The sequence below is a fragment of the Pirellulaceae bacterium genome (genome assembly GCA_019636385.1).
Lineage (GTDB): Bacteria > Planctomycetota > Planctomycetia > Pirellulales > Pirellulaceae > Aureliella.
Window position 1 is genome coordinate 749728 of sequence record JAHBXT010000001.1, and the last position, 230686, is coordinate 980413.

Annotated in this window: 168 protein-coding genes and 3 tRNA genes (1 of these 171 cut by a window edge); 66 read left to right on the plus strand and 105 right to left on the minus strand. The window is 55.7% G+C overall.

The features are described from left to right. Positions 1–617, plus strand: the 3' end of a protein-coding gene (gene glgB / locus KF752_02930; GenBank protein ID MBX3420490.1) for a 1,4-alpha-glucan branching protein GlgB. 1591 nt of this gene lie to the left of the window's left edge; the window shows 617 of its 2208 coding nt (coding positions 1592–2208); its start codon lies off the left edge, out of view; its stop codon occupies positions 615–617. Positions 618–636: 19 nt separating this feature from the next. Here glgB and KF752_02935 read toward each other — a convergent pair whose 3' ends face one another. Both KF752_02935 and KF752_02940 read right to left on the minus strand, forming a co-directional pair. Continuing rightward, entirely contained in the window at positions 637–3969 is a 3333-nt protein-coding gene (locus tag KF752_02935) for a general secretion pathway protein GspD (protein MBX3420491.1), read from the minus strand. A 278-nt stretch (positions 3970–4247) separates the two neighbouring features. Beyond that, positions 4248–5267, minus strand: a complete 1020-nt coding sequence (locus KF752_02940; GenBank protein MBX3420492.1) for a type II secretion system F family protein — start codon at positions 5265–5267, stop codon at positions 4248–4250. Between the two features lie 109 nt (positions 5268–5376). On the opposite strand from KF752_02940, the gene genX reads away from it, so the two are divergent. After that, positions 5377–6378: an EF-P lysine aminoacylase GenX gene (genX, locus tag KF752_02945; GenBank protein MBX3420493.1), complete on the plus strand. Its 1002-nt coding sequence runs from the start codon at positions 5377–5379 to the stop codon at positions 6376–6378. Here genX and KF752_02950 read toward each other — a convergent pair. Next, positions 6353–9619 (minus strand): hypothetical protein, encoded by a 3267-nt coding sequence (locus KF752_02950; GenBank protein MBX3420494.1) that lies wholly within the window; start codon positions 9617–9619, stop codon positions 6353–6355. The two genes, genX and KF752_02950, sit on opposite strands and share 26 nt — an antisense overlap. Positions 9620–10161: 542 nt before the next feature. Here KF752_02950 and mfd point away from each other — a divergent pair. The 4 genes from mfd (at position 10162) to KF752_02970 (ending at position 19591) form a co-directional block, all read left to right on the plus strand. After that, entirely contained in the window at positions 10162–13470 is a 3309-nt protein-coding gene (mfd, locus tag KF752_02955) for a transcription-repair coupling factor (GenBank protein MBX3420495.1), read from the plus strand. Positions 13471–13681: 211 nt separating this feature from the next. Next, entirely contained in the window at positions 13682–16216 is a 2535-nt protein-coding gene (locus KF752_02960; protein ID MBX3420496.1) for a PSD1 domain-containing protein, read from the plus strand. Between the two features lie 5 nt (positions 16217–16221). After that, entirely contained in the window at positions 16222–17715 is a 1494-nt protein-coding gene (locus KF752_02965; protein ID MBX3420497.1) for a DUF1501 domain-containing protein, read from the plus strand. A 124-nt stretch (positions 17716–17839) separates the two neighbouring features. Continuing rightward, complete coding sequence (locus tag KF752_02970) at positions 17840–19591, plus strand: polysaccharide deacetylase family protein (protein ID MBX3420498.1); 1752 nt, start codon at positions 17840–17842, stop codon at positions 19589–19591. Between the two features lie 102 nt (positions 19592–19693). On the opposite strand, the gene KF752_02975 is transcribed toward KF752_02970, so the two are convergent. After that, the gene (locus tag KF752_02975; GenBank protein MBX3420499.1) at positions 19694–20137 is read right to left on the minus strand and encodes a hypothetical protein; all 444 of its coding nucleotides are present in this window, start codon (positions 20135–20137) and stop codon (positions 19694–19696) included. 722 nt (positions 20138–20859) lie between these two features. Here KF752_02975 and KF752_02980 point away from each other — a divergent pair. The 3 genes from KF752_02980 to KF752_02990 all read left to right on the plus strand — a co-directional run bounded on the left by KF752_02980 (position 20860) and on the right by KF752_02990 (position 25810). Further along, positions 20860–23196 (plus strand): penicillin acylase family protein, encoded by a 2337-nt coding sequence (locus KF752_02980; GenBank protein MBX3420500.1) that lies wholly within the window; start codon positions 20860–20862, stop codon positions 23194–23196. 40 nt (positions 23197–23236) lie between these two features. After that, positions 23237–24874: a hypothetical protein gene (locus tag KF752_02985; protein MBX3420501.1), complete on the plus strand. Its 1638-nt coding sequence runs from the start codon at positions 23237–23239 to the stop codon at positions 24872–24874. A 717-nt stretch (positions 24875–25591) separates the two neighbouring features. Continuing rightward, on the plus strand, positions 25592–25810 hold the full coding sequence (locus tag KF752_02990; GenBank protein MBX3420502.1) for a BON domain-containing protein: 219 nt from the start codon (positions 25592–25594) through the stop codon (positions 25808–25810). An 82-nt stretch (positions 25811–25892) separates the two neighbouring features. Here KF752_02990 and KF752_02995 read toward each other — a convergent pair whose 3' ends face one another. Beyond that, positions 25893–26375 carry a CBS domain-containing protein gene (locus KF752_02995; GenBank protein MBX3420503.1) on the minus strand — a complete coding sequence of 161 codons (483 nt, stop codon included), beginning with the start codon at positions 26373–26375 and terminating at the stop codon, positions 25893–25895. A 158-nt stretch (positions 26376–26533) separates the two neighbouring features. Between KF752_02995 and KF752_03000 the strand changes: the two genes are divergently transcribed. Both KF752_03000 and KF752_03005 read left to right on the plus strand, forming a co-directional pair. Then, positions 26534–27391, plus strand: a complete 858-nt coding sequence (locus KF752_03000; protein ID MBX3420504.1) for a UTP--glucose-1-phosphate uridylyltransferase — start codon at positions 26534–26536, stop codon at positions 27389–27391. After that, on the plus strand, positions 27388–30726 hold the full coding sequence (locus KF752_03005) for a UTP--glucose-1-phosphate uridylyltransferase (GenBank protein ID MBX3420505.1): 3339 nt from the start codon (positions 27388–27390) through the stop codon (positions 30724–30726). The genes KF752_03000 and KF752_03005 overlap by 4 nt, the downstream gene beginning before the upstream one ends. 32 nt (positions 30727–30758) lie before the next feature. On the opposite strand, the gene KF752_03010 is transcribed toward KF752_03005, so the two are convergent. Further along, a complete protein-coding gene (locus tag KF752_03010; protein ID MBX3420506.1) occupies positions 30759–31526 on the minus strand; it encodes a hypothetical protein in 768 nt (255 codons plus the stop codon). Between the two features lie 441 nt (positions 31527–31967). On the opposite strand from KF752_03010, the gene aroF reads away from it, so the two are divergent. Further along, positions 31968–32981, plus strand: coding sequence for a 3-deoxy-7-phosphoheptulonate synthase (gene aroF, locus KF752_03015; protein ID MBX3420507.1), 1014 nt, complete (start codon positions 31968–31970; stop codon positions 32979–32981). A 161-nt stretch (positions 32982–33142) separates the two neighbouring features. Here the strand turns inward: aroF and KF752_03020 are convergent, their stop codons facing one another. Beyond that, positions 33143–34246 (minus strand): RluA family pseudouridine synthase, encoded by a 1104-nt coding sequence (locus KF752_03020; protein ID MBX3420508.1) that lies wholly within the window; start codon positions 34244–34246, stop codon positions 33143–33145. A gap of 49 nt (positions 34247–34295) precedes the next feature. Here KF752_03020 and KF752_03025 point away from each other — a divergent pair, with 49 nt between their 5' ends. After that, positions 34296–34622 (plus strand): hypothetical protein, encoded by a 327-nt coding sequence (locus tag KF752_03025; GenBank protein MBX3420509.1) that lies wholly within the window; start codon positions 34296–34298, stop codon positions 34620–34622. 5 nt (positions 34623–34627) lie between these two features. On the opposite strand, the gene KF752_03030 is transcribed toward KF752_03025, so the two are convergent. The 6 genes from KF752_03030 to KF752_03055 form a co-directional block, all read right to left on the minus strand. Further along, positions 34628–36430 (minus strand): hypothetical protein, encoded by a 1803-nt coding sequence (locus KF752_03030; protein MBX3420510.1) that lies wholly within the window; start codon positions 36428–36430, stop codon positions 34628–34630. A 55-nt stretch (positions 36431–36485) separates the two neighbouring features. Then, on the minus strand, positions 36486–37565 hold the full coding sequence (locus tag KF752_03035; protein ID MBX3420511.1) for a ferrochelatase: 1080 nt from the start codon (positions 37563–37565) through the stop codon (positions 36486–36488). A gap of 6 nt (positions 37566–37571) precedes the next feature. Then, entirely contained in the window at positions 37572–38402 is an 831-nt protein-coding gene (locus KF752_03040) for a hypothetical protein (GenBank protein MBX3420512.1), read from the minus strand. Positions 38403–38435: 33 nt separating this feature from the next. After that, positions 38436–40553: an elongation factor G gene (locus KF752_03045; protein ID MBX3420513.1), complete on the minus strand. Its 2118-nt coding sequence runs from the start codon at positions 40551–40553 to the stop codon at positions 38436–38438. A gap of 275 nt (positions 40554–40828) precedes the next feature. Then, the gene (locus KF752_03050) at positions 40829–41851 is read right to left on the minus strand and encodes an agmatine deiminase family protein (protein MBX3420514.1); all 1023 of its coding nucleotides are present in this window, start codon (positions 41849–41851) and stop codon (positions 40829–40831) included. Positions 41852–41881: 30 nt separating this feature from the next. Then, positions 41882–42715 carry a hypothetical protein gene (locus KF752_03055; protein MBX3420515.1) on the minus strand — a complete coding sequence of 278 codons (834 nt, stop codon included), beginning with the start codon at positions 42713–42715 and terminating at the stop codon, positions 41882–41884. A gap of 299 nt (positions 42716–43014) precedes the next feature. Here KF752_03055 and KF752_03060 point away from each other — a divergent pair, with 299 nt between their 5' ends. Continuing rightward, positions 43015–44001, plus strand: a complete 987-nt coding sequence (locus tag KF752_03060) for a hypothetical protein (GenBank protein MBX3420516.1) — start codon at positions 43015–43017, stop codon at positions 43999–44001. 51 nt (positions 44002–44052) lie between these two features. Continuing rightward, entirely contained in the window at positions 44053–45015 is a 963-nt protein-coding gene (locus KF752_03065) for an SMP-30/gluconolactonase/LRE family protein (protein ID MBX3420517.1), read from the plus strand. Positions 45016–45033: 18 nt separating this feature from the next. On the opposite strand, the gene ilvD is transcribed toward KF752_03065, so the two are convergent. The 7 genes from ilvD to KF752_03100 all read right to left on the minus strand — a co-directional run bounded on the left by ilvD (position 45034) and on the right by KF752_03100 (position 51559). Continuing rightward, positions 45034–46710: a dihydroxy-acid dehydratase gene (gene ilvD / locus KF752_03070; GenBank protein ID MBX3420518.1), complete on the minus strand. Its 1677-nt coding sequence runs from the start codon at positions 46708–46710 to the stop codon at positions 45034–45036. Positions 46711–46834: 124 nt separating this feature from the next. After that, positions 46835–47980 carry an aminopeptidase P family protein gene (locus tag KF752_03075; protein MBX3420519.1) on the minus strand — a complete coding sequence of 382 codons (1146 nt, stop codon included), beginning with the start codon at positions 47978–47980 and terminating at the stop codon, positions 46835–46837. A gap of 12 nt (positions 47981–47992) precedes the next feature. Beyond that, entirely contained in the window at positions 47993–49534 is a 1542-nt protein-coding gene (guaA, locus tag KF752_03080) for a glutamine-hydrolyzing GMP synthase (protein ID MBX3420520.1), read from the minus strand. Positions 49535–49850: 316 nt separating this feature from the next. Continuing rightward, a complete protein-coding gene (locus KF752_03085; protein ID MBX3420521.1) occupies positions 49851–50276 on the minus strand; it encodes a transposase family protein in 426 nt (141 codons plus the stop codon). A gap of 159 nt (positions 50277–50435) precedes the next feature. Continuing rightward, a complete protein-coding gene (locus tag KF752_03090) occupies positions 50436–50636 on the minus strand; it encodes a hypothetical protein (GenBank protein ID MBX3420522.1) in 201 nt (66 codons plus the stop codon). Further along, positions 50629–50820, minus strand: coding sequence for a hypothetical protein (locus KF752_03095; GenBank protein ID MBX3420523.1), 192 nt, complete (start codon positions 50818–50820; stop codon positions 50629–50631). The genes KF752_03090 and KF752_03095 overlap by 8 nt, the downstream gene beginning before the upstream one ends. A 184-nt stretch (positions 50821–51004) precedes the next feature. After that, positions 51005–51559, minus strand: coding sequence for a DUF3365 domain-containing protein (locus KF752_03100; GenBank protein ID MBX3420524.1), 555 nt, complete (start codon positions 51557–51559; stop codon positions 51005–51007). A 435-nt stretch (positions 51560–51994) separates the two neighbouring features. Between KF752_03100 and KF752_03105 the strand changes: the two genes are divergently transcribed. Beyond that, the gene (locus tag KF752_03105; GenBank protein MBX3420525.1) at positions 51995–52969 is read left to right on the plus strand and encodes a DUF1559 domain-containing protein; all 975 of its coding nucleotides are present in this window, start codon (positions 51995–51997) and stop codon (positions 52967–52969) included. Positions 52970–53051: 82 nt separating this feature from the next. Here KF752_03105 and KF752_03110 read toward each other — a convergent pair whose 3' ends face one another. The 3 genes from KF752_03110 to KF752_03120 form a co-directional block, all read right to left on the minus strand. Continuing rightward, positions 53052–53489: a hypothetical protein gene (locus tag KF752_03110; GenBank protein MBX3420526.1), complete on the minus strand. Its 438-nt coding sequence runs from the start codon at positions 53487–53489 to the stop codon at positions 53052–53054. Between the two features lie 10 nt (positions 53490–53499). Continuing rightward, entirely contained in the window at positions 53500–54756 is a 1257-nt protein-coding gene (locus tag KF752_03115) for a dipeptidase (protein MBX3420527.1), read from the minus strand. 39 nt (positions 54757–54795) lie between these two features. After that, a tRNA-Ser gene (locus KF752_03120) sits at positions 54796–54880 on the minus strand. 208 nt (positions 54881–55088) lie between these two features. Here KF752_03120 and KF752_03125 point away from each other — a divergent pair. From KF752_03125 to KF752_03180, 12 genes are all read left to right on the plus strand, one after another. Further along, positions 55089–56291: a tyrosine-type recombinase/integrase gene (locus tag KF752_03125; GenBank protein ID MBX3420528.1), complete on the plus strand. Its 1203-nt coding sequence runs from the start codon at positions 55089–55091 to the stop codon at positions 56289–56291. After that, positions 56288–56929 carry a hypothetical protein gene (locus tag KF752_03130; GenBank protein ID MBX3420529.1) on the plus strand — a complete coding sequence of 214 codons (642 nt, stop codon included), beginning with the start codon at positions 56288–56290 and terminating at the stop codon, positions 56927–56929. The genes KF752_03125 and KF752_03130 overlap by 4 nt, the downstream gene beginning before the upstream one ends. A gap of 115 nt (positions 56930–57044) precedes the next feature. After that, on the plus strand, positions 57045–57296 hold the full coding sequence (locus KF752_03135; protein ID MBX3420530.1) for a hypothetical protein: 252 nt from the start codon (positions 57045–57047) through the stop codon (positions 57294–57296). A 154-nt stretch (positions 57297–57450) separates the two neighbouring features. Continuing rightward, positions 57451–58266: a DUF2399 domain-containing protein gene (locus KF752_03140; protein ID MBX3420531.1), complete on the plus strand. Its 816-nt coding sequence runs from the start codon at positions 57451–57453 to the stop codon at positions 58264–58266. Further along, entirely contained in the window at positions 58259–58411 is a 153-nt protein-coding gene (locus KF752_03145) for a hypothetical protein (GenBank protein ID MBX3420532.1), read from the plus strand. Before KF752_03140 ends, KF752_03145 begins: the two co-directional genes overlap by 8 nt. Next, on the plus strand, positions 58408–59115 hold the full coding sequence (locus KF752_03150; protein MBX3420533.1) for a hypothetical protein: 708 nt from the start codon (positions 58408–58410) through the stop codon (positions 59113–59115). Before KF752_03145 ends, KF752_03150 begins: the two co-directional genes overlap by 4 nt. Beyond that, positions 59103–60410: an AAA family ATPase gene (locus KF752_03155; protein MBX3420534.1), complete on the plus strand. Its 1308-nt coding sequence runs from the start codon at positions 59103–59105 to the stop codon at positions 60408–60410. Before KF752_03150 ends, KF752_03155 begins: the two co-directional genes overlap by 13 nt. 527 nt (positions 60411–60937) lie before the next feature. Continuing rightward, a complete protein-coding gene (locus tag KF752_03160; GenBank protein ID MBX3420535.1) occupies positions 60938–61375 on the plus strand; it encodes a hypothetical protein in 438 nt (145 codons plus the stop codon). Beyond that, positions 61362–61919, plus strand: a complete 558-nt coding sequence (locus tag KF752_03165) for a hypothetical protein (protein ID MBX3420536.1) — start codon at positions 61362–61364, stop codon at positions 61917–61919. Before KF752_03160 ends, KF752_03165 begins: the two co-directional genes overlap by 14 nt. Further along, positions 61897–62586, plus strand: coding sequence for a hypothetical protein (locus KF752_03170; protein MBX3420537.1), 690 nt, complete (start codon positions 61897–61899; stop codon positions 62584–62586). Before KF752_03165 ends, KF752_03170 begins: the two co-directional genes overlap by 23 nt. A 195-nt stretch (positions 62587–62781) precedes the next feature. Next, positions 62782–63576: a hypothetical protein gene (locus KF752_03175; protein ID MBX3420538.1), complete on the plus strand. Its 795-nt coding sequence runs from the start codon at positions 62782–62784 to the stop codon at positions 63574–63576. After that, entirely contained in the window at positions 63563–63922 is a 360-nt protein-coding gene (locus tag KF752_03180; protein ID MBX3420539.1) for a hypothetical protein, read from the plus strand. The genes KF752_03175 and KF752_03180 overlap by 14 nt, the downstream gene beginning before the upstream one ends. 203 nt (positions 63923–64125) lie before the next feature. Here KF752_03180 and KF752_03185 read toward each other — a convergent pair whose 3' ends face one another. The 11 genes from KF752_03185 to KF752_03235 all read right to left on the minus strand — a co-directional run bounded on the left by KF752_03185 (position 64126) and on the right by KF752_03235 (position 77737). Then, entirely contained in the window at positions 64126–64656 is a 531-nt protein-coding gene (locus KF752_03185; protein MBX3420540.1) for a hypothetical protein, read from the minus strand. Between the two features lie 557 nt (positions 64657–65213). Then, a complete protein-coding gene (locus tag KF752_03190) occupies positions 65214–66341 on the minus strand; it encodes a PLP-dependent transferase (GenBank protein ID MBX3420541.1) in 1128 nt (375 codons plus the stop codon). 23 nt (positions 66342–66364) lie between these two features. After that, positions 66365–67042 carry a hypothetical protein gene (locus KF752_03195; protein MBX3420542.1) on the minus strand — a complete coding sequence of 226 codons (678 nt, stop codon included), beginning with the start codon at positions 67040–67042 and terminating at the stop codon, positions 66365–66367. Between the two features lie 56 nt (positions 67043–67098). Beyond that, on the minus strand, positions 67099–68841 hold the full coding sequence (locus KF752_03200; protein ID MBX3420543.1) for an amidohydrolase family protein: 1743 nt from the start codon (positions 68839–68841) through the stop codon (positions 67099–67101). A gap of 41 nt (positions 68842–68882) precedes the next feature. Further along, positions 68883–69479 carry a hypothetical protein gene (locus KF752_03205; GenBank protein ID MBX3420544.1) on the minus strand — a complete coding sequence of 199 codons (597 nt, stop codon included), beginning with the start codon at positions 69477–69479 and terminating at the stop codon, positions 68883–68885. Positions 69480–69490: 11 nt separating this feature from the next. Continuing rightward, positions 69491–70921: an aspartate aminotransferase family protein gene (locus tag KF752_03210; GenBank protein ID MBX3420545.1), complete on the minus strand. Its 1431-nt coding sequence runs from the start codon at positions 70919–70921 to the stop codon at positions 69491–69493. Between the two features lie 271 nt (positions 70922–71192). After that, positions 71193–72512: an MFS transporter gene (locus KF752_03215; GenBank protein ID MBX3420546.1), complete on the minus strand. Its 1320-nt coding sequence runs from the start codon at positions 72510–72512 to the stop codon at positions 71193–71195. 6 nt (positions 72513–72518) lie between these two features. Further along, positions 72519–73982: an aminotransferase class III-fold pyridoxal phosphate-dependent enzyme gene (locus KF752_03220; GenBank protein MBX3420547.1), complete on the minus strand. Its 1464-nt coding sequence runs from the start codon at positions 73980–73982 to the stop codon at positions 72519–72521. A 20-nt stretch (positions 73983–74002) separates the two neighbouring features. Continuing rightward, positions 74003–74725 (minus strand): hemolysin III family protein, encoded by a 723-nt coding sequence (locus tag KF752_03225; protein MBX3420548.1) that lies wholly within the window; start codon positions 74723–74725, stop codon positions 74003–74005. Positions 74726–74834: 109 nt separating this feature from the next. After that, positions 74835–76772 carry a hypothetical protein gene (locus KF752_03230; GenBank protein ID MBX3420549.1) on the minus strand — a complete coding sequence of 646 codons (1938 nt, stop codon included), beginning with the start codon at positions 76770–76772 and terminating at the stop codon, positions 74835–74837. 263 nt (positions 76773–77035) lie between these two features. Further along, the gene (locus tag KF752_03235) at positions 77036–77737 is read right to left on the minus strand and encodes a HEAT repeat domain-containing protein (protein ID MBX3420550.1); all 702 of its coding nucleotides are present in this window, start codon (positions 77735–77737) and stop codon (positions 77036–77038) included. 659 nt (positions 77738–78396) lie between these two features. On the opposite strand from KF752_03235, the gene KF752_03240 reads away from it, so the two are divergent. The 4 genes from KF752_03240 (at position 78397) to KF752_03255 (ending at position 85164) form a co-directional block, all read left to right on the plus strand. Beyond that, the gene (locus tag KF752_03240; protein ID MBX3420551.1) at positions 78397–79056 is read left to right on the plus strand and encodes an intradiol ring-cleavage dioxygenase; all 660 of its coding nucleotides are present in this window, start codon (positions 78397–78399) and stop codon (positions 79054–79056) included. A 288-nt stretch (positions 79057–79344) separates the two neighbouring features. Beyond that, a complete protein-coding gene (locus KF752_03245) occupies positions 79345–82497 on the plus strand; it encodes a PSD1 domain-containing protein (protein MBX3420552.1) in 3153 nt (1050 codons plus the stop codon). A 108-nt stretch (positions 82498–82605) separates the two neighbouring features. Continuing rightward, a complete protein-coding gene (locus KF752_03250) occupies positions 82606–84084 on the plus strand; it encodes a DUF1501 domain-containing protein (protein MBX3420553.1) in 1479 nt (492 codons plus the stop codon). Positions 84085–84144: 60 nt separating this feature from the next. Then, positions 84145–85164 (plus strand): NAD-dependent epimerase/dehydratase family protein, encoded by a 1020-nt coding sequence (locus KF752_03255; GenBank protein ID MBX3420554.1) that lies wholly within the window; start codon positions 84145–84147, stop codon positions 85162–85164. Positions 85165–85295: 131 nt separating this feature from the next. Here the strand turns inward: KF752_03255 and KF752_03260 are convergent, their stop codons facing one another. Next, on the minus strand, positions 85296–86300 hold the full coding sequence (locus tag KF752_03260) for a fatty acid desaturase (GenBank protein MBX3420555.1): 1005 nt from the start codon (positions 86298–86300) through the stop codon (positions 85296–85298). A gap of 215 nt (positions 86301–86515) precedes the next feature. After that, entirely contained in the window at positions 86516–88966 is a 2451-nt protein-coding gene (locus tag KF752_03265; protein MBX3420556.1) for a hypothetical protein, read from the minus strand. A gap of 178 nt (positions 88967–89144) precedes the next feature. On the opposite strand from KF752_03265, the gene KF752_03270 reads away from it, so the two are divergent. Continuing rightward, positions 89145–90344, plus strand: a complete 1200-nt coding sequence (locus KF752_03270; protein ID MBX3420557.1) for a DUF2088 domain-containing protein — start codon at positions 89145–89147, stop codon at positions 90342–90344. A gap of 22 nt (positions 90345–90366) precedes the next feature. Here the strand turns inward: KF752_03270 and lhgO are convergent, their stop codons facing one another. Next, positions 90367–91578, minus strand: a complete 1212-nt coding sequence (lhgO, locus tag KF752_03275) for an L-2-hydroxyglutarate oxidase (GenBank protein ID MBX3420558.1) — start codon at positions 91576–91578, stop codon at positions 90367–90369. Between the two features lie 44 nt (positions 91579–91622). Continuing rightward, on the minus strand, positions 91623–93206 hold the full coding sequence (locus KF752_03280; GenBank protein ID MBX3420559.1) for a SpoIIE family protein phosphatase: 1584 nt from the start codon (positions 93204–93206) through the stop codon (positions 91623–91625). 347 nt (positions 93207–93553) lie between these two features. Between KF752_03280 and KF752_03285 the strand changes: the two genes are divergently transcribed. The 5 genes from KF752_03285 (at position 93554) to glpQ (ending at position 100041) form a co-directional block, all read left to right on the plus strand. Continuing rightward, on the plus strand, positions 93554–94015 hold the full coding sequence (locus KF752_03285; GenBank protein MBX3420560.1) for a hypothetical protein: 462 nt from the start codon (positions 93554–93556) through the stop codon (positions 94013–94015). A 79-nt stretch (positions 94016–94094) separates the two neighbouring features. Continuing rightward, the gene (locus KF752_03290; protein ID MBX3420561.1) at positions 94095–95069 is read left to right on the plus strand and encodes an endonuclease/exonuclease/phosphatase family protein; all 975 of its coding nucleotides are present in this window, start codon (positions 94095–94097) and stop codon (positions 95067–95069) included. Between the two features lie 230 nt (positions 95070–95299). After that, a complete protein-coding gene (locus KF752_03295; GenBank protein MBX3420562.1) occupies positions 95300–96745 on the plus strand; it encodes a hypothetical protein in 1446 nt (481 codons plus the stop codon). 15 nt (positions 96746–96760) lie between these two features. Beyond that, on the plus strand, positions 96761–98767 hold the full coding sequence (locus tag KF752_03300; GenBank protein ID MBX3420563.1) for a hypothetical protein: 2007 nt from the start codon (positions 96761–96763) through the stop codon (positions 98765–98767). Between the two features lie 26 nt (positions 98768–98793). Further along, positions 98794–100041, plus strand: a complete 1248-nt coding sequence (gene glpQ / locus KF752_03305; protein MBX3420564.1) for a glycerophosphodiester phosphodiesterase — start codon at positions 98794–98796, stop codon at positions 100039–100041. A 584-nt stretch (positions 100042–100625) separates the two neighbouring features. On the opposite strand, the gene KF752_03310 is transcribed toward glpQ, so the two are convergent. Next, entirely contained in the window at positions 100626–101078 is a 453-nt protein-coding gene (locus KF752_03310) for a PaaI family thioesterase (protein MBX3420565.1), read from the minus strand. 82 nt (positions 101079–101160) lie between these two features. Further along, positions 101161–102009 carry a sugar phosphate isomerase/epimerase gene (locus tag KF752_03315; GenBank protein MBX3420566.1) on the minus strand — a complete coding sequence of 283 codons (849 nt, stop codon included), beginning with the start codon at positions 102007–102009 and terminating at the stop codon, positions 101161–101163. Between the two features lie 295 nt (positions 102010–102304). Between KF752_03315 and KF752_03320 the strand changes: the two genes are divergently transcribed. Next, positions 102305–102637, plus strand: coding sequence for a nucleotide pyrophosphohydrolase (locus tag KF752_03320; GenBank protein MBX3420567.1), 333 nt, complete (start codon positions 102305–102307; stop codon positions 102635–102637). A 186-nt stretch (positions 102638–102823) separates the two neighbouring features. Next, complete coding sequence (locus KF752_03325) at positions 102824–103885, plus strand: terpene cyclase/mutase family protein (protein ID MBX3420568.1); 1062 nt, start codon at positions 102824–102826, stop codon at positions 103883–103885. Between the two features lie 70 nt (positions 103886–103955). On the opposite strand, the gene KF752_03330 is transcribed toward KF752_03325, so the two are convergent. The 14 genes from KF752_03330 to KF752_03395 all read right to left on the minus strand — a co-directional run bounded on the left by KF752_03330 (position 103956) and on the right by KF752_03395 (position 123523). After that, positions 103956–105368 carry a hypothetical protein gene (locus KF752_03330; protein MBX3420569.1) on the minus strand — a complete coding sequence of 471 codons (1413 nt, stop codon included), beginning with the start codon at positions 105366–105368 and terminating at the stop codon, positions 103956–103958. A gap of 315 nt (positions 105369–105683) precedes the next feature. Further along, entirely contained in the window at positions 105684–106865 is a 1182-nt protein-coding gene (locus KF752_03335; GenBank protein ID MBX3420570.1) for a DUF1573 domain-containing protein, read from the minus strand. A gap of 141 nt (positions 106866–107006) precedes the next feature. After that, a complete protein-coding gene (locus KF752_03340) occupies positions 107007–107555 on the minus strand; it encodes a DUF4416 family protein (protein MBX3420571.1) in 549 nt (182 codons plus the stop codon). Between the two features lie 24 nt (positions 107556–107579). Then, positions 107580–109094 carry a proline--tRNA ligase gene (gene proS / locus KF752_03345; protein MBX3420572.1) on the minus strand — a complete coding sequence of 505 codons (1515 nt, stop codon included), beginning with the start codon at positions 109092–109094 and terminating at the stop codon, positions 107580–107582. Between the two features lie 164 nt (positions 109095–109258). Continuing rightward, on the minus strand, positions 109259–110473 hold the full coding sequence (locus KF752_03350; GenBank protein MBX3420573.1) for a hypothetical protein: 1215 nt from the start codon (positions 110471–110473) through the stop codon (positions 109259–109261). Between the two features lies 1 nt (position 110474). Continuing rightward, on the minus strand, positions 110475–112166 hold the full coding sequence (locus KF752_03355) for a hypothetical protein (protein MBX3420574.1): 1692 nt from the start codon (positions 112164–112166) through the stop codon (positions 110475–110477). A 121-nt stretch (positions 112167–112287) separates the two neighbouring features. Beyond that, on the minus strand, positions 112288–114222 hold the full coding sequence (locus KF752_03360) for a general secretion pathway protein GspK (GenBank protein ID MBX3420575.1): 1935 nt from the start codon (positions 114220–114222) through the stop codon (positions 112288–112290). Next, positions 114219–115268, minus strand: coding sequence for a hypothetical protein (locus KF752_03365; protein MBX3420576.1), 1050 nt, complete (start codon positions 115266–115268; stop codon positions 114219–114221). Before KF752_03365 ends, KF752_03360 begins: the two co-directional genes overlap by 4 nt. Positions 115269–115330: 62 nt before the next feature. Then, positions 115331–115855 carry a hypothetical protein gene (locus tag KF752_03370; protein MBX3420577.1) on the minus strand — a complete coding sequence of 175 codons (525 nt, stop codon included), beginning with the start codon at positions 115853–115855 and terminating at the stop codon, positions 115331–115333. Positions 115856–115861: 6 nt separating this feature from the next. Continuing rightward, complete coding sequence (locus KF752_03375; GenBank protein MBX3420578.1) at positions 115862–116539, minus strand: prepilin-type N-terminal cleavage/methylation domain-containing protein; 678 nt, start codon at positions 116537–116539, stop codon at positions 115862–115864. A gap of 15 nt (positions 116540–116554) precedes the next feature. Then, a complete protein-coding gene (locus KF752_03380) occupies positions 116555–116962 on the minus strand; it encodes a type II secretion system protein GspG (GenBank protein MBX3420579.1) in 408 nt (135 codons plus the stop codon). 111 nt (positions 116963–117073) lie between these two features. Next, positions 117074–118273 (minus strand): type II secretion system F family protein, encoded by a 1200-nt coding sequence (locus tag KF752_03385; GenBank protein ID MBX3420580.1) that lies wholly within the window; start codon positions 118271–118273, stop codon positions 117074–117076. Further along, entirely contained in the window at positions 118266–119966 is a 1701-nt protein-coding gene (gene tadA, locus KF752_03390) for a Flp pilus assembly complex ATPase component TadA (protein MBX3420581.1), read from the minus strand. Before tadA ends, KF752_03385 begins: the two co-directional genes overlap by 8 nt. A 44-nt stretch (positions 119967–120010) precedes the next feature. Then, positions 120011–123523 carry a hypothetical protein gene (locus KF752_03395; GenBank protein MBX3420582.1) on the minus strand — a complete coding sequence of 1171 codons (3513 nt, stop codon included), beginning with the start codon at positions 123521–123523 and terminating at the stop codon, positions 120011–120013. Positions 123524–123720: 197 nt separating this feature from the next. Here KF752_03395 and KF752_03400 point away from each other — a divergent pair, with 197 nt between their 5' ends. Further along, positions 123721–125118, plus strand: coding sequence for a hypothetical protein (locus KF752_03400; protein ID MBX3420583.1), 1398 nt, complete (start codon positions 123721–123723; stop codon positions 125116–125118). Positions 125119–125143: 25 nt separating this feature from the next. Here KF752_03400 and KF752_03405 read toward each other — a convergent pair whose 3' ends face one another. The 5 genes from KF752_03405 to KF752_03425 form a co-directional block, all read right to left on the minus strand. Next, positions 125144–125644, minus strand: coding sequence for an NYN domain-containing protein (locus KF752_03405; protein MBX3420584.1), 501 nt, complete (start codon positions 125642–125644; stop codon positions 125144–125146). A 172-nt stretch (positions 125645–125816) separates the two neighbouring features. Then, a complete protein-coding gene (locus KF752_03410) occupies positions 125817–127298 on the minus strand; it encodes an alpha-1,2-fucosyltransferase (GenBank protein ID MBX3420585.1) in 1482 nt (493 codons plus the stop codon). A 103-nt stretch (positions 127299–127401) separates the two neighbouring features. Continuing rightward, on the minus strand, positions 127402–129174 hold the full coding sequence (locus KF752_03415) for a hypothetical protein (protein MBX3420586.1): 1773 nt from the start codon (positions 129172–129174) through the stop codon (positions 127402–127404). Between the two features lie 87 nt (positions 129175–129261). Next, positions 129262–131451, minus strand: a complete 2190-nt coding sequence (locus KF752_03420) for a hypothetical protein (GenBank protein MBX3420587.1) — start codon at positions 131449–131451, stop codon at positions 129262–129264. Between the two features lie 165 nt (positions 131452–131616). Next, a complete protein-coding gene (locus tag KF752_03425; GenBank protein ID MBX3420588.1) occupies positions 131617–131712 on the minus strand; it encodes a hypothetical protein in 96 nt (31 codons plus the stop codon). A gap of 765 nt (positions 131713–132477) precedes the next feature. Between KF752_03425 and KF752_03430 the strand changes: the two genes are divergently transcribed. Beyond that, positions 132478–134445, plus strand: a complete 1968-nt coding sequence (locus tag KF752_03430) for an acyl-CoA synthetase (GenBank protein ID MBX3420589.1) — start codon at positions 132478–132480, stop codon at positions 134443–134445. A gap of 14 nt (positions 134446–134459) precedes the next feature. Here KF752_03430 and KF752_03435 read toward each other — a convergent pair whose 3' ends face one another. Both KF752_03435 and KF752_03440 read right to left on the minus strand, forming a co-directional pair. Continuing rightward, positions 134460–136943, minus strand: a complete 2484-nt coding sequence (locus KF752_03435) for a protein kinase (protein MBX3420590.1) — start codon at positions 136941–136943, stop codon at positions 134460–134462. A 99-nt stretch (positions 136944–137042) separates the two neighbouring features. After that, the gene (locus KF752_03440; protein ID MBX3420591.1) at positions 137043–138671 is read right to left on the minus strand and encodes a TolC family protein; all 1629 of its coding nucleotides are present in this window, start codon (positions 138669–138671) and stop codon (positions 137043–137045) included. A gap of 267 nt (positions 138672–138938) precedes the next feature. Between KF752_03440 and KF752_03445 the strand changes: the two genes are divergently transcribed. Both KF752_03445 and KF752_03450 read left to right on the plus strand, forming a co-directional pair. Beyond that, positions 138939–142169, plus strand: coding sequence for an efflux RND transporter permease subunit (locus KF752_03445; GenBank protein ID MBX3420592.1), 3231 nt, complete (start codon positions 138939–138941; stop codon positions 142167–142169). Positions 142170–142197: 28 nt separating this feature from the next. After that, positions 142198–143547 carry an efflux RND transporter periplasmic adaptor subunit gene (locus tag KF752_03450; protein ID MBX3420593.1) on the plus strand — a complete coding sequence of 450 codons (1350 nt, stop codon included), beginning with the start codon at positions 142198–142200 and terminating at the stop codon, positions 143545–143547. A 487-nt stretch (positions 143548–144034) separates the two neighbouring features. On the opposite strand, the gene KF752_03455 is transcribed toward KF752_03450, so the two are convergent. Next, on the minus strand, positions 144035–145024 hold the full coding sequence (locus KF752_03455; protein MBX3420594.1) for a VOC family protein: 990 nt from the start codon (positions 145022–145024) through the stop codon (positions 144035–144037). 344 nt (positions 145025–145368) lie between these two features. On the opposite strand from KF752_03455, the gene KF752_03460 reads away from it, so the two are divergent. Then, positions 145369–146241 (plus strand): serine/threonine-protein phosphatase, encoded by an 873-nt coding sequence (locus KF752_03460; GenBank protein MBX3420595.1) that lies wholly within the window; start codon positions 145369–145371, stop codon positions 146239–146241. A gap of 103 nt (positions 146242–146344) precedes the next feature. Here KF752_03460 and KF752_03465 read toward each other — a convergent pair whose 3' ends face one another. The 8 genes from KF752_03465 to KF752_03500 all read right to left on the minus strand — a co-directional run bounded on the left by KF752_03465 (position 146345) and on the right by KF752_03500 (position 155309). Beyond that, the gene (locus tag KF752_03465; protein MBX3420596.1) at positions 146345–148282 is read right to left on the minus strand and encodes a DUF2867 domain-containing protein; all 1938 of its coding nucleotides are present in this window, start codon (positions 148280–148282) and stop codon (positions 146345–146347) included. Positions 148283–148609: 327 nt separating this feature from the next. Beyond that, a complete protein-coding gene (locus KF752_03470) occupies positions 148610–148897 on the minus strand; it encodes a DUF1330 domain-containing protein (protein ID MBX3420597.1) in 288 nt (95 codons plus the stop codon). A 32-nt stretch (positions 148898–148929) separates the two neighbouring features. Continuing rightward, entirely contained in the window at positions 148930–149688 is a 759-nt protein-coding gene (locus KF752_03475) for a glucose 1-dehydrogenase (GenBank protein ID MBX3420598.1), read from the minus strand. Positions 149689–149751: 63 nt separating this feature from the next. Beyond that, the gene (locus KF752_03480; GenBank protein MBX3420599.1) at positions 149752–150633 is read right to left on the minus strand and encodes an RNA polymerase sigma factor; all 882 of its coding nucleotides are present in this window, start codon (positions 150631–150633) and stop codon (positions 149752–149754) included. 393 nt (positions 150634–151026) lie between these two features. Further along, positions 151027–151380, minus strand: a complete 354-nt coding sequence (locus KF752_03485) for an ASCH domain-containing protein (GenBank protein MBX3420600.1) — start codon at positions 151378–151380, stop codon at positions 151027–151029. After that, on the minus strand, positions 151377–152780 hold the full coding sequence (locus KF752_03490; protein MBX3420601.1) for a hypothetical protein: 1404 nt from the start codon (positions 152778–152780) through the stop codon (positions 151377–151379). The genes KF752_03485 and KF752_03490 overlap by 4 nt, the downstream gene beginning before the upstream one ends. 2 nt (positions 152781–152782) lie before the next feature. Further along, positions 152783–153595: a hypothetical protein gene (locus tag KF752_03495; protein MBX3420602.1), complete on the minus strand. Its 813-nt coding sequence runs from the start codon at positions 153593–153595 to the stop codon at positions 152783–152785. Between the two features lie 13 nt (positions 153596–153608). After that, positions 153609–155309, minus strand: coding sequence for a hypothetical protein (locus KF752_03500; protein ID MBX3420603.1), 1701 nt, complete (start codon positions 155307–155309; stop codon positions 153609–153611). Between the two features lie 297 nt (positions 155310–155606). Between KF752_03500 and KF752_03505 the strand changes: the two genes are divergently transcribed. Then, a complete protein-coding gene (locus KF752_03505) occupies positions 155607–156845 on the plus strand; it encodes an ImmA/IrrE family metallo-endopeptidase (GenBank protein ID MBX3420604.1) in 1239 nt (412 codons plus the stop codon). Positions 156846–156873: 28 nt separating this feature from the next. Beyond that, positions 156874–157392 carry a hypothetical protein gene (locus KF752_03510; GenBank protein ID MBX3420605.1) on the plus strand — a complete coding sequence of 173 codons (519 nt, stop codon included), beginning with the start codon at positions 156874–156876 and terminating at the stop codon, positions 157390–157392. 367 nt (positions 157393–157759) lie between these two features. Here the strand turns inward: KF752_03510 and KF752_03515 are convergent, their stop codons facing one another. The 10 genes from KF752_03515 to pyrE all read right to left on the minus strand — a co-directional run bounded on the left by KF752_03515 (position 157760) and on the right by pyrE (position 173515). After that, positions 157760–159208 (minus strand): DUF1254 domain-containing protein, encoded by a 1449-nt coding sequence (locus tag KF752_03515; GenBank protein ID MBX3420606.1) that lies wholly within the window; start codon positions 159206–159208, stop codon positions 157760–157762. A gap of 426 nt (positions 159209–159634) precedes the next feature. After that, a complete protein-coding gene (locus KF752_03520) occupies positions 159635–159997 on the minus strand; it encodes a four helix bundle protein (protein MBX3420607.1) in 363 nt (120 codons plus the stop codon). A gap of 172 nt (positions 159998–160169) precedes the next feature. Further along, positions 160170–160243, minus strand: a tRNA-Pro gene (locus tag KF752_03525). Positions 160244–160320: 77 nt separating this feature from the next. Then, positions 160321–161280 (minus strand): endonuclease/exonuclease/phosphatase family protein, encoded by a 960-nt coding sequence (locus KF752_03530; GenBank protein MBX3420608.1) that lies wholly within the window; start codon positions 161278–161280, stop codon positions 160321–160323. A gap of 110 nt (positions 161281–161390) precedes the next feature. After that, positions 161391–162740 (minus strand): magnesium transporter, encoded by a 1350-nt coding sequence (gene mgtE, locus KF752_03535; protein MBX3420609.1) that lies wholly within the window; start codon positions 162738–162740, stop codon positions 161391–161393. A 17-nt stretch (positions 162741–162757) separates the two neighbouring features. Beyond that, the gene (locus KF752_03540; protein MBX3420610.1) at positions 162758–164245 is read right to left on the minus strand and encodes a DUF1501 domain-containing protein; all 1488 of its coding nucleotides are present in this window, start codon (positions 164243–164245) and stop codon (positions 162758–162760) included. 16 nt (positions 164246–164261) lie between these two features. Beyond that, positions 164262–167714: a PSD1 domain-containing protein gene (locus tag KF752_03545; GenBank protein ID MBX3420611.1), complete on the minus strand. Its 3453-nt coding sequence runs from the start codon at positions 167712–167714 to the stop codon at positions 164262–164264. Between the two features lie 475 nt (positions 167715–168189). Then, a complete protein-coding gene (locus KF752_03550) occupies positions 168190–171705 on the minus strand; it encodes a DUF4332 domain-containing protein (GenBank protein MBX3420612.1) in 3516 nt (1171 codons plus the stop codon). Between the two features lie 415 nt (positions 171706–172120). After that, positions 172121–172828, minus strand: coding sequence for a hypothetical protein (locus tag KF752_03555; protein ID MBX3420613.1), 708 nt, complete (start codon positions 172826–172828; stop codon positions 172121–172123). Between the two features lie 132 nt (positions 172829–172960). Beyond that, positions 172961–173515 (minus strand): orotate phosphoribosyltransferase, encoded by a 555-nt coding sequence (gene pyrE, locus KF752_03560; GenBank protein MBX3420614.1) that lies wholly within the window; start codon positions 173513–173515, stop codon positions 172961–172963. 230 nt (positions 173516–173745) lie between these two features. On the opposite strand from pyrE, the gene KF752_03565 reads away from it, so the two are divergent. Next, positions 173746–175830 carry a hypothetical protein gene (locus tag KF752_03565; protein MBX3420615.1) on the plus strand — a complete coding sequence of 695 codons (2085 nt, stop codon included), beginning with the start codon at positions 173746–173748 and terminating at the stop codon, positions 175828–175830. A gap of 37 nt (positions 175831–175867) precedes the next feature. On the opposite strand, the gene KF752_03570 is transcribed toward KF752_03565, so the two are convergent. The 4 genes from KF752_03570 to KF752_03585 all read right to left on the minus strand — a co-directional run bounded on the left by KF752_03570 (position 175868) and on the right by KF752_03585 (position 181011). After that, positions 175868–177145: a NupC/NupG family nucleoside CNT transporter gene (locus tag KF752_03570; protein ID MBX3420616.1), complete on the minus strand. Its 1278-nt coding sequence runs from the start codon at positions 177143–177145 to the stop codon at positions 175868–175870. A gap of 165 nt (positions 177146–177310) precedes the next feature. Then, positions 177311–178111: an alpha/beta hydrolase gene (locus tag KF752_03575; GenBank protein ID MBX3420617.1), complete on the minus strand. Its 801-nt coding sequence runs from the start codon at positions 178109–178111 to the stop codon at positions 177311–177313. A gap of 2 nt (positions 178112–178113) precedes the next feature. Beyond that, positions 178114–178689: a DUF2752 domain-containing protein gene (locus KF752_03580; GenBank protein ID MBX3420618.1), complete on the minus strand. Its 576-nt coding sequence runs from the start codon at positions 178687–178689 to the stop codon at positions 178114–178116. Positions 178690–178773: 84 nt separating this feature from the next. Continuing rightward, positions 178774–181011 carry a protein kinase gene (locus tag KF752_03585; protein MBX3420619.1) on the minus strand — a complete coding sequence of 746 codons (2238 nt, stop codon included), beginning with the start codon at positions 181009–181011 and terminating at the stop codon, positions 178774–178776. 450 nt (positions 181012–181461) lie between these two features. Here KF752_03585 and KF752_03590 point away from each other — a divergent pair, with 450 nt between their 5' ends. The 5 genes from KF752_03590 to KF752_03610 all read left to right on the plus strand — a co-directional run bounded on the left by KF752_03590 (position 181462) and on the right by KF752_03610 (position 187829). Next, positions 181462–182967 (plus strand): hypothetical protein, encoded by a 1506-nt coding sequence (locus KF752_03590; GenBank protein MBX3420620.1) that lies wholly within the window; start codon positions 181462–181464, stop codon positions 182965–182967. Between the two features lie 87 nt (positions 182968–183054). Beyond that, on the plus strand, positions 183055–184641 hold the full coding sequence (locus KF752_03595; GenBank protein ID MBX3420621.1) for a hypothetical protein: 1587 nt from the start codon (positions 183055–183057) through the stop codon (positions 184639–184641). Then, complete coding sequence (locus tag KF752_03600; protein ID MBX3420622.1) at positions 184628–185323, plus strand: ABC transporter ATP-binding protein; 696 nt, start codon at positions 184628–184630, stop codon at positions 185321–185323. Before KF752_03595 ends, KF752_03600 begins: the two co-directional genes overlap by 14 nt. Then, positions 185324–186538, plus strand: a complete 1215-nt coding sequence (locus KF752_03605) for a hypothetical protein (protein ID MBX3420623.1) — start codon at positions 185324–185326, stop codon at positions 186536–186538. Between the two features lie 76 nt (positions 186539–186614). Next, on the plus strand, positions 186615–187829 hold the full coding sequence (locus KF752_03610) for a M28 family peptidase (GenBank protein MBX3420624.1): 1215 nt from the start codon (positions 186615–186617) through the stop codon (positions 187827–187829). Positions 187830–187843: 14 nt separating this feature from the next. On the opposite strand, the gene KF752_03615 is transcribed toward KF752_03610, so the two are convergent. Further along, positions 187844–188248 (minus strand): hypothetical protein, encoded by a 405-nt coding sequence (locus KF752_03615; GenBank protein MBX3420625.1) that lies wholly within the window; start codon positions 188246–188248, stop codon positions 187844–187846. Between the two features lie 394 nt (positions 188249–188642). On the opposite strand from KF752_03615, the gene KF752_03620 reads away from it, so the two are divergent. The 4 genes from KF752_03620 (at position 188643) to KF752_03635 (ending at position 191833) form a co-directional block, all read left to right on the plus strand. Beyond that, positions 188643–188726, plus strand: a tRNA-Leu gene (locus KF752_03620). An 836-nt stretch (positions 188727–189562) separates the two neighbouring features. Beyond that, positions 189563–190960 carry a putative DNA binding domain-containing protein gene (locus KF752_03625; GenBank protein ID MBX3420626.1) on the plus strand — a complete coding sequence of 466 codons (1398 nt, stop codon included), beginning with the start codon at positions 189563–189565 and terminating at the stop codon, positions 190958–190960. 112 nt (positions 190961–191072) lie between these two features. Continuing rightward, complete coding sequence (locus tag KF752_03630; GenBank protein MBX3420627.1) at positions 191073–191327, plus strand: hypothetical protein; 255 nt, start codon at positions 191073–191075, stop codon at positions 191325–191327. 179 nt (positions 191328–191506) lie between these two features. Continuing rightward, entirely contained in the window at positions 191507–191833 is a 327-nt protein-coding gene (locus tag KF752_03635) for a DUF2200 domain-containing protein (GenBank protein ID MBX3420628.1), read from the plus strand. Between the two features lie 73 nt (positions 191834–191906). Here KF752_03635 and KF752_03640 read toward each other — a convergent pair whose 3' ends face one another. Continuing rightward, complete coding sequence (locus tag KF752_03640; GenBank protein ID MBX3420629.1) at positions 191907–193637, minus strand: hypothetical protein; 1731 nt, start codon at positions 193635–193637, stop codon at positions 191907–191909. A 348-nt stretch (positions 193638–193985) separates the two neighbouring features. Here KF752_03640 and KF752_03645 point away from each other — a divergent pair, with 348 nt between their 5' ends. The 4 genes from KF752_03645 (at position 193986) to KF752_03660 (ending at position 201748) form a co-directional block, all read left to right on the plus strand. After that, a complete protein-coding gene (locus tag KF752_03645) occupies positions 193986–194255 on the plus strand; it encodes a hypothetical protein (protein MBX3420630.1) in 270 nt (89 codons plus the stop codon). 202 nt (positions 194256–194457) lie between these two features. Beyond that, positions 194458–195450: a LysR family transcriptional regulator gene (locus KF752_03650; GenBank protein ID MBX3420631.1), complete on the plus strand. Its 993-nt coding sequence runs from the start codon at positions 194458–194460 to the stop codon at positions 195448–195450. Between the two features lie 115 nt (positions 195451–195565). Beyond that, positions 195566–200137, plus strand: a complete 4572-nt coding sequence (gltB, locus tag KF752_03655; protein MBX3420632.1) for a glutamate synthase large subunit — start codon at positions 195566–195568, stop codon at positions 200135–200137. 102 nt (positions 200138–200239) lie between these two features. Continuing rightward, positions 200240–201748, plus strand: coding sequence for a glutamate synthase subunit beta (locus tag KF752_03660; protein MBX3420633.1), 1509 nt, complete (start codon positions 200240–200242; stop codon positions 201746–201748). A gap of 217 nt (positions 201749–201965) precedes the next feature. On the opposite strand, the gene lpdA is transcribed toward KF752_03660, so the two are convergent. The 4 genes from lpdA to leuC all read right to left on the minus strand — a co-directional run bounded on the left by lpdA (position 201966) and on the right by leuC (position 205904). Next, on the minus strand, positions 201966–203366 hold the full coding sequence (gene lpdA / locus KF752_03665; protein MBX3420634.1) for a dihydrolipoyl dehydrogenase: 1401 nt from the start codon (positions 203364–203366) through the stop codon (positions 201966–201968). Continuing rightward, positions 203366–203770 (minus strand): hypothetical protein, encoded by a 405-nt coding sequence (locus KF752_03670; GenBank protein MBX3420635.1) that lies wholly within the window; start codon positions 203768–203770, stop codon positions 203366–203368. Before KF752_03670 ends, lpdA begins: the two co-directional genes overlap by 1 nt. A 102-nt stretch (positions 203771–203872) precedes the next feature. Next, positions 203873–204469: a 3-isopropylmalate dehydratase small subunit gene (gene leuD / locus KF752_03675; protein ID MBX3420636.1), complete on the minus strand. Its 597-nt coding sequence runs from the start codon at positions 204467–204469 to the stop codon at positions 203873–203875. Between the two features lie 13 nt (positions 204470–204482). After that, on the minus strand, positions 204483–205904 hold the full coding sequence (gene leuC / locus KF752_03680; GenBank protein MBX3420637.1) for a 3-isopropylmalate dehydratase large subunit: 1422 nt from the start codon (positions 205902–205904) through the stop codon (positions 204483–204485). Between the two features lie 546 nt (positions 205905–206450). On the opposite strand from leuC, the gene KF752_03685 reads away from it, so the two are divergent. Further along, positions 206451–207437 (plus strand): hypothetical protein, encoded by a 987-nt coding sequence (locus KF752_03685; protein ID MBX3420638.1) that lies wholly within the window; start codon positions 206451–206453, stop codon positions 207435–207437. Positions 207438–207498: 61 nt separating this feature from the next. Here KF752_03685 and KF752_03690 read toward each other — a convergent pair whose 3' ends face one another. The 7 genes from KF752_03690 to KF752_03720 all read right to left on the minus strand — a co-directional run bounded on the left by KF752_03690 (position 207499) and on the right by KF752_03720 (position 213148). Next, positions 207499–208431: a sugar phosphate isomerase/epimerase gene (locus tag KF752_03690; GenBank protein MBX3420639.1), complete on the minus strand. Its 933-nt coding sequence runs from the start codon at positions 208429–208431 to the stop codon at positions 207499–207501. Positions 208432–208464: 33 nt separating this feature from the next. Beyond that, the gene (locus tag KF752_03695; GenBank protein ID MBX3420640.1) at positions 208465–208722 is read right to left on the minus strand and encodes an acyl carrier protein; all 258 of its coding nucleotides are present in this window, start codon (positions 208720–208722) and stop codon (positions 208465–208467) included. Positions 208723–208962: 240 nt separating this feature from the next. Beyond that, positions 208963–209361, minus strand: a complete 399-nt coding sequence (locus KF752_03700; protein MBX3420641.1) for a GNAT family N-acetyltransferase — start codon at positions 209359–209361, stop codon at positions 208963–208965. A gap of 307 nt (positions 209362–209668) precedes the next feature. Continuing rightward, positions 209669–210682, minus strand: coding sequence for a UbiA family prenyltransferase (locus KF752_03705; GenBank protein MBX3420642.1), 1014 nt, complete (start codon positions 210680–210682; stop codon positions 209669–209671). 161 nt (positions 210683–210843) lie between these two features. Continuing rightward, positions 210844–212046 (minus strand): SUMF1/EgtB/PvdO family nonheme iron enzyme, encoded by a 1203-nt coding sequence (locus tag KF752_03710; GenBank protein ID MBX3420643.1) that lies wholly within the window; start codon positions 212044–212046, stop codon positions 210844–210846. Between the two features lie 17 nt (positions 212047–212063). After that, positions 212064–212681: a hypothetical protein gene (locus KF752_03715; GenBank protein ID MBX3420644.1), complete on the minus strand. Its 618-nt coding sequence runs from the start codon at positions 212679–212681 to the stop codon at positions 212064–212066. Continuing rightward, positions 212678–213148: a hypothetical protein gene (locus KF752_03720; protein MBX3420645.1), complete on the minus strand. Its 471-nt coding sequence runs from the start codon at positions 213146–213148 to the stop codon at positions 212678–212680. Before KF752_03720 ends, KF752_03715 begins: the two co-directional genes overlap by 4 nt. Positions 213149–213522: 374 nt before the next feature. Between KF752_03720 and KF752_03725 the strand changes: the two genes are divergently transcribed. From KF752_03725 to KF752_03735, 3 genes are all read left to right on the plus strand, one after another. Continuing rightward, complete coding sequence (locus KF752_03725) at positions 213523–214596, plus strand: DUF1611 domain-containing protein (GenBank protein MBX3420646.1); 1074 nt, start codon at positions 213523–213525, stop codon at positions 214594–214596. A gap of 55 nt (positions 214597–214651) precedes the next feature. After that, positions 214652–216100 (plus strand): hypothetical protein, encoded by a 1449-nt coding sequence (locus KF752_03730; GenBank protein MBX3420647.1) that lies wholly within the window; start codon positions 214652–214654, stop codon positions 216098–216100. Between the two features lie 232 nt (positions 216101–216332). Further along, positions 216333–216695, plus strand: coding sequence for a hypothetical protein (locus tag KF752_03735; GenBank protein MBX3420648.1), 363 nt, complete (start codon positions 216333–216335; stop codon positions 216693–216695). Between the two features lie 5 nt (positions 216696–216700). On the opposite strand, the gene KF752_03740 is transcribed toward KF752_03735, so the two are convergent. From KF752_03740 to KF752_03760, 5 genes are all read right to left on the minus strand, one after another. After that, positions 216701–217255, minus strand: coding sequence for a type 1 glutamine amidotransferase (locus KF752_03740; GenBank protein MBX3420649.1), 555 nt, complete (start codon positions 217253–217255; stop codon positions 216701–216703). A 34-nt stretch (positions 217256–217289) separates the two neighbouring features. Further along, on the minus strand, positions 217290–218258 hold the full coding sequence (locus KF752_03745) for a type II secretion system F family protein (protein MBX3420650.1): 969 nt from the start codon (positions 218256–218258) through the stop codon (positions 217290–217292). A gap of 2 nt (positions 218259–218260) precedes the next feature. Next, entirely contained in the window at positions 218261–219223 is a 963-nt protein-coding gene (locus KF752_03750) for a type II secretion system F family protein (GenBank protein MBX3420651.1), read from the minus strand. Between the two features lie 35 nt (positions 219224–219258). After that, positions 219259–220578: a CpaF family protein gene (locus KF752_03755; GenBank protein MBX3420652.1), complete on the minus strand. Its 1320-nt coding sequence runs from the start codon at positions 220576–220578 to the stop codon at positions 219259–219261. Between the two features lie 201 nt (positions 220579–220779). After that, positions 220780–221601, minus strand: coding sequence for a hypothetical protein (locus KF752_03760; GenBank protein ID MBX3420653.1), 822 nt, complete (start codon positions 221599–221601; stop codon positions 220780–220782). A 106-nt stretch (positions 221602–221707) separates the two neighbouring features. Between KF752_03760 and KF752_03765 the strand changes: the two genes are divergently transcribed. After that, positions 221708–223063 (plus strand): dihydroorotase, encoded by a 1356-nt coding sequence (locus tag KF752_03765; protein MBX3420654.1) that lies wholly within the window; start codon positions 221708–221710, stop codon positions 223061–223063. Between the two features lie 4 nt (positions 223064–223067). Here KF752_03765 and cysK read toward each other — a convergent pair whose 3' ends face one another. From cysK to KF752_03780, 3 genes are all read right to left on the minus strand, one after another. Further along, on the minus strand, positions 223068–224009 hold the full coding sequence (gene cysK / locus KF752_03770) for a cysteine synthase A (protein MBX3420655.1): 942 nt from the start codon (positions 224007–224009) through the stop codon (positions 223068–223070). A gap of 350 nt (positions 224010–224359) precedes the next feature. Next, the gene (locus KF752_03775; protein ID MBX3420656.1) at positions 224360–225595 is read right to left on the minus strand and encodes an 8-amino-7-oxononanoate synthase; all 1236 of its coding nucleotides are present in this window, start codon (positions 225593–225595) and stop codon (positions 224360–224362) included. Then, positions 225582–229181, minus strand: a complete 3600-nt coding sequence (locus KF752_03780) for a discoidin domain-containing protein (GenBank protein MBX3420657.1) — start codon at positions 229179–229181, stop codon at positions 225582–225584. Before KF752_03780 ends, KF752_03775 begins: the two co-directional genes overlap by 14 nt. Positions 229182–230686: the final 1505 nt, after the last annotated feature.

The window sequence follows — 230686 nt, forward strand, 5'->3', positions numbered from 1 at the left end:
TGCCGCTGTCTCACGATGAAGTCGTGCACGGCAAAGGGTCACTCATCAGCCAAATGTCGGGCGACCTGTGGCAGAAGTTTGCAAATTTGCGACTGCTGTATTCCTACATGTGGACGCACCCAGGTAAAAAATTGTTGTTCATGGGTAGCGAAATCGCGCAGTGGCACGAGTGGGACTATGACAGTCAAGTGCAGTGGGACTTGCTGGGGTGGGAGACGCATGCCGGCATCCAGCGTCTGGTGGCTGACCTGAATCGTCTGGTCATCCAGCAGCCTGCGTTACATCAAGTTGATTTTAGTTCCGAAGGATTCGAATGGATCGACTGCCTGAGTGCCGAAGACAGCGTGATCGCTTACATGCGGAAGGCTCATAACCCTAATGACTTTGTGGTCGTAGCCAGCAACTTTACGCCGGTCGTGCGGGAGGGCTATCGACTGGGAGTTCCTCAAGTCGGTTATTACGCTGAACTGTTCAACAGCGACTCGCAGTTCTATGCCGGTAGCAACGTTGGCAACTATCCGGGTGTGATGGCCAGCGACCAACCGCACCATGGTCGGCCGGCTTCGTTGCAATTGACGCTACCGCCGCTGGCCACCGTAGTATTGAAGCTTCAGTAGCCCGTTGGACAGGGACTTGCTAGTTATCAAAAACGCCGTACTTCTGCTCTTCTTCTTCCAGGATGATGATGCGTGGGGTTACCGTGAGCATCAACGTACTGGTCTCCCGGCCAATGGCGGTGTTTTTGAACAGTCGGTTGAGATAGGGAATCTTGCTGAGAATCGGCACACCACGTTCGATGCGGCTTTCTCGCATACGCTTGATTCCGCCTAATAGGATCGTACCCCCGTCAGGCACACTGACCGTAGTCGACACATTTGTGGATGAGAAGCTCGGTTGCTGTACCGTGGTACCTGAGATAATGGTTTCTTCTTCTTCATCTTCTTCGTCCACCGAACCATCGTCAGGGTTCAAGATATTGTCACCGGACCGCCTGGATGTGGATCGTGTACGACGTGAGCCCTCAAAGGTAAACGTATCGACCTTGTCAATCTGTGAAAACGTTGGATTGAGCGTCAAACGCACGCTGCGCTTGTCATGCGAAATAGTGGACTGGACGTTCAGAATCGTGCCTTCGTTGAGCACGACAATCACTGGTTGTTGGGCTACCGCGAAGTCGCCGACCACGGGGATCAAGCTGGTCACGAAGGGGCGCGACACCGTGTCGTTAATCGAAGCAAACTGCCCATCGAACATGGTCACGCGGGGTGCCTGCAAGACGTTGGTCCGTTGGTCACCTTGAGCAGCATTCATGAAGAAGAACATTTCCAATTCGCTCAGGATCGCGAATCCCATGTTGATACCAGCGTTGGCAACCCCTGGAAAACCACCGAAGGCAGGCACCGCCGAATCAAAGTTGTTCTGATCGAAGGCCACATCTAAATCGGCTGTAAACGGGAAGGGGTTGGTAGCCGTCGAGCCGGTTCTCAAGCCCACTACCGTTCGACCCTTCTTCTGTTCAGCCGACGGAATGCGACGATTGCCGTCTTCCACTCGCAAATCGAAGTCAACTCCCATCCGCTCAAAGAAGTTATCAGTCAGCGTAATGAATTTCACTTCGATGGTGACTTGTAAATCCTGCAAGCGACGCAGCGACTCCAACAAGTCGGCAATTTTCTCGTGGGTCGTCTGCGGGGCGCTGACAACTAGCGAGAGATTGGCCGGGTATTGCAACATCGTGCTGGTACCACCGTTGGCCGCCCAATTGTCGGGTTCAATCGTTTGCTGAATCAAGTTCATCAAGCTGGCGAAATCCGCGGCAGCACCTCCACCGCCGATTGGCGAGGGCGATCCCATCGCCATAATTGGTGGCCCGCCCATGACAGGACCTGAACCGCCAAAGCCTGTACCGGGAAGCATGTTCATGCCACCGCCCAATCCAGGCATACCAGGCATGCCGCCCATACCTGGAGGCATATTGGCTCCGCCAAATTGCCCTAAGACTTGAGAATCGGGATTGAGCGATGTGCTGACCAATTGTGATTGAGCACCGAACTGGGCATTCTCGCCAGATCCATACCGCGGCTGCGTGCGAGCAACCAGACCGTTGTTGATCGTTTCATAAGCCTGTCGCAAGGCTCCTGCCATACCGCTGTTGTAATCGGTGACAAAATTGGGAATTGGAATCACCAAGTCCTTAACATTGTAGACGATGGAGCGATTGGCCTGAGCCGTATTGCGCACGGAGGTGATTTTCAACACTTCGTTCACCACCTGGAAATCCAGATTTCGCGAATTCAACATCAAGGCCAAAGCACTGCGCAACTGAATTGGGGAAGGCAGATCCAAAGTGATCAACTCATCTGGCTGAATAGATTCTTGCGCCATTCCCGGTGTATCCAACACAATCATAACGCCTGTCATATCAGACAAAGTCTTCACGACTTCTCGCAGAGGACGCTGGTCGAAGTTGACCATGACTAGCTGCTTGAGCTTTTCCCAGATGGCCACTTCAGCTGGGGACATGCCGCGCTGCGATTCGCGATCTTGACTGGCAAGCCGTTTACGAGAGATATCTTCCCAACCTTTGGGAAACTGGAAGCTGTTTTCGTCTGACACGGGTCGCGCCGACCGATCGACATCCAGCATCGCGTCAATAAACCCATCTTCTTTATTGGTTCGAACCGCTTCATACTCCCCAATGCGGCGGGCGTTTCTGGCACTGGCGATCAGCAGGCTAGCAATCGTAGAATCTGGGTCTAGAGCTCCAACTTGTTTGGCCACCGTCTCGGCCTGCATGTATTCGTGTTTGTCCATTAGGTCGTTGTATGTTTCCACCAACGATGCGATTTGCTGATCAATCTTGTAGCGTTGTTCATGCTCCAAATTAATTTGTTCTTTGATCTGCTTATTGCGAGTGTTCTGGTCGATCGTAGCCCGATTCTGATCCATGTACACCTGATGTTCGGTGATCGCGCGATCGATGTGCGTCAACATCCGCTGACGGAAGTCTCCACCGACATTGGCCTGTGAGATTCGCGTTCGCAGAATCTGCAGACGCTCGGCAACCAGCAAGGGCTCGGATTCGCGAAAGCGCTTGGCATCGGCAATTTCACCAGTCACTTCGCTCATCCACCGCTGCCGTTCTTCCAGTTGCGCGCGCTCTTGGGGCGACAACGCGTTGGCGGCGACGGACTCGGGACTGCCGCTGGCCTGCAAGCTGGCCAGTTTGTCCTTGAGAGCGCTGCGAATGGCGGGATCTAATTCACCCTGATGATTCCAGGCTTGGCGGAAGATTTCCAGGGCTTGCTCGCGTTCGCCACGACCGAGCAGTTCAATGCCGCGTTGGTAGAGTTGATCTCCGCTGGCCTCAGGCAACACATCGGTTGCGGCTGCCACCGATTGAGCTCTGGCCATTTCTACCGAAGTGGCATCACGCTGCGGCTGAAATACTCCTGGTACAACTCCAGTTCCGTCAACTTGTGTTTGACCGGACGAGGCCGATGCGACTGGGCCTTGAGCTGAAGCTGTTTGCACGGCTGGCGCTGGACGCGATGCACCCAACTGCGCGGCCGCAGCCGTGATTTGTGCTGGTGTGATATTCCGGCTGGCCAGCAATCGGGCAACTTCCTGGGCGCGCCGTTCAACAGTTGGTTCAGGTGTCGCCAGACTCTTTCGAGCTCTGAGGGCTTCAGCAAACGAGGCTGTTGCCGCTTCGGTCTTACCAGATTCGATCATGTGCTGCGCATGAGCCAACCAGCCCATGACGAAGTTCGCATCGACAAGGATCGTGCTGTCCGTCAAATTGCGAGTGGCTGGAGTGGCTTGTGCAAAAGCGCAGGCACCGAACAGCCCCACCGCAATGACGGGACTTAGCGCGGCAGTCACCAACAGGCGCCGCCATATTCGTGCGCCGGAGTCCACCGTGCGGCCAATACCGTATCCAATTGGATTCGTGTTAACTTGACTCAACGCGACACTCCTTCTTCGCGATGGTGAGCTTCCGGTTGCCTCAATCTCGATCAGCCTGCTTTTCCTGGCACGCCTCAATTTTCTCACCCGTCGCCTGTCACTCGTCGAGCGGAGATTGCCGTCAATTGGGAATACTTAATACAAAATTCGAGGTCAATGTTTGTTTTCGGCAGCCACCGTTAAAATATTCGGATTATTCCGACAAGTTAAACTTTTTCGGTTAGAAAGACTGTGCCGGGCTTCGGTGGCTAGCAAACAACAGGCCTGGTGGCGCTGGTTTACATGGTTACAGCGTTGTTTAGCAGATTCACGTACTGCAGGGCCATGCGAAAAATCATCCACACAATCAATCCGGCAATGGCGATCCAGACCGCTACGCTAGCTAGGTTGGCAACGGTCACCAGCGCCGCTGTCGCTTGCTGCTGATATTGGCTAGCTAAACGATCCAAAGATTCTGTTTCCGTTCCGCTGATTTCACCGATTCGCACTGCGTCGACGAAGTCGTCAGGTAGCACCGCTGATTTCTCGAAGGCGTCAGCAAAGCTCGCTCCACGGGAAAGCTCCACCAAGGCGCGATTGGTGCCGCTCATGAGATAATGGTTGCCTGTCGCCTGAAACGCTTGTTTGACGGATCGTTTGGCATCCACGCCTGCATTGAGCAGCATCGACAGGGTAACGCTCAGCCGCGCCAGTCCCAGTGTTTGCAGAGCTGTGCCGACTTGCGGTACCCGATACAGCACGGGAACAACCCAGCGATGACACTGGAAAAAATTTTTCCACAGCCCATAGAACACCAAGCTAGCAATGCCGCCTGCGACGCCAAGCACCGCTAAAAAAATGGCCAACCCTGAAAAACCTCTTAGCCCAAGTCCCGATGCATCGTAGCCAGAGTTAGGCGACAACACGCCTTGCAGCACGATGACCAATCCCACCACGCCGATTGCAAGCACCAATTGAATCAGCGGCCCGGATACTCGCTGGCGAAATGTGGAATGCGCGGCCTGAAGCTGATCGTAATAGTCGGCCAGATAGGCCAGGATGCTCTCAGTGCGTCCACCGAGTTCGCTGGCATCAACCAGTTGAGTCAACAGCCACGGAAAATATCCCGGCTGAGCACGCAGCGCCTCGGCCAACGAATTGCCGCCGCGAATTTGAGCGATCACTTGGCCAATAGCATGCCGATGTTGGGCCGTCGCCGATTTCTGCTCATTCTCTAACACCCGCAGCAAATCGACGCCGGCGCTGAGACCGATACTCAGCCGTCGGCAGAAGAGAGCACGCTGTTTGAGTGTCATCACGCTTCGGGCGAATCCTTGATCTGCATCCTGGATGGGTCTAAACGAACGCCTGCCTGTTCATTTTCTCAGGCCCCTGGTAACATTCTGCACTCAAAGGCTGCAAAATACAATGATTGTCCCAGTTCCCAACCTTTCCGCCGATGATTGGCAGCCAACGGCCAGCCATTGCAATTTCCAGCTGCGATCGGAAGTGCTGTGGCGCGTCAGGCAATTCTTCCATCAGGCTCGGTTCTTGGAGGTCCAGCCACCGCTGCTGAGCCGCGACACAGTCGTCGATCGCCACATCGATCCGGTCTGTATCCCAGGTTCCGCCTTGGGCCTGCCGCTACTGAGCCAGTCCGACTGGTACTTACAGACATCGCCGGAATTCGCCATGAAACGCATGTTGGCGGCCGGAGCCCAGCGCATCTATGCGATATGTCCAGTGTTTCGCAGCGGCGAGCGCGGGGTGATGCACAATCCGGAGTTCACCATGCTGGAGTGGTACCGCGTTGGCGATGATCTGGCGGCAGCCATCGGACTACTAGCGGATCTGGTCCGCTCCGTTTTACCGAACTCACAGCCCCGTCAACTGCGCTATCAAGACGCATTTACAGATGCTGTCGGTATTTGTCCACTTAGCAGTTCGATTGGCGAACTGGCTGACGTTGCTGCCGCGCATCGACTGGGCGTCGACACTCGGTGGAGTACCGACCGCGACGACTGGCTAGACCTGCTGTTCGCCGAGTTGGTTCAGCCTCGATTTAGCAGCCATCAACCGACGATTCTAACGCACTTTCCCGCATCACAAGCCGCGCTGGCTCGCGTTTGCGCAGACGACCCGCGTGTTGCCGAACGGTTCGAGCTATTCATCGGTGGAGTCGAACTGGCCAACGGCTACCATGAACTATTGGATGCCGGTGAATTGGCTGAACGAAATCGACGAACCAGTCAACAGCGTCGGCGAGATGGCAAGCCAGAACTGAAATCATACGGTCGAATGCTGGCGGCTATGCAAGCTGGGTTGCCGCCCTGTAGCGGCTGTGCACTGGGCCTGGATCGACTGTTAATGGTGCTGAGCAGCAGTCAGCATATTGACCAGGTTATTAGTTTTCCGATCGAGCGGGCGTGAGCTCGCTGTCCAGTTGCAACAAGCCGTGCATGGCCGTGCTAGGCCAGCGGGTCGTACGCATTCCGGGACATAGCCGACTAGCAGCCACTGCCCAGTACGCCTCACAGGGTAGTCTCGCAGGCTCTGTGTTCGCCGCGCCTAGGCTGGACAAGGCAATTGCGACCTCTGCTTGCCAATACTGGCCGGCATCGCGTGTACAAACGTACCATTTGGGATTGAAAGCTTTGCAATCCAAACACCGGTCACCCGTTAATCCATTTTCAGCAATCGACAATTCGATGGCGCTGGAGTAATCGCGATCAACATCCAGCAATAGCTGCACTCGATCTAGCCCGCTCAAATCTGCGTCGTAGGGGCGACCGCTGGCTAGTGGCACCACAGGGCGTACTTTGGCACGCTGACAACGAATGCCGATGAACAAGAATTCCTGATCGTGAGCCCAGCGAATCTCGGTGTTCGGCGCGGCGACAGTGCCGGGGGGGTCGAGCAATTGAATTGAACCTGCAGTCGTGATTTCCGAGTACCAGAAGTCCTCTGAAAATTCTCCATCCAAATGTGGCGGATGTTCAATTCGGGCGGCGCGCGCCAAGCATTCTAAGTGGTCTGTGCGACCGCTTGCAATCGTCAGCTCTTGAGTGGCCGCTGAGTACCACGGCCCACACACCGGTTGTTCGGCCAGCTCCGCCAACGTACCCCGCCAAGCCTGAATGTCCCCTTGCCGTCGATGCCATTTCGCCATCTGCATGATGACCGACGGATGAAATCGCAACTCAGGATACATTTTAAGCGACCTCTCGACCTGATACTTCCAGGCGGCCAGTCTGGTTTCATACGACCGATTTCTCTCGGGCCCGAACTGCTTCCCCGAAACCGTCGCTAAAGCCATTTGCTCAGCGGAAGCAGGGACTACTTGACTAGACGGTGAAGAAGTTACGGTGGACGCGTTATTCCCTGGCCAGTCGGATTGCGCAAAAGGTGACGAAGATCGGTCCTGACTATAGACTGCAGTTACAACCGGCAGGTGGTTGGCAGCGATGTTCTTCCCCGTCGTTTGATTGAGCGATGCAGGAGGCCGGACGTGTTGGCCGGTGCTTCCAATCTGCTGGTCGCCATCTGCCCCTTGTGACAGGTAGCTACGCTCGCCAGAGCGTGCCAGGTTATCGCTCCAGTCGACCCATTCATCGCTGGCCGCACGTTGTAAGAGACAACGGTGTGCCCATAGGGAAATGTCCTGACCAGGAAAATTATAGGCCAGGTATTGCAGCACACTTTGACCGTGTGCAAGTTGCTGATTGTCCCCCATATTCTCCAGCATGTCAGCCAGCGCTACATCGGCCTCGCGAGCCGGTTGCGCCTGGGCAAAGAACCGAAAGTCCGCTAACCAGCGCTGGTCAGGCAGCGGGTAGTGCTGCGTACTAGCCAGCTGTTTTGCCATGCGCTGTCGATGTGTGCGCCCCATCAGCAGTTGATAATTGCCTTGAGTTCCTGACAACGCCGACAAGCGTGTGTCGGGCGAATCCAGGACACCGCCCAGAAGCTGAGTTCGGCTGGCGTGGGCTTGGCTGCCAGACCAAACGGTATGCATGTTGGTCGCCGGAACCCGCTTGAGCTCCGCGACCGGAAGCGCAAGCAACACATCCCAAACGGCCATGCCGCGATCAGGCAACACCTGTTGCAACGGCTGGCTGTATTCGGCGCGACTCGCTTCGGTCTCCGCAACGATCTTACTGACTTTCCAGGCTTTCAGATTCAGCGACTTGACGGTTCCTGCAAATTGTTCGCTGCCTGCCAGCTCTGCAGCCGCCAACCCTTGAGCCACTGGTGCAGCGCCTCGCGTAGAATGACCATTGGCAACGGGCTTTGATATTAACAATACATCGGGACGCCAACTCAGAATTTGAATCGCCAATCGCCGTTGGAGTTCTTGTGGCGGAACGTGAGTGCTATCGCAGGACAACACGTCCGACACACCGATTTGCCGTGCGGCCTGGATGGTCGCATCATCTGCAAAAGCGTCAAGCTGTACCGTATCTGTATTGGCCGATGACTGCAGGGCGATTGCCGCCGTACATCGTTGCTGATCCCACATAGTGGCTGTAACCGCCGACCAAGCAATGGCGGGGACGGTTGGAGCGCACGCTAGCAGCGCTGACCGACTGGGTTGCGAACGCAGCACGTACCAGGACTGTCCACCATCGCGCGTTGCCAGAACCAAGCCCTGGGCGCCCACCGCCCAACCGCGATTGTCGTCGGCCATGCACAATCCATAGATCGGAAGAGACTGACCCGTTGGGGACGCGGTCCACTGGTTGCCTCCGTCGCTGCTGCACAGCACGATGGAGCCGGGCGCCCCGGCCAACCACGCGCGGTTGCCTCGCGTGATCAGGCAATTCCAACAGCACAGCAATTCAGATTGTCCTTCAAGACCCAGATCGACCGGCGACCATGCCCCGCCATGTTCTGCCCGCCACACCTGCCCCCATTTTCCGGCGGCGATCCAGGAATTATCGAGCGCTTGCATCGAGTTGAACTGTGCGTTTCTGGGCAAGCTGCCGCTGAACGGTGGCTGTCCTTCGACAAACATCTGGCCGCGATTGTCGATGGCCGCCAGACGGCCATGGGCCTCAGTCCCAGCGGTAGTGACCAGACCAAGTTGGTTGGACACTCCGTGCCACGATTGACCTCCATCGAAGCTTTCAAACAGGCAACTGCGAAGTTGCAGCGAGTAATCTCCCCAGCACACGATACGGCCCGGAAATATGCGGACGCCTGCCAGCCGAGGCAGCCGCTGGGCCGATACTGCCTGCCAGCTAAGACCACCATCGGTCGACTTAAGCATCACGGCAAAGCTTGTACCCGAGTGGCGACCAATCCAGCCTCCCACCGCCAAACCGAATTGCCCGTGAAACTGAACGTCGGCCAGATTGACTGTGGTTGCTACCTGTACAATGTTCCAAGTGCGGCCAGCATCCGAACTCCTCAAGACGGTTCCGCGATCACCAACGGCGACAAGTTGGTCCTCGGTGACGCATGCCACCGAGCGCAATGAGGCCTCCTGCTGCCAAACTCGCGCTACGGGATCATCGGGAATCACTGGGTCCACTGCCGCAGCAGTAGCCGCCGTACTTAGCTGACCAACTGCATCGCCGACCAGCGCCGGCGACTGAGCCATCAACCGCATCCCGCCCAGGACAACCGTAGCGACGGCCAGCCAGCTTCCCAGAACCCAACTCGCTAACATGGAACTGTGGCTTCGTCGAATATCCATATCCGCCCACATTCTCAAAATGCAGCGTTCAAATTTGGTCTATACACTCAATTGAGCTTCATTTGCTCGAACCTGCAGCAGTTATAGCGAGCACTCGCTAGTCACTACCAGAGCACTGAGCATTGCTAGCATTGACCCGCCAGCCCAGCTCGGGGCGAGATATTGGTAGCGATTGACTGTGCTATCACGCCAAAACGCTCTTTGCCGCAACAGACTGCTCTGTTCCTGTTGAACAATCGCGGAAGAAGAATCGCGGCATCGACGGCTACACGACGTGCTCTAGAGATTGTCCCGTTGCTCGCTGGTCCGAGTCCAGAGCGTAGCCGGGAGCCCAACAAGCCGTCGGACAAGCCGGAGCCGGATTTGTGTTTGGAGGCCGGAGAATGTCGAAAATCTAGGACAACTTGACCAATCAATCTGCCAATCCATGGCGTTGTGTTACAATTCTGGGCTTGTCGGTCGGAGCGCTGGGGTCGCCAGTAGCGAACTGCTCTGACAGCTATAGGATTTGGCCAATGCCACCTGCTCCGCGCAGGCCGGCGGTATTGTCGGTCACACGGGAAAAACGAGCTGAAGCGCTAACGCTGGCGGAAGTCATCCGTCTTGTGTCGGATCTACCTGCGCTTGCAGCCGCCCAGGAACAGCTGGGGCGCGACGGCCAACTAACACTTGAGGGCGTGTGGCTGGGCGCGCTGCCGCCACTGATTGCAGCTTGGACTAGACGCGCGCCGCAAACGGTACTGCTGGTGTTGTCGCACCTGGCGGAAGCTGAAGCAGTGGCCAGTGAGCTTAGCGAGCTGACCCATTTCCCGGTGGTTGTCTTTCCGCCTGGCAGCGAAGACAGCCAGCTCCAGTCATTAACGCATCAGGAAACCGGGCAGCGTCTGCAGGTGCTGAGTCAGCTCTACAAATCCCGCTCGGCGGCCAACCGTGCAACCCCACATCCACACGAACAGGCCGCCAACCAGCCGCTGATCGTTGTCACCACGCTGCCCAGTATGCAGCAGTCGGTCCCGGCACCACAGTCGTTGGAAGGGGACCAGAGATTGATTCGCTGCGGTGTGCCATTGGATGCACAAGACTTGCGGCAGTGGTTGATCCAGGCTGGCTATCACGCCACCGGATCGGTGCAGATGCCGGGCGAATTTGCCATGCGCGGCGGCATCCTGGACATCTATCCGCCGGATGAACCGCAGCCGGTTCGCATCGAACTGTTTGGCGACGATGTGGAATCGCTACGGCGATTCGATGTGGCCACGCAGCGCAGCATCCAGCCTCTGAATGAACTGCAACTGTTGGCAGCCACCGGCTCGATTCAGCAGGACGGCTGTCTGGCCGACTACTTGCCGACAGACTGCTTGATCATCGTACACGAGCCGGGTGCGGTGCAGGCAGCCGCCGAGGCGTTCATGCATCGAGTCGCGTTTCCGGAACGCTTTCATTCGCCGCGCGCTGTATGGCAGACGCTGGCCGGGCGACCGCTGCTCCACACATCGCAATTGGCCATTGATGGCTACAGCGGCCAGCTAACTCGCTTGCCCATCGGCAACGTCGAGCGAATCGGCGGCGACTTAGATCGACTGGCCGAAGATATCGACCGCCACGCCAACGCGCGTGCGGTTATCGTAGTAGCGCTCAACGACGGCGAACGGCAGCGACTGAGCGATCTGTTGGCTGATTCGGCGGCCAGTACCCAGCAGCGACTGTGGATCGAAGTCAGCCAGTTGCAGCACGGCTTTGAATTGCTCGGTGGCGGGCCGTTGGTGCTGACTGCCAATCAACTGTTGCGGCGCTCGCACGTTCGCCGCGTTACCAAGCGGTTGCACAGCCGCCCGATCGATAATTTTCTGGACTTGCGCCCCGGCGATTTGGTTGTCCATCTCTCTCACGGCATCGGCGCCTATCGTGGCACCGAACTGTTAGACAAAAACGGTCAGCGCTTCGAACACTTGGTAATTGAATTCGATGGCGGAACGAAATTGTACGTTCCCAGTTCGAAGATCGAACTGGTGCAGCGCTACGTCGGTGGCACCAAAAGCCGTCCGAAGCTGGCCAAGATTGGTGGAGCTAGTTGGGCTAAGCAGAAGCAAGCTGCCGCGCGAGCCGTCGCCGACATGGCGGTCGAGCTCTTAGAACTTCAAGCCCGGCGCAGAACGCAACCTGGCATCGCCTTTGCGCAAGACAGCGTATGGCAGAGTCAATTCGACGCTTCGTTTTCGTATGTTGAAACGCCTGACCAACTGCGAGCCATTGCTGACGTCAAGCAGGACATGACCAGGTCGCGGCCCATGGATCGTTTGATCTGCGGCGATGTAGGCTTCGGCAAAACTGAAGTTGCCATGCGTGCGGCCTTCAAAGCGGTCGACAGCGGCTATCAAGTCGCTGTGCTGGTTCCCACCACGGTATTGGCCGAACAGCACTACAAGACGTTTCGTCAGCGGATGGCGGAGTTTCCGTTCGACATCGAGAAGCTCAGCCGTTTCGTGGGACACGCCGAACAGGCGCGAACATTGGAGGGCCTGCGAACGGGCCGGGTTGATATCGTCGTCGGCACGCATCGACTGGCTTCCCAAGACGTCCAGTTCTACAACTTGGGCATGCTGATTATCGACGAAGAGCAACGATTTGGCGTCGAGATGAAAGAACGACTCAAGCATCTCAAATCCAACGTGGATGTATTGACGCTGTCAGCGACTCCCATTCCACGAACATTGCACATGTCGCTCGTGGGTGTGCGCGACATTTCAAATTTAGAGACACCGCCGGAAGATCGATTGAGCATCGAGACGCGTACGATTCGCTTTGACGAACAAATCATTCGCAACGCCATCCTGCGAGAACTCAACCGCGACGGCCAGGTCTATTTCGTGCATAACCGCGTGCAAGATATTATGGAAGTCGCCGGCCGCTTGCAACACATCGTTCCCGACGCGCGCATCGTGATTGGCCACGGTCAGATGCCCGAAGGACAGTTGGAACAAGTAATGATTGACTTCATCGAACATCGCTACGACATCTTGTTGTCGACCACGATTATTGAAAGTGGATTGGACATTCCCAACGCCAATACGATCTTCATCGATGAGGCGTATCGGTACGGTTTGGCGGAGCTGCACCAACTACGTGGGCGAGTGGGCCGCTACAAACATCAAGCTTACTGTTATTTGGTCGTCGAGCGACACAAGCATCTGTCGCCGGATGCCACGCGCCGGTTGCATGCCATCGAGGAATATTCGCAGATCGGCGCGGGCTTCGGCATCGCCATGCGCGATCTGGAAATTCGTGGCGCGGGCAATCTACTGGGAACTCAGCAGAGCGGGCACATCGCTGCGGTGGGATACGAATTCTACTGCCAACTCTTGGCCAGCGCCGTTCGGCAATTAACGCATCAGCCACCCAAATTGACGGTGGATGTGGATATTGACTTGCCGGTGGAAGCCTACCTGCCCACCGATTACGTGCCAGAACTGCGACAGCGAATCGACTTTTATCGTCGACTTAGTCGCATTGCCGATGTGCGCGAGTTGGACGACCTTCGCGAAGAACTCAAGGATCGCTTCGGCGAGCTGCCCGAATGCGCCGGGCGACTCTTGGAGCTAGCCGAACTGCGTATCGACGCTTCGTTATGGTTGATTAAGTCGCTGCAAACCGAGGACCATTACCTGGTTATGACCTATACCAATCGAGGGCGAATCGAACATTTGGCGAAACTGCATGATCGACGTCTGAGAATTGTCGATCAACACAAAGCGTACTGGATTACCCAGGGCAATCCTAATATTGACTGGCTGCGCGAGGCTCGCACCGCCTTTCGAACTGCTTGATGCTAATCTCGTTCACGGTCTTGTAGGGTGGAACATGTAAGCAGATGAAGGCTGATGTTAAAATCCCGAAGATACAAGGCGCCGCCACAATCGTTCAAATGCAACACGTCTAGCCCCCGGCCAGCCCACTATCCGTGTCCAGAGCAGTTATCATGGTTGCTGTGAGTTGAGTATCGACTGAATTGAGGTGCATGTGGTCTCGCGTTGTGGAATGATGTTTGCGACGTTTGTTGTCGCTTGCTGGGCTGCGGGCCGGAGCCGAGCTGATCCGCAGCTCGACTTCTTTGAACGTCACATTCGCCCGTTGTTGCTGGACCACTGTATCGGCTGTCATGGCAGCGGCGATCCACAAGGACAGTTGGCATTGGATTCACGTCAGGGATGGCAAGCCGCAGGCGTGATTGTGCCGGGCGACCCGGAGCAGAGTAGACTGATCGCAGCCGTGCGCTATCTAGATTCGGATTTGCAGATGCCACCCCCGGATCATGGCGGACCCTTGCCGGCTGCCGCAGTGAACGACTTAGAACAATGGATTCGCCTGGGAGCGCCTGATCCTCGAACTGATCCAGACAGGAATGTATCTAGCGAGCCGCAGCGCCGCCCTGCCGAGTTTTCGATTACTCAACAGGATTTGACATACTGGGCCTTTGCTCCCTTACCAAGTCACCTGCCACAATGGAACGTCGATGATCCTCAAACAGCAAGCTCCTCGCAAACTGCACCATACTCATTGGTGCATCCCGTCGATCAACTGATCGATACCGAGCTACGCCGAGTAGGCTTACATCGAAACAAACCGGCCAGTCCAAGAGAATTGGTGCGCCGACTCTATTTTGGTTTGTGGGGCTTGCCACCGGAACCGGAAGTAGTGGCGCAATTTGAACGCGACAGTAGCCTCGAAGCGTGGCGACGATTGATTGACCAATTACTGGATTCTCCATACTACGGCCAGCGATGGGGCCGATATTGGCTGGACTGGGTGCGCTACGCCGAAACCAACGGCTACGAGCGAGACGGTTCCAAGCCCGATGTATGGCGTTATCGCGACTATGTGATTGATTCGTTGAATCGCGACAAACCATTCGATCGTTTCCTGCACGAGCAATTAGCGGGCGATCTATTGATCGAATCTGAACGGCTGAACCCAGAAACGCATACACAGCCCTGGCAGGATGCAGTAGTCGCCACCGGCTTTTATCGACTCCATGTGTGGGATGATGAGCCGGATGACACCCAGGCGGCCGAGTTGGACGACCTGGATGATGTATTGATTACGATCGGCTCTAGCATGTTGGGCCTGACAATTGGGTGTGCTCGTTGCCACGACCACAAATTCGATCCTTTATCACAAGCCGATTACTATGGGCTGCTCGACCTGCTGCGCGATATCGACCCCTACGGACTTCCAAAGAAAGGGGGCGGGGGACGAGGCACCGGGCGTATTCAGCGTTATTTGGTCAGCGACGATCGGCTAGTTGCCTGGCAACAGGCCAGGGCGGCCAAAGTTGAACTCCTGCAACAACAACTCGCCGCACCGAATGTCCAGAATTCAGATGAATTGAAACAACAACTCGAACAGCTCGCTGCCACCCAGCCACCGTTTGCTCAAGCGCTCACGATCTTGCCACCACCTGGGGATCGCAAGCCCACACATATCTTGACTCGTGGCGACTATCGCACGCCAGGCCGGTTAGTCCAGGCTGACGTTCCTCAGGTGTTGCGATTGGCAACAGCCTCTGCCGTTCATTCCCTGTCGAACGAACTTGGCTCAAAGCAACCGGCAGAAGCACTTGACGCTACGGCTCCCGTTAAAGACAGTCCGATTCGTAGTCGCTTGGACTTAGCGCGTTGGATGACCGGACCAGCTGACAGAATCACCGCGCGTGTACTGGCCAATCGCGTCTGGCAGAATCACTTCGGACGAGGCATCGTTGCCACCAGCGACGATTTTGGCAACGCCGGCCAGCCACCTTCAAACTCTGCACTGTTGGACTGGTTGGCCAGCCAATTGATCCAAAGTGGCTGGTCCTTGAAAGCGTTGCATCGCACGATTCTAACGTCCGCAGCGTATCGCATGTCATCGCGAACGCAGGAACAATTGGATACTGACAATAGGGCCGGCAGGGATACGAATGCTCAAACAACCGGCCAAGCGGCTAAAGACTCCGACCCGGACAACCGCTTGTTCTGGCGGCAAAACCTGCGCCGCCTGGATGCTGAGGCGATTCGCGATTCGATGCTGTACTATGCCGGCAGCCTAGGTGACAAGCAGAGCGGTCCCAGCGTCTACACAACGCTGTCTCCGGAAGTCCAAGCCACTGCCAATCCGGTTTCAGTGTCCCATTGGATTGCAAGTCCTGAAGGCGAGCAGAATTGTCGTAGCGTATTCCTGGCGGTCAAGCGATCGCTCAAAGACCCGCTGCTGGAATCGTTTGATTTTGCCAACAGCCACGCCCCAGTGGCTCAGCGCCCGGTCACGACTGTTGCGCCACAAGCTCTGATGCTACTGAACGAACAGTTTGTCCATCGTATGGCCCAGCAGTTGGCCGATCGGGTCCGACCAGTGGGCAGCACACGTCAACAAAAGCTACAACAGTTGTGGCAAATTGTTTATCAGCGTATGCCCAGCACTGCAGAACATCAAGCTGCAGACAACTATTTGGATTCCCACGCGCAGGCAGCAGAAGCTTGGCCAAGCTTGTGTCGCGTGCTGCTCAATAGCAATGAATGCATCTACGTAGACTGAGAATAATGAGACCAGAAGAGCACCTGCCACCAACCAACTTGATCAATCGCCGCCATTTCGTAAGCGAATTGGGGGCCGGCTTTGGCGGATTGGCACTGGGAGCGCTGTTGGCTCAAGATGGCTTGTGCAGTGACGGCGCCGCAAGCCAACTGGCACCGCTGGCAGCCAAGCGTCCGACGCTGCCGACAAAGGCCAAGGCGTGCATTTTCTTATTCATGTTTGGTGGACCTTCGCAGGTTGATCTGTTTGACTATAAGCCCGAGCTACAGCGCAGCGACGGCAAAACTATCGACAACGAATTTCGTCGGGGCGCCAAGACCCAGGCCACGTTGCAAGCTAGTCGACGGACCTTCAAGCAGTACGGCCAGTCGGGCCATTGGTGCTCCGATGCGCTACCGCATGTTTCGCAGCACATGGACAAACTGGCGCTAATTAAATCATTACACAGCGATTCGTTTGCCCACGGCAGTGCACTGCTGCAGATCAACTGTGGACGCGTATTGCAAGGCCATCCTTCGCTTGGCTCCTGGATCACTTATGGATTGGGAACCATCAATCAGAGCTTGCCGGGCTATGTGGTGATGCTCGATCCGCGCGGCGGGCCGACTAGCGGCGCACCGAACTGGAGTAGCGGCTACATGCCTGCCGCCTATCAGGGTACTGTATTTCGCTCCACCGACCCGCCGATCCTCAATTTGCGACCACCGGCCGGTGTCTCGTCCGCACAACAGCGATCGGAAATCGATCTGATTAACCAGTTCAATCAAATGCATCTCGCTCAACGACCGGATTACAGCGAGTTGTCGGCGCGCATTGCCAGTTACGAACTGGCCTATCAGCTGCAAGCGGCGGCGCCTGAGGCGCTGGACGTGGCCGACGAAACCGCAGAAACGCTTCAACTGTACGGAATTGATCAGCCCAAACCGGACTGGCACTCATTGGCGCTTGGCCCTAGCACGTTTGGCAAGCAGTGCTTGATCGCTAGGCGGCTGGTCGAACGCGGTGTGCGATTCATTCAGATTTATTCCGGCGGCGGCAATGCTGGAGGTCAGAATACTTGGGACGGACATCACGGCATCGAAGAGAATCTGCGACTGCATTGCCCAGAAGTCGACCAACCGATTGCCGCTCTGCTGACGGACCTCCAGCGTCGTGGCCTGTTAGATTCGACGCTGGTGGTGTGGGGTGGTGAGTTTGGTCGAATGCCGGTTTCGGAGACTTACAATACCGGTGGCAAACCGGGTGGTCGCGATCACAATCCAAAAGGATTTACTTATTGGATGGCCGGGGGCGGCGTGCGCGCTGGTGCTTCGTACGGCGAGACCGACGAGATCGGCGAGACGGCAGTTGTTGATCCCCGACACCTGCGCGACCTGCACGCAACCATCCTGCACTTGATGGGACTGGATCATCATCGTCTAACCTATTTTCACGGGGGACTAGATGAAAAACTGACCGGAGTTCAACCTGCGCGCCCCATTCGTGAAATCATGGCTTAGCTTGGCAACTACGCAGTGACTACGCTCGCAACATGTAGCTACGTTCGCCAAGAGCCTGGCAGCACAACCACTGGACCACCGCACTCTACGCATGTACCCCAGCACAATTCCTGAGCACTTCGCTATGCACAACATCAACATCAACCTCATCAACCCTCTGCGCATCGCCACGATTACTGGACTGCTGCTGTGGTCGGCCAGTTTCGCAGAATGGTTGTATGCCCGCGAACCCATCCCCGAAAAGCTGGTAGTGCTGACTTTCGACGACTCGGCTAAATCACACTTCACGGTCGTACGCCCAATCTTGATGCAGTACGGTCTGGGCGCCACATTCTTTGTGACCGAAGGCTACGATTTTAGAGACAACAAGCAAGACTATATGACCTGGGAGCAGATCGCTCAGTTGCACCGCGATGGCTTCGAGATCGGCAATCATACTCGCGACCATCTGAGCATCAACGATGACAATGCAATGCACATTGTCGAGCAAGTTGAAGGCATTCAACGGCGATGTGCCGAATATGGCATTCCCGCTCCCATCAGCTTTGCCTGGCCGGGCAATGCCATGTCGCTGCGGGCATTGGACAAGCTGAGTGAGCTGGGCATTCGCTTCGCGCGGCGCGGTGGAGCACCGGAATGGCCCTATCAGGCCGGTCGCGGCTTTGCGTATGAGCCCTATTTGGATCACCCTCTGCTGATTCCCTCTGCCGGCGATTCGCGGCCTGATTGGGAGCAGGCCGACTTTATACGGGCCGTCCAGCAGGCTACGCGCGGTCGCATCGCCGTATTGCAATTCCACGGAGTGCCTGACTCGGCGCACTCGTGGGTCAACACGCCGCAGCACAAGTTCCAGCAATACATGCACTATCTGGCTGTCAACGACTATCAGGTCATCGCCATGCGCGATCTGGAGCGATTCATCGATCCAACGGTCACTCCCAAGGACCCTCTGGGTGTAATCGAGGATCGTCAAGCCGTTTTGGCCAGCGGCAATAGTTACGACGACTTCCGAAAACCAGCTGGCGATTTGCAGATCAAATTCTGGCTCGCCAACATGCTGGTTGATCATCGGTATACGCTGTCAGAAGCCGCTGCGATCACGGGCATGAGCGCCGACGAGATTCACTCACATGCTCAGCGGCTCTCAATTGACACACCCGTGCCGTTACCGGAGGGACGACTGCGTGTGTTGCCCTATCCCGGCGGGCGACATCCTCGCACCGGCTTTCGCGATGGAGCCATTCGGCCACAACGAGAGTCTAAGCTCAGTGTCTTTCTACCCTGGGAACCACGATCGTATGTGGTAGTGGACGTCCCCGAGGCGATTTGGTGGATGCAGGAGGAACGTCGTGAATTGCTGTTTTTAGCGCACACACACATCAAGACCACCTGGGATCAGCGCGGCGTCCGGTTGCCCGCAGTGGAATGGCAGCAGACCGAATCGGGTTGGCAAGTTGAGCGGCAACTACCTGACGGAATCGCATTTGGCGCTCTAGCTCAGCCTCATGAGAATGAACTGCTAATGAAACTTTGGCTGCGCAACGGATCGGACAAGCTACTATCGGGTCTAGCCGTGCAGAACTGCGTGATGTTAGCTGGAGCACCTGGATTTGATGGTCTGACCAACGACAACAAGGTCTTACAGAAACCGTTTGCAGCCTGCTGCGATGCATCTGGCCAGCGCTGGATCGTAACCGGATGGCAAGCATGCGGACGTGCCTGGGCCAATCCACCCTGTCCTTGTATGCACTCCGATCCTCAGTTCCCCGACTGCCCACCAGGCGAGACACGCGAGTTGCTAGGGGTCATCTCGTTCTATGTTGGCAGCGATGTAAACGTCGAGTTTGAGCGACTGCGCTCGCAGTTTAGAATGTAATGTGCTGCGCAAGCAAAAGAATCCTTGGCTGTGTAGTAACATTTACCTTCGCGGTCATGATGTAGAACTTTCGGATCCGGCCTGTACGGCTGCTGGCGGGCGCTAGCGCCATTGATCGCGGGCCGGCTGTCGCAGCAGGCTGACACGATATTTTTCATCCATCAGCTTTTTGTTGGCCCGTTCGGGATCGGAATTGCTCCATGTCTCCCGATACAGCGGCGACCAAATCTCACGACTGCGACCGGTATCACGGTCGTGCCATCGCACCACGTACTGATTCTTGGCTCGATCCAGCGAAGGCAAACGTGACAAGTTGTTATCGACCAGACACCAGGCAACGACATGATAACGCCGATAGTCGGGCGACCATTCGTAGAAGACAATTTGATCGTAGCAATGACGTCCCAAGTCGTCGTAGCAATGATTCCATTCAACCAAATCCACACGATGCACCTGCGTCTGCACCCTGCCTCCGGCGCCCGCTGTCAACACGACAAGCAACGGGGCGACGAGCACCGGCAAAATCCGCGAACCGAACTGGATCATCCGAAGCCTCCTTAAATGAGCTTGGGATGGGAGCAGGGTGGATCGCGCTGACTAACCTGAATCGACTGAGAAACGTTCTGTCAGTGAACGTCGGGATCGGCGTGCACTGCACGAAAACTGTGTTACCCTCAGGCTCCAAGGAGTCGGGCGCGTAATGGACACGATCTTCAGCTCTCCCTAGCTCGATCTATTTCCAGACAAAGCGCGATGTCAAGCCGTTAATGCAGTGACTCTCACCTGTCCGTGCGTGGCAACTCCTGTTGGTTAGAAAGGAGAGCTGTGTCCAATTAATTGGATTCGGCTACCGATGCGGCTAACGATCAGTCCAATTCATGCGTGCCGCAAAAAAAAATCAGAAACATACAGTACCCGATGCGAGACATAGTACCCAGCCTACGCCGGGGGACTGGGACTGCGAACTCCGACCAACCAGACACCCGATTGGTAGCCGATTGACCTGAATTTCTTTGGCTCAAAACGGAATCTCAGGCGGCGTTGCTGATTGACAATGCGAGCTGAGAAAACACAATCATTGAGTCGCTAGCGAAGCCGCTCGTTCAGTCCAGTGACTGGGCGAGCAGCACAGACGTAGCCGCTGTCGCCAAAGGTTGGACTGGCTGGTAATCCACCCTCTGGCGACGGTAGCTCCATTCAACCTGCAATTGCCATGCGCCTACCCATCCATTTTGTGGCCAACCGATGCTAAATAAAGGAGCCAAACCTTGAGCTGCCAAACATCTATCAATCGCCTGTTCAACGTTGCCGGATCGGCTCTGTTGATTTTGTACTTCTGTTTGGCAGCTCCCAGACCGGCAGGCGCGCAGTTGCAATCGCCTCAGGTACGCGTGCAGGACTCAGCATCAGTGGCACGCGCGGCTCAGATGGCCAAGACCGTCACGATTTATCGCGACAAGTACGGTGTACCGCACGTCTACGGTCCAACCGATGCCGCGTGCATGTTCGGCTTTACCTATGCTCAGTGCGAAGACTACTTTTGGCAAGTCGAAGACGGATATCTGCGAGCGCTGGGCTTGGCCGCTCAAGTCCACGGCGAGTCGGAATTACCCAACGATATCATCAATCGCGGATTGGATATCTGTGGGCTGGCGCAACAGGAGTTTGCTAACGCGACCGCACAGACGCGCGAGTTCAACCAGGCTGTCACCGACGCACTGAATTATTTTTTGGCCACCCACCCGGAAGTTCAGCCCCGGGCGATGCACAAGTTTGAACCATGGCATCCCCTGGCGCTGGGACGTTTTCTACTGTACCAATCCTTCATCTATCAAAAATCTGGTTTGCAAGCCAGGGAAGTGCTGACCGCCGTTCAAGAAATCGACGGTGCAGAGAAAAAGGCTGTCAGCCTACTTCCGGCAACTCGCCAAAGATTGGATGAACTGGCGGAGATGGAAGCCGATTATCGCTCGCTGACCCAACATGTAGGTTCAAATATGTGGGCGGTGCGTCCAGAAAAATCGACCAGCGGGAAGGCGCTGTTATTTATCAATCCGCACCAGCCGTTTTTTGGCCCTGGCCAATGGTACGAAGGGCATGTCGTCAGCGGTGAAGGCTGGAATCTGTCAGGTGCCTGCTTATTCGGCTCTCCCTTTCCGACGATCGGCTACAACGAGCATTTAGGATGGAGCCATACCGTCAATCAGCCCAATATCGCCAACACGTATACCATCCACTTCGACCATGCCGATGATCCGCTGAAGTATCGCTACGGCAACGAGCATCGTCAGGCGACTCAGGAAAAGGTGGCCATCAACGTCAAGACCGACGATGGCCAAGTGACGCGCCAGTTCTTGATTACCAAGACACATCATGGTCCCATTGTCGCCAAGCGTGGCGAAAAGCTGTTAGCCGTTAAATTTGCCAAGCTGGATTCGGGCGGCGCGCTGGAACAATGGTATCACATGGGCAAAGCCAAAACGGTGGCCGAATTCAAAAAGGCCATGGAACCCTGCAATATCCCGATGTTTAACGCGGTGGCCGCCGATTTTCAAGGCAATATTTTCTATGTCTACGGTGGAGCCATCCCCAGACGATCCTTGAAGTTTGATTGGTCCGCTCCCGTTGATGGCAGTGATCCAGAATCTGAATGGCAAGGCTTTCACGCTTTTGAAGAATTGCCGCAGGTGGAAAACCCGGCCTGTGGATTCGTGCAAAACTGCAATCAGTCGCCCTGGACAACGACCAATCTGGGCAAGGAATTGTCGGTCGGGCAAGTCGACGAGAATCCCAAGAGCAATGAATTTCCTAAATACATGGTGACCGAGAAGGAGCGTGATAACGGACGTGCCCGCATTAGTCGCCGTATCTTGGCCAGCAACGCACAGTTCAGCTACGAAGATTGGTCCAAGTACGCATTTGATACCACGATTATCGAAGCTGAGACTCGTATACCTGAGTTGGTTGACGAATGGCAGAAGTTGTTGGCCAAAGAGCCGGAGCGCGGCGAAAAGCTACGAGAAGTGGTGGAAGCCTTGCGCGACTGGAACGGCATCAGCACGATCGAGTCGGTACCGATGACGCTCACCATGCTGACTTTTGAGCGCTTAATGCAGATGCTGCCCAAAGGCGACATCTTGAATTCTCCGCGCGTCCGTGCCTTGGAAGCTACGCTGGCCGACTTGGAAAAGAACTTTGGAACCTGGAAGGTCGCCTGGGGCGAGATCAATCGACTGCAACGCATTCACGGATCGCAGATCGATATGACCGGCCAAGGACAATTCAGCGATTCGGAACATAGTCTGCCGGTTGCCGGTGCGCCTGGACCACTGGGAGTTGTCTTCAACTTCTATGCTCTGCCTCAAAAAGATCAAAAGCGACGATATGGTGTGGCTGGCCACAGTTTCGTAGGCGTAGTTGAATTCGCCGAAGCGGTGCGCGCCAAGACGGTGTTGCAGTTTGGGCAATCTGGTGATCCCAAATCGCCACACTGGTTTGATCAGGCAGAATTGTACGCTTCCGGTCAGTTCAAGCCGTCCTGGTACGTCAAAAACGATGTGGAAGCCAACAGCCAACCCGGCTACCATCCGGGTCAACGGCGCTGATGTCGCCTTGGTGAGTTCTCCCCGTCGATAGGCAACTCGAATGTTTGCTCTCGCCCGAGGCTGCTTAGAGTTCGTGTTCGTGTGGCTGTTGGCCGGTGCAGGTCTGCTCTACTGTCTCGAACCTCGCTTTGACGCGCCGGGACCACTGTGGGGCAGTCTGGCGGGCGGCTTTCTAGTTGCCGCTGCCTGGGGCCTGGTTCGCAACGCCTGGCTTGCACGGCGACAAGCCGCTCTAATTCGCGACTCTTTGGCAGGGGCTATCCCCCTTGCTGGGCGGACCTACGCAGCCATCGGCCGCGCCGTCGCAACAGTCGAACCTCTGCAGACTCCCTTTCGGCACAAGCCGTGTGTCCTGTACGCGTATGAATTGTCCGAAAAGAAGTCGGTTCGCGTTCGCACCCAGAGTGGTTCGCGTACGGACACCCACAAGGTCGTGTATAGCAGCGGCTTGGCGATGACTCAGTGGGCCGTGGAGACGCAAGGCGGTCCTGTTCCAGTACGCGGGTTCCCGGTTCCCGACCAGTTTGAAGAACAACCAGTCGATACAAATCAACACTACCCGCGAATTCGAGAATTTGTTGAGCAGACCGAGTTTACTCGTGTTGGTAAGTGGGAAATTGGCAAGATGCTCAGCTTTGCCAGTCTGGTCCTGCGTGAATCATCCGAGCCGGTGCGTGAAGACTTGTGGTTTGACGGCGCCGAAGAAATGTTCGCTGATCGTACGGCACTGCAACATTGTCGGCTGGTCGAACAAGCAATCGCTGTCAATCAACCGATCTGCGTCATCGGCAAGTACGATCAACTGTTGGGTGGTCTGGTCAATGACCTCGGCCATGGTGGCTTACAAGTCTTGGCTGGCGAGCCAGAGCAGGGGATCAAACACCTGAACCAAACGGCTGCGGTCTATCTATTTTTTGCGCTGATTGCCGGCTTGGCCGGAACGCTGGGCAGCTTTGGAATGCTTTCTCTGCGACAACGCAGTCTGAACTCCCAGCGGCCAGTGGTTGATCTAACGCAACAGTTACTCGCCGCTTTTCAAGCCAAAGAATGGCAACAGTTCACAGAACTACTGGCTCAGGGTGCTTCGCCGGACAGTCGGGATTCAGCAGGACGACCATTGTTACTGGCGGCAATCGATAGTCGCCAACCGTCGGCCATCGACGCGCTGTTGGCGGCCGGGGCCGACGTCAACGCAGCCCAAACGGGTTGGAATCGTCGGCCCATCGAAGCCGCTTTTGACCGCAATCAATGGGACTTAGTGGATCGCCTGCAAGCCGCTGGCGCCACAGGCGATTTCGTCAATGGCAATACGAGTGCGCAGCTGACAGTTGAAATTCCGGAGTTGGAGTTGCTGCTACATCGGTATACGCAAGCCCTCGATCAATCCGACATAGCGCTGATGCAGGCTATCACCGACGACTGGCCGACAGACTATTTGGAAAGCGTCGGCCGAGGTCTTTATAAAGACACACGCCCCGTTTCCTGGCAATACATCGAAGGCTATCGTCGTGACGACTTGGCGACCTACATCGCCGAAGGACGCACCAGGAGCGGTGCTCGAGAACGCTACGTAGTTACCGCTCGGCTTCAGCAAGGCCAGTGGAAACTTCGCCGCGATTACTGGGACGAGGCATTCTCCTTCGCGTTCATCCCGGATCGAGACCCTCTAGGCGAATAGCAAACCTGTGGAGTCGGAACTCCAAGTCGCTCAGAAAACTGCCGGTAGTTTTGCAGTCTCCGTCGATAGCCGGCAGGGTTGAAATAGCTGGTAATGACCCACAGCATTCGTTCATCCACCTTAGGGAAATCAATCTGTCTCGATTGTTCGATTTGCGACAAGATTGTTCGATTTGCGACAAATGTGGATTACCACCTAGCTCCAGTGGAGAATCAACACCCCAAATGGCTTAGCAACTTGGCGCATGTGGAAAATCGCCGCGTTTACGTGCAATCATGCTCATTCAAATAAACCGATTACATCGGTTGTACGGCTTGCATTGCTGGTCACAGCAAACTACCCAGCATGGAAAATGCTAATTCTGATCAATGCTGCATTGCCCCCGCTAATGGATGCAAGTGTCTTTGGAAGAAGTGGCAATGTAGGCAGAATTGAATCAATTCTTGCGAGGCGTTTTGACAACACGAAAGCCGGATTGGCTGAGGATGTCACGAATTTTTTTCGTGGGGGTTGCCGATGAATTGCCGAACAGGATCTGGTAGTAGGAACAGGATGAAAGTTTTCTCAGCCTGCTGCCGATTTGCGAGCTAGGATTCAATTGCGGCTGGAAATGGCCTGAATCGGCTTGAACAACGGTTTGCTGGTCGAGCCTTCAATTCCAGTCCAGTTCAAAACGAACTTCTGTCTGATCTGTGAGTCTGATTTCAAGGGTGCGCAATGCAGAGTTCTCTTTACACTCCATTTAAACTGGGTGCCATGATCAACCAATTGTTTCGCAGCGCCAGCATGTACGACGTCTATTGCCAGTGCACCGGTTCGCTGGTCGTATTGCGCGGCAAAGTTGGAAGCTCAACTGCCAAGCAGCGCGCAGCCTCGATTGCTCGCAAGTGCTGCGGCATGGGTGAAATATCCAACGAAATCCACATAGTTGGCTAAGGCGCAACCGGCGCTGTCCCTGTCCCCGTCCAGCGGCTGTTTCACGCTCGTCGAGGCATCGCAGGCCAGGAGATGCTGCTGACTACGAGATCCTCATCAGGATTCCCGACGAATCTTCGTTTAAGGCCGACAGGTACAGCACTTCGCCATGGACCGGTTTTTCGACTTTTGAGAGTTGCGAAACCACCCGCATAACATCGCGGCGGCTAATCTGCCCCAACAGTCGGCGACCTTCAAGCACGGGAAGTCGCCGCGTAGCTTGGTTCAGGAACGTCTGGCAGATTGTCAGCAGATCGGTATCGGGGGTAATTGTCGGAGGATCGCTATCCACAAAGGGCATCAGCGTCGCGTCTGGCAACCCATCGTAAAGTGCGTTGACCACAACTTCCATGCACGATCTTTCTGAAAAGATCCCCAAGAATTCGCCGTCTGCACTAACAACGGGAGCCCCACTGATGCGGTGTTTGAGCAGGACATCAATCGCCGAAAAGACATCGCAGCCAGGCGAAAGTGTGACCAAATTGGTTGTCATCAAATCGCGGGCGACTGTGGCTGGCTTGACCATAACAATACTCCCTAAAGAAAAGATTTGGTTCGGGAGTCATCAGACTAACGCAATCCAGTCGAGATTTCAAAGTTTTTCGGGACCTTAATTACAATACATTGTGCAAAGTCGGCTTTGCAGCTTCTTCAAGCCCCATCCTGCCCATATCAGTTCCCTTCATGCACATTACCAAAGCGATCATCACAGCCGCCGGATTGGCTCAAGCACATCTGCCCCTGCAGTCGGTGGTCACGCGCTCCGGAGATGTCTATACGGCTCTGGGCACCCTTTTGCAGGACATTTCTCAGGCTGGAATTAACGATGTGGCGGTCGTCATTCGCCCCGGAGCAGCCGATCAATATCGTCAAGCGGCAGGCGGAATGGCAGATCGACTATCGTTTTACGAGCAAACCAATCCGTTGGGTTACGGTGACGCACTCTTGCGAGCCCGTGAATTTGTTGGTGCCGAGCCATTTCTACATTTAGTCAGCGACCATCTGTACGTCAGCCAGACGAATCGCTCGTGTGCTGCACAGCTCATCGAGATCGCTAATCGCGAGAAATGCGCGATTTCAGCTGTCCAGCCAACGCGTGAGAATTACTTGTCGTACTTCGGTGCGATCGGTGGCACGCCGGTACCGATGAAGCCTGGCCTGTATCAAGTTTCCGAGGTGCTGGAGAAGCCGACGCCCACCATCGCCGAACAGCGTCTGATCGTTGCTGGCCAACGCGCAGGCTATTACCTGTGTCTTTTTGGAATGCATGTGCTGACCCCCAGGATATTTGAATTACTTGAGCAGCAGGTCAACCAGTTTCCCTCCGCCCACGGAGTCAACCTTTCCGGTGCGCTCAATCAATTGGCTCGCAACGAGCGTTACTTGGCCAGTGAGTTGAATGGCAATCGCTATAACATTGGCGAAAAATACGGGTTGTTGATCGCTCAACTGGCCATTGCTTTATCGGGTGAGGACCGAGATCGCGTGTTGACAGAATTGCTTCAATTGGTTGCAGAAAACCAGATGCGTGAACGATCATGACCATAACTACCAGCGCTCAGTTGCGCGCTGATCCCCTGCAGGTCATCACGGCGCCCGATGCTGCGGTGCGTGATTTGTCGTTGGATGCTTGGTGCCAGGGCCAGAACCTGTCACAGCTACTAAACGCTTGTCAGAGATTGGACGAATTTCGGCGTCAAAGCGACAATCTGTATCATCGCGTGCGGGCGCTGTTTTTCCTGTACGCTTTACATCGCTTCTACTTGCCGTGCCATCTAGCGGAACGCGAATGTGGTCGAATCCCCGCGATCAGTTACGAACATTTGCTGCAGCGTCGCTTTTACGAATCGGTCAGCGTCATGCTGGCTGAGTTGACCGACAATGGCCCGAGTATTGCGCTCAGCAGTGGCTTGGCAACCGCCTACCATCGTCTGGCCTTTCAAACGCTGGCCGATCAAGTTCGCCAGAGCGTTCGAACCGTGAAAGGCAATCAGTGGATGTTCCGCACGGGTCACCCGGCTGATACGCCACTGCGAATCCGGACTGAATTGCTCAACCGCGATCCGCGCGGCGCCTTCCCAGTGTTGCGCGAAAGCACGAGTGTGCGAATGGATTTTTCGCATAGTGGGTGGAGCGACATTTTCTTTTTGGGTATGGATTACCCTGAAGGTGCGCGAGTCATCAACGCGTCTATTGACTTGGCGGTGCGCGGCAAGCACGCGCGCCCTCAGCCTCCCATTGAATGCAGTCTGCGCGTCTTGGACCAGCCAGTACTCAGGCTTGTCAGCATCGACTTGCAGGCGGCGACGGATATCACGTCCCTGGGGGAAGTCTTTGACTTTGCCCGCGACTATTTGGGACTGCTAAAGTCTGCCGTGATCGCCTCGGGCCTGGTGCCTCCAGGCATGGAAGGCTGCGAATCGGGCATCGAAGCGGTATTGTCACGATTGGTCGGTCCAGGTTTGGGACTGGAGATCGTCAGTCGCGTGAATGACATCCCTAAAGGATCACGACTGGCTGTTTCCACGAATCTGTTAGGTTCGCTGATTTCAGCGTGCATGAGAGCCACCGGGCAGGTCACTCAACTAACCGGACCATTGTTAGAGCAGGATCGGCGCATCGTGGCCGCGCGAGCTATTCTGGGTGAATGGCTGGGCGGATCGGGCGGGGGTTGGCAGGATTCCGGTGGCATCTGGCCAGGCATCAAGTTGATCGAAGGATGTTTGGCAACCGAGCATGACCCCGAGTATGGCATCAGTCGCGGTCGATTGCTGCCACGCCATCATGTCTTTAGTCCCTACGAAATCACCGCCAGCACCCGGCAAGGTTTGCAAGATTCTTTGGTCCTGGTTCACGGTGGCATGGCGCAAAACGTTGGACCGATTTTGGAGATGGTCACTGAGAAATACTTGCTGCGCAGTCCCGGACCATGGCAAGCCAGGACGCAAGCCACTCAGATTCTTACCGACATCCAAATAGCGCTGCAGGCGGGTGACTTGCGCCGCCTAGGTCAATTGACCGATCAGAATTTTGCGGGCCCGCTACAGCAGATAGTGCCATGGTGCTCCAACCATTTCACCGAACGCATGATCGAATTATCGCGTGCCAGATTCGGTAGTCGTTTTTGGGGTTTCTGGATGCTGGGAGGCATGGCCGGTGGCGGTATGGGATTCTTGTTTGATCCAACCTGCAAGACGCAAGCTAGTGGGTGGTTAGAACAAACTTTGTTGGACACGAAGCGCCAGTTAGAGCACTGCTTGCCCTTCGCTATGGATCCCGTAGTGTACGACTTTGCCATCAACGACCACGGCACCAGTGCACAGCTTACAGCGGCCAATCACCTGCCACGAGGCTACTATGAACTGATTGTGCCGGCGCTATTACGCCAAGACATCCAGTCACTCAGCCCTCTGCGTCGCGCCGAACTGGAAGAGGTTGGCCGATTGAGCCGCCAGCCGACGGGATTTGACAATGTCGATAGCGATTTCACCAAGCGACTGCTGGAGCGGATTTTACCAACCACAATTCACTGCGACATCGCGAGCGATTCGCTTGACCGCATGTTGGATGAAAACGGCTTCGATCCAATTCAGCACCAACAATTGCGTGAAGATTTGCTAAACGGGCGGCTTGGACTAGCCCAAAATCGGATGCCGGCAAGTACTACGATCGAGGACGTCTTGCCCGACGATGTCATCGATGTGCGACGGTTTAACGATTTATCATGGCGCGAGAAGGCGCGGCAAGCCATCGCCGAGGGTCAAGTGGCGGTGTTCACATTAGCGGCTGGAGTCGGCAGCCGCTGGACTCAAGGTGCTGGAGTAGTCAAAGCCCTGCATCCGTTTTGCAAATTCGGTGGACGCCATAGAACATTTTTGGACCTACATCTGGCTAAGAGTCGTCAAGTGGGACAACAATCGGGATGTTATCCAGCCCATATCGTCGCTACTGGCTATCTGACCGATGCACCCATTCGGCAGCACCTGGAGCAGTTGTCGTATTCTGGCGCCAAGATTGTGTCTCGCGGGCAGAGCGTGGGTCTGAGAATGATTCCGACCCTGCGTGACTTGCGCTATGCTTGGGAAGAGCTGCCTCAACAGCTGCTAGACGAACAGCAGGAGAAGGTCCGTCAAAGCGTGCGCGTCGCTCTACGGAGTTGGGCTGACACGGCGGGCCAGGCAGCCGACTACCGTGACAATCTGCCCAAACAGTGTCTACACCCGGTCGGGCATTGGTACGAAGTGCCCAATCTACTGCGCAACGGAGTACTCAGTCAACTTCTTAAGCAACAGCCACAGATTCGCACAATCTTGTTGCACAACGTCGATACACTGGGGGCCACAATTGACCCAGATGTCTTGGCGATCCACCTGCACGCCGGAGCCTGCTTGTCATTCGAGGTCATCGCGCGGCGCTTGGAGGATCGCGGTGGTGGGCTGGCTCGCGTTGACGGTCGTCCACGATTGGTTGAAGGATTGGCCATGCCCAACGAAGACTTAGAATTCGAATTATCGTACTATAATTCGATGACCACCTGGATCGACATCGATCGACTCTTAGAGCTGTTCGGCTTGTCGCGCGGAATGCTGGATCAAGCCGCGCTGGTTGACGAAGCCATTCGACAATTTGCTCGGCGCATGCCGACCTACATTACACTCAAAGACGTCAAGAAACGCTGGGGCAACGGTCAAGAAGATGTTTTTCCAGTAACGCAGTTCGAACGGCTGTGGGGCGATATGACTGCGTTGCCCGAGGTAAGTAGCCAGTTCATCGTGGTGCCACGAATCCGTGGTCAGCAACTCAAAGAGCCAGCTCAACTGGACGGCTGGCTCAGAGATGGTTCCGCAGCAGCTATCGAACAGTTATGCTGTTGGTAAGTCGGCGTGGAAACGCCCACAGACCGATGGAGTCAGACAGTAGGCTGCTCATCGAGCCAAGTTAGAAATACATTGACACCTTGGTAATAGGCGATGATGCCTGCCAGCACGGTCATCCAGATCAACAAGCTCCTGATGGAGAAGTGAAATGGTTCGACGGGCGCGGCCCGATCCCATAATTCATGGACCATGCGACAGCGGGCCAGCTCGACAGACACCACCATTGTCATGAGACACAACGAGGCGACAACATATCCGTACATCAATTGCCGGATAAACAGAAACGTCATCAACTGTAGAAACAACCAAGCCATGATCGTCCAGCAGTGCTGGAACCTCGCCCATGTATCCACCCAGCGCCGGTGCCAGGCTGCCTCACCGATCCATGCTGCGGACAGAATCAGCGGTAAGCCCCATGCCAGAATCGGCGGGATTGCGTCGCGCGGATGCTGAAACTCTGACGCAGTCCAAACTGTCATCAGCACCACTAGCAGTAGGCTAACGAGCGCTTGCAGGGCGAAGCCAGCAATCCAAAGTGCTCGACTGTGGGTTACGGCAACCAACAAGATCCCGCCGGCGACGAACCAGATGTTCGAGAACGATATCAGACTGGCAGCCGTAAGTCCCTGCTCTGCAAATAGTTCACTGGACACATGAAAGATTCCGATCGGCCGTCGGATTGAATCATTGCTGCCCACCGAAAGCGGCAACCACAGGCAAACCATCCAAAACCAAGCCGATATCTGAGTAGCCCAGACCGAGGTTAACCTCCATATCGAAACTGGCGTTTTAGTCTGCATGGCAGCGCCCGTTGAATATTGAAACCGGAGCAGGGCCGCTTGCGTGAACAAGCAATCTCGTCTGGATGCAGGGCAGGGAGTCGGCTAAGTATTTTCTACGTAGCTCGCTAAGCTATGTTCGCAGCTTTATCCTTTAATTCAAGCCAAAGCCGGTACGAACAGCCCATAATGACCCAGTTTCGGTCAGCACCTTAATAATATTGTCAGGGGTTGTCATTGGTGCTGACGACCCACATAATACCTGAACTATGGTCGCAGACTTACGTACCTTAGAACCCAGCTTTTATTTTTACCTGGAACGCATTCCGGGGCCGTGAAAGGTACATGGGCAACGCTAGCCGACATGAATCACAACCAACGCAGCCCCGGGGATCAATAGACTCCGGGGCTTTTTTGTTTCAAATCCAGTCAGTAGAACTTCAGAAATTAGGGAATAATCCGATGATCGTTGTCATGGAGCCGGGCGTTACAGAGCAACAAATTCAACACATGGCGGATCGTATTCAGCAACTGGGGCTCAAGGCCCACGTCATTCGCGGCACGGAGCGGACCGTGATCGCCGCCGTAGGCGATGAGCGAATTACCAATCCCGAGGCGCTGGAGACCGGTCCAGGCGTGGCGCAAGTGCTGCCCATTCTAGCGCCGTACAAAATGGCCAGCCGCGAATTGAAACCGCAACCGACCCAGGTTCAAGTCGGCAGCTTTCGGGCCGGCGCTGGCGTGATAGGCGTTATGGCTGGTCCATGCAGCGTGGAGAGTGAAGAGCAGTTGATGGCTTGCGCGCGGGCCGCCAAGTCGGCTGGGGCCACCGCGCTACGCGGCGGGGCGTTCAAGCCGCGTACCAGCCCGTACAGTTTCCAGGGCATGAAGGAAGACGGCCTCAAACTGCTGGCCACCGCCCGCCAAGAGACCGGTCTGGCGGTAGTCACCGAGGTGATGAGCACCGAATCGGTCGACCTAGTTGCGCGCTACGCCGACATTCTGCAGATAGGTGCCCGCAACATGCAGAACTATCGCTTGTTGGAAGCCGTTGGAAATACGGATCGCGCCATCCTGCTCAAACGTGGCCCCAGCGCTACCATGGAAGAGTTCTTGCTGGCTGCCGAATATATTTTGAACGAAGGCAACCAACAGGTCATGTTGTGCGAACGTGGTATCCGTACCTTCGAAACCCACACCCGTTTCACGTTGCCACTGGCTAGCGTGGCCTATCTGCATCGCAAGACGCACCTGCCGGTGATCATTGACCCTAGTCATGGGACAGGCCATTCTTATATGGTGGCCGATATGGCGGTGGCCGCCGTAGCTGCGGGAGCTGATGGACTGATGATCGAAATGCACCCTTGCCCCGAGAAAGCTCTATCGGACGGCTACCAATCGCTGGATTTTCAGCAGTTCACTGAGCTGATGCAACGCTGCCGGCGTGTCGCCGCAGCCGTAGACAAGACCATGTAGGACGTCTCGGCCTGCTTGTGAAGTAACTGAATGTACAGCAAGAACGACTGGAACCACCGGTTTTCCGGAGGCAGGCTACTTCATTGAATTCGAACAAGCCATGCTGTTCAAAAGACGACTGATGTTCGACTAACATTCATCCGAATGGGCAACAGTTTTTGTTACAGGCCTCGTAGCCAATCGGCTAGATCTCGCGGCCAAGGCATTTCGAACTTGAGCTGCTGTCCGGTAAACGGATGCATCAAGGCCAGTCGATCCGAGTGCAAGGCCTGTCGTGGAGCGCCGCTGTCATCGGTCAACTGCTGCCCGTTGATGTCGCGGATGTACAGCGGTTCGCCGCACAGTCGATGGCCGATCTCGGCTAGGTGGATTCGAATCTGATGCGTCCGTCCGGTCTCTAGTCGACAGCGAAACAGAGAGTACTTCCCGCCTGCTAGCGGCTTACATCCCAATACGTGCGTCACTGCAAGCTGCGCTGCCTCGCGCTGCTGATCGTCGGCCGACTCAGGCAAGCTGCCGCGCAGGCCGTCACCGCGATCGCGAATCAACAGCGAGCGAATGGTTTGAGCCGCTAAGCTCCCATGGCACACGCCAACGTAGTCTCGCTGGATCAGATGTTCTCGAAACATCGCAACCAGTTTTTGTTCGGCTGGTCGCGTGCGTGCAAACAGCATCAAGCCACTGGTGTGTCGGTCCAGTCGATGGACGGGAATCACTTGTAGCTCGGCGGGCAAACGATACGCCGGCTGGACAGGCGTTGCTCCGCTGCGCACCAGACGCTGCTTAGAGTGTCGCGTACCCCGATTTTGTCCTTTGGGCGGCAACGGTGGCCAGCGCATTCGCAGCGTGCGTGCGATTACCGGTGGCAATAGTTCTTCTAAGGTGGGTTGAAGCTGTCGACGACGTGTACCCAGCCCCCGCTCTTCAAAATGTCGGACGCTGGTAATGCCGGCAGGCTTCTGGACGACCAGCAAGTGCTGGTCTAAATGTACCAATCGAATGTCGTTGGTATCGACGGGCTTAGGCAGCGGACGGCTCCACAGTTTCACGACGTCACCAGGGCCGACACGCCGCGCCTGGTCCAGACACAAATTACCGTTGATTTCTACGCGGCGAGCCAATATCCAGCGGCGCACCTGTCCCCAACTGACCGCTCCAAGCGAATCTTTTAGGGCCGCCGCCAACGTCAGGCCACTTACACTGGGACCAAGATGATACACTGTAAAAGGCTGTCCATCTCCAGCGGATGCGGCTTGATTGTTCATAGTGAGCCCTATTATAGCTGGCGTCTACTCAATAATGAGGAAGTATCCGATGAATCACGCAACGATTTCGCGCGCGACTTGTACTCTACTGGTCGTCTGCCTGTGTGGTTGTGCAATTCTAGCGATGAGCGGTTGTCGTCAGGATAACCCTGGCTCATGGCCAGTTGAGCGTGTTACAGCCAAAGTTGCCGAAAGCCTCGGGTTATCCGACTTGAACCTGCAAAACACCGAGCGCGGATTGGAGGGAACCGGCAAGCGAGCCGATGGTGAATTGCTCAAGCTGACCGTGACTCAACATCCCGACGAACACGCAATACGCTGGGAAGCTACAGGCGACCGCGGCTTTGTTGAAGAAGGTTCCTACCAACTTAAATAAGCCAGTCACTTTGCTGATCTTTGTCGCTTGAGCAGCGTTAGCGCAGCACAAGCTACTAGCACCGCACAGGCCCATGACAGCGGATAGCCGACTGACTGAACCAATCCCCAGCGACCATCGCGGCGTGGCTCGGCCAAGATGGTGCTGGCAGTCAGCCGCTCGGAACATTGCAATAGTCGACCGCTGCCATCGATCTCGGCTGAGAGCCCCGTGTTGGCAGCCACCAATATGGGCCGACGATTCTCAACGGCACACAGAATGGAACCCGCTAGATGGTGATCGAGCATCGAAGAGCCCTTGAACCAACTATCGTTGGTCAAGTTGACCAGCACATCGGGACTGGCATTCTGCCCCGCAAGCTGACGCAGTTGACGCCCAATCACGTGAGGCATCATGCTTTCAAAGCAGATGTTGGGTGCCACTTGCGCGTCGCCAATCGAGAATGACTTGGGCTGGTCGCCAGCTTGTAGGCTGGCAAAACTGAACATGCCTTCCAACCAGCCCAACAGTGGTCGTAGCGGGATGTACTCTCCAAACATGACCAGATGCATCTTACTGTAGACATCGGCCACTGCTCCATCGGCACCTAGCCACACAGCGGCGTTGAAACGGCGGACGTCGTCCGGCGAATAACGAATGTAATCGCAGCCTACCAACAGGTCCGGTGCAGGCAGGTTCTTTTCGGTTGAAGCTGTAGACGGATCTGCGGGCAGAGCATTGGGGTCCACCCCTCGGCTGGCCAGTAAGGCTTTTTGAACTTGTACGTCAAATCCCCGCCTCATCTGGGAAACATGGTCTTCTAAGTCCTGGCGATCAAGTCCCTGGGCTTGCAAATCTGACCTGAGCGCTGGTGGCATATCATCACCATCCAGTTCCCAACGAACAAGCGGTGACAGGGCGGTGAACGTCGATTCAGGCCACACCACCAAGTCCAACGCAAATGGTCCGCCAGCAGACCTCTCCGCCACCGCCTGTTGGCACAACAAGGCGTACTTGTCCCACGACCGACGGGCGCGGGCAACATACTCGTCGAAATCAGGACTCATTTCAAAAATGCTGGGCGTATTCTCTTGCAGCAGCAAGCAACGCAACACTGGAGGTTGAAGGGCCAGCGAGTCGGCTTGATGCAAACGCCATCGACCATAACCGGCAATAGCCATCAGCAACGATCCGGCGATCATGGCAGGGACAAGACTGTGACACCAACGCCTGGCCAACAGTCGCTGCGCGAATTCCAAGAGCCCGGCAGCGAACATCACCATACAAAAACTCAATCCACCGGTTCCAACCTGATCGACCATCTGGATGATCAACGGCTGCATGGCCTGCGAATGGGCCAGCGAGTTTGCTGCGTAGCCCGAGAATAGATGGGAGCGCCAGGTCTCACAACCTGTCCACACAACAGGTGCGGCCAACACCAGCGGCACACGCCAACGGTGAACGAGCAGGCGAGTTATACCGACCATCAGCGGAATATAAATCGCCAGGTACGCGGACATGGCCAACCAGCCGAAGTAGAGTGCCCAAAAGGCCAAGCGTACGCTATGTACCGCAACCAGCCAAAACAAACAGCCGCTGAGCCACAACGCCCAATAGCCTGCATACCCAACCGCTTGAGGACGCCTGCAAACTAGCAACCAGCCAATGGGTGCAATCCAGGCTAATGGATATAGGCCCGATGGCGGAAAGGCTAGCTGGAGCAGCACTGCGCTACACAGAGATGGAAGCAAGACGCCCTGAGTCCAACTGCTTTCACACTGGGCAGCATCAGCTGCACAGTCAACTTTTTTCGGCGTTGGCCGCTTCATGGAGTCCATTCCGAATGATTCATCCACTTTTGAAATTCGGGAATACCAACTGCGCTTAACTGGTGCCACCACTCGGACGCGACAGACTCTCAATTGGGCCACCACGTGGGTACAAACAGCAGTTTGCGGCACACTCGTCGGTCACAGGAGATAGGTTGCCAACGCAGGCGCGTGGTGTCGAGGGTTGCAAACGCTCGATGATCAGGTCCACAATCATTCGCACGAACTCAGGATGAGTTCCTACCGCCGGCGCTCGACTGTAAGCAACTCCCAATTTCTGGCACGCCTGCTGAGCTTCAAGGTCCAGGTCGTACAGCACCTCCAGGTGGTCGGTGACAAATCCCAACGGTACGACAATCACTGCTTTCACACCCTGCTGAGCCAAGTCACCCAGGCGGTCACCAATGTCGGGTTCCAGCCACGGCTGTTGCGGCGGTCCACTACGACTTTGATAGACCAATTCCCACTGAGCGCCCTGCCTGTCAGGATGGACCACTTGTCGAGCGATCAGCTCGGCTGATTCCGACAACTGCCGCACGTATTGGCAATGATCCGACATGGATATCGGTATGCTGTGAGCGGTATATAGCAGCTTGGCATCGGCACGCAGGTGCTGAGGCAGCTTTTCGATGGCCGATTGAACCAACTGGGCTTGGGCAGCAATGAATCGGGGATGATTGAAGCCAAAGCGCAAACGTGGCGCGGTGCGCGGTGCGTCAGGACCTAACTGGCTTTGCGCAGCGGCAATGTTCTCGCGATATTGTCGGCAGCCCGAGTACGAACTGAACATGTTCGTAAAGATCGGCAATGGTAGTCGATGACCGGCATGCTGAATCTCGCGCAGCGCATCGACTAGATAGGGTGACCAATTGCGATTACCCCAATAGATGGGCAGATCGATGCCAGCGGCCTGCAACTCTTGCTGTAATCGCGCGATTAAGTCGCGATTTTGAGCGTTGATCGGACTAACTCCACCGAAATGCAGATAATGTTCGGCCACTTCCAACAGTCGCTCGCGTGGCACCGGCTTGCCGCGCAGCACGTTTTCCAAGAACGGAATTACATCATCCGGACCTTCGGGCCCACCGAATGACACCCACAAGATACAGTCGATAGTGGATTGCTGGCTGTTCATCGCTGTTTATTGCAGCAGGTTAGGTATCGTCGGAGGCGGAGGCTCACTGGCAGGTGCCGCTTCAGCGGCACCATCATCTTTCGGCTCAATCACGTCAACAGCCGGTTGCCTGACGCGCGGTCGAGTATCGGTCGCAGACGACTTGCCGGGCATGACTTCGCCTAAGGGCGTACCGGACAAGCCCGCCAGCGCCAACGTGACGATCAAATACAGCGCGTAAAGCAGTAGGCCTTGGCCCAGTTCAATTTCTAAAGTCAACACCGCCGCTGCTGTTCCTAGCCCGATCATGACGGCGAACATCAACAACATTTCCAAAAGTGAAGTCTCGGCGGCGCTCTCATACCCGTTTAGGTAGGCGGGAATAAAGCGGTAGAGCGCCCATCCTAGTGCAAATACAACCGCGCAGATGAGACAGCGAACCCACAATTCGTGACCCTGAAAACCCTGCAGTTCATCGTCGCGCAAAAACCAGTAGCCTACAGCCACCAACGGAAGCGCCAGCAGCAGCCCCGCCGCGCCGACGATCCAGGCAGATGGCGGCTGGTTACTGAGCCTCAACCCGAAAGCCACGGCGAAGACTGTCAGTGTGCCGAGAGCCGCAGTCAATATGACTGGTAGGCTGAGCTTGACGTCTTGGCGGCCAATTGGCTTGAGTACCGACTTGCCCTTGCTGTCGGTGGGGCCCTTATCGGCAGGGGCATGAACCACTACCTGCTGAGCTAATTCCGGAATCTTGATCGTGGCCTTGCACTTGGGACAAGGCCCGCTTTTACCAGCGAATTTATCGCTGACGGAAAAGCGGGTAAAGCAAGTCGGGCAAGTTACTGGAATTGGCATGGTAACCGGTCGCGAATAGCAAACGTAACCAACCTATGCTTTGGCGGCCAATTCGCGCTTCTTGCGAGCGGCAATTACTTCCTCTTGAACATTGCTGGGGCACTTACGATAAGACAACAGCTCCATCGTAAACGTACCTTGCCCCTTAGTCATACTGCGCAAGTCGGTGGCGTATCCGAATGTTTCGGCCAGTGGCACCTCTGCAATGATATACGAAATGGAATCGCGAATGTCGGTTGACGAAATGAGGCCGCGACGCCGCACGACATCGCCGACCACGTCCCCTTGATAGGACTCGGGGCATTCCAGTTCGACCTTCATGATCGGTTCCAGCAGTACTGGCTTGGATTTCTGCATCGACTCGCGGAAGCAACCCTGAGCGCAAATGTAGAACGCTCGTTCGGAGGAATCCACGTCGTGGTAGCTGCCATCGCGCAGGTCGATCCGCACACCGACCACCGGATAGTCGGCCAGCGGCCCTTTGCCCACCGAGTCGCGCATACCCTTTTCGACTGGAGGAATGAACTGCTTGGGAATACGACCACCCACGATGTGCTCTTCAAATTCAAACTGTGTCTCGCCTTCGGGATCGATGGGACTGAGTTCGCCTTTGATGTGGGCGTATTGTCCGGAACCGCCAGTTTGCTTTTTGTGCTTATAGTCGAACTCAACCTTTTGAGTGGGCGTTTCGCGGTAGCTGACTTTGGGTGCTCCGGCCTGAACTTCGACTTTGTATTCACGGCGCATACGCTCGATGTAGATATCCAAGTGCAACTCGCCCATGCCGCAAATGATGGTTTCGCTGGTCTCTTCGTCGTTGTACACCTGGAACGTTGGGTCTTCCTTGCGGAAGCGCTGCAAGGCTTTGCTCATCTTGTCCGCATCGGCGCGGCTGGCGGGATTGACTGACATTTTGATCACTGGCTCAGGCACGAACATGCTTTCCAGCGAACAGTAGCCGCGTTCATCCGAATAGGTATCACCGCTAGCGCAGTCGATACCCATGATGGCCACGATATCGCCCGCCGAGGCGCTGTCGATTTCTTCGCGCTGGTCAGCATGCATCCGCACGATACGGCTAAAACGATCCCGCCGTCCGGTGCGCTGGTTGGTATACATTTCACCTTTAGAAATGGAGCCTTGATACAAGCGCATGAAAGTCAATTGACCGTAGGGGTCTTCCACGATCTTGAACGCCATGCCCACAAATGGTTCTTTGGGGTCGGCTTTGAGCGGAAACTTTTCGCTCTCGTTCTCGAACTTGCGCGCCTTGATCTCTCGTTCCAGCGGATTGGGCAAGTAGCGGCAAACCGCATCCAGCAACGGCTGGACACCTTTATCTTTGAAGGCCGAGCCGACATAGACCGGAGTAAGTCCTTGATTCTGAACCGCATCTTTGACGACTTTGTGAATCAGATCGGCAGCGATCTCTTCTTCGCTGAGCAACAACTCCATCATCTCGTCGTTGTACATCGACAAGCTTTCCAGCATGGAATGGCGATACTCCTTGGCTTCGTTCACCATGTCGGCTGGGATGTCGTACTCTTCGACCTTTTCACCCCGATCACCAGCGAAACGCAAAGCCTTCATGGTGATCAGGTCGATACAGCCAGCAAACGTTTCGCCGGCACCGATGGGCAATTGCATTAATACGGCGTCGGTGTTCAGCTTATCGCGCATCATCTGCACGACTTTTTTGGCATCGGCACCGGTGCGATCCATCTTGTTGATAAATGCCAAGCGAGGCACATTGTAGCGCCGCATCTGACGGTCGACCGTCAGTGATTGACTTTGCACACCACCAACTGCGCACAGCACCAAAACGGCTCCGTCCAACACGCGAAGCGATCGCTCGACTTCGATGGTAAAGTCCACGTGACCGGGAGTGTCGATGAGATTGATATGGTGAGGCTCAGTAATGACGGCCCCTGGACTGCCTCCCCAGGAAACGCTGGTGGCCGCGCTGGTAATCGTAATCCCGCGCTCTTGCTCAAGTTCCATGTGGTCCATCGTCGCGCCATCACCGCCGCCCTTGACCTCTTCGATCTTATGTATGCGGCCCGTGTAAAACAAAATGCGCTCGCTGAGCGTTGTCTTGCCGGAGTCGATGTGAGCACTGATACCGATATTGCGAACTTTTGTAAGGTCCATAGATTCACCCAGAGCATTCGATGGCGATCCAGCACCACAGAGCCGTTAATCCCAGTCCTGGTAGACCAGCGCCCAGAGCCGTTGTGACTCCGGTGGCATTGTGACACTGTGTAGGCCCAGACTACCTCCCCATACCATCTCCGCCGGATGGGGGGGCATTCAGTACGTTTTAGCCCACGCTGCAAGTTTTGTAGGTGGGATATCTTACTGTTTCCCGTCCCTGGGAAAAGACCAAAAGTGCTAGGTAAATAACCGCTACCGACATGAACCAGGTTTTAAAGCGGCTGTTGCTGTGACGCGCAGTGGAAGGCGCCCAGCCCGTAAATCAGATCGTAGGCATCCGTTGGGATAATCTGCCGATTCGGCACCAAACCCTCAAAAAGCTTGAGCGCTTGGCGGTCGGTGGACGAACTGCGAAAGGTGGGGAGGATGAGGGCACCGTTGACCAGCAGGAAGTTGCAATAGCTCTCTGGAACACGCTGCGTCCCGACCATCCGAGGCGGGGGGGTGGGCAACGGGTGGACAACTAGGGATTGCCCCTGAGCCGTCCGGGAGCGGCGAAGAATTTCCAGGTTTTGCTCCAAGCCCTCTCGATTAGGATCATCGGGGGCTGAACTGGTAGCGGCCACTACCACTCCCGGAGCCACGAATCGAGCTAGTTGGTCAATATGGCCGTCGGTATCATCGCCTTGTAGTCCGCCGCCATCGACCCAAATGATTTCCTGGACGCCCAATTGCCGCTTCAGCTCGGCCTCAACCATCAAGCGTGACCAACCCGGATTGCGACTCATGGCCAACAAACAACTACTGGTAGTCAGCAGAGTCCCTTGACCATCGGTCTCCAAGCCTCCACCCTCGCAATACAAAGCCGAACGACTGCGACCGCAGGCCAGATGACTGCAAATACGCGCGGCGACAGCAGCATCATCGTCAAACGGCAGATATTTTCCACCCCAAGCGTTGTAATGCCAGTCGACGCCTACCAGCCCGCCGTCGCTCTTGCGTTTTACAAAAGTTGGACCGTAATCGCGAATCCAAACGTCGTTGGTCTTCCAGGGATAAATCGTCACCTGGTCAATGCCAGCCAAGGCCGCCTGGACTTCGGGCATTCTTGACTCGCTACCGGCCAGAACTTTCACTGGCTGCAGCGCCGACAACTGACGAATCCACTGAACGTACAATGGGGGAATGAAATCAAAGTGCCCCAACCAAGTGTTTGCGTTGTGAGGCCACGACAGCCATATGGCGGATTGCTGTTCCCATTCGGCTGGCCAGTAGTGTGGGCTGGATGTCTGCATGAATTGACTATGTGTTGTGATTCGATCGCGTCAGCATTTTACTGGCGGGATAGCAGAGCGGTCCAGATCGCGATATTGCCGGGCAAGCCCCAACGCGAGCAGTACAGTAAATACTTGCGCCGCAATGACGCTCAGTGGACCAGTCAGAATCCAGCTCGCCAGATTGCCCGCCGAGTTTGCCGGCGAAAGTGCCAGCAGGCCAAGAATTGCTACGGACGTCAGCAGGATCGACAGCCACATTGCTGGACCGATAGGTCGTCGGTCATTCAATGCCCAGCCACAGGCTGCACTACTGTAGCAACAGCCAATGAATAACGTGACCGCGACGCCAATCAACAGTAGCGAGGGAACATCCAGCCGCACGATACTGTGTACGGCCAACGCGGCCCAGGTGATCGCCAGCAAGTAATCCAGCAAGCGAACTTGGCCGCCGCGCAGACTGTGTGTCACCCAACCTGCTGACGTCAAGGCGGGATTCAATCGTACGGACAACCACCCAGCAACCTGCAGGCCAACGGATACCAATAAACACTCGGCAGTAGTCAAGTCTGTGACATGTTGCAGGACACGAGTCCACAGCCAACTGCTAGCAGCCACGATCAGCATCGAGCCAAACGCAATGCCGCTTGAGCGCGCCAACCAGAACCCGATCAGAAACTGACATCCCCATAACCAGCCCACCAGAGTTGGCTGAAGCCACTCTGGTATTTCGCTACCGACGGCCAGCACCCCGACCGCAATTCCATTGACCGCGAGCAGCAAAGGCAGCCAGAACCAAGCCAAGTAATCGGGTACAGAAGCTTCGTAATCGCTGGACTCAGCGAAAAAACTTGGGTGACTCTTTGCGGCCAGTGGTTCGGACAATTTCAGTTCCCACCCATTGATGACTGTCGGTCAACTGTGGTCGCTACTCTCGCCTGAGAGTAGAACACAGTTCTATTGCACGGTTTGGCGACCTGAGCCTACAAGAATTCTTGGCGAATCTAATCCTTGCCGAATCCAATTCACGCATCGTTAACGCACTGCCATTGTAAACCGATCACGCCCAGATTCAGCCCGCAGCTTGCTTCCTGCGTAACGTCGGTGCGAAGTCGTCGGTATAATAGTGGCATACCTGCTACATTCGATTCATGCCTTACAATCGCTGCACTGGCAGTCAGCTCATGAAGAACAAGCCCACTCAATCCACTGCACAGCCGATTCTGGGCTGCGTTGGGTTAAGCGTTGCTGGTCAGCCGACGCAATTTGTGTTAGAGCGGGCCTTTAACATGTTGTCGCTGGATTGGCGAGCCATCTCGGTCGAAGTCGAACCCGACAAACTGCACACGGCCTGCCAGGGAATGTTGGCCATGGGATTCAAAGGGCTGCGACTGTTGGGCGAATCACAATTGCAAGCGGTTTCATCCGTAGCTGCCAACGATCCGCCAACTCAGTTTATTGGCAGACTAACTTCGGCCATCCGTACCGCAGATAGCTGGCAATGGTGGGATAATTACGGCTATGCCTGGATCGATATAGTCGCATCGCTAGCCGCCAAGCTTCCCAGCTTTGTGTGGCTACATGGCGATAGCCTTACAACGCGTAGCCTATTTGCTGCGCTGTTGGATACTCGATCTGAACTCGCGACCAACTGGATCTGGACTCACCCCACGAAGCTGTCGGAGTCTGACCAGTGGCCTTCGCCGGCATATCTGCGAGATGTTCGCGCGCAAATTTTAGAATCGGATGCAGACGGGGTAGACCAACACTTGCAGCACTGGCTGGCCGCCAGCGCCCAGCCTGCGGCCAAAGATAAAGCGGTACCGAACTCACCAACTACAACTCGAAATTCGTACACTGGCAACAACCCACAGGCCGGCGCGACGGCCGCAGCAACTCCGGCGCGACTACTGGCGTTTGTCTCCGAAAGCCCGCACATTCCGGAGGAGACAATTCAGCGACTGAGCGGGCTTCAAACCCACGAGCTTTGTGGATTAATTCTCCCCAAAGAGCTTTCGTTTCCTAAGACAGCATCATCAGCAATGACCAGTCGCATCAGCCCAGCGGATCTGTGGGTCGCGGGCGAAGCCCATGACTTTCTGCGTTGGACAGGACGATCCGTAGACGCGCATCTCCTCCGCGACGCTTATGACGAGTATTGTGATTTCTGATATTGAATGGTGGATTACGTTTGATTGGAATTACTTGGAGATCACAGCGCTATGGTTCGAACGCGTAATGCTCAACTGCTATATTTGCCCCCTACAGCCGAAGCCCGATTTTTGCCGGAGGGACCAACAGCGCTCGACGACGGGCGCTTTAGCTGGGTGGCCATTCAACATGGTCCGCAAGCCACGACTGGCTCACTGAATATCTTTAATTTTCAAACCGGACTCAATCAGAGCTTCAATTTGCCAGGTCGCCCTGGTTTTGCAAAGCCAACCTCGCGCCCTGGGCAGTTCGTCATTGGCTGCGAACGGCAACTGGGAATCTTCGATATAGCGGACCAGTCTTGGCGCGTACTGTGCGATGGTATCGATCAAGATGTGACGGGAACGATCATCAATGATGGAACCAGCTTTGGCGACAACCTGGTGTTTGGCACCAAGGACCTGGAGTTCAAAACACCCAAAGCTGGCTTGTATCTGTTTCGTGGCCGGGATCGACAGTTGATTCGGCTTCGTAGCGATCAAATCTGCAGCAACGGCAAAGACGTTGTTTCATCGGGTAGCGGTGGCCTGCACCTGCTGGATATCGACTCGCCAACCCGGGCTGTCGTCCGCTATCGGCTAGACATCGAAGCCGGGCGACTGACTGAACCCGAACGGATCATCGACCTGAGCGATCTGGAATCATTTCCCGATGGGATGGTACTGACGCCGGACGAACAGAGCGCGATTATCAGTTTCTACAATCCCAATCCTGCCCAGTACGGGGAGACGCGACAGTACGGACTGCTGGATGGCAAGCTAGAAGCCATTTGGCGCACGCCTGGCAGCCCGCAGGCCACTTGCCCCTTGCTGATTGATCATCCCGATGGCAGCGTCAAGCTGGTCATTACCACGGCAGTCGAGCACATGTCAGCCCAGCGGCAAGTGGAGTCAAAGCTGGCCGGTGGGCTGTTCATCGCCGAGACACATTTTCGCCATGCGCCGGCCAGCGGAATATTTCATTGGGAAGAATGACGGCCAGCCGATTGCCAGCTATTCGTCAGTGACACAACCTTCCGACGCACTCTTCACGTTCTTGATGTATTTGTACAGCGTTCCGCGAGTCGCCTTCAGTGGCGGCGCAGTCCAAGCGGCACGACGCCGACGCATTTCGTCGTCGGAAATGTCTACATCCATGCGATTGGTCTCCGCATTGATTGTTACGCGATCACCGTCGCGCACTAGCGCCAGCGGACCGCCGACTTGAGCTTCCGGCGTAATATGGCCGACGATAAACCCGTGGGAACCCCCGGAGAATCGACCGTCGGTTAGCAAGGCGACATCGTTGCCTAACCCAGCGCCCATAATGGCCGAAGTAGGCGTCAGCATCTCAGGCATGCCGGGGCCGCCCTGGGGACCCTCGTAGCGAATGATGATCACGTCGCCAGCCTTGATCTGCTTGTTCTCCAAGGCGGCCAGCATCAACTCTTCGCTGTCGTAGCATTTGGCGGGACCGGTAAACACCAGCCCCTCTTTGCCCGTGATCTTGGCGACGGCACCTTCTGGAGCCAAATTGCCGCGCAAGATTTGAATGTGCCCAGTGGGTTTGATCGGCTTTTCAATGGGTTGAATGATCGTCTGACCCGGCTTTAGGCCCGGCACAGCTTGCAGATTCTCGCCCAAAGTCCGACCGGTTACTGTCAAGCAGTCCGGTTGGATCAGCCCTTTCTCCAACAGGTACTTCATGACCGCCGGTGTGCCACCGACACTGTGCAGGTCTTCTTGCACAAACTTGCCACTAGGCTTGAGGTCTGCCAAATAGGGCACCCGATTGCTGACCGCTTGAAAATCATCAATCGTCAAGTTCACATTCACACTGCGGGCCATGGCAATCAGATGCAAAACGGCATTGGTTGAACCACCCAGAGCTACCACGACAACCATGGCGTTTTCGAAGGCTTGCCGCGTCATAATATCGCGCGGCTTGATGTCGGATTCCAGCAGCTGGAGCATCGCCTGGCCGGCGCGATGGCACTCGTCGATTTTGGCTGGGTCCTCCGCCGGAATCGAACCGCTATAAGGCAAACTCATTCCCAGAGCTTCAATCGCCGAGGCCATGGTGTTGGCGGTGTACATACCGCCACAAGCGCCTGCACCCGGACATGAGTGGCGCACTATCTGCTCGCGCTCTTGATCGCTGATTTGGCCCGCCAGATATTGTCCATAGCATTGAAATGCGCTGACAATATCTAATGATTGTCCGTTCCATTTGCCTGCCCGAATCGTGCCCCCGTAAATCATCAGTGCCGGACGATTCAATCGTCCCATGGCCATGATGCAACCGGGCATGTTCTTATCGCAGCCGGGCAGCGCGATTAGTCCATCGTACCACTGTGCCCCCATGATGGTCTCGATCGAATCGGCGATCAGATCGCGCGATTGCAACGAATAACTCATCCCATCAGTGCCCATCGATATGCCGTCGCTGACGCCAATCGTGTTGAACCTCATGCCGTACAGCCCAGCCTGATTAACACCCTGCTTGACGGCCTGGGCCAAGTCCAGCAAGTGCATGTTACAAGAATTGCCTTCGTACCATACGCTGCAAATACCCACCTGGGCTTTGTTCATATCCTCGGGAGTCATACCCGTGGCATACAACATGGCCTGCGAGGCACCTTGGCTCTTGGGTTGAGTTATCCGACTGCTGATCCTGTTAAGTTGCTTCATGACTTAGCTAACGCAAAAGTAAAATGATAGTGAGCAAGATGAAGATGCTGGGCGACAAAAACTATAGTCTACAAACAGGTCGCCGCGCTGGATAGGATGAAACAGTGGCTGCCAGTCTGATCACCTACCGCCAGTCCAGCCCCTCTGGCAAGCAATTCAAGTTTCGCGGTGGGCCAGTCTCGGCCACCACGATCATGTCCTCGACGCGCACGCCACCGTGCAGGCGACTATACAATCCCGGTTCGATGGTCAGTACTTCTCCAGCCATCAATGTCCCACCACGCTCATCCAGCAAGATGGGTTCATGAACTTCCAGTCCAATGCCGTGGCCTGTACCGTGTGGCATGATTGGATCATCGGCCATTTGACCGCGAGCAAAACGAAAGCCATGCAGCTCCAACTGGGCGAGGGTCGTCCCATGCACTGCGTCGGCCGTTGCACCGGCGATGGCTTGCGCGGTGGCTGCATGCTTGGCAGCAATCACGGCTGCGTGCATGTTACGAACCGTGTCACTGCACTCACCATGCACTACAGTCCGCGTGCAATCGCCGTGATAATGAGTCTGTGTGCTGCGCGGAAAGATATCCAGAATTACCGGTTGTCCGGTCCACAGCGGCCCACTGCCCGAGGCATGGCAATCTGCGGACTGAGGTGAGGTGGCCACGATCATCCCATGTGGACACTGAAATTCCAGGTCCAACAGCCACTGGGTAATCATCCGCTTCATCCGCTGGCAGGTTAGCAGGCTACCAGCATGTTGCAGCTGACCCTTGGCGTCAGCCACTGCGTGAGCAATGGTTTGACAGGCGCGCAGCATGACCTGCTCGGTGGCTGACTGTGCGGCCTGCAGCCACTGAATTTCCTGGTCGTCTTTGGAGCGGCGATCCAGCACCCCCAAATCAGGATCGTACTCCACGGCAATACCGGCCTGCTGGATGTACCAGGCGAAAATCCATGGTAGCGTTCGATCGGCATCGACGCGCGCGACGTGATGACGAGACAAACATTCCGCTACGGCTTGCGCCGTTGCCGTGGCGCGATCACCAGACAATCCCCCGGGCGGAGAGAAGTCAGCAGGGCAATGCACCTGATCGACGCGAACCGATGCCCGCGCTCGTTCCAGTTCAATGTCGCGGACGATAAACAGACTGCAGGGCTGGTTCGGTGAGTGGATATGAATCCAGGCAGCCGGATCCCCCGTTTCAAAACGCACTCGATGAAACAAGGCCGGGTTCTCACGTGGCGATCCCGCCAGCAGGGTAGCGAACACTGGCTGCATACGCTACTCCCACTCGATGGTTGCCGGTGGCTTGCTGCTGATATCGTAACACACGCGATTGACGCCGCGTACTTCGTTGATGATCCGGCTGCTCATGCGCGCCAACAATTCGTAGGGCAAATGGCTCCAATCAGCGGTCATAAAATCGTCAGTGTTCACCGAGCGAATCGCCACGGCGTTTTCGTATGTTCTGGCATCTCCCATTACACCCACACTCTGGACCGGCAGCAGCACAGCAAACGCCTGCGATGTTTGTCGATACAGTCCGGCAGCCCGAATTTCACTGACCACGATGTGATCGGCCTCACGCAAGATATCCAACTTTTCCTTGGTCACTTCGCCCAAACAGCGAACCGCCAATCCCGGTCCGGGAAACGGGTGCCGCCACACAAGCTGCTCAGGCAAGCCCAACTCTAATCCAAGACGACGGACTTCATCCTTGAACAGATCTCGCAGGGGTTCCACCAGCTCGAACCCGAGCTCTTTGGGCAAACCTCCCACGTTGTGATGCAGTTTAATGGTCGCGGCTGGACCATCAACGGCCGCCCCCGATTCAATCACGTCGGGATACAGTGTGCCTTGAGCCAAGAATTTAGCGCCAGAGATCTTGGCGGCCTCTTCCTTAAAACAGTCGATGAACAGTCGCCCGATTCGACGTCGCTTCTCTTGTGGTTCATGGATTCCGCGCAGCGCCTCCAGGAATCGACCTTCCGCCTCGATCACATGCAAGTCGACTTTGAAGTGATTGGTGAATTCAGATATCACCGCCGCCTGTTCGTCCTTGCGCAGCAATCCGTTGTCGACCAGAATGCAGCTTAACCTGCTGCCAATGGCTTTGACCAGCAGTGCCGCCGTAACCGCGCTATCGACTCCACCCGACAAGCCGCAGATTACCCGATGATCCCCGATCTGCTGACGCAGACGCTGGATGGTCTGCTCGGCAAAGTCGGTTAAATGCCACTGACCTTGGCAACCGCACACAGCGTACAAAAAATTGTGCAGTATCGTGGCCCCCAAGGGCGTGTGCGTTACCTCGGGATGAAACTGCAAGCCGTAGACAGCCAGTGTGCGATGCTGGACAGCCGCATAAGGACATGAACTGGTCGCAGCCAACGCCGTAAAATCGTCGGAAACTTCGTGAACCTGATCCCCATGACTCATCCACACATCCATCTGCGGTGGCAGGCCGGTTAGCAGACCTTGAGAGTCGCTGATTCGCAGCGTGGCTCGACCAAACTCGCGCGACTGGCAGGTACCCACCTGGCCGCCCAGCGATTGGCAGGCGAGCTGCATGCCGTAGCAGATGCCCAAGACCGGAACGCCCAACTGAAAAATTTGTGGATCGCAGCGCGGTGCGCCCGTGTCGTACACGCTGGACGGACCTCCCGACAAAATAATGCCGCTGGGCTTTTTTGCGGCAATGGCCTGCGCCGACAGATCATGGCGAATGATTTCGCAGTACACGTTTTGCTCGCGCACGCGACGCGCGATCAACTGCGCGTACTGTGAACCAAAATCCAATACCACTACTTTTTCTGTAGGCAGCGATGAACTCGGATTGACGGCTGCTGGCCTGGACAACGTTGAACTACCGGACACCCCTGGATTCCTTCTGAGAGCCAAGAAACCTCGTAGTATATCGGGAATTGTTCAAGCGACCAATGCCCAGCGCCTTTACCCAGAGCGTTTCTAAGGTTGATGTAATCTGCTTGATTTCAATTTGTGTCCAGCGTGCAAGATGTTTCGCAGATACTCTGCTGGTGCGAATTGATCGACGAGTTTACCAATAGTTTTCCACAACTGCAGCTTGGTCCGATGAGCTGCACCCCAAAATCTGATCCAGGTGATATGAAAGGTTGGGTTAGGAAATAGGTAAGGGAATGGAATGTTCGCTGTGCTGATGGAGTGGAGCGAGCGCAGCGAACGGAACGGAATCAGCACAGCGAGGGGCGAACTCGTTGGGGGTCAGGTAGCCCAGCGAGCTGTGGGGCCTGACTCTGTTGTAGTCGTCTTGCCACTGTCGGGATTTGAGTCTTGCGTCCGCCACTGAAACCAGCTCCCTCGGTTGCAAATACTCGTCTCGGAGCTTGCCGTTGAAGCTCTCGCACACTCCGTTTTGCCACGGCGATCCTGGCTCGATATACAGCGTCTGGATCGATAGTCTGCTTAGCCACTGCTGGATTGCTTTGGCTATGAATTCAAGCCCATTGTCGCTTCTCAACATTTTGGGCACTCCATACATCGAGAACAGCTCGGCCAGCGTGATCCCTTTTAGTGCCGTGGACACAAGTCACCTCGCTCATGTTTCATTGAATGCGCTGCTCGTACATGATCCTCGATCCATAGCCAACCAGCCAGTTGCGACTACCAATTACAACGCCAGGCTAGCTGGTAAGGCACTGAAGGCCAGCGCTGCCGAGCTTCTTCCAATATCGAGCTGGCAAACTCAGCCAATCCACTGCGAGCCGTGGGCTAGATTCGGCGCTAACCTGCTGGCCGATAAGACTTTTAACATTGTTTGATTGACTAGATCGACGATCAACGCATCGCGGGGTGCGCTGCGCAACCCTTTACCGAAGCGATCCAACCATCGACCGGCCACCACCATCGGCCAACCCACCGCCAGCGCCATCAATGACTTACCCAAAACCGGTACCCCGTAACGCCAGCGGATTCAAACCGCTCGCCGCCGCCGAACATGGCTGCGCAGCCCTGACCAAACCGACAATAGGGCTACTGACAAAAGCCGCCGCACCTTCCATCAATCCGGGCTGTGTCTTGGATGCCCCCAACACAGACACCATGTACAGCGGCAGCAATGGAAAAATCATTTCGCCCGACACATCGGAGAAAAAAGAGACCCAGTTGACGATCCACTGCGAACGCGGTGGTCGTCTTGAGTCATCGGTGTCTCCATGGTGCCAATCCGACAGTCATGGCCAGAAGTGGAGCCTGATGTTGGACTGGATCGACCTCCTGGCCGAAGGAAAAACAGTCGGCTGTGTCCGGCTGGCACTAGTCCTCTTGGACAGGCACCATATACGCCAGTGCCCCAATTGCTTGTCCAGCTGGCACTTTCGCATAATTGTCATGGCATTCCACGCACTTGCTCAGCACGACGGGAATCGGCGTGGCTGCGCGCAGGTACCGCTGGCCGTCTTTGTGGATGACTTTGTCAACGTACGGCTGGCCGCCCACCAGTGACTTAATAGCGGATTTTTCAAAGTCGTCTTGCGGCAAATTTTCATCGTTGATGGCTTCGCCGGTTCCATCCAACAACCGAACTTCGTGCCACCCATTCTTTTTGGCCGCTGCAAATAGTTGCTTGAAGACCGTGCCGGCGGGTACCGAAGAGTCCCCATCGACAAAGTTTTCGGTTATCAACACCACGCCAGTCTTATAAATATCATCCAACATCTTCACTTCACGTCGCGCCCGGGCCAACGGCTTGTCACTTGAGCCCTTATCTACTCGAAGCTCGCCGGGTTGCTTCGAGCCATCTTGAGCAACAACCGCCACAGTAACGGCCACCAGCCCCAGACAAGTCAACACGCCTAATTTACGCAACATCTCAACCTCTCGCTCTCGCCACAATCGAGTACCTAATAGACTTCTCGGCGGAAGCCTAACATAAATGTCGATCATGTTATCGACTTTTCAGAACTGGTCAAGCTGGCTTCGCGCCGAGTTGAATTAAACCCATCTGCGACCAACAAAATCACCGCCGGCTGCGCCGGTTAGACTGGTCCACATTAAGAGGCGGGTGGCCGCAGAATTGAATTCAATATGGCTTAAAGCATCAGATTCGGCACACAGGGCATTAAAAATGATTGCAAATGCGGCCAATCCCTTTTACATTGGTCAGGCGTCAGTAAGAACAATTTCGACTGCATAAAGGAGCGGTCTTACGTCGTGCTGCGCCTGGGCCATGAAGGCCGTCGGGGCGGATTGCCAGACTGGCTGTCTTACGCCCACGCCAATGCAAGTGTGTTTAAGGGCTCTTCCGTGAAATTTCAGCACACAAAATCGTGCTCAAGTGTGCAGGCCATCGGCACCAAGTTCCATGGGCAACATCGCGCGTCACAATCTAACACTCGCCTCGCCGGATTTACGCTAGTGGAATTGTTGGTGGTCATTGCGATTATCGGACTTTTAGTTGGATTGCTGTTACCGGCCGTTCAAGCGGCACGCGAGGCGGCGCGCCGCGTGCAATGCACCAACAATCTAAAGCAACAAGGCTTGGCCGTGGCCAACTTTCATGACCAATTCAACTACATGCCTCCGGGAGGCTTCAATCCATGGGGGCGAGTGGGAAGCTGGGCTACAAACATCTTGCCGTTCGTCGAGCAACAGAGCTTGTCCAATCAAAACACAGCTCAAGATGTTAGCGTGTTGAGAAACGCGGGCGGTCCAACCGTGTTCTTTTGCCCCTCGCGCCGGGGCTCCTCAGCGATTAGCTCGCAAGGCGGCCGTTATTTGATGGACTATGCAGCGGCAACGCCCGCCAATGCTCCGAATTCGTGGGATCAGTATTGGTATGGTGATGTTTGGGGCATGGACTGGTTGCCAAATCGATATCGAGGAGCCATTGCGCGTGGCGGTGTCGATGTAGATGGCCAATGGAAGGGGACAAAAGTCAAGATCGGGGATATCACCGACGGTACGACGAACACCTTGCTGATTAGTGAAAAGCAATTGCATCCGCAGCGCTATGACACCGGTGATTGGCATGATGACGCTGGGTGGGCCGATGGCTGGGATCCAGATGTCATCCGCTATACCGGATTTGCACCCCTTGCCGATCGCCAGTACGAGCGTCAGGCAGGCTGGGAAGGATATCGTTTTGGCAGCGCGCATTCTACCGGAATCAATGCACTGCTGGCCGACGGCAGCGTTCGGCAGATCGCATACACGATCGACTTGACAACCTTCAATCGCCTGGGACTGCGCGACGACGGCGAAGTACTCGCTCCCGAGTAGTAGAACAGCGCCACGTTCTAATCAGCCGTTACGCGAGCAGGAGGATTGTACGGCACGCTTGCCCCCTTAGTCGTCAGGCAGGTTACGGATTGGGAACCAACTGCCGAAAGCGTTCTTCGTCCGCCGCGACCACTTGCCCCAATGTGCCCGCGACATAGCGAACACCACCAGCTCCCACTTGCTCCCAAGCAAACACTTCGATTTCATTCGGCTTCGACGCTCCCGACTGAAAGCGAAAACGATAGGGCTGGTTGTCGCGAGATGATATGAACAGCGCTTCCACATCATGGACACCCATCATCTGTAGCTCGGCAATTGGTCGTTTGGCGATGAAATCTTTGAGCTGCTTTTCGTTTGCCGGTCGTTTGCCACGATGAGCACCAATATACCTGCCATAGTAAACTGCCAACGGCTTGAGATTAGACGCTTCCGTTTCGGCACTGGAGTCTTGACGACTGCAGCCAGCCACAAAAACCATCGCCAATCCCAGCAGACAACAGCCGATGCGCAGACAAATCATAGCCACCTCCCTAGCGCAAACTTTCCGCAACCTGTTCGGCCCGCTGAATAATGCGCATGATGTTGCCGCTGAGCACCTTGTGGATATCGGCCTCGCTGTAGCCGCGATCCAGCAGCGCTTGAGTAATGACTGGATAACAGGACACATCTTCCAGTTGCTTGGGCAGCACCGTAATACCGTCGTAGTCGCTGCCCAGGCCAACATGATCGACTCCCGCCACACGGATCACGTGCTCAATGTGGTCCACCACGTCGTGCACCGTACCTGGCAGTATAGGATGCTCGGCGCGATGCCGCGCCATTGCTTTTCCGATCGCCTCCTGGTCTTCACCGTACAGCTCGTCCCACTTCCTGGCCAGCTCGAACATTTGACTGGTGTTGCGAGCCGACTCGGGTACGACGAACCCCGAAAAGAAATTGATCATCACCACACCACCATTGACCGGCAGGAGTTGCAGGATGTCATCCGGAACATTGCGGACATGATCGGCCACGGCTCGCGCCGACGAATGCGAAAACACCACCGGTGCGCGGCTGACTTGCAGAGCGCTGAGCATGGTATCGGGCGAAACGTGAGAAATATCGACCAACATACCCAGTCGATTCATCTCCAAAACCACGGCCTTGCCAAACTCGCTCAGCCCCTCACAGCGAGCTTGGTCGCTACACGAGTTGGCCCAGGCCAACGATTGACTATGCGTCAGCGTCATGTACCGAGCGCCCAGATCGTACAGCCGCCGCAGGTTCTCCAGCGAGTCTTCAATGCTGTGGCCACCCTCCACGCCGATCAGCGACGCGATCTTGCCGGACTGGCGAATGCGAACAATATCCGCATAGGTTCTAGCCAACTCGAAGGTATCTGGATACCTAGCCATCATCGCCAGCACGATGTCGATCTGTTCGAGCGTGGTCTGCAATGCTTGACCGTTGAGAGCCGTCTTTGACGGGACGAACACCGACCAAAACTGAGCGCCCACGCCACCGGACTTCAGACGCGGAATATCAGTCTGCAATCGAGGCTGGGAGTGAGCGATATCCAGAGACGCGAACGACCGCGAGCCTTTGCTGCGAATCTCCCAGGGCAGATCGTTGTGGCCATCGAACACAAACCCGCGCTGATGAATCTCGAGCGCCTGCGGGCTAACCACCACCGGCGGTCGCACTTGTTGCAAATCCGCTTGCGCCATCGCCAGCCCGGTCGTCAGCAGTCCCATCCCGCCAGCCAACATTCGCACGAGGCAAACTGAGATCAAGAGAAGTCGTGACATGCTACAATTCCGTTGATCAGCTGGGACCATATCAGTCAGCGGATGGGGAGGGATTCGAACCCCCGGTACCTTTCGGTACGCCGGTTTTCAAAACCGGTGCAATCGACCACTCTGCCACCCATCCGATTGGCTAAAACCCTGGAAATATCGCGTTTTTAGCTGTTTCGTTCATCGCTTGCCGCCTTCGACTACAACTGAAACTACAACTTTGGGCCTTTCCCCTGCCCGGCATCGGTTGTAGACTGCGCTGGACAGTTTGAACCGAAAACCCCTGCCCAGCAAGTGACGTTGCCGGACAGGGAACACTAGCACAACTGAAGGGAGTTGCGCGAATGTCTGGCAAAGATTCTACCAAAACCATCCGCCGAGCGTCTACCGGTCAACCAGGGAATGGAAGGGCTAAGCCTAAGGTGCGGAAGGATTTTCCGCTAACGTGGCATCCGGCTGGCCAATGGTGCAAGCGGGTTCTAGGTCGCCTACATTACTTCGGGGCCGATCCCGATAGGGCGTTGCAACGTTGGTGTGACGATAAAGATGATCTACTGGCAGGCCGAAAGCCGCGCCAACGAAAGCGAGGTTCTTCGACACTGGAGGAAGCCGTCAATCTTTTCCTGGATCACGTTGAGGATCAGGTTGAGCGCGGCGAGAAATCGCGGCGATGGTACGAAGACATGTGCAGCACTGGTAAGCTATTACTTGCCGCCCTGGGGCGATCATGGGCCGTAGAGAGCTTGACGCCTGAAGACTTTGAATCGCTACGCAAGCGGTTATCGCTGACTCGCAAGCGGAAGGGCGAGAAGCAAAGGCAAGTTAGTCACACGACGCTAAACAATCGCGTAACGCGCGTGCGAACTATGTTCAACTGGCTACTGAAGGCCAAGATAATCACGGCAGCCCCTGATTACGCTGCGGCATTTGACGCGCCGGATATGGTCGCTCGTGAGAATGAGCGACTGGAAAGAGGTACGAAAGACTTCACCCGCGCCGAAGTGCGTTCGTTGTTACGTCATGCGAAAGACCACCCAAGGTTGTACGCAGCGATTTTATTGGCGTTGAATACTGGATGCCAGAATGCCGACATAACTACTCTAAAGCGATCACACGTTGATCTAGCTGGCGGGTGGTACTTGCAACCACGGGCCAAACGTGCGAAGCGCAGGCGGGCGAAATTGTGGCCTAGGACAGTGCGGGCGTTGCAAGCTGTAATCGGAAATCGGCAATTGGCCGACGATGACCTGATCTTTACATCGGCTACCGGTGGCCCTTGGCATGGTCGAAACTGCCTAGCGAAAGAGTTTGCCACACTCAAGAGCAACGCGGGGATCACTAAGGCCCGCTGTGGGTTTCAGTGGTTGCGGCATACGTTCATAACACAGGCCAGCCAGGGCGGCGACCTTATTGCAGTGCAGTTAGCCGTAGGTCATGTTGATCGGACCATCACAGCGCGATACATCCATTCAGTTTACGATCCACGCTTGGAGTCGATAGCCAATTTGGTGGACAGTTGGTTAACTGGAAAAGGCGGTGGGCGATGACTGAGCAAGAAATTATCTCGGAAGTTCGTTCAATCGCAAAAGCTATGGCAATTCCGCGAGTTCTTTCAGGCGTTGTATCGTTGAGTCTCAAGTACAGAGTGAGGCAACTGTTGATTAAGGCAGGCGTTCCGTTCGGACCGTGGAGCGATGGTAGGCAGTACTTAACAAAGCCAGGAACCATCATGTTCAACGGCAGTCCTGTAGCTACTCAAGTCCACAGGGCGGTTGTAGACGATTACGCTGTCGAGCTTTGCAACGCAATTGTTCAGCACTTGCAGTTAGTGGATTGGGATTTACTGAGTGCAGCAATTCCAGAGTATTCGAATTGGACACCAGAGCAGGCCGAAGAGGCGCTCAGCCATGCGGCTAATGTCTTGCCAAAATTGGTTGATGAACTGGAAGCCTACTCGCAGGGAGCTTTGGCGAAGCCAGAAGGCGCTATCGAGGAGACTGAACGCAAGGAACGTGGTCTTGAGCTGTGGAATAGCTCTCCGGCAGTGCAGTGGTCCGACGTTGCCGTAGCCCTTGACGGAACACCTGAGACAAAAAAGGCGGTCACTGAAGAAATCAAGCGATATGCCAAGGCGAATAAACGATCCATTCGAAAGGCTAAACCAGGTGCCAAAAAGAGAAAATAAAGGGAACGAATAGGAACGAAAGGAACGTTCTATTCGTGTATATTTTCACTCTCAAATACCCCTTCTAAGATTCGTTTGTGGTCAAACCAACAACGAAATTTAGGAGGGGTTTCTAGTGAAAGTCGGACAGTATCAAAGTCCACCAGAAATAGCGAAGCAACTGCGGGTCAGTTGTGACCGAGTTCTGCACTGGATCAATACCGGCAAACTGAAGGCCGTGAATCTATCCGAGGGTCACGAGCGACCACGCTGGAAGGTGTCGCCCGATGACCTGAGCTGCTTTCTGAAGACTCGCAGCAACCTAGCAGATATTTCTCCAGCGACAGAGCGTCGCGTGACAATCAAGCCGCGCCGGCAGCACGTCTAGAAAACGCGAACGCCTCGGTTCGTGGCCGAGGCGTCGCAAGGGTTTTTTCTCCCAGCAAGGAGCGCTTCTAATGGTAATGGAAACATCCGCAAAAGGCAAGAAATCATCTTATGCCCCTAGACGCATAAAACGTCCTAGGAAAACAAAAGTTGAGATGACCAGCCTTCGCCAAGGCATCTATGATTTGGCAAAGGAATTTCAGCCTCTCACGGTTCGGCAGCTATTCTATCGAGCGGTCGCAGCTAATTTGATCGACAAAACGCAGAAGGCTTACAACCAAGATATTGTGCGGTTGGTTGGACTGATGCGCGAAGAAGGGCGGTTACCTTTTGAATGGGTCATCGACAACACTCGTTGGATGCGGAAGCCTAGGACGTATGGCAGCCTGGAAAGCATGCTCTACCACTCGCAACGTACCTATCGTCGAGCGATTTGGGACGATCAAAATGCTTACGTTGAAATTTGGTGTGAGTCCGATTCGATAGCAGGCGTTCTCTACGATGTAACCCAAGAATTTGACGTGCCCCTAATGCCATGCAGCGGGCAGCCCTCGAAATCATTCTTGCACAGCGCGGCCGAAAACATCGCCATCCAAGACAAGCCTTGTTTTCTGTACTATTTTGGCGATTACGACAAAGCAGGAATGGACATTTCTAAAAGAATCGCAAGGGATTTTAAGCGATATCTTCCCAGTGGTTGCGAGTGGCATTTTGAACGAGTGGCATTGAACAAAGAGCAGATTCGTGAGTTCAATTTGCCGACACGACCGCCAAAGGATCGTAGAGGCGGATTCACAGAAACGGTGGAGCTGGAAGCGATGACAACACAGCAGTTGCACACAATCTGCCGTGCTTGCATCGAACAGCATATCAACCCTCATACGCTTTCAGCTACCAAGCTGGTTGAAATGTCGGAGCGCCAAACACTTGCACAGATTATTGAAAACTTGGAGGCAGGGCGCGATGAATAGTCTCCAACCAGATCGGTACCAAGTTTTAGAAGCCTTGCAGGCAACAGCAGAATTTACCAGTCGGCGCGGTGTAACTGATGGCAATTTGATTGCGTCCTATTTTGAACTGATTCTTGAGGCAATTGTCCGAGGACTGACAGAATGATGAATAACGGATTCATTCAATTACCCCGAAAGACAATCAACAAGCTGCGGGGACTAGGTGCTGAGTATCTCGATTTGTACGTTGCGATACTGGCGGCAGTGAACTACATGCCTGACGAGTTCCAAGGAGTCAAGATTCAGCCAGGGCAAATGGTGTTTTCTTGGCGCAATATTGCCGAGCGACTGTATCCATTGCACACGCCAGCTATCAACACTGTCAGATCGCGAATATCGCGACTTGAGAAGGCAGGATTGATCGAGACGAAACCTATCTTCAGGTTTGATACTTCGATGCCGATTGCCACCCTCTTGGCTGTATCAAATTTTGATACGCGGTCTGATACGCGCCCTGATACGCGCTCTGATACAGAATTAATAAGGGGAGAGAAGGGGAAAGAAAGTACAGTTGCGCAAGCGCAACCAAGCGAGCAGTTCGAGGATTTTTGGAAAGCATATCCGCCTAGGAATGGCCGCAGACTTGAGAAGCAAAAAGCGCTCCAGCAATTCAGCCGCCTGAAGCCTGCCGACATACCGCTGGTCATGAAGGCCGTACAGTCATACGCAATCGCAGACGTATTACCTAAGGACGCATTCCGTTGGTTGAGAGATTCTTGGAGAGAGTGGTTGCAGGAACCATCGACCAATGGCAGCGCAACCAAGCCACCACCCAAGCCAGCACAACGAGGTGCATCATGGATCGACTAAATTGCCACGACCAGTCCGTCAGCTACAACGAGCGTAGCTTGCTGGCGGGCATTCTGACCGGGCGAGTTCGATTCGAAGATGTTGATGGCGTTTGTCAGCCCGACGACTTCATCGACGACGACAATGCGTCCTTGTTCGCTTGTTTACGTGATATCGCAATGTCAGGCCTTCCGTTGGCTTTGAGCGCCATACAGGCGGAACTGCATTCTCGTGGCTTGCTAGTGGGATTCGGTGGCGCGGATGGCTTGAGGTTGCTGCACTCCGAGGGGCGCGTCAGTTGGCAGGCAGCGGCTTATCATGCGCAGCAGGTGGCGCAAGCTGGACGACGGCGCAGGCTGCGTGCCATGTTGCTTGAGGCAGCGGCGGATTGCGATTCCGACAGGCCAGCCGATGAGATTGTGCGCGGCATAGAGTCGCAAGTTCGCGACTTGGAGCCAGTGCGGTCCGACGATTACTACAGCGCGGGACAAGCAGCGTCAGCGGCGCTTCAAGAGATCGAGTCTGCCAGAGCTTCGGGAACACAGCTTGGCCTGATGAGTGGTTTGCGCGACCTGGACGCGCATATCGGCGGCTTCAGGCCAGGGCAAATGGTTGTGCTGGCGGCGCGGCCGTCAATCGGGAAATCGTGCGTAGGCGCCGAGATTGCGCAGCGAGTTGCAGAGGCAGGCCGGCGCGTTCTGTTCGCAAATTTGGAAATGAGTAAGTCCGAAATGGGGACACGCTTCCTCAGTCGTCTATCGGGGATACCGAGTAACCTTCTGCGATCACCATGCACGCTTGACGATTCTGACCTTGCACGACTACGACGCGCTAACGAGCGAATGGCGGATTCGCATTTGATTCTCTGGGGCGGCGCTGGTCGCAGTATCGGCCAGCTATCGAGTGCAGCCAGGCGATTCCATGGTCGAGCGCCGATATCTCTGTTGGTGGTCGACTACTTGGGCCTAATCGCTGGCGGCGATGGCAAGAGTCGCTATGAGCAGGTCAGCACGGTCTCGCAGAAGGTTAAGTCGCTGGCTATGGAGCTAGAGCTACCGGTGCTGGCGATGTGCCAGTTGAATCGCGACAGTGAAAAAAACAATCGCGAGCCATGCTTAGCAGACTTGCGAGACAGCGGCGCGATAGAGCAGGACGCAGATATTTGTATCTTCATCGTGAGGCAGCGAGATAGCGAAAAATGCGTATTGAAGATTGCCAAATTCCGAAACGGTCAGCTTGGCAGCGTGCCAGTGCGGTTCGAGGGACAGTTCAGTCGCGTCACCGATGTAGCCAAGGAGCAGACATGGCGAGGATAAAACCGAAGCGAATCGCAGCAGCGGCGTGCAGACAATGCCAACGTCGATCGTACTGGCTGGCCGACGGTGCGCGTTGTAGTGCGTGCGTGGCGCAGGCGAGATCACAACAGCGTGCCACCCCTGCCAAGCGAAACGTCGAAGACCGGTCGAAAATGTTGAAACGCTGCCCGGTGCGCAGGTGTCCCGAATGCGGCGGGAAGTACGACGCGTGGCCGCCAGGCTCCAAGATTTGCTTCGAGTGCGTGATTGAGCGGCATAAGGAGGCGTGCGTGGATGGCCAGTGAAAAATGGGCGGATGTTCCAATCCGGTTTATCGAGAGGCCACGTTGCCCACATTGCGGCAGCGGGGACAGGCCGATTATTGTCCGCAGCCAATCCGAGAGCGACGGTTCAGTTACCCGGCGTTGCGTTTGCCGGTCATGCAGTCGGCGATTTTTGCTTGTCATCGAAGACCAGGAATAACGTGTTGCCAAAATTTGGCAGATTGGATTTTGGGTTCGGTATCATTCACGAAAGGAGTTTGATTCATGTTCCAAAAACTAAAAGCGATTCTAGGTATCCCACCACAGCCAGCTGAGGCAAAAACGGTTGGACCACAGATTCCTACGGTTCGAGGTGATTTACCGATGTACATTCCGGAGTCTCAGCTACCGGAGGGTGATGGCGAAGTGTTCACTCCGTGGCGGGTGGATGTTCGTGGCAAGTTGTGGTACAAGCGGCTGTCGAATGACCGGCCAGACAGCACCACCGCCACCCACGCGATTCGTGCAATCGCAGACGATGGCTGGTCCGATCCGTTGTCACCCGATGACCCCGCGGAGCTATTCCCGAAGTTCCTTGACAGTGACGGCGTCGAAAAAATCAACGTCGATCTCTGCCGGCGCAATGCTGCGGCTCGGATTCTCGCAAGAGATTTTGCAAAGCGGGAAGAAATTTTGGAGGGTTGCGACGATGACGACGAATGAGAGATGGCGGCTGGCTGTCCACGAAAGCGCCCACGCGGTTGCAGCGGTTTTACTCGGTGGAAAATGCACTGGGGTACTGGTTAAACAATCCTGCGGTGTCGCCTTCGTATCCCAGTTATGCGTTGACCGCGATGCACTTTGCTACGCAGCAGGACCAGCAGCGGAATCTCTTGCCACCGAATTTGACCCACCTAGCGAAATTGAACGGACGGCGGACGAGCTAACAAATACGCAGCTACCTACATCGACCGATGAGCATTTTCGACGCCACTGTGCTTTCGCCGATTTTGATGAGTTGCCGAGGGGGTTGCAGCAGGACTGTCAGCATGTCGCTAGGTGGTGTGTGACCGGCCATGAAGAAAACCCACACATTTGGGCGAACAGATATTTTTATTTGCAACGGCGAGCAACGGATTTTGTTGAGCAAAACAAAGAGGCAATCATTGCGGTTGCTGAATCGTTGTACCGCCAGACGGCGTTGAGTGGTGATGAAATTTCGAAAATTCTAACGGAGGTTTTACATGATGTTGCGTTACTCGGATGACGTTGAGCGACGGTCGGCACATCGAAGCGAAATAAAAAAACGGATTCGCGAGTCCGAGATTGCGGCCTTGCGTTACCAGGATTTGCAGAGCATTATCCGCCAATTGGATGCCGATAGCGATCGGGCGGCGAGCGAGCACGAGGCGGCAGCGTCCGCCATCCAAGCGGAGCTTAGCCAGTTGCACTTGGATTTACTTTCCGGCAAGCCAGCGGCAGACGTTTCCAAGCGACGGGCGGAGCTTTTAGCTGAGCTTACTGAGCTTAATCGAAAATTGGAAACCCGTTGCCAGTCAAACAAGCTTTCAAAGGAAAGCCTTGAGCGCCAAGCATCGACGCTGTACGGCGCGAGCCTGGAACGAACGAATTTGGAAAATCGTTTGGTTGGAATTTGCAGCGATGAGACTCGAAGGAAACGGCAACGCAACAAGTTTCTGCAACAGGCACTGGCAGGCGCGATTGGTGTTTGTGCTGAGTCGATCAAGCCGCTTGTGCACAACGCGCAAGTCTTCGAATTGAACGAAGCAAATGGATTTGGGCGCGATGATGCCGCGGACGACACTCGCGAAAAACTGGATGACTGGCAACATGCACTCGGAGAAATCCAATCACGTCAGGCAGATTTGCAGCGTGAGTCAGATCGTTTGCGGCAAGCGGCACTGGATGAGTAATAACTGTAGCTTTTCTCCTAAGCTACAGTTGGATGAGCGTGGAGGGTGGCCAGTTAGAACCCGGCTGGTCACCCGAAGCGTTTCACCCTCCCCCCGGGCTTGGGTCCTTCCGGCGACTTTTCAGGTGCTCCGCAATTCCGCAGCCCGCGCATTGGCAGATACAGTGACAGCCTACCTTCCGAAAATCGAGATCACATGAGTAAGCGACTTCACAACCGCCTGGACCGCCTGGAAAAGCCAGCTGGACCCGACTTGAGCCAGTCCGATCGGTTGTTATTGGTGTCGATTCTGGGCAGGCGAGACGCATTATTCTGGCCGTGGCGCTGGCAGATTGGCATACAGCCACCCATGACGGAGATTCGGCGTAGGCAGCGTGAGTACCTATCGGGCGTGAGTGGCGTTGCTGTTCACGCTGATGGCAAGCGCCAATGGAAAAACTCGCATTCGGCACGTCAGCGGTTGATCGGCGCTAAGATGGTCACAGCGACCCATTCCAGTGGTCAGGTTACTTCGATGTTCTTGACGCCACTGGGTGAAGCCTACGCCAGATCGCTGGTTGGCGGATTGGAAACAGTAGAATCAGCGTTGCCAGTCATCCAAGCGCTAAGAATGCTATCGGAAGCAACCTCAGTAGCGGCTGTGCGTGAGTCGGTGCTATTCAATCGTGATTGCGTAGGCAATCCTGAAGACTGGTCGCACTTGACCGAGTTGGTGTTGCCATTCTTGACCAGCGGCATGGTCACCTGCCATTCAGATACCCAGGGGCGGATTGCATACACTCCCCAAGAGGTTGAGCCACCAGCGGCTATTGCGGTTGATGTTGCAGTCGATCCCGAAGCAGACCGAGTTTACTTCGATGGCTACGAGTCCGAACGCAACGCATTAGAGACCGCTGAGCCGCGCGGCCCGACCGAGGTTTTCATTCCACTGCCAGCTACTGGTTGGGGATGGCCATGCTATTATCCTGGATGCCTAGATGAAGAAATCTAAGTTTGTGCAAGTTCTGGCGGCAGCGGTGGCCAGCGGTTCATCGGTCAAGGATGCTGCGGCAGTTGCTGGCTGTGCTGAGTCCACAGCGTATAGCGTGAGTTGTACGGCTGAATTTAGGGCTGAGGTAACCAGGCTGAAAACAGCGGCAGTGGACAACGCTGTTTGTGTGTTGACTGCCAATGCAGCGGCGGCGTCACAAGCGCTAGTTAAACTTCTATCGAGCGACGATGAAAAGATTGTCTTAGCGGCTGCGGGCAAGTTGCTGGCCGTAATCGGGCCGCTGCAAGAGTTGGCTGAACTGAGGGTCCGCATTGAGCAACTTGAGCAGTCCAGAGCCGCCGCCTAACGCACTGGGGCGACGCCGAATGCTTGGCGATGTTTCGGCAGGCAATGAAGGGCGTCAACCAGCACGACATGCCCAGTGATATTATCACTGGGCAGAAGTCGAAGACCGGCAACAGCAAGGCCAATTCATGCCGACCGGCATTTTGAACGAGGTTTTCCTAAAACTTGGTCGGCTGAACGGGAGAAATCGGCTCTAAGCATTATTTAAGGATCTGGGCTTCCAGCAGTTCCAACTTGCTCCTCTTCAAGGTAAACATGCGGAATAAGAACAGGTTGTCGAAGCCCTTCGCGCTGGCCTTGAGAAATCACAGCCCACTCCACATCAACGACCTTCATAGTGGAGCCATTCTCGGGTGTGAGCAGTTCGCCAATTCTTGGTACAGATGGAGCATAGCATCCATGAAGTCTCTTGTGAGTTATTTCTGAGCAGTCCACTAATTCGATGTAATGTAATGAACCAAGCCAATCCATGCTCCGGTCAGGTGCGTGAGTGGCAAAGTGAGAGCCAGAAGAGGTAAGTTTTTTTGTTCCAACAGAAAATCTACCCTGCAATATACAAAGGTGGATAACTTGCCCGGCAGTAGTATCATCGAGTCCATCACGATAAAGCCTGTCTTTTATTGCCAGTCCGTCATCGGCGTCTAATCGGCCCATCTCAACATCTTCAATTATGTCTTCCACTTTCCGTTGAGTTTCACAACTAATTCCGAATGAATCTGCCTCCTGTTTGAGCATAGACTCGAATCCGTGAAGCAGTCCATACATTCGAGCAGCCGAAACCGATTCACCTGCGGCCCATCGTTGTAGACGTAATACCTCTGCGAGAACTACTGCGTTTGGTACCAGAGTTGTCATGGGTTCGTTTTGCTCCTGGACAGGTTCAGTTATTCACAACAGTTGTAGTCTACAACTGCTAAGGGTGAAAAACGGGGGTTTTCGGGGAGTGGAGATTATCGCAAACCCAAGGAAAACAAGGTTTTCTTAGAGGGTGTCGAATACGCCTTAGGATTTTCAAAACCGGTGCAATCGACCACTCTGCCACCCATCCGATTCAGCTTCGGCCAACTTGCGAGCCGACGTTCACAACTGAAAAACTTGCTGCGCACGGCGCTGTCGGCCGCATAGCCAGCCTGTGGGGCCGACATTTTATAGAGTGTTGCCCAAACAATCGAGCCCCAAGAGGCAGCTGGACCGGGACAGTTTTTCGGTTTGCAACGCCGGGCACTAGCCTAATCCGCCGCGTTAGCGAGGTACTGATCAAACTTTTGCTGGCAGGTGCAGTAGGCTGACGGCTATTTCCCGAAGGCCTGCGCCAAATCAGCGATCAAGTCATCGACATGTTCAACACCGACGCTCAGCCGCAGCAACGAGTCAGTAATTCCAATCCGCTGACGTTCGGCAGCCGTCAGTCGCGCGTGCGAAGTCTGCGCAGGGGCACAGATCAATGTCTCTACTCCCCCGAGGCTGACTGCGGGTCGAATGAGCTGAAGCCGCAACAAAAACTGGGTCGCATCAACCTCCGGCGACAGCTCGAATGACATCATTGCTCCAAAACCGGTCATTTGCTCTCGAGCAATCTGATGACCTGGGAAATTGGCCAGGCCCGGATAGTTGACTCGTCGGATGGTTGGCTGACCAGCGAGATACTCGGCGACATGCTGTGCGTTTCGCGTCTGCCGCTCGACTCGCAACGCCAGCGTCTTCAAACTGCGTTCTAACAGATGGCAGGTCAGCGCATTGACATTGCCACCCAACGTACAAGCGACTGCTTGAATCTGAACAACCAACTGAGAGCTAGCCAGCACTACTCCGCAACTGAGGTCACTGTGCCCGCCCAGATACTTGGTGCCGCTGTGTACCACGATATCAATGCCCAAGCCACCCGGTGTCTGGTTGATAGGACTGGCAAAGGTGTTATCGGCGATAGTGGTAATCGACCGCTGCCGCGCGATTTGGGCTACGCGACGCAAGTCGATGACATCCAAAAGCGGATTGGTCGGGGATTCCACGACGATGGCGGAGGTCTGGGCGGTAATGGCGCTCTCAACCGCCGCTGCATCTGTGGGCACAAATGAACACTGCACGCCCAGTCCAGCTAACGTTTGTGAGGCGAGAGCGTGGGTGCCGCCGTACACCGAATCCAACACGACCAAATGACTGCCGGCTTTAACCTGAGACAGGATGGCAGCGGTCATAGCAGCCATGCCAGAGCTGAACAGCAATCCATCTTGCATGCCTTCGAGCGCGCACAGCTTGTGGACTACCGCGCGCTGATTGGGGGTATTGAAGTGCCGCGGATAGAGCATCTCGGCTCGATCGATGTATTCAAAGGCTGATGATGCAAAAATCGGAGTATTGACCCCGCCCACCGCCGCATCGCGATACGTGCCAGCGTGAACACAGCTTGTCTCTTTTTTCATAGTTGATGCACTACTCTGTCGATTTACGCAGACACTGGAAAATGCATGGTGAAGGGCTGGACTTTGAGACATGCCAGCGGTTTGACTTGGCTAACGTCTGGAAATTGCTGGCTGTCTACGTGCAGCTCCGTCACCCGGGCTAACCGCCCCCAACCCAAGCCGCGCGGATTAACGCGGTAGGCAACTCCGGACAATTCCTGGTACAACTTGATCGGCAGCAATCGAGTCGTCACCGGGAATGGTGGTCCGCTGTGTTTGACCTGGCAATAGAAAACAGGACGGTCGGCTGGACCAACCAACAACGAGTCGGTTTTTCCGGCAACGCGCCACTGCATGGGAAGCGTCGATTTGGGAATGCCCCAGTTGTAACGACCGTTGTCCGTGCTGGCTGGCGAGTCCACAAAAATGCGAGTTATCGACTGGCAACCATGCGGCTCGAACTTACCGGGAATGATCAGCAGTTCGCGGTAGGGTCCGACTGGCGACTGGTGATAATTGACCAGCATCACGTAGCCCAAGCCACCGCGAAACTGTCCGCGCTGCCGCTGATCCAACCAACCGTTCTCTTCAACCCATTGGCGACTGAACTTGTAAATCAGAATGATACCTTCGCCGGTCAGCTTCCAGGGTGCCGGTCGATGCTCCGGTGGCCGGGCCGGGCCGCACGATGCGGTGGATGCAGCAGGATCGGTGGCCGACATCGTGGTCTCCCTCGTCAAATAGGCCGATTTCGTGATGTTGATAATCGCGGAGGGTCTCAATAAAGATGTTTCCCCTTCAGGAAACACCCGTAGCGCTGCGAACCAAATTGCTGGGCGAATGCGCCATCTTCCCAAGCTATGCGGCCGCCGATCATGACCAATTTGACGACCTCATCGTTGCGGTTGACCAGGCGCTGGGTGCCGCCTAAAAAGTCTGCGTAGTGGTACTCGTGCACGCTATCATCCAGCCGGTCGAAGTCGATAACTACAATATCGGCCCGGCTTCCCTCTTGGATGACTCCCGCGTCGATGTGGAAGAAGTCGGCGTTTTCTTTGGTCAGCCGCCAGATCAGTTTTTCGTAGCTCATGAAAGGATCGCCGCGCTCGTGAGCGTCCTTCAAGTACTTGATCGACCGCAGCGGAAAATTGTACAGCGCCAGGTTGTCAATGTGCGCTCCCGAATCAGCGAAGCCGAAAATGGCGTTGGGGTTGGTGTACAGCTTCTTGTAACGCAGTGGATCGTGATTGCCAATCGTTGTCTTCCACTCAATTTGCGAATCCATATCAACCACGATATCCAGGAAAGCATCCACCGGGTGCTGATTACGCTGCCGAGCGATTTCTAGAAAGGACTTGCCGATCCAAGACTTGTCCGGTGCATCCGTGACGAAGGCGTCGCCAAAATCCTTTTGCCAGATTTTCGGTGCCAGTCGATTGGCGTAATGTCGCTTGAACTGTTGACGATACTTGGGGTCTTTCAGGGTCGCATCACGTTGCTGGCGATCGCGGGCTAGATGGCGTGCCAGCTGCCCAGTGGGGAACTCTTCAAAGATCACCAGGTCCATGCCCTTGGCGTATACCGTAAATGGCACGGGCAGCGCCTGCATGCGAAAATCGGCGCGCAGCACTTTGTTGAAGAAGGTGGCAATAGCGCTCAGCAGACTCAAGATATACGGGTCGCCCTTGAGGTCCATCATGGCTACCATCGAAGTCCGCAACCGCTTGCGCCAAAAGAACGCTGAGCTTTGCGTCATGTACCATAAGGCCGCTACGCGACTGACCAAGTTGGGCACGCCCTGCAAATGCCCGTCGCGGCGCCGAGCCACTGCGGTGAGCGCTCCACGTTCCCGGCGATTGGCGTAGGCTGCGGGCAGGAGCTTGGACCAATGACGGCCATCCATCTTGTCCCAAGGATTATGCTGCATCGAAATGCCGATGAAGCCGGCGTCCATCGACTCTTCCAAATAACCCACCATCTGCTGAATTTCAGCCGGCGTGGCCGACTGCTTGGGGTCGAGCGATCGATCGATACCCATGGCGCGAGCACGTATATCAGAATGCCCCAGGAATGAAACATAGTTTGGACCTACCGGCAGCGTGTGCATGTGATCCAGCCAGCCGCGCGTATCGTTCCAACGCTTCTGATCATGCAAGATCGGCAGCAACACATCGCGCGGGAAAGCCTCTACGCGAGTAAACATGTCACAGCAGTCTTCGACATTGGAATAGATAAAGGACAGCGAACATGATCCCAGCATCACTGTCGTTACACCGTGGCGCACCGATTCGCTGAGCGAGGGAGCGACCAATACCTCGCCATCGTAGTGCGTATGATTGTCGATGAACCCTGGCACGACCCACTTGCCGGCAGCCTCAACGACCTTGGTGTCTGGCCCGACCTCAATCGCGCGCTCGGAGATGGCCGTCACCCGGCCTTGTTGTACCAACACATCGGCCATGCGGGATGGTCGATCGTGCCCGGAGAACACGCGTCCACCGCGAATTAAGATGTCTGACACGGTCGAGGCCTCTCTTTAGGCTAAGTGCCTTAAAACTTCATTCATCCTCGGGATTTTGCGTTAGCTGCCAGACCAAAGCAAATCAACGACGCTGCTAAAAGGTAGTGGAACACATCGATTCTCAAGGCTGGGCTGGACAGATATCCACCGGACCAAACGGCCGCTGCGGATAGAACCAGAGCCGCCAGCAAAAACGCGCCAATCGCTTGCTTGCCCATAACGCAGGCGGCTAGGCCGCAAGCCAGCACGCTGACCATTGCCACCAATTGCATCGATCCGCGCAGGGAATCGGCGACTCCTGTCACGACCAGGGCCAACATCACCAAGCCAGCTACCAAGAAAGCGTAGACCGTTACCTTCTGCGGCGGCCCGCGAGAAATCAGGCCGTAGCTGCCCAGCATCAATCCGCATGAACCCAGCGTGGCGACGACTTGTTGCAAGCGATTGGAAATATCAACCATGTTTTCATGCACACCAGCAAACCGCAGAGCACCAAACAGCGCTGCCAGGGCGACAGGCACCAAAAACACTCCCCACAGCGTTGCCATCTGCACGCCCAACCTCGGAAAGTACCGGACAAAGGAGTACGCGCCTGAAGCGGCCAGCACCAAATCGGAGATCACATGGGAAAGCTGCACAGTGCGGCTCACTATACGTACAGGTCGTTAAAAAAATTGATCAGGAATTGATTGCACACCGCCGGAGGCAGCGCGTCGAGCACCTCGTTGATAAAGGCCATTTCCGTAGGTAGCTCAGTACCCACCAAGCCCGCTTGGGCGGCTAACTGCCCGAAGGCCGCCATAGGATCGGGACTGCCGAGCGCCTCGGCGACTCGCTGGCGAATGGCTGCTGGGTCGATTGTGTCGGTCGTGTGCACTATCTGCACGCAGTCGCGGAGGTCGGCTAACATTGCATCGACATTGTGCACCGTTCCATAGTTTACCGAAATGTGCAGGTTGCGCGGCACTGGCGGTGCGGAAAACTGGGGCTGTAAAAACCAGCCGCGTTTGGCCATCTGGTCGGCCAATACATAAACATTAACGCTGTCCGAAGCAAAGGAAAACATGCACATCGCTGGTTCTCCTAGGACTCGCAGTCCCGGGATCGCATTGATGCCGGCAATCATTTTCTGCGTGGCCTCCTGTACGCTGCGGACGATCTGCCGATAGCCTTGGTTGCCCAAAAAATTCAGCAGTGCCCAAGCACCGGCCATCGGCCCGCCACTCTTGCTGCTGAGCACGGTCGTATTGATCAACGTGTAGCAGGTGGTTTCCGTACAAGCGAACAACTGGTAACGGCGCATCTCACGACTGCGGTACATGATGACCGAGCAGCCTTTGGCGGCGTAGCCATATTTATGCAAGTCTGTTGAGATCGAAGTCACGCCGGGTACAGAAAAATCGAAGTCGCGGACATCATAACCCAGTTGCCGCATGTACGACAAATGGAGACCACCCACGCAGGCATCGACGTGCAATGGCAAGTCATGCTCCAGCCCGATCTGGCCGATTTCAGCAATGGGATCGATTACCCCCTGAGAATAGCTGGGAGCCGAAGCGACCATCAACACCGAGTTATCGGAAATCGCAGCCCGCATGTCCTGCGGGCGAACCTGATAGGTGGCTGGGTCCACTTCAACCATCACCGGCTTGACATTCAGATAATGCGCCGCCTTGTGGAAGGCACCATGCGCGGATCGCGGTAAAATCATCTCCGGCTGACTAATATGCGGACGCTTGTCGCGAGCCATGTCGCGGGCTGTTTTTACGGCCAGCATAATGCTTTCCGTTCCACCGGTCGTCAAATGCCCCACTGCGTCGTGATCGCCGCGCAGGAGGGTAATTAACGCTCGCACCACATCGGTCTCCAACTTGAGCATCGATGGAAAGACGGACGGGTCCAATCCATTTTCGGTTAGAAAGGAGAGGTAGGCCGAGCGAGTGACTTCTTCAGAATCGTCTCCCGACTTATAGACATAGCAAAACACCTTGCCGCCGCGCCAGTCCATGTCCCTGGATTTGAACGCCTGCAGCGTGGCCATTACTTCTTCTTTGCTGCGACCAATTTCCGGTATGATCATGCGATGTCTTTCAGATTGAGTTTGCAAAACTTTATCGTGTTTTGCTCGAATTCTACCTGCGCCGGGCAACCAGCGTAACTGGTGGGCTGGTGCGAGGTGAATCTCATTGCCTTGGACAGGTCTTTGCGGTGATCTGCGTCCTTTTGTTCTGACCGTTCAGACCCGTGGTGGGCCGGGGAGACGCAAAGCATTTTCCGCCCGCACATCCTGGCATTCATCGAAAGAATTGGAAGTGAGAGTACCAATCCAGACTGGCCTCGCATGTCCCACGCTACAAATCGCGGGACGGCTTGCGCCCCAGTGGATAACGCCACATGCAGTAGGCCATCACCAGCGACGCTAGGATCGTGGTGCCGCCGATCAAAAAGCGAATGCCAAGAATGGCGGTGGGTGATTGCAGGCTTTGACCTTCGATGTATCCCGACACTGGCAACACGCAGGCAAACAGGATTCCGTAAATGGGAAACGACAGCTTGGCTATGCCGGCGTTCATGCCGAAGAAAATGCCGTCACGGCGATAGCCATGCTCGCGCCGAGCATCTTCGTCGATCACTTCGGTAATCACCGGATAGGGCATGATCATTGATCCAGCCAGTCCAGGGGCGGTCAGCAGCGTACCGGCCAGTCCGGTGTAGAAGTCGCTGGCCAGCATCATCATCAACAAACCCGGAATGAACACCAGAGAAGCCAGTATCCAGCTCAGGCGATATCCCAGTCGATGCACGATGGGACGCCACACAAACAAACAGGGAATGGCCATCACGATCGCCAAGCCGAGCAACACGGCCTCCGCGTCCCCTGGGCCTAGTTCTAACCCCCAGATCGAAATCGGCGACTGAATATCAATGGCATACTTGCGCCAAAAGGGCAGCATGGCAGCCAGTGTCAACCAGATGTATTCTTTGGCAATCGCGGCTCCCAGATACCACCGAAATGCAATTGACGACAAGGCGATCCGCAGGCCAGACAATAAACCAACTTGTGTCTCGGCATGATCCAGAGGTCGCTCGCGAACTCCAACAACAGAGACCAAGTAGCCCACCGAAACCAGTCCACCCATGGACGCGCCCATCCACACGTAGCCTACATTCTCAGCCAAGATGGGAGCCAGAATAAACGATGCCAACAGGGCAACGGTAGCGATGATTTCGCGGACCATTGCCAAATCAACACGCTGACGCACCGTCGGGGCTACTTCGACAAACAGCGAGTTGTAACAGATCAACAACAAGCTATACAACGTGTCGAAGATGAACAGAATCGCCAGGAAATAGGCGGCTAACACCCAAGGCGGCTGCTGCACCGGAGTCCACAGCAAAAAGAAGGACAGCCCCAACGGAATCGCTCCGAACAACACATAGGGGATGCGGCGACCATAGCGGCTGCGAGTGCGGTCGGTCAGTTGTCCCATCAGGGGATCATTGACCATGTTCCACAGCCCAAAGATGGTCCACAGCGTGCCGGCCGTGGCAGCACTCAGGCCGAGTACATCCACGTAATAGAACTGGACGCGATTGCTAAAGACGTTGTACGCAATCGTGTTGGCAAAATTGCCCATCGAGTAGCGTAGGTACTTCAGCAATTGGTTCATACGCCACTAGCTCAACAATCCTTGTGAGGCCAGTTGTCGTGCCACGTCGTCCAATGATTCCTTGAGCGCACCGACTAGCGTTTCGATCTCTTGGAGCGTAAAAATCAGCGACGGTGAGATGGCCAGGGCGTTTGGCACAGGGCGCACTACCACACCGCGACGCAGCATCTGCTTGTAGACCTGAACTTGCGCGGCGACCGTCGGATCGAAGGATTCCTTAGTGGACTTGTTGGCTACCAGTTCGATGCCGGCCACCATGCCCAGACCGCGAACTTCACCGACCAAGGGATGGTCAGTGAATTCTTCGCGCAACCGCCGCTGCAGTTGAGCGCCAACGGTTTGCGCGCGCTCAATCAGATTCTCACTCTCTAAAATATCTAAGTTGGCCAGCGCCGCTGCGGCGGACGCCGGGTGCGATGAATAGGTAAATCCATGGCTAAACGGAGTCGGGGCGCGCTGCAGGACCTGCCAAATCTCTTGGCTGACCAGCGATGCAGACATGGGCTGATAGCCGCTGGTAAGCCCTTTGGCCAATGTCATCATGTCAGGAGCCAAGTCGAAATGCGTCGAGCCGAACCAACTTCCTAACCGGCCAAAACCGCAGATGACTTCGTCGGCAATGAACAACACTTCATACTTGCGCAGCACCGGAACAATCGCTTCGAAATACCCTTCCGGCGGCACCAACACGCCGCTGGCACCCATCACCGGCTCAGCGAAAAACGCAGCCACCGTTTCTGGACCTTGGCGAAGAATCAGTTGCTCTAATTCCTCTGCCAGATATGCGGAAAACTCAAGCTCGGTCATGCCGGGCTGCGCGTAGCGGTAGTGGTTAGGTGTGGTGACCAGTAGAAAGCGATCGATGTCCAGTGGCACGTCAAAACCCGTGTACAAATGGGGCAGGCCGCTCAAGCTGCAGGTGGCCAAGGTGGTACCGTGATAGCCACCCCGTCGCGCGATGAGCTTTTTCTTTTGTGGTCGACCGAGCAAATTGTTGTACAGCCAAATGATCTTGATATTCGTATCGTTGGCATCCGACCCCGATAATCCGAAGAACACTCTTGAAAGCGGCTCAGGAGCGATTTGCAGCAGGCGGTCCGCCAGCACGATCGATGGCTGATTGGCCATTGCCAAGAATGAATGAAAGTAACTTAACTGCTCGATCTGTTCGGCAACGGCCTGAGCTATCTCGGTACGCCCATAACCTACGTTCATGCACCACAAACCGGCCAGAGCGTCTAGATACTCTTTGCCAGTATGGTCGGTAAGGCGCGTGCCCTGACCGCGCATCATTACCAGCGGGCCAGTTTGCTGGTGGTCAGACAGGTTCGTGAACGGGTGAAGTTGGCTGTGCTTGTCCAACTCCACCAAATCGGTGTAGTCGTGAATGTCCATGGCGAGAGTTTGGCTACAGGTCGTGGCGTAAAGGTAAGGAATGATGGTGTCGGGAGCGAGGGTTACAGCAGACACGCGGTGCGATACCCGCGCGGTTAAACACCCTGAGCCACGTACTGATAGACGCCCAGGAAATGGCAGGTGGAAGCGGCTACGACGCAGGTGTGCCAAGCAGCGTGGAGATATTTGATCTTCTTGTCGTTGATCAGCAGCCACACGCCTAACACATACAGACTACCTCCCACCAGCATCCACACCAGCAGCCCGCCCGGTACCCTGCCGATCAAGCCAAGCGAAGGCAACCAACCCAGCATGAGATAGCTGACTGTGCTCATTGAATTAACGCGATGGTGCGCGATCACCTTGGCATGGAAGCCGACGGCCGCCGCAATCCAAATCGCCATGAGCAGCCAGGATCGCACCGACGGCGCAGAATAAGCCCAGATCATCGGCGTGTAGGTGCCCGAAATCATGACATAAATCAACCCTTGATCCCATGCGCGCAGATGACGCAGCAAACGCGGGTGGTGTATCCAATGGTGCGACAAGGCCGATGCCACAAACACCGCCACCGAAGAAAACACGAAGGCCAAGCAACACAGTTTTGTCATCAGCGGTTGGCCAACAGCACCACGCGCCATAATCACGGCCCCCAATATCCCGACCAAGGCCGCGACAGCATGAGTCAGTGCATTGGCCCACTCCTCACCGTGCAGCACAGGTGCCGGACCATGTCGATCCAGCCCGCGCTGAACGGACACTTGTCGATCGTTGGATGCTTGTTGATCGTGTCGGCTAATGTTTAGATTGGATTGCATCTTGGGATTTCACCCTGTACGAAGGTCCAGTGGGATACCATCATACCTGAAGCGCTCTTATTTACTATTCGGAATTGGCTACGGCAAAATGTAGCAACTGTATTGGAAATCAATCGCGGAACTGCAAATTTGGATAGCAGCATTTCACCAAAACTACCTGCTGGTCAGGACTTAACTGAATTTCAGTTTGGCTAACTCCGGTGGGGGTGGTCGGAGTCAGCGGTCTGAGCCACTGTAGCCAATAATCCTGCAGATCTTTACCTTGGCTGGGCAGTACAAATAGCCCGGCAGACTGCCGATAAACCGCGGGACTCGTCAGCCACACAGTTTGCGAGTCAATTAGGGCCACTACCACACCGTATTCGAATTCTAACTCTTTCAGCACGGCAGCCAACCGGCGTTTGTAGGTCACGCTGCTGATGGCGGTGTGAGGCCCCAGGCCCGTTTCGGCCAGAGCTGGCCAATCTACCCAACAGTTTATTTCAGCTTGAGTACAGATCAAATTCAGAAAACTGGCCAGCGGACGTTGCGCGACATTCTTTTCGGTCAGCTCGCGCTCTAGACCGGGTAATAGCTTGGCGGTGGTCAGCGGAGCTTGCAGTATATTTGGTTCGTACTGCGACAGTTGGCTCGGCTTGCGCGATAGGCTACGCCAATTCTCCAAGAGACGGAGGGCCGCAAACCAGTCTCGTACATCGCACTTGCCTGCTTCGCACACCAGTTCACCAGCGACCACGGCCATTGCGCCCTTAAGCCCAGGCAATAGTCGCTCCAGCGCGGTCACTAACCAGTCATGCTCATCGGGCTGGGGCAGCAGGTCTTCAATGGTCATTTGCCAGGGAAGCCGCTGGGCGTCGGGCGCGGGTGCATACAGTCGCCAAAAGCGGTTCTCAATAGCTTGAATCTTTAGACCTGCCGCCAAAGCCAGTTGCTCGGCAGCCTTATCGGCCATCACAGATTGCAGTCGCAGATCAATCGTGGCGTTGCGATCCAGACCTGCCGCAGAGAGCGATTGTAAATCGACGACCGTGGGAATGCCGGTTACCAAACTCCACACGTTCGCGGCCCGCGACAAACTGACCTTGTCCAGCCGTAGTCCACGCAATTCGCGCTGACTAGCGACAACATGCAAATCCACCGGTGGCAGCGACCGGTCGACGCGCTGGCTACTGAGACCGAGTTCTTCTGCCGTAACGGGCGCTCGATCTGGAACAACCAATTGCTGGGGAATCGTGATCTCCATGGGTTGGCCAATCAAGTTGTACAACTCCTGCAATCGCTTCGGCAACTCTACCTTGGGTTGCTCAACCGCAATTGCACCGCCAGCAGCATTAGGTGGCTCAGCGTCTGGTAGGGCGTCGTTAACCACAGGATCCAAAGGCGGCTGCAGGCTGGGTTCGGACGGCGCGGAATCGACGTCACTTGCATCCTGAACTGTATCTGCTGACGGCGGATCGTTGACGACAATCGAGTCTTCTTCAGTACTGGGCTCGTCGACAGCCGTGGCATTGACTTCGTTTTCGGCTGCAAGGGAACGAGGGTCTGGTTCGATTTCAGAGTCAGCATCAGTCTCGGGGTTGGATGTGGCGGCAGGAAGCCGCTGCTCAAGCAACGCCTGAGCTACTGGGACGTCAGAAGGGGTTGGGGTGCCATACCAGCGCAAGAACACGATAAACAGCGCTGCCGCAGCGACCAAACTGGTGGCTCCCAAAAATCCGACCAGAACGAACTGGCGCGTTCGATTTGTATGCGGGCTGGTCCAACTGTCCGTGGGATTCGCGCGGCTGGGAATATTCCAGCTCGAACTGCTCCCATAAAAATCTGGTGAGACCGCCTCAGCTGGTTCGAAAGGATCGGCAGGTTGCAGTGCGACAAACCTATCCGGGACTGCATCCTGACCTGTATCAGACTGCTCGACAGCTGGCGTCTCGTGGGAAGGCATGGCAACTGGATGGGACAGCAGATCTTCCTGCGTCATGGCCACAGAATCGACCGGTGGTCTCGTTCCGGGCTGGACATGCACTTGCTGAGGTGCTGAGATCTGCACGATCGAGCCACATTTCGGACAATTCGCCAATTGGCCAACCAGCTCCGCACGCCGCACGCGAATTCGGCTTTGGCAAGTCGCACAAACGATGGTGAAAGCGTCCACACCCACTCCTGGACCAGCAGATACCACAGTCGAACCCGCGCAAGCTTACAGTAGTGCGTGCGTGTTCATACTAGACTGGCAACATAACTTGCGCTGGCCGCTATATCATTCTATCGTCTGCAGCTTGATAGACCATTCGGCGCGAGGCCCATGCGACTTTAGCGTTTAATGGGCAAGAAATCACTCAAGGTTTTAGCGATCGATCCAGCAGGTTCGGGAACATCTTGCCCTTGCATGTAGTCCTTCCACGCCTGGAGATCCCCTTCGTAGTCGCGCCCCGTCATTTTCCTCAGGCTTTGAACCGTATGGTATTGGATCGCCGGATTGCGATCGTCCAGCAACCGGGTCAACGTTTGGCGGACCTCTTCAGAATCGAAGGCGGACAGACTTTCAATGGCCGTCTGCCTGACGTTGACACCCTCGTTGGAATTGTTCACCAGTGTTAGCAACATGTCCTTAGCGGCATCACCACCCACGTCACGCCAAGCTTGACAGGCCACCAGGCGGACCTTCTCCGATTTATCTGTTGAAGCCATGTTCAGAGCTCGCAGCGTCGACTCGCCGGGAATCTTCGCGATAATGCGAACCGCTTCGGCACGCATTTCCGCACTGGGATCGTGGGCAATCAGCTGTTCCAACCTACCGGACCACTCGGCCTGCTGTTCGGGAGACATGGAAGCTATTGAGCTGCTCAGCAGCTTCAATTCATTCTGTCGTTGCACAAAAGTCGTGCCCAATTTCTGATCGCGTTTCCATTCCGCACGATAGTATGGATTAGCGCGTTTCATTTGGTACAGGATGCCATCATGGCAGCCTGTGGTTGCGACAAGAAGTACTGCGATAAGCAAGCGACTATGCATAGTATTTGTCTGAACGATTTCACGACTCGCCAAGTGCGCGATCTCTTAACCCGCTGTTTTAGCACGGGGCTCTGATCGCCCCTCACTCACGCGGCGGGTTGTGCCTTACGCTATCAACGGCGATCTTGAAGGCCATGTCAACGCCGGACCTTATCAAAACTCAGGACCCGCAACTATAGCAACCTCAACGCCAGCCAGACGAAAATCACCCTAATGTAGGGCGTGTACGGTAGGCCGATAAACTGGCGAGCATAGCTTGGATGCAAAAATGGACGCCCCTTTCGAGTCGCACCTGAGCCAAGCCGCCCCAGAATCACCCCACCGGTAGCAATGAATGCAATTCACCTAATTGATTGTCGAGTGGGACAAGCTGGGCCGTTGTCAATGTTGGAGAATTCCTAAAAGCTGAAGGGCAGCGTCTGAAAATCTTGAATCTGCCTGATTCCGTCCCGTGCCAGCCCACCATCAGGATGAATGCAAGTGAGCGAGAACGGTTCCTTTTTAAATGCTACACGCGTCGCGAAAACAGCTACAATGACTCAATGGCAACCGTGTGTCCATCGTTTCTAGCCCAAGGAGCATCGACGATGAAAATTGACCAAGTGCTGGCTGCTGGCATCTGCGGATCTGAGAGCTTGCATCGACGTCGATGGCTTACGATGGCGGGAGCTACTGCGAGTCTGTTCGCAGCCGGGGCGTTCGCCCAGGAGCTGGCGGAGACGCCAAAATTCACCGAAGGTCCGTTTTATCCCGATCGGTTACCGCTGGATACCGACAATGATCTGTTGTTGCTGAACGACTCGATCACGCCTGCGATCGGCCAGATAACGCACCTGACCGGAAGGGTACTCAGTAACAGCGGCTCTCCAATTCGCAACGCCTTCGTAGAAATCTGGCAGTGCGATCAAAATGGAGCTTACTTGCACAGCGGCACCAGCAACAAGGACCGGCGCGACCTAAATTTTCAGGGCTACGGACGCTTTTTGACGGACTCGAAGGGACAGTATTATTTCCGCACAATCAAGCCTGTAGCGTATCCTGGTCGAACGCCGCATATCCATGTGGCGGTCAGTCAGCACGGTCAGCGGATCCTCACCACACAAATGTTCGTCAGCGGCTACGAACAGAACTTGAAGGACGGCCTGTATCGGTCGATCAAAGACGATCAGGCTCGCAAAAACGTGACCATTGACTTTACACCCATCGCCGATTCAAAGATTCAAGAGTTGTCAGCTCATTTCGAAATCGTTCTCGGAGCCACCCCAGTCGAATCTGCCGATGGTCAGCTTCTTGGATTGCCGCAGCGGTCTAAAGGCTAAACGCGATAATCAAACCCGGCTTGGTGACCCATGTTTTCGAGGATACGCTACCCCGTCCGTCGGTGTACTGTGGTGGCCGATGTGACTCCGACAGGGAACGGTCAGCACCAGCGATCTATTTTTCTCTGAAACACCGGCAGCAGTCGAACCGTTAAGGTCGCGCGGACGGGGGCGAGCTGGTATACTGGGTAAAGCCGCAAAATTCATCCCCACCGGAGCAGCCAAGATGCGACTCCGGCTACGCGACCATGTTGGGCTGTTCAGATGAGATTTCAATTCAGGATTGCCTTGTTTTTTTGGCCAGTCAGCATTCTTGGCGCTGTGTTTTGGTCGAGCCTAAGTGGTGCCCGGGCTGAAGAACCGGAGATTCAGTTTAGCCGCGACATTCGGCCGATCTTGAGCGCGGCGTGTTTTAAGTGTCACGGCTTTGATCAGGCGACGCGGCAAGCCGAACTGCGTTTGGATACGGCGCAGACGGCTGCGACCGTGCTTGATGCCGAGCAGCCGCTGGAAAGCGAATTCTGGAAGCGCGTTACCAGCAGCGATCCAGAGGCCGTGATGCCGCCGGCCGACCAACAGCGACAATTGACCGATGAAGAAAAGAGTCTGCTGCAGCGCTGGCTTGCAGCCGGGGCCAAGTATCAAGGCCATTGGTCGCTGGAGCCCATCGCCAAACCAGCCCCCCCCGCCACCGATCAGCGCTGGCCAGCCTGGCAATCCAATCCAGTCGATCGTTTCGTGCTGACAACGCAACTGGGCAGTGGTACCCATCCGCTGGAGGAAGCTTCCCGCGAAACATTGATACGTCGCGTTGCTCTAACGCTGACTGGCCTGCCGCCTACTCTCCAGGAGCTGGATACCTATTTGAGTGATTCGTCCTCCGACGCTTACCAGCGGATGGTCGATCGCTATTTGGATTCGCCACACTACGGCGAAGAGATGGCTCGACATTGGTTGGACGTTGCCCGCTACGGCGATACGCACGGCTTGCACTTGGACAACGTACGTCAAATCTGGGCTTATCGCGATTGGGTCGTACAGGCCTTCAACAGCAATCTGCCGTTTGATCAATTCACTATTCAACAGTTAGCAGGTGATCTGCTGCCAGAGCCTTCTCAAGGTCAGATGATTGCCAGTGGGTTTAATCGCTGCAACGTAACCACGGGTGAAGGTGGTGCCATCGATGACGAGTTTCGATTTCGGTACGCCGTCGATCGCGCAACGACCACGTTTCAGGCGTGGATGGGAATCACCGGTGGCTGCGCTGTCTGTCACGATCACAAGTATGATCCGATATCCATGCGAGATTTCTATTCTTTGTATGCGTTTTTTTACTCGATGTCAGATCCTCCCATGGACGGCAACATCGAGTTTACACCTCCCTACTTATCGCTGGCGACTGCCGAGCAAAAGGCGGAGCTGGAGCGGCTGCGTTTGGCGATCGAAGCGGCTGACAGCGAATTGCAACGACACGCCGCCGATGCAGCCAGCCAGTGGGAAAGCTGGCAAGCCGCGCGCGCCCAGGCGCCGGTGAGGCCTGTGTACGATGTATGGCTGGATGACAATTTGCCGTTGGGTTCCTCAGGCAGTAACACATCCCGCAATGCTGAACATTGGGTTTCCGCTGAGGAGCTAGCTCCGCCCTTGGGTAATCGCAGTCTGGTAATGTCGTATGGTGACTTACATGATCAGAAGATCAATGGTGGCCTGGTTCCGCGAGTCATACCTCAGAATCCGCTATTGGAATTTTGGATTCGCGTGGACGATCTGCATCCGCCACGGGCCGTGATGATTGAATTGGTCACCCAGCGCGGCTCGCGGCGCTACGCTATGGGGGATGTGTCCGCACTGGGGAAAGGGACGTTTAATGATGATAACAATGTACGGCTAAGCGACCTGCCGGCCTCGGGTCGCTGGACGCGCATTGAAGTCGGTGCTGAGCAACTGAATATCGAGCCGGGCACGACCATCCAGTCGATTACGTTGGCTCAGTTTGGTGGCATTGTATGGTGGGATGCCGTGGGCATTCGCGGCAGTGGACCAGCGGAGGACGATCCGCGCCACCAGTTGTCCGCCTGGCTAAACTTCGTAAAGGGCAAGGATGTTCCGGTTGTTCCAGGGCCTGTTGCAGAGGCCCTCAAGCGACCGCCCAAGAAAGCCGATCCACCGTCTGGTGACGGCAAACTTGTGGAGTCCGATGGCGACAGCCAAGGAATCGAATTTCAGATTCGCACGCAGTTCATCAAGCACATCGCCCGTGATGTTCCCAGCCACGTGGCTCGGGCTCGAGCCACGTGGCAGCGGCTGAACGAAGCTCGTCGATCGCTAGAAAGTGCCATCCCAGGCACCATCATCTCTGGCGAGTTGGCTGAGCCCCTGCAAGCGCACATTATGCTGCGTGGACAGTACAACCAACCTGGCGACCCGGTACAGCCAGGCACTCCAGGCTGTATGCCTCCGATGGGCGAGACGGCTCAGGCGCGACGGCTGACGCGACTGGATTTGGCACAATGGCTGATGCGCGACGATCACCCGCTGACAGCCCGCGTAACCGTCAATCGCTTTTGGCAACAGGTATTTGGGACTGGACTGGTCAGCACCTCCGACGATTTCGGGATGCAGGGCGCAGCACCTTCGCATCCGCAGTTGCTCGATTGGCTGGCTGCCGATTTTCGCGATAGCCATTGGGATGTCAAACGGCTGATGCGAACGCTGGTCCTGTCTGCGACCTTTCGACAATCGTCCAGCGCCGATGCGGTTCGCTGGCAACAAGACCCCGACAATCGCTGGTTGGCCCGTGGCCCGCGCGTGCGACTTGAGGCGGAGCAGATTCGCGATTTGTCGTTGGCGGCCAGTGGACTGATCAATTTGAAGCTGGGCGGACCGGGCTTTTTGACCTACCAGCCACCGAATATTTGGGAGCCGGTGGGATATGCCAACAGCAATACTCGCTATTACCTACGTGATCGCGGCAACGACATCTATCGCCGCAGCTTATACGCGTTTGTCAAACGCACCGCGCCACCACCATTCATGGCGAATTTCGATGCACCCAGCCGCGAAATGTTTTGTACCCGCCGGCAGCGCAGTAACACACCGCTACAGGCATTGCAACTCATGAACGATGTGCAGCATGTCGAGGCCGCTCGGCAACTGGCAACTCGCGTACTGCAGTATGCTGCGCCGCAGACCGCTGACCGGATCGACATGATGTTTCGCCTCGCACTGGCTCGATTTCCCGACGAGCGCGAGCAAGCTGAACTGGCACAGTTGTTGGCTGAGTTCGAACAGCGGTTTGCGGAGCACCCGCCACAGGCGGCTGAGTTGATTCACTTTGGACAAGCTGCTCCGCCTGAACATTTGCCGGCCACGCAATTGGCATCGTATACCCTGTTGGCCAATTTGATTTTTAATTTGGACGAGACGGTGACTCGCAATTGACGCTGCCAATGGCGAAACGGCACACAAGTTGACTGCGGTGTGCGTTCAGCAGTTGCCAGAGTCGCGATAGCAATTATCCGTTTTCATTGACTTGAGATAGATTCAGCTATGGACCCAAGACTTGAACACCAGTTGTGGCTGACGCGCCGTCAGTTTTTTGCCGGTAGTGGCCTACGCTTAGGGGCAGCAGCGTTGGCGGCGGCTGGACTCCGGTCGCGTATCGGCCAGGCCGAACAACTGCCTGCGTCGGCAGGGCGCATGAATCCGCCACTGCCCGGATTACCTCACTTTGCGCCACGGGCGAAAGCGGTGATCTACCTACACATGAATGGCGGCCCCTCGCAACTGGACACTTGGGACTACAAACCGGGCTTGGACGAGCAATTCGACAAAGACCTGCCGGACTCCATCCGTTTGGGGCAGCGAATAACGACCATGACCAGCGGTCAGAAACGGCTGCCAGTGGCACCAAGCAAATTCAAGTTTACTCAACACGGACAGTGCGGTCGTTGGGTCAGCGAGTTATTGCCCTACACGGCACAGTGTGTGGATGATATCGCACTGGTCAAGTCAGTGCATACCAATGCCATCAATCACGATCCGGCGTGTACGTTCGTAATGACTGGTAGCGAGGTGCCGGGCAAAGCTAGTCTGGGCAGTTGGCTCGCCTATGGCCTGGGTAGCGAAAGTAACGATCTACCCGCCTTTGTGGTCTTGACGCCCAGCTGGTCTTCACGAGCGGCAGCTCAAGCTCTGTTTACGCGCATGTGGAGCAGCGGCTTTCTGCCTACGCGATTCAACGGTGTGGCGCTGCGTAGCGCTGGCGATCCCGTGTTGTATTTGCCTAATCCTCCGGGAGTGGATAGTCAGCATCGCCGCCGCATGTTGGATTCCTTGGCACGGCTGAACCAATACCGCTTCGAGGAGATTGGCGATCCAGAAATTCAGACGCGAATTGCGCAATATGAGATGGCTTTTCGGATGCAGCATAGCGTACCGGAGCTTACCAACTTCGCAGACGAATCGGCTGAAACACTAGAGATGTACGGGCCCGATGTGAACCGTCCGGGATCATTTGCAGCTAGCACGCTGCTGGCTCGGCGATTGATCGAACGCGGAGTGCGCATCGTCCAGCTCTTGCATCGCGGCTGGGATCAACACGGCGACATTGCCGGCGATCTACCACTACAATGTCGCGACGTGGATCAGCCATCAGCAGCTCTACTGCGAGACCTCAAACAACGCGGCTTGCTCGATTCAACCTTGGTAGTGTGGGGCGGTGAATTCGGTAGGACAGTTTACTGCCAAGGTGGCCTGAGCCGCGAGAATTATGGTCGCGACCATCACCCACGATGTTTTCCGATTTGGTTGGCCGGTGGTGGTATTAAAGGTGGCACGGAAGTTGGTCAGACCGATGACTTCAGCTACAACATCGCTCACCGACCCGTGCATGTGAACGATCTTAACGCCACCATCTTGCATTGTTTGGGAATCGACCATGAACGACTCAACTATTCTTTCCAAGGCTTAGATCAACGACTAACCGGCGTTGAACCCACTAGTCCCGTGAACGAGATTCTGGCATAGGCAGTTGGCGAGCCAACTGTTTGACAATCAACGTTTAACCAGCCTGAATCGGGAGATCATGTGGCTGCGACGCAAGTACTAGTAACAGGGTATGGCGGATTTTTGGGAGCTGCCATCTGCCGCCAATTGTTGGCACGAGGCATGGCGGTGCGCGGTCTGGCTCGTGGTGATTATCCCGAGCTTCGAGGGCTGGGGGTGCAGACTTTGCGTGGCGACGTTGCCAATCCCAGCGACTGCGCTGCCGCTTGCCGAGGCTGCGACGTGGTTGTACATACCGCAGCCAAGGCCGGGGTCTGGGGACGGTGGGAAGACTACTACCAAACCAATACAGCGGCTACACAAGTACTGCTTGGTACCGCAATCGAGCAGGGAGTTCACGCCTTTGTCTATACCAGCAGCCCCAGTGTCACATTCGATGGCCGTCATCAGTCCGGCGCTGACGAGACCGAGCCTTATCCACAACGGTGGTTATGTCACTATCCACAAACCAAGGCGCTGGCGGAACAGGCGGTCACGGCAGCGGCAGAGCAAGGCAAGGTGATGGCCTGTTCATTGCGACCGCATTTGATTTGGGGTCAAGGTGACCCGCATTTATTTCCACGAGTCATCCAGCGAGCCATCAGCGGACGGCTCATGCGCGTAGGTAGCGGGCAAAATCTGATCGATGTCGTGCACGTCGACAACGCGGCTCGCGCGCATCTGCTGGCCATGGATCGACTGCTAGACAACGATCAACGACTGAACGGTCAGCGTTTGTTCATCACCGACGGACAGCCTGTTGCTTGTTGGGAGTGGATTTCGCACATACTAACTACTGCCGGACTGCCCGTCCCTAAACGCAGCATTTCCTTTAGAACTGCCTATCGCTTGGGGGCGATATTCGAGGGAGTCTTTCGCGCGCTCCGGCGCACATCGGAGCCGCCCATGACCCGGTTTGTGGCAGCGCAATTGGCTTTGGATCATTACTTCAACATCGATCAAGCCCGCACGCTATTGGGCTATCAACCTAGCATCGATAGGTCAGCAGAGTTCTCGCGTTGCGCCGATTGGCTGCATAGCTTAGCCATGCGCCCAGTCTAACGATTGCTGCAGCAGACCTCAACAGCGACAAATCTGCTGGCACTGGACAGACAGTTCCTGTGAGCCAAGCGAGCTCATGTGCGCAACTGTTCCTGTGCGACGCTGGTGCAATCATCGACTGTCGGGCTTGACTACGCCCGCTCGCCGCGATTGCGATAATCGACAACATCCCAGGCGGTGCCGAGCAATTTCATGAGACGAATTGTCAGAAACGTGACATCAAATTCCCACCAGCGGTGGCCGTGTTTAGCCATGCGCGGGTGTGCATGGTGGTTGTTGTGCCAGCCCTCGCCGTATGTCAACAGAGCTACCCACCAGTTATTGCGACTGTCATCACGAGTTTGGTAGTTGCGATAGCCCCACATGTGGCTGGCGCTGTTGACCAACCAAGTCGAATGCAGCACAAACACCATGCGCACGGCAACACCCCAAACCAACCAACTGACAGCCAGAGACCAGCCGCCCACCGCATAACCGGCAGCCATGACAACCAGCGACAGCCCAATGTTTAGCGGTAAAAACAGATAGTTCAGTGAGCGAATATAGCGGTCCTGGTACAGGTCTGGAGCCCACTTGCGATAGAACTCGCTTGCATCTCGTCCACCTACGCGATAGGCAAGCCAAAACACGTGACTCCACCAACCACCATCGTGTGGTGAGTGCGGATCGCCTTCTTGATCGCTACGAGCATGATGCAGTCGGTGATTGGCTACCCATTGCAAGGGTGGGCCTTCACCGGCCAAACAACCAATTGTGGCGATCGTACGACGCATCCACTTTTGGGTATTGAAGCTGGCATGAGTCAGCAAGCGATGGAACCCCAAACAAATTCCAATGCCGCCACAAATCCAGTGCATGACAAAGACTACGGCTAATGCCGACCAAGTGAACGTCCAAGGCGCTGCGATTGCGCCCAAATGCACAGCCGTTAGCCAAATAACCGCTTCCCAATTCACGTTGTTCCGCTGCACTGTGTGGGCTTTGCCTGATGTCCACTTGAGCGACTTCGAAGCCTCAGTCGGCGAACCGCCTGAGAGTAGTTCGGACACATCTTTTTCATTGACGGGCTGGACGGCTGGGCCGGCGACAGCGTGATAGCGACGTTGTGAGCGACTGCGGCTATTTTTGTGAGACATCTTCAATTACCTGAATTGCGTACTGGCCTGGAACCTTAGCGTTGGCCGGTAGCCATCGAACATCCAAGCTGTCCAATTCTTTCCAATGCGGGCCCGTCCGTCCAGCTTGATTTTCGATTTTCTAGTGTTCCCAATGAGCTTTGACCGGTATTAACCGCGCTTTTTCATCACAATCGACGAAGTTGGTGGAGTGATGGCAAATCAGCGCACCCTGTTCAATCCAGTCTAAACGCGCTCAATTGGTCGTCACTGGCAATAATCAATAGCAGTCGATCACCGGAGGGTAGCAAGGCCACTCCTGAAGCGACCGGCTTAGGTCGAAAGTGATCTGTCCAGCTGGCATCGCTACGAAATAGGTGAATTATGCCGCTGCTGTCCAACAATGCCCACACGGCGGCACCAGTTTGTGGCGCTGACGCACAGGCCAATTGAGGCTTGGCTCGTTCGCTTAACAATGCAATCGGCAGGTAATGCTGCCACTGTTGCTGAAGCCGATGATCGAGCAAGAACGCTGCCGGCAGTTCCTGACCTAGCGATCCGATTGCCAGAGTCAGATTGCCGTCGCTGCCTGGGTGGCTGAGCCATGGCCCGTTACGCGGAGCAAACGTCAATCGCCTGATGGGAGCTTCCGCCGCGGAGCTTTGGGGCGGATTGGCGAAATGCAACGATTGGACCGTACCATCCGCTAATGCAACGCAGCCGTTGACGTCGCGGGCCTCTGCTCCAGCAGCGGTTGAATAATTCAGAATGGCTATTGGCTCCAGCGATACGTCGGCACTGAGCTGCTGGCGATTCTCGGGGTCTAGCAACAGAATCTTGTTGTTGGTCGTGATCACCGCTAAGCGAGGCGATTTAGAGCCTTGAACACTTAGCCACTGTAGGTCGCGAGCCCGCGAGCCCGCAGGCAGGTCAAACGTCGTGGATTGCTTCGTCTTACACTGAAGAACTTCGACGCGATCGAGGCTTTCGGTGGTCCAGGCGCAATACCGATTACCACTGGCTGGCAACAAGCGCCCGCGCTCCGTTGTCGTTGAAGTCCAGCCGGTATCCCATGTCGCCAACGTTTGCAACTGTGCGTCCAACTGATACAAGGTTCCATCGGCCAGTAGTAACCAAGGTGATTGTCCGGCGTCTTGGGCCAAACAAGCAATGCGGCCGTGATACGATTGACTGGCTACAGGGGTCAATTGCATATTCCCAGGCGGGTACGAGTCGGGCAGTGTGGGCTGAGTCGCCAGGCGATCTGATGCCGCAGCCATCGCCAACTCGGCTTGAAATCGGAGCTGCGAGTGAGCGTTGGCTTGTCGCATCTGTTCAGCCATATCTGTCCCGCGCACAATTCGCTCAAGTATCGGTGCCAGTGCATGATCGAGCAGTGGATCGGTACGAACCTGGCGTAGTTGCAATCGGCTGTCGGCATCCAACACAATCACCGTCGGGGCTTCTTCAATCTGAAACAGATCGCGGCCAGCCGCCTCGCGGTCAACGACCAGTCGGCCAGGCAATTGCCACTGCTGTTGAAGTTCGGCAAAGCTCATATTCGCGGGTGGTTGAGGTTCTGCCCACACCGAAACAACCTCAAGGTCGCGTTCTCCAATTCCGAGTGACTTGAGTTCTGCGATGGCCAATTGCACTTGCTGTGCGGCAGCTCGACAGCCAGGATGATCGGCTAACCAAATCAATACGGTCGCCTTGCGCGGCTCGGTTGGCATCGAACTGTAGCCTATGTTTCCGTGGTGATCGCGCAAGCGAAACGCTGGAGAACTCACCCCCAGTCCGCGCACATCCCACTCGGGCGGCTCGGGCACGAATCGACTCAGGCGAATACGATCAGAGTGCTGAGGCACTTGAAAAGTTTTCCAATTCACCCCTTGATTGATCCGTATGCCGGCCAGATCGATGGTCAGTCGCACCTGACTGACTCGACTGTTGGAAAGTATCTCACTCGGCAAGCTCTCCGATGGCAGCTCCAGACGTCGAATCAACAGACTGTCGCAAACGATCCACATTTTGTACGTCTGGGAACGCTGGTGGATTTCAATGCGATAGCACTCCTGCCCATCGATCAGTTCGGTCCCACGCAGCGCAACGTTTGACTGATTGCCAACCAGTGCTTCCAACGGCCGATCGCCGAACAGTAAATCAAGCTGTGGCGGCCAGCCTGCTAGGCCGGACGCCAAGGCGGAAGCCACTAGCGGCTCGTCTAGCAACCAAGACAGTTCTGCGGGTGTAGACCGACGGCGGCTCAAGATCTGCCCAGCGACCTCCGGATGATTCTCGCCAAGCGTCAAATGCCAGCGATCTGACTGGGTGGGCCCCGCAGTTACGGTGTAGGCGCGCAGACCGATCGAGCCACCCTTCTCCCAAGCCACACTCAGTGGTGCATGGTCTACCGCCGGAGTGCCATCGTAATGGTAATGCAGTTCAACTCGAGCTTGATCTTGATAGCTGCGCAGCGAACGGTAGCTATGCACGGTTTGTTCAAGAATCTCTCGCGGTGTGACTGGTTTGCTGACCAAGCGACCCGTGGTATGCGATGCTTCTCTAGGCTGAACTGCCGCTTGAGGACGGCTAGTGTCGCAACCTACCACGAACCACAGTACCCAGTTGAGTGCCACCAGTGCCGACAATCGTTGACAGGTCGAATATCTGAGTCGATGAAACATGCGACAATTTTCGGCGGAATAAGCGAGCCAAACCGACAGCTGAGTCGGCAATTACGTGGTCGAACTGATAAACTGATAAAGTCTTAGCAAAGTCGTTGCGATGGCGGCAATGCTTGATCTGTAACGGTTAGCAGATCATACGACTCCACCACGCGACATCAGAAGTTGAATCGCCAATATGGAACCTTCAGCGGTAGAACTTTTGCCTCTCCGATTTGGATCGCAGCACTGGGAAATTCACGGCCAGCGGGTTGCTAGCATTCAGCGAAATGCCACTCCTGTGAGCGACCTGGCGGATGCCGTGGATCAGGCGTTATCGCAGCCGCTCGATTTTCCGGCGCTCGACCAAGCAGTTGTCTCGGGCGACACAGTAGCTCTAGCCGTCGATCCGGCCACGTCGGCTTCATCTGCCGTCATTCCTCAGATCGCGCGTTGGTTGATTGAGCACGGTACTGAGCCTCAGAATCTTTCGATCGTTCTGTCCGCAGACGATAGCCGAAAGGATGCGATACAAGAAGGCTTGGACAGGCTGGGATTGTCTGGTGTGGATTTGCATCCGCATGACCCCGACGATCCGCAGAGCATCAGCTATGTAGCCGCCAATGACGCAGCCGAAGCCATCTACGTTCAGCGCAGATTAGTAGACGCCGATGTGGTCATCCCGATCAGTTGCGCCCGGTCGATGCGGACCATCGACTATCTGGGAGCCTTTGGAATCTACCCATTGTTCTCCAATCGTCAGACATTGGGACATTTCTTGAATTACGAAGCTCTATCGCAGCCAGCGCAACGAATGCGGTTACAACAGCAAGCCGACCAGGCCGCTTGGTGGCTAGGCATCCTGTGTGGCATTCAAGTCATCCCCGCCGCTAACGACAGTGTGGCCACCTTGCTGTGTGGCAGCCCGGCAGCGCTTGAATCTGCTGCACAAACGACCTTAGCCCGCCTGGAGAGTGCTCATGCAGAAGCGACCAGCAGTGAACTGGTTATTGCCGTTGTTGACGGTTGCCAACAAGATTGGCCGCATGCGGCCCGCGCGCTGCACAATGCAGCCCAAAGGTGCTCAGTCGGGGGCTCGATTGTGCTATGTACCGACTTGCGGCAGAAGCCAGGCGCGGCTCTGCAACGCTTGAGTGCCGGACAATCCGATCCACAGCAGATACTGAGCAGGTTAGCCCGCGACAATGCCAACGACGCCTTGGCCGCTAGCATCGTATGTGACATGGCTCGCGATCACCATGTCTATCTAGTATCCCGATTACCTCGTCACGCCATTGAAAACATCGGGCTGGCGCATTTAGAACAGCCGAGCCAATTAAACCACCTGATCCAACAACACGAGCGCTGTCTGGTCATCTATTCAGCCCAGCATCCCTAATGCAATTAGTCGGTCGCCTCCCCTAGGCAACTTGCTGGACAAGGCGGTCGACCACCGCGCGGGCGATGTCGAATGAGGCAGTAGCCGCCGGACTGGGCGCATTGCAAACGTGAAGCAGATTACCTTGCCCGACCCACAGAAAATCATCTACCAGATTTCCATCGGCTGTGATTGCTTGAGCCCGCACCCCAGAACGACAGGGAACCAGGTCCGACGGGCGTAATTCGGGTATCATGCGCTGCAACGCGTGAACAAACGCAGATTTGAATAACGACCGTTTGATCTCGCCGAGTCCAGTCCGCCAATGCCGTCGCGCCAGTCGCTGAAAGCCTTGATATCGCAAGGCCTGCCAGAGTTCGCTTGGGTGCATGGTTCTCCAGTTGTAACCTTCGCGTGCCAGGGCCAATACCGCGTTTGGACCACACTCGACGGCTCCACTGGTCATCCGCGTAAAGTGCACTCCCAAGAATGGAAAGTTGGGATCCGGCACCGGATAGATTAAATTGCGACACAACGCGGCTCGTTCCGACCGCAGTTGATAATACTCGCCGCGAAACGGAACAATTTGCGCTGGCGGCTCGAGACCGGATATCCGTACCAATTGATCGCTGTACAGGCCACCGCAATTGATCATGCTGCCCGCAACGAATCTGCGTCCATCGTTCAGTGAAATTTCAACTTGCTGAGGAGATGAACGAATACCAGTTACCGGCTGTCCCAGCTCCAGCTGGCCACCGTCGCTGACAAACCGTTCAGCCAATCTTCGACACACTGCCGGATAATCTACGATTCCAGCCTGCGGAACATGGATAGCAGCAATGCCTGAAGCGTGTGGTTCCAACTGTCGTATCTCGTAGGCGTCGATTTGCCGGCAGTCGATATTGTTTTCATGACCGCGCTGCAGAATGTTCGCCAGACGCTCCACTTCCCGGTCGTCCGTGGCCACGATGATCTTGCCGCACAGTTCGTAAGAAATCGACTGTTCGTCGCAGAACCGCTGCATGGCCAGCTTGCCTTGGCGACAGGAAATCGCGCGCACCGAGCCTGGTCGATAGTAGATCCCCGAATGCAGCACACCCGAATTGCGACCCGACTGATGTCGAGCCACTGCGGACTCCTTTTCAACCAACAAAATGCGGGCATCACAGAATCGCATCCTCAACTCGTGGACCGTGGCCAATCCTACAATGCCGCCTCCCACTACGGCAAAATCAAAGCTGCATTGGTCTGTCATCGAATCAGTTCGTAGGTTAACCAGCCTCCCTACCAACCGAACCGTTAGAATCGGCGCCGCAACAGGACCAGACTGCGGTCGGCGAGTGATGGTTGGCAGCCACGATGCATAGGCAACTGTCTGGCCAGATGATCGACAATGGCTTCGGCAGATTCATCATACATGCGCTGGATCAATTCCAACAGACTGCTCTGCGTAAATCCCCCATGCAACAGTCCTGCCAACACATCGTGCGAAGCCATGACCAGCATCTCCCCGCCCTGTAATCGAACGGTCGGCGAAATGAACGTCGTATCGGGTTGTTGGCCGAGCAATGTTGGTGTCCCTGTCAACATCCGATAGCCTTGTGACTGCACTAGAAACGTCTGCACCGTTCCCGACAATCCGCAGCGAACTTGTCCCGATTCGGTATCTAACTGCAGATAGCCCAATGAACCGCGCCAATCACCATCTTCAGTGGCCCACAGCAGGTCATTGGCCTTGCGGAGTACCTGCTTGGGCTCATGCTGTACATTCCAACAGGTTTCCACAATTGTTTGCAGCGTGGTAGCCACCAGGGCACCGCCGGTGCCGGTTAGCTCGGCGTCGCCCAGCACGGCGATGATCTGCCCGTACCGATTGAGGGTCCAACTGTGAAAATTTCCGCCTAGCGAGTCGCCCTGAAAGGTCCATCCGGCGACTTCATAGTCCGCGTGCAGCGGTTGACGATCCGGCAGCCGTGTGGACTGCAGCAATCCGGCCTGTTCGACTCCGCGACTGACGGCGCGCGTCCGTAGCACTTCATCAGCCAGCAAGCTGCGCTCGATGTCCACCAGTATTTTGTCGGCGGCCGATTTGGCTGTATCGATATCCGCAGACGTAAAATCGCGCACGTGTTGACTCCACAGCCACAGCGTACCCTGAGGCGTTGACGGACAACCGATGGGCAGACACAAGGCGGCCTTATAGTCTTCAGGGCAGTTCCAGCTTTGCGCTAGATCCGTGTTCTCCAGTAGTACGGCGTTGCCCAGCAACGCCTCCAAGTCGGCAAGCGCTCCACGAAGTGGACGAGCTGGTTTGGAAAGCGCACTTGTGGACAATCCCCAGCAGCTGCGCATTTTGAGCAAACTGGTGTTCTCGTCCAAGATATACACGGCCGCCGCATCGCTGCCCGTCTGTTGAACTGCGCGCTGCAATGACTCTCTCAATTTGGCAGCCAACAGATCGGCCTCGTCTGCACGAATGTTGACTCCCACAGCACTGGCCAGTTGGGCCTCTTGTCGCTGAATGGTCGCTTCGGACAGTTCAACACTGCGCACCAGAGCGTCAATGCGCTCCAGCAGTTCCCAAGCCGCCTGCTGACTGGTTACCGCAAAATCTTCGGAGACATCCAGTGCCCCATCCAGCGGTTCATCCAGTACCAGTCGCATCCGCTGCTGTAAGGGAATAGGCGATTCTGCTGCCAAATGCGACAAGACTGTGTTGTGTGGTGGAGCCACCGCTGGGCAAACCCTCCAGCCCGTCGCCAACGTAAAAGCCTGGAACAAGCTTGGCAAGCTGACAGCTTGTTGCGGCGACTTTGCTGGCCGACGCGAGTCCGCTTCGTCGCCAACATGCAGTTTCAGATAGGACGGAAAACTATTGGTCACGATGAATTCCTGGGTTGTTTCACGTCTTCCTAGCGGTCATGGTAGATCATACTCTAGCCACGCCACCACGGACGGTCAGCCATCCACGTGGTGGCAGAGCCAGTCCAGCTCCTAGAATATCGGCGGCAAGCCAGCATTAGGGCCGAACAAATCTGCAATTGACCGCTATTCGCGCTCAGCGGGCTGGCAGTCTGTAGGGGCTAAAGCGCATGGTCCGCAGGTAACGCTCGATTCGCAGGTGGTTGGTCTAGAGTTCTGAAATAAAACCTGCTACTGGATGTCATGCCAATCGGATTTTCGTAATGCTCGCGTTACACGATCTCTCGATGTGGAAGGAGGCGGAGCGGATGGCTATTTCGGATTCACATAACCTTTCAATCGAACAGCTTCGGCAGTTGCAGTCCGACCCTCAGGCCACCGCTGCTCAATTGCTGGCGGTGCTGGAATCTTTATCAAGCAGTGATGAAGAGGTCCGAGCATGGGCGACGGATTGTTTGCAGGTGTTGGAAAGCATCAGCGATCAGCAAGCGTCCGAGGTCGTGTGCTTGTGTAAACATCCGGACGATACCGTCGTCAGTTGGGCCTGCCGTATGTTGAGCAAGGCGAAAAACGTAGCCAGCTTTGAAGTACCGCTGGTTGAAGTTCTCAGCAACCACCCCAGCCTTGGTGCCAGACAATCGGCAGCCGCAGCGTTGGCTGCGGCCACTGGCGCATCAGCCCAAACTCGATTGGCACTCGCAGAGGCCGCCACCAGCCAAGACCCTCGTTTACGACGCTTAGCGACACAGGCTTTAAACGAACTGACCTGAAGAGAACCGAAGACTCCGACATGGCCAGTCGAAGGATTGAATTGGCCGAGTCGCAACCCAAAGCATGGAGGCGCTGGCGGTGAAGTCGATACCATTCTATCCACTGATCGTCATATTATTGATTGGCCTGGGCAGCTATTTGGGCTGTGATCCCAACGATGTGGTGACGTCGGTCACTCCGGCCAGCCACACCACTAGCTCGACGGTTGTTCATGCGACCTCGTTACCCCCGCGCACGACCAACACGATTCTGATGGGTAGCTTTAATATCCAGCGACTTGGCCCAAGCAAGATGCGCGATGAAACGACCATGAATCGGCTGGCAGAGATCGTTCGCCAGTTCGACATCTTGGCGATCCAGGAAATCACAGATAGCTCAGGACAAGTACTACCTGCTTTGATCCAGCGAGTCAATCAAAACGGTGCCCAGTATGAATTTGCCATCAGTCCACGCGTAGGTCGCGAGGCATCCGGTTACTACGAACAATATGCGTTCGTATTCGATAGCCAACGCATCATGGGAGGCCAGCAGTACTGCTACCTGGTTCAAGACCAGCAGGACTACCTGCATCGCGAGCCTTTTGTTGGTCGCTTTGCGACGCGTGTGAACAGGCCATTCACGTTTACATTGATTAACGTACACACCGATCCAGATGAATTGAACACCGAGCTGGATGCATTGGCTCGTCTATTGATCGAAATACGCAACTACGAATCTCCGGAAGACGATATCATCTTACTGGGCGATTTAAATGAAAAACCTGAAAAGCTGCGTGGCCTGCAGCAGATTCCTGGTCTAACTGCTGTCCTCAACGTGCCTACCAATACGCGACAAAACAGATCACTCGATAACTTTCTGCTCGATCCGCGCATGACCGCAGAGATTACCGGAAGAGCCGGGACTGTTGACTTGCAACAAATGTTTGGGATTAACCTGGACGAAGCTCTGCGTCTTTCTGATCACCTTCCCATTTGGGCAGAGTTCGCCAATAGCGAAGGCACCGCTCGCCCACCCGCGCAAACCGCTTCGCAAACCACGATTTTTCAGCGCTAGAGTCGATCCTGGTCGGCTGGTGCTTGCATTCTTGGTGGGACACCATCGCCGCCAGCCCGGTGAAGACAAATCGACGAACTGTGGACTACAATAGGCAGACACTTGCCCTGATCTTGTTTGTCGCCTTACTTTGCTGTGTGACTCGGCCACCGATGTTCGTTCCTTTGCGCAATTTCTTAACCCATTGGATTTCCAGGTGCGCGCTGGTATGCGCGTTCGCAAGCCCAGGGGTGGGGCAACCACCCCCCGACTCGCCCACAGCGGATCGACCGCAACGACCTGACCCGCTATCTGAAACGCTAGAGCGAGTGTACGTCATCGACATCAACCGCCCCATCGATGGTTTATTCGATTGGTACTTGAACAACCGCTTGACACGGGCCCGCAACCACCAAGCTGACCTGGTGCTGATTCGCTTGACGACCCCCGGTGGCGATTTGGAATTATCGCTCTCAGCTGCTCGCAAACTGCGAGAGATCGACTGGGCTACCATTGCAATTTGGATTCCCGAAGAGGCGATCAGTGGAGGCGCCATCATGGCCTTGGGAGCGGATGTGGTTTACATGCGCAAGTCGGCCATCTTGGGCGACGCGGGACCAATTATGTTTGGACCGGGGGGACAGTTCGTACACGCAGAAGAGAAAATCGTCAGCTATACGTCTACGGCAGTTCGCGAACTTGCCACCAGCTCCGGACGTCCAGCCGCCATCGCAGAAGCCATGGTGAATCGCAAGTTGAAGGTTTATCCAGCAACAGACAAGACGACTGGCCAGACATCTTTTCTGACTGAACAGGAAACGCAGCGCGACGAGGTCCGCGAGAGGTTCGATATCGGTGACGCGATTCCCGAAGCCGGCCACGACCTGTTCTTGACAGTAGGAGCTGAGCGAGCCCAACAATTAGAACTTTGCGACGCTGTATTTGAATCTGAGACGGAACTACTAAAACAATTGACTTCACAGCCCATCACCACCACGACACTGGACTGGAAAGACACACTGGTCTACATCCTCAATCGTCCCTGGTTCACCGGCCTGCTGCTGATTATGGGACTGATCGGACTATACTGGGAAATTACTTCGCCGGGTCTGGGTCTGCCAGGGGTGGTCGCCATTGCATGCTTTGGGATTTTCTTCTGGAGCCATTTTTTGGGAGGCACTGCGGGTTGGTTAGAGGTGACACTGTTTGCACTCGGAGTTGGTCTGCTGCTCTTAGAGTTGTTTGTTGTGCCTGGATTTGGCGTCTTCGGAATCTCTGGATTGGCAATGATCGCCCTGGCGCTGGTCATGGCGACTCAGGATGTCCTGGTGCCCTCGACTCAAGAACAGTGGCGGCAATTTCAAGTCAATGGCTTGTCCGTGCTGACCGCATTTGCAATTCTCGCGACCATAATCGTCGTGCAGGTGATGGTCTTCGATACCATCCCGGGACTCAAGCGATTTCAACTGCAACCCGAGGAGGTGCAGGGCACGACTAATTCCCCTGTGGAAACATTGTATGATGGCCTGAATATCGGCCAACGCGGCGTCAGCCAGTCGGACTTGCGCCCGTCAGGCAAAGTTGCTTTTGGAGAGAAAATCTTAGATGTGTTAACCGAGGGCGACTACGTCGAACGTGGAACCGAGGTTTATATACTGCGCATCGAAGGCAATATTGTTACCGTCAGGCGATGCTGAATCAGAATTATGCGGATGAACAGGTTGCATCACGATACGCGACAGACCGCTAGCGCCTTGCGGCTAACTTGGCATGCGACCGGGTTGATGTTTGGATTGTTCATTGCGAGTTGGATTTCGTGCAATGTACGGCTCATGGCGCAGTACCAGACACCACAGCCAGCGCCGCTGCCTCCCGGCTACGCCAGCTCGCATGATTCTACTCCTGCATATACTACGCTAACTCTGTCAACGGACTCACGATCGCGCGACTATTCTCACAGCGCGATAGAATTGGGCAGACTAGCCACTGTGGGATATGACGATCTGGCCCGATACCGTCCCTACACCGAACTGGGAGGCAACTATCGCCAACCCTGCGCCATCGCTGCCTTGGGCGAAAGTCAAGCATTGATACCGACCAAGCTGACCGGCGAGCTGTATTTGCTGAATACTGACGACCTGAGTTTGGAGGTCGTGCTGAACGCCCCCCAGCGACAGTTTACTACAATCGCCGTGTTGGGGCCAAACCACTGCGCACTCGGCGATACACGGAATCATCAGATCGTTATTTTTCAGCGTGATCAGCCGCAATGGCGCGAAGTGTCCGCATTAGCCACGCCAGGACATCCTCATTCTTTGGTCTGGCTGCCTCAGTCGCAGATGCTACTGGTCAGTGGCCAGTGGTCACAACGGCTATACCGCTTTCAAGCGTCAGATGCCGACTTTAGCCAATGGAGCGAACTGCCACATAGCGATCTAACGTTCTGTGGCGGTGCGATGGCCTGGATACAAGAGCAACAATGTCTGCTGGTGATGGACGCCTTTGGTGGCGACTATCAAGTTATAGACGGCAGCGATCTGTCTGTAGCCTGGCCCACGATTCATCAGGCTCAATTGTACGAACACAACGTGGCTCATGTGTTGATGCTGGAACATGAACGACAACTGATCTATCCCATGCAGTTGCTGAACCCCGAGACGCATTCGATTCAAGGCGAAATCACTTGGGGAAACGTGCTCAGTAACAATCTGCGCGTGTTGGATATTGAGCAGACATTAGAGCACAAAGGCACCGCCATCTACGAGCGCAGTCGCCTGCTGTCACTCGGTGAAGTCGGCGATGGAGCGGGCGACCCAACCAGCATTTGCTTGTCAGCTCAGGGCACATTGGCGGTGACCTTGGGTGGCACGGATCGCGTGGCCATCGGCCAGCTAACTGGTGGCGAATGGACCCGCCTTGCGGTTGGATTGCGGCCAGTGGCGGCGCTGTTCACAGCCAAAGGCGACCGTCTAGTTGTTGTTAATCAGTTCAGCGATAGCTTGTCGATCGTACAGCCAGCTACCGGTCAAGTTCGCGATTTGCCGCTCGGGCCGCTACGCGAGCCAACTCTGGCCGAGCGCGGTGAACGGCTGTTCTTTCATTCGCGACTTTCGCACGATGGCTGGATGAGTTGTCACAGCTGCCATAGCCATGGGCATACCAACGGGCAGTTGAACGACAACCTCAGCGATGGAACATTGGGGACTCCTAAGCGGATCGTGAGCCTCCTAGGGCAAGCTGAAACTGCGCCGTACGGATGGCAAGGCAATTTCGCCACGCTGGAACAGCAAATACTCAGCTCGCTGCAATCGACTATGTCCAGCGATTATCCAATCTCGCGCGACATGGTAGACGCGCTGGCGGCCTACGTCCGCAGCCTGCCCCCTCCGCCTGGAGTCAGCTCAGCTCGCGGGGACATCCATCAGACAGTGCAGCAGTTCGGGCAAGTATTGTTTGAGCAATTGAACTGCACAACCTGCCATGCCGGCCAGCGATTTACGAGCAGCGATTCGTATGACGTTGATTTGACCGACGAGCGTCAGGCCACTCTCTTCAATCCACCCAGCCTGATCGGCGTCAGCCAGCGCACCAGCGGATTGCTGCACGACGGTCGCGCCGAATCAGTGGAAGTCCTACTGAATACCTACCATCATCAATTGCCGCGACCCTTGGAGAGCGCTGAACTTCAGGCGCTGATCGTTTACTTGCAGTCGCTGTAACTGGCATTTACCAGAAGGATTTCGTCATGAAACATTTCGTTTGGCAATTGATCTTCATCCGTCGTCTGGTAACGGCTTACGCCAGTTGTTACTCAAGCAACTGGTGGCCAGGCAAATCGTCCGCCAACAATATTTGTCGCAATTCACATACCACTGGACTAACAGTACAGGTTGCAACTGTCTCGCTAGTCCCACCCTACCAGTCGCGTGAAAGTCTGTGTCGTCATTTGGTTGCCACGCCTTTTCTATTGATACTATCGTTAGTCACGGCAGCGCGGGCTGCTGAAACAGAGTCGACCGATAACCGAGTTCAGCCTGCTGGTCGTCCAATTGTGATCGCACATCGTGGCGCGAGCGGCTATCTGCCTGAACATACATTGGTTGCCAAAGCTGCGGCGCACGCCATGGGCGCCGATTACTTGGAGCAGGATGTGGTGCTGTCCAAAGATGACGTCCCTGTTGTACTGCACGACATTTACATCGACACAGTTACCGATGTCGCCCAACAGTTTCCTGATCGACACCGCCAGGACGGTCGGTTCTATGCGTTGGACTTCACGGTCCAGGAGCTAAAACAGCTGAGCGTAACAGAGCGAGTTGAACTGAAGACCGGCAAGGCGGTTTTTCCAAATCGATTCCCAGCGCGTCCAACGACGCTGCAACTATGTACGCTGGACGAAGAATTGGAATTTATCGCTGGCCTCAACCGCAGTACTGGGCGCGAGGCGGGCATCTATCCAGAGATTAAGAATCCGTACTGGCATCACCAGCAGGGACGCGACCTGAGCCGCGCGGTCTTAGAAGTGCTGACTAAGCATGGGTACAGCACCAAACAGCATGCGTGTTGGCTGCAATGCTTTGAATTCCAAGAGATCAAACGCTTGCGAAGTGAACTCGGTTGGCAAGGTCGCTTGGTGCAATTGCTGGTCAGTCGCGGCAAGAATGTGGACGGCACCGACTACCGTTATTTGTTATCGGATGAAGGATTAACTGAGTTGTCGCAGTGGGTCGACGGGATTGGCCCGGAGGTCTCCAGCTTCATACAGGGCAACAGTCCACAGACTCGGCAAATTACATCGCTCGTCGCGCAGGCCCATCGACAGGGCCTGCAAGTTCATCCCTACACTTTGCGACAGGACGCGCTGCCCAGGTGCGCTGCATCGCTGGACGATCTGCATCGAGCGATCTTTGTAGACGCCAAGGCAGACGGCGTCTTTTCCGATTTCCCTGACAAGACAGCCGAGTTTGTCAAACAATTGGCTACAGATAAGTAGTTCTGAATGGCTCTGGGAATTATCGTTCGCTTACCGCGAGAACGACGGTAACCACCACTTGGCCGCAGGCCTGTGTTGATGGACATGACTCGCTACGCAACGTAGAGGGTATTGAATCCCCCCCTTGGGAACGCCTATCGAAAAAGCGACCTTGGTCGAATATCAGTGCAAAATGTTGACTCAAGATTCTTGGGCATTAGAATCCCAGTCGCAGTGGTGGTGCATTATTTATTGAATGCACGTCAGGAAGCGTGGGTTCGTCCAGCGAGCGGTCGATCGCTGGGAATCGTTCTAACGAGCGCTGACGGAAAGTGTCTGAAGGTGGGCTCTGTTCATGAAACGCATTTTGCTGGCCTTCGAGTCCGTTACCCTGGTATGCTTGAGGGCTTCGTCAATGCGGGGCCAAGACACTGCATCTTAACCGCCAATATTCTGTTGTGCTTCCAAGCGCCCAGAGGATGTGACTTCGTTCAGAGCGCAGACCACATTGTCGCGATAAGGCCAAGCTTTGGGCTGCTCAGAATTGACTTCGACGTCATGCCTAACCGCTCAGCGCCACGTCCAGCCAGCCTTGCGCGTCCTATTCACTTTAGCATGGGCTGATCTGCCAGCGCGATCATGCTGGCCTGCATTACCGCAATGTCGCTGTGTCGATCTCCCTTGGTAGCGTAAACTTGCCCCTGACAGACGGTCACAGTCCGCCCCGATTTGACGACCTGTCCAACCGCCACGAAAGTTTGGCCCTGCGCGGGGTTCAGAAAGTTGACTTTGTATTCTATCGTCAGCACATCATATCCGGGTGGCATCAGCGTCAGCGCTGCGTAGCCGCATGCACTGTCGACAACGCTGGTGATGGCTCCAGCATGTGTAAAGCCATGTTGCTGTGACCAGCGAGCATCAAACGGCAATTCGATGGTGACTTGGCCAGGCTCCACTCGCAGAAGCTGAGCTCCCAACGACTTCATCATTTGCTGTCGCGCAAAGCTGGCTCGGACCAGAGAGTCGAAGTTCGGATTGCGTACCTGAAAGGAATTCACGGTTATCCTCCGAACCCAATTGCCATAATGTATTTGGCGTGTTGCGAAGGCGATTGCAGCTTCCGAATGAGCTTACAAAAGGTTATTTGAAATGCTTGGCGACTTGTTGCTTCATGAAGGCCAGGCCTTGGCGGGCTAACTGAAGTTCATCGTCAAACATGCGTCGCCATATTTTGGTGGCGGCGGCCAATTCAGGCAGCGCAAGACCGAAAGCCTCGATTACCAGCCAACCGTCGTAGCCAATTTGGGCTAGACCACTGAAGTTGGCCTCCCAGTTTACGTTGCCTGCGCCCGGAGTGCTGCGATCATTTTCACTGATATGCACGTGGCACAGCACATCGCGTATTTGCTCGAGGGTAGCGCGAATATCTTTTTCTTCGATGTTGCTATGGAAGGTATCGTACATGATCCGGCAGGCCGGATGATTGACCTCCCGGGCCAGTCGCGCCGCATCGGCGTGTGCATTTAGAAAATAGCATTCAAAACGATTGAGTGCCTCCACGCCCAAAGTCACACCCACCATACCTGCATGTTCGGCTACCGCCCGCATGCTGTCGACACCCCATTTCCATTCGTCGGCCGTGGGGCCAGCCCCTGAAAAATGCCCGATGGCCGAGTGGTAAGGCCCTACCAGATTCTCAGCGCCCAACGCTGCGCAACAGTCCAGCGCTCGTTTGTTGAGTTCGACACCTTTAGACCGGACGCTTGCATCGGCGCTGATCGGATTGTCATCCAGGTTGCGTACGGTGACAGCCGTGCAGCCCAGTCCCAAATCCTTGAGTCGCCGTCCCCATGACGCGTAGTCTAAGTCGAGGTTGAACAGCGGAATTTCGATACCGTCGTAACCCATGTCCTTGATGGCTTGAATTGTGGGCAGCAAGCTATCGTTGATTTCGCCGCCCCACAGGAGCAAGTTCATTCCGTATTTCACTATGTCTTCTCCGGTGAATGTCAAATCTTTTGAATTGGATTGCCGTTCAGCGGCCCCATCCGCCTGGCGAATTCCTAGTCTAGCCATCTTTCGGCCTACACGATAGGCGACGACCGTGAGGGAACCCGAATCGCAAGAGTTCTCAGCGTATCCCCCAGTCCGTAAGATGTCGTATAATGAAGCTGGTCAATAGCGGTAGCCGCTTACGCCACACACTGATCACGCAGTTGGTGGGCCTAGAATTCGAGTGAACGGAAACAAAAAACTCACGGAGAATGTATTGATGGCCGAACAAATGCAGTCCTCGCAGCCAATTGCTCATGGGGATGTTTCGCTGACCGACTTCCAGGCCAAGATCAAGGCCATGTATTTCGAAAAGGATGTCCAGCGCGGCGTGGATGGGACCTTCATGTGGCTGATGGAAGAGGTAGGTGAACTGGCCAGCGCGCTTCGCGAGGGAACGCCGCAAGAGTTGAGCGGTGAATTTGCCGATGTGCTGGCGTGGCTGGCTACTATCGCCAATGTGGCTGGCATTGACCTTGGAGAGGCGGTACGAAAGAAGTATGGTGACGGTTGTCCCGGCTGCGGTCGTCTGGTTTGCGTGTGCCCGATGGACGAGAAACCCTAATCCTCAATGAATGCGCTGGTTGTCCTTAAGCCTGGGGACCGGAAGAATATGCCAGTGGTCAGCGACACCAGGCGGGGGAATTCCAGCTGTCTGGCCGTCTGGCAACTGTAGCCACCAATATGCCGCCGAACAAGTAACCCCGGCGCGGCAGTTAGATTTGAACTAGTTCATGTGAGTCTTCAATTCATGGCTAACTTGTATGATCGTCGCCGATGGCTTAAGCGATCCGCCACAGCCAGTTTCGCTACGACGCTGGCGCTACACGGACGAACTATGGCTCACGCCAATGCGCGGCGGCTGGATCCTGCCTTTGAGCAGAGCATCCGTTCGGGCCTGGATTATCTAGCCAGGACGCAGAGCACCAGTGGACAGTGGAGTTCTATGGCTTATCCAACAGCCATCACGGCGCTGGCGGGCACGGCGCTGATCTGTTCTGGATCGACGACCACTCAGGGGCCCTACGCCAAACAGATCGCGCGCTGCACTGATTTTCTGTTGTCGAAATGCCGCGACAACGGCTTGATTGGCGATCCGATTACCGACAATCGATATACCTACGGACACGGGTTTGCCATGTTGATGCTCAGCCAGGTGTTGGGCGAAGAGGGTTACGAAGATCGCCGCCAGGAGTTGCTTCAGAAGCTTAACTTGGCAGTTCAATTCTGTTGCAACGCTCAGACGGACGCTGGTGGCTGGGGTTATGTGAGCGCCAAGGATGGCGCCAATTACGATGAGGGCTCGACTACGATAACTCAGGTGCAGGGCTTGCGCGGCTGTCGCAACGCCGGCATTGCCGTGCCTGCCGACGCCATTGAACGCGCCAAGCGATACATCTATCGCTGCATGAATGCCGATGGCGGCATTAGCTACTCCAGTAAGCAGATGGGCACGTCGCGCCCGGCCATTACGGCCGCAGCGCTGGCGGCGCTGTATAATGCGGGCGACTACGACGGCGAGAACGTGCCGAAGATGATGAAACACGCTCGGGATGCACTGCACGACGAGCTTGCCGATCAAGGCGCTGCCTTTGGACACTGGCATTACACTTATTTATACTACAGCCAAGTCGTCTATCGGCAAGGTGACGAGCAGTGGCTGCCGTTTCGCGATCGACTCTATCGCCGCATTGTCAGCGAACAGAAGTCGGACGGGCACTGGGATGGCCAGATTAGCCCCGTATACATCACCGCATGCAGCCTGATTATGTTGCAATTGGATCGCGGGCTACTGCCTATCTATCAGCGATAACTTGCGGAGTTACTACCAGGCTGCACTGGCCCAGGGCGTCCTATCCTACCAATCGCGTGAATCGTAGCCATCAATCTTTACCGTAGTGCTTGACCTGCTCCCAGAATTCCTCGAACGCGCCAGACTCGTGGAAGGCGGGGCTGTTGTCCAGGTCGTGACATTCCATGCACTTGGCCTCTGCGCGATCCAGCGGCAAGATCATTTCTTCGCGCAATTGCTGGAGCAACTCGGCCGAGGCTTCGATATCGCCGTTTTCAGCGGCAACGTGAGCGGAACCGGGACCGTGGCAGTTCTCGCAACCACTGCCCAGCAAATGTTCTGATCGTTCAAGGCTGACATAGCCCGATTCGTAGGGAAAGAATTTTTGTGGGTTCCAGCCAGTCACATGGCAACTGATACACTCTGGGTCAAAATGTCGCGCGATTCCGCCGCGATCGTTGTTGGCGGCCACGATCGAGTCGGTGGCATGAACGTGCGGGCTGTTTTTCCAGATGTCAAAGGCGGTCGTATGACATTCGCCGCAAGCTTGCGAGCCGACAAACTGTCGTCCCGAAGGATGCGCTGCCGGCGACAATCCCAAACCGCTCAATCCAGCTTCTTTCAAGCGGCCTTGATATTCTGCGAACACTTCAAGCATGCGCGGTGAGTCTTTGAACTGGGATGAAATGGCGATTCTCTGATAGCGGACCGGCTGCTGGGCATCGCCGAACAGACCAATGATGCCGCCATACATGCCCTTGGTGCCTACTTGGACCATCAGCGACTTGGTACCTTCGATACTCTCCGGATTCAACGTGGGCTCACCGTAGCCTCCAGCGGTAACAACCAGGTCGATACCTGGCACGGCCTGAGCCCAGCGTGAGCTTTCCTCCAACGATGCGTGAGCCAGCACTACGATGTAATCACAGCCCTGAGACTTCAGTTCCGGCACTACCTGCTGCAGGCTAGTAGTCGGATCGCTAAATTCCACCTCATCGCTCTTGATTTCCGCTTCATACTGTGCGCCCATCAGCGCTGTTACGCCGATCTTGCGTCCGCCTGCCTCAATCACTTTGAAGGCCGGAAAGAAATCTGGCAACAATACCACAACATTGGCACAAATAAATGGTCGCGGGCTATTGCCTTCGCTGCCAGCCACTTGAATCAAATCAACTTTGGACAGTTTCAAATCATCCACGCCTAGCGCCACAGCGCCGTAACCCATTTGCTGCAAAGCTCGCGCCGTAACCTCGAACTTGATTAGCGGTTGAACGCCTACGCGTCGCACTTGATTGCCAACGTCCAGCGGTACGACTTGCCAGCCACGATCACGCAACTGCCCCAGCAGCGTATCGCGTCGAATCAGTCCCCCTTTTTGCATCTCTAACCCGGTACAACCACAGGGTTCGATATAGCCGTGTTGCTGTCCCGATAGATACAGAACCACTTGCGGCTGTGGCCAATCATCGGCAATTTTTTGGTTGCGCTCGGCTTCCGTTGCCACGACGCCAGCCGTGGTTGCGCCTGGAGTCGGTAAAGATTTCGGTAAAGATTCTTGTGGTGCGGGCGACACCGGCGGAGTTGTTGGTTGGCTGTCTTGGGAAACCGGAGCCTGGCGACTGCAGGAGGCAGTTATGATTGCCAACCATGCCACAACCACAGCTCGAGCAAGACAGTTTACGCTCGTCGATTGACTCCCCAACATGCTGGCTTCTCCACCCTGAGATGCACTAGACAATCCAAGAGCACGGCAAAAACGCCTCGCACTCCGGCAAATGCTAGCATACGCTTGTTCGAACTGGTTGCGCCCGCAGCCGGGCTACTTGGTAACGACCAACGCCACGCGAATCAGCAGCTCGGTAAGCTTGCTGGAGTTGGAGCGAATTACCACTCTAGCACATGATTGCTTGTCGTTGCCAGGATAATAAGCTTCTGGGGCATCTTTGGGAACCTCGAAGTTGATCGGAATCATGATTCGGCCCGCATCAGTTTTCTTTTCGCCGACCTGCACCTTAAGCGATTTCTGAGCATCCAGCTGGTCAACCGTGAACTGCAGGTCCTCTGGTAGATCACCGCGCATCACCAGCCACAGCGACGTGGTAAATCCCTGTTTGGCCGAAACGGTGCCGATTTTCAGCAGGTTCAGGTCTGATACAAAGTAGGATCCACCGATGATGGTAACGTCGCTCACGGCCCGTCCATACACCTCCAAGTCGGGCACCGTGATTTCCTGATGGAGACTGGTACGGACCTGAACTCTGGCGGAGACTAAGCCCAGCGGTACGCCGGGAGCGACTTTCAATTCTCCCTTGTAGGCGCGCGCAGCCCTGAGATGTCCAGTGTGCTCCGCGACAGGAACCTCTTCAAAGCTCAGCGAATAATACTTACTGGTTGATGAGTCCGACCACTCCAGGTCCGTCACTTCCACATCAGCATCCGTATAACTGTAGACCATGAACTGCTTAGACAATCCGGTGTAGGACAAGAAATCTCCCAAGTCGATACGATCTGGTTCGTAGACAAAGCTGTCGATAATTCGGCCTTCCACTTTCAAGCTGAATTCGGTTTTGGTGGGGTCGTTCGTCCTGAACGTAGCCGATTGCGCAAATTGAGGCGTGGCCACTTGTGCTCGCCAAGTCAACGTAATAGTTGTCTCTTCGCCGGGTTGAAGTACGTTGTTGTTCAGTGTGCCCACCGTACACTTGCAGGTCGACCCTGTTTGCTCCAGTGTCATGGGACCAGTGCCCACGTTGCGGACAACAAAGTCGTGGCTCATCGATCCACCGTGTTGCATTTGACCGAATTGAAAGCTATCGCCACCCGGCAATGCTAACTTAGCAACCCCAGGATTCTTCACCGGCGCATGGTCCGAAGTCTGGCTGGCAGAGGTGGACCCAATAAAGAATTCTGTGGTACCTCGAGTTCTCCAGTGAGCCTGAAGGTTTCCCAGAGCGAACCCCAGCACTGTCGCGATCAATAGCGTTGCAAGTATCCGAATCATCACTTATTCCGAAGACAAGAAGTACCGTAGCTACGATCGCCAGAACGCGGTCAGCAATTCTCTACCTTCTGACGAAGGCAGCTACATCGAAAATGCCCACAACACCAATGTACCACAGCGCAGAACAAACTCCAGGAATCCTCACGACTTCTCAGGCTGCCCCTGGATGATCTGTTTAAGACGTTCGCGCACCCGACTAAAAAACCGCTGATAATCTTCTCGCAAGTAATCTGGATAAGTCCAGGGACGGCTTTGCCAGCCGGCTACATAGTACAGACATTCCTCTGCATAGATGCCGTTGCGTAGATAAATGCGGTGGGCTCGGTCCTTGGCTGAAGCCAGCACTAGTTTGCTGAGTGTTAAATAACCGGGATCAATGTTGACGGGTCGTGGCTGTGGATATTTGCCGCTGCTGGCCAACTGACTTTCCCATGCGTTAGATTGCAGTTTGCAGTCAGCCAAATTGGTGGGATCCCACAGGCGGTCTAACACCACGAATTGCTTCAATAGCGGCTGCCCCATTTCGACCGCGTAGTAGCCGGTTTCCACATGCTCGAACACCGGACTCGTTAACCCAACTGTGCCCCAACGCTGTTGGATATTGTCGCCAGCCCACTCCAAAACTTGGCGATGGCAACTAAAAATTGCGGCCAGCAAGAGAGCGGGAGGAGCGGGTTTAGGTTGCGCCATAGTCGCCGAGCGAATTGCTGGTGATTAATAGGCCTTGGCGAACACCGCTAACCGGTGGGCCGGCTTGCCAGTTAAAAAGCACGTACCTGGATGATTATTCTCCAGCGGCATGCAGCGGATGGTGACTTTTAATTCGTCCAGTAGCGGTTGCACGTCGGCTTCGCTGGCGAAATGGCACAATGCAAAGCCGCCATGAATCTCATTGGCTTCAGAGGATTGCGGAGTAAAGAATTCACGAAACTGTCTCTCGGTCGTAACCTGCACGGTATTTTGAGTGCGCAACAATTGGGCTCGCGTGAACAGGTTAGTTTGTATTTCGTCCAACAAGCTGATAACGGTGGCCACTAATTCTGCGCGCGGCACGCTTCGCTGCTGGCCGGTGTCACGGCGTGCGAGGAACACTGCGTTTTGAGCAATATCCTTAACACCCACTTCCATTCTCAATGGTACGCCACGCTTGACGTGATACCATTTTTTTTCACCGCCGCGCAGGTCGCGGTCGTCGATGTGGATTTCCAGAGCGCGGCCTGCATAGGCCAATCCCGACAATTCGGCTTTTAATTGTTGGCAATATTCCAACACTTCGATGCGCGACTGATTATCACGGTAAATGGGTATAATCACGGCGTGCGCAGGCGCTAGTTTGGGTGGCATGATCATGCCATCGTCATCGGCGTGTGTCATAATTAGCGCGCCGATTAGCCGTGTACTAACGCCCCACGATGTGGTCCATGCATAGGCCAATTCACCGTTGGCGTCCTGAAAACGAATCTCTTGAGCCCTTGAAAAATTCTGCCCCAAAAAGTGGCTGGTGCCAGCCTGCAGCGCCTTGCGGTCTTGCATCATGGCTTCGATCGACAGCGTCATATCGGCCCCTGGAAAGCGTTCGCCGGCCGTCTTCTCACCTTGAATGACCGGCACAGCCATCCAGTTCTCGGCGAAATCCGCATAAACTTTCAACATGCGGTGGGTTTCTTCCAATGCCTCTTGCTCGGTTGCGTGGACAGTGTGTCCCTCTTGCCATAAAAACTCGGCAGTCCGCAAGAACAGTCGTGTGCGCATTTCCCAACGGACGACGTTGGCCCATTGGTTGATCAGAATTGGCAAGTCACGATAGCTCTGGACCCATCGGGCATACATGGCACCGATAATCGTCTCACTGGTGGGGCGCACGATCAACGGTTCCTCCAGCGGACCAGCCGGCCTCAGCCCGCCGGTATCCGGATCGGGCTCCAGACGATGGTGAGTCACCACGGCGCACTCCTTGGCAAAACCTTCGACGTGCTCGGCCTCCTTTTCTAGAAAGCTCATCGGAATGAACAGCGGAAAATAGGCGTTCTGATGTCCCGTGTCCTTGAACATTTTATCCAAGGCCCGCTGCATATTCTCCCACAACGAGTACCCCCAAGGTTTGATAACCATGCAGCCGCGCACTGGCGATGTCTCCGCTAAGTCGGCATGCTTGATAACCTGTTGATACCACTCTGGATAATCTTGTTTGCGAGTTGGCGAAATGGCCGAGACGGGAGCTTTGTTCATGACCGATCTTGAAAAAGAGTTGTCCTGGGACTACGCAGCGGCCTGCGCAAGACGCCATGATACCTCAGGGGGTCGATTTCGACAGTCCCAAGTCCCGGTCAGTGAGAGTTCCCGCCAGCGTATGGAGTCCCATATACTGGCGAATGCAGCTACAACAGGTCGCTTTAGTCCAATTGCCGATTACGAAAGGCTTCAGCCAACGACGTGTTCATGTCGACCGTCCAGCGTTTGCCTTCAGACTCCAGTTCAACAAAGTCCTCCTTGGCGTTGATCTGGATAACCTTGGCTGAGACTGAGCCGATCTTGATGTCGGCACCCTCGTAAATATCGATGCTCAACCCTTCGGCGCGCGAGCGAATCCATCCCTGAGCACCGGTGCGACCTCGAACAATGCCTGTCAAATAGGCTTGCTGTGCAGGATCCAGGGTCGGTGCTGGTTGAGGCTGTGCCGGTGGCTCAACCGAACTGATGGACAACGTCATTTCGGCCTGACGTCTGGGCCAGCCATCATCGACCGCGCGGACCACTATCTTGTGGTCCGCCTTGGTGGTTGGCTGCCAGCGAAGCTGACCGTTTTGATAGGTCATACCCTCTGGGAGTGCGGCTACGTCGGTCACAAGCTCGAACGCAACAGCGTTCCCCTCAGGGTCTGAGGCCTGCAACGCCAACTGCCACGCTTGCCCGATCACCGGCTTATGGCTGGAAGCTGTTTGAAAGACCGGCGGTTGATTCTGTGGTGCAAACGGATTGCGCTGTAGTATCTGGCTCTTGTACTGGTCGATCGTCAACGCCAAACGCCCCGACGACTCTAGCGAAGGCGATAGCTGTGGATTGGCGTCGGCCAGCGCCATGGCTTGAGATTGCAAGGTCACCGCTACCTGACGAAAGTCTTTCAACGGTGTGACCTTTAGCAAATTGATGCGGTGCAGATAGTCGCGATCGTAGTATTTTCCTAATAGATCGACTAACTGCTCCAAGCTGCATTTGCCATCCAGCGTAAAGGTATAGCCGATGTATGCCTCTTTGGTAACCAGCGTCTGGTTCTTAGGCACAACACGCTCGGGAGTTCCCGTTGCCGTAACCTTGATTTGGCTCAAGCCCGATTGTTCAGCCAGCTCGTACAACCAATCTTTGTATTGCTGCTGTGCGGCTTCAGAATTGCCGGGCAACGATTTGTTGGCGAGCTTGGTCAATGCATTGGAGGCCCTCTGACCTGCGCTGATTGTTCGCTCCAGCGCTTCCAATTGTGCGGCGGCTGCATCCGCCCGATCCTCTTTCTGAACTAAGACGGAGCGCATCTTGCCTAAGCCATAATTGGCACCGATGGCGGCAAACAGCATGCCAACCACAATTGCCAGAATTCGTTCGCGCTGCGTCATGTTACTGCTGGCCCTGATTCTTGGTGGTCACATCGCGAGTGCCGTCAATGATGCTTTCCCCAGACGGAATCTGATCGTCCGGCTGCACATCGAGCTGTTGCTGGTTCGATACCGGTTGGACCTCTTGCTTGGCATCCTCGGGTACTTCGGGGGGGGTCTTGCCTGTTACCTGAATGACCACACTTTCGCTCCAGCGGTAGCCATCTTCGGAATTCTCAAGCTGATTGGCTCCCTTGCCACTGACGATATGATGCGGACTGCGAATCGAATTGGCAAAGGCGGTGATTGAAGCAGAGCTATCGGCCTGGATGTCAAGTGTGATCGATGCCCGGCCATCGCGAACCGTAAACTCGGGTCTTCCAAGCTTGACTTGACTGGCTGGCGGCATGCGGCGAGCAATGTAGGCCATCTCGTCCAACCAGTTTGGCGAGCTATCCAGAAACTCTTCTACCGTCCGATAAACGATCAACTTGGCGTCAGAGGCTGCGCCCAATTCGGTCTTGTCAGCAATCTGCTGTTGATAATCAGCGAATTCAGCGTTCAAACTTCTTATTCGTAGAGAATACCAACCCAATCCCAGGATCAATACCGCAGCGGCAGCTCCTGCGGCTAGCACCCAGGTGCGAGTATTGCGTTGCTTGGGCGGGCGACGCTTGGGGTGTTTGAAGTCAATTACGCTGTTGGGGTCAGCGGACTCGAGCGATAACGCACCGGCCATGGCCGCTAAACGCGATGCCGCCAGTTGAACCAAATCACCATCGGCTTTGGTCAGCAGCGACTCCGGATGATAACAGTCAGTTGCAGTACCGGTGGCTTGGCTGACCGGATCAACCAGCGCCTTAGCCACGTCCTCGGCGGCCACCAGCAGGACCGACTCCAGCGATTGGCCGGCCAGCTCGTTGGACGCAGCCAACAAACTACGACGAACCTCGCCTTGTAGAGCCACAGCACACTGGTCGGCTTGGGTTGGCAGTTTAGTAGAACGCACCTGAACTACACGGCCCTCGCGGAGTAGCGATAATTCAGCAACGCCATCCGCAACGCTGACAATCATCGAACATCCAGTCGTGGATACGCGCCGCGTTTGCATAGCTAGTCGAGCCATTTCCAGTGGCCGCAGTGCGATGTGTGCGATCTGCAATCCGGCGGCTGAACATGCCGATTCAATTTCGGCGATTTGGCTGGGCGGCATCGTGGCGATCAACGCGGTTTGTGATTCCAGTCCTGCCGAGCTGGGGAGCATCATAAAATCGACGCACCAGGCTTCAGTCAGGCCACTGAATTGCCGTTGAGCCTGAAAGCGAACGATGTCCGGTAATTCGTCGGCTTCAACGCGCGGAATCTGCACGGTGCGCAGTTCGACCAATTCGCGAGCTACCAAAACCGTCACGTCGCCTTTGATGTGCGATTGCTGCGCGGCGTTGATCACCGCTTGTCGCGGGCTTATGGACTTCAAGTCGGACTGAGGCCCCATGGGCTGCCACGAAACATCTTGCAAACTGACTGTTGAATCAACCTGACGTCCCCGAGCCAACAGTACCGAATTCTTCTGCCAGTCGAGAATGGCCGCACGGCCAGAGCGGCCTCTTGTGCCGGCCGTAGACGGACGCTGGCCGCCCACTGTCTGATTCCACAGTCCTTTCAATTGCTTCAGTTGGATCGCGGCCAGTTGCTTCTTCATGGACTCTAACATTCTTCGCTGGTTGATTCTGAAACCACTGGGCGAGCCAGGAGTATCGCGCCCCTCGCTCAGCGCTCTTATTTTAGTTGCTGCTCTGAAAAATCCTAATTCTTGTGGCTCAACGACCTGTTGGCTAGCGAGCGAACATGCCGGTTGTGAGGGCTGCATCGGGGCGTCGCCCCAGCACGTCGATGCTAAAGCCGCGGCCGAGATGGTCCATGCGTCTGAAGAATCGTAATTCGGGCGTTTGACCAGCCGCGTTAATAACTGTCTCAATTCGCGAGAACGAAGCCGTACCTTCGATGTATCCCACCACTTGGGCCCGAAAAACATCGCCGCTGCAAGTAATCAGCGGATGCAAGGCGCGCATTTGATCAATTGTCAAATAGCCTTCTTCCAGCAACCAAGTCTCGAACTGGCGTGACGGGCTGTTGCTGCCGTCGCTGCGAGCTGCCAGGACCTGGTTCACTAAGTCGTCGTCAAATCCGGGCAGACAGCGCAACAATTCGCGCGGGCATTCCATAATGTTCAGCCGTCCCTGAATCGTCGGATTCTCAATGGTCGTCAGCTTGTCCATCAAAATGGGCAACGACTCGGACCATTGGCTGGGCTCGGTACCGAACGGCGATTGATAGATCTGGCGATTAGACCCATCGCCAGACCGTACTAGGCCAATCAGCAGGTCCAGGACTTGTCGAATTTGTACTTGCCCCTGACTGGATAAGTCAAAATTGGACAGATTCTCAACGGTCCAAGTACTGGTCGGTGTCAATTGATCGGCAGCGGCGGCAAGTTCTGCTGCGGCATCACCAGTCTCCGCTTGATCTTCTTCCAGCGGAATGCCGGTGGACATGGAGGCGAGTGTCTGCAAGGGGCTTTTTGCCGTCGTGGGAGGACTACCACTCAGCCGATAGGCCACAATGAAACTGGCCCAGGTCTCATTGCCCAGAGCATCGCTCAAATCTGTGTATAACTGCTGAAGGTCAGAAGAATTTAGATTGATGCGTGGCTGACCGTCCTGCGTCGTATTGCGCTCTTCGGAGTGCAGCGTCAAATAGGCGGCCAGCCCCAGCGGCGGTGGAGGAATGTAATCAGGACTGAGCGCCGCCGCGTTGATTTGCCCAGGCAACGCTCCCGGTTGTCGACCAAGGCTCATCATCTGCTGCTCGCCAAAGTCCAACACTCCGTTACGATTCTCGTCATATCCATACAACAATTGAGGTGTCACGCCCCGGACCAACAACAATTGTTCGATTGACTCTAGCGGTCCATTGGCCGGTTGGTAAGCGGGTTGTAACGTGGCATAGTAATCGGCTTCTGCACCGGAGGTGCGAACCTCGTCGTCGCTGTCCAACCAATCCAAAATCGCGTCCGCAATATCGGCGGTCATACCGGGCAGCGATCGGAGCATGGCCACCGCTGCACTAACCCCCAATCCACCGGCTGGCGATCGACTACTACTCAGACCCAGCGAGGCCAACCCCTCGGCATCCATTGCCTCGGTATCAAACCGGCCATAGCCGACTGATTCCAACACTTGCTCTAAATGAAGAACCATATTTAAGTTCAACTTGGCTGATTCGTTTTGCAATCCGTACCGCAACCCGCTGTAAGACCCGTCATCATCCAACGCCGGAGCAACCAAGCTGTAATTGCCGCGCCGTTGAGGCGAGGCATCCGGCAGAACATTGCGGGCTTGGAAGCTAAAGTTGTTCCAGGTGCCCCCTAAAGCCAAACGCTGTGCGTGAGGATAAGACAAAAACAGGCGCGCCGCCTGGGCTCCCGATTCAGCGCACATTCGAGATTGCAGTTGGCCGCCAGATATATGCGCCGTCTCATTGGAAATCAACATTGCTCTCGAAAAGTTGAGCATGGCTAGCGTGGCCAATACGATCACCATCGTCACCAACACCAACAAAAACGCCGGCCGACTGCGGCTGAAGCGGCGTCTGGTCAGCCACTGCAATTGAGTGGAAAATGATCTACGCCGCAGAGTTGCCTGCCGCCGGTGGCCAACTCGAGTCCACGCACATTTGACACCTTGAACAGTAGTGCTTGATCGGTTCATAATCCCAACGCCTCCCCGCTGACAGCGTTGTCGGTCGCTGATACACCCATCTGCCCCGCGCCAGTTTGCAGCTGAGCACCGGGTATGGCGACCACCAGTTCGTAGATCTCAACCCTGGCTTGTTGTAATTCAGCACGGCTGATGCCCATCAGTGAGATGCCTGGTTGGACCAATGGTGGCTGGCCTTCGGAGATGGTGGTAATTCCCAGGGTAATCTGAACCAACCTTGGCAGGCCTTGGAGAGCAGAATCCCATTGCATGGTCCATTGAGTACCATCGAAATAGCTGAACTGCACGGCGACGACTTCCGGCGCTATCAGATCGCCGGTCGTCATCAACTGATTCGTAAAACCCTTTGACGTCGCAAAACTGGTGATTGCTCGATCCAGTTGCCGTCGAATCAACCCACCATTGGAACCACCGGTCGCCCCCATGCCGACGCCGCTACTGACTTGGAGCATCGAATCTTGCACCCCCAGCGCGGTTGCCGCCTGAACGAAATAACTGACACGCTTGATATCGGCGGCGCGGTCGGTAAGCGTTATCAGTGACGCCATTGGCTGCAAGTATTCGTCGGCCCGCGGAATTCGGCTAACATCCAACGACAACTCGTTCTGATTACCATAGATTCCGGGTGGCATCGCCATAGTCAAATCCACTGACTGGCCGGCACCAGCCGATTGCGATCCGGTCGAGTTGCTGGCTGCGTCGGTTTGTTCTGCCATACTCCCCGAGGCACTCAACACCGCCGCCGATCCGGGAACGGATTCGTACATGTGCGTCAGTATCGAGGGGCTGACAGGCTGCTGCACCACGACGGCGCGAATGTCATCAGCGATCATCTGCAGGATACTTCGTGCCAGTTGCTTGTTGCGAACTTCCTGACCGCGTGTAGAAAACGATCGGGCATACAGACTCATCACTGAGCCAATCAGTGCCGTAGCCACTACAATCAACGAGAGCGACAACATCAGCTCCAGCAACGTAAATGCCTTTCGCTGACGAAAACCTGGCTGGCGTGCTAGACTGCCCCACGACTTGCCCATGCTGATTAGTCTGCAGCACGCTGATCTGCAGCGGGCCGGCGATGGCGAATTAACGAGGCTCCTCATGGAAGGCCTCCTAGGCTCCCAATCGCAGCCGGATTAGATGGAGTGTCTAAACCTAAATTCGGATCGACGATCCAGCGCTGAATCAACAGATCGGGTTGATTACTCAGGGATTGATCGAGCCTAACTTGCTGTACGGCGACTTGTATGCCGACCATGCCTGGGACTTCCGCGCCAACGCTCTGCACCTGATACAACCACTGCGTGCCAGCGGCCATCGACAGCCCGCTGGTCATTGAACTAGGCGGAATGTAACTTGACCACGATGAAGTTTGAGCGGGGATGATACCCGCCACGATCTGATTCATCACGCTCTCAGCCACGATTTCAGCCTGAGTGAGCGATTCGGCGCGCAACGCGTTCTCGGTCGCCAGTTGCATCGACTGAGCCAGATAGGCGGTTGCCACAGCTAGTACCGCCAAGGACAGCACGACCTCCAGCAGCGAAACGGCTCGGCGCATTTGTGGGCCGACCGCCGAGAACCGGTCAGCGCAACGATTGCGAACGTGACTAGTGTGCACCATGGTTGCTTATCGCCTCGATTGTTCAAGACGAGTAACCTCCAGCGTACGCAGGTGTCCGGTAAGTCCACGCATCTGAATGCCACCGACCTCGCCAACGGTACTTTGCAGCAACAATTCAGCGGTGCTGGTTGTGCCGTCGGGATAAAAAACCACCACGGGCTGGGTCGCGTCAGCGGCTGCGAGCGATCCATCTTGCGCGGCTATAAAGGCACGGGTGTCATTAGCTACCTGGCACTTCAGAAAGGTCATTGATGAATCGAGCTGTTTAACCGCCACTTGTTGGCCGTCAGATGCGGCGGCTGTGCTACCCCAGTTGTCTATGGCTGTCTGAACTTGGGCACCACCAATATTCAGCGTTGCACCGTCGCCGACGCGATTGATGTCGTCGTGCTGAATCCACGGCTCAACCTGGTAAGTTCCGCTGCCCAGCTGACAGCGAAACACCTGTGCTTGACCGGTGCGTAAGGCGGTCAATCGCGCACCCTCCCATGCCAATCGTACTTCGTCCACAGCACCTCGCAGCTTTTGACGTTGCATTACCCCATCCACCAGTGGCGTTGCGATCGAGCCAATCATGACTACAATCGCCAACACCAGCATCAGCTCGACCAATGTAAAGGCTTGACGCACCGGCGGCGCAGTGGCGAGCTGTGGCGATTGAAGTTGGTCGGTAGCCCAGCGCATCAATGGAAGACCTCATTAGCCCAGAATGTCGTCGTCGCTCTGCACGCCATCTGGACCGAAGCTGCGAATCTCGTAGGAAGTACCGCTAACTTTGTAGACATAAGGATTCCCCCATGGGTCCATGCCGACTGGCTCTGTAATAAACTGCATCCATTTGCCGGGGTCTGACAGATTCCCCGGTTGCTGGTACAGAGCGTTCAGATCTGGCGGCAAGGAATTCAACTCGATCCTGTAATAATCGACTGCACCTTTGAGTACGTTGATTTTTGCTTTGGCGGTTCGTTCATTGGCGCGCTGCGAGAACGTGCCCAAATTAGTGATCGCAATGCCCGCGATAGCGGCAATAATTACTAACACCAGCATTACTTCCACCAGCGTGAAGGCTGAGCGGCGATTACGAATATTGCGAGTTCTGCGGTTCATGATTTTCTCCTTGTGGGTTGCAGGATCTGCCAGCGGCAGACGCGTTTTGCAGGGTTAAATTTCGATGCTTGACGGATGAGGATGTGCTGTAAGCAGAGTCTCTGGCCTATTCTAGACGGTACTGGAGCTATTAAGTAGCGGCACCATCAGGGCCAATACGATGAAAAACACCACACTGGCCATGACCAGCAACATAATTGGCTCCAACATGCGGACCAAGATGTCCAGTCGCCGAAAGGTAGTGCGTTCTAAGCTGTCCGAAATTTGCACCATTACTTTTTCAAGCGTATTGGACTCTTCGGCAACCGAAATCATCTCGACCACTTGCTTCGGAAAATGTCCTGACGCAGCCAGTGGTGCAGCCAGCTTCTGACCAGCGGTTATGTTTTCGCTAGCCTGCACAACAGACTGCGCCAAAACCCGATTTCCAGCAGCCTGACCGCTAATCTCCAACGATTTTAGAATCGGTACTCCGTTACGCAGCAGCGTTCCCAGCACGCGGCAGAATCGAGCAACCGCCAGATTCAAGAAGACCGATCCAAATAAAGGCACTTTGATCTTGGTTTTATCTAGCCAGTACTTGCCCGAGTCGGTTCGCAGGAATTGAATGGCCGAGACAACGGCGATTACGGTCAAACCGACTACGACCCACCAGAAACTCTGCAAGAATCGGCTGAAGCCGAGCAACATATCGGTGGCTGCGGGCAATTCACCTTTGGCTCGTAAAGTGCCAAACAACGGCTCGAACTTGGGAACAAACACGATGATCAAAACGGTAACCACGGCCGTGCCCACGACGGCCAAGAAAACCGGGTAAGCCAGAGCACCCGCAGCGCGGCCTTTGAGGTCTTCTTGTTGTTCCGTGAAAGCTGCCACACGTTCCAGTGAATCCTCTAAGAATCCGCCTTCGTTGCCTGCACGCACCATATTGACTGCCATGTCGTTAAACACCCGCGGGTAGCGGGCCATAGCGGTCGGTAGCGGTTCACCATCTTCGACTTTAGCACGAATTTCCTCTAAGACAGATTTCAGTGCTGGCTTGGCGGTTTGGTTGGCAAGCACGGTCAAACTTCGCAACAACGGCACTCCGGATCGCAGCAGCGCGGCCAGTTGATTGTACGTATTGGCCATCACCTGACCGCTGACGCGCTTGTTGCTGAGCGCCCCCAAAGTCTGGCTGACTTTAATCTCGACGGGCAGCAAGTTCTCGCTGTCTAACTGCAACAGTACATCCTGTTGCGAGTTGGCTTGAATCGTGCCAGTCTTCTTTTGGCCGCGCAGGTCGCGGGCTACATAGGCATACTCAGGCAAGGCGATCCCCCTTGGTGACGCGCAACACTTCGTCGATCGTTGTGTCACCTAAAATGGCCTTGTCCCACGCATCCATACGCAAGGTACGCATTCCCGATTTGAGTGCGCACTGCTTGATTTCCCAAGTGCTGACGCGCTCGTGCGCCAACTCGCGAATTTCTTCGTTGGTAATCAACAATTCGTAAATTCCCATCCGACCAACATAGCCCACGTTGCGACAGGCGCGACAACCCACGCTACGATACAACGGCTTGCCATCCAGCAATTCCCACGGAAAATCGTTAGGCAAATCAACATGCTGCGGCGTGTAGGCTTGTTTGCAGTTGTTACACAAGCGTCGCAACAGACGCTGCGCCATGATGGCTTCCACCGTACTCGAAACCAGAAAGGGCTCGATGCCCATATCGACAATACGCGTGAACGCGCCAGCGGCATCGTTGGTGTGCAGAGTGCTAAACACCAAGTGCCCCGTCAGTGAAGCTTGTATCGCATTCTCGGCAGTTTCCTGATCGCGAATTTCTCCGATCAACACCACATCGGGATCATGACGCAAAATGCTGCGCAGTGAGGCGGCGAAAGTCAAACCAATCTTAGCGTGCACCTGAATCTGATTGATGCCGTCCAGTTGATACTCGACCGGATCTTCAGTGGTGATGATCTTGGTTTCGGGGCTGCGAATTTCGAGCAAGGAACTGTACAGCGTGGTTGTCTTTCCAGAACCCGTGGGACCAGTCACCAAAATAATGCCGTGTGGCAATCGAATCAGTTGGCGGTACAAGCTATAGGAATGTGCATCCATGCCCAACCCTTGCAGGTCGAACTTCATCGCCCCCTTGTCCAGAATACGCAGCACCAGGCTTTCGCCATGAATCATAGGAATGACGGACACGCGTATGTCAATTTCGCGCCCGTGAACCTTCAACTTAATACGGCCGTCCTGTGGCAAGCGTTTTTCGGCGATGTTCAACCGCGACATGATCTTCAAGCGGCTGATGATGGCCGATTGAAAGCGACTGATCTCTGGCGGAACTGGTTGATCATGCAGGATGCCGTCAATGCGATAGCGAATAACCAAACCGGCAGATTGCGACTCGATGTGCACGTCGCTGGAGCGCGAGTCGATGGCTTCGATCAAGATTTCGTTGACTAAGCGAACGACCGAGGCCTCCTGGGCCATCTCGCTTAATTCACTACCATCAGTTTCAATGCTATCCAGCAGTTCGATATCGCCTTGCTCTTCGCGCGCGGCCATCAAGCCTTCAACGGTCTCCGAACCGACGCCCAGATGCTTCTTGGTCAGCTTGGCGATCTCCGCCTTCTCGGCCACCACCGGGATGATCGTCAGTCCCGTCGCGGCGCTAGCTTCGTCCAAAGCATAGACGTCCAGCGGATTGGCGGTTGCCAAAGTCAGCGACCCGTTATGGCGCTCCAGAGGAAACAGAGCATGACGATAGATTAGCTTTTGAGGAAAGCTTTTAATCAGCTCTAAATCGACTTCCACGTTGCGGAGATCGACGAACTGCATGCCCAGTGCGCCGCCAAGCGCGCGCAGCGCCGCCTCTTCGGCGACCCAGCCTTGCTCGACCGCCGCTTCCAACAACACGATGCCGCTGCGCTGTTCGGCGCGCAGCCGATCAACCTGTTCGGCTTGCAGCAAGCCCTGTTGTACTAAAATGTCACCCGTTTCCAGCATTGTTCGCCTGTCGCCTCTCAGCGCCTGGTAGTTTGACTAGCCAATTAATTCCCGCCGCGCCGATTTCCACCCGTTCCACTGGAGGTGCCACGGTTGGTACCACGATTGGTACCACCGCCGCCCGCTCCAGTACGACCACTACCCAGGTTGCCTCCGCCGCCGCCACCTCGCAACATCTGCATAAAGAATTCGGCCCGTCGCCGCGCCGCGTCGGGATCAAATTGCCCTGCTGAACCGCTAGTCGAACCGGATGGCCGCGATGCCGATGAGGAAGAACCCGACGGACCGCCGGAAACCGTCGTCTGAGCACGTGACCCTAAGACTCGCTGCAAACTGTTGGTAAGCGCATCTGAAGACAGTGGCCCCATCTCGACTACGGCTACTTCTTCCTTTTCGCTTTCGCCAGCCTCGTCTAACATGCTCACCAGCTTGCGAACCTCTTCAATTTGATACGGTTGACCGATCACCACTAAAGTGTTGGTATGCGTGTCGGCACCAATTGAGATTTTGGGTTCTGACAACTCCACTTTGGCGGGTTCGGCTGGACGACGTTGAGCCCCACCACCACCAAATGCAGACCGCATGGCAGACAGAAACTCCAAAGGGTTGCCAGACCCACCACCACCTCCTCCACCGCCACCGGTGCGATTGGCGCTGGACGCCACGCCGGCGATTCGTTCGCCGAACACCGATTTTACGGTTTCCAGTACAGCCGCCACATCCTGCGTCAGCACTGGAATGAGTGACGTTACTCCCTGAGTTTCTACTGAAAACGGGCTTTCAACCTGGTCGATAACTCGCAAGAGCTGTTCAATCAAGCGCATGTCTGCTGGATGAGCCTTAATAAACAAAGCGTTTAGTCGCGGATCGGCCACTATGGAATAGCTGCTGCTGGCCATGCCTACGTTGCCAGGGGTAAGAGCAGACGAACCGCCACCACCGGAGCCGCCACCCAGCAGTGAACCCAACATACCTCCACCGACGCCCCCCAATAAACCCGAAGCCATATTACCCAACAACCCGCCGCCTGAACCGCCGCCACCTTCCGCTGAAGCCGAGGCTGCTGCGCCGCTAAGAATTTCTGTCAATAGTTGCTTGGCCGCGGCGGCTTTGATGTTTTGCAAGTAGACAACTTCGGGATCCATTCCGCTGAGATTGTTCTGCTCCATCATCATGCGCAGCAAATTATCAAAGCGTTCCAAGGCTTCGGCGTCTTCGGACGAGACGATCAAACCGCCAGGGCCTTCTTGAACAACAATCGGTGCTCCGGAACTTCTGAGGTCTGGTTCGTTCGACAGATCTTCTGCGGCCGTTTGCTCAGACACGTCACTTGCGGACTGCTCGTCAAATGGCTGCGAGTACTCAGACCGCTGCGATCCTTCAGCATCCTGTGCCATCACCAGGACACCACCGGGAATGCTCTTGGCAGCAGCTTCGCTATCAGCAGCCGGTTGGTTTGACGCAGGTGCTGTCGAGGACGGCTTGCTCGTCGAACGACCTGGAGGTGATGGTGTAGTGGTCGCCTGCGGAACATTCTTTTGTTGAGGAGCAAAAGAACGTGCCTTCAAGCCCGTGTCGCCATTGGACTGCGCGTCGCTGACCAACGGATTTCGGTTACCGCTCATCTGCTGCCAAATCATGGCGGCCTGTCGCAAAGCATCCGCCGATCCACTGCCAGACATTGGTACCATCCGCAAATGATCGCCCCACAGATTCTTGGTCGATTTGGCGGTGCCTTCCAGCTTCGAGATCAAGTCTTCGATCTGTTGCACTTGCGTCGCCGAGCCCTTGACCCACAACTGCCGCGCGACTGAGTCACCGTCGATGACCGGTTGACCCGAAGACGGCTCTGCCTTGTCCGACAATCCGAAAAACTTCTTTACGGCGGCGATCGCCATCTGAGTGTCCAGGTTTTGCAGGCTGATCACCTTGAAATCGGAAACCTCGCCGGCCAGCGAGTCCAATGTTTCTTTGATGAGTTGATGATCAGCTTTGCGTCCCATCAGCACCAATTGCTTGGCTGTTTCATCTGTGGCCAATTTTACGTCAGGCGAACCAGCCAAAAGTTGAGAAGCAACTTGATAAGCCAGTTGCAGGTCAATACCACGAACCAAATGACGACCGACATAGGGCGTTTCGTATTGAATGGGTTTATCAGAATCGGCTGGCGGTCTGTCCATCTGCTGCGCTAGCTCTCGCAACAATTCAACTTTGTCGGCATCTCCACGCGCGTACAACGTTGTGCCAAATGTATTGGTCGAAATGCGAATGCTATCGCTGACGTTGCTGCCGGAATCCAAGTCCAATAGCGGTCGCGCGACCGCCAAAATCTCCTCAGCCGTGATGCTCTTGAGCTGCATCGTTTGCACGGCGGTACCACGCGCCGAAGTCGGGTCCTCCGCACGGCGAATGAATTCGGCCACGTTGCGGACGTTGCCGGCCATATCGGTAACTAACAACTGCCCAGACGAGATGAGGCTGACGGCTGTGCCTTGAACGCTAAGAAGACTCTTCACCTCTTCGACCACCTGATCTGGGTCTAGCCGCTTGAGCGTGAACAGCACCCGCACCGGTTCGTAACGACCGCGAGTGGCCAGCTCCCCTTCGGTAATTGTATCGGTCAATTCCTTGAGTAACTCGCCGCGCATGGCTTGATCTTGCTCGAAGTTCACGCAACGCAACATGCGACCTTGGCGAAACAACGAATAACCGCTGTCCAACAAGTAAGCGTTCATCACGTCCAGCGTTTCGGAGACCGAGTACTTGCGGCTACGGTCGCGATAGGTAAATGTACCCGGAGGAGTCACTTCGGAATGCACCGAAAGGTCGGCTTGTTCAGCCAGCCAACGAATCACATCGCCCCACGGCTGACGCTGAAAATTCAGTTCTAAATCAACCTGTTCGATGGGCAGCAAAGCGGCATCGACCGGCGCGGCAGGCACTGTTGAAACAATCGCAGTACTATTGTCGCTCGCCGCATTGGACGGAGTAGACTCCAACTCCCGCTGCGGCGGCAACGGAGATTCCGATGGAGCTTGATTGCTCAACCCAGCGTGCCACTGCCAAGCAACCCACTGGCTGTCGGACAGTTCACTGCGAATGGCTCGCTCGGCTTGAGGCTTGACCTGTTCAAGGCGATTGACGCGCCGCGCATCCCGCAACTGCTCTCGCCACTGAGCAACGATCGACCGCTGCGACTCATCCAAGTTGAGGGTGGTAGCAAGCTCGTCTTCGGCCAAAGAGACCAATCCCTGCCATTGCATCTTGAGCTTCTTTAATTGACCGCGTTGCTGGTCATCCAACACATCAGCGGCCATTTTCTCTGATTCTGCTGCAAACGCGGACAGCAACTCCGAGTGCTGGCTCTTGGGTGCTTCCTTCAGCTGAGCCGCCAAGCTGACTGCTGCACTAGTACGCCGATTGGTTAATTTCTTGAGTTCTGTCAGTTGCTCTTCCGTAATCTGAAGCTTTTGAGCGACATCCGACTGCGGGTTGGTCAGCTCGCTCAAAATGCCCAAATACTCGCTGGCCAGCGCGGAACCCGAACAGACTATCATCCATAGGCAGATCAGCCCCCGGACAGCCACCGCTGGTTTTGGCTCACCACAAAATATTCTTAACTTCGAGGGATCAGGAGTCATATGCATCGGCTCTACATCTACTTTTTACTGGTCACCATTGACGTTTGTGCTGCACTAGCCAATTTTCAATGGAGTATGCTAGTTGGCTCGAAACCAAATCAAGGTGAGAACCCATGAGCTTCCACAAAGTTCCGATTTACACGAAAAATCCAGCTCTTTCGGGGGAGGTAAAGTACGCAGTTGCGGTTGGAGTATCCGCTCGCGCATTAGCCTGGGCGCTTCGCGAGGCTTCTTACAGAGTAATTGGCGTAGACCTCTTCGGCGACGAAGACACCTGCGAAATCGCCAGTCAGACCCACATCTTACCAAGCTGGGGGACATCCGAAGCGGAATTGGTGATACGACCGGAACAGTGGCTGCCTCCTGACAATTGCTCGATAGCGCCGGTCTTCCTGGGGGGTGGCTGCGAGAATTGGCCGGCGCTGGTCGATCTGCTGGATCGAACTCCCGGACTTCAGCTTCTTGGACCAAACTCTAACCACATGGCGGCCCTGCGATCGACCGACCTGTGGGCACAGGCCGCGCGCCACAGCGGACTTATGTTTCCACAAACTCTCGGATATCAAACTCCAATTTCCCCCCCCCCCAACGATCGACTTGCTCAAGACTCAACAACGCAAGCTTGTCCCCGATGGCTGCGCAAGTCGCTGCGTAGCGCGTCCGGCTGGTCGGTAAGTGCTGTGTCCCCGCCAGTCTTTGCCAGTGCTGTGTCCCCGGAAGATGCTCCCCGAAGTTATGCTGTGTCCCCAAGCGTGGCTGATGCGGCACACTGGGTTGTGCAACAGGAAATACCGGGGCGTTCGCTGGGGGCAACCTGCATCGTTACGTGGCCTGAACAGTCCGCCACGTATGACGAGACGTCCGGCATCAGCACCAAGACTGGACCACCACGTGCAGAATTGCTAGGCATCACCGAAGCTTGGCAGGCTGCCGACTGGCCAGCGCCCAGCGAGTTCGCCTACCGAGGTTCTTGGGGGCCCATCGAACTTGACACCGACCAGCGCCAGCAATTGATCCAAGCCGCCGTGTACCTGGCTTTGCAGACCGGAACATGTGGCTGGTTGCAGATGGATTTGATCCAAGACTTCGCCGGCAAGCTGTGGCTGTTGGAAGTCAATCCGCGCTGGTCAGCGGGCATGGAAATTCTACTGCGCTCGGGCGTTGCCAACTCAGCCGCCCTCCACGCTCATGCCTGTGGAGTGCTGATTTCCGCTGAAGCACCGGACCACACTACTTTGAAACATCATCCGGTCACCGCCAAGGCCATTGTCTATTTGGAGCGCGATACGGTACTGACCGCTCAACTACATCAGCAGTTCAAGCAACTGCCACGAGCCTACTTCGCCGACATTCCGTCGGACCGCCTCATTGGAACGCTCCTTGAAAAAGGGGGGCCGCTGTTGACTATCCTGGCAACAGCTCCTGCAATCGGCAGTCCAGTCCAACAACGACACGATTTGTTAAGTCAACTGCGCGAACGTCTGGTCACAGTCCGCGAGCTGCTGGCTTGACAACACACGCAACACGTACGCGACCCTATGACTGCCCGAACTCGCGCAGCCAATAGGCAACTTGATCTGGACTGAGCGGTTGTTCGATGGGCTGCGAATTGCCGCGCGAACTTGAATCGTGGGGCCGTGTTTTACGCTCAAGCAGGTCCAAGAATTGATCAACTGTGACAATCTTTGCACGCCGAGCCCGTGCACAGCGAGCGATGCGATGATCGCTAGAGACGACCTGTAGCGATTTCGGTGCCGTGTGGCTACGAATCAACTCTTCCAACAAATCGTCGGCCTCGGGATGCTCATTGGCAAATAACACTCGCACTCCATGCTCCGACACAAAGTCGCGCAATACTTCATTGCCGCGTGAAGCATCAAAAACGATCGTCGTGTGCGATAGCAGGTCTTGCGGCAGTTGTTCATGCAGTCCGGCCAATAATCTCTGCCGCGCCTTGTGCAACCAGCCTGGGCCACGCTGGCGCCCCAGAAATTGACTCTGAAAGAGCAGATTATAACCGTCTATCAATAATCGCACGACCATCTGCTCTCAGCCCAGTGCTACTCTACCTTCCCGATCCAGACGGTTCAGCAGGTCTTCTCGTGGCTACCTTCGCCAGACAAAGACTGGGCGAACCACGTTTCCGCCGGCTGGTGTTGGCAGTTGCAGGCAACTTCGTATTGAAAGATCGCCTTAGCGACGAGACCACCTACGCCGCTCTGGCCAGTATGGTCGCCGGTTGAGAAATGTCCAGGCAATGCCAACCCGCTGTGATCCAGTCATCCTGTTCCTGCCCAGGGGCTGCAGCAACCTCGCTAGGGACAACGATCCGCTTGTGTGGATTGATGTTCAGCCACGCTGACCACCAACCCAGGGAACTGCGCGCCACGACTTGATGGTCGCACGCGGCCATCAATCGCAAATCGTCATGCGCCGCCCAGCGCGCGTTGGATTGAACATATACGGTACCGGCACCGGCAACAATATTTTGTTGAGCCCATCGAAGGTCGTTGCAGAACACAACGGCTCGAAGGTAACTACCCGTCGTGCGACGAATGTAGTCGATAGCCCGGTCATAATAACGCACCGGCAGGCCGGCATCGACTTGAATGGCCACGCTGGGCTGGCTGGTGATCTGCTTTAACAGTTTTTCGCAACGCCCCGTGGCTGGCTGTGCCCAGGTCAATTCCTGACGCAGTACCGCGGCTACGTCCGCAAAATATCGTTCACTGTGCCATGTCCCACGTACATGCCATTTGCCACGTCGTGGCAACGTATGTGTCGTAGCGATTTGAGCGTGGATATTGAAATGGCCTAGTCCATAGCGATGCTCGCCCAGGCAATCGAAGTATCGCGTGTCCAATTGCAAATCGCAACCATTGCGCTCCGCTGCAACTCGCCCCGCAGCATACTGAAACAACTGACTTCCCAAATCGCCGGAGATTTCTACTGTGACAGGCCGCCCGCTTGACTTCTCGCTCGAGTCCGATACCAAGTGCCGAATTGCCATTCCACCCGGCGGGTCTGCAACTTCGATGACACGCGGTACCCCTAGATCCCAACCTTGCGGGTAACAAAACCCCGCGTGGCAAAGCCGGTAAGGATGCAGCGTAATGTATCGGTTCAGATGCGACTCTTCGGCGGCGATAGCCGCCACGCCGTTTCGCCAATCCGCCTGCAAGTCCTCGCAGATGGTCTGGGCCATACCGAGAACCGTGGCGGTTGTTCCCCCGAACAGCAAGCTGGTCACATAGTAGTGTCCCGCGCCGATGGGCATGCCAGCCCGCGACTGGGCATTGCGCTCGTAAGGTAGTCGATCACATGGAATATTGACGTACTGAGGATGCTGCACAACTACGATTTGATCCGGCTGCTGCGGCAACAACTCAGCACTTACGCTACGCTGAAATCTGCAATCGGCGGTGAAGCAATAAACGTAGTCGAAATCAGTCAGCTGGTTTTCCAGGTCCAACAATACTTCAAAGCCACTGGAAGCAGTGTTGGCCCTCAGTTCAATGGATTGGACCTGGCTGGCGCGGACCGAACACCTGCCAGTATCCAACGGTTGCTTGCCAACCACATAATAGCTGCGCTGACTGTCTGGCAGCAAATAGCGCTCGGCGGACTCGTAAAATCCTGACCAGTCGCATGGCTCACAGCTGGGACGATAGCAAACGACGGCTACTTTCATAAACCAGGCCCTTTCGGAAATGAATCCCAACCTGGCTTATAAGCATTTCCCGCCCGGCAAAGCAAGCTCATCTGACCAACGCAGGCAGCAGAAGCGCCCCAGACTAAGCTAGCGTCAGCAGATACTCGGCTTGCTCAAGCAACTCGTCGTTGAATTGAATGCGAATAATCTGCGATTCCTGCAGTTGATTGATGGTTTGTTCGTGCTCCGCAGCAACTTGGCTGGCGACGCGACTAATCCGCCGACTGTTGAGCGTTAGCGTTAGAACGCACATGCAATAGATCATAAGTGGCAGCAGGCTGAGCACCAAACTCGTCAAGAACATCCCCGGATGTGGACTGGGAAAGGACTCTAAACTGTGCTCGCGGCCAGTCCACACGCTGACCGTCGTGGCCAAATACTCGCGGTACAGTACCACGATGGGCGCGGCCATGAGCAACCAAAACAGAACCATGCCGGCCAGCGCATATAGTTGCACTCTCCACGACGCTGTAGAGTTTCGCTGAAGCGCTTGCTCAAAAATCTCGCGGCTGCGCGTCTGCAATTCTTCGATGCCCAACAGACTCATCTGCGAACCGGTGGCTGTCATCTGTTCGCTTCGCTGTTCGCGGGGGCGCAATTTCATCACGGTTCGGCGAAACTGGTCGCAGAGCGGTTGCAGCCGCTCCTGAACTTGCTGCTGTGTGCGCTGACGTATTCCGTCGTTAACTTCCGCTGAAAACTCGCGGCCTTGCCGAACATTGCGCGCCCACGACGTCAGCGCACCGAATAAGCTAGGGACGCTTCCGGTCAGGGCCAACACAATGCGATCCCAGGCACCATGTGTCAAATTGAGCACCGACAAAACAGTGCGATAGGGAAACCACATCAGCGACGTATCGTTGACCAGTCGCGTGCGCAGCCGAATGCGAATCCCGGTCTCCAGTACTGATTGGCTGCCCAGCAACGATGCCATGACGCGCGCCGGCAACTGCTCTGCTTCGCGATGCAGTTGCGAGACCGCCTCAGCCAATTGCGGCAACTCCTGACTGATCACTTTGGCAACTTCTGACTTCAAACGCCGCGCCGCAGTTTGTTGGCGGATTTCGCTAGCGTTGCTGAGCCGCGTTGGATTTAGGCCCAAGCTGGACCAGCGGTCCAACAGTCCAGCTCGCAACGCATCACCAGCGGCAGCTTCGTCGCCGGTGATTTCAAAATCTGGAATCAACAAGTCATCCAACAACTGCGTGTGTGGAGCCAGCAGCGTTAACTGATCGCGCAGATTGCGCAAGTCGCTGGCCAGGCTAGCATCTTGCATTTCGGCTGGCTCGACGGACGTGATCATGGGCAGGCAGATGGAACCGTCGATCTGCCGTGCCAGTTCAATATTGGCGGCGGCGCGGATTTGATCGCGAGCGATTGCCAGCAGTTTGACAGGTGCCAACGACAGCGCTTCGTGCGCCAGCTTGGCGGCCGCCTGATCAGAGTCGGTCACGCCTGGCGTATCCAGCAGTACATAACTTTGTCCCAACTCAACCATCTCCGACGCTGGACAGGCATGATACGTTTCCCAGCTGGCATCCAGACCATCTGGTGGGACTGGGCCAATCCAGGCCAATCGCGTGGTTGCATCAGATTGCAAATCGCCGCTACGCAAATGTTGGCGAACCGATGGTGAATGAACCAACTGCCGGGCAATCCAGGTCTTGCCTTGCCCCTTGGCTCCCACGATAGCGATCAGCAGAGCCCGAATTCCTCGCCCGGCTCGAATGTTCTCCAAATCTCGCTCGTACTGAGAGCACGCCTGCCGAACTCGCAATGTCAGCGCGCCGCTGCCGAATACCGCTTGAGTTGCTTCAGCGATGCGGCAAGCCAACGGATCATGCAGAGTTACCATCAAGACGCTCCCATCGTCGCGACATGTTAAGTTGTCAAACCCATTTCGTATGTGAGGCTCGCCCCAGCAACTATCGGTCCATCCGAATCATGACAGCTTTTCCGCAGCAGATTGTAAATCAGCCAACGCACCTGTCGTAGCCCGCCACAAGCTAAGTGCGCTCCAAGCGCCTGCGCTGCTCATCGGCTTTTCGCTGGCCAGTAGTTGCCGCTGATTGCTGCCACAACTAGGCAGTTCGTCGGCGCTCGGACGCGGCAACCCCAAGCTATCACACAGGATCGCAAATAGATCACTCAATTGTCGCCAGGGAGTCTCCTCTTGCACAATTTTCATGGCTTGACCACCACCGGCCGCTGCGGCCAGCACCGCAGTGACTCCAGCGGCCGCCATTAATTCCTGGATCGAAGCGAATACCAGCACCGACGTTCCGCCACCATCGACAGGAATTAACAAGGCTGCCAGCAGCGGCCCCACGACCAGCGCCAGCGGCTGGGCTCCGCGACGCAGTTGATCGGACCAACTCATATTGCTCCACACACTGCGGCTCCACTCGTCCAGTGCCGAAGCGTCCAATTCGGGTTGGTCTTCGACAGCAAACCGTTCAAGCGCTCGCTGACAACCGATCTGTAATTGATCGTCGGGCAGAGCTTGCAGCGCATCATGAACATCGAAACTACGAATTGCGCGGCCAATTCGTTCGGGAGTCATCACTTGAGCGCCCTCGCCACGACGGAATCTCTTGGCAAAATCGGTGACCATCTTCGACGCACCATGCATGATTTTCAATCGCTCTGCCTTGGCGGCGACCGCCTGCTGAAGCTGTCGCGCGGTGCGGTCGATATACATACTGGGTCGCAGCCACATCGGCGCCGTGCGCCGCAGACTATCGGTCATCTGCGCAATAATCGCTGGCGACGTCTGCAAACGCAAGCCAATGCACTTGCCTTCCGCGTTGCGCTGCGCCATGAATTCGTAACATGCCTGGGCGATCGATTGCCACACATCCACAATCTGCTGCCGGCGAAGCTGTTCGTTGTTCTGAATCCAATCGACGGCCTCTAGCGCGCGGCCGCGCAGCTGCAGTACCAGACTCCGGCAACACTCTGCCGACAGCGAACCGGGATCAAGTTGCTGCCCTAAATGGAACAAATATTTAGGCTGGTCCACTGTTGCCGATGAAGTCCGATCAGCTGAGCCTGCGGCTTGCTTCCCGGTTGAACTAACGTCTGTAGAGTTGCCTGATGCAGCCTGTGGCTCAAAAAAAATCGGTTGCGGCGATCCGTCGAGTTCGGGTACCATGCCCGAGGGTTGCGGAGGAATTCGCGTAGAGGCTAACAGACTCCGAAAATCGTAGGCCACAAACAGCTTGCTGATGCCGAATCGATCGATCAGCCCGCGCGCCTGACCGGCCACAACATCAGGCTCATAACGCGCCTTAACGCGATTGATAGCCAAAAATCTGGGTACTCCCGGCATGGCATCGCGCAGCGTGGTCAGCAAATCCAACAATGCCTGATCGTGCAAACTATTCATTCGGCTAACCACGATAAAAGCGGAACACAGGCGGCCTATCGCCGCCAACCGCTGCTGTCTGGCAGAGGCCACACAATCACCTGCCTGCGAACCAACGCCTAACCCTGTTTGAATGTCAGGACAATCCAATAGTCCGACCTGCAAATCATCCAGCGCCTCATCGTAAGCCACCAAAGGTACCGACAGTGGATCAACCTGCGCCACTCCGTCAGCCCGTTGATTGCCAGTGAGTATTTGTCCGTTGTATTGCCGAGCCGCCAGGTCAGGCTCGTCAGCCAGTTGTTCGGCAGCGTGGCCAAACAGTTGTGCGACAAAGGTGTGCAGCGTACTAATTAGCTCAGCCTGCTCGCGCCAGCGCGTCGGCAACCATAACACAAACCGATGCGTACCAGCCTTATTAGACACACCACGCAATACGCGCCGCCGCCCCTCACAGCTGAGGTAGGTTGCCAGCAAAGAACTCTTACCAGAATTCAGCAGCCCCGCGATTCCCAGAATTGGACAGCGACTAATCTTGTCAAAAACGGTCAACTGATGAATTACAGCTTGTAACTCGCCCTGCAGCCGCTGCCCCGACGCGCGCTGCTCCACGCCCGCCGCAACTCGCTGGTCACCCATCGCCTGCAGTAGGCTCAGTCGCAGGCCATCTGCCGGACTAATTCGCTCCAGACCATGTCCGCTCTGCGCACACGTAAGCATCTGTGCGACGGTCTGCCAAGCATGAGATGATTGTATTGAATCCATGGCAACACTGATGAGTCCACACAAGTCCGATCGGCTACTGCATTGCAGAAAGCTTAGTGTAGCAGGAAGCCGAACAACCCGTCAGGACAAGCCTTGCGGTATTCAATAAATGCGCTCTGGCTAGTTTGGATACTTGTTCGGCTTTCCGCTTGCAGATGCAGTGGCTCAGTGCAGCCTGTCGCGCCAGCCGTTTGCCACGTCCGATTGACTGACTGCGGTGACAGATATGGCCACGCCATTGTCGAGCGCAACTCCATTCAGATGGCAGCGATCCCCAGCAGCTTGGTTGCTGAATTACAGCGGCTTCCACAGTGCCACAATTGACTCAGCAACGACATCCACAGGGTTTGCCCATGGAACCACAGTCCCAGACAACGCTGACAGGTTCGCTCGAAGATCGACAATCGTCCGTTGGTTTGCAAACCTAGCAGGAACAGCTTACCTGCGTCTTAGGTTGTAAACGCCACGCTCAGGCGATGTTCGAGCATCCAGTGCGTGAACTGGCGAGAGCTGATAATCTCCAGCCAAGCGGTGTCGGTCATCAGAACTCCCTGGCAATTGGTTTTCGTCGCAGCCTGCGGACGATTGTACCACGCAGGCTGAGACAAGCGAACCGACGAATGAAGCTGAAATGCTGCAACACGCGGTCAGTCGACTGCTCCTGATATGTTGAAAACGGTATGTGTCGACTCGCGCCGGCCCACCACCGCGCGTTGACCGCCAAAGCTGTTAATCTGTAGCGGCCATTGCGGTGTGAATTTATCCAAAGTGGATGAATTAAGGTCATGAAGTTTCCGTAAAGCGACGTGAATAGGCCTGGCGACGATGGAAAACCATTCGGGCTACGGCTACAATATTGGCCTGTCGCGGGGCAACTGCCTGGCAAGCCGTAGTTGACGCGTGCCAGTTCTGTATTTGCCGCATGTTAAACCCTCTAGGTGTACAAGGACATCGGGTAGTCCCTCGTCGCTCGCCTAGTCCAAGGGCTCCCCAATTGAATCGTTGGATCCGTTTCGAGGTTTGAAGATGACCACTGCTGTAATGGAAAGTCATGGTATAAGCACGCTGGAAGACGTATTGGAAATTGAGAAAATTCCATTGTCAGAACGCCATCTCGCCCCCTCAACGTACGCAGCGATTAAGCAGAGTTGTGAGATTCACGCTTCCCATACTGCCTTGCGATTCTTTCTGCAAGGCACGGCTTTCAAGGACTCGCACGACTACAGCTACAGCGAGGTTCTCAAGCTGATCAATCAAACAGCCAATATGCTTCACGACCTGGGCATTAGACCCGATAGTGTGGTCTCTACGATTCTGCCCAATGCCCCCGAAGCGATCTTTACCCTGTGGGGCGGCGAGGCAGCAGGCATTGTCAATCCCATCAATCCGCTGCTGGAGCCGCATGTGATCGCCGAGATCATGAATACGGCCAAGACCAAGGTGTTGGTGACGCTGGCCCCGATGGTCGGTAGCGATCTGTGGCAGAAGGTGGCTTCGATTGTCGATCAAGTTCCAACTCTTGAGACAATTATCCAGGTCGACCTGAGCAATTATCTGCCATTCGGCAAACGTCAGTTGGTGCGACTGATGCGGCTGCGTATGAACACTCCGCCGGTGCGGGCGAAGATCCTGGATTTTACTTCAACCGTCGCGCGTTATCCTGGCGATCGCTTGCAGTCAGGCCGCCAGATTCAGCCGGATGATGTGGCATCCTACTTTCACACTGGCGGAACAACGGGCACGCCCAAGTTGGCTCAGCATACGCATTTCAACGAAGTGTTTGACGCTTGGTCCGGATTGCAGCCACTGGGCGGAGGTATGGGGCTGGGCAAAGTCGCCTTCTGTGGCCTGCCGCTATTCCACGTCAATGGCGTGGTCGTCAGTGTGTTCATGCCGCTGATCGGCGGTGCGACAATTATTTTGGCCACGCCCCAAGGTTATCGCGGTCCAGGAGTCATCCCCAACTTCTGGAAGATTGTTGATCACTATCGAATCAACTTTTTTAGCGCGGTTCCCACCATCTACAGTACACTGCTGAATTTGCCCATCGGTGATAGCGATGTTAGCTGTCTGGACTACGCGCTGTGCGGTGCGGCACCCATGCCCGCCGAGCTGTTTCGCAATTTTGAACAGCGCACCGGCTTGCGTATCCTGGAAGGCTACGGCCAGACCGAAGGTACGTGTGTTAATTCGGTCAATCCAGGTTGCGGCGAGCGTCGTATCGGCTCAATTGGCTACCGCCTGCCCTATCAAGAGATGAAAGTCGTCTCGTTGGATGCGCAAGGCAAGTACTTGCGCGACTGCGAAGCTGATGAGATTGGTACGATCATTTTGCGCGGTCCTTGCGTATTCAAGGGCTACTCCAATCCGGCGCTCAATCGCGGAGTTTGGGTCGATACGGGAGATGGCGGCGCACCATGGCTCAACACCGGCGACTTGGGGCGTCAAGACGCCGATGGCTACTTCTGGATCACTGGTCGCAGCAAGGAACTGATTATTCGAGGCGGCCACAACATCGATCCACGACTAATTGAGGACGCGCTGCATGATCACCCATCGGTGTCGTTGGCAGCCGCCATCGGTCGCCCTGACCCTCACGCCGGCGAAGTTCCCGTGGCCTACGTGCAGCTCAAGCCGGGTACGCAAGCAACCTCCGAAGAACTGCTAAAACACGCTGAAAAGAATGTCGGCGAGCGAGCTGCTGTTCCCAAGGCGGTGCATATTATCGAAGCTCTACCGCTGACGGCCGTTGGCAAGATATTCAAGCCGCAGCTCATCTGGCGCGAAACCGAATTTGCGCTTACCGTCGCCCTGCAACAGTTGGAGGGTGTGGACACCTGCCGGGTAAAAGTTGGACCCCACAGCCTGCACGGCAAGTCCGCTGCGGTACATCTGACGGTTAAGTCAACGACCGACCGCACTGGCTTGGATAACACCGCCCGAGACCTGCTGTCCAAGTACGCCATTCAATACGAACTGCAAATTGGCGGCTAGCTGCCAACGAGTCGTCAGCGGTTGGACTGCATTTGGACTTCCCCATCAGGCAGCGCCCAATCTTGCATGGCCGTCCACGCGCCTGTCACCAGACCCGACTGCGCATCTGCCGGCAAATAACCGTTGGCGATTACAGCACCGTCTTCGACGCCCACGCGGGTGTAGTCGCTCCAAGCTCCTAACATCCCTGGCAATCGCTGGGCAAGTTCACGCCAATGTGGATGCGGCTGTCGGCTGTTTAACCAAGCTGCGGTTTGCTGCCGGGCCTGACGAATCGACTGGTTCAAGCTGCGAGCTAAACGCGGCGAATCAGCATCGCTGGCGCCGATCATTTGAAATTCCCAGTACCATTGGGGCGCAAACGACGTTTGCATCAGTACAGCTCGCGCGTCGATGGGCAGCACCGTGCCAATAACCTGCCGCATGCGCTCTGGCAATTGCTCCATCAGCCAACGCCCCTCCGTGTTCAGGAAGCGCGGCGAACACAGCAGACATAGGTCGCAGTCGCGGTGCGTGCGCTCTAGCAACCTGGCTAGGTGCGGTTGGATCGTCCCCGCGACCCCATTTTGTTGAGCCACTTCCATCATCAATTGGCTGGGGCCCACACCGAAGCTCTCGATCAACTGCGAGCTCCCAGCGGAAGCTTGTTGCGCATCGCTATCCGCCACTGGTCCCAGATAGTAGCTCCGTAGGCCGCTGCGTATGATCCGATTCGATCGACCGCCATCGACCATGGTGGCTGCAGACTCTTGCGAATCAGTGGCCCACGCTGCCAGGAGCTGCTGCCGCGTCATGCCTTGCACCAATTCAACGCGAAACGCCTGCTCGGGTCGCCGATCCTCGTTGCGCTCAGGATAATATGCGACCAGCACATGCTTGAGAGCCTCCAGCGGTAGACCAGTAGCCTTCGCAACATCACTCAGCAGCGCATCCCACGGCCGGTCATTACGCATGACATCGACCCACGATGCAGTGCGGCTCAGGGTGCTGATGCGTGCCGGGTGCCAAGAGAGAATCAGCTGAGCGCCTGGAGGCAATAAATCCAGCCTCAACGGTTCGGCTGGCCAGGGTGGTGCCCAGGGCAGGTCGGAACTATCCGTAATCCGATAGCGATCCTGCAACGGGTCGCGTTCGATCGGCTGGGACTCGACTGACTGCGTTGGCAGGTCAGGCAGCTGGCTAACCGTTGTCGGCGCAGGTGTTAGGACGAGGCTCCACGTATTCCAGCCCAACACGAGCAGACCGCCAACCAATACCAACGACCCCATGATCACGGCCAGCATCCATCGCTTTTTGTGCTTGGAAACTACGGGGATTGGCTGCTGTGCGCCGACTTGTGCCGCGCGACTGGACTTGGCCTCGCTCGAATTTGCCGATTGAGCACCGTTGTCGACGGAATCTATTTTGCCAGGCGACCGTAGACGACTGGGGGATGCCGATGTTGCAGCGTTCAGCGCTTCCAGGACTGCCGTAGCGTCCGCTAGCCTATCCGAGGGTTGCTTCGCCAAGCACAACTTCAAACAGTCCAATAATGGTTGTTCCAGCCGCAGATCGGCATTCGCGAAATCTGGTTTTGCGCCCGTACTGGCTGCAGGTTGGTTGATCGATGAACGGTCGGTGGGCGCTGCTCCCGTCAGCAGCCACCACCAAGTGGCTCCCAACATGTACACATCACTGGCCAGCGACAGGGCAGGGCGGCTGATCAACAATTCAGGTGGCAGAAAATCGTCAGTATTCATACCCGGCAGTGACGCTGCCAATACACCACTGACAATTGAGATTTTTTCCGTTGCATCGCTGGCAACAGTGGCACTCGTCAATGGATCGCAGATCAGCGTCACAGCACGTCGAGAATCCAAAGCCACACGATCTGGCAAGACGCGTCCATGAACAATCCGCGCAGCATGTAGGTCGGCCAACGCCTGTGTCAACTGCCGCACCGTCTGCATGATCTGCGCGATTGTCTCGCGCACAGGCGGTGCGGTAGGCTGGCGATGTGACAGCAGCGTTCCGTCAACAGGGCGCACGCGGAGCAGTAATTGGCCATCGGCCAGCTCCGGCGGCTCGACGGCCTGAACATGCCTAGACTTCAGACTGGACAGTTGCACGACTCGCGGTAGCCCATCGGCACTGGCTCTGGCCTGCTCTGCCTGTTGGCGGCTGATCCAGCGTCCCCACACGGGCTCGGATTGCTTGCCGCTGGCCATGCCAACTTTGGTGATCTCATACCAACCCGACCAGATAGGTTGCGCGACCCTGCGCAGAATATGCCAGTCGCCACGTCGTAAGACATCCTGACTTTGTCCTGCCAGCGCGCGTGCTTGGTAGTTGGTCAAATCTCCAGATTCGATGAGCCACTTCAGTACTTTGATTCCGTTAGTTTGATCGCGCGGTGGCAAGCTTCGCGCGACCTCTGTTGCCCAAACTTTGCACCGCACCTCGGAAGCTAAACCTTCTGCGATCAGCCGTTGCCAAAGCTGAGTGCTGGTAAATGACATAAAAACTTCCTGCCTTGATCTGCGAGATCGCCATGCCGCAACTCGATTTAAAATCGACGCAATGCCATGCCAGTTCTGTTACCAAGTTTTTGAGTTGACTTATGGAGATGGTGGCGCGGTTATGGGCCACCCCAGTGCACATTGAAGTTGCAGTTGGGCACGATTGTAATCGGCAACCGCATTTAGATAAGCGCGCTGGGATTGTTCAAGTGCTTGGATCGACTGCAGAAATTCAATCGGCAGGCCTAGGCCATCGCGAATTCGATCGAGGTTGCGTTGGTACGAATCACGAGCGCTGGCAATGGCGATCTGAGCCATCTGCAGTTGTTGCCGGCGCAGGCGGACTTGCACATTGGCCTGGGCCACCTCTTGTGCCACTTGATCCATCATGCGCAGCTTGGCAAAGGTCGCTTGCTGAACCTGCGCAGTGCGTTCACTTCTGGCGGCTGCTTCACCAAGACCCAAGTTGCGCATTTCCCAAACCATCATGGCGTCGATATCATAGCGTCCGCCGAAATTGTCTGTGTTGCCACCCAACCCGCCACCAAAGCTAGTAGTACTGAAGCCCAGCAAGACACTGGGGACAAAGGGGGCGTACTTCTCGCGTTTGTAGGCTTGGCAGGCTGCTGCCACCAAGGCTTGAGACTCTTTCAGCTCAGGTCGCGCGGATAGACCAGCCGCAATGAGTGTAGCTTCGTCGGATGATGGCTCAAGCATCTCCAGCGGTATGATGACGGTATCTTGCGGAAGCAGCGCAGACGTCATCGGAATGCTGAGCGCACGAGCCAAGCGAGTGGACGCGACAAGCTGTCGCTCAACTGCAGCTAGTTGGCGTGTCTGGAGCAAGGCGAACTCTGTGGCGGTGCGATCTGCGTCAGACTGCAGGCCCTGCCCAGCTTCTGCGTAGTCTCTGGTAATTTTTGCCAGTTCGGTGGTCCGCTGGACCGCTTCTGAAATGATCTCCAGATCTTGACAGGCCTCCAGCAAGTCCATGTAGGCGATGCCAGCGCCCAGTAGCTGTTGGTTGAGTATCGCAGTAGCAGCATGGCCTCGCGCCCAGACGGTCCTCTGTGCCGCTTGGGGAAGGAATAGTGCATCGGCCAGATGAAACCTAGCCACGATACCAGGCTGTGTTGGCGAGCCGGCGGCGACGGCTCCCGCGCCCAACCCGTAATTGAACGAATTGAGATTCACATCCACAATCGCCCCTTGCACATCCTGGTAGTTGCCATCCCGCCGTCGGTAATTGAAGCCTGATTGAATACTCGGCAGCCACATGACCTTGGCTCGGTCGAGCTGCGCGTAGGCTTCTTGAACTCGCCAGCGGGCAAAACCAACCACCGGGTGTTGCCCACCAATCATGGCCAGGACTGTCGGCAAATTGATGGGCACGGCACGGGCTTCGGCAGAGGCAGGTGTCGAATCACTGTTTTCGAGCGAAGATTCCGATCCAGGGAGCGCCAACTCCACCAGCGAAGGATCGCTGCCTACCGATGGGTCGGTGTCAGTTTGGGCGGTCGTAAAGTTTGCTGGAGCAACGGAAAAATTCGGTGGTAGCCATGCGCTGCCCTCGGGCTGGGTTTGGGGGCTTGCATGCTCAGTAGCGGACTGGGAAGCGGACAACCCCTGAGAGGCCAGTCGCCTGTGTGTGGGCGATGTAGCTGCGCAACCTGCGAACATCATTGTCCAGGCCAGGACCACTACCCACGCAGAATCGTTCCAGCTCATCACGCCTGATTCCTTTCAGCCGAGACGGTCCGCCCGTCCATTTGTGATGCTTGTGTTGAATTTGTTTCGGCCAACGAAAAGAGCACCAGTAGCGTCTGTAGCGGTCAAACAGCGAGTTTTGATCGACCCAGGTGTAGGGCGATCCGGATAGACCGGCTAAACTGGCAGATCCAGCCTGAGAAACTTTGATGCCTGGCTAAGCTCGTCTCAACAAGGCGACTTGCTGGCCTCCGGAAACTGTTGTGAGTCACTAGGAAGGCCCACTGCATGCAACTAATTCTGTCAGCCATGCGCCGCCCTGCGACAGTCATGGTGCTGGTATTGAGCCTGTCCATGGGCTGCTTCCTAGCCGTCGGGCCTGCTGTGTTCCAACACTTCAAGTGGCCCTATCCGGCGGGACTTCCCAGGGGGATGGAAGTCGACATCTTTCCCAAGCTTAATCTACCGGTCATCTATGTCTGCCAGCCGTACGGTGGGATGGACCCCGCTCAGATGGAAGGCTTCTTAACCAACTACTACGAGTACCACTTCCTGTACATCAGCGGGATTCATCACGTCGAATCGCGCAACGTGCAGGGTACGGCTCTCATGAAGCTGTACTTTCATCCTGAGACCAACATGGCTCAGGCGATGGCCGAGACGATCAACTACGTCAACCGCTCACAAGCCTTCATGCCACCAGGAACAGTGTCGCCGTTCGTGATGCGTTATGATACGGGGTCGGTCCCTGTGGGTTACCTTGTGTTGTCGAGCGACACTCGTAGCATCGCCGAGATTCAAGACTTGGCATTGTTCCGGGTACGCCCCATGTTTTCGAGTCTGCCGGGTGTGTCCGCACCGCCACCATTTGGAGGAAGTGCACGGTCGATTGTCATCACGGTCGACCCCAAGAAGCTGCAATCCTATAGCATGTCCCCGGACGAAGTCATCGTGTCGCTAACCAAAGGGAATACGCTCAGTCCATCAGGCAATATTCCGATCGGTGACACCTACCCGATCGTGCCTGTTAACTCGGTTGTGAAAGATCCGCAACAACTAGGGACCATTCCGATTCGGGTTGGCGACAATCCGGTGTTCTTACGAGATGTCGGATTGATTCAAGATTCGGCAGACGCCCCCGCTGGTTACGCTCTAGTGAACGGACGTCGAGCGGTTTACATTCTGGCCACCAAGCGGGCTGAAGCTTCTACGCTCAGCGTGATCAACAACATCAAGGACGCATTACCCAAAATGAAGGAGGCGTTAGGCGCGGATGGTGAAGGGATCGATGTCCGATTTGAGTTCGATCAGTCGCCCTACGTGACACGCGCGGTCGGCGGCGTTGTTTCCGAAGGCTTGCTGGGTGCCTTGCTGGTGGGCTTGATGATCCTACTGTTCCTGCGCGATTGGCGAAGTTCGCTGATCGTTGTTCTGAACATTCCCTTGGCATTGTGCTCTGCGATACTAGCGTTATGGATCACCGGCCAAACTATTAACTTGATGACCCTAGGTGGTTTGGCTTTGGCTATCGGGATTTTGGTGGACGAAGCTACCGTGTCCATGGAAAACATTCACTCGCACCTGCAACGCGGTGTTCCCCTAGCGCTCGCCGTACGCGATGGGTCGCTGGAGACGCTCGTGCCCCGGCTGCTGGCCATGCTCTGTATCTTGGCAGTGTTCGTATCGTCCTTCTTTATGCAGGGCGCAGCGCGCGCGTTATTCGTGCCACTGTCGCTGGCGGTCGGCTTCTCCATGATCGCGTCCTACTTGCTATCGAGCACCTTTGTGCCGGTGATGTCGGTGTGGCTGCTCAAGGGCGGACATGATCATGACCACCAGCCCCAAACACTCTTCGATCGATTTCGTGCCGGCTACGAAAGCATCGTGACGAAGCTTGTAAGTCTGCGCTGGTTGGTCGCCCCCACATATCTCGTGGGTTGTCTCGCTGTGGTTGCTTGGATCGCACCGCAACTCGGGCGCGGTGTCTTTCCGGTCGTCGATGCCGGTCAGTTCCGCTTGCGGATGCGCGCATCCGATGGAACGCACATCGAGAAGTCCGAAGCTCTGGCCAAGCAAGCGTTGCAGATCATCGGCGATGAACTAGGACCAGACAACATTGAACTGACGTTGGGTTATGTTGGAATGATTCACTCCAATTTCCCGGTTAATGCGGTTTACCAATGGTCCCGCGGACCTGAGGAAGCCATTCTGTATGTTGACTTGAGTAACAAACTCCTGCTGCCCGACGAGCAGTTGAAGGAGAAAATAAGGGAGCGATTGGCGAAAGACATGCCCGACGTGCGCTTTTCTTTCGAGCCTTCAGACATCGTGAATGAGGTCATGAGCTTTGGATCGCCAACGCCCATTGAAGTGGTCCTAAGCGGTACCGACTTTAGCAAGAATCGTGAGTTCGCCGAGACATTGCGAACAGAATTGGCTGGGGTGTCTGCCTTACGTGACATTCAACTTGGCCAGTCGATGGACTACCCCACCGTGCAAGTCCATGTCGATCGCGAAAAAGCGGGCTTGGCAGGCTTGATGCCCGTCGATGTATCACGAGCCCTGGTCACTGCCACTTCCTCCAGTCGATTTGTGGTTCCCAACTACTGGGCAGATCCCAAGAGTGGCGTGGCCTATCAGGTGCAAGTGGAGATACCTCGTCCTGTGGTTCGTTCCCCTTACGATGTGGAAACCGTCGGATCCATAGAACAGCTCGGCCGCATCCCACTTCGCAAGACAGACAATGGTCAAATACTTGTGCGAGATGTAGCGACTATCGAGCGCGGCACCATGCCGGGGCAATATGATCGTTACAACATGAAGCGCCAAGTAACGCTGACCGCCAATATTTCGGGAGCCGACTTGGGGTCTGTGGCACACCAAGTTCAACAAGCCATTAAGCGCGCTGGCGATCCACCGACAGGCAGCACGGTCGAGGTACGAGGCCAAATTCCGCCCATGCAAGAGATGGAAGCCGGTCTCTCAATTGGACTGTTGCTGGCTATCGTGGCGGTGTTCTTGCTGCTGACAGCCAACTTCCAGTCGCTACGCCTAGCCGTGGTGACGGTATCAACGATACCTGCGGTCGTGGCGGGCGTCGTCGTGATGCTGCACATCACAGGTACGACCATCAACATCCAATCGTTTATCGGGGCGATCATGGCAGTTGGAGTAGCGATGGCCAACGCGATTCTGCTGATCACCTTTGCAGAGAGCCGGCGCGGCGAAAACGGTGACGTCCTGACTGCGGCTGTCAGCGGTGCTGGCAGCCGATTGCGAGCGATTTTGATGACTAGCCTGGCGATGACCGCCGGCATGTTGCCAATGGCGTTAGCACTGGGCGAAGCTGGACAACAGAACGCCCCGCTTGGTCGAGCTGTGGTGGGAGGGTTGATGGCAGCCACCCTGGCTACGTTGTTCATGCTGCCAGTTTTCTTCGCACTGTTGCAGTCAAAAGCTAGTGTGAAGTCTGCGTCGATGGACCCTGATGATCCCGAGAGCCGCTACTTTGCGACCTGACCGCTCAACAATAATAAAACACCCCCCCATGAAATCAGAACTAACCGTAATTTTTGGTGTGCTTTCAACGGCCCTGGTGTTAAGCATCACTGGCTGTAATCCACAGAACGATGTCGCTGTCGAATTGAATTCAACTGCTGGGGAGGGATCGTCCTTAGTTCGCGTCACCACCGGACCAGCCGTCACAAAGACGCTGCGATTGTTTACAGAGCAGCCGGGGAGAGTCGCGGCCTTTGAAGAGACGCCGATCCTATCCAAGATACCTGGCTATGTAGAAACAGTTCACTTTGACATTGGAGACAAGGTGACCAAAGGTCAGTTGCTGATCCGCATTCGGGCACCCGAATATCAAGACCAACTGGAACAGAAGCGCGGATTGCTCTTACAGGCTGAGGCTCAGGTCAAGCAAGCCGAAGCAGCCCTGGCAGCCGCGCAGGCCTCAGCCAATTCCTATCACGCGATGGTGGTACAGGCGCAAGCCAGTGTTGGCCGCTCGGAAGCCGAGTTTGCTCGCTGGGACTCTGAGTACCAACGCATTCAGCAGTTGGTCAGCAAAGGGTCGGTGACCCCCAAGCTGGCCGATGAAACAGCTAGCCAGTACCAAGCAGCAGCCGCCGCCAAGCAAGAGGCGTTGGCCATCATCGAGTCTGCGAAGGCGCGACAGCAGGAAGCGGCAGCCAACGTCACGACGGCCGCCACCGCTATCGATGCGGCGAGGGCTAAAGTCAAAGTGGCCCAAGCCGATATTCAGCAGGCTGAAACCATGCTGACCTATACCGAGCTGTTGAGCCCCTTCGACGGATACGTCACTCATCGCCGCGTTGATGCTGGCCACTATGTACAGCCAGCAGGCGCCAGCAACGCGCAACCACTGATGACCATTGCCAATGTGACCAAGGTCCGAGTGTTTGTCAATGTGCCAGAAAGCGAAGCTACCTGGGTCGATGCCGGATTCGACGATGCCTTTCAAGGCGACCCGGTGACGATTCAGATTGCATCTGGAGAATCAATTGATGCGAGAGTAACTCGCACCAGCCTGCAACTGGACCTACACAGCCGTTCGCTTTCTACGGAAATCGATGTTCAGAACACTGATCTGATATTACTGCCCGGCGCGTTCGTAACCGCCAAGATTCTACTGGAAGAACGAAGCGATGTACTAACACTACCGATCTCAGCCATCGTGAAGACCGCTACAGAGGCGGTTTGTTGCGTCGTTGTGGATGGAAAGATCCAGCACCAGCCAATCAAGTTAGGTCTACGAGTCGGCGATGATGTGCAGATTCTCTCCGGTCTAAATGGTAATGAGCCAGTCGTGCTCGTCCGCGCCAATTCGCTCCGCTCTGGACAGGCAGTTGAAGTAATCGCGGAAAAATAAATCGCTGATCGTCGTGACGTTGTGTCGGCGCAATTGGCGCGTTACGCGATCGTTTGGTTGGTTTGTAGACCATTGAGATGCACAGTTTAGGCAGCTTCCAATTGCAACCCCGCTGTCCGGGTGATCACGGCCAGCAAGATGCGAGGCGGCCTAGGCAGTCTAGCGCGATCTTGATTCTTAGTAGACTTTAGACATGTGCAAGGTGATGCTTTCCGCCAAGGCCGTGGAAGCTGTGTCGTTGCTTGGTCTACTGGAGTGCCGATTGTGTCCGCTGAAAAAGTAGTGCGAGTCGAACTGATCAGTCAGTAATTCCAGACGGTCCAAGAATTGGTTTTTGATGTACTGGAGTACTGGAGCTTCAGTGGTGAGGCGGCGCAAGCGGACGCAATGGTATTTGCATTACTCTGCAGCCATTTGCTTACATTTGGCAATGGCAGAAACGTTATGCCGGCTTGCTTGACCCACCCTGCAAATCCTTGAACCACGGCTACTCCCAGCTCCCTTCCGGAATAGGCTTTTCTTCGACAATCTCGATGGTGACGTGATCGGGGCCGAGGACATAAAAACTCTTGAAGCCAAAATCGGTGCGAAGCTTGATGTCATCAATGATCTGGACGCCATTGGATTGCATGCGATCGCGCACGGGCTGGATGTCGCGGAAGGAAAAGGCAATGTGATCGAGGGCTCGACCAGCGCTGGGCAGCAGCGTTTCTGGTGGCGTGGGAGCGTGCGTCCACCAATTGACGCTGCCGTGGCCCGGCGCTGCGAAAATATTGATGCGCACATCGTCCGCTGTGCGCAACTCGGTCATCCACATGTAGCGCAGCGTGAGCAGCGGGTTATTGGGGTCTGGCTCAAAGTCGTCTGGTGGTGAAGACGGTCGAGGGGGAATCCGGCTGGGCCCACGCAGTCCAAGGTTGTCCATGTACCACTGAGCGGTTGCCCCTACATCGTGGGTGATCAAATGCACGTGCGCAAATCGAGGTTGAGGAATGCCCGAATAGAATTCGAAAAACTCGCGACTCGGCCCAAAGGCATACAGGTACTTGTGTTGTCCGAGGGCTCTGGGCGGTGTTTCGATTTCAACTTGGTGCTTTCTCAACCATTCGAATTCGGCAACCGCATCTTTGCATCCCCAGCCGATGTGATACAAGCCGCTTTCCAATTGCCAGGGCGGTGGTTGGCTAACCGTGTTAAACAGAATCAAAGCACGGTCGACCAGTACCGCGTTGGAGCTGCCGCGATACGAAATTCGTTGGGCATTCACAATCGTCTCATAAAACTGCATGCTCTGGGTGGGGTCCACCGTATTGATGCGCGTATGATGGTAATCGGCCGGCTCGATGGTCGCCTGTGACCGAGCATCGCGCGCATCCCTCCGCCCCGGCGGTTGAGCGCCAAGACCATTCGGCGGAACGCACAATGCTAATGCTAATGCTACCGTAACGAATCGAAGCCGAGAGTAAATGGCAACCATGGTTTATGACTCCTTAAGGAAGCTTCACGATCATGCTACCAGTGTTCACAGTCTACCATCCTAGCAGCGGTCGGGCTGCTGTGGCCGGGCGGTGAAGGAAATCGTATACCAGCAGGTAGCCATTCAGCCCGCGCTTAGATGGCGGTGTTGGGCTGCATTCGGATAGGTCGGGGCAAGCGTACCCGGCACGGGATTCTTGCAGCGGTGGGGCCTCAGCCAGCACGACGCCTTCGACGTTTGGAGCGCACCAGCGACACTACACTCAGCCCTGGTAGGAACTAGAAGCTCAGTGTATTCTAGCCTCAAGATTTGAACCAATCGCACGAGAATCTGCGGATTACGATATGTTAACAGGTGGAACATCGACCTCGTCAACGCTCGATTCCGACCAACTTCAGTGCATGGAAGTTTGGGGTGGGAATCGAGGGATCGAACGTTATTTCCGCTTGCCAGGACTGGAGATTTGGCTGTATTCCCGGCCTTACGATGAAGCTGCGAGTGGAGGTGATGTTTATTATCTCTCGTCTTGTGCTTCGGGGCGAATAACACGACTACTTCTGGCGGATGTCAGCGGTCATGGCGTGGCGGTTTCGCAATGCGCTAGCCGCTTACGGGATTTAATGCGCAAGCACATTAATCGCGTCAGTCAACAACTGTTTGTAGCCGAAATCAACAAGGATTTCACGGGATTAGGGGAAGGAAACTTTGCAACAGCCTTAGTGGGCACCTTTTTCGCCTCAACACGGTCCCTGCAACTCTCCACGGCAGGCCACCCCCACCCCATACTCTTCCGTGATAAGAGCTGTACCTGGGAGATTTGCGACCCAGGCTCAGCAGACACCACAGAATTGAGCGATCTGCCGCTTGGTATCGTGGAAGGCGTCGAGTACTGCCAATCTCGCCTGACGCTTGGCCCCGGAGACATGTTACTTGCCTATACCGACGGTGTCACGGAAATGCGGTTAAGCAACGATCGACAGTTAAACTCAGCGGGGCTTCTGTCACTGGCTCAGGCTATGAGCGGGACGGCTCCGGCGGCATTCTTATCAAAACTGGTCGAACGCTTGCGGAAGAGCTCCAGCGAGCCGATGGGAGACGATATGACTATGTTGCTTCTGCGAGCAGATGGAACCGGAACCAGTTGGCGGAACAACTTGCTGGCCCCGTTCCGGCTTTTACGTGGCGCTCGCAACAAAGTTACCTTTCGTCAGACGTAACTGAATATTAATAACAACTGAGCATTGCTTGCTGTTGTAGCAATGTGGCACGCAGGGAAGCCATTGCACTCACAGCGACTTGTGCCGGTCAACTGCCAATTCATCAATTCATGCTCCACAACGTTCCATTGAGAATGGCCGCAAAAGTCGTCCACAGCAGGTAGGGGACCATCAACCAACCGGCCCAAGCGGATCGGCTAGCAAACTGGATGGTGGTAATGGCGATGGCCACCCACAGCAATAGAATCTCGGCCATGGCGAGTCCTGGGCTTCTCAATCCGAAGAACAAGACAGACCACAGCGCGTTTAGGGCTAACTGCGCAGCGTACAGAAACATTGGCCACCGTGCGTCCAGCCAGCCAACTCGCCGCCAGACCAGCCAAGCCGCCACGGCCATCATGCAGTACAAGGCTGACCAGACAGGGCCAAAAATCCAATCGGGCGGATGCCACTGCGGTTTTGACAATTCTTGATACCAACTCCCCACAGAACTACCGGTTGCCCAACCCCCTAACGCTGCCGCACTCCAGGTAGCCAAAAGCAGACCGACTAACCAGAGCGCCTGCTTGGTGACAGATGGCGAGTGCATTTGGACTCGCGCACTGTTCATGCCCTGACGCACAATTTCCCGTAGCATGCCAGCGAACACTATCTCATGCAACGGGTAGATTCCGTACCAGTAGGCTAGGCCGAACAGTCCGACCGGATCGAACTCGGCCGTTTGACGAACTTGGCAACCGGCTGCCGTTGGCTTGACTTCAAATTCCAGCCACGCTCGACCGGGAAGTCGCATTTCGGCAAACAGCCTCAACCGTCGCTCGGGTTCAAACGCCTCAACCCGCCAGCAGTCGAGCGTATCTCCAACTCGCAGTTCGTCTAATTCCCGCCTGCCACGGCGCATCCCGACACCGCCTACCAGTAGATCCATCCACCCACGGATCCGCCACAGAAAGTTGGCAAAATACCAGCCAGTATGACCGCCTATACGTTGGATGGGGTAGAAAGCGTTTGAAGGCGGAATGGGAGCGTCCAGTGACCGAGAGTCAACCAAGCGTGTTCCGAAACGTGTACCACCCCAGGGTGGCAATGGCCCCGATGCAGAAAGCGCATCGGACCACCGTGTCGCAGCCAGTTCTTGATCTTCATTTTTCAGAGCCCGCTCAATTGCCTCCCGGACTCCTCGCGGCTTACAATCGAATTGCATCAGCGCCCGCCGATCATTGACCACGGTTGCGTTTTGCAGGCTATCGATCAATTTTCGTCCAACTCGTGCATAGACAGGCGTGACCAAGCCTAGCCACAGACTAGAAAGCCGCGGAGACAAAAATGGCACGGGAATCATCCAGCGTCGCAATCCACGCTGTCGAGCATATTCCTGCATGATTTGACCATAAGACATGCGATCCGGACCGCCGATCTCAAAAACTTGGCTACCTTCAAGCGGGCAATCCAGAGCGAGAGTCAAATACGAAAGCAAATCCTCAATGGCGATCGGCTGAGCCTGCGTAGAGACCCATCGAGGACACAACATCACCGGCAGCTTTTGAACTAACGCCCTTATCAGCTCGAACGATAAACTCCCAGAACCGATCACGATCGAGGCTCGAAACTCAATCACCAAAGCCCCAGAAGTACGCAAGCATTCGCCAACTTCCTGTCGGCTTCGCAAATGTTTCGACAGATTGGTAGACTCATCTCCCAGTCCTCCCAAATAGATGATTCTCCTGACACCGGCGCTTCGAGCGGCGGCGGCAAAATTCAAGGCGGCCTGTCGGTCATCCTCCTCAAAATCCGCCGCAGTACCCATCGAGTGCACCAGATAGTAAGCTACTTGCACACCCTCCAACGCCGGCAATAAAGTCTCCGCTTGCAGTACATCGCCACGGAAAATTTCGGTGGTCGGTGACACCCGTGCTTTCAAGAATTCTGGCCGTCGAGCCAAACACCGGACTCGCAAGCCCTTCTGCTCCAACAGCGGGATCAAGCGTCCGCCGACATATCCCGATCCGCCGGTAACCAAGACCGTAAATGGCTGCTGCATGGTTGAATCTTAAAGAAGGTCAGGACTGGGCCGAAACATGATGTATAACTGTCGTACGAAATCTGGCAAGAATTGTTGCGGCTGCTAGCGACCATTTGTTGCGCCAGGTGGCAGAACCTGGCAAAATTTGGCAGGCCTGGCGACCAAATGTCGTGTCCCGAAAAACACCACAAAATCACAGGGAAATACTGGGTTTTCGCATGTCGGGGCAACAGCCGCCCATTGAGCCTTTTTAACTCCGGAGCGCGAAATTAGGACACTGCTTTTAGATGGCACTTCCCTAGGAAATCAATGCCGCTATGATCCAACCGGGCTTGCGTACGATAGTCATATTCCCTGGACAATCACGCCACGATAGACAGCTCCGCGATGGCGGTGTTGGGCTGCATCTTGATACGCCGGGCTATCATACCAGTCTTGGGCTTCTTCCACGCTTGGGAATTCAGCAATCACAACGCCTTCGACATCCGGTCCTTCCAGTGTCAGATGCTTACCATAGGCGGCTAGCACTTTGAACGGGCGACCTTGCAGTGTCGCTGTTACTTTCTCCCAGTAGGCTTCCAGTTCGGATTGATCGAGCGTTTTTTCACGAATGAACACCACATAAGCTGGCATGTATTTCTCCTGTTGAGGTGTGGGAATTTGGGTTATCGCAAACCGCCGGAAGCAAGAATAACTTCGCCGGTCAACCAGCCGGAGTCATCCGAGGCGAGAAACGAAACAATTTTGGCGATGTCTCTTGGCGTACCCATTCGGCCCAGAGGGGTCATGGCGACGAGGTGCTTTTCTATGTCATTATCGACGCCGTACAGTCCCGCCTCCTTCGTCCCTTCGCTAAGCGTGGCGCCGGGATTGACGGAGTTAACGCGAATTTTTCGCGGGGCGAGTTCTTTGGCCAGCACGCCGGTCACGGCATCGAGGCCCGCTTTGCTGGCGGAGTAGATCGAGTATCCGGGCGGATGCGAGCGCGAGGCACCGGAGCCGATATTGATGATGCTTCCGCCATCCGATCCGAAGTGCGGGAGCGATTCGCGGATAACCAGCAATGGCCCGAGCAGGTTGACTTTGATCTCGCGGTGGAACTCTTCCTCGGTCAGTTCCGCGACAGGCATCGCCCGATAGACGCCGGCATTATTGACCAGAATGTCGAGAGAGCCGAAGGTTTCCTTCGCCCGCTCGAAAAGCTCGGCAACATCGGCAGACTTCGCGACATTCGCCTGAATCGCGATGGCACGGCCACCTCCAGCGGTAATCGCATTGACGACGGATTCCGCGCCGGTTCGGTCGCTCGCGTAATTCACCACAACTGCCGCACCCACAGCGGCAAGCTCCCTGGCAATTCCCGCTCCGATGCCCTTGGACGCTCCCGTTACGAGAGCCACTTTGCGTTGCAATTTCGACATCACTTGTCCTCCTTACTCCCGTAGACACCACGGGAAGGAGACTGTGACAAGCGATTTCAGGATTCTTCAATTGAGTTGCAGCGCTGTCCCGAAATCGCCTTTGTCGAGCAGTTGCCGCAGACAGTCGAACTGATTCTTCGGTTCGAGAAAGGGGTGCTCGCGGAAAATCGCCGCGTATTGTTCATTCACGGTATTCTCGATGGTCCGCACGATACCTTCTGCCGCTTCCGAGATGCGTTGCACATGCAGCGGGACGAATTGCAGCTGTCCGGGATCGACATGTCCCGCCTCGATAAAGCCCCTGGTCTTCTTCGGGCAGCGACAGGGGTTGTTTGCGTTGACCAGACCGCACTGGCCGTGCATGAACTGGTAGAGTTCGCGGCGGGCGCGAGAGAGGCTCTGCCGGAAATTGTCGGCGGTCATCTCCAGGATTTCGCTGGCGACCGTGTCGCTGGCTCCGAAGATTTCGCCCAGCGTGAAGATCAGCCGTTGCTTGCGGTCGAGGCAGAGCAACATCCCCGTAGTACAGGAGATTTTGGCTTCTTCAACCAGCAGCGGCACATCGACCGGCACGGACTTCGGGTCGGGCAGGTCCAGGTTGGGGGTGTCGTTGATGGCGGCGGCGTAGCTGGAAAAGGTTTGGGCTTCGGTTTCCCCGCCGCGCCGCTTCATGTTCAGCACGTGGTTGGCCGTGATGCGGTAGAGCCAGGTGCGAAACTGGCTTTCCCCCTGGAACGTGCTGAGTCGGGTGATGGCCTTGATCAGCACTTCCTGCGTGACTTCTTCCGCATCCTGCGCGTGAAAGACCATGCGGACTGCGATGTTATAGATCCACGATTGATGTCGCAGGACCAGCTTTTCCAAGGCCTCTCGGTTGCCGCTCTTGGCCCGCGCGATCAGGTCGTTATCCGTGGATTCATCGATAACCTCGGCAAAGGGATTATGCATCACCGCATTCCTCGCTCAGAACACCTCTTTCTGCCCTACTCCTCTTTCTACTCTAACAGACATGAACTCCTTGGACACGCGAGGCAAAGGACTGTGACAATCCCGTCTGAAATTGCCGGTACCGCCCGAAAAATTCAAATCCCGCCAACAGTCGCTCGTGCAACCACTGGCGGGATTCGTATTTACGTCGCAGTCGGGGCGACAGGACGGCAATAGAACTTTTTCGTCCGCCTATTTTTGGGATCAAGGGCGATGTTGCAGGACTGATTTGCGACGCAACTCCTGAATTCAAAAGGTCTTCGGGTGTAGGCTTTACAGGATGAGCTGAGTCATCGACCGGCTTGTGGGGTTCAAGCCGATAATTGCAATCTTGGAAATGACCCCGGTAAGGATTTACAAATCAGTGATTGCCGGGTCCAGCAATCCTGTTACATCGACCTCGAACACCCTCAGTTCGCCCTGAACCGGAAATGGCTTCTTGATCCGCCGGACGTTCTCCAACACCCATGCAATCGCTTTTGGAGTTTTTCGACACTGCGCCGCGGGTTCATCAAGTACGGACATGGGTCGACAATCGACAAGAGTCGCCACAGCTAGGGCATATCCCGCTGGAGGAATGTCTGGTTCCTTTGAAGAGACAATTAGAATCTCACCGCGATAGCGAGTGGACCAGGTTCGTGTCTCGATAGTCTTCTCACCGTCGGCAATCATGTTCGCCCAAGGCTGTTTTACAGATATCGCTTTCATCGGCTTGGCACCTTGACCTTCGCAGCGAGACCAATCATCTCTTGCGTTTTGCTTGAACACACGACTTGCATTTTTGACAGAAAATCCTTGGCCCACAACTGAATCATGTTCGCCCATGGCGAATAGTCAGTTGTGGCGTATGGGCCAATCCGACCTCCAACTTCGGGTGAAAAACATCCGTGACTGAGTACGGTCATTTCGAGTTCCATCGGGCTTGCCGCAATGACGCGTTCCGCAAACTGAATCAAACCGCGGAAATCGGCTCTCTGATATGGCTTCATGTCTCCGAGGTGTTGAAACGAATCAAAAGCGTATTCACTTGAATCGTCCAGACCACATTCGATCATTGCAGCACGTCTGTAAATGCATGGCATGCAATACCCACAGTGAAGCACCTTAAGATTCTTGTACCGCGAGGCTCTGGAACAAGATACAGACCGTTTTGCGAGAGGTATCAATTCGTCTGGAAGACCGCGCAGCATGTCCGTCTTGCTCTGATACAGGAAGGGGTTCCGTAGCGCACCCTCGAAGATGCCAAGCTGAGCAACAACGTCAGCGAACTCCACGAGAAACTGGGGGTGTGCGGTGCGAGTGCTCAAGGAGCCGAGTCGTGAACGCTGTAGTGGCGCGTTCAACGCGATCAGACCGTTCTCGGGGATATACAGCTCTGGCACATTGGCCGAAGCTGCCACTGACACAGCCAGGCTCAAAAACAGGAATGATCGGCAGCGATGGGTTTCCTCTACTTTCTTCGCAAGCTGGTAATGCGTCTTCTCTGCCCTGCTGCGGGCAACCCGGCATTGCACCAGCGTCAACTGGTTGGGAAAGAGTGCCAAGAGCTGTCGCGCTAACTCAGTTTGAGCTGACGCTGTCACATTATCTGCTTGGTGACCCACCAGGATCACCTTCTTGCCGCCCTTGAGAAGCTGATAGGCCCCCATCAGTGAATCAATACCACCTGAAAAAAGACAGACAGCGTCCATTCCACGAGGTAATTTCGCCCGATGCTTCTTGATCGGAATGGCTTTGCGATCTAGCCAATCGAAGCTGAAGTTGTCTCCAGCAACGCGTTTCAAGCACATCGACAGTGATGGTGTAACTTCTTGCCATACCGAACGATCGGCTACAGGAACGACAAAATCGTGAGAGCGGGTCCATCGATCGGGCGCACTCTTGCGAGCTTCCATCTCGTCAGTGATGTAGACCATCACTGCCACATCCACCAAGTCACGTGCCGTCTGAGACATCTTGACCAATAGTGGTTGACCATCACGCTTAAACCGGAGCGTGACGTTTCCAGACGGCAAGGTGTCAATGACACCTCCCTTCAAGGCCGCAAGTGCATGAATGTATTTCTTATCGCCGCAGCCTTTGGGTCCGACATTTCTTACCGCTTTCATAATCACTCCGGTGGTTCTGGGTTTCTGAGCCGGAATTCGAGTGTCGAAACAATCCCATTCCCGAGTTCTTGCCCAGCGGGACCAAACCAGTCCACTCGGTCAAAACGCCCCTCGGCGCGAAGGTCTTCAATCAGTGTTTCAACCTGCGACCGACACCCGCGTTCGACTGCTGACGACAATGCAACAGATTCATCAATCGAGTCGGTCCGCAACGTGACGTGGTTCTCAATCAGTGTCCAAACACGATCAAATACGTACTTTGTTAAGAAACATTCAATCAACCCCTCAATGCCCTCTCTGGCCAAGAACCCTTGGAGCGCTGCATCAAGATTTTGGTAGGAATGATCGCCTTCAAGTGCAGCAGCATCAAGAATCGCGTCACGCAAAGTAGCGCCGAGTAGTTCTTGCTGGAGGCCATCAGAGATGCCTGCGATGTGTTCAGCGATTCGTGCAACGACTTCGGCGGCAGATCGACCTCGCAACTCGCCAAGGCCAAGCGTGTCCAGCGCTGCGCCAAGATCGCCACCTTGAAGAGCTGTCGCAAAACTACCGAGTGACGAAACCGCACTTCCTACAGACGCGTTCCTCACTGAACCGCCACTTCTTCCACGCCCTCCACCGCCAGCTCCACCTCCTGTGCCTCCACTGCCTCCACGCGTCGACGGAAATCCCATGCCGCCCGCTGCACCGATCACATTAGAAATAAGTTTCTGAGCGTTGCGAGAGACGGCATCCCCAAGAAGCGAGTTGATCTCTCGCTTCACATCGGTCCAGTCGCCACCGGCTGGCGTCGGGAGATTGATCGACGTCCCCATTTTGCCAGATCCCCTATCGTTTCGACGTTGCCTTTTTGTTTGGCGTATTGAAGGCTGCCGCCAGCTTAGACCCTTTGAACTTGTCCTTGAGGTCCTTGGAAATCGAGAAACCCGCGTTTTCTGCGGCGTTGAGCAAGGTAGACGCAGAAAGGCACACGGCATCCTGCTCATTCGGATCTAGTTGCGAAAGCCCCTTCACGGCGTGGAGATACTGATCTCTGTGCTTCCGGCAGATTTCTTCCAGACCATTGATAATGTGGGTTCGTAGCAGCGACTCATTCGCGGTTGCAAGGTCAGCAAGCAGAATTCGCACGACAGACGCAGCGAGTGCGGGCTCCTGCGCTGCTGCCTGTTTTGCACCGGCCTGTGAACGGATTCGATCGTCGCTCTCAATAGCGACAGCCAGTGATTTGGCCTTTTCATCAGCAGGCTGAAGTCCCTGTGCTCGTCCGCGACTCAAAGATGTTTGAGCCAAGAACAGATAATCGTTGAGGTTGATTTCACCTGTGAGCTTCGGTTCTGCGAGGAGATACTCAATTAGCCCGACTCGTCCCATTGACTCGGTGACGAGCTTTGACTCGATTCCATTGTTACCAGCCGAGTTAGCGGCCTTGGTTACCTCGTCAATCAGCGCAGAGCGTCCCGTTTCTGGGTCCACAGTCTCAGCAATCGCATTGAAGAATTCCTCCCAGACGTATTCCAGTACTGCTATCTTGATAAGCATGTCCTGCTTAACGTCCAGTCCATTTTCTTCGGCAAGACGCCGACGCAACGAAAGAATGTTCAAGAATCGCTTTATCTGTCGCGGGTTGCCCCTCAGCCCACGAGCGAGAACATGGACATACGGCATCACTTCCGACAGCTCACCCTTTACGTCCTTAAGCTTGCTGTCTATCAAGGCTTTGTTTTTCTCTGGCCAACTACATATCTCCTCTTCAATGCTGCCCTTGCATGTGTAGAACCCACGCCGCGCGGACAATAGCGTGGGCCAATGCTCCTGATTGAGATTTCTTCCGATGATCAGCATTCCAACATAACACGCGATATCCCGCAGGTCTTGCTGGGGGATGGTGAACGGAATTTGCACGATCTTCTCAAGAAAATCTTTTTGACGCTGCTGCTCGCTGACCTTGTAGACTTCGCCAACAGCATGCTGAATCTTTGCTGCGTCAGCGCCAATGACGAAGGTGCAAGCTGGCGTGTTCAGGAACAGCTTGATCGTTTCGAATGTTTCGATCACCTTCGCGCTTGAACATCGGTCAAGGTCATCAATAAACACGACAATGCGATCAACCTTCGCTTTGGCGAGCAACCCCTCGAATTCCTTGTCGAACGCTTCCATGGTTTCCGCGATCTTCTCTGACTCTTCCTTGAAACAGTCGATGAAGTCGTTGATTTGCGGTGTCATTGTCATGACGCTTGTTGTCATGAATTTCGCGAGCTTCAGGACACTCGCCCCCTTCTTGAGCTTCTCGAAGGTATCTTTGGCGTCTTGCCAAAGGGTTTTATCCTCTGCCAGCTTTGCAAGGACAGCATGAATTAATGCCGACTGAGCTTCTTCACGCCCCTCATATCGCCAAGCGTTGAACCAGAGAGTCTTCGTGTTGACTTCGGGAGTTGAATCCACTTTCGCCTGGAGCATCCTCATCAGGCTCGTCTTACCACTACCCCAAGCTCCAAAGATGCCAAGGGTCAAGGGAGCCAAGTCTTTCATCGTGCACGTATCAGCGAGCACAGAGACATAACTAGCAAATCCCAGAAAATCTTGGTCAGTGTCTCGATCGGACCACATGGACTTATTTCACCCGCTAAAAGTTCATCATTTCGCGCAATTGGCCCCGCTTGGCGCTTTACGCGGCTCAGCCCCCTCCGATTGTGCGGATATCGAACACGCAAGTCAAGTCCTTGCGTAAATGTTCCGATCATGCAAGAATAGAAACTGAAGTACGGAGGAGCCTCTTCCCCGGTACGGCCTGGCGGTTCCGTCAAGCCACAGACAGGGAGAAATGCCATGAACATCGACCAAATCACTCTCGCCTCCCGGCTGAAGGAGGCCCGCATTGCTGCGAGTCTCACGCAGGAGCAAGTTGCTCAGGAGCTGGAATTGCCGCGTACGGCGATTGTCCAGGTCGAAGCCGGGAATCGCGCCGTCAGCACTCTCGAACTGGCCAAACTCGCGCAGCTCTATGGGCGGTCAATCGCCGGTTTCTTTGCCGACGCACCCTCTGCAGAAGAGGATGTGCTGGTGGCCCTGTTCCGTGCTGCGCAGGTCGAGGGGCAAGACCTCCCTTGGCAAACCGAGGTCGCCCGCTACCTGGAAATCTGTCGCGCGGGGGTCGAACTGGAACGCCTGCTCGACCGACCGCCGCATGTCGGCCCGCCGTCCTACGACTTGCCGCTACCACGCAATGTCATGGAAGCGGTGGAGCAGGGCAATCTCGTCGCGGAACAGGAGCGACGGCGACTGTCTCTCGGTCACAACCCCATTCCCGACATGTCCGACCTGATCAACAGTCAGAACATCTGGGCTTCGGGCGCAGAACTCCCGGAAGATATGTCCGGCCTGTTCCTGAATCACTCCTCAATCGGGCTCTGCATCCTGGTCAACTTCGGCCATCCTCGCGCCCGGAAACGCTTCTCCTACGCCCACGAGTATGCTCATGCGCTGCTCGACCGTCAGGATGCGGCCACGGTCTCGCGTGAAGAAAACCGTCGCAAACTCCCTGAAGTCCGCGCCAATGCCTTCGCAGCGGCGTTCTTACTACCCCGCACCGGAGTCTGGGCGTTTCTCAACGCTCGCTTCAAGGCCGGACCGAGCCTCATCGAGCAGACGGTCTATGATCCAGCTGCCGAGCAGAACGCCGAAGAAGTCCGTGCCTCCCGTCGGGCCGCGCCACGCTCCCAGGTGCTGACCTACGAAGACATCGCCACTCTGGCCCATCACTTTGGCGTCAGCTATCAGGCCGCACTCTTTCGACTGAAGAGCTTGTCCATCGTCAACGAAGCCGAGTTCACCGAATTGCGGGACAAGGAGCAGTTTGGACGGCAGTATCTGGAGTTGCTACAAGTGCTGGAGGATCTCGAAGGGCATGACCAGCGCAAGCCGGATCGAGAAATTGTCAGTCAGGTAGTCCATCTGGCCCTGGAAGCCTACCGCAGGGAGGAAATCTCCCAGGGCAAATTGCGCGACCTCAGTAAACTCCTGAATTTCTCGGCGAAAGCGCTGGTCATGTTGGCGGAGGCCGCTTAGCACTGATCCGCCTCAGGGATGAACCTCGATGAGCACAGTCATCGTCATCACGGACACGAGTGTCCTGGTCAACTTTCTGGTACTCGATCAGGCCGCATTGCTGGCGCGACTGCCGGATCATCGCTTCGTGGTCACGGAGCACGTCCGCGCGGAAATCACCGACCACTATCAGGATCAGCTCCAGCGTCTGGAGGCGGCCTTTACCGCTGGCATCCTCGAAGAAATCCGAGTTACCGATCTGCCAGAGGTGCAGCTCTTCGCCCAACTGACAGCTACAGGATTAGGCATCGGCGAATGCTCGGCGATTGCCGTCGCAGCTCATCGTCAACTCGCTCTGGCCATCGAAGACAAACGCGCGGTCAAGAAGCTCAAGACCGTTGGTCTGCAGCTGACGCTTCATTCCACGGAGACGATTGTCGTCCTGCTGATTCAGCACGCCGTGCTGACCTTCCAGGAAGCTGACACCATGAAGCAGGAATGGGAGCTGCACCACCGCTTTCGCTTGCCGTTTGGTAGCTTCGCCGAACGGCTCTCCTCCTCTCCCTGAGCAACCTATCCGAAGCACCGCCTCGTCATGACGTCGCCGAGCCGACAGCCACGAGATAGCACTCTGGTTGATTTGGCTCTCAGAAGAGGCGCTGCCGCCGACACTTACGCCGCAGGCGTGATCGCAACCCGTTGTGGTCTCAGCAGTTGCGCAATTGGATCCCGCATCCATGAAGACCCGGGTCATTAGTCGGGGCAACAAGACGGCGATTGAACTTTTTCTGAGTGGCGTTCGCAGTTGGGAAGACCGAGTTCGGCAAGTCATTTCGACGCAAACCGTTAGTCAGTCGGCAGAAAGCTAACCAGCAGCTTTCCGTCTTGAATCGCGTTCGGAATCGACAAGCTTTTCACAACTGTCGGATCTTGCGTTACTGTTGAAGTTCGATCTCTCCTGGCCGCCACGTCTTGTCGAACCAAGGCTGTAGCGGGCCATAGAGCCGCAGCAGTGTATTCCAGCCCTTGCCGGGGACGGTCTGCACCCAGTTGTTTTCCTTCCCGGCGGGAGCCTTCGGCCCGAAGTACAAGTCGACCGAACCGTCCGCATTAACCAACACCTTCTCATTCTGGCTGGTGACCGCTGGCCATCGTTGATCGGTCTGGAGCATGGAGCGCGTCTGATTGTCGTACAGGATCACCGACCAGAACTGCTTAACGGGGATATTGGGCGGCAGATGCAGTTTGTAGTTCTTGCCGCCGTCGAGAGCGCGTCCGTTGGCGTCAACGAAGGCGGCCATATACTGTGACCCCGCTCCCACAGTCTTTGAATCCATCGCAGGCGTCACGCCGGTGGCATAAAAGAAGAACGCCGAATAGGCGTCCAGAACTCGCGCGCCGTCCTGCTCGAACTTATAGCCGCCATAGAAGCCGGACCGCCATGCGCTGTTCGGGTAGTAGTAGCTCTCCTTAATTCGCAAGCGGTAATTCATGGCACGCGCGGTGGCGTCACCGACCACGGCGGCCTCGGTCAGAATTTTCTTCATGCGGGCATCAGGCTCAAATGGCTTGCCCTTCTGAATACCGATCGAGGCGTACAGGCCAAGTGTGACTGGATCGACCGAATCGGTCGGTTCTTCCTGCACGATTTGGTTGAGATACTCCCAAAACGGATAGTCCGCTGGCGCAAGTGTGCTGAACGCCTTGCCGGAGACATGAACGAAATTTAGCTGCGGGGGATTGGCAGCGTCTTTAAGCCGATAGATCTTCGTGTGCTTTTCCACGAGATCCACACCCGGTTTGGGATCGCCATCCACGAGAAAGGATCGCCACGGTACCCAGACGCTGAACGTCGCAGGGCGCACGACTAAGTAGCCGGGCGGCACGTTCTCGGTATAGCCCGGGGGCAGGATCAGGTATTTGCCGCCTTTTCCCTTGTCGGGGCCGACGAGGCCGATATCGGTGACAAAGCTGTACCACATGTCGTTCATCAGACCGAGAACGTTCGGCGGCACTTCCAGCACTAACGGCCCTTCCCGTAGATCGAGCCAGAACCACGTGTACGGTGTGTTGTTGTTGGGCGTGAGGAAGAGCGATTTCGAGTCCATGCGATCCTCGAAGATCGGCACGGTCAAATTGATCTGTCCGAGTTCAGCAATTCCCTTGCGATTGGCCAATTGACTTACTGGCGCGAGTCCCAGCAGGTACGCCTGCACGGCGCGCTGAAAGTCGAGGTTGTCATAGAGCTTTTCGACGGTCGAGTCGTCGGGGAACCCATCAAAGAACTTGAGCTTCCCCAACCGCGTTTCCACCTCGTCAGGAATTGCGATCCCCCTCGGAATCTCAGTTGTCATCTTGTATTTGGCAGGAGGCTGTTGTGCCATGCACGCCGTGCCGAACAGTAGAAGCGCGGGCAGAGCAGTGGCGATGATCGTTGAATTCCGACGTGCCATTTCGTGTTCCGTTCTCTTGCAGAAGGGGGACGTCAATTACGTTCCTAAATCAATCAAATTCCTTGGATCGGCAGCAAAGCAGCTTTGTCTGGCTCGCGCAAGCAACTCGAAACAGTCGGCGGGATTTGAACTCCGCAGGCCCTTTATTGACAGGACGTTGCGTTCGACTGCATGACTTGTCAGTCATTCTCCAGCGGCCCACCGAACGTTTCCACACGTGCAGCATTGTAACCGCAAAGTGATGCCGCAAAAAGAGAAACAGCTCGTCGCAAACTCTTGCGACGAGCTGTTTTGACTTCAAGTCGGGGTGACAGGACACCAGTTGAGCATTTTTGGTTGTCCGTTCAAGATCGGGCATCAGATTTTTCGATTCTCCAAACCGCTGATCAGCCCTGAGAGCATCTTGGAGATCTCCTCAAGTTGCGACTTCAACTCGGCGTGCTTAGTTTCATCGAGCAAGCTGCGGCGTCGAGCTAACTCGAGTAGCGGCACACACTCTTGGACCGATCCGCGTGCGATGATGAAGAAGTTCTTGCGGTCAGCTTTCGTGAAGCGTCCGTTGCCTTCAGCGATGTTGGCGGAAATCGAAAGAGCAGCCCGGTTGAGTTGGTCAACGAGAAAACCGTAACCGCGGGAGAACTGCTCGGTAGCGGTGCAAACTTCGTCGGCGAAGTCGAGGGACTTTTGGTAGACCAGCAGCTTTTCGAACTGGAAAGTCATTCAGCTGCTCCGGGAAGAAGTGAGTAGAGCAGTAGAAAGTAGACCGAGCAGAGAAGAGAAGGTCGAGCGGCCATGAACGTCTGCACCCCTAGAAGACTCGGGGGTGCGGAGGCTCTACTGCTCTACTTTCTCTTCTCTACTCTCTATTTTTTGGGCCTGAAGGCCCAAAAAATCGGGGTGACTGGATTTGAACCAGCGGCCTCTGCGTCCCGAACGCAGCGCTCTACCAGGCTGAGCCACACCCCGGATGGATTTCATGGTTGGCCTTCCAACCGCTTATTATGGCTGCCTTAAGTGCGGACGACTAGGGGCGGATGGTCGTGCTACGGTTGCTTCCAAACCAAAGTACACTCGACAGCAGAGTGATCCGACAACGCTTCGACCCTGGGATCCAGGAAACGATTAACGGTAGCTTCCAACGGTTCTAGCTGCTGATGCTTGGCTTGAGGATTGATCAGAAAGATGTAGTCAATGCGGCGGCCACCGTCGGGCTTGATCTGATCCGAAGTTCCCCCAGCACCACGACCAACGGCGGGCCACAGGTCAATCAATTGGCTGTCAGGCTGCGCGCTGCGAAAATTCCCGATCATCAAGTTATATGCCGATTGTGCATTTTCCATTTCGGCGGTGTCGCCTCGCGTATTGAAGTCGCCCATCAACAGCGCCGGCCGCTGCGGCGACGCGTGCCGCCGTACGAATTCGGCAAACTCTAAATACTGACTGGGGCGAATGGCCGATTCCCGAGCTTCCAGGTGGGTCATGAAGACGTCCACTGATTGATCTTCGCTCTTCTGGGAAGTGAGTGCGATGCGGGCATGCACGATGCCTTTGGTTGCAAAGCCATCGGCTAAGAAGCCATACTTTTCAGGACTGCTGCTCTGCGTATAGGTATGCACGTTGGTTGCCAAGAAGGGCATTCGGCTCATGATGGCCAGCCCGCCGGTGAAGCGGTTGGGTTGTACTTTCGGGCTGGCGATCAGGTTGACCTCTTGCTTCCAGGACTTTTGCAATTCGGCTACTACTTGATCGCGCGGCTTGTCTTCAAACAGCTCACACAACCCAACGATGTCGTAGTCTGCCATCTTCTGACCGATCGTCTGTGCTCGATAGTCCGGCTTGCCACGTTTGTTGGCGATGGCACCAGGGCCGGGCAGGAATTGCACATTGTAGCTGATGACGCGCAGCCGCCCGTCCTTCAGTCCGTCGTCACTGTAGCAGCACGGCACGGTGTGCGTGAAGTAAACAACAAGCGCCAGGGCGAGTGTTCGGGGGAGGTGTCTCATCTATGCGTCGTCCCGATGTAGGAATGATGTTAGTAGTCGATGGCTGCTGGTAAGAGGTCGTTCCCGAATGAGTGGTATGTGGCACTCACCTACTGCGCGACGGTGTTGAATTATCCAATGACCAACATGGCTACGTTTAAGTAAATCACGATGCCGGTTATATCCATGATACCGGCGATAAATGGATTTGCCATCAGCGCGGGGTCCAGTCCCAATCGCCGCAGAATCAGTGGCAGCATGGAACCGGCTAGGCAACCCATGGTGACTACCAAAATGATTGTCAACGGAATCACGCAAGCATCGCGAAACGAAGGAGCGAACCGCAGTCCGACTGCAGTGCCGATCACGGCCAATAAGCCGCCTAACAGCGCTCCAATCAAGCTCTCGCGTACCAGCACCTTCATCCAGTCTTTGACGCTGATCTCCCCACCGGTCAGCGCGGTAATGACCAGCGTGGCCGCTTGATTGCCGGAGTTGCCGCCGGTACTTACGATCAACGGCAAGAAAAAGACCAGCCAGCCATATTGCTCCAATGTACGCTCGTAATATTGCAGTGCATAAGCCGTCACCAATGCAGTAATAAACAGCACCGTTAACCAGGCCCCACGTTTCCAACTTAGGAGCAAGAGACTGATCTTCAGGTACTCTTCACGCAGCGGTGCGATAGCACCGATACGCTGTGCGTCTTCGGTCAACTCTTCGCGGACCACGTCAATTACGTCGTCGTGCGTAATGATGCCAACTAATTTGCCGCCATCATCAATAACGGGAATAGCCAACAAGTCCAACTTTTCGACCTTCTTTGCAACCGACTCTTGATCTTCGATGGCTAGTGCAGTCAGGACATCTTTTTGCATCAAATCAGCCAACCGAGTGTGCGGCCGAGCCAACGAAGAGATGAGTTGCCGGCTGGAGACCACGCCGCGCAGCTTGTCCTCGGCGTCCACCACATAGATGTAGTAGATCGTCTCTAGCTGTTCGCCCAATTGACTGAGCGCATCGAGTGCTTCGCGAACATTGAGATGTTCGCCCAGGCGCGCCATCTCCGTGGTCATCAGCGAACCGGCGGTGCCCGCAGGATAGGCTTGTAGTCGCTGGATTTCGCGACGATCCGAACGCGGCAGCAAGTCCAGAAGTTGCTGCACACGCTGTTGGTCCATCTCCTGTAGCAGGTCTACCCGATCGTCGGCGTACAGTTCAGCGACCAACTCGGCGACTTGATTCAGGTCTTGCTCGCTCAGCAACGCGATCTGGCGATCATGGTCAAAGTACTGGAAAATCTCAGCGCGTCGCGGAACATCGGTGGCTTGCAAGACTTGCCAGGCTTCGTCGTGCGTCAGCCCTTCCATGAATTCGGCAGTGCGCGTCGGGTTCAGCGCAGTGCAAAATTGCTGCAACTCTTCTTGATCCTGAGTGGCCAGCATCTCCCGCAGTTCTGGCAGTAGCAGCACATTGATCATTGGGCAGCCCACTCACCTTATGCCAGAATATCGTGGACCACGCGGCCATGAACATCGGTCAAACGAAAGTCACGACCAGCGTAACGATAGGTCAGCCGCGTGTGATCAAATCCCAACAGATGCAACATAGTAGCTTGCAAATCATGCACATGCACTCGATTTTCCACGGCTTGAAATCCGAACTCATCGGTTGCGCCGTACACGCTGCCACCGCGCACACCGCCTCCGGCCAGCCACACCGTAAAGCCGTGATGATTGTGATCGCGGCCGCTGCTGGAACCAGAATTGGCACCTGCCTTGGGTAATTCCACGGTTGGTGTGCGACCGAATTCCCCGCCCCACAGCACGAGTGTTTCATTCAATAAGCCACGTTGCTTCAAGTCACGCAGCAATGCACCAATGGCTCGCGAGCATTCACCGGCCAGGCGTCGGTGATTCTTTTCGATTTCATCGTGACTATCCCAAGGTTGACCAGCACCATGCCATAATTGAATATATCGCACTCCACGCTCCACCAGTCTGCGTGCTATTAATATCTGACGAGCCTGGACGCTGCTGCCATACATCTCTAGTGTGTCTGCCGATTCGTTACTTAGATCAAATGCGTCGCTGGCTTCCATTTGCATACGGTAGGCCAGTTCGAAACTTTGCAGTCGAGCTTCTAGATCGGCATCCTGTTGCCGCTGCTCCAAATGCCGACGATTGATCGCCTGTAGCAAATCGAGTTGTCGGCGCTGATCGCGCAAGCCAACTCCGCCTTCATTTCGAATGTTGGCGATGAGTTTTTCAATCTGCTGGTGTCTGGTATCGATGTACGTGCCTTGGTAGGCTCCAGGCAGAAAGGCGGATTGCCAGTTCTCCGAACCTTTGATCGGATATCCACCTGGACACATCGAGATAAAGCCGGGCAGATTTTGATTTTCGCTGCCCAATCCGTAAGTGACCCACGAGCCCATCGATGGCCGCATCAATTGGGACTCGCCACAATTCATCAGCATCAACGACGGTTCATGATTGGGCACATTGGCGTGCATGCTGCGGATAACGCACACTTCGTCGATCATCTCGCCCACGTGCGAGAATAACTCACTGACCGGAATTCCGCTTTCGCCATACTGTTGAAATTGAAACGGCGAACGGAAGGCGGAGCCCGTTTCGCGCTCGGTGCGCAGATTGTTGGCCAACAGCTGGCCATGGACCTGCTCCAGAGCCGGCTTAGGATCAAAGGTGTCAACGTGCGACGGGCCTCCGTTCATGAACAGGTGAATTACCGCTTTGGCCCGAGGAGCAAAATGCGGCGCCTTGGGATGCATCGGGTTGGGGTGGGCTGCGGCCAGCGACCCCGTATCTGCCAGTGAATCGGCTGGCAATGGGTTTGACTCGGCCAACATTGCCGACAGGGCCAGCCCACCAAAGCCGGTACCGCTGCGTCGTAAGAATTCACGGCGCGTGGCCGGCTGGCGACTCAAGTCCTGAATAAGGTTGTGCAAGTTATCGGTATTCATAGCGATCGTTGGTGCTTTAATCTACAAAGGCAAATTCATTGCTGGCCAACAGCGCCTGAGCCAATTGTACCCACGCATCAACCGTTGCTGCGGGAGCAGGAGGTTGTGAAGCTGTCTGAAAATCGTTGGCCGAATCCCACACCGTGCGCGGCTGGAGATCCCCCTGCGGATCGATCAGGGAACGGACGATAGGCGCCCATTGATAGCTATCGAAATCGGGAGACTGTCGGCAGTCAACGATGAAGTCCAGCATATCCCCAGCCTGCACTTGAATGCGACGCACCACCGTGCTCAGTTCTTCGCCGAATACCTGCCAACTGGCCAGCTCGCCAAGCCGGCTGGAAATCAAGCGCGCCCGTACACCATCGCCGCGCTGTTCAGCGTGCTTCAGTTTTCCGCGCACTGCCACAGTGCCGCTGCCGGGCGCTACCCAGCGCAGGACCGTGCTGTGTTGTTGATCATGTCCCGGATGTCCTGCGCCGACGGCCAAGCTTACATACTGCAATTTGGCATCTGGAAATTGTTCAGACGCTTGCCAGCGCTGTCCCGTGAAGTGGGCCAGCCCAGTAAAACGAACTTTTTCATCGCCAGGATCAACGTACCCGTAGCCAAACCGCCATACGGCTTGCGAAGGGCTGTTGGTCGGTAGCTCGTGGTCGCCCAATTCGGATGCAAATTGTTCGATAAACTCCACCGCGCAAGTGCGTTCCACATCATCTGGATCACGTCCCAGAATGCGCCGATACAGGGCTTCGACGCGCTGCGAATCAGATGTAAATTCGGCGGACTGTTGAGCCAGCAACTGCGCTTGATTGATGACCAACTGCGAGTTCATCAGGTAGAGCGCTTGCTGCGGTACTGTGGTCCTGGATCGTTTGGCCTGACTAGCGTCGGGACTAGGCACGTCGAAACTAGCTAACAGGCTCGGAACATCCTCGCGATCAACATAAGTGTACAGTGCACGGCGAGTCGCCTGTTGATCAATTTTCACCGACCGCCCACCGACCTGCAATTCCAACTGCCCTGTCGCGGCCAGCAATCGATCGCGGAGCGGTTCAAATTCTAGTCGTTGTCTAGGCATTCGCCACAGCAGACGATTTTCAGGGTCGATGGTGTTGGCTTCGGGACGGTGCGCACTAGCTTGCTGCCATGTGGCCGAGAGCATGATGCGCCGCTGCAATCGCTTGATCGACCAGCCATCGGCCACAAATTCGGCGGCCAAGTGGTCCAACAACTCAGGATGCGTTGGCGGTTCGCCGCGGGCGCCGAAATCACTGGCGGTTCTTACGAGTCCGTGTCCAAAATGATATTGCCAAATTCGATTGACGATCACGCGCGGCGTTAAAGGATTACTCGGATGCGCAATGGCTCGCGCCAACTCCAAGCGCCCGCTACCTTGTGCAAACGGTTGGCCGCCATCGACGTGCGACAGGACTTGCAAGAATCGTCTGGGCACACGATCTCCGCGATTGCCGGGCTGGCCACGCAAAAAGATTACGGGTTCGTGTGGTGTAGCTTGGTCAACGAGGACCATGGCACGCCCTGGCGCGCCAGGATGTTGCGATTCAACCGCCTTGACCTTACTGAGTTGTTGGTTGTAGTCATTGCGTTCGGCTTGATTCAAGTGCGCCAACATCTGCCCTCGATCCAGCGAAGTCGGTGTATCGGCAGCAAACAGCATCACTCGCAACTCTTCGTCGGCTTGGTCGGGCAGTTGTGTCAGCGAACTACTCTCTTTGAGAGCGTCCGTCCAGCGCTGATAAACTCGCTCGATGTAGTGCCCGATCACGCCAGCCATTTGAACGCTGTTGGTGGGCGGATCGGCGCGCAGCTTCTGTAAAAGTCCCGGATTGACTTGGCTGAGCCACGATGCTGTCGCCGCAGGGGAAGGGGGCTCTGAGTCACTCGTCGAGCCCTTCTCGGCAGACAAAGCCAACTCACTGGCTGACTGACTGTCGCTGACAGGTTGTGCGTCGCTGACTGCTTGTAATTCGCTGGGCGAATTTGTCGCGCTGGACGTGTCGGTCAGCAGGGCGGCGATGTTCGTCACATAGTCCTCAGGCGGCAGCGCCATACACTTGTGCCACAGCGTCCAGACAGGATGCGACTGAGTAGTCCAAGTGGATAAATACTCGCGCCAGCGATTGATGGCCGGAGGTCGCAGTACGCCGCGAGGGCCTTTCTGCTGAATGTCCTTGGCCTCAGGCCGCGAGGCCACATCCGCCAGGTAAATCAAATAATCGGCAACTCGCGAACGCAGCTCTTGTTCAGTAGCAATACGCTTTTTTTCCAGCCAGTCATCGACCACCTGTTGTTTTTCAGCCTGCGCGGCCAGAAATTCACCATACAGCGGCGAAGCGGCAGGGTCACCCAGCAGCGGTAACTCTGCGGGCTCCTGGCAACTGGCAAAAACGCCGTACAAGCCATAGTAATCGGCCATGGAAATTGGATCATATTTGTGATCATGACACCGCGCACAACCAACGCTCATACCCATGAAACCGCGCGTCACGACGTCAATTCGATCATCGATGATATCGGGTTGACGGTTCATGAATTTGCGACCGACCGTCAAGAATCCCAGCGCCGCCAACGACGCTTGCTGATCACCGCTAGGTGGCAATAGATCCGCAGCCAATTGCTCGATAACGAATTGATCAAACGGCTTGTCTGAATTAAACGCCTGGATCACGTAGTCGCGATAGGTGTAGGCATACGGATAGGTCGTATCGACGCTTCCGGGTAAATACCCCATCGTTTCGGCGAAGCGGGCCACGTCCAACCAGTGTCGCGCCCAACGTTCACCATAATGTGGACTATCCAGCAGACGATCCACCAAATGTTCCAACGCATTCGCGGCAGGATCACCAACAAACTGTTCGACCTCCTGGTAGCTGGGCGGTAACCCAGTTACTGCGAAATGGGCGCGCAACATCAGCGTACGACGATCCGCCTGTGGACTTGGAGACAGGCCGGCTTGCTCCAGCTTGGCCAGGATGAATTGGTCGAGTGGCTGTCGCACCCATTGTTCGGCGGTGACCTCAGGTAGCGGAGGGGATGATACCGGCTGAAACGCCCAGTGGGTCTGGCGTATTTGATCGATATTTTCTGTTGGCGAGAGCGGCTGGGTATCGTGGCTGTCAGAGTCTGGATCGGCTGGCCAGTAAGCACCATCGCGGACCCATGCCGTCAGGATTTCGATCTGTTGGTCTGATAATTTTCCATCGGGCGGCATCTGAAATTGTGAGTCCTGATACGCAACGGCCCGGAGCAACAGACTCTGGCTGGGATCCTGTTTATGAATGATCGGACCGGAGCCAACTTTACGGTCTAGGTCGATGGACCGATCCAGTCGCAACTGGCCGGACTGCTCTTGGTCGCCATGGCACTGGACGCAGTGTTCCAACAACAACGGGCGAACGTGCGATTCAAAGAAAGTCGCTCGATCTGGAAGTGGTTCGGCCTGCACTAGCCTCGCCGGACATCCGAACGCGCATACCACCAGCCAGCAACTGATGAGTCTGAACCTAGCAGGTGCGAAAGTAACCATAGGTCGGTCCATCCGCAGGGGAGCAAAATGGGAAGCAAGCAGCGTGAGGCAGCGGCCGGTAGGAAGCCACATGGTTGATCGCCATCGCTGCCGCTAGGTAGGAACCATTGAGACTAACTGACATCCCGCTTGGTAGCAAGGGTCTGTCTGCGTACCCATCCGCATTTAATGGACTCTGGTGGCTAGAAGGGCACCGCCAGAAGTCATGCTGATTCAAATGTGTGGCTCAGTCAAGCATCACGGGCGGCCCGCTGGTCCCGAGACAGCCGCCCGGCCATTCAGGGAGCGTGGTGCGGCCTGACCTGGGAAATTGAATCGGTAACGGTCGGGATGGGCTTGGGCTAGAATTGCGCGAAGTGCTTGTGGACACTGCACGACACGCCGCGTCTAGTCCTCAGGCTGCGCTCAAATTGCGGCATTGGCTGGCCCAGCTGATCCAATCGTTGACTTCGGCCAAGTCGGGCTCCTTGCTGCCGCGCAGAACGCGTTGACCTTCGCTGGTGCGCGCGAACCCCAAGACTTGCGTCAACAGTGATTCGGCAGTCAATCCAGCCAGTGCTTCTGGCGAAGTGATGCTGCAAGCGACCAGCAATTGAGCGTCGTGGCCTCGCAAATTAGGAATGCGGCACACCAACGTAGCTTGTTGTTGCCAAGCCCGAACGGTATCCGCAGTGACGCGACGATGTCCCAATTGCTTGGCCAGCCGATCAGCGTCGGCCGACAACAAATGTTGGACCGTCACGATGTTGTGCTGCTGCAATCGCTGCGCCATGCGCTCGCCGATCGACGGTGCGTCCACCACGGGACTCGACAGCTCTAGATAAAATTTTCGCGATGCATGGCCGTTGGAATCCGACGTGCGTTGTGCTCGCGGGCGTTGACTTTTCACCGGCTGCCCCGAGCTGTCGGCCAAACTTGGGAAAGTTCGCTGTTGTCGCGCCGGGCGCTCGCTGCGATGCGCTTCTTGTTCGCCAGCCCGACCGTTTCCAGAGTGCTCTTGGCCGTCCATTAATTCAGTTTCGCCGTAGCCGTAATGCTCTGTCGAAAAATGTGGCGTGGACGGACTTCCCATGTGTTGTTCACGGCTGTAACGGCGATCGCCGACGCTAGTCGAGTCATCATGGCGCGCATCCCAGCGTGACCAAGGTTCGCGGATGTCAGCGTCGAAATGACCGTGGTGGCCACGACGGGACGTACTGCGCTTAGCGGCGGCAATCCAAGCGTTGATACGCGATAGTTCGTAGCGATTTCCACTGCGCAAAATCCGTCGCCCGTAGTCGGTTGTCAGAAAACGTTCGACGTTCTCCAATAGATTCGATGGATGCATGTGGGATAGTTGGCTGGCGCTGCGAACTCCAGAGCCAACCAACACGCGCGCGTCGAAGGGACGCAAATTGCGAACACTGCAGAGTAATTCAGCCATGGCTTGCCAGTTGCGGACCGTAGATGGACTGACTTGTGCCATCCGAAGATTGTTGGCAAGCCAGGCTGCGTCGGCATCCAGCAGATGACCGATGCGATAGATACCCGCTGCACGGCACCGCGCTGCAATCTGGTCGTTCATGGCTGGTAGTGCTTCCAGCGGACTGCTTTGATGCAGATAGAAAGCTTGAGCACGATGATCTTCCTCAACGACATCGTGGGCTGAGTGTTGCCATTTATCGGACTCTTCGTCGTTTGCGTAAGCCGTCAGCCAGCGATTGATGTCTGGTTCCGGCGCTCCAGCAGGCTGCTCAGCAGATAAATAGAACACTCGCCCACGATGCTGGGTAACCAATTCAGCGACATGAGCCTTGTCTGTTAGTATCACGATCTGCTGGCGCTGGCCAACCCGCGCTAAGTGGTCAACCGCGGTTCGTTGCAATTCAATTCCCACTTCATCGAACGCTTGGTCCAGAAGCAGCGGAATGGAATCGCCACGACCGGCCAGTGCCTCAGCGATTGCCAAACGCTGTGCCACACGCACAATGGCGTCGGGCACTTCGCGTCGCCATCCGAAATCGGAATCCTGGTCGAAGCCGTCCGCAATCGAGCTGACACTGCGGCTACCGAAAGAATCGCTGGAGCGATGGGGCGCATAATGATCCTGGCCGCACAGTCCAATCAGATGCCGATCAGTGGCCTGTTGATACGAGCTGGGTCGCGTTACCCCGCTGGGCAGTTGAGCAAGTCTTCGACGCACTTCATCCAGATCTGCCTGCAAGCGATCGCGACCATCCCAATCAGATAAAGCAGCCACCAGCAGGTCCAATTCTCGCAGCAATTGCGACTCTTCAATTTGACGTCCGCTGTCCGTCGCTGATGCCGTGCGCGGCGCGCGGCTTTGATCCGCATCACGCATCTGCCGGCGGCACTCTTCGGCGCGCAGGGCAGCTTGCTTTCTTTCCGCTTCCAGTCTGGCAATTCGATCCAACACCTGTGGGCGAGAATCGGTTTGAGGTAGCTTGATGGTGCACACCGTAGACTCGTCCTGCAGCAGCCAGTCCGCCAGATGACGATGATCATGGCACTGACACCACTGGCCAAACGCCAACGACAATTGATCGCTGGACAATTGGTACTTGTCTGCAATCTTACGCAATAACTGACTGCGCTGCTCAATCAACTGCTCTACGGACTGTAGCAGCTCCACTTCGCAACGGCGCAATTGAGCTGCCTGCTGCTTGAGAGTTTCTGATGCCGAATCCAACTCTTGCCGCGACAATTGATGGCACAACTGGTGTAATTCGCGCTGCATCGCCCGTAGCACCTCAGGCAGTGCTGCTGGTGCTGAATGGTAAGCGGGTTGGGCTTGATGGACGAGGTGCGTGCGACCGGTAGCGTCGCGGATAACCTGATGCTGGGTTACAACTGAACCGTTGGCCGAGTCGCCGGAGCGCGCATAGTCTGCCGCGTAGTGCACGACAAATTGATCGAGTTGTTTGCGCGCATCATGAAGCTGGGCCTCCAACGATCGCATCGAGGCGCGAGCATCAGCGCGTAGTGTGGCGGACAATTGAGTGCCGGTTTGCTGATCCAACAGCAATTCAGTTTGCTGATGCTCTATTGTCTCGCGATGCAGCTTGATGTCGCGAAGCGTTCGGCGCCAGCTTGCCAGGCGATCGTCAAGCTGTTGCAATTGTTGGCGAAAGCTGCTGTCGACCACCGCAGCCGAATGATCGATCTCGGCCAATCGCAGCTCGGCTTTTGCTTCGGCAATTTGACGGTCATATTGTTGAAGCTCGTTCTCGGCACCACGCAGGTCAGCTTCAATGGCAGAGTAGCGATCGACCAATCGCTGACGATCATACTCGACACTGGCCGGAGGGTAGCTGCCAGATTGGCGCAATTGATTCAGTCGATGCTCGATGTCGCGACGACGACTGAGTAACTCATCGCGCTGTACAGGCAGGTGCTCCACGCGCTGCAACTGGGCTACCAGCTCTCGCTCGCGGGCAACTAATTGATCGCGCGACTGGCTATCCAAGTTCATGGTCGTCGTGTCCAGCCCCAATCTGCGCGCGATCTCTTCCAGATGCGCTTGAGTTTCCGTAGCTTGCTTGTCTGAGCACAACAGATCAAACGCTTGTCGCTGGCGAGGGCTGACAGCATTGGCGACTACGCGATGGTCTGTGCCGTACGCAAGCCCATCACCTGTCAGACGATAGGGCGAACCGCCACTACGAATGCGGAGGATACCGTGAGAGCTTGACTGGATTGATGTTCGGGTGGACCGCCCATTTTGATCGTAGGGTACGGAGAATCCGTGCGCCGAAACGTGTTCCGATAATGTTTGCCGAAGCCACTGCAGGAGTCGAGTTTTGCCGCTGCCCTTGGGCCCGCTGATGGCGTTCAGTCCGCTGAAGAGCGGGCCGAGCGCTAGCGGTCGATTGGTTCCGGCTAGCGTTACTTCCAGATGTTCCAGTTGCATAACGGCTCCTCCTGTTGCCTTCGCTATTCGCACTCCAAGCACCACGATCACAAGGCACCTGGATTTCCATGCGCCGTCAGCATCAATTGCCAATTGACAGGCGCATTCTGGGTCTGGTCTGAAAGTACCACAGTCAGCCGAGTTTACCCAATAGCAATCCCCGCTTTTTCAGACGATTCACGCTGAACGCTACCCTTACACGTTCAACAAACGGGAGTGCAGATATAGCAACCAAGCTGAGAGTGTCTCATGCAAAGCGCATTGCTTGCGAAGCCAAAGGCCGACTTGTGTTGGCGAACATTCCGACAGTATGTGGAATCTACTTCAGCAGCGAATGATTCGGTTATGTTCAATGTTTCAGCGATGGCGGCAAGCAGTCAAACGCGACCACTTGCGATGGCTTTGCTAGCACCAGTCAGCCGGCTGCGTCCAGCACAGTGCGCTGGTACTTTCGTGGCAGTTGATAGAGTTGCCCGTGACGATTGCGTCCGACGCATTGCAAGCCGCCCATTAGCCGCAGGCTGTACGCGATCTTTTGAGCCAGCCAACGCGGGCGGCCGACGGCGACGGCCAATTGAGCCGTATTGAAGGGGTTGGCAAGCTCATCAAATGGCAGGCGGTTCAGTAAATCGCCGATCGTACGAAGCTCGATCGACTGCACTACTTCGTTCATTTGAATATCCAGCGTGCAGTAGTTTTTGCCGCGATGTCGGCGGCGCTGTCGGTCGACTCGGAACTCTTCTGCCTCAATCAACAGCACATCCAGTGTCAAGCGCTTGTGAGGAAAGGCTGAGGTAAAATAGACCAGCTCCACAAAGACATCCAACCAATCACACGACTTGGGGCTCATGCGGCTCCGCTGGACCGGGCCGTCACGCTTGATCAGCGTCGTGACTCGCTTGCGAGCCACCAGAGGTTTTACGATCCGCAACCGGTGTTGACTACCAGGGGATAATAAGCGGCGAGTCTTGTCGCGCAGTTGAGCCAACGAACCATGCTGGATTTCTACCAGCTCGCCACTGGCGGCGATAGCGTCGATGCGAAATCCACCGATCACTACCTCGGTTTGCGAAGCATCGCGCGCGTACAGTAACTTGAGCTGTTGATGTAGCGAGGTTTCCACGGCCAGTCCGGACTTAAACGAGCTGAATGTAGCTCAGTTCCACGTAGCCACTCCTGCCAGAGAATAATGGCACGCAAGAACCATGGTCTGGTGACCGTAGCTACGGTATGCTTGCGTAGGCCGCTGGTCAGCTTAGGCTGGAATGCCCAAGTCGCGGACTGTCAACAGCGTTTGCAGTGACAGACCGGCCGCCTCGATCGCCTCCCGACCGCCTTCTAAACGATCCACGACCGCTAGCACTTGATGGACTTGTAGCCCAAACTCGCGAGCAGCGTCAACGGCTTTTAGTGCGCTGCCACCACTGGTGACAACATCTTCTACGATGACCGCCGACATGCCGGGCTGTACGGGCCCTTCAACCTGCCGTCCGGTACCATGTTGCTTCGCCTCTTTGCGGACGATGAATCCCAACAGCGGAATGCCTTGCTGACCCGCCAGCGTAATCGTCGCCGCCGTAATCGGATCCGCACCGATCGCCATACCGCCGATCGAATCGGGACGGCTTGCGCCCAGCAACTGTAACATGCCAGCGCCAATTTGATTTGCCCCTTGTGGATGCAAAGTCAACTTGCGGCAGTCCAGATAAAAACTGGCCTGTTTGCCGCTGGCCAAGGTAAAGTTGCCAAATTGAAGCGCATGCTGCTGTACGAGCTGAATAAGTCGTTGTTGATCGTACTGGGAGGCCATCATGGTCACTTGTTCAAGCGTAGAAGACTGATCGATCGTGCAATGGGAATCACGGTCATTCGCTCAGCGATTCACAATCCGCTTAATTGTCGCGTGCTAGCATCAGAGCTCAAGGCCCAATTGCCCTTGACCCGCGCTTGAGCCTTTCACTACCAACCATACGGGCCGAAGTAGGCGCTGATGGGGTCAGCGGTCCGATGATCGGCCAGCTTGGTTCAAGGGAAACTTTAATGATCCATTGCCACACCACTTGCCTGCTGGGGCTCAAGGCTTTCGCCATGGCAGGCCTGCTATCGATGCACACGGTTGTGCTGTCTTTGTCGGCCTGTGGCGCACCGCAGGGGCAGCCCGCCTACGTGACGGTTCAGCGCGCCCTGGTGTATAGCGGTCCTGCTGAGGATTTTTACCCTACAGAACAACTCAAGCTCGGTACGGCTGTTGAAGTCTTCCATGAAACCGACACTGGCTGGACGGCCATTCGGCCACCGCAAGGCAGTTACAGCTGGGTATTGGCCAAAGACGCATTCCTGCTACCCGGCGGCAAAACCATTCAGATTACTACCGAGAATTCAGTCAGTTGGATTGGCAGCTCGCTGGGAACCGCCAAACAGTATCGCTGGCAGGTCAAACTTCGCAGTGGTCAGCAACTTGCATTGCAGGGCGAAGAGACGACCAAGGATGCAGAAGGCAACGAAACGCTGTGGTACAAAATCGCGCCGCCCAGCGGTGAATTCCGTTGGATCCAGTCCGGCTTGATATCCAAACAGCCACCTGCGACGCTCGCGCAGCCTGACCCGCAGCAGACGGCAGCGGTCGTGCCGGCCTCAATGGCTGGCAGTGCCCCCAGTCGAACAGCACCACCCGGCAAGCGACCACCAGCCCCTCGGTCGCTCACCGAAAACAGGACCAGTTCAACTTTGGTCAACCATGCGGAGTTGGACTCGGACGATCAAGCTGATGATGAAGCAGATGATGAAGCAGATGATGAAGCAGGCAATGTGCAAAGGGCCGGCTATCAAGAGGAGGTCGTGGCCGAGGCGGTCGAGGGCCAGATCATCCTGGGCGATAGAACCTATGAAGACATGCCCTACGATGGTGAGTATGTGGTCGAAGGTGAATACATTGTCGATGGAGAAATGCCAGTTGAGCATGATGCGAATTGGAACGATTGGCAGCTATTTGAATTCACGGACGAGGGGCTACGATTCCCGTTGTGGGAGCGCGCACTATCGCGACGAGCGCAGCAACCCGACCCGCTACTGCATGACCCATTTTCGTTGGCCATGACGCCCAAGTCGCCGAGTGCAATGCGGCCCGTGCCGATCGAACCACCCCTGCCAGTACACCATCACCGAAAAACTCCATGGCGAGACCCGCGCGCGCTCAGCCAAAAGCGCATGCTGGGGTATCCCCAAGCCAGCGCCAAACCCGGCAGTGGCGCGACACTGTCTGCCTTACAGCAGATGCTGGGCAGCTCATCCGGTGGCATCCAGGCCGATACAGTATCAGCCACTGGACTGCCTTCGGAGAACAACGAACTGGTTCGTTCGAATCAGCAATTCAATCTGCTGGGCCCCCAGTCTGCCAACTATCAGCTACCTCGCCCTACTCCGCTTGGGGGCACACCCAACGGCAGCTTCACCGGACAATTTGCCCAATCGCTCAATGACACCAGCCAGCCTATGGTAAGCGAAGTGAGCGGCACGTTAATGAGGTTGCAGCAATCGCTTAACGAGATGGTCACGCGGCCTGTGATGCAGTGGAATTTTGGAGCGCTGAAGGGACAGGTACAGCACTATATCAGCCATGGCAGTACGCCGGTCGAGCGAGGACAAGCGCGACTACTGATGGAACGCATTCAGTCTTTCGAGCAATTGGCGATGCGTTCGGGCAATTTGATGGCCGGACAAGCGGCGCCGTTCGGCGGAACAGCGACCACCGTTTTGGGCGGACCGCCAGTTGTGACAGCCAGCTATACAGTATCTGGCGATCCCGCATCGGGCGCTTATGCATTGGGTAGTGATTCAACCGTCGGCGGTCTGCCGCCACAATCTGCTGCAGATGGAACGACAGGCGGCCGATTGCCGTTTGACGCGACCGGTTGGCTTGTCCCCGTACATTCAGTGGTATCTGGTCAACCGACTCACGCCATTACTGACGATTCGGGGCAGATCGTGGTGTATGTCACCGCGCTGCCAGGCATGAATTTGGATCGCTACGTCAATCAAGCGGTCGGCATTCACGGCTTACGCGGATTCTTGCCACAATTCCAAGCCTCTCACATCGAAGCTCATAATGTGATTCGCATTAGGTAAAGTGCGGCTAGCAGAAGTCGATTGGGAACGCATGCAGCTAACCGCCGGATAGCGACAGAAAAAAGCCGGCGATAGTGGCGGACATCAGGTTCGAAAGCGAACCGGCAGCGACGGCCCGTAGACCAAATCGCGCGATCTCTGGGCGGCGACTAGGGGCCATGGACCCAAGTCCACCCAGCAGAATGGCAATCGACGATAAGTTGGCGAAGCCACAGAGCGCAAATGAGACGATGGCTTTGGTGTGGTCGGACATGGCGACTTCGCCAATGAGTTGTCGATTGTCGAGGTAGGGTGCCAAATTCAAATAGGCCACGAACTCGTTGACCACCAGCTTCTGGCCAATGAACGAACCGGCGACCGAAGCTTCTTGCCATGGGACACCAATCAAGAACGCCAGCGGTGAGAATGTCCAACCCAAAATCAACTCCAACGACAGATTCTCGTAGCCCAGCCGCGAGCCGACACCCGACAGCATGCCGTTCAACAGGCTAATCAGGCCGATAAACGCCAACAGCATGGCACCGACGTTCAAGGCCAGCTTCAGTCCATCGGCAGCTCCGACGGCCGCGGCGTCGATCACGTTGGCCGGGCCCGCTTCGGCGGAATCATCCCTATGGGTGTGACGATTGTCGATCGGCTCGGTTTCCGGCACGATCAACTTGGCAAATAGCAGGCCGCCAGGCGCAGCCATGAAAGAAGCAGCGATCAAGTACTCCATCTTCACGCCCATCGATGCGTAGCCGGCTAGTACCGAACCGGCCACCGACGCCAGTCCACCGGTCATGACCGCAAACAGTTCAGAGCGCGTCATGCCAGCGATATAGGGGCGAACGACCAGCGGTGCTTCTGTTTGACCCACAAAGATATTGGCCGTGGCCGACATCGATTCGGTTCGCGAGGTTCCTAGCAGCAACCGAAGTGCGCCACCCAATAACCGAATCACCAACTGCATGATGCCTAGATAGTACAACACAGAAATTAGCGACGAAAAAAAGATGATGACCGGCAACACACGCAGAGCGAATACAAAGCCGTCATGACCAAAATTCTCGGCCATCTTTTCATGGATCACCAATCCGCCGAACAAGAACTGGATGCCATCCTGACCGTAGCCGATGACTTGGCTGACCGCATCCGAAGCTGCTTTCAGTGTGTCTTGACCGATGGGCACATACAGTACAAAGGCTCCTAAGCCTGCTTGAATGGCGAAGGCTCCTAGAACGGTCCGGATTTTGATGGCGCGTCGATTCGTTGACAGGGCTACCGCCAACAGGATTAAGGTAGCCATTCCGACCAGACTCATCAGCGGATTCATTCAGGAGCCTCCCAACCAGCGAAATAAAGCCGAACAATCCGAGTGCTAGACCGTGACGGTTGCTTGCCAACCGAGAGCGAACGCCTGACGGCTGAAAAAACACGGGCGTTGCCCAGCTAGTTATACTCGAAGAAGATTGACGCGGTGCGAGCGTGGCATGCAGCGTCAGCGATTGCTGAGTAAGAATTCTCCGACCAGCCGGTTAAAGTGTGCGGGGGCCTCCATGGGAGTCATATGACCAACCGATGGTATCTCATGGTAGCTGCTGGTCGATATGCGCTCGGCCCACTGTCGCGTAGCATCCGGCGGCGCCAACGGGTCGAGCTGTCCGGTCAGGACCAGCGTCGGCAGTTTGATTGACTCCAGGTGCGGAACAAAATCGCGCCGCTCCGCCATGGCCCGCTGGGCCGCCGCAATCGCTGCCGGGCTAGCTGTCTGCAGTATGGTCTGCAACAACTGGTGGACCTCTGTGCCCGAACTATTGGCGGCGATCAATCGCCCCATAAGCGGCTGGACTGTCGGCCATGTCCCCGCTTGCACGACTCGCTCGGCCATGTCCAACCGTGCCTGACGAGCCGCTGTGTCATCCACCGACGGCTTGGTGTTGGTCAGCGTCAACGATTTAAGATGTTGTCCGTACTTGCGCCAATACTCCAGCGCCACGTAGCCTCCCATCGACAGGCCGATCAGGTGTACTTGCTGATCGGGTGCCAAATGTTTGCGCATGACGTCGATGTCGTCGGCTAAATCTTCGATCCGATATTGATCGTCCAACGACGATAGACCGAAGCCACGCAACTCGGGGATCAAGCAGTGGAACCACGTCCCCAGGTGTTCGGCCGTTTGGGTCCACATGCGATGATCTAGAGGAAACCCATGCAGCAGAATTACCGCCGGGCCCGATCCCAAGGCCTTGACCGACAGAGTCCGGCCACTAGGCGTAATCAGTGCGATTGAATTGAGCACGATCACCAGCTCCAAGTCATGCGTAACACCCACTGCATCGCCAGCGCTACCATCATACCCAGCGCTATCCACATGTTTGCACCAAACCAGCGACTATAGAAGGGGCGCCGCCGCCAAGCATTGCGTATGCGCTGCGGCAGGCACTGGACAGTGGCCAAAGGAATTTGCGCAATCACCAACACATACAAAGCAATGCCCACTGGGTTGAGCTGCCAGGCGGCTGCTAGATTGCCGCGCGACAGATGGACAAAGCTGCGAGTCAAACCGCAACCGGGGCAATCGACTCCCAGCAACCGATACGATGTGCAAGCGTCGGGCAAGGCGATGGTACTCCAAGGCAGCAGCAGGCTGCGATCCGGACCGGGACGCAATAACACCGACAGCGCCAGCACAGCCACGGGGGCCGTCAGCCACAGCCAGCGCACCGGCCCAGGCAGCGAAGCGCCAACCGGTTCAACCAGGCGCGTCGTCGTGGACTCTATCGGCTGCGGTTCGCAAGGCGCTCGTCGATCCTCTGTGCGCGCCAGGACGCTCGAATGGCTCTGCACATATTGGCTGGACGCTGGATTGAGTGGCACAGTGGGCTCGATCACGCCGCCCCCGATTGAGTTGAATTCGACCTGGACTATTCAAAGCCTGTGCAGTGACCGACAGCGTCAAGCTTACAGTCGAACGTCTTCGGTCACCGTCGATTTGCTGTCGCTGCCAGGCGCCACCATTTTACCACGTACGGTGGCGGCTTGGCCCAGTCGGAAGACAAAGTACCACAGAGCCAGTACAACGGTCAAGAATGTGACGATCTCCAGAATGCCTTCTCGGAACAGGCTGGAAGCCAAGGACTCGATGGGCGCTGCCACAGCCGACTTGCGCTCCTGCACCAAAATCCACAAATCGCTCTTTTCGGGTTCGAGATTGGTTTGGGATGCCGCTTGCGGCAGTTCGACCTGATCAGCACAAGCAATCCATGGCCCTTCAAAGCGCTGACCTCCGTCAAATGTGGCCACTGGATCGTGATAGTTATCCAGGCCGGTGGTGGTCAAGGCATTGATAACTGGAATGGCGATCTGTGGAATCATGGTTGCCTTCATCAGCTCGGCTTCCAAATTACGAAAATATGGATGCTGCAACAGTGTGCCGCGCTGATTCCCACTGCGGCCATCAAACAACACCGCCATTCGATCCAGTTGGTCGGCTTGGTAGTCCTGTTGGCTTAGCAAATCGAAGTCGCCCAAGTTAATGGTCAAGACCAACACCCCAATCGGCATTTCCGAATCGGGACGTTGATCGGCCTGATCAGCGTCGTGCGGTTGATCCCAAATGGGAGCGCTGACGGCAATCTTCCATTTGCCCGTCGAGGTCGAGCGGAACGAGGCCGATAAACGTGTTGTCCGTGTAGGCGTATGCTGCAACGCTGTCTCGCTCGGAAGCCCGTCCGCCCGCTGACCGGTGAAATAGCTGCGAAAAGCAAAATTCTGCCCTACAGGACTGACCGCAGTCTTGCCCTCCAGTTCGTCGGTAAAGGCGATTCCAAGGTTGGTTCCTTGTGCGTCGTTTATAAACAACGAATTGAGCAGGGACTGGCCGCGATGGCGTTGAGTGGCCAGCAAGTCCAAACGCTGTTGCAAATACGCTTCTAGAGCCGCATGTTCGGGCATCATTTGAATCTTGAGCGTCACCGCCGGGTCGCTATGGCCCGCAGCGATCTCGGCCAAAGCTTCATTGCCAGCTTCTGTACAGCGTTTGAGGAGCTGGCCCAAATCCGCGCGAGTCGTTTCGGTCTGGACAATGCTAAATAGCGACTGCAGCTCCGACTGTAATGTTCGCGCGGCATAACGCGCGGCAAAGCGATTGCTTTCCAGCGCGCGCTGCACAACGCTGCGTTCAGATTGTTCGAGTGCCATTTTCTGACTGCGCGCCGAAAATAGGATCATCAGGCTCATGAGCAGCAACGGCCCAACCAGACCTAGCAGATACAGTGGTCGGCGATTACGCTGTCGTCGCCGGTTGTCCAATGCCCCGATAACCTGCTGGACATTTTGGAATCGCTGCCGTGGATTGACCTGCAGGCAGCGGTCGATGATTTGTGCAAAATGTTTGTCGATACCACGTCGACGATAATGCAGCCGTGGCCGTGGCGAATTCTGAATGAGCTGCCGATATTTTTGTAGACGGTCCAATACCGAGCTGGTCGTGTCGAGTGCCTCGACGGTCTGCGGTGAACGGTAGGGTGGCGCGCCGACCAACAGCGTGTAGGCGATGGCTCCCAAAGCATACACGTCCCACGTTACATCGGGCGTAGCTTGAATGTCGGCTTGTTCAGGCGCCATGTAGAACAGGGTGCCCAGTGAAGCTGAGGTGTCGCCCGCCATACGCCCTTGGCCAAAGTCCGCCAGTCGTGGGCGGAATGAATGATCCAGCAGCACGTTGGCGGGCTTGAGATCGCAGTGCAGGATGCCTTTGCCGTGCGCAAAGCTGAGTCCTTCAGCAATTTCACGCATCAAATTGACCGTCTGCGCGACGCTCAATTCTTCTTTGGCGCGCACTAGGTCTTCCAATGATCCGTTTTCCAGGAACTCCATGACATAGTACGGCGGATCGTGATCCCAACCCACCTTCAATACTTGCACCACGTGTCGCGCAGCTGACATGTCGGCCAACAAACTGACCTCGCGGCGCAACAACTCCATGTTCAGGCTGCCACGATGCAAATAGCATTTGATGGCCACCGGACGATGGGTATTTAAGTCCGAGGCCAGCCACACTTGGCCGAAGGCGCCTTCACCCAGCGGTCGCAGAATTTGATAGCCGCTGAGCGTGGGCGGTTGTCTGCTCTGCAAGCTCAGCTCTTCAGAGCGACGACGATCTCCTGCGGTTTGCGATTGTGTGTAGTCTAAACTCATCCGCGATCCCGCTCCGTCGCCAATTCATATGTCCCGCCCGCCACTGAACAGATTTTATACTTTTATGGCATAAAAAAAGGCGAGTCCGATTGCACAGCAACCGGCTCGCCTCACACGGGGGGTGAGAAAGCTCCGCTTTCCCGAACGATTTGCGTTCATCCTTAGACTAGTTTCGTGGGCTGCTGGCCGAGGAAACTTAGTCGAGTTTTGTAGGAATTCCGCTTAACTGCGTGGGCGAGTCGGTCGAATATGCCGATTGTTTCGATTATCCTGCGCCCCGCTGTGCCCAGCACGGTGAGCACTTGACCCAAGCAGCAGCCAAGATAATCCTTAGAGCTTTCGGCTGGAAAAGGCCCAGTACTCAGAACTCAGTAGTTAGTAGTCAGGACTCTGACCATCGCAACCGTTTTTATTCTTTATCCATAACCGCTTTCTTCCTAGGTCCAGGACATGACAAACCGCAGTGGGCGGAGGCAAATGCTGGGCACGGTCAGCACGGTGGCTGCGGGCTGTGTGGTGGCTGGACGGCATCCCTGGATTCTGGCGGATCAACCGGGCTCTTCCCTGAACAATCCCATTCCACAGGAGAACGCGCAGCTAGGTACTCGCGATTGGATGCTGACCAACACGCGCATCGATCGGTCATCTAAATATCGCTGTCCCTGGGTGGAAGGCTACGCCTCACACGCCAGCATTTTGCCGGGTGAAACACTGTCGCTGATGATCAGCACTCAGCCTGCCAGCAGCGTGCTGATTCAGGTGTATCGCCTGGGCTATTACGGCGGCTTGGGAGGGCGGCAGGTAGCAGAGGTCGGACCGATGATGTGCCAGACTCAAAGCGTTCCCCAGCCGGGCGATCGACGATTGATGGATTGTCGTTGGCCGACAACTGTCCAACTGCCCATCGGTCGTGATTGGGTCAGCGGCGTATATGTGGCTAAGCTGACCGAGCAGCGCGAGCAGTTGCAAAGTTACATTATCTTTATCGTCAAGGATCAGCGCCGCGCAGACCTAGTGTTTCAGTGCGCCGATCACACTTGGCAAGCTTACAATCGCTGGCCATCCCAGTTCTCGTTGTACGACGACGGTCAGAACGAGTGGCATTGGGGTGGCCAGTCGCGAGTCAGCTTCAATCGTCCCTATGGCAAGTACTGTCAGATACTAGACGCGCCGCTGTCGACCGGTTCCGGCGAGTATTTCCTGTGGGAGTTTCCGTTTTCCCATTGGTTGGAGGCCGAGGGCTACAACGTTACCTATGTCTCCAACACGGATACCCATCAAGATGCCAGCAGTTGCCTACGGGGTCGAGGCTGGTTGAGCGTGGGGCACGACGAGTATTGGACGATCGAAATGTTTCGCAATGTCAGCGCGGCACGCGACCAGGGCATCCATTTGGGTTTCTTTAGCGGTAATGCGGTATGCGGTCGAGTCGAGTGGGACGCTGACAGTCGCTCGCTGTGGCGCGTAGGCGTGTATGGTCCTCCGGGCGGTATGCGTGATTTTGAGTCGATGGCGACTCTTGAACATCTGCCTCCCTATGCCAATGAATTGTTGGGGGCCCATAGCACTGGTCCCGTTACCGGTGGTGCGGATTGGATCTGCTCACTACCCGATCACTGGATTTACCAGCAGACGAATATGCAATGGGGCGACCGTATTCCAGGATTGATCGGCTGGGAGTACCACGGCGACCCGGCGGCCATTGAAGGGTTACAAGTAGTTGCCACAGGGCCAACGCAATCGGCACCAGGTCAGCCCAACGGAGGCGTTTATACCGCCACGGTATATCCCGGCCCCCGCGGTAACATCGTGTTCAATGCGGCGACATGTTGGTGGGCCGATGGCTTGAGCGCTCCGCCCGGCTATCAGTCGCCGCGCGTTTATACGGCTCCGCAAGGCGTCGATCCGCGCGTGCAGCAAATAACCCGCAATATATTGGCTAGGATGCTACGCTGAACAGCCACGATGAAACAACGCTGGAACCGTTCGCAGGAGTTGCAGGATGGGACTAGCGGGATGAACGGCATAGAGGAATTGTGACCAATGGTGAAGCTTGTTTTCAACTGGCTGTGGATCGTGGCCATCGCTTCGTCGGCTGGTGCGCATCCCATTTCGCTCAGCTCGGCGATCGTCGATGTCAGTCCCCGCCAGTTGCGCGTCGAATTGCAGATCATGCTTGAAGACCTGATAATGTACCACGGCTTAGCTGCCGATGCTGGACAGCGTTATGCGGCGGCAGACCTACGCGCGGCGGCGGAAAAACATCGCCAGTTTGTGTTGGACTATTTCACCATTCGCGACGAGCAAGGCCAGCTCCTGACCGCCACAATCGAAAACGTAACCTTGGATCAAATCGATGACGCAGGGGTCGAGCTGAGCGAAGTGATGCAGCGCTCGATCGGTTTCGATTTGGTGATGTCACTTGAGCAGGAGCAGCCGCAGTATTTAACTTTCTTGCAACAGTTTGGCGGACCTGATGCCACGCTGCCAGCCATCATGGATTTGTACGTCGTGCGCGGGGATATCTTCGAAGAGTCCTCGCAATTGGCTTTCGGCCGCCCGCATTCGGTTGAATTGAACTGGAATCGAAATCTCGAAGGCCGCCGCGAAAGCGTTGTCGAACTGCGGAAGCGGCGTCGAGACCAATTTGATGCGCGGTTAGGTATCGCCAGCTACGCGGGCCTATATTCTTTCTTGTACATCACGCGCTTTGAAGTGCGGCACGAGATCCTAATTCCACTGTTAACGCTCGAACAATGGCAGCCCATCGTCCGACAAAATGCCGATTTCTTGGAGGTTGACGAACAGGCAGCAGCTCGACAGGCAATTACGGAGTACTTTCAGTCTCAGGGGCGTGTGACGATCAACGGTCAAGTTGTCCAGCCGCATGTAAGCCGCGTCAATTTCTTCGGCTTGGATATTCGCGATTTTGCACTTAACGCCGAACCGCGACGGATCAGCGCCTATCAAGGGCGCGTGGGCGTGATCGTCAGTTATCCCAGCCGCCAGACCCCCAGTCGCGTCGGCTTTCAGTGGACACAGTTTTCGGCTCAGGCACCGTTCATTGATGCCGTGCTGATGATTGGCAACGAAAAGCCCGACCGCTTCTATTTTCATCCCGAGGCGACCGAGTATCACTGGCAGGGCGATTTAGTGGGGCCGCAGCCACAGCAGGTACCCGCCAACCGAGATCTGTCGGACTCGAAACTGCGTAGCCAAGTATTGACCGCCATCCTGACCAATCTCTATCGCGCGTTCGATTTTCGGCACGACGAGGATATCTACGATGCCTTGGCCAGCGGGGCTCGCGGTCCTCTGCTACGAGAAATATATCTGCGAGTCAAACGCACTTTGGTGATGGCAGAGCAGGGTGGCCAGACGGCTCAGGCAACTGAGGTGGTGGTACAGTCCGCCCAGCCGGTGCCGGGGCAGGGCGACGTGTGGGACACGACCTGGACGGTCAAAAGCGTCTCTGAACATTGGGGACACCTGCATACGCGAACCGCACAATTTCGTGCTCACTTGAAACTGATTCAAGATGCCGGCACCTGGAAGCTTGATCAGTTTCAATTGCAAGATGAACAGACGCTACAGTTCACTACCAGCATCCGCGGATATGATTCAAATTGAAGACTTGCAGTTCGACTACGCCTCTGGCCAGCAGGCTGAGGACGCTTTTCGACTGTCGATTCCACACTTGACGATTCAGGCCGGAGAACGAGTAGCACTGATCGGTCCCAGCGGCGCTGGAAAATCGACGCTGCTGCATCTGATCGCCGGCGCCGTGCAACCCAGTCGCGGTACCATTCGAGTCGCCTCGACGTGCGTCAGCTCACTGGGGGATGCTCAGCGCCGTCACTTTCGGGTCACTCAGATTGGTTTCGTGTTCCAGGATTTTCAACTACTGGAACACCTTTCCGTACGCGAGAATATTCTGCTGCCCTATCTGATCCATCGCGGAATCCGCGCCGATGCGCAGGTGCATCAACGACTCGAACAGTTGGCAGCCGATGCAGGACTGGGCGCCAAGTTGGCGCGGAGCCCCGGACGATTGTCACATGGCGAACGACAGCGTGTGGCCGTGTGCCGAGCCTTAATCGCCCAGCCGTCGATTCTGTTGGCCGACGAACCGACGGGCAGCCTGGATCCGCAAACTGCCGCCCACGTTTTGGAATTGCTCCTGAATCAGGTGCGAAGTCGATCGACAACCTTGCTACTTGTCACCCACGATCGCAGTTGGCTGGGTCGCTTTGATCGAGTCATCGACATAGCTGCCATTACCTGCCCGTCGGCTGCTGCGGAGGCTCGGTAGATGCGGTCGATGCTGTTGTTGGCTTGGCGCTACACGCGCTATTATTGGGGACGAACCGCGATTCTGGTGGCGGTGCTGACGATTACCTGCTATCTCCCACTGGCGACGCACTGGAGCATCCAGCTCTTTGAACGGCAGGCAACGCTGCGCGCTGCTCAAACGCCGTTGGTCGTGGGGGCCCAGGGCAGCCGATTCGGTTTGGTGATGCACGCCCTTTACTTCCGCGGCGAATCGCCGCCCGCGATACCGCAGTCCGAGCTGCGCAGTATCCAGCAGTCTCAGTTGGCACAAGCCATTCCCATTCATGCACGATATCGTGCTCGGGGGGTACCCGTCGTGGGAACCACGCAGCACTATTTTCAGTGGCGCGGTTTGACCATCGAGCGCGGGCAAACGTGGCAACGCTTGGGAGACTGCGTGGTGGGACACGCGGCGGCGGCTCGCCTGCATTTGAATCCCGGCGATCGACTACTGACAGAGCCGGAGGGATTGCTCAATCTGTCAGGGCCAGCACCATTCAACATGCGCGTCACAGGCATCTTGTCACGTACCGGCACGGCTGATGATGATGCCGTCTTATGCGAATTGAAAACCACCTGGCTGATTGCCGGCATCGGTCATGGCCATACGCTGGACAATCAGCGGCAGCCCGATGACCCCTCCGCTGAACAATCTGATTCTCAATCGGATTCACAACTGGAGGCTGAAACACAACATCAGCACGCCGCTGGTCGCGAATACTTGCAGCAGTATCAAGAGGTAAACGACGAAAACTTGCATACCTTTCACTTTCATGGCCGCAGTAGCCAATATCCTCTGACAGCCATCATCGCCATTGCTGATTCGGAAAAGTCCGCAACGTTATTGGAAGGCAAATATTTTGAACCCGATCAGGTGACTCAAATTGTTCGGCCCATAGATGTGATCGAAGAACTCATGCAGGTGATCGGCAGAGTGCGTCAGATGTTTGATATTGGCATCATCGGTCTGTCGCTGGCCACCGGGTTGTTGGTGGCGCTGGTGCTGATGCTGTCGATCCGCCTGCGCGAACGAGAAATGCAGACCATGTATTTGTTGGGCTGCAGCCGCGGTACCATAGCCGGAATAGTCTGCGCCGAGTGGGCAATTGTAATCACCAGCAGTCTGATCCTGGCGACGCTGCTGGCTTGGGGGACGTTAAACCTGTTCCCGTGGATCGTGGTACACATGTTATGATGTTATCCATGGCTTGCCTGCATTGCATTGTTCGAGCAGCGTAGTCACAACGTATCTGCACTGGAGACCGGGTGCCTTGAAACCAGAAATTGTCGCAGCCACCGAACGCGCGTTCGAGTTTACTCGGCGAATTTGCCGCAAACATACCTCGCGGTTGACCGGCACCACGGCTTGCTTGGACACCGCCGACGAAATTAAGAGCGAACTTGCTCAATTTTGCAATTCCGTGCATCAGCAGGATTTCACTACGCACCCCGACAGTTTTCTAGGGTTTATCCGTGTCAGCGTTGCATTGTACTTTGTAGCGCTGTGGTTGTACTGGCTGAACTGGTACGGCACGGCACTGCTGGTAGGCTTGGTGAATATGGTGATCGTGGCTGGGCAGTTTTTTCTGTATCGTGAGCTGCTGGACGGGTTTTATCCTCGTCGCCAGAGCCGCAATGTGTGGGGCGTGATCGAACCGACGGGGAGGGCGCGCCAGCAGATTGTTGTGTCGGCCCACCACGATAGCGCCCACGTGTTCACCTTTTTGGAGCATTGTCCAGCGCAGTATATCTTGCTAGTCAACGCGGGCTTTGCGATTTCGATCGGCCTGTGGTTGGCCTCTGGAGGCACTTGGTTGGCTCAGGCATTCGGCTACGATACCTCAGCAACTGCCGCGGCCGCCAAATGGACTTTCGCAATACTGTCCGTTGGCGTGTTGCCACTGTGGTTCTTTTACAAGCGGCAAGGTACGCCCGGCGCTGGGGACGATTTGATTTGTGTGGCCAGCGGATTGGAGATCGGTCGTTACTTTGCCCAGCCACAGAATCGGTTGCAGCACACGCGGTTGATCGTGGCCAGTTGGGATGCCGAAGAATGCGGACTGCGCGGTGCCCGCGCCTTTATTGGCGAACATCAAAGCCTGTTATCGGCGCTGCCCACCAGCAATCTGAATTTTGAATGCTTTTACCAATTACCTCATCTATCGGCGCTGACCAGCGACTTGAATGGCTTCGTCAAACTATCGGAAACTTTAGCTGCTGAATGTACAGCCATCGGTAGTGAACTGGGATACGATATCCGCAGCGTTAGATTCCCACTGCTGGCCGGCGGAACGGATGCGGCCGAATTCAGCAAGGCTGGTATCGCAGCTACGACGCTGCAAGGCATGTGCTACGCCGATAAAGGCAATTGGCCAGCCTACCACACCACGCGCGATACCATCGAAAATGTTTCCTGGCCAGTCACATCGGCGGTGATCGATATCAGCCTGAGCTTGATTCAGCGCAAAGATCGGCGCGTCGGGTGATGTAGCCACAGGGGTCAGTCAAACCCGCCACTGAGAATGACTGTACCGCCCGGCTGGACTGAAATCAGGTAACGATTGCCCTGGCCGCGCACCGGTAACGAAAATGTTCGCGAGCGAAACGTGGAGCCACTTTGAAAACGCCCTCTGACTTCCCCTTGAACGCTACCAGTATTGGTCAAATGCAACTTGGAAACGGACCCATCCGGTAAATTCACCAAGTCATGAATCTGGACACCCAAGCGAATCGTCAGCTCCGATATTTTTTCACCCGAGCGATTTTGGTATTCGACTGCGCGCACCAGCTTCGCATCTTCAGGCCAGCAATAGCTGTTCAGGGCTTCCCCGACGGCAATCGTCACGGCTGCCACGCAGCAAACCAGGACGGTGTGCAAGTAACTAGATTTCCCAAACGACTTCATAAGTACTCAATCGAAATGGGGCTCTTGTAGCCGTCGGCGGGATAGCCACGGCGAGCATTCCCGGATCGGTCGATCCGCTACTGAAGACTAGCATTTTTTGCTGGAGTCGCGGCGTTGGGTTGCCATCAGCCGATGCGTCACCGCCCTTCCAATGCATTGCACCCGTCGCATAACCGCTACAATCGGCTGGCAACGGCACATGCCAATCCACCTTTGGCCATCGGCCGGCGGCACACTCGCCGCGGGTCGCAGGGTGGAAGGCCAATGCGCATTTTGCGGTACCTACCCATTGACACTCTCGAAGGTAGCTCGAAAATTTCAGCCTTTCCCGTTGGATTGATACCGCCATGGAACCGATGGTACCAGAGGTGCTGGCCAACAGCGGAAAAATGATGCGGATGTGGCGGAATTGGCAGACGCGCTAGATTCAGGTTCTAGTGGCCGCAAGGCTGTGGAGGTTCAAATCCTCTCATCCGCACTGCTGTAAACCTGCCGGCCAGCAGGATTTAAAGGGATTCGCCTGCGAGTCCCAATTTCACGTTGCCAGGCAAAAGCTCGGCATTCGACAAGCCGCGGTTGCGTTGCTGTCTTGCTGGCCGAGGCGTCAAACGGTGCCTCGATGGACAATCTCAGCGCACTGGACCACGGCCCGCAGTATCCTCCACAGTCTTTCCTCGGCCAGTCTGCGGCAGCAGAATCCGAGTGGTTGACCGCCAGATCCATGATTCCGGCTGGCACGGATAGCTCTAGTCAGTCACCTGCGCGTAGTCGAATGTGGAATTCGATCGTTCCGATTCCAATGTCAGACAATTCAATGAAGCAATCAAGCAACCGCCTGTGCTCGTTCTGTGAACCAGTCTCAGGCCTTGGTGGCTGTGGCCTGTGAAGGCTACAACCGCGACGTCATCCCCTAACGTGGATGCAACAACCTGGTAACGGAACATCTCTGGTATCGCAACAACTCATGATCGACTTGTAGCTCACCATCATACCAAGCTGCAACCAGCTGGCTTCAGCAATCGCAGCTTGACCGTTGGTACTTGTTGGATGAAGCGTACAGCCGCGCCCTCTTAGCCGGCGTTAATACGGATGATCACGACATCATCTGCCTAACATCCATCTGCACAACACCCTCCTGCCTACCAGCCCATCCGTCTGTCTATTTGGGGAATTCTAAGCTCGAACCAGCGCTCATTGCCGCCCCAAAATGAACGAGTTACAATCACAATGCAAGACATCAAATCCAGACACTCATATTGAGGGCATCTGCGTAACAATAGTTCGTCGTCAAAGCCTATTGAAAGAAAGAATTCCATGGTGTCCGAAAGGCAACGGCTGGACGAGTTAAAGGCACTATTGATCCAAGGAGCGACAGAAAGCTTGGACTTGGAGCTTAAAGAGTGGATTGACCCGAACACACCTTTCGGAAAATCGAAAATCGCGAAAGCCTGTCTTGCACTTCGAAACAATGATGGCGGAAGGTTGGTCATTGGATTCAACGACGAGGGAATACAATGCAAGACCAATTCTCCGTCGAATACTCGAGCATGCTATAGCTCTGATGTGATTCAAGAAATCGTTGGTAAATACGCTTCCGAACCCTTTGGGATCACCATGGACTATCTTGAAATTGAGGGCGTTGAGCATCCCGTAGTTTGCGTCCCCGGCGGGATTAAAAACCCTGCAATTTGCAAGTCTGACCTCCACAATGATGAAGGCAACGCACTTCTGCGTGATAATTCACTATATGTTCGGTCGGTAAAATCAAATCACCGCGTAAGCTCTTCTGAAATCCGTAGAGGAGACTGGGACCGTTTACTTACAATTTGTTTCGAGAATCGCGAAGCAGACGTTGCAAGATTCGTTCGGCGTCATCTCGTCGATATTTTCGATCCCCAATTGCTTCAGGCGACTGCCACGAACGGACAAAGCGCCTCCATTCTCAATTTGTTGGATATTGGCTTTGCGCGGTATCGTGAGCTTTGCAATGAACGACAAACTAAATTGCCTAAGAAGTTGGGTTACCGTGAATTTGCTGTCGAGGTTAACGGTGTAGAGAATGTTCAGGTCCCCAGTTTTTCGCTCCTTCAAAAAATCGCAAACAATGCTCCACGAATTTCTGGTTGGAGTCCCTGGGTAATCCTACTTGGCTCAAGAACTGCGGAAGACCGTCCACAGATAAATCAAGGCACATTTGAGTCTTTTATTGACTATCTCGGAGGTGAATTCATGGGACCACACCTCGACTTCTGGTCCATAAATCCCAGCGGCAAATTCTATCATATCCGTGCAATGGAGGATGACTTCATTTTCACACGTCAGGGATACGAGAAAATTGTGCCCGGAGAGCATCTGGATTTCCTGCTGCAAATTAGTCGGGTCGCCGAAGGTATCGCCGTTGCTATTTCTATCTCCCAGACCCTAGGATTTGACCCCGAAACCACTCAGCTTAAATTCGCCGCTAGATGGCAGGGACTTCGTGGAAGAGGGCTTTGTTCTTGGGCAGATCGTAATCGGCATTTTGGTTCTTGGGGAAACGCAGTTCAGAATGAATTTGTTCATGCCGTTAGAATTCCACTAAACGTTGCCAAAGGCGACATACACGAGTATGTGAGGCCAATAATCGACAATCTGTTCGCGATCTTCGGAGGCACGGAAGTCGAAGGACGTGTAATTCAAGGAATTGTCAATGAAGCACTAGATCGGAGATAATCTTCGACGAACAATAGGTTGCAACGGAGCGGGCGAATAGGGCGATTTGGCAATGGTAGCCAACTCGTGTCCGCCCGCTGAGCCCGGTCGTTCGCTGCGATAGTATGGTGCGATGGATACTGTCTACATCGAAACGTCTATCGTGAGCCATGCCACTGCCTGGCACAGCGCAGACCCGGCCACAGCGGCCCTTCAGGATCAAGCCAAGCGCTGGATGGCCGAACAGCGTCCGCTCTACGACGTCGTCACATCCCAGTGGGTGATCGGCGAGGCTTCTATGGGCGATGCAGATGCGGTCGTCAAGCGGCTGAAGATGCTGACAAATAGCCGTTTTGCCCGCAAATCCGAATGCCGACATCGTGGCTGACAGGCCCCCTGGAGACACAGCCATCTGCTGGAGGTACTTCGCGTGCCGGGGAGTTGATGTACGACGCTGAAGAAGAATTGCCGGCTAGGGATGGAATTGGCAGTCAACTAAAACGTATCAGACAGAATGAGTAGTGTCACATGAAGAGCACGACCCACCACGATGAACGAATTGCCAAGATGACGTTTGCTTCGGTCTATCCACACTATCTTGCAAAAGTCCAAAGGAAGGGCCGAACCCAAGAGGAGCTGCACCAAGTAATTGGCTGGCTCACGGGCTTCACGGAAAAGGCACTGCTGAAGCACATCAACGACAAACTGACGTTCGAACAGTTCTTTCAACGTGCCAAGCTGAATCCCAACGCACATCTAATCACTGGCGTCATCTGCGGCTATCGAGTGGAAGAGATCAAGAATCCCTTGACACAACAAGTAAGGTACTTGGACAAGTTGGTTGATGAATTGGCCAAAGGTCGCAAGATGGAAAGGATCCTTCGCGAAGCATGAACCCCATTGGTCGATCCGCTTGCCGAAATCCCGCGAATTCGATTAGGGCATATCCGGTGGACGAGTATGCTGGTTAGGGTCCCTGGGGATTACCATCCCAGGCAAGCGTCTCGCCAGTGCTTTCCACTTTTCGACCAAAGGTGATCAGCAGGCCCATGATACCCAGGGTTTGCAGGAGGAGTGTCCACCAAACGTTCAGGCCAAATCCCAGTGGCAAGGTGCCCAACAGGATATTGATTGCGGCGACCCAGAGTGCGTAGGGCATCTGGGTACTGACGTGAGCAAGCAGATCACAGCTACAGCTTTGCGCCGATAAGACGGTGGTGTCAGAAATGGGCGAGCAGTGATCGCCGAAGATGGCGCCGGCCAGTACGCTGCCAATACTGGCCAGCATCAGGGGATGTTGCAAAACGTCGGTGGTGCCCAGCGTTCCCACAAGGGCATACGCCATGGGGACGACAATTGGTAACAAGATTCCCATCGTGCCCCAACTGGTTCCCGTACAGAAGGCGACAACGCAGGCCATTAGGAACACGACTGTCGGCAAGAGCTGTACTGGAAAACGCGCCTCGGTTTTGAGCGGTTGAGGGGCCTCGGATGGCGACGATGCAGAACCGCCCGTGGCTGGCTGGACTGGCTGTACGGTTAGCAGTGATTTGAGGTAGTCGCCGGTGTACAGTCGGTGGTCCTGGTGTTCGTAGGCGACGGAGACTTGACCGCTGACCGATTTGTTGCTGGTGAGAGCCGATAGAGTCGACGCGCACCACAATATCAGAATGGCTGGAGCGACTACCCGAGCGCCAGCCACACCGGCCTCGAATACTCCCGGACCATCCAGCAGTCGCTGCACTCGAGCCAGCAGCGCCGCCAGCGCCAATCCGCCGGCCGCACCGTACTGTAAGGCCAACGCATTGTCAGCGACTCGTAGAACTTCGTTCAGCGAAGAACCAGGTGGAGCATTGTTGAGCCCCGAACGGTAAATGAAGTAAATCACTAGCATCACGGTCAGGCCAATAGGTAGTACGGCGTTGTACCAACTGGATGTTAACGCACCGGTTTCCAAGCTGGCGACTTGCGGATGTCGACTGTCGATTTTGTCGCTGGCCAGTCTGCCACGCTCGGCGCGCAGCATTGGACCCATCTCGCGACCAGACAGGGCAAGCAGCGGAACCAGCAGCAGCGAGAAACAGATGTAGTAGCGATAAGGAATACTGTAGACGAACAGTGTAAATGCCTGCGGCTCCAAGCGAGCGTCCACATTCGCCAAGCCACTGCGCACGTATTCAATCTCTACGGCCACCCATGTAGACACCAGCGCCAGACCGGCAACCGGTGCGGCCGTGGAATCGACGATGTAGGCCAGTTTTTCACGAGAGATTCTCAGGCGATCCGCGATGGGGCGCAGCGTTGGTCCTAATAAAAGCGTGTTGGCGTAGTCGTCAAAGAAGACAACCAAGCCCATAAACCAAGCCACCAATTGGCCTCGACGCCGGGTCCGAGCCCACGGAGCGACCAGCGCAATCAAGCCGCGCATTCCGCCACAGCGAGTAACTACACCGATCAACGCTCCCATCAACAAGGTAAACGAGAAGACTCGCAGGCGACCGGGGTCAATCAGAGTATTCCACAGATGCACCTCCCAAAAATCGCTGAGCGCTATCAGCGGTCGAAAGCCGGAAGTTAGTAAGCAGCCAACAAATATGCCGACCAACATCGAACCCACGAGCCGACGCGTGGCAATCGCCAGCGCAATCGCCACTATGGGTGGCAAGAGGCTGAGAGCGCCGTAGGGATGTGCTTCCATAGTTCTTGGATGATGGTCTTATGGCCGGGGAGGTTGGCAGTTCCTGTTCAAATGGCAGGACATTGTAAACCAGTTGGAGAGTTCACGCTTAGCTGGCTCTGGACGGAAAATTCGCTAGGATCGCCAGCGGAATGGGCCAAGGGGGCTAGCTCCAGGCAATGAGGATCAAGAAATGCCAGCATTTGAGCCGATCGCAGTGCTCAGGCCGTTGATTCGGGCGACTTGCAGCCCCATCGAAGTGCTGTGTCCCCGTGAAGGAACACTGCGGGCTTCGCTGCCGCGCTCCGGCGCGCGTAGCTACCTGCAATGTGCTGTGTCCCCGCTGAATTTATTGTCGGAGTGTCCGCTATGTGGCGCGCGTTCTTTTTTGCTGTCGGAACCATGCTGGTGATCGTAGGAGTCGAATGCTTAGTAATCGACAGCGCCACAATTGTTACGGATCGCAATGAGACAGTGCAGGTCAGCAACAGCTGGTTTCAGCCACCACAAACCGTCCAAGTCGGTACGCGTGTAGTTCGACCGCCGGATTGGATTCCGTGGAGCTTGATAGCTTCAGGGGCGGTTGTGATCCTGTACGCACTCACCCTCCCACGTCGCTGGCACAGCAAGGGCGACTGACGCGGGGACATTCGGCCCGTTGGCTTAATAAAAGACCGTCCAAACCCGTCGCCAACGGCTCTCTTTTTTCCGATTTGGCCTACTTCGTAGGCATTGACGATCGAACAACGTCCGATTAGATTCTTTAATCGTCTATTTTGATGGTCTCTATTATTCAATCAGAATTTGTGATAGTAACTTCCTGTCAATGGAAGCATTGATAATGCACCTGCGCAATTTGCGAGTTTTTTGTGACGTAGTTCATCGACGCAGCTTTTCGCGGGCCGCCGAGGACAACGAAATGACACAAAGCGGTGTCAGCCAAGCCGTTCAGCAGCTCGAAGAGTATCTGAAGGTGCAATTGATCGACCGCAGCAAGCGCCCGTTTGTGTTAACCGCCGAGGGTGACCAGTTTCATCGAGGTTTGGTTCAACTGCTTCGCCAGTTTGACACGTTAACCGAAGAGGTTCGATCGCTGGGAAATCAATTGTCGGGCCGCGTGACGATTGCCGCAATCTACAGTGTTGGCCTGAGCTACTGGCCCCAGTTGCAGCGGCTAGTCAAAGAGCGTTTTCCGCAAGCGGAGTTTCGCTATCAGTTTGGACACCCTGACGAAGTCTATCGGCTGGTTGAGCAGGGGGCGGTAGATTTTGGTCTAATCAGCTACCCGGAGAGTTCCAAAACGATCGCTGTGACCGACTGGTGCCAAGAGCGGATGTTGCTGGCGGCGCCCCCCGGGCACCGACTGAGCAAGCACGAAAGCGTCCAGCCACAGGAACTCCAGGACGAGAACCTAGTGGCCTTTGCTCCAAATTTACGCATACGCCAAGAGATCGATCGCTACTTGAGGCACTTGGGCGTTAGCATGCAGGTGGTTGCCGAATTTGACAACATCGACTCGGTCAAGCATGCCTTGGAATTCAATTCTGCCGTGTCGTTCCTGCCGCAACCGACTGTCAAAGAGCAGTTAGACAGTGGCAGCATGGTCGAGATACATTGCCCCTGGTTGAAGCTCAGTCGCCCATTGGGGGTGATTCAGCGCCGCGATACACCGTTGGGGCCAACGGCGCGGGGCATTGTCGAGTTGGTTTTGTCGGAAGATTTTCAGTCGGGTCAGTCCAGACCACAGCCGGAGGCTTCACCGGCTGAAATCAAGAACGTGCCGGCCAGTCGTGACATCCCTCACCCCAATCAAGATAGTCGCCACATCGCCTAACCTCACCCTCAACGCACCGAACATTGGAACTGACCAACCCACCAGCGCCGTAGTTGTCCAAGCCGTTTGAAAATAGTTGTCCGTCGCAATTAGCAGATTAATCAGAGATTCGAAAATGCGTAGCAAATTCCACCTTCCGCAGCGCCAAGGCTTATACGATCCGAGTTTCGAAAAGGAGAACTGTGGAGTCGGGTTTATCGCGCACATCAAGGGCCAGGCGAGCCATCAATTTGTATTGGACGCTTCGGCGATGTTGATATCGATGGACCACCGAGGTGCGTGTGGATGCGAGGCCAACACCGGCGATGGTTCAGGGATGTTGACTGCGCTGCCACATAAGTTTCTGCGTAAAGTGGCCAAAGATGACTTGAAAGTCGACTTGCCGCGACCGGGACAATACGCAGCCGGCTTACTGTTCCTGCCCAAAGACCCCACTGAACGCGCGGCCTGCAAGCAGACGGTGGAGCAGATTATCAGCCAGCAGGGTCAGCGCTGTTTGGGGTGGCGCACGGTTCCCACGGATGCGCGCAAGGCCGACGTTGGCCCGACCGCCTTGGAAGCCGAACCAGCGATTGAGCAGTTGTTTGTAGCTGCTGCCAAAGGGCTCGATCAGGATGCCTTTGAACGCCAGCTATACATCATCCGCAAATCGGCAAGCCATGCCATTCGCGGAAGTTCAACGCTGCATCACGCGCTGCAATTCTACATCTGTAGCCTGTCGACGAAGGTCATCATCTACAAAGGCATGCTGACCAGTGGCCAAGTATTGCCCTATTATCCGGACTTGAACGACGTCGACTTTGAAACCCACCTAGCCATGGTGCACAGCCGGTTTTCGACCAATACGTTTCCGAGTTGGGACCGTGCACAACCGCTGCGTTTCATGAGTCACAACGGTGAAATCAATACGCTCAGAGGCAATCAAAACTGGATGGCGGCCCGCCGCCGCTTGGCCTCCAGCCCGCTGTACGGCGATGAACTGGTCAAGTTATTTCCGGTAGTCGAGCCGCACTGCAGCGACAGTGGCTCGTTCGATAACGTGTTGGAGTTCCTGTTGATGACCGGGCGGACGCTGCAAGAGGCCATTTTGATGATGGTGCCGGAAGCCTGGCAGAAGCACGAGTCGATGCCGGACGAAAAGCGCGCGTTCTACGAGTACTTCAGTTGCATGATGGAACCGTGGGATGGACCGGCCTCGATCGCCTTTACCGACGGTCACTACATCGGTGCTGTACTGGACCGCAACGGTCTACGCCCCAGTCGATACTACATCACCCACGATGATCGCGTGATCATGGCCAGCGAAGTAGGCGTATTGCCGGTTCCGCCCCACCTGGTACGCGAAAAAGGACGCCTGCAGCCCGGCAAGATATTCTTGGTCGACTTCGAACAAGGTCGACTGATTCCGGATCAAGAACTCAAGCACGACTTCGCCGCCAAGCGTCCTTATGCGCAGTGGCTCCGCGAGCAACGGATCACCCTGGACGACTTAGCTCCGGCAGAGGCACAAGGCTATTGCCCCGATACGCTATTGGCACGCATGCAGGCGTTTGGCTACACCAGTGAGACGATGCACTTCATGCTGGTGCCGATGATCGAGGAGTCGCGTGATCCGGTTGGCTCGATGGGTAACGATTCGGCACTGGCTTGCCTGAGTGACCGACCGCGCATGATTTATGACTATTTCAAGCAGCTCTTCGCACAGGTCACCAATCCCGCCATCGACTCGATTCGCGAAGAGGTGGTTATGTCGCTGGAGTGCTATATCGGCCCAGAGCAAAACCTGCTGGCCGTAACGCCGGAACATGCTCACCGCCTGCTGATTCCACATCCGATTTTGACCAACCCTGAGTTGGCGGCCATCGAGCACATGGACCACCGCGGCTGGCGCACCAAGAAGATCGACATTACCTATCCGCGTAGTGAAGGCAAAGCCGGTTTGACTCAGGCTCTCCAACGCATCTGCGCTGAAGCCGAGCAGGCCATCGACGATGGCTATTCGCTTATCATCCTGTCAGATCGTCAAATTGGACCGCAGTCTGTCCCGGTCAGCGCGCTGCTGGCGACCGGTGCCGTGCATCACCACCTGGTGCGCCAAGCCAAGCGAACTCAGGTAGGCATCATCGTCGAAACCGGAGAAGCTCGCGAAGTACATCAGCATTGTCTGTTGGTAGGCTACGGAGCCGACGCGATCAATCCATACTTGGCCTTTGAAGCCCTGTGGTACGCTCGGCTGGATGAGCAGCTGTCCGCAGAAAAGTATGTCGATCTGGACAAGATCATGTACTCGTATCGCAAAGCGGTGGCCAAAGGCATGTTGAAGGTCTTGGCCAAGATGGGCATTAGTACATTGCAGAGCTACAAGGGTGCCCAGATTTTCGAGGCTTTAGGTTTGAAGGACGAGGTTATTGACGTCTGTTTTATTGGCACGGCCAGCCGCATTCAGGGAGTGGGATTTGACGTGCTAGCGGAAGAATCGCTACGACGCCACGCTTTGGGTTATCCCCGCGATCCGGTGGCCCAGTTACCTGCGCTACCCAATCCGGGTGATTTTCATTGGCGATCGGCCGGCGAACGACACGGTTGGGATCCCCAAGCTATCGCGGACCTGCAGGTAGCGGCGCGAGCTGGCGATACCAACGCCTACTGGCGATTTTCCAACCACATCAACCACGACAACGAAATGAAGTGCACGCTGCGCGGGCTGCTTGAACTCAAGCCCGGTGTGGCTGGCCCCGCCGTGCCGCTAGACGAAGTCGAACCGGCGTCGGCCATTGTCAAACGCTTTTGTACGGGCGCGATGAGCTTCGGATCGATCAGCGCGGAAGCTCACGAGACCCTAGCCATCGCCATGAATCGCTTGGGCGGAAAGAGCAACACCGGCGAAGGCGGCGAAGACCCGCAGCGGTTCTTACCAATGGTCAACGGCGATTCGCGCCGCTCGGCAATCAAGCAGGTTGCTTCGGGTCGTTTTGGGGTGACGATTGAGTACCTGACAAACGCAGATGAATTGCAGATCAAGATTTCTCAGGGTGCCAAGCCAGGAGAAGGCGGTGAGCTGCCAGGGCGTAAAGTCGATTGGAATATCGCCCGCATTCGTTACTCCACGCCAGGTGTCGGATTGATCAGTCCTCCGCCGCACCATGACATCTATTCCATCGAAGATTTGGCGCAGTTGATTCACGACCTCAAGAATGCAAATCCCGAGGCGCGCATCAGCGTCAAACTGGTCAGCGAAGTTGGCGTAGGCGTGATCGCGGCTGGCGTGAGCAAGGCGCACGCCGAGCACATTGTGATCGCCGGGGATGTCGGTGGCACGGGCGCATCGCCACTGACAAGCATCAAACACGCTGGTTTGCCTTGGGAGCTGGGAATCGCCGAAGCTCATCAGACACTGGTGCTAAATAACCTGCGCAGTCGAGTCGTACTGCAGACGGACGGCGGACTCAAGACGGGCCGCGACATTGTGATCGCTGCGTTGCTGGGTGCTGAAGAGTTCGGCTTTGCAACCGCTCCGCTGATTACCTTAGGTTGTATCATGATGCGCAAGTGCCACTTGAATACCTGCCCCGTGGGTGTGGCGACTCAGGATCCAGAGTTGCGGAAGAAGTTTCAAGGCAAGCCAGAGCACGTGGTGAATTATCTGTTTATGGTGGCCGAGGAAGCTCGACAGATCATGGCCAATTTGGGGTTCCGCAAAATTGATGAGATGATCGGTCGGGTGGACATACTGGAGCCTTCCAAAGCGATCCAGCACTGGAAGACCGACGGCCTGGATTTGACGTCGATGCTCTTTCCAGCGCATCAGTTGCGGCCCGATGCCATTGCCCGTCAGACCATTGGCCAAGAGCACGGACTGGAAAAGTCACTAGACCGCACGCTGCTGGTCGTGGCGGCCCAGCCAGCGCTTGACAGCAAGGAACCGGTACGTATCCAGTCTCCGATCACGAACATCAATCGTACCGTGGGCACGATTCTAAGTCACGAGATTGCCAAACGTTATGGTCAAGCTGGTTTGCCAGACGATACCGTACATATCAAGCTAACGGGATCGGCAGGGCAGAGTCTGGGCGCTTTCTTGGCGCATGGCGTGACCTTGGAAGTTGAGGGCGATGCCAACGATTACGTCGGCAAGGGCCTGTCGGGAGGCCGCATCGTGATCTATCCTCCGCATGACAGTACATTCAAACCTGAAGAAAATATCCTGATCGGTAACGTTTGCTTGTATGGAGCCACGGGTGGTGAAGCTTTCTTCCGAGGTCGCGCGGCCGAGCGATTTTGCGTCCGCAATTCGGGGGCAACCACAGTGGTCGAAGGGCTTGGCGATCACGGCTGCGAGTACATGACGGGCGGTCGGGTGATCGTACTCGGCCCCACCGGCAGAAACTTTGCCGCCGGCATGTCCGGTGGAATAGCATACGTCTGGGATACTGAGGGCGACTTCGAAATGCGATGCAATCTAGAAATGGTTGCACTGGAACGCATCGAGCCGGGCATTGAAGAGTCGCAGATCCGCGACTTGATCAGGCGACATGCGGAATACACCGGCAGTCAGCCGGCACAACGGGCGCTCGAGGACTGGCCGACATTCCTTAGCCAGTGCGTCAAAGTCATGCCCACCGACTACAAACGTGTGCTGGAAGCTCAGGCCCAGCAGCAACAGTCAGAGCTGGTCACTCGCGATTGAACAAGATTTCAGGCACTCCGCGACGGCACTGGCCAGCGACCACATCACTATTCATAACCGTATCACACGACTTCTAATCTATCGAACAGCGAGTACGAAAGAATGGGAAAACCAACCGGCTTCAAGGAATTCGATCGCAAGAAAGTACCCTGGCGGTTGCCGGTTGTGCGATTGGGCGACTACGGCGAGATTTACACCGAACCCGATGAGTCGCAATTGCGACAGCAGGGCGCACGGTGCATGGATTGCGGGGTTCCGTTTTGCCAATCAGAAACCGGGTGCCCTATCGATAATTTGATTCCCGAGTGGAACGACATGGTCTACCAGGGGCGTTGGCAGGATGCGATCCAGCGATTGCACAAGACCAACAACTTTCCGGAGTTCACCGGGCGAGTTTGCCCGGCGCCCTGTGAAGGAGCCTGCGTGTTGGGCATTACCAATCCGCCAGTAACCATCAAGAACATTGAAAACGCGATTATCGACCGGGCGTTTGCGGAAGGCTGGGTAACGCCAACGATTCCTCAGTCACGGACTGGTAAGCGAGTTGCTATTGTCGGTAGCGGACCGGCAGGACTGGCCGCAGCCGACCAACTGAATCAAGTCGGCCATACCGTCACCGTCTACGAGCGAGCCGATCGGATCGGCGGTTTGTTGATGTATGGCATTCCCAATATGAAGCTGGAAAAGCAGGTCGTCGAGCGTCGTTTGGACCTGATGCGCCAAGCTGGCGTCACGTTTGTCACCGGTGCCGATGTTGGCAGAACCGTGTCCATACAGCAGCTTCAGCAAGATAGCGACGCCTTATTACTGGCTACGGGAGCTACCAAACCACGCGATCTTCCGATTCCCGGACGAGATCTGCGCGGTGTACATTTTGCCATGGATTTTCTGACGGCGCATACCAAGAGCCTGTTGGATAGTGGCTTGAAAAACGGCAAGAAAATCTCGGCAGCCGGTAAGAAGGTGGTCGTGATCGGCGGAGGCGATACCGGCACTGACTGTATCGCCACCAGTCTGAGACATGGATGCACAGCGCTGGTCAATTTTGAACTGTTAGATCGACCACCCGACGATCGCGCCGGCGACAATCCCTGGCCTCAATGGCCGCGCATCTTCCGCGTCGATTACGGACACGAAGAATCCGAAGCCAAATTTGGTCGCGATCCGCGCGAGTATTGCGTGTTGAGCAAAGAATTTTTGGATGATGGTCAAGGAAACGTTAAGGGTATTCGAGCTGTCCGCGTGCAATGGACCAAAGATGCGAATGGTCGCATGCAAATGTCCGAAGTGCCTGGGTCGGAACAAGTGTTTGAAGCTGACCTGGTGTTGTTGGCCATGGGATTCTTAGGCCCAGAACAGTACGTTGCCGAAGCGCTCGGAATCCAAGTTGATTCTCGCAGCAACTATGCGGCTGAACATGGTCGGTTTGCGACCAATGTGCCTGGCGTCTATGCGGCTGGCGATTGTCGTCGCGGACAGTCGTTGGTCGTGTGGGCCATCAACGAGGGTCGTGGTGCCGCGCGAGCCATTGATATTTACCTGCGGGGTTCCAGTCAATTGCCCGCACCGGGTATTACTCAAGGTAGCGCCGCAGCCGTCGCCTGGCAGTAAGCCAGGCGCAATTGGAGGGTATGTGAGAGTGCACATTTGCACAACAGTGCAGCGTTTAGGCACGGCTGCCAAGCAAAACTTGCTCGGCCACCGTGCCATCGCAGCCGTAGGTGCCAGCCCTCCGGCGCATCCATCAGCCTAAAACAGCGGATGGCCTGGCCCATTTCGCGGCCGAATGCGTCATAGCGATAGCTTTGGGGAGGAGCACCCACTTGAATTAGGCAGTATGAATTGCCCGTTGATCGACAGCCAAGGCTGCTTCGTGCAAGAGTTCAGAAAGCGTTGGATGTGCGTGACAGGTCCGAGCCAGATCCTCGCTGCTAGCCCCAAATTCGATAGCTGCCACCGCTTCGGCAATCAAATCCCCAGCCTGGGCGCCAATAATGTGAACTCCCAGAATGCGATCGGTAGTGGCGTCGGCCAGTATCTTAACTCGCCCCTGCGCATCACCTAGTGCCAGCGCGCGACCACTAGCGCCATAGGGGCAGACGCCTTTCTTGTAGGCGATGCCCGACTGTTGCAGTTGCTCTTCGGTTTTACCCACTGAAGCAATTTCTGGGTGCGTGTACACGACGGCGGGAATAGCATCATAGTTGACATGGCTTTTCATGCCCACAATCCGCTCGACGCACACAATGCCTTCTTCACTGGCCTTGTGGGCCAGCATCGCACCGCCTATCAAGTCGCCGATTGCATATATTCCTGGAACTGCGGTTTGGTAATTCTCATCGACGGGCACAAAACCGCGGCGGTCAGTTTCAATACCCACTCGATCCAACCCCAGATTATCTGAGCAGGGCAAGCGTCCAGTGGACAACAACACACGATCGCATGGGATTGGTGGTTGATCCCGACATTGGACGACACAACCATCGGCGGTTGCCCGAGCGCTTTCCACCCAGCTTCCAGTGTGAATCTTCAAGCCTTGTCGCTCAAAGATTCGATGGGCCAATTGACCAATTTCGTGATCCAGACCGGGCAGTATGCGTTCCATGGCCTCCAACACGGTCACCTGGCTTCCCAGCCGCTGCCAAACACTGCCCAGTTCCAATCCGATGTAGCCGCCACCGATGACAACCAGGTGACGCGGTACCTCTGTGAAGCTGAGTGCCAGGGTGCTATCGCCAATTCGGCGATGATCTACTTCAACACTGCGCATGCCTGCCGGTCGGCTGCCAGTTGCCAGGACAATTCTTTTGGCCTGGATTCGCACCGGCCCGGCAGCCGTTTGGATTTCGGCCGTGTCCGCAGAAACCAGCGTCGCGCGACCAGTGTAACCCTGGACGCGGTTGCGCTTGAGCAGCATGGCGATACCAGATGTCAACTGCGAGACGATCTTGTCTTTGCGAGCCAACATAGCCGCTAAGTCCAATTGGACATCGCCGATTTTGACGCCATGACTCGCCATGTCATGTCGCGCCGAGTGATAACGGTGACTGGACTCTAACAGGGCTTTACTGGGAATGCAGCCAACTCGCAGACAGGTTCCGCCGAAAACGGGATTGTCGTCCACGCAGGCCGCATTCATTCCCAACTGAGCCGCTCGAATTGCAGCCACATAGCCGCCGGGTCCACCGCCAATGACCAATAGGTCGTGTTGCTGCGTAGCGCTGGCCATTACAGATCGCCGCCCATGATATTCAGGTCATCCAGGTCCTCTTCGTCATCTGAATCACTTGGGGCAGGAAACATCTCGCTGTCGTCAGGCTCGAACTCGTAGTCGTCTTCTAGTTCCTCTTCAAAATCGTCATCGAAGTCATCGTCAAAGTCGTCTTCGTCGAAGTCCGCAAACGGATCGTCCTCCTCTTCTTCCTCGACAAACGGTGGAGTGTCGGGGCTGGCTTCCGGATCCTGCTCCTTGTCATCTTCATCGTCACTATCCAAATCATCATCGTCGTCATCTTCGTCATCCCAGGCATGTACCACTGGAAGCTGCCACCGTCCATCATCCTGGCTCGCTGTGGGCACAGCCTGAACCGGGGATAGTACGAAACCTGACCAATTGCCGAGAGTCGATATCATTGCGCTGTAAAACCTGTTAGTGCAAAGGAAGCCAACGAAACGTGGCGGCCGTAAATCATGGGGTAGGGGGACAAGCGTAACCGAAGTCACACGATCTGAGGCCTAGGTCGCCAAACCATGAGTCCGTTCGTATTGCGTAATCTTATCTTCGTTTTCCAAAGTCAGCGCGATGTCGTCCAACCCATGGATCAAACAATGTCGCCGAAAATGGTCAATTTCAAACGTATATTCCAAACCATAGTCGTCAGTGACCTTGCCCGCTGTCAGATCCACTAGCAGTCGATAGGGCGAATGCTTGGCAGCTCGTTCAAACAACTGGTCGATGTGGCTTTCACTGAGCGCAATCGGCAGTAATCCGTTCTTGAAGCAGTTGTTGTAGAAAATATCTGCGAACGATGGAGCCAGCACGACGCGAAACCCGTAATCATCCAGGGCCCAAACGGCATGTTCACGGCTGGAGCCGCTGCCAAAATTGCGGCGGGCCAACAGGATCGTCGCCCCTTTAGCCGCCGGCTGATTCAGTTCAAAGGCTGGATTGTCTGACCCGTCGTCGTGAAAACGCCAATCGAAAAACAGATAGCGGCCAAATCCCGTCCGCTCAATTCGCTTTAAGAATTGCTTGGGGATGATCTGATCGGTATCAACGTTGGCCCGATCTAAGCAGGCCACAGTACCTTGGTGAGTTGTAAACGCGCGCATGATTGTCTTTTGGTTATGCCTTATAGTCCCACTGTCGAATGTCACTGAAGCGACCTTGAATGGCTGCTGCCGCTGCCATGGCTGGCGACACCAAATGCGTACGACCGCCTTTACCTTGCCGACCCTCAAAATTGCGATTGCTGGTGGACGCACAGCGCTCTCCGGGCTCGAGCCGATCGGGATTCATTGCCAGGCACATACTGCAACCCGCCTCGCGCCAATCAAAGCCTGCCTCACGGAAGACACGGTCCAAACCTTCCTGCTCCGCCTGGCGCTTAACCAGTCCACTGCCCGGCACGACCATTGCCTGAACAGCAGAGTTCACGCGATAGCCTTTGACGACACGGGCTGCGGCTCGCAAGTCTTCGATGCGCGCATTGGTACACGACCCGATGAAGACGCGATTGATTTTCACGTCGCTAATGGGAGTGCCGGCTGACAGGGCCATGTATTCCAGTGAAGCTGCGGTGGTCTTCTGCTCGGTTTCGTCCGAGAAATCTGAGGGACTGGGCACCTTGGCGGAGATCGAACAGACCTGGCCAGGGTTGGTGCCCCAAGTAACTTGCGGCTCAATATCCGCACCTTGAAACACCCGCAGCTTGTCGTAGACTGCTCCGGGATCGCTGGCTAACTGGCGCCAACGTGCAACGGCCGCCTCAAAATCCTGGGGTACGTAGGGGCGTCCTTGGAGATAACGATAGGTTGTCTCATCCGGTGCAATCATCCCCGCCCGAGCGCCCGCCTCGATGGACATGTTGCACACCGTCATTCGTTCTTCCATCGTCAGCGCGCGAATCACGGGACCGGTGTATTCCAACACATAACCGGTACCACCAGCTGTGGAAATCTGTCCGATCAGGTACAGGATCAAGTCCTTGGCGGTGACGCCTGCAGCCAACTGCCCTTCGATGCGCAGTTCGTAAGTCTTCGGTAACGATTGTAGCAGTGTCTGCGTGGCCAACACATGCTCGACCTCGCTAGTTCCAATGCCAAACGCCAAAGCACCAAAAGCACCGTGCGTTGCCGTGTGACTGTCACCACAGACGATGGTCATGCCGGGTTGGGTATAGCCTAGCTCTGGCCCGATGATATGCACGATGCCCTGATTAGCGTCGTGCAGGTCATACAGTTTGATGCCGAACTGGGCGCAGTTGTTTCGCAGAGTATCAACCTGCTGGCGCGAGATTGGATCGGCAATTGGCAGGCCACGATTGGAGGTCGGCACGTTGTGATCCGGCGTTGCAATCGTACGCTGCGGGCGACGGACCTTTCGACCGGCCAGACGCAAGCCCTCAAATGCCTGTGGACTGGTAACTTCGTGTACCAAATGCAGGTCGATGTACAAAATGGTCTGTTGACCGGGTTGGCTATAAACCACGTGCTCGTCCCAAATCTTCTGGAACAGGGTACGGGGAGAGCCGCTAGAACTAGTCATGTATGCTGGCCTAGTACAAAATCATTTAAAGTGGATGGAAACTCGGACGGTTACAAGTACACGCTATGACAGGTGGCCACACGGCCAGCCGATCGCCCCAACTCGAATATCAGAATTTGGCAATTGTATCCGCAGATGCCGACCGTCAAAGTGCCCCCCCTTCGCTCGACACGTTTCGGACCCCCACCGACTGGCTGGTCAGGTGGTTGGCTGCGGAATTGGACTGTGGGCGGATTGTGGCTGGCAACGCTGACAGCCCTGGGCTGCGTTGACCGGCCCCGGCCTGACGCGCTCAAGTCTGACCAGATTTTTCAACTGAATTCTAATTCGATGGCACCTCATCTCATGGGACCCTGCTTTCGGATGCAATGCCGGAGCTGTCGAGCCACGTGGGACAGGTCCGCCGAATCCAACCCAACGGCACCGCCGATTTGCCCGCATTGCGGCTCCGGAGACTGCCTATCGGGAGAATTACGGCCGGGACAATCCGTTAAGTTATCCAGCATCGATGCTGTGGACCGCCTGTCGTGTATTATTTTTGGACCGATGGCGGGTCCATTGGGTTCGCAGTCCTGGACCTGCAAACGCGTCTGGGGACTTCCGGGTGAGTCCATCCAGCTGCGAGATGGTGAATTATGGGTCAACGGCAGCATGTTTCGCAAAAACATGCTTCAGTTCTTGCAGGTCGCCATACCCGTCGCTGACTTACCAGGGCCAGGGACCCTCTACTGGCATCGCGGTCGGAGCGAACAATCGGATTCAGCGTGGCAAAGCGTTCAGCACTTATGGGCAACTGAGGCATCTGCTGCATCGACGGAGATAGTACTGCAAGCCGGCGACGAACTGCGGTGGCTGTACCGACAGCAATGGAGCAGCACTGGCACCGAGCCAGCGCTGCCATCGGCACTGGTCTGCCAAAGCGTGCTGGATGACTATCCCATCAATCACGGGATGCCTCGAAACCTTGTGCCTGTCGATGATTTGCTGTTGACGATCGGGTTTGCCTCCGCAGAACAAGAAACCCCGTCATCGAACGTGGCCTCCGCACGCGTTGAATGTCTCTATCGAGGTCATAGCTATGACGTGCTGTGCGATTTTGGTTCAGAACTTACAACTGAGGTCGCCGCAGGTCAAGCAGCGCTTTGGCAGGCTGCTTCGCGACCCCAGCAGGTTTTGAAGAATCCTGGACAACTGATGATCGGCGGATGGGACGGTTATGCTTGGGCACGCGCCGATTCCGGCGAGGCGTTCGAACTGCCGGATCGCGCTAGGCCTCCGGATGTTACCTCGTTTAGAATACAGGCGCTTTGTGGAGTGATTCGCATTGGTTCGCTACAAGTCCACCGTGATATCTACCTGCGCGACAACGAGCGCGATCCAAGCAACGGCGCAACGCCGGCCACCGTGATCGGTGCCAATCAGTACTATGTGCTCGGCGACAACCTGCCTGCATCGGTCGACAGTCGTAACGGACTAGGTTGCATCGACCGCAGCCAAATAATCGGCCAGGTTCAATTGCCCGAACCAAAATAGGCTGCCAAGCGGAACTTGGTGCGAGATACTGCCCGCTGGAATCTACCGCTTGGCGCTTCGATTAGGCAGGCGGACTGATGTTCAGCGCAAGATCAATTTGCCGGGCAACGGTAGCCAGCCGCTGCTGGTCGCCGCCGCCTACTTCTGCGGCCACCCAGCCGTGAAAGCCGATATCATCAAGTGCCTGGCGTACGTCGGCCCAGGGAATGTCATCCTCGGTGATGTCAGCCCAATTGTTCTTAGCTCGCGAAAAGCCTTTTATATCCAATTTAACGACGCGTCGTCCCAGCGTTCGTATCCATTGGGCGGGATCGCCATATTTCCAGTGATTGCCAATGTCAAATTGCATGCCCACCCACGGCGACTGAAATTGATCCACATACTGAACGTATTTTTGGGCGGTCTGATCGTTGGGGCCGTCGTGGTCATATAAGAACTGATTCCAGACATTTTCGATGGCGATCATGACACCTAGCTCTGCACACAGCGGCACACAACGGCTGATATTTTCAATCGATCGAGGCCAAATCTCGGATTCTAAACCATCTTCACCTTTGCCGACAACCAACAAGACGGTATGCCCGCCTACCGCATGAGTGGCACGCAGAGCGGTCTGTAAATCCTGCAGGGCTCGAGCACGAATAGCCGGATCAGGACTGGTATGTCGAATATTCCAGTGCGTCGAACAGACCGTACCATCGACGGGCAATCCAGTGGCGTCGATGGCGCGTCGCGCCTCATCGACGTCAAAACCGGGACTGTCCAACTCAATTCCATCAAAACCCGCTGCCTTGGCAACGCGAAACTTTTCGGTCAATCCACCGCTGGCTTTAACCATACCGATCTTAAGGGTTTTCAGCAGCCGTCGAGGGGGCGCGGTGTGCTCAATCGCTGGCGTCAGTTCAGTTCCGCCCGCTAGCCGATGACCGACAGCTAGTGCCCCCAGCGCAGCAGCTTGAGCCAACAAAGTTCGCCGATTGGGTTGACATTCCATAGTTGACTCTCGGGTGTGTGAAGCAATGAGGGATCAGACCGATTGCCGCTGGCGAATATAGTCAGCTAACTCTTGAATGGTCTCGACGTGCAGCAGTTCATCATCGACTTTGATTTTATAAGCCTGTTCGATCTCGTAGGTCCATTCCGCCATGCCGACCGAGTCGATACCCAGCAGCACTAAACTATCGGTTAGCTCAGGGCGCGAGCCAAATTTCTCAGCAAATTGGCTGATTAAACTCTCTTCGATCGACGGCACGCTCGGCCCCTCTTTCACGGATCCACGACTCATGATTGACAAGAGATTGTAGGTCAACTTGCCGCGTAGGTGATAGCCGTCTGCAGCGAAAATCCACAAAATGTTCCCGACGACTCACGACGGCTCTGAACGTCCGCGACTACACAATCAGCCATATTTGCTGGGTGCGACCAGCGGACTATTGGTAGCTACCGTTGCCAGTCGGAGTGGGCCAACCGCGTTTCCACCGTCAGGCGACGGTAGCTACCGCAGTAGGCGCATGGGCTGCTCGCCTTACTCACCCAGTTGCTCCACTTCGCGGTACACTTCATCGCGACTTCTCAATTGCAAGAATAATGCTTTCTTTTGGTTGGGCAACGCGTAGTCAAAACCTTGATGGATCAGAAAACGATCCGACGAACTGATGGCCATCACCTCCATAACCCCCAGTGTGCGAGCCAGCGCTACGCAGTGCTCGACCAACACCGCACCTAAACCTCGGCCTTGATGGGCATCCTGCACCACCAGACACTGAATCTCCGACAACTTCTTCGAATAGACCTCGACTGCCGAAAAGCCGACGATGTGCTGCTGCCACAGAATAACGAACCCCGTAGTCATCAAGTGCAGCATTTCAGCTTTAGTCCGCCGCAGGATAACACGTTGTTCGATGAATGGCTTGAGCAGCGCCATGACGCCGGCCAAATCATCGGGCTGGGCAGCGCGGATCGAGTAACCTTCGGGAAGTTGTGGGTGTTGAAACTGCGTCACTTAGGGTCCTGCTTTACAAATGGAGCTGCCAACCATGAGGGGTGGTGCATGGAGCAAATACAAGCTGAAATCGGCGGTTGTTCACACGGTCGTTCACGTGGAAGCTCTATAAAATTCTGTTCAAACCGATTGGTCCGACCACGAAAAACACTATGACACCACACCTCATTGTTAGACCACTCAACAGCCAATATGGTAACAAGTCCGGTTTGTAACAAGTCCGGTTGGTTCAGGTCGTGCGCAATCGAATGGCACTCAGTAGAGCGGGCAGAAGCAACGCGACCACGCCCACTCCATACCACGGTCCACACCACATCAGTGCTACGGCGGCATCCATGAAAATCAGCGACAGCAATGCATGGCGCACAGACAGTTGCACTTTGCGCGATACAGGATGCAAGACTCCGGCCAGTGCGCGATTGAGTACAGTCAGGCCGATCAACACAATCAGAATCGGATAGTAGCTGGTGGGACTTAGGTACCAAGACACTGGGCGCCCCGGCTCCCACCAGTATAAGCAGGCCAGAATCACCAGACCCGCCACCTCTAGCAGCGTCCCCAGCGAAAGCGTTAGCGGTGAACTATCACCCGCCTCGTGCCGCGCGTACGTGGTGACTCCACAAATGTAAACTCCGACAGCTGCAGCATAAGCCACTAAAGTTTGCGGAAATCGCTCGACGACCGAGAACTCTTGCCCCCAGTGAATCGCCAAAAAACTGAAGCCCACCATCAAGATGTTCAGCGCTCGACAAGCCCCCATCAGCATTGGTCCCAGCAACGTCGCTTTGATTGCCGAGTTATACAGGCGAATGGCTACCCACAGTGCCAGGCTACTGACAATGGCCGCGATCATCCACACGGTATCGATCGCCCGATGATAACTGGCCATTAGCAAGAGCATCAGAGGCCCCAGCATCAGCATTCCTGTGGCCACATGCCCGGCGACCACCGGTGAGATACGACCAGCGGCTAGCGGGCGGCTGGGTCGGGTGCGACGATCTTCTTCGACATCGTGCACATCGTTTAAAATCATGCCGGCCCAGTATGCCAACACCGAAATTCCACAGATCGGCAAAACCACCGTCAACGGTGCCAGAGAACCCACAGAAAGCAAGGCCGCTGCAGCACAATTGGACAGCAGCGTAAAAACGGCCGGCAGCCGAACCAACTGTGCCCAATCGCCAATCCGGCCCCAGCGTAATGGATCGACGGCCACTTGCCTGCGCTGACTGGATGGTTCCATGATGTTGCTTCCTCGATTGCTGAAGTATTGTAGCTTCGGTTGCCAGCCCGAGGAGACTGTCAGCAATCACCTAGGCTCTAGCCAGTACGACTATGCCCCTGTTCTGACGAACGCAGCTACGATAACCAGCACGCTTCCTACCCAGAAGAAGTGGACATCCACTACGGTCGAGCTGCTCGAATGTCTTGCGCAAGTTCGGGATCAACCACGCTCCGAATGCCTCGGCCCTCCTTCAAGCGACTGTCAACATCCTCTTCCAGGTACTGATGGTCGATCTCCCAGAACTTGGCGATGACTGCCTCGTCCAGTGGATGATAGGATCGAAAAATCCGAAAGCCCACGCCGCGGGTGGGGTCCGAGGTGAACCACCATGGACTGAGCGGTAAATTGGGATCCTCTTCCTTCCACTCACTATCGGGGCCGGAGGCCAGCCGAGCTGCACACGCACACTGCTCGGCCGCGTCTTGCCAACTACCGCCTCGCAGCACTCGGTTTTCAATGTCACCTGACCAGTGCACGGTGTCCAGCACCGCGATTGGCTGTGTTAGCTTAGCCAAATCCGTGTAGCCGTTCGGTGTGTAACCGCTGATGGTCCATTCCATGACGTTGCCATGCATGTCCTGTAGTCCGAATGCATTGGGCCGCTTCTCACCGACCGGATGTGGCTGATCGTCAGAGTTGTCGGCAAACCAACCATACTCCGATAGTTGTTCGGCATCGGCACCGAAGCTAAATTCGGTTGTCGTGCCCGCGCGACAAGCGTATTCCCATTCAGCTTCCGTCGGCAAGCGATACTGATGGCCAGTCAATTTACTGAGCCACTTAGTGTATTGTTTGGCCGCGTATTGCGTCATTGTGACCGCTGGCAGATCGGGCTCTTGACCGTACTCATACGTGAAGGTCGGATCATACAGCTCGGTGGGGGCCGTCACCGCATCGACTTCAGCCCCGGCAGTCACCTTTCGCTGGCCACGCTGAGCCAACACATTGAACAAGCGGTACATCGACATATACAGTTCATATTGCTGCCAGGTGGTCTCGGTCTTGGCAACCCAGACCGGCGGCACTTGCACCCTGACCAGCGGACTTTGGTCCTCTTGGCTGCCACCCATTTCAAAGACCCCGCCTGGAATCGGAATCATGTGGATCACCACGTTTGATCCGGGCACGGTCAAGCTGTAGGGCACCATGAACCGGCCAGCGACTTCAGCATACGGCCCTTCGGCAGGTTTTGAATCCGACAGTCCGATCTCGGCTCCCGGCTGGCTGCCCAAGCATTGCCGCGTTTCAACACCGGCTGCGATCGCAACCGCCATCACCGCCCAGCACAGTTTGCGCTGCCATTTCATCCAAGGTCCACTCATTGCGGTCTCAAGTTGAATTATTCGTTGGTCTGATGAAACTGCGCCGACAACGCCTCGGCGGCTGAGGAGGTCAATTTATGTAGGCCACTCAAGTGAACGATCAGCGTTTCTCCCACTAGGCTGGCCTTGCCGAAAACGACGACGTTTTGGTTCTTGGATAGTCCTAACAGCTTATCCGCCGAACGCGGGACGATCATGCCAGCTTCATCGGTCACTTGCACTACAGAAAACTTGGCGTTCTTCAGCTCGCGACGACAGAACGGACAATCGCCTGGATCTTCGTGATTATGTCCTGGCTTAGGCAGCTCAATAATGGTGAACACCGCCTGTTGAGGATCAAACGGACTCATTCCATCGGCGTAAATGCGACCAGCAATGGTAACGCTTTGGTCTGGCTGAAAAGCCTGATAGGCGTCACGAATTGCGCGAATGTCCGTTGGCTGCTCGGCCACCAGCAATCGCTGCTGATACTGCTGACTGAGTGCATCGCTGCCGTTCTGGGAACCACTCCAGCATCCAGCCAGCAATAGCGGCACTGTCAGGTAGGTCAGAGCCAGACAGTGCCGGAGCGTGCGTGGCCGCCGATCGCTAGTGGATCGCTCACAGAGCGGAGCGTGATGCCCTGGCTGCCTCATGGCAGCAACCCCTTCAGCTCCTGCAGTGCTCCGTCAATCACGCGACTGATCTCGGCAAAATCGGCCTCCGGACCACCGTGCAACTGGTCATCCAACTTCCCGAATTCATCGAACATCTTCTCCAGGCACGCCTGGATGCTCGATTTGGCTTCATCCGAGAGCCCGGCGTCGTTCTTAACAAGGTCCGGTAATACCCCCTCCAAGATATGGCCGACTTCGTGCAATTGATCGTGAGCAGCGTCGGGGTCGCCCTTTTCAAAAGCAGCCCTAATCTCTCCAAACAGCTTGCCGATAACCTCCTGTCCCTCCGCCAGACTCTGTGGATGATCGTGGTCCCCATGCTCGTGGTCGTGATTGGCACCGGTAGCGCTCGAGCCCGCTGCCGGGTCGCTGCTAGCCGGTTGGCAACCACACAAAACCAAGCTACCCAGAGCCAAGCCTATCAAAAGTCCCGAAAGCGATTTCATGTGATACTCCAAAGATTTCAGAATGGAAGTGGTTGATTCGCAGGCGGCGCACTGGCCGATTTCAGAACTAAGCTTCGACGCTACCTGACCGACTGTCAATCCCCGCGTTCGCTGCTGCGGACAAGCGTCCATCATTTACAGGCTAAGTGCGATTGGTGAAAATGGTAAACGTTCATGCGATTCGTAGGGCGTGACAAGTGGGGCTGATGAAATTCGTGGCGAATTCGACAGCAGGTAGTTGGTAACGGAGTTCACGTAAATGTATTGGCATGGAGCCCGCACCGACCCACCTCAAATTGAACGATGACGAAAATGCCACAGCTGGCAATGATGCTATCTACGTTACTCACAACTTAAGATGAAATCGAGTGTTCATGAGCGCTTCTGCCTGGACCCCACTACCCCAACATCACCGCATTGCACTGCTGACGGATGGTTTTTCGTCCCCGCAATACGCCAAAACAGCGATCAGCCTCCTGAAATATCGCCCCAATGACATCGTGGCCGTGATTGATCAACAGTTGGCCGGCAAGATGGCCGACGAGTTGTTCGGCATGGGCCAGGGGGTACCCGTGGTGGCCGGATTGGAGAAAATTGCCCAGTGCGACGCGATCTACTTGGGCATCGCGACCGCTGGCGGTCAAATGCCCGAAACTTGGCGACCACTGATCTGCCAAGCGATCGAGCGCAAGATCGATATCGTATCGGGTCTTCACGAATTCCTGGTTGAAGACCCGCAATACGTACAGCTTGCCTCCATCTCAGGCAGCCGGTTGGTCGACGTACGTCGCAACCGTTTCAAAACCACAGCCCGGGGACTCCAGTTCCGTCCGCAGTGCATTCGCGTACATTCGGTCGGCAGCGATTGCAGCATTGGCAAGATGGTAACAACGCTGGAAGTAGAGCAGCAGTTGCAACAGCGCGGCTATCGCGCCAAGTTTATCGCTACCGGACAAACTGGCATCATGATCACCGGGCAAGGTGCTCCAATCGACTGCGTGGTGTCCGACTTTGTTAATGGTGCCATTGAAGGACTGGTGGCCGAGCATCAGGATCATGACTTTTTATTGATCGAAGGGCAGGGCAGCATATCGCACCCGGCGTTCTCGGCTGTTACATCCGGTCTACTACACGGCTGTGCACCGCAAGGTTTGATCTTCTGCTACGAAGCCGGACGAACGCACGTCAAAGGCTTGCCGACCATTCCGCTGGCTCCGATGGAGGATCAGATGGCGGCGCTGTTGGCGATGGCGAACCTGCGATCCCCGTGCCAGTTCGTGGGCCTAAGCATTAACACTCGTAGCCTCACAGATCGGGCGGCCAATGACGAAGTGGCTGGGGCCGAAGATCGCTTTGGATTGCCAGCCTGCGATGTCTATCGTCATGGGGCTGGCAAGCTGGCCGATGCCTGCGAGGAACTACGAAAGTCGCTGTTGGGAAAGCCTTAGCTGGCAGTCATCCCGTCGCAACAGAACACCGAATGCTTCACTCGAAAGACGACCTATGAATAGCCAATTGCGACGCCATTTCTTGCGACAGTCCGCCTGGTTAACATCCGCTGGCCTTTTAGCTCGGCCGCTGTGGCTGGGTGCTCAAGAACCTCAAGTGGTAGCCGACGCTCAGGACACCAAGGCAGCGACTGCACCGCCCAGCCTGAAGATCGCTCCGTTTCGATTCGACGTTACACCACCGTTGGGACATGCGCTGTGCGGCGGATGGATCAAGCCTGTGCTAGCGGTAGATGATCCTTTGGAAGCGATCGGTTACGTGCTGCTGGGGGCTGGCCAGCCCATCGTTGTCTGCTCGGTCGACTGGACCGGCCTGCTGAATGAGGCCCATGGAGCATGGTGTACCGCGCTGGCTCAGGCAGCGGGAACGACGCCGCAGCGCGTCGCCGTGCAGTGCGTTCACCAGCACGACGCTCCCTTTGCTTGCCTGGAGGCGCAGCGCATCGTTGCAGTGCACAGCGATCTGCCTTCGATGCTGGACGTCGATTTTTTCAAACGCTGTTTGGAGGCGGGACAATCCGCTATTGAAACAGCGCTCACGCAGCCGATCGAAGTCACTCACATCGCCTGCGCACAAGCTGCCGTCGATCGTGTGGCCAGCAACCGTCGGCTGATCAACCTGCAAGGCCGCACCAGCAACATGCGCGGCAGCGCCTCGCGCGATCCCACCCACCAGCGATATCCCGAAGGCTTGATCGATCCCTATCTCAAGTCGGTGGCTTTCTACCACGGCGATCGCCAAGTCTTAGCCTGCCACTACTACGCTTGCCATCCCATGAGCTACTACGGCCGCGGCCAGGTGAGTTCTGACTTTTGCGGACTGGCGCGTAAGCGTCTGCAGGCCGAGCAGCCCGATTGTACACATCTGTACTTCAATGGTTGCGGAGGCAATATCGGGGCAGGCCGCTACAACGATGCCTCAGAAGCCATGCGGCCCGTACTCAGCGATCGAATGTATCAAGCCCTGGTTGCCTCGCAAAGTCAACTGCAACCGCAGCCCGTGAGCGCCTGTCACTGGACCACTCAAGACATTCTGCCTCGGCCGCTGGAGAGTTGGAACGAAGACGATTTGCTAAAACAAATTGCCGACGCCAATCGCAGCGTCGTCGACCGCAATCGGCCCGCTTACATCGTCAGTTGGCTGCGCCGCTTTCAGCAGGGGACACCTATCGTCTTATCGGCATTGCACATCAACGAAGCTTCGCTATTGCATTTGCCATCGGAGTGTTTTGTCGAGTATCAATTGCGCGCCCAGGTCGCCGCTCCCGAGCGTTTCGTTGCCTGTGCTGCCTACGGCGACGGCGGCCCCTGGTACATTCCCACGCGCGAAGCCTACCCGCAAGGCGGCTACGAAGTCAGCGTCGCTTGGTGCGATCCCGAAATAGACTCCACCCTCAGCCACGGCATGGCCCAGTTGCTAGCTCAGACGAGTAGCGACAGCTAGCCAACGCTCGCATGTCAGCAATTTGAGCGGCCGGTGCCGACATTGTTCCCCTAAGAGGCTGGCCGAACGACGAGGGGACAATTTGTGAAGCTCCAAATGCTAGCCATTGGCGTTCGTTGGACTTGACTCAGGCGGCGATGGTGGCCTATGCATCCGTAGGCATCTGCAATAAATGGGCGGATGCGATTGATTTTGATTTGGGCAGCAGTGGGTAGGCCAGAGGAGTTGGATCGTGCGTTCAATACTCAACAGTGGAACAAGTTGCATGTGGCTGATGTGTTGGTCGGCGATCGCGCTGTGCGCAAGTACGGCCAACGCTCAACAATCGACCAGCTTGAACGCTGCCGAACGCTTGGTTGATGCTAGGAACATTGTGCCGCTAATCGATCAGCTCAAGAATGGGCTGCGGGCGACTCAACCCAATCAAGTACACTTCTTGGAGCAGGTTGTGGCCCAGGTCGAACAGGGCAATTTGCCGCGCAGCCTGGTCAACTTGACCTACCGCTGGGCACTGCAGCGACATCCGCGCGTACCGTTTCCGTATTTTGAAACCGCCATGCGCGAGTTGGCGAAGCGTCGCGGAGTTATGCTATAGCAACTTCAAGCCATGCGATATTGGCTGATGACCTCGATCATGGCCTTGGCGAATTGTGGAAGGTCGTCTGGCTTGCGACTGGAAACAAAATGGCGATCAACGACCACGGGCGCATCCACCCAAATGGCACCGGCGTTTTCAAGATCGTCTTTGATACCCAGCGATCCAGTGACGCGCACTCCACGATAAACGCCGGCCGATATAGCCATCCAGCCACCATGGCAGATTGCGGCGACGCATTTGCCGGCGGTCGCAAATTCCTGTATCAATGATTTGACTTTTGAATCGCGACGGAGTTTATCGGGCATGAAGCCGCCAGGTAGCAGCAACCCGTCAAACGATGCCGACTGACAGTCGGCGATGGCGATATCGGCTGGGCAGGGATAGCCATGTTTGCCAACATAATGACCGCCTGCAATTGGCCCGGCTACCACGACCTCAGCTCCAGCTTCGATCAGCCGCAGCTTGGGGTACCAGAGCTCCAAGTCTTCATAGATGTCATCCACCAGCGTCAGTACGCGAGCACCATGCAACTGCGACACGACCAATCCTCTTTTCATTAAGATGGTTCAGCGCAGCAGCAGCAACTGCTGCTTACTTACCTTCCATCATCGGCAACATTTCGCGAGCCATTTGCAGGCCGGCGGGTCCCACCAAAACTACGAAGATACCGGGGAAGATGAAGAGCACCAGCGGAAAAATCATTTTTACGGCCGTCTTGGCGGCTTTTTCCTCAGCGATCTGCTGACGACGGACGCGCATCGCATCGCTTTGGACGCGCAGGGCGTTGGCGATACTCGAACCAAATTTGTCGGCCTGGATCAAGATATTGGCCAATGCTCGCAGTTCGTCCACGCCGGTGCGTGCTCCCAAGTCTACTAAAACTTGATTGCGAACGCGTCCCATTTGCAATTGCAGGTTACACAGGGAAAACTCGTCGGCAATCACGCGATAACTCTTTTGCATTTCTGAGGCCACTTTGCGCATAGCTTGGTCCAATCCCAATCCGGCTTCAACGCACACGACCATCAAGTCCAGGGCGTCGGGCAATCCCAAGAACACCTGTTGTTTGCGACGTTTTTGCAGGAACGCCAAACCCAGGATCGGTAGATAAAATCCAATAGCCCCAATAACGAAGGTGCGAATTCCTGCGGTGGTGGTAATGCCGTACGAGAACAGTGAGATCCCCCCCCCGAGAGCCAGGAACACCAGCGAGCACGTAACGCGCAGTGCCAAGAAACTGAGTGGAGCTGATTCGCTACGAAAGCCAGCTTCAGTCAACGTTTGTCGCAGCTTGCCCATCTCCGCTTCGGTCTTGGGCGTTAACGGCTTGGCCAAAGTGGGTGAAGCCATTTCCAGAGCTTTGGAGATCGCTTCGGACTTCTTTTCCGTGCCTTTGGCAATCGCCTTGCGCGGGTCGCTGAGCGCCTGCAACCGCGATTCCGTGCGATCCCGTTCATCGTTGAAAAAGAAACTCAGCACCAGCCAAGCCAAAGCCCCACAGGCCACAAACACGGCCACCGCAGCAACCAGTCCCATCGGAATTTCGAATCCAGCCACCATGATTAAACCCTAATATTGATAATCTTGCGGATGACAAGTGCACCGATCAATTGCATCACTAGCGCAAACGCCAGCAATTTTTTGCCGTCTTCGTCGCGGAACAGAACCATGGCGTAATCGTAGTTCAGATACAGCATCACGAGGAACAACACAGGCGGCAGACCCAACAGCACAATACCTGACAATCGTCCTTCGCCCGTCAGTGCTTGAATTTGGCCAGCCAGCTTGAATCGTTCGCGAATCAATCGGCCGATCTTGTCCAGAATTTCTGACAAATCACCGCCGGTTTGACGTTGCAGGGTGACCGCCGTAACGAAGAAGCGCAAATCCATATTTGGAACGCGAATCGTCATCTGTTCCATGGCTTCGTCCAGCGACAGACCGAAATTCTGCTCGTCGTAGACGCGCGCGAATTCAGTTCCTAGTGGAGCTGGCATTTCACTGCCTACCAAGCCAACCCCCGAGGCCAATGAATGGCCCGCACGCAACGACCGGCTGAGCAACTCCAGAGCCTCTGGCAACTGCTTTGTAATTAAAGCCAGCCGTTTTGAACGGCGAATCATGAGCCAGAAAAATGGTAAGCTACTGAGTGCCAATCCGAAGAATGGGAACAAAAGCTTTGGGAGCGGTGAAGCGATGCAGATCGCCGAGCCCACGGCTGCAGCACCAACGCAGATCGTCAAGAATTGGGAGCCGGTAAGTTTGACGTCGGCTTGTTCCATCAGTGCCGAGACGTTGCCGAAGCGACCCAAAAACTCGTCCGCCAGCGACTTTGTTTCATCTAGCGCCGTTCGAGTCAACATCTTTGGCTTGTCGCCCTCAATGCCGCTCTTGCGGCTTGCGGTGAGCGCCGCTAGCCGGTCTTCAGTTCGTTGGTCCTCCGCTGGACGCAAGGCAAAAGCCAGTCCGCCAATGAGCGCGGTCACACCCAGCCCCACAGAAACAATCAAGATGATTGGTAACATTCTTTGCTCCTCAGTGTTTCTGGCAGGCAAGCGAATTAGGCGTTGAGCAGCACTCGTTCACGGAAAGTAGTGGCCGGCAAACGCACCCCTGCCTGTTCCAGTCGATGCATAAAGCTGGGTCGCACTCCAGTGCTAATGAAGTGCCCGTGGGCTTTGCCATCTTCGCCAATGCCGTTTTGTACAAAGCGGAAGATGTCTTGCATGACAACGGTATCACCTTCCATGCCAGTAATTTCGGTGATGTGCGTGACGCGCCGCGGTCCACCCTGCAAGCGGTTAGCTTGAATTAGCAGATGTACCGCGCTGGACAGTTGCTGACGAATTGCCTTGATTGGCAAGTCAAATCCCGCCATCATCACCAGCGTTTCCAGACGCGCCACACCGTCGCGCGGGTTGTTAGCGTGAATCGTCGTCAACGATCCGTCGTGGCCAGTATTCATGGCTTGCAACATGTCCAGCGTTTCGCCACCACGACACTCACCGATGATGATGCGCTCGGGTCGCATACGCAAAGCGTTCTTCACCAAGTCTGTAGCTGTGACAGCCCCCGTGCCTTCGATGTTAGGCGGTCGCGTTTCCAATCGCACGACGTGATCTTGCTGCAACTGCAACTCCGCTGCGTCTTCGATGGTTACGATCCGCTGATCGTTGGGAATAAAGCTGCTGAGCGTGTTTAACAGAGTGGTTTTACCGGAACCGGTACCACCGCAGATGATCATGTTCAAGCGCGCTTTGATGCAGCCTTCGAGCAGCATCACCATCTCGGGTGTGAGCGCTTTGAAATTCAGCAAGTCTTCCAGCTTGAGCGGGTTCGAACCGAATCGGCGAATCGAAACAGCGGCCCCATCCAGGGCCAAGGGTGGAATAATCGCGTTGACGCGCGAGCCGTCTTCCAAACGAGCGTCAACCATCGGGCAGGTTTCGTCAACACGGCGACCCACCTTCGACACGATGCGGTCGATAATCTGCATCAAGTGCGCGTTGTCGCGGAATTCAACGCCGGTCAGCATCAATTTGCCGCCTTTTTCAACGTAAATCTGCTTGGGTCCGTTGATCATGATATCGCTGACGTGCGGATCCTTGAGGATCAGCTCCAGCGGCCCCAAGCCAAACGTTTCGTCCAACACCTCTTCGATAACGCGGTCGCGTTCGGAGCGGTTGAGCAGTGTGTTTTCTGCGTCGCACAGGTGCTCGACCACCATGCGAATCTCGCGGCGCAATTGTTCACCCTTCAAATCACCCACGCGCGTTAGATCGAGCTTGTCCACCAGTTTGTTGTGGATACGACGCTTGATCTGTTCAAATTCTTCGGCTCGATTGGATGCCTGCGAACGCATCGGTGCAGCAGAGTTCATTGGAATATCCTGTTGTGCGATTGGAGTTGCCGTAATCCGTCATTGCCTGACAACAGGCGCATGGCGATCGACCGGCGAGGGCCTGATTGCGCAGGCTGACGGAACTGTCAAAATCTAGCGAATACAGAAAATCCGCTGTCGAAACTTAGGTCACAGAACCGCAACCACAGAATGGCCGTCTGAGCCTTTGCCGAAATTGAGCTAAGGTTGAGCCTGAAGATCGTTATTGTCCGTCTGATCGAACCGCTGCATCAGGTAGACGCGCGCGGTATCCTTCATATAACCGGAAATATCGCGCCGCTGGCTGCGGCGCAGGAATTCAGCAGCTCGATCCGTTTGGCCCAATGCGTCGTAGTATAAACCGATATACAGTTCGGCGTAAAACAGTGCTGCCTCGCGCTGTGGACTCTCGGCGACCTGCTCGTTGGCGACCGCCAACACGGCCTGGGGTCCAATTTCCTGCTGAAGCATTTTCAGAATACTCATCATCGGCGGACGACGATCACCACGGCTAGGGATCAATTTGAGTTGAGCAGTGGCAACATCGTGCGCTTTGGCCAGACACAGAAAATACCAAGCCGAATTCTCAACGTCGTCAGGGTTGACCTGGTGATGACTTTGAAACTGCTCGGCGCCGCGTTCAAATTCTCCGCAGGTGGCCAACGCGATTCCTCGCTGCCAATTGTGCGCAGCCCGTTGCGGATCAAGCTGATTGGCGCGATCAAACAGCGGCAGACTCGCGTGTGGTTGTCCAGCACAATAGATCAATTCGGCTGCGCGCTGCTGGACGCGGGCATCATCGGGCATCTGCCCAGCCGCGTGCTTGGCCAGAGCGACTGCCTGTTGGTAATCTTGGCTGTTCAGCGCGCGCGCCGCCATGCGCAGCGACTCGCCAGCCCGCTGTTGGACCGTAGCGTCGTCGGCTCTCGCGGGAGCGGTAAGCGTCCCCAGTACTGCAGATACCCCACTGACTATGCCAATGAAATAACATAGGCGGCACTTGGCCCCGATTTGGAACTGCATCACCCGGCCCCCTCATTCAAGAAACGCTTCGGCTACGTTATACCATGGATACGGCGGCTACGTTGAATATGGTAGTTACAGCATACTCGATTCACCCTCAAAGAACATGTCTCACCGATTGCTCGTTCGCGGCGCTCAAGTCGTCCTGCCTGGGTCTGTTGCCGAAACCAATGTGTTGATTCAGGACTCTCGAATTCTGGCTATTGATGCCTCTGACCAGACTATGGCCGACGAGGTGCTTGAAGCGCAAGGCCTGACATTGCTACCGGGAGTCATCGACGATCAGGTGCATTTTCGTGAGCCGGGAGCAACTCACAAGGAGGACATTCAGTCTGGCAGTCGAGCGGCGGCAGCCGGTGGCGTAACCACCTTCCTGGAAATGCCCAATACTTCGCCCCCCGCCACGAACCTAGACGCACTCCGCTGGAAATATCAGCGGGCCTCCGAAGTCAGCCATGTCAATTATGGCTTCTACATTGGTGCCACCGAGAATAACCTGGACCAGCTCAAACAGGCCGACTTCGCGCCGGGGATTAAGATCTTCATCGGCTCTAGCACCGGCGATTTGCTGGTCGATAGCCAGTCGGCGCTTGAAGCGATTTTTGCAGAAACCCAGCTGCCCATTTGCGCGCATTGCGAAGACGAATCGACTGTTCGCGCTAACCGCCAGGCGTTAGGCGATCGGTTGACTGTTGCCGATCATTCACGGATTCGCGACATCCGCGCAGCGGTTATTGCTACACGGCGCGCGGTCGATTTGGCCGTGCGTCACAAGCATCGTTTTCATGTGCTGCATGTCAGTACGGCCGACGAAATTCCCATTATCGCCGACGGCAAGCCATGGGTCACTGCTGAAGCCTGTCCGCATCATTGGCTGTTTTCCACGGAAGACTATGCGCGGCTAGGTAGCTTGGTGCAGATGAATCCGTCAATCAAGCCGCCCGAGCATCCTCCGCAAATTTGGCAGGCGCTGTTGGACGACAAAATTCAAGTTATCGCGACCGATCATGCGCCGCATCTACTGGATGAAAAATCGCAGCCTTATCCACAGTCCCCCAGCGGATTGCCGGCCGTCGAAAACAGCTTGGCGCTGCTGCTGGACCAGCACAACCAGGGGCGCTGCTCGCTGACTCAAATCGCTCATTGGATGTCAGACGCTCCGGCTCGCGTGTGGGGATTGGTTGGCAAAGGCCGTATCGCGGTAGGTTACGATGCCGACCTAGTGCTGGTGGATCTGAAGTCCCGTCAGACTATCGACAATGCGCAACAATACGCGCGCTGTGGTTGGAGTCCCTGGCACGGCGTCACCTTGCAGGGCTGGCCTGTGCGAACCATCGTCTGCGGACGAACTGTATTTGACCGTGGCCAGTTTACGGTGCCCCCCGCCGGACGCGCCGTCACCTGCGACCATAGTCGAGGCGGTTACTGGAATACGCCGGACGGCATTGGCACGCTGGATTGACGTTTTACGTTCCCAAGTCGCCGAACAACGGCGTCGAGAGGTAGCGTTCGCCCAGGCTGGCCATGATGGTCACGATGCGCTTGCCTTTGAATTCTGGACGGGCGGCGACTTGAGCAGCGGCCCACATATTGGCTCCGCTGCTGATGCCAGCCACAATGCCCTCGCTCTTGGCCAATCGACGCCCCCACTCAAATGCATCTTCGTCGTCCACCTGCACAATGTCATCCACCAGCGACGTATCGAGATTCTTGGGAATGAACCCGGCACCAATTCCTTGAATGCGATGCTTGCCAGGAGCTCCACCGCTGATCACCGGGCTGTGCTTGGGCTCGACCGCAATCGCCTTGAAGTTCGGGTTCAGTTTCTTGATGTATCGGGCAACGCCAGTAATCGTGCCACCGGTTCCGACGCCCGCCACAATGGCATCGATATTCTGAGCACAGTCTTCCCAAATTTCGGGACCCGTTGTTCGCTCATGAATGGCTGGATTCGCTGGATTCTCGAACTGCTGAGGCATAAAGCCATTTGCATCCTGGTTGACTAACTCGTTGGCGCGCGCTATCGCTCCACGCATGCCTTCAGCCGCTGGCGTCAGTACGAGGTTGGCGCCCATTGCCTTGAGCAACGTTCGTCGTTCGACCGACATGCTTTCAGGCATGGTCAGCGTCAGTCGATAGCCTTTAGCGGCGCATACAAAAGCCAGGGCAATACCGGTGTTGCCACTAGTCGGCTCGATGATGTGAGTGTCGCGCGTAATCTTGCCGTCATGCTCGCCCGCCTCGATCATCGCTGCCCCAATACGATCCTTGACGCTGTTGAGCGGTTGAAAAAACTCGCATTTGGCAAATACCGTAGCGCCGCCTTCAGGCACCAAGCGGTTGATGCGAATCATGGGGGTATCGCCAATGGCTTGCGATGCGTTTTCGTACAGCTTTTTTCGAGACATCACTAGTTCCTGTCGTAGTTCATCGGAAAGTTATCAGACGGATATCGCTCACAGCTTCGATCACCAAGCTGTAGCTACGGTCGCCAGAGAGTGGAGTTTTACCCCTCCCCACTTTCTGGCCAGCGTCGCTACCTGTGCTGGCTAGTGCTACCATCCGGCCTGTCGAGTGCCAATATGGTAGCGTTAATCGCCGCCGGTGTTGAGTACAACTGAACCATCTAACACGGCGTTTTGCGCGCATTTGAGCCGGCGGCAATTGAAAAACTACCGTAGCGGCACCACCGTCGCCAGACGGTGGATGCCGAACGAGACCGCGGATGCCGAGCAAGACCACGCTCTGGCGACGGTAGTTACGTTTCTGCCGCTGGCAATGAGGCGTTATTGCCCAGCGCCAGGCACAGTCGATCGATATCTTGCCGCCGGTGATTGGCAGATAGGCTGATCCTGAGGCGACTGGTGTTCTCAGGCACCGTCGGCGGGCGAATGGCCGGTACATAGATTCCCTGTCGTGCCAGTTGTCCAGACAGACCCACGGCCCGCCACGCATCGCCTACAACCAGCGGCACAATGGGGCTCCGGCCGGGTGATACTGGCCACCCCATGGCTGACAGCTTGTCGCGCAAATACCGAGCCAAATCCAGGAGCTGCTGTCGTTCTACAGTCAACTTCGGTAGCAACTCTGCTGCCGCTAGACTAGCCGCCATTGCGGCGGCAGGTGGAGCGGTGCTGAATATGTAGCTGCGGCAACGATTGACCAGATGTTGCACAGCCCAGCGACTACCGGCTGCATAACCGCCCAGGCCTCCCAAGGCTTTGCTGAGTGTTCCAAGTTTCAATAAAACTCGGCCGGTCAGCTCTAGCTCCTCCAGCAATCCACTGCCACGTTGGCCAAATAGGCCAACCGCGTGCGCTTCGTCGACAACTAACCCGCAATCGAAGCGCTCGGCCAACTCAGCAATTTGCACCAGCGGTGCCTCGTCTCCATCCATGCTGAAGACCGATTCAGTTACAATCAGTGCTCGCGAGTGGTTCCTTCGATGTTCCAACAACAACTGCTCGAGCTGCCCGACATGGCAGTGCGGATAGATGATGCGGCAAGCGCGGCTCAACCGCATTCCGTCGATCAGGCTGGCGTGGTTCAGCTGGTCGCTCAACACGAGGCAGTCCCGGTCCAGCCAAGCCGACAAGCTGCCCACGTTGGCAGCATAGCCGGAGGAAAACACCAAGCTCTCCTGCGTGCCGCACAATTCGGCCAACTGTCTCTCCAACTGTGCATGCAGCTCTGAATACCCGCTGAGCACGGGGCTGGCACCGCTGCCCCAGCCGTGTTCCAGCAGCCCGCACCGGGCGGCTTCGATTACCTGCGGATGTCGCCTCAGCCCCAGATAATCGTTGTTGCCAAAGTCAAGCGGCTCGGCGCCATCCTCAGTTACATGCCAATTGCGCAACAACCCGCCGCGCACTCTCAGCAGGTCGTGTTGCTGAAGCGCGTCCAACCCCTGCGCGAAATGTTTCAACCATGAACTGTTCACATCTTGCGCAGCGGCATCCGCCTTGGTCGCTCGACTGTGACTAACGTTTGCCATAGATGACGACTTGGTTGAGATGAAAGGTGCCGTCACCATCCAAACCGATCTTAACGAATCTTGCCCGCGTTCCCGCCGGCAGGTCGACCGCATAGTTCTCGGCTGGTTCGACGCTCTTCCATACTTGCTGCCACTGCTGACCGTCGTCCGATATCCACACAGCCAAGTTTTTGGCCCGCGCATAAAACTGAGAATTACGACGATTCTCAATGGCGATGTGACCAACATGTCCGGATTCCGCTAGGCGAATTACAATCGCCGGAGAGGAACTGGACTGCTCGCTCGAATGGAAGGCAAACTCGCGCTTGGTTGCGTCCACGGCGCTGAGCAGCAGTGCCGAATGCTTCATCCAATGAGCCGGAAAATCGGCCGGGTAGGCGACCTCTGCCGCACGCGAAATCTCAATCAATTCGCCGTGATTGCGCAGCGGCCCTTGATCGGCCAGAGCCGTCTGCGTCCAACCGTCAATGACGACAGGCGTTGGAGCGTCCAGCGATGAAAGATAGGTAATCAAGTCCAGGAATTCGATTGGCGCAATGGTCTTGGCCAAACCTTCAGGCATCGAACTGGCTTTCAGATCCGTCCGCCGCTCGATGCTGTCCATGGGCACGACAACCTCCTTGCCCTTGCCGTCCTGCGTGGCAACGCCCAATATCAATGCTTGCGGCGATTCGCGCAGAATGAAGCCGTTGATCACTTCACCGTCGACCGTCAGTACTTGAACTGTCTCGTAGCCCTTGGCAATTTCGGCGTTGGGATCCAGCGTGTGTCGAATTATGTCTTCTTTGGAGAATCTCGCACCGACCATATCCAGGCGAGGGCCAAACTCCTGACCGGCATTACCGATGCGATGGCAACCGGCACACACACGCGAAAACACGACCTGGCCACGTCCAGCGTCACCACCTGAAATGCGCCCCAGGGCGCGCATGGCGGCACGGCGCTTGTGACCAGGCAGTTGTGGATCTTCGGCGTCCTTCAGCGGCTTGACCGCATCGCCACCGGGACCAGTCTGCAACTTGAAATCATCATAGTACCGGCGCAAATTGGGAGCATCTGCCAAAAAATCGCCACGTTGTAAAGCGGCGTCGACGTGCGGACGCAAAGCTTGCAAAGTATGCTCCAGCGTGTATTCGATCCAGTAATCCAGCGGATGCTGCGTGACTTCCAGAGCAGCCCGAGCTGCCTCGGCGGACTGCAGATAACTCAGGCCGCGCACCGCCTCCAGTCGCACTCTGGGCTCCGGATCATGGACGGCGCGCTTGAGCACCTGCAGTGTAGGCTCAAAGCGCAGGAACTCGTTGGACACGCAATGTACGGCCGCCGCCCGCGCCCGCATTTCGTCGCTCGCCAGGATGCGGTCCACCAGTTTTGGATCCAGTTGCCGGAAACTCTCTTGCAGCCACAGCGCCTCACACAATTTGTTGGGCGATGAGTCCGCGGCGGCGATCCAGCGATCGACAGCAGCTAGGACTTGGGGCTTGGGTCGGGCCCGCAATTCACGCCGCGCGCGATATCGAGTTCTCGGTTCATACTCTTCCAACTGCTCCAATAACACCTCGATGGATTGGCCGTGTTGTAACACCGGCTCGAGCAGTGGCTTCGGCCTGTAAACCAGGCGGTACATACGGCCGTGCTGATGATCGCGATTAGGATCGCGCTGCGAATATTGCATGTGTCCGATCAGCGCGTTGCACCAATCGCCAAACCAAATGGCTCCGTCGGGTCCTATTTGTGGATCGATAGGACGGAAGAAATTGTCAGTCGAGTCGATTAAGTCTTCGATTCGCTTGCCCGCGTAACCAGCGGTGTCAGGTTCATCGCCCACCTGGAAGCGCGTCAGCCCGTGCATGTTAATTACGCAGGCATAGATGAATTGTCCTTGTACCTCTTCGGGTAAATGTCGCGACAACAGGAATTCACTGCCGATAACCGGTCGCATGCCTTGATTATCAAAATTCGGTCGCAGGGTGCGTCGCTGCGGAACGTCGTAGCCGGATAGCGGACTGGACCAATGTTGCTGCGCTCCCGTGCCATCGCCGACGGTGCCCATGCCCCAGGGGTCAAATACCATGCACCACGGATTGCCGTAGCCAGGTGTGCGAAAATACTGAAACCGCCAAGAAAGCGGGTCGAGCACGTAGACCCCCGACGGTCCTTTATTGCGAAACGGTCCCCAGGGCGTTTCCATGGTGGTGGACATGGCAATGCCTTCCAGCATGTACAACCGTCCACCGTGCGACCACTCCCAAGCTCCCATCGCGTGGTGCGTATCGTCGGTGGCAATGCCGTCAATGACCTGCGTTACTTCATCGGCGCGATCATCGCCGTCTGTATCGCGCAAAAAAATGATACGCGGTTCGTCTACAACCAGCACGCCATCTTGGTGAAACTCAAAACCGGTTGGACAAATCAACTTGTCATAGAAGGTCTTACAGACATCGGCCCGACCGTCGCCGTTGGTGTCTTCAAAGATCAACAGCTTGTCGCCCGGTTTGGCAGCGCCCGGCAACCATTGAGGATAGTTCACCATGCAAGACACCCACAATCGACCTTTGGTGTCAAAAGCGATTTGCGTGGGGTTGGCCAACTCGGGAAATTCTCGTTCGGATGCAAATAATTGGACTTCGAAGCCCTCCGGTACCTTCATTTGCGCGATCGACTCTTCTGGCGTCGGATACTGCAGCGTCTTAGGCTCGCGCTTATCGCGAAACCCATCATCGCGAGTACCGAACATGGTTTCGGGAATGAAAACTTCGCCGGTTTGCGAATCGTCGGGCTGGTCTGGCACCGGTCGGCCGGCCGCCAAGTCCCAGACGTACTGGTCGCGCACCGCCACCATCTTACGAATCTTCTGGTACTCGCCGGGAAAAGTTTGTGTGTCCCACGTGCGGCGTCCGCCGTATACGTACCAACCGTTTAGCATGCGATAATCTTGTGAGTGATACCACGATTTGTCATTCACCGCCGCCCGCACACGTTCGATCACCGACACATCGGTACCCGTGGGATGTGGTGCAGAAAACAGTTGCTGGTCCATCTGCTGAGCAATCAGACGGTCGCCAGCTTGATTCAGATGAATGCCGTTGATGGTAAATTGCTCGCCAACCCGATCAGCAAAGGCCTCTTGAGTGGGCGTAAATAAGTCGATGTAGGGAACGTTCAACTGCTGTGCCAGAGACTCGATTGCTTCAGCATATTTAGCCAGCACGGCATTTTGAGATTGGCCAGCCGGCAGTAGTTCATTGTTGGTTTGTTCATAGGCGATGGGGCTGACCAGGATGAAGCGCACGGGGCGATCGGGCTTGGCAAAGTCGGCTTGTTTCTTGGCGATCCAATTGCGGTAGTTTTGTTTGAATTGGTCGATAACAGCCGGCGCATCGCCTGCAAAATGCTCATTGAAACCGAAGCAGCAAATAAACAGTTCGGGTCCGAACTCAACTAAGGGATCGTCGATCGTCGTATAGTTGTCTGGCCGCTGTTGATTGCCAACTTCATCGGCCGGCCAACCGAAATTGCGAAACACAAGTTGCTTGTCGGAAAACCGTGTGTGCAACAGCGACTCGAAATACCCGAACAGGTTCATACGCTCGGCCAAACCACCGCCAACCAGCGCGATTCGTTCGTTTTGACGAGGCTCGAAGTTTGCGCTGCCGTCAGCCGGATCTGGCTGCGTGAATTGAGGCCGAAACCTCCAGTCGGGCGATCCCGGTGGGTCTGGTGCACGGGGGCTTTTGCCCAGACCGAAGTCGGCTGGCTTCAAATTCAATTCTGCAAAGTAGTCCTTGTCGCGAATGAAACCATAAAACGATGGGTAAAACGGATCGACGTAAGCCACATCGGCCTCAGCGGGCACTGCGCGGCCGGTCAGGTAATAGGCGGCGTTGACAATCAGTCGCCTCAGATTTTCGTCCACAAAATCTACCGACGCCCCGGCCGTAGTGCAGAACGCGCGGCCCTGTGTGCGGCCGTTTGGGCTCGTGTACCGGTGCAACCAGGCTAGCGGTTGCATGGGATCATTTTTCTTTCCACTGACGTTGGGTGACTGAGGATCAAGCGACTGCGTCACTGCGCCACGCAACAATACTTCATCCGACTCGGTCAGGTGAATCACGCCATATACGTCGGAAGGTGCAAAGAACTGTTTGACTGAGCGTAAGATGGGATGACTCTCTTTACCGGGTTCGAGTACGCTTCGCGCCCCTTGGACCTTGTGAGTCCCGTGATGGCTAACCCATGTTTCGCCTAACACCTTCAGCCCAAATTGGTCATACGGCAATCCACCAAAATCGCCCTGGCCAGTAAACGCATGAGTTGCTGTCCGCGTTCCGATAACCGGCTTGCCAGCGTTCAGAAAATCGGTGATATAACGCGCGTCAGCCGCAGTGGGGGTGCGAAATCGAGTGCCAATCAGCATCAGATCGGCGGTAGCCAGCGTCTCCCAACCGCTAATGCCAGCGCTGTTGTTGGGGTCGATGTAGGCGGCTCCGTCTGGCCCCAAGGCGAACAGCACAGTACATCGGAAGCCGTGCCTCTGGCTCAGCAATTTGGCCAACATCGGCATCGACTCTTCCGTGCGATACTCTTCGTCACCTGCAACTAGCACAATATGTTTGGCGTTCTGGGCACCTGATGGCGGTATAAATTCCAGACGATCGGCGGGAGAGCATTCAGCGATAGTTACCCACGTCAGACCGACGGCCAGGGCTATCGACAACAGCAAAGAACAGCGTTTCATGGGCCTCAAACACCTGTGCAGGAAGGACAACCACTTGGGGGATAGTTCGCGGAGCAACAATAGTACTCGAAGTGCCCAAGGATTCCCAGCAGCGGATCGCCCGCCTGGCCAAGCGTCGCGGCGGCTCGCAAGAATGGAAAATGGCTTGGATACAGCCTCGATGGTGGGGAAAATGGTTCGGAGTTGCTGGTAGAGGCCGCTGCGGGTGCAGCCGCAGTTACTGCCCACTGCGTTTCATGAGGGATTTGCATTGGGAAATCGCGCTTAGGCTTGCGGTTTTTGGTCGGTTGACTCAAACTATCTGGCGGGCTTGTCAGCATCCTACGTAGCTCCGTTCGCCAGAACGTGGATCC

What these genes read in the sequence shown, in the direction of transcription:
- genX (MBX3420493.1), top strand. Translation starts at nt 5,377, where the DNA reads ATGATTGTCCCAGTTCCCAACCTTTCCGCCGATGATTGGCAGCCAACG.
- KF752_02950 (MBX3420494.1), bottom strand. Translation starts at nt 9,619, where the DNA reads ATGTTAGCGAGTTGGGTTCTGGGAAGCTGGCTGGCCGTCGCTACGGTT.
- mfd (MBX3420495.1), top strand. Translation starts at nt 10,162, where the DNA reads ATGCCACCTGCTCCGCGCAGGCCGGCGGTATTGTCGGTCACACGGGAA.
- KF752_02960 (MBX3420496.1), top strand. Translation starts at nt 13,682, where the DNA reads ATGATGTTTGCGACGTTTGTTGTCGCTTGCTGGGCTGCGGGCCGGAGC.
- KF752_02965 (MBX3420497.1), top strand. Translation starts at nt 16,222, where the DNA reads ATGAGACCAGAAGAGCACCTGCCACCAACCAACTTGATCAATCGCCGC.
- KF752_02970 (MBX3420498.1), top strand. Translation starts at nt 17,840, where the DNA reads ATGCACAACATCAACATCAACCTCATCAACCCTCTGCGCATCGCCACG.
- KF752_02975 (MBX3420499.1), bottom strand. Translation starts at nt 20,137, where the DNA reads ATGATCCAGTTCGGTTCGCGGATTTTGCCGGTGCTCGTCGCCCCGTTG.
- KF752_02985 (MBX3420501.1), top strand. Translation starts at nt 23,237, where the DNA reads ATGTTTGCTCTCGCCCGAGGCTGCTTAGAGTTCGTGTTCGTGTGGCTG.
- KF752_02990 (MBX3420502.1), top strand. Translation starts at nt 25,592, where the DNA reads ATGCAGAGTTCTCTTTACACTCCATTTAAACTGGGTGCCATGATCAAC.
- KF752_02995 (MBX3420503.1), bottom strand. Translation starts at nt 26,375, where the DNA reads ATGGTCAAGCCAGCCACAGTCGCCCGCGATTTGATGACAACCAATTTG.
- KF752_03000 (MBX3420504.1), top strand. Translation starts at nt 26,534, where the DNA reads ATGCACATTACCAAAGCGATCATCACAGCCGCCGGATTGGCTCAAGCA.
- KF752_03005 (MBX3420505.1), top strand. Translation starts at nt 27,388, where the DNA reads ATGACCATAACTACCAGCGCTCAGTTGCGCGCTGATCCCCTGCAGGTC.
- KF752_03010 (MBX3420506.1), bottom strand. Translation starts at nt 31,526, where the DNA reads ATGCAGACTAAAACGCCAGTTTCGATATGGAGGTTAACCTCGGTCTGG.
- aroF (MBX3420507.1), top strand. Translation starts at nt 31,968, where the DNA reads ATGATCGTTGTCATGGAGCCGGGCGTTACAGAGCAACAAATTCAACAC.
- KF752_03020 (MBX3420508.1), bottom strand. Translation starts at nt 34,246, where the DNA reads ATGAACAATCAAGCCGCATCCGCTGGAGATGGACAGCCTTTTACAGTG.
- KF752_03025 (MBX3420509.1), top strand. Translation starts at nt 34,296, where the DNA reads ATGAATCACGCAACGATTTCGCGCGCGACTTGTACTCTACTGGTCGTC.
- KF752_03030 (MBX3420510.1), bottom strand. Translation starts at nt 36,430, where the DNA reads ATGAAGCGGCCAACGCCGAAAAAAGTTGACTGTGCAGCTGATGCTGCC.
- KF752_03035 (MBX3420511.1), bottom strand. Translation starts at nt 37,565, where the DNA reads ATGAACAGCCAGCAATCCACTATCGACTGTATCTTGTGGGTGTCATTC.
- KF752_03040 (MBX3420512.1), bottom strand. Translation starts at nt 38,402, where the DNA reads ATGCCAATTCCAGTAACTTGCCCGACTTGCTTTACCCGCTTTTCCGTC.
- KF752_03045 (MBX3420513.1), bottom strand. Translation starts at nt 40,553, where the DNA reads ATGGACCTTACAAAAGTTCGCAATATCGGTATCAGTGCTCACATCGAC.
- KF752_03050 (MBX3420514.1), bottom strand. Translation starts at nt 41,851, where the DNA reads ATGCAGACATCCAGCCCACACTACTGGCCAGCCGAATGGGAACAGCAA.
- KF752_03060 (MBX3420516.1), top strand. Translation starts at nt 43,015, where the DNA reads ATGAAGAACAAGCCCACTCAATCCACTGCACAGCCGATTCTGGGCTGC.
- KF752_03065 (MBX3420517.1), top strand. Translation starts at nt 44,053, where the DNA reads ATGGTTCGAACGCGTAATGCTCAACTGCTATATTTGCCCCCTACAGCC.
- ilvD (MBX3420518.1), bottom strand. Translation starts at nt 46,710, where the DNA reads ATGAAGCAACTTAACAGGATCAGCAGTCGGATAACTCAACCCAAGAGC.
- KF752_03095 (MBX3420523.1), bottom strand. Translation starts at nt 50,820, where the DNA reads ATGATTTTTCCATTGCTGCCGCTGTACATGGTGTCTGTGTTGGGGGCA.
- KF752_03100 (MBX3420524.1), bottom strand. Translation starts at nt 51,559, where the DNA reads ATGTTGCGTAAATTAGGCGTGTTGACTTGTCTGGGGCTGGTGGCCGTT.
- KF752_03110 (MBX3420526.1), bottom strand. Translation starts at nt 53,489, where the DNA reads ATGATTTGTCTGCGCATCGGCTGTTGTCTGCTGGGATTGGCGATGGTT.
- KF752_03115 (MBX3420527.1), bottom strand. Translation starts at nt 54,756, where the DNA reads ATGTCACGACTTCTCTTGATCTCAGTTTGCCTCGTGCGAATGTTGGCT.
- KF752_03125 (MBX3420528.1), top strand. Translation starts at nt 55,089, where the DNA reads ATGTCTGGCAAAGATTCTACCAAAACCATCCGCCGAGCGTCTACCGGT.
- KF752_03130 (MBX3420529.1), top strand. Translation starts at nt 56,288, where the DNA reads ATGACTGAGCAAGAAATTATCTCGGAAGTTCGTTCAATCGCAAAAGCT.
- KF752_03140 (MBX3420531.1), top strand. Translation starts at nt 57,451, where the DNA reads ATGACCAGCCTTCGCCAAGGCATCTATGATTTGGCAAAGGAATTTCAG.
- KF752_03145 (MBX3420532.1), top strand. Translation starts at nt 58,259, where the DNA reads ATGAATAGTCTCCAACCAGATCGGTACCAAGTTTTAGAAGCCTTGCAG.
- KF752_03150 (MBX3420533.1), top strand. Translation starts at nt 58,408, where the DNA reads ATGATGAATAACGGATTCATTCAATTACCCCGAAAGACAATCAACAAG.
- KF752_03155 (MBX3420534.1), top strand. Translation starts at nt 59,103, where the DNA reads ATGGATCGACTAAATTGCCACGACCAGTCCGTCAGCTACAACGAGCGT.
- KF752_03160 (MBX3420535.1), top strand. Translation starts at nt 60,938, where the DNA reads ATGTTCCAAAAACTAAAAGCGATTCTAGGTATCCCACCACAGCCAGCT.
- KF752_03165 (MBX3420536.1), top strand. Translation starts at nt 61,362, where the DNA reads ATGACGACGAATGAGAGATGGCGGCTGGCTGTCCACGAAAGCGCCCAC.
- KF752_03170 (MBX3420537.1), top strand. Translation starts at nt 61,897, where the DNA reads ATGATGTTGCGTTACTCGGATGACGTTGAGCGACGGTCGGCACATCGA.
- KF752_03175 (MBX3420538.1), top strand. Translation starts at nt 62,782, where the DNA reads ATGAGTAAGCGACTTCACAACCGCCTGGACCGCCTGGAAAAGCCAGCT.
- KF752_03180 (MBX3420539.1), top strand. Translation starts at nt 63,563, where the DNA reads ATGAAGAAATCTAAGTTTGTGCAAGTTCTGGCGGCAGCGGTGGCCAGC.
- KF752_03185 (MBX3420540.1), bottom strand. Translation starts at nt 64,656, where the DNA reads ATGCTCAAACAGGAGGCAGATTCATTCGGAATTAGTTGTGAAACTCAA.
- KF752_03190 (MBX3420541.1), bottom strand. Translation starts at nt 66,341, where the DNA reads ATGAAAAAAGAGACAAGCTGTGTTCACGCTGGCACGTATCGCGATGCG.
- KF752_03195 (MBX3420542.1), bottom strand. Translation starts at nt 67,042, where the DNA reads ATGTCGGCCACCGATCCTGCTGCATCCACCGCATCGTGCGGCCCGGCC.
- KF752_03210 (MBX3420545.1), bottom strand. Translation starts at nt 70,921, where the DNA reads ATGATCATACCGGAAATTGGTCGCAGCAAAGAAGAAGTAATGGCCACG.
- KF752_03215 (MBX3420546.1), bottom strand. Translation starts at nt 72,512, where the DNA reads ATGAACCAATTGCTGAAGTACCTACGCTACTCGATGGGCAATTTTGCC.
- KF752_03225 (MBX3420548.1), bottom strand. Translation starts at nt 74,725, where the DNA reads ATGCAATCCAATCTAAACATTAGCCGACACGATCAACAAGCATCCAAC.
- KF752_03235 (MBX3420550.1), bottom strand. Translation starts at nt 77,737, where the DNA reads ATGCATAGTCGCTTGCTTATCGCAGTACTTCTTGTCGCAACCACAGGC.
- KF752_03240 (MBX3420551.1), top strand. Translation starts at nt 78,397, where the DNA reads ATGGCGGGAGCTACTGCGAGTCTGTTCGCAGCCGGGGCGTTCGCCCAG.
- KF752_03250 (MBX3420553.1), top strand. Translation starts at nt 82,606, where the DNA reads ATGGACCCAAGACTTGAACACCAGTTGTGGCTGACGCGCCGTCAGTTT.
- KF752_03260 (MBX3420555.1), bottom strand. Translation starts at nt 86,300, where the DNA reads ATGTCTCACAAAAATAGCCGCAGTCGCTCACAACGTCGCTATCACGCT.
- KF752_03265 (MBX3420556.1), bottom strand. Translation starts at nt 88,966, where the DNA reads ATGTTTCATCGACTCAGATATTCGACCTGTCAACGATTGTCGGCACTG.
- KF752_03270 (MBX3420557.1), top strand. Translation starts at nt 89,145, where the DNA reads ATGGAACCTTCAGCGGTAGAACTTTTGCCTCTCCGATTTGGATCGCAG.
- lhgO (MBX3420558.1), bottom strand. Translation starts at nt 91,578, where the DNA reads ATGACAGACCAATGCAGCTTTGATTTTGCCGTAGTGGGAGGCGGCATT.
- KF752_03285 (MBX3420560.1), top strand. Translation starts at nt 93,554, where the DNA reads ATGGCTATTTCGGATTCACATAACCTTTCAATCGAACAGCTTCGGCAG.
- KF752_03300 (MBX3420563.1), top strand. Translation starts at nt 96,761, where the DNA reads ATGAACAGGTTGCATCACGATACGCGACAGACCGCTAGCGCCTTGCGG.
- glpQ (MBX3420564.1), top strand. Translation starts at nt 98,794, where the DNA reads ATGAAACATTTCGTTTGGCAATTGATCTTCATCCGTCGTCTGGTAACG.
- KF752_03320 (MBX3420567.1), top strand. Translation starts at nt 102,305, where the DNA reads ATGCAGTCCTCGCAGCCAATTGCTCATGGGGATGTTTCGCTGACCGAC.
- KF752_03325 (MBX3420568.1), top strand. Translation starts at nt 102,824, where the DNA reads ATGGCTAACTTGTATGATCGTCGCCGATGGCTTAAGCGATCCGCCACA.
- KF752_03335 (MBX3420570.1), bottom strand. Translation starts at nt 106,865, where the DNA reads ATGATTCGGATACTTGCAACGCTATTGATCGCGACAGTGCTGGGGTTC.
- KF752_03340 (MBX3420571.1), bottom strand. Translation starts at nt 107,555, where the DNA reads ATGGCGCAACCTAAACCCGCTCCTCCCGCTCTCTTGCTGGCCGCAATT.
- proS (MBX3420572.1), bottom strand. Translation starts at nt 109,094, where the DNA reads ATGAACAAAGCTCCCGTCTCGGCCATTTCGCCAACTCGCAAACAAGAT.
- KF752_03350 (MBX3420573.1), bottom strand. Translation starts at nt 110,473, where the DNA reads ATGACGCAGCGCGAACGAATTCTGGCAATTGTGGTTGGCATGCTGTTT.
- KF752_03355 (MBX3420574.1), bottom strand. Translation starts at nt 112,166, where the DNA reads ATGTTAGAGTCCATGAAGAAGCAACTGGCCGCGATCCAACTGAAGCAA.
- KF752_03360 (MBX3420575.1), bottom strand. Translation starts at nt 114,222, where the DNA reads ATGAACCGATCAAGCACTACTGTTCAAGGTGTCAAATGTGCGTGGACT.
- KF752_03365 (MBX3420576.1), bottom strand. Translation starts at nt 115,268, where the DNA reads ATGGGCAAGTCGTGGGGCAGTCTAGCACGCCAGCCAGGTTTTCGTCAG.
- KF752_03370 (MBX3420577.1), bottom strand. Translation starts at nt 115,855, where the DNA reads ATGGTGCACACTAGTCACGTTCGCAATCGTTGCGCTGACCGGTTCTCG.
- KF752_03375 (MBX3420578.1), bottom strand. Translation starts at nt 116,539, where the DNA reads ATGCGCTGGGCTACCGACCAACTTCAATCGCCACAGCTCGCCACTGCG.
- KF752_03380 (MBX3420579.1), bottom strand. Translation starts at nt 116,962, where the DNA reads ATGAACCGCAGAACTCGCAATATTCGTAATCGCCGCTCAGCCTTCACG.
- tadA (MBX3420581.1), bottom strand. Translation starts at nt 119,966, where the DNA reads ATGCTGGAAACGGGTGACATTTTAGTACAACAGGGCTTGCTGCAAGCC.
- KF752_03395 (MBX3420582.1), bottom strand. Translation starts at nt 123,523, where the DNA reads ATGATAGTCTGTTCGGGTTCCGCGCTGGCCAGCGAGTATTTGGGCATT.
- KF752_03400 (MBX3420583.1), top strand. Translation starts at nt 123,721, where the DNA reads ATGAGCTTCCACAAAGTTCCGATTTACACGAAAAATCCAGCTCTTTCG.
- KF752_03410 (MBX3420585.1), bottom strand. Translation starts at nt 127,298, where the DNA reads ATGAAAGTAGCCGTCGTTTGCTATCGTCCCAGCTGTGAGCCATGCGAC.
- KF752_03415 (MBX3420586.1), bottom strand. Translation starts at nt 129,174, where the DNA reads ATGGTAACTCTGCATGATCCGTTGGCTTGCCGCATCGCTGAAGCAACT.
- KF752_03420 (MBX3420587.1), bottom strand. Translation starts at nt 131,451, where the DNA reads ATGGATTCAATACAATCATCTCATGCTTGGCAGACCGTCGCACAGATG.
- KF752_03430 (MBX3420589.1), top strand. Translation starts at nt 132,478, where the DNA reads ATGACCACTGCTGTAATGGAAAGTCATGGTATAAGCACGCTGGAAGAC.
- KF752_03435 (MBX3420590.1), bottom strand. Translation starts at nt 136,943, where the DNA reads ATGTCATTTACCAGCACTCAGCTTTGGCAACGGCTGATCGCAGAAGGT.
- KF752_03440 (MBX3420591.1), bottom strand. Translation starts at nt 138,671, where the DNA reads ATGAGCTGGAACGATTCTGCGTGGGTAGTGGTCCTGGCCTGGACAATG.
- KF752_03445 (MBX3420592.1), top strand. Translation starts at nt 138,939, where the DNA reads ATGCAACTAATTCTGTCAGCCATGCGCCGCCCTGCGACAGTCATGGTG.
- KF752_03450 (MBX3420593.1), top strand. Translation starts at nt 142,198, where the DNA reads ATGAAATCAGAACTAACCGTAATTTTTGGTGTGCTTTCAACGGCCCTG.
- KF752_03455 (MBX3420594.1), bottom strand. Translation starts at nt 145,024, where the DNA reads ATGGTTGCCATTTACTCTCGGCTTCGATTCGTTACGGTAGCATTAGCA.
- KF752_03460 (MBX3420595.1), top strand. Translation starts at nt 145,369, where the DNA reads ATGTTAACAGGTGGAACATCGACCTCGTCAACGCTCGATTCCGACCAA.
- KF752_03465 (MBX3420596.1), bottom strand. Translation starts at nt 148,282, where the DNA reads ATGCAGCAGCCATTTACGGTCTTGGTTACCGGCGGATCGGGATATGTC.
- KF752_03470 (MBX3420597.1), bottom strand. Translation starts at nt 148,897, where the DNA reads ATGCCAGCTTATGTGGTGTTCATTCGTGAAAAAACGCTCGATCAATCC.
- KF752_03480 (MBX3420599.1), bottom strand. Translation starts at nt 150,633, where the DNA reads ATGCATAATCCCTTTGCCGAGGTTATCGATGAATCCACGGATAACGAC.
- KF752_03485 (MBX3420600.1), bottom strand. Translation starts at nt 151,380, where the DNA reads ATGAAAGCGATATCTGTAAAACAGCCTTGGGCGAACATGATTGCCGAC.
- KF752_03490 (MBX3420601.1), bottom strand. Translation starts at nt 152,780, where the DNA reads ATGAAAGCGGTAAGAAATGTCGGACCCAAAGGCTGCGGCGATAAGAAA.
- KF752_03495 (MBX3420602.1), bottom strand. Translation starts at nt 153,595, where the DNA reads ATGGGGACGTCGATCAATCTCCCGACGCCAGCCGGTGGCGACTGGACC.
- KF752_03500 (MBX3420603.1), bottom strand. Translation starts at nt 155,309, where the DNA reads ATGAAAGACTTGGCTCCCTTGACCCTTGGCATCTTTGGAGCTTGGGGT.
- KF752_03505 (MBX3420604.1), top strand. Translation starts at nt 155,607, where the DNA reads ATGAACATCGACCAAATCACTCTCGCCTCCCGGCTGAAGGAGGCCCGC.
- KF752_03510 (MBX3420605.1), top strand. Translation starts at nt 156,874, where the DNA reads ATGAGCACAGTCATCGTCATCACGGACACGAGTGTCCTGGTCAACTTT.
- KF752_03515 (MBX3420606.1), bottom strand. Translation starts at nt 159,208, where the DNA reads ATGGCACAACAGCCTCCTGCCAAATACAAGATGACAACTGAGATTCCG.
- KF752_03520 (MBX3420607.1), bottom strand. Translation starts at nt 159,997, where the DNA reads ATGACTTTCCAGTTCGAAAAGCTGCTGGTCTACCAAAAGTCCCTCGAC.
- KF752_03530 (MBX3420608.1), bottom strand. Translation starts at nt 161,280, where the DNA reads ATGAGACACCTCCCCCGAACACTCGCCCTGGCGCTTGTTGTTTACTTC.
- mgtE (MBX3420609.1), bottom strand. Translation starts at nt 162,740, where the DNA reads ATGATCAATGTGCTGCTACTGCCAGAACTGCGGGAGATGCTGGCCACT.
- KF752_03540 (MBX3420610.1), bottom strand. Translation starts at nt 164,245, where the DNA reads ATGAATACCGATAACTTGCACAACCTTATTCAGGACTTGAGTCGCCAG.
- KF752_03550 (MBX3420612.1), bottom strand. Translation starts at nt 171,705, where the DNA reads ATGCAACTGGAACATCTGGAAGTAACGCTAGCCGGAACCAATCGACCG.
- pyrE (MBX3420614.1), bottom strand. Translation starts at nt 173,515, where the DNA reads ATGGCCTCCCAGTACGATCAACAACGACTTATTCAGCTCGTACAGCAG.
- KF752_03565 (MBX3420615.1), top strand. Translation starts at nt 173,746, where the DNA reads ATGATCCATTGCCACACCACTTGCCTGCTGGGGCTCAAGGCTTTCGCC.
- KF752_03570 (MBX3420616.1), bottom strand. Translation starts at nt 177,145, where the DNA reads ATGAATCCGCTGATGAGTCTGGTCGGAATGGCTACCTTAATCCTGTTG.
- KF752_03585 (MBX3420619.1), bottom strand. Translation starts at nt 181,011, where the DNA reads ATGAGTTTAGACTACACACAATCGCAAACCGCAGGAGATCGTCGTCGC.
- KF752_03590 (MBX3420620.1), top strand. Translation starts at nt 181,462, where the DNA reads ATGACAAACCGCAGTGGGCGGAGGCAAATGCTGGGCACGGTCAGCACG.
- KF752_03595 (MBX3420621.1), top strand. Translation starts at nt 183,055, where the DNA reads ATGGTGAAGCTTGTTTTCAACTGGCTGTGGATCGTGGCCATCGCTTCG.
- KF752_03600 (MBX3420622.1), top strand. Translation starts at nt 184,628, where the DNA reads ATGATTCAAATTGAAGACTTGCAGTTCGACTACGCCTCTGGCCAGCAG.
- KF752_03605 (MBX3420623.1), top strand. Translation starts at nt 185,324, where the DNA reads ATGCGGTCGATGCTGTTGTTGGCTTGGCGCTACACGCGCTATTATTGG.
- KF752_03615 (MBX3420625.1), bottom strand. Translation starts at nt 188,248, where the DNA reads ATGAAGTCGTTTGGGAAATCTAGTTACTTGCACACCGTCCTGGTTTGC.
- KF752_03625 (MBX3420626.1), top strand. Translation starts at nt 189,563, where the DNA reads ATGGTGTCCGAAAGGCAACGGCTGGACGAGTTAAAGGCACTATTGATC.
- KF752_03630 (MBX3420627.1), top strand. Translation starts at nt 191,073, where the DNA reads ATGGATACTGTCTACATCGAAACGTCTATCGTGAGCCATGCCACTGCC.
- KF752_03635 (MBX3420628.1), top strand. Translation starts at nt 191,507, where the DNA reads ATGACGTTTGCTTCGGTCTATCCACACTATCTTGCAAAAGTCCAAAGG.
- KF752_03640 (MBX3420629.1), bottom strand. Translation starts at nt 193,637, where the DNA reads ATGGAAGCACATCCCTACGGCGCTCTCAGCCTCTTGCCACCCATAGTG.
- KF752_03645 (MBX3420630.1), top strand. Translation starts at nt 193,986, where the DNA reads ATGTGGCGCGCGTTCTTTTTTGCTGTCGGAACCATGCTGGTGATCGTA.
- KF752_03650 (MBX3420631.1), top strand. Translation starts at nt 194,458, where the DNA reads ATGCACCTGCGCAATTTGCGAGTTTTTTGTGACGTAGTTCATCGACGC.
- gltB (MBX3420632.1), top strand. Translation starts at nt 195,566, where the DNA reads ATGCGTAGCAAATTCCACCTTCCGCAGCGCCAAGGCTTATACGATCCG.
- KF752_03660 (MBX3420633.1), top strand. Translation starts at nt 200,240, where the DNA reads ATGGGAAAACCAACCGGCTTCAAGGAATTCGATCGCAAGAAAGTACCC.
- lpdA (MBX3420634.1), bottom strand. Translation starts at nt 203,366, where the DNA reads ATGGCCAGCGCTACGCAGCAACACGACCTATTGGTCATTGGCGGTGGA.
- KF752_03670 (MBX3420635.1), bottom strand. Translation starts at nt 203,770, where the DNA reads ATGATATCGACTCTCGGCAATTGGTCAGGTTTCGTACTATCCCCGGTT.
- leuD (MBX3420636.1), bottom strand. Translation starts at nt 204,469, where the DNA reads ATGCGCGCGTTTACAACTCACCAAGGTACTGTGGCCTGCTTAGATCGG.
- leuC (MBX3420637.1), bottom strand. Translation starts at nt 205,904, where the DNA reads ATGACTAGTTCTAGCGGCTCTCCCCGTACCCTGTTCCAGAAGATTTGG.
- KF752_03685 (MBX3420638.1), top strand. Translation starts at nt 206,451, where the DNA reads ATGGCGGGTCCATTGGGTTCGCAGTCCTGGACCTGCAAACGCGTCTGG.
- KF752_03690 (MBX3420639.1), bottom strand. Translation starts at nt 208,431, where the DNA reads ATGGAATGTCAACCCAATCGGCGAACTTTGTTGGCTCAAGCTGCTGCG.
- KF752_03695 (MBX3420640.1), bottom strand. Translation starts at nt 208,722, where the DNA reads ATGAGTCGTGGATCCGTGAAAGAGGGGCCGAGCGTGCCGTCGATCGAA.
- KF752_03700 (MBX3420641.1), bottom strand. Translation starts at nt 209,361, where the DNA reads ATGGCGCTGCTCAAGCCATTCATCGAACAACGTGTTATCCTGCGGCGG.
- KF752_03705 (MBX3420642.1), bottom strand. Translation starts at nt 210,682, where the DNA reads ATGGAACCATCCAGTCAGCGCAGGCAAGTGGCCGTCGATCCATTACGC.
- KF752_03710 (MBX3420643.1), bottom strand. Translation starts at nt 212,046, where the DNA reads ATGAGTGGACCTTGGATGAAATGGCAGCGCAAACTGTGCTGGGCGGTG.
- KF752_03715 (MBX3420644.1), bottom strand. Translation starts at nt 212,681, where the DNA reads ATGAGGCAGCCAGGGCATCACGCTCCGCTCTGTGAGCGATCCACTAGC.
- KF752_03720 (MBX3420645.1), bottom strand. Translation starts at nt 213,148, where the DNA reads ATGAAATCGCTTTCGGGACTTTTGATAGGCTTGGCTCTGGGTAGCTTG.
- KF752_03725 (MBX3420646.1), top strand. Translation starts at nt 213,523, where the DNA reads ATGAGCGCTTCTGCCTGGACCCCACTACCCCAACATCACCGCATTGCA.
- KF752_03730 (MBX3420647.1), top strand. Translation starts at nt 214,652, where the DNA reads ATGAATAGCCAATTGCGACGCCATTTCTTGCGACAGTCCGCCTGGTTA.
- KF752_03740 (MBX3420649.1), bottom strand. Translation starts at nt 217,255, where the DNA reads ATGAAAAGAGGATTGGTCGTGTCGCAGTTGCATGGTGCTCGCGTACTG.
- KF752_03745 (MBX3420650.1), bottom strand. Translation starts at nt 218,258, where the DNA reads ATGGTGGCTGGATTCGAAATTCCGATGGGACTGGTTGCTGCGGTGGCC.
- KF752_03750 (MBX3420651.1), bottom strand. Translation starts at nt 219,223, where the DNA reads ATGTTACCAATCATCTTGATTGTTTCTGTGGGGCTGGGTGTGACCGCG.
- KF752_03755 (MBX3420652.1), bottom strand. Translation starts at nt 220,578, where the DNA reads ATGAACTCTGCTGCACCGATGCGTTCGCAGGCATCCAATCGAGCCGAA.
- KF752_03760 (MBX3420653.1), bottom strand. Translation starts at nt 221,601, where the DNA reads ATGCAGTTCCAAATCGGGGCCAAGTGCCGCCTATGTTATTTCATTGGC.
- KF752_03765 (MBX3420654.1), top strand. Translation starts at nt 221,708, where the DNA reads ATGTCTCACCGATTGCTCGTTCGCGGCGCTCAAGTCGTCCTGCCTGGG.
- cysK (MBX3420655.1), bottom strand. Translation starts at nt 224,009, where the DNA reads ATGTCTCGAAAAAAGCTGTACGAAAACGCATCGCAAGCCATTGGCGAT.
- KF752_03775 (MBX3420656.1), bottom strand. Translation starts at nt 225,595, where the DNA reads ATGGCAAACGTTAGTCACAGTCGAGCGACCAAGGCGGATGCCGCTGCG.
- KF752_03780 (MBX3420657.1), bottom strand. Translation starts at nt 229,181, where the DNA reads ATGAACCTGTTCGGGTATTTCGAGTCGCTGTTGCACACACGGTTTTCC.